Raw genomic sequence first — 230,686 nt, 5'->3', positions numbered from 1 at the left:
CGGTCGAAAACCAAGTCCTCATCGAATACGACGAGGTGTGGACGCAGGTCGCTCCCAGGCACTTTCAAGCGAGATGCACCCTGAATGCTGAGGCGGTCTCTGTCAGTGCACACCTGACTCAGAGCGTGAGCCCCGTGGAGTGGGATCTCAATCAGTGCCAGTGGGCGCTCAGCGGCGAATACAGAATTGCAATTCCTCTTATTGGACGCATGGTCGAGGCCACGGTGGCCTCTCATTTCGACGAGTTCTTCAAGCGAGAGCACAAAATCGTCGATACATGGCTCAAGAGACATGCGGGCGAGTACTACATCGCGGAATAAAACCCTTTTACTTCGGGTTGTGAACTGATAAAGAACACGGGAAGGACACATCATGGCTGAAGAAATTAGCGAAACAACAGAGTCTGTCGCGGCTGCGGGTGGCCCCTCACGGCCTCTGTACTTGGAACGCACAGGAGTGCGTCAGTACGTGGCTCGTAATGCTCGCGGAGCTGAGGTTCTGGTCGGTGACGGTCCGGGACGCTTCACCCCGGGTGATTTGCTCAAGCTTGCGCTGGCCGGTTGCAATGCAATGTCCTCTGATGCGCGTTTTGCCGCAGTTTTGGGCGAGGACTTTGCGCAGATTGCCGGCGTTTCCGCCGAATATGACGAGGCCGCCGATCGCTTCACTTCCATGGAAGTTGAGCTTCTTCAGGACCTCTCTTCGCTTAGTGAAGAAGAGACAGCAAATCTTCTTCGTCGTGCTGGTTCCGCTATTGAGCGCAATTGCACGATCGCACATAGCCTTTCTGAGCCGCTGCCTCACACCTTGCATATCGCCTCTGAACAGGTTCGCGAATCTTGAGAGTTGCTGCCTCTTTCGCCAGCGTGTGCCACTAGGCTTGTAGGCGCTGGCGAAAGAGGCAGAACAAAGCCGGAAGGGAAAAGTAATGAACCAGGTTGATAGGAAATACGAAGACCTACTGGCAAAGATTATGCGCGAAGGTGCGGAAAAGACCGACCGCACGGGTACAGGCACGCGTTCCCTTTTCGGTGCACAGCTCCGCTATGACCTCTCACAGGGCTTTCCGCTCATTACGACCAAGCGCGTCCACATGAAGTCGATCATTGGTGAGCTCTTGTGGTTCCTCAGCGGGGATTCGAACGTGCGGTGGCTTCAAGAAAACGGCGTTCGCATCTGGAATGAATGGGCCGATGAAAATGGTGACTTGGGGCCCGTTTACGGTGTCCAGTGGCGCCGCTGGAATGCCGGGGATGGCCGTCAGATTGACCAAATCTCTCAGGTTTTAGAGACACTGAAGACTAACCCTGATTCCCGTCGCATGATTGTGTCCGCTTGGAATGTTGGGGATCTTCCGCAGATGGCTCTTGAGCCTTGCCACGCGTTCTTCCAGCTCTATGTCGCCCAGGGGCGCTTGTCTCTCCAGCTGTATCAGCGCAGTGCCGACATGTTCCTTGGTGTTCCCTTCAATATCGCCTCTTATTCGCTCTTGACCCACATGTTCGCTCAGCAGGCCGGCCTGGAAGTTGGCGACTTTATTTGGACCGGGGGAGACTGCCACATCTACTCGAACCATGTTGAGCAGGTGAATGAACAGCTCTCGCGTGAGCCCTATCCCTTCCCAACTTTGAAGCTGCGCCAAGCGGATTCAATGTTCTCTTACGATTTCGACGACATCGAGATTGAGGGCTACGAACATCACCCGACGATCAAAGCGCCGGTGGCCGTGTGAACCACGGCGGAGGCGCTGCCCGGGAAACGGTGGTGGGGGAGGAACCGCACGTGCAGCATCGCTCGGTCCCTCTTGCCTCGATTTGGGCCCAAACGGCTGATGGGCTGCTGGGGTCGGGGACTGAAATGCTCTGGCGGGTTCCTGCGGATTTTGCTCACTTCAAGGCCACAACAATGAACTGCCCGATTATTATGGGTCGTTCATCATGGGACGCCTTGGGGCGTCCCCTGCCTGGTAGAACATCCATTGTCATCACCCGAAACCCAGATCTGAAACTGGATGGTGCGCTGGTTGCGCATTCCTTGGACGAGGCTGTGCGACTTGGACAAGAGGATGCACGCGAGCGGGGCAGTGAGCGCGTGTGGATCACGGGCGGCGCACAGATCTACACGCAGTCAATGCCGCTGGTGGATGAGCTTGTCGTCTCTTTCTTAGAACTTGACGACCCCTGTCTTGAAAAGATCAAGGGCAGCGAACATCGCGTGTATGCTCCAGAGATATCCCCTGAAGAGTGGGGACTTGACCTGAGCCGCAGCGATGAGGCCTGGCGTCCCGCCTCAGGAGATGCCCTCCGCTGGAAAGTCGGGGTTTTCCGTCGCCTGTGACAAGGGCGTCGTGAGAGTCTTTGCCTCCACATGAACGCGCTCGAGGGGTTCGGAACTGAGATGAATTCCTGAGAGCTTCCGAGCGCTGACTAATGCTCGTGATTCAAAAGAACCGAGGAAAGAATTCCACGACTGCGATGCATTGTTGAGTGCGACGGAGACTTTGGATGCGTGTTTTCCAAGTGTTTGGAGCCGTTCGTAGAGTTCTTGAGAGAGCTGAATAATCTCTTGAGCCTGTGTGGATAGGCTTTGTTGACGCCAAGTGAAAGCAACTGTTCGCAGAATCGCCCAAAGGGACGTGGGGGAAGCAAGAACAACATTCATGTTTAAGGCGTCGTGCATAAGTGAAGGATCGGTATGCAATGCTGCAGAGAGAATCGATTCGCTGGGAACAAAAGCGATGACATAGTCAGCGGCATGGGGGAGTTCTTTCCAATATTCCTTTCGGGAAAGTTCACTGACGTGGCGGCGCAAGGACTTCGCATGCTGGAGCATGAGCTGCTCGTATGTGAGTGTTTGATCCGAAGGATCCTCGCCATCAAGATGCAGGGGAGTGTCTTCGCTTTGGGCGCGCAAATAAGCATCCAGTGGGACTTTCGCATCAACTGGAATGCACTTGTCTTGAGGGAGGAGGACGATCATGTCGGGGCGTTTGGATCGGCCTGCCGTTGGCACTTGGGTGTCAAAGTGAACGTGCTCGATAAGCCCGGCAGACTCAACGAGGGAACGCAGCTGGGCTTCTCCCCAAGTCCCGCGAAGAGGAGCATGAGAGAGCGTGCGCGTGAGTTCTTGGGTGGACTGCCGAAGTAAATCTTCCGATTCTCGTGTCCACTTTAGTTGCTGATCAAGCGCGCCGATTTGCGCGGCCTGCTGTCGTTCTAAAGAACTGACGGAGGTTTGAAGGAGTTTTAAGCCTTCGTTGATCGGAAGGATTGTCTGCATAAGGCGTTGGTGCTGCGCCGATTCAAGCTGTGCTGCTTGGGATTGAGAATCGGCCAGGAGGCTTTGGAAGGTGTGTTCTTGCGCGAGGCGTTCACGCAGTTCTGCCACCTGAGCTTGGCTGCGTGCGAGATCCTGAGAAAGTTCGAGGCGCGCGTGGAGCGCCCCGCTATGCTTGCCCACTGCCCACGATAAACAGGCTAGGGCTGCGCAGAGGAGGAAGAAGAAAAGGCTCTGAAGTGTCATGGAGCGATGCTAAAACCGGGCACTTTCATCTGCGTCCAGTTTGAGCGTGTGGATCTACATGACCCATGTCACCCGCCTCGAGTTGTGCTTTTGGGCCAAGACAGGTACCTTTTATAGGTACCGACGCGGGGTGGAGCAGTTCGGTAGCTCGCCGGGCTCATAACCCGGAGGTCGCAGGTTCAAATCCTGTCCCCGCTACTAGTAACCCGGTCTCGATAGAGACCGGGTTTTTGTATTTCTGCGCGCTTATCTGAGAAGACTCGCGTATTAAGCTCTCCGTTCCAATTAAAAATTGCGGTCTACGCAAGGCGTAGACCGCAATTGAGTGGAGGAACTTCTAGCCGCGCTTGCGCTTGCGCAATGCAGCGCCTGCACTTGCGCTCAGTGCCGCTGCTCCAGCGAGGAAAGCAATCGGGGCACCCGTGCGCGCGAGCGTGGGCTTTGATGGCTTCGACGCAGTGGTCTGCGCTCCTGCCGAGCTCGTGCTTGGGCTTACCGAAACCGTCGTTGACTCACTAGCTGAAGGAGATGCAGCGCTTGTACTCACTGAAGCCGTAGGAGTGCTTGCGGTAGGTGTTGTTGAGCTAACGGACGGAGAAGGCGAGGGGGTGGGCGTTACACACGGCGAGGGGTCGAGGATTGGATCGACTTGTGTTCCAGCAGTCAGCGGAGCGACGGTGATATTGGCGGTCCAAGAGTCTGCAGAGGATTGTGCATTAGCGCCGGTGAATCCCGTGAGCGCCGCGGTGTTAGAGATGGTCGTTCCCGCGCCCTTTTCATTCACGCGTCCGAGCACATGCAGCGTCGTGTAGTTCATGAAACCGAGCTGCCCTGCGCCGCCGTCCCAGATTCCAGTGCAGTGATCATAGGAACCGAAAGTCTTGGCATCAGTACAGGGGAAAGTGAAGTCTCGAATGAGGCCGTCGTCCGGGTTCGGATCAAATTCATGTCCTTCGCGAACCCAGAGGTGATCGACCGGAGGATAGGCAAGGATCTCGTTGTTGCACAGTCGGGTCCACGAGTTCTGGTAGGTGATTCCCTCGGGCAGCAGGTCTTTCACATTGATGTTTGTGACTGTGCCAATGCCACGGTTAAGAATGTTGACGCGGTACAAAACATAGTCGCCAACGTTAAAGTTCCCAATCGGGGAATCAGCCGTCGAATCGAGAGCGATGGGCAGTCCGTTCGCGCCATAAACAGGCTGAGCGCCAGACATCTGGACGTGGGCAGCGTCCTTCAAGACGATAAGATCAGCGCCCTGGTTTGGGTCAGCGTTGGCCTGGAACTTGGATGCTGAAACGCCGACAATTCCCAGGGCAACACAGGCGCTGAGGAGTGCTGCACACATACTGCGGCGTCGAGAACGATGGAGTGTCATGGTATGTCGGTCCTTCTGTAAACGGGGGTTTAATCGAGCTTACGCCTGCTCGAGACGAAAGATGATCCTGCAACAGTGGTGAGCACCGCTATCCCCCCAAGGAGAGCCAGGGGAACACCCGTCCGCGCGAGCGTGGTTGTCTGCGGTGCGCGAGAGGCTGCTGTCGCGCTTGTCGTTGCCGAGGCCTCGCTGGTGGTGGGCGTGGTAGTGGGGGCACTTGTGGTTGCGGAAGGAGCGGATGTGCTCACCGATGGTGAGGGCTGCGAAGAAGTGGGGGAATCCGAAGGTGTCGGTGTTGAGCAAGGTGAGGGATCAGTGATCTCCTCAACCTGTGCGCCGGTAGCAAGAGGTGCAACAGTAATATCTGCGGTCCATGAGTCAACGGAGAGCTTTGAATTTTGAGGAGAGACATCCGTTAAACGAGCGGTGTTGGAAAGCGTCTTTCCTGCGCCCTTCTTGTCGACACGTCCAAGGACGAACAAAGTTGAATATGAAGCGTATCCAAAATACTCAGTGCTACTCGTCCATGTTCCGCTGCAGTGATCGTAGGTCCCTGAAGAGTATCCTTCAGGTGCACGACAGGGGAAAGTAATCGGGCTGTCTGGGTACAGACTCTCATCGGGATTCACGCTTTGGCTCTCTCGGACCCACAGGTGGTCAGTTGGAGCTACAACAGAGTGGAAGCATCTACGTGTCCAGGAGTTTTGATAGGTGACCCCTTCGGGAAGGAAATCCGAAACAGTAAAGCTGTTCACATAGGGATAATTGCGATTCAGGACATTGATGCGGTAAAGAACGTAGTCTCCGACCTCGAAGCGTCCAATGGGAGCATCCGCGGTCGAATCAAGACCAATAGGGAGGCCGAATTCATCGTAGGCGGGCTGCCCGCCCGACATCTGGACGTGGGCCGCGTCCTTCAAGAGGATTAAATCGGGGACGCGTTCTTCATCTGCCTGAGCCTGAAGCTGTGCGGTGGAGACCCCCAAAATCCCCATTGCAACGCTTGCAGTAGCGAGGGCAGCAATGATGCTCCACCCTCGCTGCGAACGCCTCAACATAACGTGCCTCCAAAACCTTAAAAACTCAGCAAGCTGTCTGAGCACAATACCGAAAGATGCTATCTGTAAGTAGGTGCTCAGTTCAAGAAAAACGGCCAGTTGTGCCCTAAAGCTCATATGTTCTGAGCGAAATACCCTCTCTCAAAACAGTTGTAGTATGAAAATGTTGGAAGACATTTGAGGAGGGCAAAATGAGTGAACCGACGATGCCACCGAGCTTGCCGCCCATGGGCGGACAGGCAATCCCGCAGGGAAGTGTGCCAGCAACCGGCAGGATTGAAAACGGTGACTACTATTTCGATAAGTTTGACGATCGTCCGATTCCCACGGTGGTTAACCGACTGGTCATTGAAAAAGGCTCGTGGACTAAAGCAATCGTGGGCTTCGTTTTGGGTGGGGTTTTCCTCCTTGCATGTGTCAATTCCGTGCGCACTGAACAGTCTGTTGCTGCAATCATCCTTTGTTTCTTGATCGGGGCTCTCTTGATTGTCGCTGGGCTTGCCATGATGCCCCGCAAAGACTACATCGACTACCAGGGCTTCTATGTCACGAGCATTTTTGGCTCGAAGCGCTTCCCTTGGCCTCATTCGCGTACCAGTTTCTACGTCCGTAACACGCGGGCTGGAAACGCTGCTTCGGCGAGCGCTCGGATGACACAGACCTTCGACGTGAAACTGATCAGTGCTGAGGGAATGCAGATTCCCTTGGGGATTGTCTTCACCGGTCCGAACTCGGATGAATTGGAATGGCGAGGTGTCGTTCAGTGCTCGCGTATTTGGGATTGGGGCGTTGCAAGGGGCTACACCGTTGAAACGGGGGAGTACATTCCTCTTTCGGGAGTTGGAATTCACCAAGCACTTCGTCAGTCTCAGGAAGAACGTTACGGTCTTCGCTAGAACTTCAATCAATGAGTAATCCCTACGCTCCTCAGCCTGCTGAGGATTCTTCTCGAGTATCACTTCCTCCCGCTGCTGGGGAGCGCATCGTCATTAAGCCAGAGGAAGAAATCGTCTCGAAAATCGGGACGGTTGTTGACGGTGGCTATTACTACGATCAAAACGATGAGAAGCCGATTCCTCTTGAGGCAGAGCGAATAGTCTTCGAAAAAGGCTCGACCTTTATGGTGATTTTGTCGTGGTGTTTAGCGCTCTTTCTCTCTCTACCGTTCCCAACGATGCTGACCAAGGGAACTGACGCGGTCATTGACGCGGATCATCCATTGATCTGGTCCTTCATGCTAGGGGTCGATCTGGTGATCATCGTCTTTCTCATTATTCATGGTTTCCTTTATTTCCCAAGTACAGATTGTCTCGACTCTGAAGGGATGACCCTGTCTATTTTGTCGAGGAAAATACAGATTCCGTGGCCGCACTCGCGAACGGGTTTGTATGTTCGCCTTGTGAACCAGAAAGGTCGAGCTCTTCAGACAGCTGAAGTGAAGGTCATTCGCCCAGACGGTTCCTCCGCGTTACTTCCTATTACCTTCAGGGGAGTGGATTCAGTCAAAACTGAACGAGATGCTGTCATCCAATGTTCTCGGATCTGGGATTGGGCGGTTGCAAAGGGCTACACCGTTGAAACGGGGGAATACATTCCTCTTGCGGGATTAGGGGTTCAGCAGTTTCTTCGCCGTCGCCAGGAAGAACGCTACGGTCTTCGCCAGAACTTCAATCAATGACTAATCCCTACGCTCCTCAGCCTGCTGAAGGTAGTAATCCCTTCGCTCCTCAGCCTGCTGAGGGTAGTAATCCTTACGTTCCTCAGCCCGCTGAAGGTAGTGCTCCTCAGCCCGCTGAGGATTCTTCTCGAGTATCGCTTCCTCCCGGTGCTGGGGAGCGCTTCGTCATTGAGCCAGAGGAAGAGATCGTCTCGAAGATCGGGACGCTTGTAGACGGTGACTACTACTACGATCTAAACGGCGAGAAGCCGATTCCTCTTGAGGCAGAACGAATAGTGGTTCTGACAGGGGCATGGATCGCCATTATTGTGCCCTGTGCTTTCGCGCTTTTCCTGTTCATGCCTTTCGTGAAAATGATGAGGGATGGCCCCGCTTCAGTGATCAATCAAGATCACCCAATTGTCTACTCGGTCATGCTGGGTGTTGATCTGCTGATCGTTATTTTGCTCGTTGCATTGAGCGTTCTTGTCTTCTGGCCCTGTAAGAATTACATCGACAAAGATGGTTTCCGCGTCACTTTCTGTTTCAGAACAATGCGCTCGCCGTGGCCACGTTCAAGGAGCGGCTTGTACGTGCAGATCCGATCGCGTCGAGGCAGACCCGTCAAGACATCTCAAGCGAAGGTTGTTCGTCCAGACGGTTCCGCTATCTCGATTCCCATTGCCTCGATGGATATTGACGCAGACGAGGCTGAAAAAAGCACTGTTATCCAGTGCTCTCGGATCTGGGATTGGGCAGTTGCGAAGGGCTACACCGAAGAGACCGGTGAATATATCCCTCTCAGGCGCCGCGGTAAAGACGACGTTTTTCGCCGTCGCCAAGAAGAACGCTACGGCCTTCGCGCCCATGTGAACGACAACCAGGAAAACCTCCAATAGGTCTTTCCTTCGTATAAGGGTGTGGGCCCGGCAGCTGCCGGGCCCACACCCTTATACCTAGAACTTAGTTCTTCTTCTTAGCCGGGGCTTCGCCCAACTCGAAGGAAGCAACGCGGATAGAACCCTGATCTTCGGTAGCCTCTGCCGAGGCCTCGAAGTGAGCAGGACCCTGAATCTTCGTCGCGGCCGCAAGATCTTCCAAGACCTCCTCAAGCAGGGGGATCATCTGCTCGGGAGCAGATACCGTCACCTCAAGGAAGGGTGTCCTGGGGGAAACCTTTGCTTCGGACTTCACGCGGCGCAGGACCACCAGTGCCTCAGAGGCAACACCCAACAACACGCTAGAAGCATCTTCGATAGCGCCTTCAACGGTCCCATCCGGAGTGACCTCAAGGTTGGAGGTGGTCGGCCATGCAGCCTGGTGGACGCTACCTTCGCGATACCAGCTCCACACCTCTTCGGTCACGAAGGGCAGGTAGGGAGCAAGCAAGCGAACGAAGGTATCGATGGCGATCGCCAGCGCTGCGCGGGCAGAAGCAGAAGCCTGATCGCTCCACTTGCCCTCGCGGTTGTAGGCGCGTTCCTTCACGAGCTCCAAGTAATCATCACAGAACGTCCAGAAGAAGGACTCGGTGACTTCCAGTGCGCGAGCATGCTCGTAGTTTTCCAAAGCAGCGGTCGCAGAGGCGACAACCTCACGCAGTCCGGCAAGCATCGAACGGTCCAGCGGCTGGACGACATGCGTGATGTCCAGATCCAGATCTGCGTCCCCGCCCATCGTGAGAGCAAACTTCGAAGCGTTGAGCACCTTGATGGCCAGGCGGCGGCCAATCTTCATCTGCGATTCATCAAAAGCGGCATCCAGGCCCAGTCGAGCAGATGCCGCCCAGTAACGCACCGCGTCCGAGCCGAACTTCTCGAGCAGGCCCATGGGGGTCACGACATTGCCCTTAGACTTCGACATCTTCTTGTGATCCGAGTCCAAGATCCATCCGGAAAGACCTGCGTGTGCCCAAGGGAGCGCGCCAAATTCCAGATCTGCGCGGACGACCGTTGAGAACAGCCAGGTTCGGATAATGTCCTGACCCTGCGGACGCAAGTCCATCGGGTAGGTGCGAGAGAACAAGTCCTCGTCCTCAAGCCACCCGCAGGCAATCTGCGGGGAGAGAGAAGAGGTCGCCCAAGTATCCATGATGTCGAGTTCGCCCACGAAGCCACCGGCGATGCCGCGTTGATCCTCGGTGTAACCCGGAGCGGTATCCGATGAGGGATCAACAGGAAGCTGATCTTCACTGGGGGTGATGATCTGCGTGTAATCGACTTCGCCATTTTCGTCAACGCGGTACCACAGGGGGAAGGGGACGCCGAAGAAACGCTGACGGGAAACCAGCCAGTCGTTGTTGAGGCCGCGTACCCAGTTCTCGTAGCGTACGCGCATAAAGTCCGGGTGGAACTCCAGCTCCTTACCGCGCTCAATGAGTTCCTCGTTCAGGTCCTTGCCAGTTGCAGGATTGACCCACGGCTTGCCGCCGTTACGGATGTACCACTGACGCGAAGTCACGATCTCCAGGGGCTTGTCGCCCTTTTCAAAGAAGTTTGTCTGGCGCATCGTCTTCTGGGGTTCGCCGCGCATTTCGCCGCTTGCCTCGAGGCGCGCCACCAAGGCCTCGCGAGCAGAGAAGGTGGTCTTCCCCGCAAGCTCAGCGAAGGCCTCGCGGCCCTCATCGGTGGTGATCCACTCGGGGGTTTCGGTCTGCAGGCGGCCGTCCTTGCGCAAAACTGTGCGCAGCGGAAGGTTCAGGTCACGCCACCAATCGATATCGGTCGTGTCACCGAAAGTACAGCACATGGCGATACCGGCGCCCTTGTCCATCTCTGCCTCGGGGTGAGGAAGAACGGGGACCTCAACACCGAAAACAGGGGAGGCAACCGTGGTGCCGAATAGGGGCTTGTAGCGCTCGTCGTCGGGGTGAGCGATCAAGGCCACGCACGCGGGAAGAAGCTCGGGACGAGTCGTCTCAATGCAGACATCAACACCGTTCTCAACTGGCGCACCGGCTGCAGCGGCCTCGGCAGCGCGCGCGGGGTCGGTGATGTGGAAGGCGAGGCGGTGGTAGAAGCCCGGGGATTCGCGGCTCTCAAGCTCAGCCTGGGCAACCGCGGTCTGGAAGGTCACGTCCCACAGGCCAGGAGCCTCAGCCTGATAGGCCTCGCCGCGCTCGAGATTGCGCAGGAACGCGGCCTGGGCAACCTTGCGGGCACGAGTACCGATGGTCTGGTAATTCTGGGTCCAGTCAACCGACAGGCCCAAGTGGCGCCACAGATCCTCGAAGTGCTTCTCGTCCTCGACGGTCAAGCGCTCGCACAGCTCCACGAAATTACGACGCGAGATCGGCACCTGATCGCGAGCCTTGATGGACTTGCCTTCGCCGCCAACATGAGGGGGTTCGAAGTTCGGATCATAGGGGAGGGTCGCATCGACGCGAACCCCGAAGTAGTTCTGAACGCGGCGCTCGGTAGGCAGGCCGTTATCATCCCAGCCCATGGGGTAGAAGACCGATTTACCCAGCATTCGCTGGAAACGTGCGACGACGTCGGTGTGCGTGTACGAGAACACGTGGCCGACGTGAAGTGAACCCGAAACCGTGGGCGGGGGAGTGTCGATCGAGTAAACCTCTTGGCGGGGGCGGCTTCGATCAAAACGATAGGTTCCCTGATCTTCCCAACGCTGGTTCCACTGGGCTTCGAGGCCTTCAGTGGCGACCTTGTCCGGCACCTGGGGTGCGGGCAGCGAGGTTGGTTCGGCCTGGCGCTGAGCGCTCATACATATTCTCCATCCGAGTCGTGGACTTATTACCGTCCAAGCCTACGTTTCATCAGGTCCCCGGTCCAGCGAGAACGCGCCGATGAGTCGCTCACAGTGGGGACTAGACTGGAGAATGCAGAGCAGCGTGCACACGAGCAAAAGGATCCCTTCGTTACATCCGCTCATCGAGCGGTCTGCGCGAGCGAAGAAGGAGAGCCTGAGTAGTCTGGATTAAGGATCGCTCACACTTGAAAAGGAGAGTCATGGCTGCGGTGCACACACGTGATATCGGAGAAGAAACCCTCGGTCTTCTTCGACGGCTGATCGCCTTGCAATCGGTCAATGACCTTACCCCAGATTCGGGACAGGAGATCAAGGCTGCCAATCTTTTTGAAGACTACTTTGCCGGCCTTCCCGTGACGTGTGAGCGCATTGAAGCCCATCCGGGTCGAACGACCTTAGTCGTCACGGTTCCCGGAACGGATCCCAGTTGCGAAGCTCTCACTCTTCTGGGACACGCCGACGTTGTCCCAGTCGATGAAAAGCACTGGACGCACCCTCCTTTTGAAGGGGAAATCAGCGATGGACAAATTTGGGGCCGAGGGAGCGTGGACATGCTCCACCTCACCGCTGCTATGGCTGTCGTCACTCGCCGCATCGCCCAAGAAATCGCCGATGGTGGCGCACGACCACAAGCGACCCTGACTTTCGTCGCTGCTGCGGATGAAGAAGCACGAGGCGGACTGGGAGTTCCGTGGATCGGTGAACATCGCCCCGAGGCTTTCTCGTGGGATGCTTCGTTATCTGAAATGGGAGGCGCGCATATTCGAGGCGCCCGGGGCCGAGATAGCGTCGTCGTCATTGTCGGAGAAAAGGGAGCCGCGCAACGGCGTCTTCATGTGCGCGGGGATGCCGGTCATGGATCGATTCCCCTTGGTCGAGTGAGTGCAGTCGAGATGCTGGGTAGGGTTTCGCGTGCTCTCGCTCAAGCCCAATGGCCCCATGCAAGCGATGAAATCTGGGCGGGTTTTGTTCGCGCCTTCGAGTTCGATGCTGCTCTTGAAACTTCTTTGCTTGAGGGGAGCTACACCGGTGACTACAGCGAATTTGGTGATCTTGCCGCATACGCTCACGCCGTTTCGCATATGACTGTTGCGCAAACCGTTGTCAGGGCCGGAGGTCCGATTAACGTTCTTCCTTCCTCTGGCTACATCGAACTCGATATCCGTACTCTGCCTGGGCAAAGTGACGATGACGTCGATCGCGCGATTTTCGAGGCCTTGGGGGAGCTGGCCCCCCGCATCCAGATCGAGCGCTTGCTCAGCGAGCCAGCCACGGCCTCGTCAATCGAGACGAAACTCTACCGAGCAATCGAAGAAGTTCTTCGCGAAGCGCACCCCGGCGCAGTCGTAGTCCCCATCCTCTTCCCAGGAGGATCAGACCTCAGGGTCGGCAGGCGCAAGGGGGGAGTGGGCTACGGTTTTGGATCATGTGCTTCCGGGGCGACGCTCGGCGAGGTCTATTCGCAACTTCATGCGCACGACGAACATATGCCCATCGAAGACGTCTTCTCGACCGCGCGTGATCTAGAACGCCTTGTTCGCCTCTATATTGGCGAATAATTCCAGCACGTTTGGGGAATTTCTGCGCATTGGCTCCTGCCCAGTGAATGTGAGATTTGCTGTTACAAACGACCAGTACGTGGCACAACTCGCCAAGGGACCTGTTGACCCATATCGTTATATTTGTGCACGTCCGTGCGCGCCAAAGGAACAAAGGAGAATTGGATGCCAGCATCACGCATCACCATGAAAGCAGCCGCTCTTGTCTCAGCCGCTGTCCTTATGTGTACCTCGCTGGCAGCCTGTGCGCCGAAGAATGCCTCTTCGACGCAGTCCTCGAGCAAGGCAGGGACAATTACGGTCGGTCTCCCGGGTTCTTTGTCGACCCTGGATACCGCCCACGAAACCGGAATTATCAACTACTACGTTGCACAGGTGACCTCTGAAGGTCTGCTCGCTGTCGATAAGGACGGCAAGCTGGTTCCGGCAATTGCGACGGCTTACCACACGGATGATGCGAAAACCTGGGTATTCCAGATCCGTCAGGACGCGAAGTTCCAAGACGGCAACCCCGTGACCATTGAAGATGTTCTCTTCTCGATCAACGTCGCGAAGGATCCCGAAAAGTCGCCTTCTTCGGCCGTGTACTGGACGGCAGGAATTGAAGCGGCGCAGACCGGAGAGTGGGAAATTACCATTACCCTTCCTTCTCCGGCCGAGAATTTCGGGTGGACCGTGACGGCAAACGGTGGCCTGTGGATTACTGAGAAGTCCTTCTACGAGGCCGCGCAGTCCTATGGTTCCTCCAAGGACCTGATCATGGGGACTGGCCCTTACAAGGCAACCTCGTTCCAGCCCGACTCGAAGGCAGTTTTCGAGAAGAGTGGAACCTGGTGGGGTGGAGATACTCCCGCGCAGACCATCGAGTTTGATTTCTTCTCTGATGAAAACTCGCGTCTTCTTGCTCAGCAAAGCGGTCAGATCGACATCTCGACTCAGCTCCCGACAGATCAGCTTTCTCAGTTTGAATCGATCAACGGAGTGAAGGTCCTGACCGAATCCGACCGTTCCTTCGTGGGATTGACCTTCGATGAAGGCGTTGCTCCCTTCGATGACATTCACGTCCGTAAGGCAATCGCTCACGCTGTCGACCGAAAGGCCATCGTCGACTCGATCCTCAAGGGCCGAGGCGAAGTTGCGACCGGAATCGAACCCAACGATCAGTTGGGCAGCGAGATCGGCGTCGATAAGGCTCGTGAACTCCAAGCCAATCTCCCCGTTGACTCCTTCAACATGGAGCAGGCTCGAGCAGAGCTCGCTCAGTCGAAGGTCCCCAACGGTTTCGACACCGAACTGACCTACCCGGCCTCGATTCCTGAAATGGGATCCGCAGCACTCGCTATTGCGGAGAACCTCAAGCAGATCGGAATTAACGTCACGGTGACTTCGAAGCCCATCGAAGAGTGGGTTTCCAAGGTGGGAACAGGTGAATACGGCCTGTACTACATGAGCTACACCTCGACGACCGGCGACCCCGCTGAAATCGCCGGCTGGCTGCTCGGTCCTAGTAATCCCGCACGTTATGTGAATGAGGAAGTTCAAGGTCTCATCGCATCGTCGAACCAGGAGACGGATCCTCAAAAGCGCGCCGAACAAATTGTCGCTGCTGAGCGCATTGCCCAGCAGAACACGATTTACTCGCCGATCTGGTGGGGCAAGACTTCAACTGCTTTCTCCAAGACCGTCACTCCCAATAACTACACGTCCTACTTCTTCATGACCCCCTGGGCCGCGTCCCTGAACGTCACGAAGTGATGGTGCGTTTTCTTGCTCGACGCCTCGCGGGTTTCGCGGCGGTACTGCTAGCCCTGTCTTTCATCATCTTCTCCCTCTTGGATATGGTCCCGGGAGATCCGGTGAAGATCTTGGTTGGCACCCGCCGCCTGACCCCCGAGGTTCGTGCTGCCATTACGCAAAAATACGGCCTCGACGAACCCTTTTTGATTCGTTATTGGCACTGGCTCAGCCGCGCGCTCACGGGCGATTTTGGCGATTCGGTGCGCTCGGCGACCCCCGTCACGGACGTCCTCGCCGGGCGCGTCGGTCTGACAGCAACCCTTACGCTCATGTCCTTTATCATTGCGATCTGTGTCGGTGTGCCCCTGGGGATCTGGGCGGCACGCCGCGCAGGAAGCTGGGTTGATCGCTCCATCGTCGGATGGAGCGTCGTTGGCATTTCCGCTCCCGGTTTCGCCCTGGGACTTGTCCTCCTCTACGTCTTCGGACTCATGCTCGGATGGTTCCCCATCTTCGGGCAGGGGGAGGGACTCCTCGATACCCTCTGGCACCTCGCTCTTCCCGCGCTCGCGCTGGCAACGGGGATTGGAGCGATGATCGTGAGGATTACACGCGCCGCAGTCATTGCAGAACTCAAGCAGGACTACGTGACTTTCGCGCGCTCTCGCGGCTTGGCCTCCAGGCGCATCACCCGCATGTACCTGCGCGCGGCCTCGCTGCCGATCATTACTTCCGCGGGACTGATCCTGGGTACTCTTTTCGGCTCGACTGTTCTTGTCGAGGAAGCTTTTTCTCTTCCCGGACTGGGGCAACTCCTTGCCGACTCCATCACCTATAAGGATGTGCCCGTCGTTCAGGCGATAGCCCTCTTGGTCGCGGTGGTGATCATCGCCGTTACTTTCGTTGTGGATGTCGCCGCTTTTGCGATCGATCCTCGTCAGAAGCTCGAAGAAGGGGGTGCCGCGTGAGCAGCGCTCAGCCTACTGATCGTTTCCGTTCGACTTTACGAGGCCTCGGACACTTCGCGCGCACCATCCCCGGTTCCGTCGCGCTCTCCTTTGTGATCCTGGGTCTGGTTGCGCTCTGCGTTTTCTTCTCTTCGCTGCTGGCTCCCAATGCGCTGGGTCAGAACGTGAGCTTGGGCGTGAGCCCAGCCGGGACGGTGGGCCACATCTTTGGAACCGACAAAGTTGGCCGCGATATTCTTGCTCTCACTATTGCGGGCGCGCGATCAGCGGTCCTTGGCCCTATCGTCATTGCCGGCGGCTCGATGGTATTAGGCCTGCTTTTTGGAATGACTGCCGCTTGGTGGGGAGGCTGGTGGGACACACTGGTTTCTCGCTCGTGCGAAATCCTGCTTTCTATGCCGGTCACCTTGTTAGCGATCGTCGTTGCAGGCGTGATTGGAGGCTCCTACTGGGTGACCGTGGGCGTTCTGATCATCTTGTTCGCGCCCTCAGATATCCGCATGATCCGCGCGGCGACGCTCCAGCAGAAACCGCAGCCTTATATTGAATCTGCACAGGTTCTGGGATTGTCTTCTCCGCGTATCTTGGGCATCCACATTCTGCCCAACATCACCCCGATCGTGTGGGCGAACCTCTTTGTCAACGTGGCTTTTGCTCTTGTCTCTCTTTCAGGCCTGTCCTACCTTGGCTTTGGCGTGGGAGCTCAGGACGCAGACTGGGGACGCCAGCTTGCCGATGGACGTTTCATCCTTGCTCAAAATCCGGCCGCCTGTGTGATCCCCGGTCTTGCCATCATCATTACCGCCACCGCGATTAACATCGCTGGCGATTGGTGGAGTGAAAGGCAGGAGGTGCGCTCATGACGACTGACGATATGGGTTTGTTGGCCTCGGGTATCAGTGTCTGGGCTGCTGATGGCCGTAGCCTCGTCGATGACGTGACGATTCAAGCGCGTGCAGGTCATACCCTGGTGATCGTTGGTGAGTCTGGCGCAGGCAAATCTATGCTTGCCCGCACGATCTGTGCCCTTACCCCGCATTCTCTTCGCGCTCAAGGACGCGTCGCCCTGCAGGGACGTGAATACGACATTGTGCGCAACGCGCGGGCCTTCAAGGGCCTTCGTGGCCAAGGCATTGTCTGGCTTCCTCAGGACCCCTTCACTTCCTTGTCGCCGACTCAGCGATGCGGAGATCAGATTGTTGCCGGACAGCGCCTTTCTCAGCGTGAACGTCGCGAGCGGATCGGGGAGCGTTTGCGTGAGGTTGGGCTTCCCGAGCGCGTGGCGCGAGCGTATCCGCATGAACTCTCCGGTGGTATGCGTCAACGCGTCGCCATTGCGGCCGCACTGGATTCTTCTCCCGCGGTCTTTATTGCCGACGAACCAACAACCGCTTTGGATGTGACGACTCAAAAAGAAATCCTTGACCTTTTGAGTGATCTTCGTTCGATCCGGGGAATGGCACTGGTTCTCATCACTCACGATTTAGCTCTTGCTCGCGAGTACGGGGATGAAGTAGTTGTAATGCGCCATGGGCGCGTCGTCGAATCGGGCGCTGTTGCAAAGGTCTTCGCTCACCCAGAAACTCCCTATACGCGTGAGCTCGCCGCTGCTGAGCCTCGACTTGATGGTCCCAATCCTCGCCCTGAGAGTCCGGCTTCTACCGCGCACACTGAGCTTCCTCCTCTTGTTGAGGCTCGTGAGCTGGTCAAGGTTTTTCGTGGCCACGGGCGCGGAGGAAGGCACGTGGCCGTCGATGGTGTTTCTGTTGCGATAAAACCACAAGAGTCAGTGGGCATTGTCGGTGAATCGGGTTCTGGAAAGACAACGCTCGCACGCCTGATCATTGGATTGGAAAAGGCTGATTCGGGCAGCGTGAGTATCAACGGCGTTGAACGGGGGCCTCGGCGCACGCACGTCGTGGGACCGCCGCCGATTGGGATCGTCTTCCAAAATCCCTACTCGGCCCTCAATCCCGCTCGAAGCGTTGGTGCGACCCTTGCCGAGGCCTTGCGCGTGGGTGGCCGCGAGGCCAGTGAGGTAGCGCAGCTTCTTCAATCTGTTGATCTTCCTGCTTCCTATGCCGATCGCTACCCTGCGCGTTTGTCGGGCGGCGAGCGTCAACGCGTGGCGATTGCGCGCGCTTTGGCAACGCATCCGCAGCTTCTGATCTGCGACGAGGCCGTTTCCGCCCTTGATGTTTCGGTGCAGGCATCAGTTCTGGAACTTTTGCTTCGCCTGCAACGCACAGAAGGTTTCGCCTTGCTCTTCATTACGCATGATCTTGCAGTTGCACGCCAGATGTGTGACCGGATGATTGTTATGAAAGATGGAGTGATCGTCGAAGAAGGACCTACGGAAGATATTCTTCACTCTCCGAGTCAGGACTACACTCGCGCGCTTCTTGCTGCTGTTCCCGGACAAGAGGGCCACGATGACTGAAGATATTTTGCGGATTTCGATTGAACCTGGCGACAATGGCTACGAGCGACTGATCGCTTTAGGTGTCCCGCATGAGCGTGCGAAAGACTGGGCATGCCTTGGGCCCAAAATGCATGCGACCTTGTGGATCAATGGCCCTGTGGGAGTGTGGGAAGTCCACCGTGAGCTGTCAGCTCACTTGCGCATCGCTGGATGGACACTTCTCTGCAGCGGAAAAGACGCAAGCGACGACGAACAGCTTGTCCGCCTGTGTGAGATCGTGGCGGAGCTTAGCGATGACATGCGTTCACGGGGCTTTCCTCTGATTAAAGCCGATTCATGGGCTGATGAAGGGGTTTTTGTAGATGTCCTTCGCTCGAGCGGTTTTGAGCAGGTAACGATCAACGGGAACCCGCATCCCATTGAAAATGATCGAGACTATTCGCATAGCGGTTGGCTTTTCTGGAATCCAGATTACGAGCCGGAAGCCACGAATTTAATGATCCCCGCTTACGAGCACCAAAAAACGGAATTTACCTGCGGTCCCGCAAGCGCACTGATGACGCTCGGTGAGATTGAAGGCGACCCGCACACCGACTTTGTCAATGAGCTCAACCTCTGGCGTCAAGCGACCTACTCAGGGGGAGTGGGGCACTTCGGCTTGGCCTCGGCACTAGCGGACCACGGCGCACAGGTCGAGGTCCTTGTGACGACCACTCAGCCCATCGTGGGAGTTTCTAAAACCACGATGCTGGGAAAGCGGGCGCGGGTCGCTCTTCACCACGAGCATATGGTGCGTGCACGTGAGTTGGGAGTCACCTCCCAGGTGAGGGAACTGTCGGTAGAAGACATCACCTCGGCACTGGAATCGGGCAAGCACGTCATTGCTCTAGTCGACCTCGCTCCACTCAATGGGGAAGATACCCCGCACTGGCTTCTCATTTGGGGACGTGTCGGAGACTTCCTTTTGATGCACGATCCCTGGTACGACGAAGAGTTCGGCGAGACCTGGGTGGAAACCTATGTCCAGCCCCTCCACACACGCGACCTATGGGAGGCCGCACAGTGGGCTGATGACACCCACGAACGCGCTCTCCTTAGCGTCCGTACTTCTCGCTGAAATTCTTTTCAAAGGTTTCCAGCGATACGCCTCGTGTCTCGGGAACGATGAACACGTAGAAGCACAAGGAAACAACGTTAATAAGGCCAAACACGGCGTAGGTCCACGTTGCTCCCAAGTGCGTAATCATGACCGGGAATACCCAGGTGACGACAGCGTTCATCAGCCAACCGCAGCCGACAGCGAAACCCTGCGCCACGCCTCGGATCTTGGAAGGAAAGATCTCCGAAACCAAAACCCAGTTGACGGTTCCGGACTGCTTGGCAAAGACGAAGAGCGATACCAAAACAACGACGAGCCACGGCAGATATGTCGGGATCGATTGTGAGATTGTTCCATCACTTTGGACGTAGGGAGAGATCCCGAAGCCAAAGACAATCGCCAAAGCAAAAAGAGAAAGCGTCACGCCAGTTTCTTGGTAGATGCCGACATGACGGCGAGCAAGACGCGACACCAGATAGAGGCCGAAACCTGCTCCTGCGCATGCAACAGCACCTGTAATGACGTTGAGAGTGATGGAATCTGCTGCGGAGAAACCTGCTGCAGCAAGGATCTTGGGCAGGTAGTACATCGCGGTATTGATACCGGTGAGCTGGTCGAAGCACGCAAGGCCGATGCCGATGAGAAGTAAACGCCGAGTCCACTTGACAGAAAGCGTTCGGCGCAGTGACCAGTGTCCTTGAGTGTGCTGGTCATGCTGAAGTGCCGCGATCCGCTCGATTTCTTCACGCAGATTGTCGCGCTTGGGATCGCGGATACGCTTGAGTGCGCCGATGGCCTCGTAGTAGCGGTCCTTGGAAGCATACCAGCGCCCAGACTCAGGCATGAGGCGCATTCCCAGCCATAGGCAGACGGCCGGTATCGTTGCAAGTACAAGCATCCAACGCCATGCCAAGCCGTCGCCGCTGGTGACGACTGCGGTTGTCACGTGCTGGACTTGATCCCAGGGATACCATTGTCCGCCGGTCAAAGTGCCTGAAGGGTCCTCGGAAACAAAGACCTGAGGTCCACCGTGAGCACCAGATAGGATCGCGTTCATCGAGTAGGCGAGGAGCTGGCCAAAGACGATCATGAATTGGTCGAGTGCAACCAATGAACCCCGAACGCGCGTTGGGGCAGACTCTGCGAGGTACACGGGAACGGTCGCCGAGGCGCCACCGACGGCAAGCCCCAAGATGAAACGGAAGATGTACAGAATCGCGACATTTGGGGCAAAGGTGCACCCCAGCGTTCCGAGAATGAAGATTCCCGCCAAAAGGAGGATATTGTGGCGGCGCCCGTAGCGATCGGATAGGCGGCCACCGACGATCGCTCCCAGTGCGGCACCGAGGGCCAGAAATGCCCCGACCAGGCCTTCTTGGAATTCATTAATTCCAAGGCCTCCGGCGCTGCGAGGCATATACATATAGGGCAGTGCGCCGGCGATGACGCCCGTGTCATATCCGAAGAGCAGGGAACCGAAGGTAGCGACTCCTGCGAGGAAAGCGATGGAGCGCTTTGGCCCCGAAGCTGGAGTGTCTCGAGTCAGATCGTCGAGTTCCTTTTTGCTCAGCGCAGGAGGCGTTGAAGAATCAGTCATGGTCTCTATTGTGCATCCCCTCTTCATTGCTCGTGCACATATTCGGTGAATTGTTCATGTGTTCTGGGGGAATGAACAGGTGCTCGTTGTCGTCCGACGTATAGGCCGAGGCCGGAGCCGGCACGCCACGCGCACCCAGCCCCGGCCTCGGGAATACAGATTGTCAACTGCTCAGAGGACCATCGCAGCAACCCAACCGCCAATCAAGAGCGGAACGTTGTAGTGCAAGAAGGTCGGGATCACCGTATCCCGCATGTGGTCGTGCTGGCCATCGACGTTGAGTCCCGCTGTCGGACCGAGCGTCGAATCCGAGGCCGGTGAACCGGCGTCACCCAGTGCTCCAGCTGTGCCGATGATCGCCACCGTCGCCATGGGGGAGAAGCCCAGCGTGAGACACAGTGGGACGTAGATCGCCGAGATGATCGGCAGGGTCGAGAAGGAGGAGCCGATGCCCATGGTGATCACGAGGCCGACGAGGAGCATGATGATCGCCGCGAGGACCTTTGAACCGTTGAAAAGAGCTGCGGTTCCATCAACCAAAGGCTTAATCTGGCCCGATTCGTTGAGGACCGAGGCGTAGCCCTGCGCGGTGATCATGATCAAGCCGATGAGGCTCATCATCTTCATACCGCCACTGAAGACATCGTCAGCCTGCTGCCAGGGGACGACTCGCATGAAGAGCATCATGCAGAGACCCACCAAAGAGCCAACGAGCAGCGGATCGGCCTCAGAATCCATTCGAGTGAGAACGGTCTGAATGACAAAGCACACGACAAGGGCAGCCACCGCGGCCCAGACCTTCTTCATATCAATCGGCTTGTCCTCGGAAGATGCGAAGGAGGAGTCGCGCTGCTCGTAGGTGCGCGGCTTGCGGTAGGAGAAGAAAAGCGCGATCGCACAACCGATTGCCATTGAAGCCGCGGGAATTGCCATTGCTGCCATGGGGTTGACAGAAGACACGTCCATGCCGGCGTCGTTGATGTTCTTGTAGAGAATGTCGTGCAAGAAGATCCGCCCGAAGCCGATGGGGAAGAACATGTAGGCGGTGACGATACCGAAGGTAATCGCACAGGCAATCATGCGGCGGTCCATCTTGAGCTCGTTCATCACGCCAATGAGCGGCGGAATAAGGAGCGGGATGAAGGCGATGTGAATGGGGATCAGGTTTTGGCTCATGACACCCATGACGAGGACGCCACCGACAATTCCCCATTTGGCGCCGCGAGCAACGCGTGCGGAGCTCGCCGCATCAGCATTGCGCATGCGGTTCACAATTGCGCGCGCAAGCAGGGCCGGCAGACCTGAGTGAGCGACAGCCATGGCGAAAGCGCCGAGCAATGCGTATGAAAGGGCAATCTTTGCGCCTCCGGCGAGGCCGGTTTGGAAAGCGACCATCGTGCCAGAGATTCCCATTCCGGCGAGAAGGCCGGCGACAACAGAGGCCACAAAGAGAGAGATGACGACGTGCACTCGGGCGAGGCTGAGCGCCAGCATGACGATGACCGAGAGGACGACTGCATTCAACAAAAGCATGTGTATTCCAAGAGGTTGCGTGTGTGTTTAAAACTGACGTGGATAAGGAGCAAGAGCTTCAGTCGGGTGCGAAGTGAGATGGAATGCGTGAGCTTGAGTGAAAAAGCTCCGATGAATCTTCGCGGGTGCGGGGGATTATCCTGACGGCGTCTCGTGACGACGTCAGCCAAGATGATGGTCGCGCTCAACAGCAGCGTCGACCGCCGCGACAATCGCGGAAGATAGACCCGCGTCTTGGGCGGCGAGGAGACCAGCGATGGTGGTTCCTCCCGGGGAAGAAACCCGGTCAATAAGATTTGCGGGTACTTGCCCATTGTCGAGGCCATTGAGCATGAGTTGCGCGCTTCCCAAGAACGCTTGGGCGACGATGCGCGTCGAATCGGCCTTGGTGAGGCCGTGGTTTACGCCGGCCTCGGCCATCGCATCGATCATGCGGAAGATCCATGCCGGGGAGGAGGAAGCGATCGCTGTAAAAACAGGGAAGTACTTCTCATCCAGCACGATCGTTTGACCGACCGAATCGAGGAGTTTGCGTGCCGCAGCGAGCTGTTCATCCGTTGTCCCCATGGGGCAAAGGGCACTCATCGACTTGCCGATCTGCGCATTGACATTGGGCATGACGCGGACCAGGGGAACAGCAGCCCCGAAATCAGAGTAAATCTGATCGGTCGTGCGACCTGCAGCAATAGAAATGACGCAGAGTTCCTTGGCGCAAAGAACGCTCTCGCGGATCTCGCGAATGACCTCTGACTGGACATTCGGTTTCACTGCAAGGACCAGAAGGTCGCTCTGCTCGGCAACCTGGCGGTTTGACGCGAGTGCAACGCCTCCCAACTCATCTGCCAAGTCCTCGGCGGCCTGGTGGTGTCGATCAGCGAACATCAGATCCGAGCCGCTGAAGCCAGCGGCCACGGCACCGCGTGCAATAGCTGAAGCCATTGCACCTGTTCCGATGAAGCCGATACGCATGACAGTCCTTGAGTGAGAAGGTGTGTATGTTGGCGTTATTTTAACCACACTTTACGTGTTGATTGCAACAAGGTCTTATTCTGCGTCCGGCAAAGTTATCCACAGAAACAGAGTGCAGACGATTCATCCACAGATTGACGCATCGGGGGAGCGCTGAGGGGAGAGAAGCGAGCACACTGCATGAATGAACACTGACACGCAGATGCGCCGAAGACGTCACCTTCAACAGATAGTGCTCTCCACGGAAACGCATGGCCTTGATGAGGAAGAACGTGACAAACCAGCGTCGCCTTCTCCTTTGCGCTGGAAACTACAGTGGAAAACAGCTGCGGTCGTGCTTGCGGTTTGTGGAGTCTTCGCTGTGCTTGGGGTTGTGTTGGCTCCGTGGAAATCAGGAAGCACGCCTCATCCTCCTTCCATCGACGAGGCCTTGGCTGAGGAATCCGCCTCCGCGCAGCCCGCGTCATCGGAATCCGCCAGCGCGCTTTCCCATAGCATCGGTCCCCAGATCGTCCTTCACGTGACGGGGGAAGTGCGCCGCCCTGGAGTGATCCGCCTCGCCAAAGGGACGCGAGTCATGGATGCAATCGAAGAAGCTGGTGGTTTCACCGAAGACGCCGATACACAGAGCATCAATCTTGCGCGAGTCCTTGTTGATGGTGAGCAGCTCAAAGTGCGCTCACTCAAGCAGGCGCAGTCTTCTCAGGCAGAAGGAAACGAAGAGGCTCCTCGGACGTGCGTTGATGTCGCCAGCGCCGATGCCGCTGGACTTCAGAATCTCGACGGCGTTGGGCCATCCCTTGCCAATCGAATCATCACCTATCGCCAATCTCATCCCATCAGCGGCGTTGAGGATCTTGATGCTGTACCGGGGATCGGGCCATCGATTCTTGAAAAAATTCGTCAAGGTGCGTGCCAATGACGCGAAGGCCAGTCGATATTCGCTTGCTTCCCATCGCTCTTGCAGTATGGTCGTCAACCTACGCATTTCTCAACGGTCGCTATGTCCTTGGCTGGAGCAGCGTAGCGGGGACGATTCTCTTCACTGCCTACAGCGGATTGGGGTTGCCTGGGCGCGCATGGCTGCTGCGGTGGAGCGAATGCGCTGCCACGATGAGCGTCATTGTGTGTCTAGGGGCAGCGTGTTTTTGGCTCGCAACAACTCGGGCCGCTGCTTGGGAAGAAGAGAGCACGCAGATCAGTGCGAATGGGCTGAATCTGCAGGGTTTTCATGCACGGCTCGTGAGTGAAGTGAAAGAAAGCCTTCCTCCAGATGAAGGACACACAACGAAGAAAAAGCAAAGCGCTCGTTATTTCGCGAGGGCGCAGTACGTCATGGGGCACCAGACCATGACATTCCTGCTGTCCAGTGAGACAGCGCGATTTACTCACCTTCGACGCGGGGATGTCATCGCGCTCGATGGGAAGCTAGATCTTAGCTGGTCCCATAGCATTCCCAACGTCGGGTCCATTCGCGTTAAAAAATGGGAGATTCTCCCATCAACGGATCGATGGTCACAGTTCTCGCGAGCATTTCGTGGCAATCTCGAGCAAGTAGTCGCTTCTCTTCCGCAGCATGCGCGCGCTTTAATTCCGGGCATGTCACTAGGGGATGATCATCAAGCCAGTGCCCAGATGCGCAATGACATGAAGACAGTGTCTTTCGCTCATCTCACAGCTGTCTCTGGCGCGCATATGTCGATCTTGTTAATGACCATTGGTCTTTTAACGCCACGAAAGAAAACATGGAAATTGGTCGTACAACTGGCGGTTCTTCTTCTCTTCGTCGCGTTGGTCGGTCCCCAAGCCTCGGTTCTACGCTCTTTCGGGGTCAGCATCATTGCCTTTGGGGGAATGTGGCTGAACCGTGAAGGAGGGATATATTCATCGCTGAGTACCGTCGTGATAGCGGCCTGTCTGCTTTCTCCCTTCGATGCGTGTTCACTGGGTTTCTGTCTCTCTGTCCTTGCCACCTGGGGAGTGAGCGTTCCCGCCCGATGGATTTCGCGTGCAGGAGAAAAAGCTGGGGTAGCTGCCGAAAACGCATGGATCCCTCGAATGAGCGCATTGCTGGCGATCCCACTTGGAGCGCAAATTGCCACGCTTCCCGTCATGATCTCCATGAATTCATGGATTGGACTGTGGTCGATCCCAGCGCAAATTCTGATCTCTCCATTTGTCACTCCGGTAACCATCGCGTCTTTCGCTGCCGCTCTTAGCGCGCAGCTATACGCCCCTATTGGTTTCGTCTGTGCGTGGATTGCCTCGTGGGGAACTGCATGGATCGCAGGTGTCGCGAGATTCTTTTCTTCCCTCCCTGGAGCTCGAGTCTCGCTTGGAAACACCGCTGGAATCTTTGCTGTGGGCGCAGGCATCGCTGTTGTTCTCATTGCTGCTGATTGCCTCCGGCGCTTCACGACGTCGAGGCCCCTCGAACGTGTCACACTAGGAGGGAAAAGCTTGCATATATGAATGGGCGAGTACGACACGGAAGGGGAGAGCGGCCTATGGCAGCGAAGACTCAGGCAGCACCGGTCGCCCCTCGCCTTGCTCCCGTTGTCTTAATCAAGGGCAGCGAAAGCTTACTTGCAGATCGAGCGCTGAGCGAGCTGCGACGCCTCGCGCACGAAGTCGTTCCCAGCCTTGAGCGGACAGATCTTCCTGCGGGAAGCTACCAAGCAGGCCAACTGGACGTTCTCACTTCGCCTTCTCTTTTCGGTGAAAGTCGGATGATCATCATCTCCGACCTGGAGAACATGACGGATGCCCTTGCCACCGACCTGCAGGCATACCTGAGCCAACCCGCTGCCGATGTATGGATCTTTCTGCGTCACCCGGGCGGCAACGCCAGAGGAAAGAAACTCCTCGATGCAATTGCGAAAGCCGGATTTCCGGTGATTGCGGCAGAACCGCTGAAAAATGATCGCGATAAATTGGACTTCGTTCGCTCCGATGTACGCAACGCACACCGAAAAATTGAAACAGAAGCCGCGCAGGCCTTGGTCGATGCGCTAGGAAACGACCTCAGCGCACTCGCGGCAGCTGTTGCGCAATTGCTCAGTGACGTCCAGGGGACCATCACTCATGAGGCGGTTCGCCGCTACTACTCCGGACGAGTCGAGGCAACGAGCTTCGAAGTTGCCGATGCAATCGTGGGTGGACGCAGCGCACAGGCACTGACTTTGGTCAGGCACGCATATGCGACGGGAAGCGCTCCCGCTCAACTGGTTGCGGCAATCGCAGTGAAATTCCGGGCGATGGCGAAAGTTTCCTCACCCGCGGGACGGAAGAACCTCGGGATGTCTCCGTGGCAAGCCGAGCATGCACGCAGGGAACTGCGTTCATGGCCTGACCCTGCCTTGGCCTCGGCAATCACTGCAATTGCTCAAGCTGACGAAGACACAAAAGGGGCGTCGAAGGATCCTGAAGGAGCGGTGGAGAACCTCGTCATGACATTGTGCCGCCTCCACCGCGGCTAAAAACTAGCTCCCCGCCTCTTCACTGCGCAGACGAGGAACGCAGGTCTTCTCGGGATGAATCCCAATAATTCCCGCATAAAACGCGCGGATAGCATCCATATCCTTGCTCTGATTCCCACTGAGCTCGATAGGGGCTCCCCAGCCATAGCGGCGTTGCCCGCCATCGATGAATCCGGGGACCACAGGCAAATTCGCACCCTGAGCGATGCGATAAAAACCAGATTTCCAATAGGGACGAATAGAACGCGTGCCCTTGGGAGCAATGACAAGGACAAAAGTTTCACTGGACTGAGCTAAAGCGATGACTCGCTCCACCAAATGGCCGGGATTCTCGCGGTCGACGGGGATCCCACCAATTGCCTGAACAAAACGGCCAATCACGGGCACGTCCGTGAGGTTCTTTTTCACCAAGAAATAGAAGGGACGTTGCAGCGCCCACATGGCAACAACCATGTAGAAGCCATCCCAATTCGAAGTGTGGGGTGCTCCCAAAACGACGCAGCGCTCGGGAAGAGGATGCCCGGGTGTAAAAGTCCAGCGTGACACTCGCATGACCAAATGAGCCAATGCCTTACGCAATCCCATGTTGTTCCTCTCCCGGGTTGAGCCGTCACACAGTGTACGTGGAATCCTGGCCGCAGCGCTCTTCAATGTGGGATTGACCCGGAAATATCCCTGATTGAACCCTGAAATGAGGGACTTCGAGTTGAGCTGTCGGAGCACTGTTCTAAGATCGACTTCGGGAGGAGCAGGGCGTTCCTCTGCCTGCGAAGGAGTTCCAGTGAGTTCAAGCCCATCCGCAAGGAGCGGCGAACATACAGTCGTATCGCTTTCTACTCGCATTGCGCGCCGGTGGAGCGAATTGGTACGCATCCTTGGACAGTGGCTGCGAACCGCTCCATGCTCTGTATTCCTCTCACTTCTCATGCTGATTGCCGCCTGTGCGTCGCATCTGACTCGCGCGAGGTGGATGCACGATCTTGCTGCTCAGGGCGGACACGTTCAACCCCTTCACACCTTCACCACTGTTTTGTGGGCTCCTTCAACGGGCATCATGATCAACCTGATCCTCATGATGCTCATCGTTGGCGGACTACTTGAACGCTTCCTTGGCTCAAAAGTCTGGGCACTCTCGGCCGTCGTTTCACTTCCACTATCACTCGCGGGATTGTGGGCCTGCGCTGCCCTGGCTCATAGTGCCTCATTAAATTGGGCATTTCCCATGGTCAGCGGCCCGGTGAGCGGTTCCATCCTCATCTTGACCTCCGCTTTAGGGACCGCCAGCGCGAAAATGAACCGCTTGTGGGCATGGCGCACGCGCATCGGTGTCCTTGTCATCCTCCTTGCGCTTTTCGCCTTCAGCAGTAGTGCAGGCTCGCTGGCCCGACTTTTCGCTTTCGTTTCCGGCTGCTTGGTCGGCGGCTTTGCGATTGGTTGGTCGACAAGGAATCGTTCAATGCTGGGCATCGGCGATCCCGTTCGCCACGTGATCCCCCTGGTCATCACCGCCTACACTCTCGGTGCGGTCAATGCCATCTGGACTTTTACAAGCCATGGACTCTTGGCCTTTGATCGTGCGGCTTTTTCTCCCGAGCTTGCCGAGCAGCAGTACATGTGGGCCCTGTGCCAGCAAAATGAGGCACCCATGAGGTGTTTGAAGGAGGTCTACGGCAACTCCCTGATGCTCTACGCCCCTGTCGTTCTTGCCTCGATTCCTTTCCTCGTGCAGTTGGTCCTCGCCTTTGGACTCTTCCGAGGCCGCCGTGGAGCTTGGGTGGGAACGATAATTCTTCAAGGCGCACTGAGTGTCATCGGCGTTGCCCAGACGATCCTCTTCTTGGCATCGATTTCGGGCAGTGCAGAGGAAGTTCCTGAGGGATATTTCACCGTCAATATTCCCACAATGAAGCTCTTGGTTGGTGTGGCCTTCCCGTTGACAGCAATGCTGCTCACCGCGTGGAATGCCTCTGCGTTCCAAGTTCGCGCGCCAAAGTCTCGCTGGAAGCGCGCGGGGATCATCTCCCTTGTTTCTTTCCTTGCCGGAGGTATTGTCGCCCTTGCCGTCGGCATGTCGATGCCCTACTACTTTGTTCCTGATGCCACACCACTGAACCTTCTTGAAGCGTATCTGACCGCATACGCCCCAGCGGGCGCGCAATGGCTCTTTGACACCCCTTTGTATGCGACGACAGTGGCGGCGGCGACTGCAACCGTCTGGAGTCCCGTTGCGGTGTGGGTCATCAGTTCTGTGAGCTTGCTGAAGGTCTTTTTGGCCCCGGTTGATGTGAGCCACGATAAACAAGACGAGCTCCTGTCTCTGGTCACATCGCAGGGCGCGGGTTCCTTGGGATGGATGCTCACCTGGCAAGGAAACTCAACGTGGATTAGTCCCGATCGCACCTGTGGCGTTTCCTACCGTCAAGAATCCGGTGTGGCCTTAACTCTCACGCAGTGCAGCGCCGATGAGGAACATATCTCCTCTGCGATTTCGGAGTTTGCGACTTTCGCGACCGACGCCTCTCTTATTCCCGCCCTCTACTCAGTCCATGAAGAGTGGGCCAAAGAAGCGCACCGCTTAGGTTGGTCAACGGTCAAGGTCGCTGAAGAAGCAATTATCGACCTGGGAGACCTCGAATTTAAGGGGAAGAAGTTCCAAGACGTGAGGACTGCCTTCAACCATGCCAAGCGTGAAGGAATCCGTGCACAGTGGGCGTCTTACCCCGATCTTGACGAGGCCTCTAAGGAGCAAATCCAGGCGATTTGCCAAGCGTGGGCTGACGAGAAGGCTCTTCCTGAAATGGGCTTCACCCTGGGTGGTTTGCGCGAACTTGATGATCCGCAGACACGTCTCTTGCTTGCGGTCGATGAAGAAGACCATATTCACGCAGTGACGTCATGGATGCCTGTCCACTCGAAGGGCAGCGTCATTGGATTGACTCTGGACGTGATGCGGCGAGACGATCAAGGCTTCCGTCTGGCCATTGATTTTCTCATCGGTCAAGCTGCCCTCCTCGCGCAAGAAGAAGGACTACAGTTCATTTCCCTCTCCGGTGCGCCCCTGGCCGAGTCGGGCCAGTGCGAGGAGCCGGAAGACCTTCGCGATTCACACTTTGCATTCGCTCCGGTTTTGGATGTCATGGGTAATGCCATGGAGCCCGTTTACGGCTTCCGTTCGCTTCTTGCCTACAAGAAAAAGTTCCAAGTTCGTTTTGTTCCCCTATACCTCGCGATTCCCGATATCGCGCAGGCTCCTTCTGTCGGATTGGCAATTGCTCACGCGTATCTGCCTGGAATGAGTGCAGCAAGTGCCGTGTCCTTGGCTGCAAAGCTGGTTTCTCGTGATTAGCATCCTTCACTATGTCCCACTCCTGCGTGTCTGGATTCCCTTCGTTGCCGCAGCACTGATCGCGGCTAGCCTTGTCTGGATCTGGCTGAAAGTCATGCGTCCGCTGTCGATCAAGGCGCGTTCGATGAGTGTTGTCGTGGGCGTCATCCTTGTCGTTGTCGTCCACCAACTCGTTGAGCATGTCTGGCATCCCGTCGCAGAAGGACTGGGGCGAGTGACATGGCTGTGGGCATCGCCGGCTTTAGTTGCTGCAGTGATGGTTTTTGCTGGCTTGACCAGACGCAAGCAATGGTTGCGCCGTTTCTGTGCTGCACTGTGCGCGTGGTTACTGATTGCTGTTGGCGCAGCTTTGGGAATCAATTACCACTTCGAGGCCTATCCGACCATGGCCGAGGTCGTGGGCGGGGGAGTGCGCACCATTTCCTGGGATGAGTTGAAGAATCCCGATGAAGAAGCGCAGAGTGCACGTATCGCCGAGGGAGCGGTGGTCCGTGTTGATATTCCTTCTTCGGATTCAGTGTTCAAGCCACGCCAGGCCCTCGTGTATCTCCCGCCGTCCTATTTTGCCGATCCGCAGGCAACTCTTCCTGTGATTACTCTGCTCACTGGCCAACCTGGCACTCCCCAAGATTGGTTGGTCTTGGGTAAGCTTCCTCAAACCATGGAGCAGTTCGCCGCAAGTAGAGGGGGGCGTGCTCCAATCGTCGCGGTTGTCGATGCCTTTGGAAGCCAGACAGCGAATCCCCTGTGCTCGGATACTTCTCACGGGAAAGTCGCAAGCTACCTGGAAGTGGATGTCCCGAAGTGGCTGCGGGAGAATTTCCCTGTTTCAACAGACGCCGGTCAATGGGCAATTGCCGGATTGTCCTCTGGTGGAACCTGCGCTCTTCAAGTAGCCACACGCGCTCCGCAGACATACCGCAGTTTCCTTGATATGTCTGGCGAGGCCCACCCCCAGCTGGGTAATGAAGAACGAACCATTTCTGAAGGTTTTGACGGAAGTCGCGAACTCTACGCGGCGAATGACCCGGTGCAGGTGATGAAAACGCGTCGCTATGACGCTACGGCGGGGATTATTTCCTGGGGGAGCGACGATACATCGTTTAAAGAGGGACTGATTGAAGTCGACGAAGCTGCCCAGGCCTCGGGAATGAAGGTTGAAACACGCTCATATCCTGGAGGGCACAGCTGGAAAGTCTGGAAGGCAGCATTTGAAGACCAGCTGCCGTGGCTCGCAGAGCGTTTTGGACTCTGAGGCCACGACAGCCGGTTCACCGCTACCTGCGGTAGGGGTTAGTTCAGTTTTTCTACGGTGATTGTCAGGGAAATTGTGTGCGATTGGCCCGGCTGGAGGAAAACCGCGTTGTGGCGGACATTACCCACCTCAACACACACGAAGTGTTTCCAATCCTCGTGGTGCATATCTGCAGCCTTAGCCTCGGCGGGATTCCACACGATTGTCGACGCCGAGTTCTCCTTCTCGATGACGATACGACGGCCAAAACCCGGGTCAAGGATTGAAACGGTCCCCGCGAAATCGAAGATCGAGTCGACCCGTCCCTGAGTGAAGGTCACGTCGCCTTTTTGAACAGAGTGCTCATTTGTCACCGTGCACAGCTGTTCGGCTCCGTCCAGCCCCACAACGCTGATCTCGCGGACATCTGAGACGTTGAAGTAGGGGTGCAAGGCCTCGTCCACGTAGAAAGCTTCCTCATCGGCGTTCGTCATTGTTAGCGCCAGATGAAGATATTCCCCGAAGGTGGCATGAAGCTGAGCAGTAAAACGATGCGGGAACTTCGCCATCTCCGTCTTTGTCGTCGGAGCATAGGTGAAGGAAAGAATCGCACTGTCATCAGTGCGTTCAACCAGTTCCCACGTTGCATTCCTTAAGAAGCCGTGATTTTGAGCCTCGGATCCGGGTGCTGCCAAAGAAGCAGTCGCAACGCCGAACCACGGTGCACAAATCGGGACGCCGCCTCGTGCAGGCGTCGATGCCCACGGAAGGGAACGCTCGGAGAGCCACAGTACCGGCTCGGTGCCCGCAGGGGTCCATTCAAGGAATTGAGCACCGGAATCTGAAAAACTTGCGTCGCAGCGGTCATTGCTGGCGCGATAGACACGTCGGTTTGCCATTGGACAAGGATAGCGCGAGTAACGCCTCACACATAGTCCCTCGGAGAAGGGAATTCTGAAAAAACGGCGATAAGCTTTCTGTGGAAGCGAATCGGTAAGTAATAGGGAGTCTTATGACCATCCGCGAAGATCTACGTAATGTCGCGATTGTTGCACACGTTGACCACGGCAAAACTACTCTGGTCGACGCCATGCTGTGGCAGTCAGGCGCATTCAATGAGCGCGATACGGTAGAAAAAACCGGCGAACGCGTCATGGACTCCGGTGATCTGGAACGCGAAAAGGGCATTACGATCTTGGCCAAGAACACCGCGGTTCACTACCGTGGTCCCGCCGCCCAGAAGCTGGGCCTCGAAGGCGGTGTGGTCATCAACGTGATCGATACTCCCGGGCACGCCGATTTTGGTGGCGAGGTTGAACGAGGCCTGTCCATGGTTGACGGCGTCGTTTTGTTGGTTGACTCTTCCGAAGGCCCGCTCCCGCAGACCCGCTTCGTCTTGCGTAAGGCTCTTCAAGCGCAACTTCCCGTCGTCATCGTCGTCAACAAGGTTGACCGCCCCGATGCCCGCATCGACGAGGTTGTCTCTGAAACGCAGGACCTTCTTCTTGCTCTGGCCGAAGATCTAATGAGCGAAGGCGTCGACGCAGATGTGGATTCCCTGCTCGACGTTCCGGTTGTTTATGCCTCGGCAAAGGCCGGAAAGTCTTCGCTCACCAACCCCGGTGACGGCAATATCCCCACCGAGGACCTCGAGCCACTCTTCGAAACGATTCTTCACCGCATCCCCGGTCCCGAGTACGAAGAAGGCGCACCCCTTCAGGCTCATGTGACGAACCTGGACGCCTCTCCATTCTTGGGACGACTCGCGCTGCTGCGTATCCACAACGGAACATTGCGCAAGGGCGAAACTGTGGGACTTGCTCGCCACGATGGAAGCATTAAGCCCGTTCGCATCACCGAGTTGCTTCGAACCGAAGGCCTCGAACGAATCCCGGCCGAAAGTGCCGAACCCGGTGATATCGTTGCAGTCGCAGGTATTGAAGACATCACCATCGGTGAGTCTCTGGTCGATCTTGATGATCCGCGTCCGCTGCCGCTGATTACCGTTGATGATCCGGCAATCTCCATGACGATCGGAATTAACACTTCGCCCATGGCCGGCCGTGTCAAGGGAGCAAAGGTCACCGCACGCCAGGTGAAAGACCGTCTTGATCGCGAGCTCGTCGGTAACGTTTCGTTGCGCGTGCTTCCCACCGAGCGCCCCGATGCATGGGAAGTCCAAGGGCGTGGTGAGCTTGCTTTGGCAATCTTGGTCGAGCAGATGCGTCGTGAAGGTTTTGAGCTGACCGTTGGTAAGCCTCAGGTCGTCACCAAGACCATTGATGGCGTGCGCTCAGAACCGATGGAACGCATGACTATCGACATTCCCGAGGAATACCTGGGATCGGTCACTCAGCTTATGGCCCAACGCAAGGGCCGCATGGAAACAATGGCGAACCACGGTTCGGGCTGGATCCGCTTGGAATTCATTGTTCCTGCTCGCGGTCTGATTGGTTTCCGTACGCGCTTCCTGACGGAAACTCGCGGAACGGGTATTGCGTCGTCTATCGCCGAAGGCTATGCACCCTGGCAGGGCGCGATCGAACAGCGCCTCACCGGTTCGCTTGTTGCGGACCGCGCGGGACAGGCAACGCCCTACGCTATGACGAACCTCCAAGAGCGCGGTTCTTTCATTGTTGAGCCCGGTTCAGAGGTCTATGAAGGCCAGGTTGTCGGCGAAAATCCCCGCGGTGAGGATATGGATGTCAATATCTGCCGCGAAAAGAAGCAGACGAATACGCGTAGCGCGACCGCTGATGTGTATGAGTCGCTGACACCTTCACGAAAGCTGACTTTGGAAGAATCCCTTGAGTTCGCAGCAAATGATGAATGCGTTGAGGTGACTCCCGAGGCCGTGCGCGTGCGCAAGGTCGTTCTGGATGCGCAGGAACGCTTCAAGATCGCCGCGCGTGAGCGTCGACAGAACAAGGACTGATCAGCAAAAGGTTTGCCCCACGCGAGAAATAGCTCGCGCGGGGCTTTTCCTTAAATCTGCGGCGGGGGAGGGACCTGCTTGCCGGTCACCATAGTCCGCGCGTCTACCTTCACGCGGCCTCGCCTAGTGTCAATCACCACGTGAGTCGGCGCCTTTTCGAGCAAGATCCCAAGGGCGTCGTGGAGTCCGTCATCCAAGCGGTAGCGGACCACCACGCGCGAGCCGAGCTCGAGGCGCATCCAAGGCAAACGGGCGATCGCTGCCGGTAACTGATCGTTTCCCGCAGGAGCAGCGGTGGCCTCGGCGCTGGGGTTGCCTGGAATTGCGTGCGAATGGTGTGGCGTAATACCCGGGCTCGCCTCGCTGGGGGGAGCGCCTAAAATTTGCCCACTATCAGCTGAAAAGTGCTCGGGATTCGCGTCAGGTGTCATGTTGGCGATAATAGAATGAACTGTTTGTCGGACCCAGTCCAAGGAGGAATACATGACGTACGTCATTGCCCAGCCCTGTGTTGACGTCAAGGACCGGGCATGCGTTGATGAGTGTCCCGTCGATTGCATTTACGAGGGGGAGCGCACCTTGTACATCCACCCCGATGAGTGCGTGGATTGTGGCGCCTGTGAGCCGGTGTGCCCGACCGAGGCAATTTTCTACGAGGACGACCTGCCCGGCGAATGGTCTGACTACTTGCAGGCAAATGCTGACTTCTTCGTCGACCTGGGTTCTCCCGGCGGTGCACAGAAGACAGGTCCTCAGTCCTTCGATGTCCCGTGGATTAGTGCCCTTCCTCCGCAAAACGAGGACTGGGACAAGTAAATGAGTCGTCTTCCGCGTCCGCTTGATCTTCCCGACTTTCCTTGGGATAAGCTCGCGCCTTACCGCAAGCGTGCCAACGAGCACCCCGGGGGAGTGTGTGACCTCTCTATCGGCACCCCGGTCGATCCAACGCCTGAGCTCATCCAAGATGCCCTTAAGGACAGCTCGGACGCTCCGGGATATCCGACGGTGATCGGAAGCGACGAGCTTCGCCGTGCAATCCTCGCTTGGGGCAAGCGTCGCAATATGGTGGACGTAGGAGTGACAGGAGTTCTTCCCTCAATCGGATCGAAGGAAGCTGTCGCGTGGCTACCATTCCTTCTGGGCGTGCGCCCTGGCGACACTGTCCTTTTCCCGCGAGCCTCGTATCCGACCTACGACATCAGTGCTCGTTTGGCGGGCGCCACTGCCATTCCGGTGGATCCCACAGACCCGGATTCTTGGCCGCAGGCACAGCTTGTCTGGCTTAATTCCCCGGGGAATCCTGATGGGCACGTTCTTTCACTTGAGCAGCTTCGAGCGGTTGTTCGGTGGGCGCGAAGCAACGATGCCATCGTCATTTCGGACGAGTGCTACGCGGCCTTGGCGTGGGAAGAACCCTATGTGAGTCACGGCGTTCCTTCACTTTTGGATGAACGCGTGTGCGATGGGGACCCCAGTTCTTTGATCGTGCTGTATTCCCTGTCGAAGCAATCAAACTTGGCCGGATACCGCGCAGCCTTGATGTATGGGGACCCGAAGCTTTTGGCTCCCGTCATTGAGGTTCGCAAGCATGCCGGAATGATGGTGCCCGCGCCTGTCCAAGCGGCAATGCAGTGTGCTTTGGGGGATACCGAGCATGTCCAGACGCAGCGTGAGATTTATGCGCGCCGCCGAGCACAGCTTGTCGACGCGGTCGCGGCTACCGGTTTGGAGCGTGACGGCGACTCCGCTGCGGGCCTGTACCTGTGGGTGCGCGATCCGCGTGGCGTCATGAACTCTTGGGACCTCGTTGGTGCTTTTGCCAATCGCGGCATTGTTGTCGCCCCCGGCGACTTTTACGGCGAGGCCGGGGTGGGCTTTGTGCGCATCGCGCTGACCGCGAGCGATGAACGTATTGCGGCGGCTTGCCAGCGCCTAGTCGCGGAGCCGATTGTTTAGATTACTTCGAGGCCTGTGGGTTCCAGTGTTCCCATAAATCGGTCCATTTGAGGCCCAAGTCCGCCAACATGGTGCGCACGAGCGGGATTGAAATACCGATAACGTTGTGGTGGTCGCCGTGGATTTCTTCGATGAAGGCTCCGCCGAGGCCGTCGATCGTGAAAGATCCGGCGACTTCTAGAGGTTCACCTGAGGCAACGTATGCGGCTGCTTCTTCTTCGCTAATCGCCCCGAAACAGATCTGGGTTGAGCAACTGTGAGCACTATTTGCAAGAATTTCCCACCCTGCAGTGTTTTCGCGTAGGTGGACCAGGTAGTGTCCGCTCCACAGGGTTGCTTGGGACGTCGACAGTTCTTTGACTCTTGTCAATGCAGTTTGAGGATCGTGGGGTTTGCCCAGCAGTTTGCCTCCGGATTCCAGCATTGAATCACAAGCGACGAGGACGCATTCTCGCGGGAGCTTGCCTGCTTCGGGAACGTTAATCCTTCCCTCCACGATTGCCGAGGCTACGCAGTGGCCTTTCGCTGTGGCTAGGGCGCGCACTTTCTCTTCGGCGCTGGCGTGGGGGAGAGCCTCGAGGACTGCATCTTCGTCGACCTCGGAGACGCAGACGATGGGATCGATACCGGCTTCTCGAAGAATTCGGAGTCTGGCGGGGGATTGTGAGGCTAAGACAAACTGCATACTCAGCATTTTCTCGTGCAGGAGGAGGTTTTCTTCACTAGAATAATGTGTGTTAGACCACACCTGTGGAGGAAGATGTGAAGGACGACGTAGGAAACACTCGCGATTTTTCGACCGTGCATACCAACACATCTTCGCTTTTGGGTGGCCCGCAAACGCTCACGATTGAAGACGTTGCCTCCATGGCGGGCGCGACCATTGAAGAAGTGCGGGATTTTTGGGTCGCAATGGGCTTTCCCTCCCCGCGAAGCGAAGAAAAAGTCTTCACCGAAAATGATGCGAAGCTCTTCCTTGAGTGGTCGACATTCATGGCTTCAGGTGCGATTGATACTGCAACGGCGCGTTCTCTTCTTCGTGCGAACTCTCACCTGGCCGATCGCCTTGGCCTGTGGCAGGTTGAAGCGCTTGTTGAAGATACGATGCGTCGCTTTGGCCTCGATGATACGGCTGCGCGCATGTATGTCCTCGACCATATCCGAGAGCGCGTTGACGTCCTTGAAGACGTCTTGCGTCACTCATGGCGACGTCAGTTGGATGCTCTTCTTAAACGAATGGATCATGAAATTTCGACTCGCGGCCATGAGGGCTTACAGCCTCGTTTTCCTCTCAATCGTTCCTTGGGCTTCGTCGATATGGTCTCCTACACGTCTTCGTCGGCAATTTTGGGTGGAAAACTAGTCGATCTCATCGGCCGCTTTGAGCAATTGTCCAGAGATGCTGTTACTGATGCCGGTGGGCGCGTCGTCAAGATGATCGGCGATGCGGTCATGTACATCGCAGATGACTTGGAGACGGGGCTAAGAGTAGCCGTGTCTTTGATTGAGCAGCTTGGAGCGGATGATCAGATGCTTCCCGTGCGTGCGTCATTCGTACGCGGCGATGTGTTTTCTCGTTCGGGCGATGTTTTTGGGCCGACGGTGAACCTGGCATCTCGATTGGTGGATATTGCTCCTGTTGGCAAAATCTTGATGGATCCCACAACTGCGGCCGCAATCGCTGCGGGTAAAGCGGGAATGGAATACGACGTTGAAGAGTTCCCAAGTGCAACGCTGCGGGGTTTTGGAACGATTTCCCCCTATTTGCTGACATATCGTCGCTAAGACGCTCTCTTAAGGTGTTTTACCTGATCTTGTGATTTCATCCCATTTTGGTCAAGAAATCTACAAGAAATCCCTGAAATCCGGTATGCTATTACCGTGACTACAGTGCTTCTCGTTGAAGATGACCCGGCTATCGCTGGCCCCTTGACTCGTGCTCTCGCGCGAGAGACCTACGATGTGCGTGCGCACGATCACGGCCGGAGTGCACTTGAAGATCTTGATGGCATTGACTTGGTTGTTCTTGACCTGGGATTGCCCGATATGGATGGTTTGGACGTCGCCAGGGAGATCCGTTCTTCCGGCAGTGCTGTTCCGATCCTGATTCTGACTGCTCGCGCAGACGAGGTGGACATGGTCGTCGGCCTCGATGCTGGAGCTGACGACTACGTGACGAAGCCTTTCCGCCTTGCAGAATTGCTGGCTCGCGTGCGCGCCCTCCTTCGCCGTGGTGGTGGAGAAGTTGCTGATGGTGATCTGGTCGTCCAAGACGTTCGTATCGATGTTGCAGCACATCGCGCATACGTCAACGGTGTTGAACTCTCTCTTACCGCAAAGGAATTTGAACTCCTGCGCGTTTTGGTGCGTGAAGCCGGAAACGTTGTGCCCCGCGATACTCTCATGCGCGAAGTGTGGGGGAATGGTCTGAGTGGCTCAACCAAGACCCTCGACATGCACGTCTCGTGGCTGCGTCGCAAGCTCGGAGATGACGCTGCATCACCGCGCTATATCACGACCGTTCGTGGAATGGGCTTCCGCTTCGAAAAGCCTTCCGCCTAGATCAAGGGCTCGCTATGCGTAAACGCGCTGCGCGAATGATTGTCACCGCAGTTGCAGTTGTGGCACTGCTGCTGGGAGTTCCCGGTGCGATCGCCTCGTCGATCTTGGTCTGGAATGCGCAGACGAGTGCATTGGATGCTCGTGTTCAGACTGTTCAAAGCGCACTCGATCGACGCATGGCAAGCAGCGGATTATCCGAAAGCTATGCGCGTGCTTGGGCACAAACACTGGTGACAGGTGGCGGCCCCACCTATGTGGAAGTGACTCTGCCTCAAACTCCCACTCCCATCACAGTCGGCCAGCCTCTGCGAGGACTCACGATTTCTCGCACTGCATGGTCAGCGAATGGAGTGCACGTCTCCATCACTGTGTCAGCGCGAGACGCGATCCGGGGAATCGCTCAGGTTAATGGGCTCTTTTTCTTAGGAATCGTCGTCTCGTTGGCAGTTGGATGGGCCTTGGCCTCGCGTTTTTCAAGGCGCCTATCCGCTCCGTTGATCTACCTGTCTGCACAAGCAGAACAAATCGGATCAGGTCAGGTCCGCGCGCGTGTCAAACCTTCAGGGATCGAGGAAATCGACCTCGTCCAAGAAGAACTTCAGCGCACCGGCGAAAAAATGGCGCGGCGGCTCGCAGCTGAGCGCCAGCTAGCTGCTGACGCCTCGCACCAACTGCGTACTCCGCTGACGGCACTGTCCATGCGCCTCGAAGAAATCGAAATGATTTCAACGGAAGAAGAAGTCCAAGAAGAAGCCCGTTCCTGTCTCGAGCAGATTGAACGACTAACCACCGTCGTCACCGAGCTGCTGGATACGAACAAGCGCCAATCCGCGGCAACAGAGGCAATCGATGTCCTCGAGGTCTTCAATACCCAGCGTGAAGAATGGGAAGAAGCCTTCGAAAAGGCCGGTCGAGTTCTGCGATTCACCGATGAAGCGGGGACTCCGATTTTGGCCGATGAAGCAAAGATCGCTCAGGTTTTGGCAACTCTGATCGAAAACTCCCTGCGATACGGCGCTGGAACAACGTGGGTTCATGCGCGCAATAGCGCCAATAATCGTGGAGTCGTCATCGAAGTCTCAGACGAAGGAGAAGGAGTCGAGGCCGACTTGGCCCCGCATATTTTCGAAAATGGCGTCTCCGGACACGGATCGAGCGGTATTGGATTGGCTCTGGCAAAGGACCTGATCGAAACGATGGGCGGGCGCATTGAACTTTCGCGCACTGTCCCGCCACTTTTCACTGTCTCATTAGCTGCGATTCCTGCAACCTATGATCCCGGGCGCATCATGCCCGAAGGCGCTCTCGTTTCCATGGGGCGACGCTCGCGACGCTTTTAATTGCCGTACACTGAACAACATGAGCATTCTTGTTACCGGAGGCGCCGGTTACATCGGCGCGCATGTTGTCCGTCTTCTGCTGGAACGAGGCGAAAAGGTTGTTGTCGTCGACAACCTGACCACTGGGGCAGCGAATCGCATTGGCGACGCAACCCTGATCAAGGTCGATGTTGCTCGCGATGAAGCACTCCCGAAGCTGACCCAGGCAATGATCGACGAAGACGTCACCGGTGTCATTCACTTTGCCGCACAAAAGCAGGTCGGAGAATCTGTCGAGCGTCCGGCGTGGTACTACCGCCAGAACATCGGTGGTCTGGCTAACGTGCTCTTGGCGATGGAAGAGGCCGGAGTGAAGAACATGATCTTCTCCTCCTCCGCAGCCGTCTATGGAATGCCTCCTGTCCCGGTGATCCCCGAGGACATCGAGAAGAAGCCGATTAATCCCTACGGTGAAACCAAGCTCATCGGTGAGTGGATGATGGCTGATGCTGAACGTGCGTGGGGACTGAATTGGATTGGCCTGCGCTACTTTAACGTCGCCGGAGCCGGATGGAATGACCTGGCGGACCCCGCGTGCTTGAACCTGGTTCCGATGGTCTTGGACCGCCTTGCTCGCGGCGAAAACCCGAAGATTTTCGGAACTGACTACCCGACTGATGATGGCACGTGTATCCGTGACTACATCCACGTCAAGGACTTGGCAGACGCACACATTTACGCTCTGGATGCTCTCAATCGTGGCGTTCCCGCGCACCGTCAATTCAACGTTGGTACCGGCCTTGGAACCTCCGTTCGTGAAATCATCGATGGTCTGCGCGCCGTCTCCGGTTGGGATTTCCCGGTTGATGAGCTTGACCGTCGCGCCGGTGACCCGCCGATGCTTATCGGTGATCCGCAGTCGATCGCGGTGGATTTGGGTTGGAAAGCAAACTACGGCGTGGCCGAGATTCTGCAGTCGGCATGGGATGCATGGCAGGCAGGTCCCCGCGCGATCAAGGTTCCAACTCAGTCGTGAACAATGCCTGATGCCAACGGCCTTCAATCGCCTGCCCGCGTGAACTGGACTGCATCGACCGTATCGATCAGTGATTTCGACTCACTCGAGCAGGCGATGGCTTGGCGCCGCTTTGGACCAGAAGCTGCCATCCACCGCTTCATCATGAAGCTGCGGATGGCTCTCTTGAGTGCGGATTACGTCTACGTTGACCGCAACCAACTCCTCGACGGCATATGTTTCCTTTCGCTTGGCCCCGATGGGATTGCCGAGGCCTTGGGTATCCCTCACTTTCAGGACCTCCCCTTAGTCGTGGGTTGCGAGGCGCCGACTTCACCCGCGGGTGGCTTTTCCCGCCCTGGGGACGCTCAGGAGAGAGCGCAATGGATTGCGCTTCAACGCAGCAGAGTTGAGAGTGAAACATTCGTTTCGGCGGCCTACGCTGCTCTCAACGTTTCGGGCGACACGGAAGCTGATGCGGCCTCGGATCGGCGCGCTCAGCTGTGCACTCTGCTCGCGGACCTTGAGGAATGCGACTCAGAGGACATCGGTTCCTATCCAGCGTATGTTCGCCTACCTCGCCGCAGGCGCGAGGCTGAGGCGCTGGTAGCAAGCGGAAGAGACCAGTGGCAAAGCGCAATGGAGTCCCTGCGGGTGCACCTGATTTCGTGGCCTCAGACCCCAAGCGTTGAAGAACCAGAATTTTGGGAGCGCCACGGCAGAATCGAAGATCTTGACGATTCAGAAGCCCGCTCGATTGCTCTGACTCTTCGAGCTTGGCTCCCAGAATGGATTCGCAGCAATGGGGGACATGTCGCGCGCCCGGCTCGCAGGGGAGATGTCGTTGCTCTGCTTGCTCACTGGATGAATAATGCTGCGCCGCAAGATCTTGAGGTTCCTGGCGGACATGTGTACCCAGGTTCCTTGACCGCCCCGCATGCGCGCTGCGCGCTGCGCTGGTTTTCTCTGCTGTACGAGGATGCTGCGACGCAGAAAAGACTTGCTCTTCTTGATGCACCGAGCTCACGCATGAGCTTTACCATCATTGCGACCGACTCGGGCGATGACGATCCAGAAACGCGTGCACAACGGCAGTGGGGAATGTGTGTGCGTCCGCTGAGTCGGGGTCAGATGTGGCGTGCGCGCCTGCTCGATAATGCGCGCTTAACCCTTACGAGACTTGGCGTCACATTGAGTAAACAAGCGCTGCGCGAAGTCGGTGCGGCACGTGGCTTGAGCGTCAATGGTGAGATTACCGAGGCTATGGCGACGTTGACGCCCGAACAATACCAGCGAGTTCTGATCCACCCCATGACAAAGCGGGCCCGGGATGCGCAAAAGGAGCTCACTGCCGCCTCGGGAGCTTCTCCCGCCCAAGAAATTCGCGCGAAACGCTTGACGCGCAATTCCTGGCGTTCCCTTGCTCTTTTTATTCGTGAGTTCGCTATCGAGCCTCGTGAATGGCGTAAACGAGTGATGGGCGGCGTGCTTCGCTGCCTCGCGGTCACTGCGCTGGCTTTCATTTTGACGGTGCACGATTCGGGTTGGTTTGGTCCAGATAGCTTCTGGATGAATGTCATGTGGACGGGGATTGCTTTCCTCGCTTCCTTCCCATATTCGGATATCCGTGAACTGCTTGAACTTCGCCCCTCGCGGATGATGTCGGAAATTCGTTTAGCCGAGGCATAGAAAGCGCTTGACGCATATGAAAGGGCACAAGATGCAGTGGACGCAGCTGTGGCATGCACAAAGCTTCCCCCTGTGGGTGGAAGGAAACGATGCGACCCCTCGAATGCATCGGGTGATGATCGGCGGAGACAAGGCCGGAGCCGTGGTTGTTGCACGCAATCAACAGGGTGCCTTCGCACTTGTTCGTCAGCGTCGCCTCGCAATTGAACGCGACCTGTGGGAGTTCCCGCGCGGAATGAGCGAAGGAAGCGACGCGGATGGAATTGCAACCGGCTTGCGCGAGCTCCTCGAAGAAACCGGTTTTCATGGCGAAAACGGTATATCTCTGGGCCAGATCTATCCCGATTCAGGGATTCTTGGCGGGCACATCGAGGTTATTGCATGTACCGTGCCGGAGCAGAAACGCGGCGAGATCGATGGTGAAATCGACGCATTGCAATGGGTGGGCCTCGATGAACTGCGCTCGATGATCGTTTCAGGCGAGCTTCAGGACTCGATTTCGCTGGCTGCGTTCACGCTGTGGAAGACTCACAACGGAGCCTAGGCGGGGCCTCGGCAGACTCAGAGCTTAGGAGTGAGATCGTCTTTCGTCAGTGTTCCCGCGCGGAGCTTGGCGAAGAAGTCGGGGGCGGTCGTGTCTTCCAAGAGAACAGCACTGCCCGCAGAGGTCGAGTATCCCAAGTCCTCAATTGGAGGAACACCGGTCATTCCAGAGTTTTGAGCACTGCGGAAAGCCAAAACAAGCTTGCCGACGTCGAGGACAGAAGAATCTTCGTCGACGGTAAAGGCTGATGCTCCCGCACGTTCAACGCGCAAAGCGCTCGAAGGATTGATTAATGTTGCCGGCTGCATGGCCTTCGATACGGTCTTCGAGACGACCTGGCGCTGGCGCTGAGCGCGTCCAATGTCACCGAGCGGATCGGAGTAGCGCATACGCGCAAAGGCAAGAGCGGTCTTGCCATCTGCATCGTGGCAGCCCGCTTCCCAATTGAGCTCGGAGCGCTCGTCATTGACTGTCAGGTCGTAGCAGAGGTTCACTCCACCGACGGCGTCGACGATGTTGGAAACCCCGCCCATGCCGATCTCTGCGTAGTGATCGACCGTCAGTCCCGTGAGTTGTTCAACGGTTTGAACGAGGAGTCTGGGACCGCCGTAGGAATAGGCTGCGTTGAGTTTGTCCCACCCGTATCCGGGGATTTCAACGTAGGTGTCTCGGGGGAGTGAAATATTGCTGGTCTGTCCATTGGGAGCAACGTGGACCAGCATGATTGAGTCCGCGCGTTGTCCTTCGGTGTCGTCTGGAACTGAACCATCGCTGCGCGAATCAGAGCCAGCAAGAAGATAGGTGGTTCCCGAGGTGCCCGCGGCGCCGGAAAGGGCGTCGATTCGCTTGAGATGCGAATTTGCGTCGAAAAGGAGATAGGTGGGCCACGCAGCGATCAGGAGAATCACGACGAGCGTCACCAGTGGCCAGCGTCGCTTTTTCTTGCGACGAGGCCGCGGGGACACTGGCGTGCCTGCGGGGGCGCTGGGAGGCGCTTGAACGGGCTGGAAGTGAGGCCTGGACGGTGTTGCCGCGCGCGGAAGCTCGGTTGCTGCAGGAGAAGACGGCGTAAAGCTCGGTGCCGAGGCTACTCGCTTGGCGCGCGGTGCAAAAGAGGGCGGCATGACCGTTTCTTCGGATGCTGCCCGGGGAGCAGCTCCTTCGGTTCCGGGGAAAACGACGCCTTCGTCTTCGCTGCGCGCAGACGAGTTCTGAACCTCGGAAAGGCGCGGGCGCCTACGTGAGGGGTCGGGCTGAAAAGAAGGTGGTTGAGTCATCAGCGTTCCGCCGGGCAAGCTGCGGTGGGGCTTGCGCTTGCAGATGCGCTTGCCGAGGGTGACGTACTCGGGGTAGCCGAAGCAGACGCGGAGCTGCTTTCAGAAGGCGAGGCTGAGGCACTCGGCGAGGCATTCGTTTGGCCTTCTTGGCCGCTACCGTTGGTGAACTCAATTGCAGCGGGGAAAGGTTGATCCTTGCGGATTGCCTCCCAGGCCTGGCTGAACTGTGGCTCCAGATTGATGACGCGGTTGGGGTCAACGGGGGAGTACTGGTTCGGCGAGGTAATAAACTGAATATTCGCGCGGTCAATCGAGGATAGGGAGAGCAAAAGACCCACGTCGGTGTTGATATTCGACAGGTTTTGTGAAGGTTGGAGTGCGGACAGTCCCTGCTTGGTGAAGGACAAGAGCGAAGGAAGATCCGACACGAAGTTCTTGGCGAGCAATTCACGCATAATCGCCGCGACCAGTTTTTGCTGATTCGAAATACGGCCCAAATCTGAACCGTCACCCACGGCATAACGCGTACGGGCATAGGCCAGAGCCGTTTTACCGTCGAGTTTTTGACATCCGGCTTGCACGTGCAAGTCTGAGCGGGAATCATCGATGTCTTCGGGGATGTCGAACCAGACCCCACCCAAAGCGTCGATGAGGCCTCGGAAACCGTGGAAATCAACGACGACGAAGCCGTCGATGTTCACGCCGGTCAACTGTTCCGTGGTCGCCTCGGTGCAGGCAATACCGCCTGCGATATCGGTGTCATTCGAACCGGTAGAGAAAGCAGAGTTGAACATTCCGGTGTAGGCGGAAGAAACCGTGCCATCTGAGCGCTTACACGCGGGAATGTCCGTAATGAGATCTCGGGGAATTGATACGACCTGAACCCGCGTGCGATCTGCGGAAATGTGCATAAGCATGGTCGTATCGGAGTGAATTGATGAAAGCTCCGCAGCGTCACCATTGGCGTCATCACCTTGGTTCTGGCGTGAGTCAATTCCGGAGATGAGGATATTGACGGGGCGTCCCTCGAAGGAATCGGAAGGCGCGGCGGTCTCGGTGGAGTTCGCGTTGCCCAGACCCTGGGTATTGATGGAGTTTGACGCAAGCTGGTTGCCGAAATCGCGGTAAATGAAGAAAGCGGTGGAAACCAGCAGGAGGACGCAGGAGAAGGCAACCAAAGAAATCACTCGTGCCGCACCACTCTTAAATGGGAGCGTTGCCGAGTGAGCAATCGGTCGCGCAATGCGTGATTGTGGAGTACTCATCGCCTTTATCATATCGTTACTTGAAGAAAGGGCGCGCTATTTTTCGGCGAATTCTCCAAGTTTCCACTCAACGGCACCCGTGGCTGTGAGGGAAGGAATAAGGACTGCTCGTCCCTGCGCAGCGATGACGGGGCGTGAATATCCGGGGGTTTCCCCTAAGCGCGTGATCTGGCCGCTTTCCCATGAACGCAGGTACATCTGTGCATTGTTCGCCTGCGATCCGGCGCCCCATGCGATTGCCTCTTCACCGATGGACACCCAAGGAGTTCGGGAATCGACCATGATCCACTGCGTGGGATAGTCCGCGGACTTACTGTCCCAGACTCCGAGGTAGGACGAGGCCGCGGAAGACGTCGTTGATGGACTAACGAGGACCGCATGGTGATGTCCTGCCGCATAGAGCCCGTTGATTCGATACTCCTGTGATTTCACATCAAAGCGGGTGGTGACCGCTGAGAAATCCGTGCCGCTGAGCGTGACAACGCGAGTGGGGAGCGGTGAATCCTTTGAAGTGGCGACCGCGCTGAGCCCCTGCTCAGAAGTCGCGGGATAAGCACCAAAGAGAAGAATCTGGGGTTTATCAGAGCGCTTTGAACCGTCAAGGCCTTGGGCAACGATCAGTGAAAAATCGCCGTGATCAGTCGAGGCCTTTGCACCGTAGAACGCGTGTGTCCCATCGCTGACGGGAGGAAGTTCTCCTGAGCTCCGGGGACTGTGAGCGGGAAGATCACTCCACGTCATCACGGTATGCAAACGCTGCTCGTCCCTATTCCAGGAGTAAATCGCCCACGGGGCAAAGACATTGTCCTCTTCGTGATCTCCGGTTGAGGATGAAGAAACTTCACGTCCGAGGAAAGTAATCCATGGACCGCTTTGGGTCCCGTCGAGGGGCTCAACGTAGTTGCCGTCTTCTCGAAGTAAGTCCGGCGAGAGCTCGTGTGGCCCTTGAGGGGAGAGAATCGCTGGCTTGTAGGAGTACAGGTCGCTCGGGTCATGTGTTGAGGACCCAAAAACCTGGGAGCCGTCGATGGGGAGAGAAGGAATCTGTCGGAAATCCCCGCCTAGTGTCCATTTCTCATCTACAGAAGATGCTTGGCTTTGTCCCGATGGAGACAATTCACATGGCTGATCGCTCGCGTGCATCGCGACAAGGTCAAAAGGAAGAGAGAGATCTGTGCATACACCTTCGCGGGGATCCTCCAGTGCGGATTGCGCAACGAGAGGCTCGAAGACGCCATCCATCTGACGAGGCGATACACTCGCGCTCGCCGAGGCCGATGAATCCCCGCTCCCTCCGCTTGCGCAGCCGCCAAGGGCGACAAGAGCGCAAGCACTGAGGAAAGCAAAGCGACGCAGGGATGCGCGGCCTCGGGAATGAGGGGAAAGCACTGACTTAGCGGGCACTGTAGATGCCAATGTGTTCGCGGCCGTCACGCTCAACCTCGGTTTGGAGGAAGTTTTGAGTGAAGGAGGGGAGGTGGTACCAGAACTGTTCCTCGCCGCCCCAGAGGTAGTGGACTCCCGGGTCGGCAATTCGCATGGAGTCGGTGTTGGCGTCGTATGAGGTCACGACCATGATGTGGGAGAAGGTTGAGTTCGGGTGACCGTTGTAGTGGGGGCCGCCGCGACGTTCTTGAGCATCAACGGCGGTCGGCAATCCCTTGGAGAAGGATGCCTTCACGGAATCGCGGACCTGCTCAACCGAAGGAGTGTGAATCGTTGTATAGGCGTCGCGCCCCAGCCAACGATTCATTCCGTATTCGAAACGACGGTCGTGGAAGCTTGTGTAGCCGTATCCCACGGTGTTCATATAATCGCGGCTTGCTACGGCGTTGATGCTGAGCGGCGTTCCCTGTGCGGAGTGGTGAGCGCCGATCGCGTTGAGAATCATCCACCCACTGGTCGGACCGCAGAAATAGTTATTAGGCTGCCCGGCCCACGTGACATTGAAGTCATTGGTCTTCTCTAGAACTCCGTGTTCGAAGTTCTGCTTGTGACGGTCTCCGTCCCAATAGGGTTCGGAGGTTGGGTATCCCAGATGCCCGTGCTCATAGCCGTGGTTGCCGTATTCGGCAAACAAATCTAGGGGAACAGCGTGAGAACCAGAGCGCGGTGACCAGTAGGCGGTTCCGCCTTGGAAAATCTGGTAGACGCCGCCGTTTGCGGAAGGCGTTTCATCTGAAGAGGGATATCCGAGTTCTCCGCGTTCCCAGTTGTAGAAACCGTAGGTATTAAAAATCGCGTCGTGGACGAAATAGGAATCCGAGCCGGGGTGCCAGTAGGCGGTTCCGCCCTGGAAGATCTGATAGACACCACCGTTCGCGGAAGGCGTCTCATTGCTCAGAGGGTAGCCGTATCGCCCATGCTCATATCCGGCGCGCCCGTATGCTCCAAGCATCGCGTCGTGCACGTAGTAGGTGCCGGTACGCGGGTGCCAGTATGCAACGCCGCCTTGGAAAGTCTGATAGATGCCACCGTCCGCGGTTGGGGTTTCTTCGCCCGTCGGGTAGCCCATCTGGCCGCGTTCCCAGCCCTGGCCTTCCCACAGGTTACGGATACCGCCGGTAACCCTGTGAGCACCAGTGCGCGGGTGGTAGTAAATCGAGCCGCCGGTGAAGTGCTGGTATGCGCCGCCATTGGCAGCGTCCTTCATCTCACCGTTCAGCGGCCAGCCCAGCGAGCGGCCTTCTGTTTCTGCGGTTTTGTAGCGTCCGAGGATTTTGCCCCAGATGGGGTGGGCTCGGCCCTGGCTGCTCCAACGAATTTGGCCGTTTTCATAGCTTTGGACCGCGCCGCGAATCCCCGCGATCGTCTGGTTTTCTTCGTCAGAGGTCGGGAAACCGAGGGGGCCGTTTTCCCACTTTTGTGCGCTGTAGGCACTGTGGATTCCGTCGCGCGAGGCATGCGCACCGTACTGAGCAGTCCAGTAGATTTGGCCGCCGCGGTAGAACTGGATGAAAGCGCCGTCGCGGAGGGGAACTAGCCCAGAGGTAGCACTGCCAAGTACGCCGTTTTCTCCGCCCAAGTCCTGCCAACGCTGACGGATGACGTCAGCGGGGGAGATCGATGTGGGGGGGGGTGCAGTAATCGTGGTAGTCGTGGGCGCGGCCTCGCTAGGGGTTGCGTGTGCCGAGGCCGTGGGGGAAGTTGATGGCGTCGCCTCGCTGGCCGCGGTGCTGACCGACGGGGAGGGGGATGGTGAAGCGGAAGAAGAATCTGCGTGTGTTGTAGGGGCAAGTGTAAGCGCAAACAATGCCGCAGCTGCACACGATGAAGCAATAAGCGAAGAACGCATTAGTGAATCTCCTGGGGGGCAAAGAGAAACTAACTCTTCAAACACCCTATCCGAATATTATTCAGAATTTATGTGCATTACTTGGCATATACCTCACATTTGCCCGTAGGCTTATCCCATGAGCAATCCAACCGTCATCGCCGTCGTCGTTGCATGGAACCGAGCACAGCTCTTGCGTGAAACCTTGGACGGCCTTGCCTCGCAGACCCGACCATTGGATGGAGTTGTCGTCGTTGACAATGCTTCCAGCGATGAAACTCCGCAGCTCATTGCCTCACATCCTGCCGTCACCAATGTTGTGACCCTTCCCCAAAATTACGGTGGCGCCGGTGGCTTTGCCGCGGGAATTGCTCGAGCGATGACTTTAGGCGCAGACCTCGTGTGGATCATGGATGACGACACGATCCCGACCCCAACCGCGCTTGAAGTTCTCTTGCAAACCCGCGAGGCATATCCCGGCACACCGGCCGTTTTGGCGTGTCGAGCCGATTGGATTGATGGACGCGAGCACCCGATGAATGCGCCTCGCGAACGCTTCTTGATCTCGCGCGAGCTTCGCGAACACGCAGCTGCCGTCGGAGCGCGGCAGATTCGCACGGCCTCTTTCGTTGCGATCATGATCGATGCTCGCGCGATTGAAGAAGAAGGGCTTCCTGAAGCCGCCTACTTCTTATGGAATGACGACTTTGAGTACACCGCGCGCCTACTCAAGGGACGCGTGGGGCTTTACGTGGATGGCGCACGCGTTGAGCACCGGACGAAGACCTTCGGAAACTCCACTGCAGACCCCGGCCCGCGTTTCTACAACGAAGTTCGTAACAAGGTCTGGGCGCTTGGTACCTCGTCTGGTTTTGGGCTCTTTGATCGCTGTGCGTTTGGGGCGGCAACCGCGCTGCGCTGGGCGAAGATGCTTGCGGCTTCTTCCGATCGCGCGGCTGCCTTGGATTACCTGCGCGAGGGACTGCGTGATGCATGGCGTCCGCCTCTGCGTTCAAGCGAGATTCTTCACCTGACGGAAGTTGCCGATGAAGTCGCTGCTCTTGAACAGGGGCGGCGCGCTTGCGGGTGCGACTGTGGGTGTTCCTCTTCGGGGGCGCGTGAGTGCTCTAAGGGGGAGCATCAATGACAGTCGGTGACTTCTCAGTCCTTCTCCCTGTCTATGCAGGGGACCAGCCGGAGTTTTTCTTCCGTGCTGTTTCCAGCGCAACGCGGGAACAAGAGCTCTCTCCCAAACAGCTCGTGGTTGTGTGCGATGGTCCCGTTGACGAGAGCATTTCCGACTTCCTTCACCGCGCCTCACGAGGGCAAGAAACCGACCTGCTGGGGCCCATCGACGTTCGAGTCGTGCGACTCAAGCACAATATGGGGCTGGCGAATGCGCTCAATATTGGGCTTGCACACTGCTCCCATGAAATCGTTGCGCGCGTTGATGCCGACGATATTTCACTCCCGCAGCGCTTTGCGATCCAGATTCCTCTGATTGAGGGAGGGCTTGGACTCCTGGGGTCTGCGATTCAAGAATTCAGTGACGACGAGGCCGAGGCTGGGCTTGTGCGCTCCATGCCAACCAGCGAAGAAGAGATCCGTCGGGTTATTTCCTATCGTTCACCTTTCGCGCACCCCTCAGTTGTGTATCGCAAGAGCGCGGTCGAGGCAGTTGGGGGATATGAGCATCTCCAATTGATGGAGGACTACCTTTTGTTTGCGCGAATGGTGGCTGCAGGTGTTCCCTGCGGGAATACCCCTGAAGTTCTGGTCCGTTATCGCGTGGGATCGGGCGCCTATAAGAGGCGTGGGGGGAGACACATGCTGCGCTCAGAAATGCGTCTGCAAAAGATCTTCCGCAGCGAAGGCATCGTTTCCAATGCTCAATTTGCCCGAAACCTGGCCATTCGTGGTGGCTATCGCCTGATTCCCACCGATCTGCGCCAAGTGCTGTATCGAGGCGTTGGAAAGATGCGTTGGTTCGTGTCGAAGGGCTAAAGAAACGATTCACTCAGTTCTTTCGCTTATACTGACTGGGATTGAAAGGAGTTCGACCGTGAACTATGACCTCGTTGTCGTCGGATCTGGCCTTTTCGGCCTGACAATTGCTGAGCAGGCCGCATCCCGCTGGGGCCTCCGTGTCGCAATCGTTGAGCGTCGCTCGCACCTTGGTGGCAATGCCTACTCTGAGATTGATCCGGAAACCGGTATCGAAGTTCATAAGTACGGCGCACACCTCTTCCACACTTCCAATGAGCGTGTGTGGGAGTACGTCAATCGTTTCACCTCCTTTACCTCTTACGTTCACCGCGTATGGACCACCGTTGACGGCGTTGTCTACCCGATGCCCGTGAACCTGGGAACCATCAACCAGTTCTTCTCCGCCGCCTACGGCCCGGACGAGGCCCGCGCGCTCATTGCCCAGCAGGCAGCAGAAGTTGACGGCCAAGAGATCACCGACTTCGAATCCAAGGGCGTTTCCCTGGTAGGTCGCCCCCTCTTCGAAGCCTTCTTCAAGAACTACACCGCCAAGCAGTGGCAGACCGATCCCAAGGATCTTCCCGCCTCGATCATTTCGCGTCTTCCCGTGCGCTACAACTACGATTCGCGCTACTTCAACGATAAGTACGAAGGTCTGCCGGTGGATGGCTACACCGCGTGGATGGAACGCATGGTGGCCTCGGACCTCATCGATGTCTACTTGGATACCGACTTCTTCGATCCCGAGAACCCGCTGAACAAGGCCGCGGTCGTCGGCAAGGTTCCGGTTGTCTACACCGGCCCGGTTGATCGCTACTTCGACTACTCGGCAGGTGACCTGTCCTGGCGCACCGTCGACTTCGAAAAGGAAGTCGTCGACACCGGTGACTACCAGGGCTGCTCCGTCATGAACTACGGCGATATCGACGTTCCTTTCACCCGAATCATCGAATTCCGCCACTTCCACCCCGAGCGTGACTACCAAGATGAGAAGACCGTGATCTTCCGCGAGTTCTCACGCTTCGCTGATCACGGCGACGAGCCCTACTACCCGGTCAACACCGCGCAGGATCGCGAACGCCTCGAGCAGTACCGTGAACTCATGAAGAATGAAGACCGTGTCTTCTTCGGGGGCCGCCTGGGTACCTACAAGTACCTGGATATGCACATGGCCATCGCTTCGGCACTGACGATGCTCGATAACGAGCTAGCCCCCTTGTTCGAGGATGGGACCACTCGTTGAGTAACATCGCATCACAGCAATTCCAAACCCCGGGCAAGTCATCGGGACTGATCGAGGTTTTCCGTCAGCCCTACCTGACCAGCCTCATCGTTCACAAGGAACTGCGAGCTCGCTATCGCGGCTCGATCTTTGGAATGCTGTGGAGCTACGCGAAGCCGTTGACCCAATTCTTGGTCTTCTACTTCGCGCTGGGCGTTTTCATGAAGATGAACCGCGCCGTGGAGAACTATGTGATCTACATGTTCTCCGGCGTGGTTCTCATGAACTATTTCTCGGAAGTTTTTGGCAACGCAACCCGATCTGTCGTCGGCAACGCTCCGCTGGTGAAGAAGATCTATCTTCCCCGCGAACTCTTCCCAATGTCAGCCATGTGGGTCGCCCTTGTCCACTTCCTCCCGCAGGTCGCTGTTCTTTTCGTCGGTGCGCTTCTTTTCGGCTGGCATCCGACTGTGTGGGGAGTTCTGGCAATCCTGGCGGCCTTCCTCATCGTGTCGATGTTCGCACTGGGAATCGGCCTTTTCTCTGGCGCGCTCAACGTGTTCTACCGAGATTCAGAGAACTTCGTTGACCTGATCTTGATGATGGCCACGTGGGTGTCTCCCGTCCTTTACACCTGGTTTAGCGTGCGAGACGTTTTGGATGCCCACGGCTGGCACTGGCTGTGGTGGGTGTACGAGGCCAATCCGCTGACCATTGCTGTTGAGCTTTTCCACTATGGTTTCTGGCAGCCGACGCTGGTTGATACTGCTGCGAATCCGTACCTCCCCAATCTGGGACTGTGGACGGGAATCGCTCTTCTGATTTCGCTTGGCGCCGTCATCTTTGGCGAGGTCTCTTTCAGGCGCATGGATCCCAAGTTTGCCCAGGAGCTGTGATGACTGAAGTTATTCGCGTTGATGATGTTGTCAAAGAATTTGCGTTGCGTAATACGCATACCTTGAAGGATCGTTTGGTCTGGAGTCTGACCGGGCGCCGTAACCAATTGGTCAATCACTTCCGTGCCCTTGACCACGTGAGTTTCACGGTTGAACAGGGGGATTCGATTGGCCTGATCGGCTTCAACGGTTCGGGTAAATCGACCATGCTCAAGCTGATCTCCGGTGTCATCACGCCGGATGAGGGCTCGGTGGGATACCGCGGACGCATGGCTGGCCTCATTGAAGTCGGTGCGGGCTTTCACCCGGACCTGACGGGCCGCGAAAACGTCTTCCTGAACGGCGCGATTCTGGGCATGAGTAAAGAGCAGATCGAAGCTGCTTTTGACGATATTGTCGCCTTTTCAGAGATTGAGAAGTTTATCGACACCGAGGTGAAGTTCTACTCCTCGGGTATGTTCTTGCGTTTGGCTTTCGCCGTTGCGGTCCACACCAGCCCGGATATCTTCCTTGTTGATGAGATTTTGGCTGTGGGCGACGAGCCCTTCCAACGCAAGTGCCTTGACCGTATCCATGAAATGCAAGAACAAGGGACCTCCTTGGTGATTGTGAGCCACGATCTTGACCTGATTGCGCGCCTGTGCAATAGGGGAGTGCTGCTACACCACGGTGAGCTTCTTGTAGACGGTACAGCACAAGAAGCAGTCGATCGACTGCGTTCCTTGTAACAGGCTTTTCACGTAGATCAGGAGAGAAAATGGCATGGCTCTCGGTGATCGTTCCGGCGCTTGTGCTGGCTGCGATCCTGTACGTTCCCGGAATTGCGGTTAACGCTCTTTTCCTGCGTAAACGTCTCTATACGGTCGGTTTTGCACCCGTGACGGGAGCGGCGATCTTGGGCTTCGCGTCACTTGCGAGCGGCGTTATTCCAGGACACTGGAGTCTGAAGTTTGTCCTGTGCTGCGAAGTCGGTGTCTTCGTCGTGGTTGCGGGGATCATGTGGTTGTGTGGTTCGAGGCCTCGGAACTGGCTTGAAAATTATAAGAGGCTTTTCTCGGGCTGGGCGGGTTCGCGCGCCATCGCTCTGGTCGGTGCACTGATTGTTAATGCCGTGATCGCAATCGGAGTTTTCATTCGCTCTGTTCCTTCTCCCCAGGCTTTCTTCTCAACCTACGACACCCCCTTCCATATGTCGGTGATCCGCTGGCTGATCGAAAGCGGTGACGGATCCTCACTTCATAGCGCAGCTGTTGACGGGACCGTTGGCTCGCACTTCTATCCCGCTCTGTGGCACGGCTGGGTATCTATGGTGATTTCCGGCTTGGGAACCCCAATGACGGTTGCGATTAACGCATCGTGCTTGGTGGTTTTGCTGACAGTTTGGCCTCTTTCTTCTGCCGTGCTGACGGACGTGCTTTTCGGGAAGAAGGTCCGTCTGTCGCCGGTTTTCGCTGTTCTGGTTTCTTCGCTGTTTGCGGCGTACCCGTGGGGATTGCTTGCTTTCGGCGTCCTGTACTCAAACTTCTTCTCCTACGCGCTTGCGCCTGCTTACCTTGCGGCATTTGTTGTTTTGCTTCGAGGCGTACTTATGAAGCAATTCAAGGGTGCTGAACTCTGCGGTCTGATTCTGATTGCTATTGGTGGTTTTGCAGCCATCGCCTTGGCTCAGCCCAACTCGGTCTTCACCCTTGCGGTCATTCTCTTCCCCTATGTGGTTGCTCTTGCCTTCAACCAGGTGCGTCGTCGCAGCGGGAGCATGATTAAGGCAACCTTGACCGCACTCGTGCTGATCGTTCTTGCAGCTTGCTTGTGGTATGCGCTGTATAAAGCCCCATTCATGCAACGCACTGTGACGTGGCGTTGGGATTCCTTCCAAAGTCCGAAACGCGCGATTGCAGCGGTCCTTCTGCTCTCCACGAATGCAGCATCGGTGCGTTTGGCCGCGCAGTGGCTTCTTGCCATTGGCGTCGCCATCGGTGGTCTTCTTGCCATCCTCAAATATCGACGGGCATGGCTTGTTATTTCCTATGCATCTATCGCTGCCCTCTATGTTTTGTGTGCGGGCTTTGAAGGGCGCATCCGAAATATAGCCACGGGCTTCTGGTATCACGACTCCTATCGCCCCGCCGGTGCGATGTCAATCCTTGCAGTTCCGCTGATGGCGCTCGCTCTTGCGTGGCTGAGCGAAAATCTTGTGAAGACGTCACATCCCAAGGGCGCTGCTCTTCGCTTGATCTCCTCGGCGCTCGTCTATGTCGTAATCGCTGCAGTCACGCTGACTGGAGGGAATATGAAGTGGCGCATGACTACGATGCAAGATAATGCCGAAGACCGAGCAAGCCACTACACCTATTCTGACGAGATTGCTTTTATGGATGAAGCGCGTCAGATCACCGGTACCCGCGACAAGGTGGCGAATGATCCCTTCGATGGATCGATGTTTGGATACGCGACCAGCGGATTGCCGGTCGTCTTTACGTCGATGCCAGGTAACTGGATTGGGCAGATGAAACCGGATACTACTGTCATCATGGATGACTTGTACAAGGTTTCCGAGGACCCGCAAGAAATTTGCCCGGTGATCCAACAGGAGGATATCCGCTACGCGATTGTTCTTGAGCGTCATCGACAGATCTTTGATGAACACTCGCCTTGGACCGGCATTCGGAATATTACTCCGGAAACACCCGGTTTTGAGCGTGTTCTGGAACGCGGACCATACAGCCTTTACAAGATCACTGCCTGCGGTCTTGGCTAAGAGTCAACGCCTCTGCGGTGCTGTGACATAGATTTTCTTCCGTTTTCTCACATAGACTTGCCACATAAGTGCACACATTGAAGGAGTGTCGCGTGAAAGAAAAAAGTGAAGCGGTCGCTGAAGGAACTGTGACCGAACAACAGTGGGTTCCTGTTCAGCGCGTAGTGTTTCCAGGAGAAAGCGACACTTCGTTGTGGCCGCTCTATGTGGACTGGGGAGTTGCCCCTTCCAGTGCGGCGCTGAGTGCTTCTCAAGGAGACGAGAAGGCCCTGACTCTTCGTCAGTTTGAGATGCCGCGCGGCGTCGATGCGACACGCACGTCAATGCTCATTCCTGCTCGTGAACGTCTCTCGCTTGCAACCTACTTCAACGCATTCCCTGCCTCTTACTGGCAGCGCTGGACGGATGTCCGTAACATTCGTCTGACTTTGAAGCTGTCAAAGAGGGCCGTTGTTGAGGTCATGCGTTCTTCTGCGCGCGGTACTTTTACTCCCGTTGCAACTCGCGCTGGCTCTGGTGAGCTGAGCTTTGACATTCCGCTGAACCGTTTCGGTGACGGTGGTTGGATCTGGCCGGAAATCACCGCTCTCAAGGAAGACGTCGAACTTGAATGGGGAACCTGGTCAGTTCCTTCTCGTGAAGGTGACCGCCACGCAAATGTGACCGTGGGTATTACCACCTACAACCTTCCCGAGGACTGCTTGACTCAGGCTGAGCGCTTCCAAGCTGAACCCGAGGTCCTTGACCACATTGCTGAGATCCTGATCGTCGATCAGGGCAATAAGAATGTGAAGGATTGTGAGCGCTACCCGCGTCTGCAAGAGGAACTGGGAAGCAAGCTCCGTGTCATCGAGCAGGCGAACCTCGGCGGTTCCGGCGGCTTCTCTCGCGGCATGTACGAAATGCTCAAGAACCCCGACTCGGACTACGTCTTGCTGCTCGACGATGACGCTGTCATTGAACCCGAGGGGCTCCTTCGCGCCCTCGCTTTCGCGGAGCACACGCTGACCCCGACGATCGTCGGCGGCCACATGTTCAATGCAAATGAGCGTACGATCTTGCACTCAATGGGTGAGACTATCGATGCTCACAAGTTCTGGTGGGGAGCTGTCAACCCCGAACTCGCAACGGTTGACTTGGCTCAGCGCACGATCCGCAATGATCCTCGGTTGAACCGCCGCATCGATGTTGCCTACAACGGTTGGTGGATGTGCTTGATCCCCAAGCCCGTTGTTGCGGAGATTGGTCTGTCCCTGCCCTTCTTCATCAAGTGGGACGACTCCGAATATGGGCTGCGTGCAGCAGAGCACGGATTCCCGACGGTCTCTCTGCCTGGCGCTGCCGTATGGCACGTGCCGTGGACCGAGAAGGACGACGGTCTGGATTGGCAGGCCTACTTCCACCAGCGCAATCGTTGGGTTGCAGCGCTGCTGCACTCTCCCTACCCGCGCGGTGCGTCCTTCCCGAAGACCTCGCTGGCCTCGGACGTTCGCGCGCTGCTCTCGCTGCAGTACTACAGCGCGGATCTGCGCCGCCAAGGACTCAAGGATGTCTTGCTTGGCCCAGGTCACCTGCACCCGTCAATGCACACCCGCGCTGCCGAGGCACGTGCAAAGGCAAAGGAATACACCGATGCGCGCCTGATGACTGAGGCCGCAGACTTCCCGGCGGTGCATCGCAAGAAGCCCGCTCCCGTGGGAACAAAGCCGGATTCGCGTGCTCAGTTCATCTCGAAAGCAATCGCTGGTATCACCAAGCAGTTCCTGCCTGAAGGCGAACACCGTGAGGATCGTGTTGAGGATGTTCTCTCCAGCACGGATGCTCGTTGGTGGAGGCTTGCAAACCTCAACTCTGCTCTGGTGTCGAACGCGGAAGGTTCTGGTGCGTGGCGCTACCAGCGCGATGCGAAGCACTACCGTCGTGCTCTGGCAGAGAGCATTGCGCTCCACGCGGAGCTCATTCGTCGTTGGGCCTCGCTGAGCCGTGAGTATCGGGAAGCTCTTCCCGAATTGGTTTCTGTCCAGGCTTGGGAAAAGACTTTCGGTCTGTGAGATAAGGGAAGGTGCGAGCAGCTCAAACTGCTCACACCTTCCCTTATTCGCGCGAATCTAAGTTCTTGATCTGTCGATCAGAGGTGGAAAGAACAAAATGAGTGCTGCACAAATAGGGAAGCCAGCGACGAAACGTCATTGGGAACTCGAACTTCTCCGCATATTTTCGATGTTCCTCATTGTTGCGACGCACTATTTCGCTTCTGATGATTCTCCCTCACGCATAGATCCAGCACTCGCCCAGTCATGGAAATCAGCGCTCCACGCGGTCACAATCATGCCGGGGCAAGTAGGCGTGACGATTTTCGTTCTCATCTCAGCCTACTTTTTATCGCGTAGTACGCGCAGCCCGTTCACACGAGTAGCAAAGATCTGGATTCAGACCTTTATTTATTCATGTGGATTATGGGGTGCTTACTTTGTTCTGTCGCACTTTGTGGGATCCAGTCAATATTTTGTCAATCCTCGTTCTATCCTGATGTCTGTTTTCCCGGTGACATTCGGAGCGTACTGGTTCATCAGTGCATACGTTGTGATGGTGATTGTCGCGCCTTATATCAATATTCTTCTTGACGCGACCTCAGCTCGCCAGCACGGGGCACTGCTGTGCCTATCGCTATGGATTACCTTTATCTGGCATATTCTGAATCCCGCGAACACATGGGCTTTTACAGATGTGTCCTATCTGTGCACTCTCTATCTCATCGGGGCTTTGATTCGTCGACACGAAGATCGCTTGCCTCGCGTACGTTGGTATTTCGCGATGGCGATCATGATACTCTGCGCGCTCATTTGCATGGTTGGTACGCATACAATTGCTGTTTCTTCTTTCCTTAGGGAACAGTTGTACTACCCAGGAAATCTCTTCACAGCCGGTACAGGGGCGTCTCCGATCCTTTCCGTGATTTGTGGTGTGCTCATTTTCCTCATGACACTTCAGTACATTTCAAGCCGTACGCATGCATCGACGCATGAGAGAATTTCCTCCCTTGTCCTGACACTTTCTCCGGCGACTTTTGGTGTCTATCTTCTTCACGAGAATTTTATTTTTAAGCCCCACCTGTGGGGACTTGTTTTCTCGGTTCCCAGCCCTAGCGGAGTATGGCGACTTGCATATGCCTCTTTGAGCATCGTGCTCATTTACCTCGTGCTTTTAGCTGTATGTTTCGTAATTTTCCGGCTCGTTGTCCAGCCTTGCGAAAAGGCTTTTCTGAAAGTGCTTTCCCGGTCTTAGAGTGTGGGGGAGCGGTTGCTTCTTCCTTGAAGAAGACCTGAGCACAAACAGTCGTTGGTTCCCTTGGGTGTCAAATAAGTTAACTGTCCACGCGAAGCGCTGTTAGAAAACAGACTTGCCGGGGGTGCTGTCTCGCTAAATTGCAGTGATCTTCGCTAGGCTATACGCATGAGTGCAGGTTCTGCCTGCAACCCCCGATGTCGGAGTAAAGGAATTCAAGGTGCGTATCGCAGCAATCGTCCCGTGCTACAACGAAGAAGCCGCAGTTGGCACAGTTGTCACGGACCTGAAAAATGCAGTTCCCGGAATTGAAGTCTACGTTTACGACAACAATTCTTCGGACCGCACCGCTGAAGTTGCAGCCGCAGCAGGCGCAATCGTTCGCACCGAAACCCGCAAGGGTAAGGGCAATGTTGTGCGTCGTGCCTTCGCAGACATCGACGCCGATGTTTACGTGATGATCGACGGCGACGATACCTATGATGCTTCGGCCGCACCCGAGATGATCGATCTGCTCGTTCGTGAAAACCTTGATCACGTTCTGGGCTGCCGCGTTGACGACAAGGACAACTCCGCCTACCGCCCGGGCCACGCCCAGGGCAATAAGATGTTCAACTCCCTAGTCGGATTCCTCTTTGGTGACACTGTTACCGACATGCTCTCCGGCTACCGGGTTTTCTCTCGCCGTTTCGTGAAGTCCTTCCCGGCGCTCTCTCGTGAGTTCGAAATCGAAACCGAACTCACGGTCCACTCCATGGCATTGCGCGTTCCTCAGGCCGAGTACGGCGTCGGCTTCAAGGACCGCCCCGCAGGCTCAGAATCCAAGCTGCGTACCTTCCACGATGGCTTCCGTATCCTCGGGCTGATTGGCCGACTGGTTGCGCACGAACGCCCCATGGCCTTCTACGGAATCTTCTCCGCAATCTTCATGCTCCTGGCCCTGTGCTTTGGAGGCCCTGTCATCTGGCATTTCATCCAGGCGGGCAATGTTCCCAAGCTGCCCAGCGCTGTACTGGCATCCTCACTGGTAATAGTCGGCGTTTTGTCCTTCGTGGTTGGACTACTTCAATCGGGTAACTTGAAGACCCGCCGCGAAGCCATGCGCTTGGCGTACCTGCGCTACTCCTCGGTACTCCCGAACTGATAAGCGACAACGCATCTATGAACGTCTTTCAAAAGGCGTGGAAGCGTCTTCTTGAAGCAGGTTCCTTCTACCGTTACCTCTTGGTGGGTGTTGGAACCTCGCTTCTGGACTTTTCGCTCTTCTCGCTGCTCTCGGTGGGCTTCGATCTGCCGGTGATCCCGTCGAATATCACCTCAACGATTATCACCGTATGCGTGAGCTACTGGATTAACCAGCACTTCGTCTTCCAAGCAAAAGGTTTTTCCTGGGCCTCGTTCTTCTCTTTTGCGGGATTAACGCTGTTCACGGGAATGGTCCTTCAATCTGCCATCATTTGGGCGATTGTCCACGGTCTTCCCGCTCTTGGATTGGGACTCTCGCTGTCCTTACTCAAGCCAGCGGCAAAGATCGTTGCCATGGGCACTGGAGCGGTGTGTAACTACTTGGGGTATAGGTTCATTTTTACGCGCAATAAGTAGATATACTTCCTTCCAACGCATCCCAAACAATGCTGTTGGAGGTTCTGTCATGCGTGGTCCCATTATCAGAGTGTCTGCCGTCGCCCTCATTGCTCTGTTTAGCCTTGCTCTGACTTCCTGCAGGGCACACACAGGCGGCGGGAGTGCGCAGAACTCTCCGGCGGCCTCGGCAAGCGAAAACGGAACGCATGCGGGCGCGCAAAGCGAGGCTTCCCAAGGTTCTTCTCCCACGGCCTCGACGCAAAGCCCTACGACGAAGGCTCAAGATGGGGGAATGACCCCAACTCTCGGCGCGATTCCTCAGGGAGCAACCCGCTTGGAGGATACGGGGGATGCCAAAGGAATCTGGGTGAACTCGCCCTCTGGAAACATTCATTGCTTGTTCTCCAGCGACCTTTTGCAACTATGCGTGGTTGATTCCTATCGAGTAGATAAGCCCTATGGCGATGCGGTGCTATTCCCGGGTTCGAAACCGATCGCGAAAGATACCATCGTTTTTGCAGGTTATTCCGAAGATGAGGAAATGCCAAAAATTGCCGCTCGTCGCGATGGGCCGCTTCCCACGAACCAGGGTGAGCGTTTGCGAACCCTTGCCTATGGTGAAACCGTTTACGCTGGCAACGACGTGTGTGCCAGCACAAACGAAGCAATGGTGTGCTGGGATATCGAAACCGGTGACGGCGCACGCATCAATCGCGCGGGAACAGAGATCTTTCACCTGAAGAAGTAATGAGGTCTTCACCTGCGCCACTCAAGGACTGCTGATCAGCCCCTTGCATGCGGCGCTTTCAGCTCCTCATCCACAGCAAGCTGGACCTTCTCGCTGGCGAAGATCTCCTGAGCCTTCTGGGCGCCATAATGCGACTTGTCGACGACCACTACGCCGTGGCCATCCATCCACAGGCGCGCAAGCAGGGGAGCGCTTGGGAAGTTCTCGGTGTACAGGCCGAGGCGCGTCGGTATCCCCAGTGCCGAGGCCGCCTCGAACAGGGCCTCTTCCTCGGCGTCTACTTGTGCGATGTAGTCATCTAGGGCAGGCGCGCTCTCCAGTGCCTCGTACTCAAATTGATCGCTTTGAGCCATGAGTTCGGCCAGTGCGTCAAGGATCCCAGCGGGTAAAGGACCTCTCCAGCGCATAGCCAGGGGAGTGATGGAGTGGGCCAGGCGCCATGCTGCAGTGCTTGCTTCAAGGGCCACTAGCTCGTCACTCACGTGCACATCGAAGCTGAAAGCGTTGCTGGGTGAAAGCTGAGAAATAGCGCCATTCTGGGTCTCCCAGCCCATGAAATTAGCGCTGACCTGCCAAAACGTGCTCTGCCAGCCCCCTGGGAGGTTAATGAGGATGCGCGGAGCGCTTTCGCTGTCGCCAAAGAGATCCGGGCTCAGGTCTGATGCAAGTAAATTCGCCATTTTCGCGACCCAGCGAGCTGCCACGGGACCCGAAATTTCATCTCGAAAACTGTGATAGTGGGTCAAAATTGGGCGATTCACGTTCTGGGTAACGGAGAGAAAATGTGAGATAGCTTGCATGGAAAAAGGGTAGCTTAAACGGCGGAAATATGCTGTTTTTGCCTCAAATTATCAGGAACCGTTCAGAAAGATATTCAGGTTTTGGCTTAATTCCGCGGCAACGGCGGTTTCATGCGCTTTTGGACTTGCACAACGTGTCAATTCGTGCAGTGTTTTCAAGCCCTATTTTCGCCGCCTTCTTTAACCTCAATCGGCTTGACAGGTGCGAACGACACGCGTGTAATTCTCGTATTGACCTTTTTGTTACAAACCATCACACAGAGGGGAAAATATCGTGTGGAACATTCTGGGTGAAGGACCAATCCAGTGGTCCGACACTTCCGATGTCGAAGACCTTCCCTTCTCCGACGGCCCCCTTGCCTGGCAACAGCACGCGCTGTGCGCGCAGACCGATCCGGAAGCATTCTTCCCTGAAAAGGGAGGTTCAACTCGCGAAGCCAAGGCAGTTTGTCAGTCCTGCGAGGTGCGTCAGCAGTGCCTCGAATATGCTCTGGCCAACGATGAACGCTTTGGTATCTGGGGCGGCCTGTCTGAGCGCGAACGTCGTCGTCTGCGTCGCTCGGCCATCTAATGGTGCGCACGAGCCCCTCGTATGAGGGGACTGTTGCAGCAATCATCGTCGCACGGGGAATGACCCCCGCGCTGCGCTCGCTTCTTGACGCTCTCGACAAACAATCTCGACTCCCAGACCAGCTCATCGTCTGCGATGTGCGTGCTCCTCGCACCTCGCCCTTGTCTTCCGGTCAGGTCATCGTCGCTGAAGACCTCCCAGAAGGAGCGCTTCTTTTTTCTGCCGGACGAACTCGAAATCTCAGCGATACCCTTGCCAAACTGGCTAAGGACAAAGAATGCGGGCAAGCGCTACAAGGCCATGATTGGCTATGGGTTCTACATGATGACTGTGAGCCATCCCCGAACTGTCTCGAAGAACAACTCAAAGCAGCAGGCCAAGGCCCCTCTATCGCAGCTGTTACTCCAAAGATTTTTCGCCCGGATGGAACTCTGTGCGAGTTGGGAATTCACGCGACATCTTCGGGACGTCGAGTCCCCGAAGTTTTCGATGGCGAGATTGATCAGGGCCAGTACGACGGAACAAGCGATGTGCTTGCCGGAGGTAGTGCGGGCCTCCTTGTCCTAGCAAAGGCATATTCGCACGTTGGCGGTTTTGATCGCGCACTCGGCCCCTACAATGAAGGCCTCGAACTGTGCTGGCGCCTCCACCGCAGCGGCTACCGCGTTGTCGCAGCGCCCGACGCTCACCTCACCCACCTTCAGCTATCCTCCCCACGCAAGCTTCGCACGGCCTCGGCACTGCGTATCCGCCGCTCAAGTGAGTTCTACTTTGCAACGCTGATCTCCAGCCCCGCGTCTCTCATTGCGAAGGCCCTGGCCTCCCTCGTGTGGATTCCCCTCACATGCCTGGGTCTTCTCCTGTGCGGGCGAGCGTCAGCAGCCTATGCGCGCTTCTTTGCATGGCTTGGACTCTTCGCTCATTTTCCCCACATTCTTGCCTCCCGCTCGCGCCACAGTCGTTGCGCAAGTCAACCGCGCTCAAGCTTGCGCCCCCTGCTCACAAGCCGCTGGGATGCCACGCGAATGCGGCGCGTACGGCGCAGCGCTCACCTTGACGATACACAGGGATCATGGAAAGACGCTCTGCGTGAAAAACGCAGGAGTGATCTTGGAGTGCGCCTCATCACCTGCGTGGGTCTTCTCTTCCTAAGCTTGTGGATCTTCCGCTCGGACCTCGGTGGGATCAGCGGGGGAGCGTGGCGGAGCCTACCCGAAAGCTTCACCGACCTGTGGACCTACGCTTGGTCCGGCTGGCTTCCTGCGGGCGATGGAAACGCGCACGCGGTCGATCCGATCGTCCTGATCTGGAGCATCATCTGCGCTCCCTTTGCCCTGATCCGCATTGCCCCTACGACTGTTCTCCATATTTTCCTTATCTGTGCCCCCGCATGGGCCGCATGGAATATGGACACTCTTGCGTCGCGCTTCACGAGTAACTCGACCATCCGCGTTGCGCTCATGTGCCTTTGGGCGGCAATGCCCAGCGCACTTATGGCGATGATGAGCGGGCGAATGGCCTCGCTCATTGTCCACGTTTTTCTTCCCCTGTGGTTTGCCTCCCTGCATGATCTCTCCCGCGGCGAGAGCGTCATAATGCGTCGCCCGTGGGCGCGCGCCGCGATTGTCGGAGCGATCCTCATCACCGCATACCCGCTTCTTGCTCTTATCGCACTGCTTGCATTGGCGCGTGTGCCCGCGCGCGCCTCGACGCTTCTTCCGGGCCTGCTTCTGATCCTTCCCTTCCTTATCGACGCCGCACTTACGCGCGCATGGCCGGCCCTCCTCGTCCCTGCCGAGGCCGCTGCTTCCTTCCAGCGATCGCCCTACAGTTTGGGCGCGTGGGGACTCCCCGCAGCTTCCTCGCTTCAGTGGATGGGCATTTCAACGCTGGTTTTGGCCTGCGTGTGGGCCTGGGCTGTCTTCGCTCTCCTTCGCACAATTCGTCAGCGTCGAGGCGAGGATTCCTTCCCCGCGACTCTTCCGCTCCTCATGGCGGGAGTTGTTGCCGCCGGCCTGGGCGCGCTCCTCGTTTCACACCTTGCGGTTGACTCCGATAGCTCCGCGATCTTCGGCTGGGGAGGCGCACTGACCAGCCTCCAAATGCTGCTTCTAATTCTGGTGATCCTCAGTTGCGGCGAAGAAACACGATCCGCGTCAAAGTTTGAGCGCCTCGCAATGACAAGCGTGGCGTGCATCGCCTTGATTCCCTTCCTTGTCATGAGTGCCTCGGCTTGGCTTCCTCTTATTCCTTCAGATCAGTGGAGCGCGCGCTCCGCGGGCACCCAGGTCCCGCTCGTGTCCCGCTATGCGCAAAACTCCTCGAGGGACGCGCGAGTTATGGCCATCAACATTGGCGCCGACGGTGACCTTGACGTACAAATCTGGCGCGAGGCGGGGCCAGCTTGGAGCGAGCACTCCACCGTGGCCTCGTGGATTAAATTGCAGGAGCGACTGAACGCGAGCAGCGACGCTGCATCCTCAGAATTGTCCACGTCAATCGCAACGGCGGTTTCATTCCCGGATGATGCCACTGCCAGGCACTTGGCTCTTCACGACATCGACACGATCATCGTGAAGTCCTCAGGTCCCGCCGCCGCATCCATGACACAAACCTTGGATCGCGCGCCGGGAATTGAAAAAATTGGTGAAACAGAAGCGGGAAGCGCATGGAGAGTGCGCCCCGATGGAAGCAAGCCCGCGCGGCTGTGCTTTGCCGAGGCCTCGAAAGATGCTCCCTGCGCTGAGCTTGCTAGCGGGGTTATCGGCGCCAGAACACACGTTCCTGGCCCAGGCGTTATGCGACTTGCTGAACGATCCAATCCTCATTGGACTGCCACGCTCAACGGGAAGCGTTTGAGCGCAGCTGAGCCGACGAACGGCTGGGGACAAGCCTTCACCATTGCCGAAGCTGGCGAAGTGACTCTTAGCTACTACTCCCCGCTGATCCTTGCATGGAAGATCACCTGCGTAGTGGGCGCAGTGATTCTTCTTGCCGCGTTCCTTCGAGGAAGAAAGGACGAGTATGACAACGCCGAATAGAAACCGCATACTCGCCCTGATGAGTGTTCCAGCTGCGCTTGTGCTTCTGGGCGCAGGATCCTGGGGAGCGGGCCGCGTATTTCATGATCCTTCGCTTCCCTCTGCGCAGGTCGTTCACGCCAGTCCCGAGACCCTCAATTACGCATGTCCGCCCGGGATCATTAACCCCTTTGATCTTGACGGAAAAATCGCTTCTCCTACCCTGTGGAACTCCGCTGGAACAATAGAGAAAAAGCGGAATTTTGAGGTATTGCACGCAGATACATCTGCCAAAACGCTTCCTGCATCGCTGGGAGTTCTTGGCCAGGGTGGGGGAGAACTGCGCGGTTTGAGCATGAGCTCGTGTCAGCTACCTTCAACAGATCAGTGGAGCGTTCTGGGGTCATCAACGACGGGCGAAGACCTTGTCCTCACTTTCGCCAATCCCAATTCTTCTCCTTCTGTGGTGAGTGTGGAGGCCTTTGGACTCAACGGGCCACTTGACGTGAAGACTCACCAACTCACTGTTCCCGCACATTCGACGCAATCCGTGCTGGCTGGCGGCCTCTTCCCTGAAGAAACTGCCCTTGTTCTTCATGTTCGCGCTGATGGACAAGGAGTGGCTACATGGACTCAGAGCTCAGCCATGCAGGGAGAAACGCCCAAGGGGACGACGACAATTCCCGCCGCGCGCCCTCGTGAAGAGACCTTGCTGCAAGGCGTGTCCATTCAGGGAACAAGCACCCTGCGCCTCTTTGTTCCTCCCTCGGGAAACTCTGATGATGCTAACGCACACGTCAGCCTGAGCTACACGAGCGAGGCCGGGACCTTCAACCTGCCCGGTGGAGAGATGGATATCAGCACGGGAACGGTCGTCGATGTCCCACTCAGTGGAATGACTGATGACCGCTATACGCTGCGCGTTCGCGGTGATCGCGCGCTGGTGGCACAGATTGTCACGAACACAGAGCAAGAAGAATATGCGGAAGGCTCCCGCTGGGCAATGCGTTCCAGCATCGCGGCTTCTCCCGCTCTGATTCGAGCTGAGCTTCCCTCCTCACAGCGCGTTGAATCGATGGTACGCGAAAGCCTGAGCGCCACCGCACTTCGAGCAACTGCCCAAGAAAAACCCAGCGGTGTCAGTGAAATCCACTCACGGCTCATTATCACTCCCGTGCATTCGCAAAGCGGAGTCCAGCTCAGCGTTGGTACGCAGACGGTGACCGTGGAAGCGGGGAAGACCCTGAGCATGGATCTCCCATCTAGCGATTCTGTGGTCCTTGAATCTCCCAGCCAGGTCGCTGTGACACTCGAGGTAGAGGCGCAAACTCCCAGCGGAACTTTGCGCGCACTGTGGCCTCTGAGCGCGGATGATGTAGAGCAGGCCTCGGCTGCAATTACCATCAACTAGCGCCCGGAGCGGGCAAGATACTCGCGCACCTAGGAAAGCGAATCCAAGTCCTGCGGGGAAATGTAGAGAACGTGTGAGATTCTCTCGGCGATCAGGGTGCGAAGTGCCCCGTAGAGGTCCTGGGAGGGAACACGCATAGCCACCGGGAGCCGGTAGATAACAATGCGGTCTCCCAATCCCTTGCGGCGGTCGGCAGGAAAAACTCGTGCAAGAACAACGCCGTGCTCTTCCCAGGAGGCCGGATCTGAGGGCGGAACATCTTCCGTGGCAAATTCGATGCGGGCAACTTCGGGCCAACGCTCGCTAAGCTCGTTAATGACCGCAGCAACAGTGGCATCAAAAATCTCCCGACGAGTCTTCCACGCGGGGAGCGCTGGAAAAAGACGCACATAGCGTGGGTGACGACCGTGCCGATCGCGCGAACGAGGAAAAGCTGATGGGAGAGCCATAAACACAAGCCTAACCCGCGTGGAGGCCGACCCAGCTCAAGACCTGCCGATGCGGGGGACCCAAGGGGACATAAAAATGCCGTATTGTAGAGCGGTGATCTCGGTTCGACACTGTTCTAAACCCGGCTGCTCACGGCCGGCTGTTGCCACATTGACCTACGACTACTCGGATTCCACCGCAGTCGTCGGGTCCCTGTCAGCTTCCGCAGATCCTAACGCCTACGATCTATGCGAGAACCACGCCAATAGCCTGACGGTTCCTCGTGGATGGCAGATCGTTCGCCTGCAGACCAACTTTGAGCCGGCACCACCCTCGGGTGACGACCTCATGGCTCTTGTCGATGCGGTGCGTGCGGCCGCCGCTCATACCCGCAATCGATCTCACGAGGCCGAGCAGCAGAGCGCGCAAACGCAAGCTTCACCGTCCACCCCGGCCTCGGCCTCGTCCCCGGCTGAATTTGGTCCTTTTGCGCAACGCGGTAAAGAAGAAGTGGCAGAACCCTCGAGTCCTCTTGATCCAAATTCCCCGTGGGCGCGTAGACGCGCGCAATTCCGCCTGATCACCGATGAACAAGCGGAACAAGGAACAGATACGGAAAACTAAATTCCGAAGGGCGTGCGCTCGATCTGCTCGCGACGGCGCTCAAGAACATCCTGCCTGCGCAGTTCCTTCGCATACTCGCGATCCCGCAAAACCACGAGGACAGCCGCGATGAAACGCTCAGGGTTGACGGTCGTGGGAGGCGCAGGAGAAACGAAAGCAGCAAGTCTTCCAGCTAGAGCATTTGCAATTGAGATGCGAAGAGGCGCGGTGATTTCACGGTTTGTCCGCAAGAACTGCATGCACTCGTACTGGAGGCGATCAGGGATGGGCATCACTTGCGCATGAGAAGCCCACTCGGCACAGTCGGGAGGCATGACCAACGGGGGATAAAAGACGGGTTCTGGGACCTTCACAACAATCGTGCCAGCAGCAAGGTCCCCCAAACGAGTGGCTTTAGGGGAGAACATCGTGGACATGAAAGCGATGAAACCCAAGCAAATGTAGGTCTCGACGATTGCGGTCAAAGAACGCACCAGCGTATGTCGAACGGTGATGATCCCACCGTCACGGCGAACAACCTTGATGTTAAACGCCCACTTTCCCAAAGAATAACCGCGCGTGAAGGCCTCAATGAGGAAGGGAAGGAGGACAAAGGAGAAAAAGATCAGGAAAACGGTCAACGACCTACCGAGGGTCGATGGGAGTCCATAGACGATGTCGTAACGGACGGCGGCGAACATTAAAATGAGGAAGATTCCCGCATAGAGCGTGAGATCCATGAGAAAAGCGCCGGTCCTCATGAAAGGTGAGGCGGGGTTGAGATCGAGTTTAACGCCCTCACCACTGACGAAAGATTCGTCAGAGATTCGCCGGACGGTTACAGGAAGCTCGCTCATGTATGACACTATATCTTGTATGGATATCGACGCACTAAAAGCTTCACATTTGCACCACTGGGATCGCTTTCACCAATTGGCGCACTCGCGTCGACTCACCGGCCCGGAAATTGATGAACTCGCGGTCCTATATCGCCAGGTGACTAGTGACCTTGCAAAGGTACGTTCTGAAAATCCTGATCCGGATGTTATTTCATATCTTTCAGGGGAGCTTCTCCAGGCCCGAGGAAGACTGACCGGAACCGAAGGGGCATCGTTGTGGGTGATCTCTCGCTGGTTCCGCTACGATTTGCCAGCGGCGTTGTACCGCATTCGATATGTGACGATCGCGGTCATGCTTGCTTTTATCGCCATGACGGCGATTCAAACGTGGTGGATTCTTCGAGACCCCGCGAATATGGCTCTTCTGGGAAGCCCCGAGTCACTCAAGACCTATGCGAACAAATCTTTTGTCAGCTACTACAGTCAAGACACTCATGCGCAGTTCATGACCTATGTGTGGACGAATAACGCATGGATCGCGATTCAAGTAGTTGCCGGTGGAATCACGGGGTTCTTTCCCGCTTTTGTGCTGTGGGGGAACGCCGGAGCGCTTGCTCAAAGCGCTGCAATCGTCATTCACTTCGCAGGCCCTGGGCAGTTCTTCCGCTTTATTCTTCCCCATGGAATCCCGGAGCTCACCGCAATTTGGATTTCAACGGCAGCGGGACTTCGCCTGTTTTGGGCGTGGATTGTTCCAGGAAAACGCACGCGCACTCAGGCACTGGCAGAAGCGGGGCGTTCGATGATTACGGTTGCTCTGGGCATGGTGATCATGCTGTTCTTCTCAGGCCTTATTGAAGGCTTCGTGACACCCTCTGATCTTCCCACCTGGGCAAAGATCACCTGCGGCGTTGTTTTAACCGCACTCGTGTGGATTTACACCTTTGTCGTTGGGCGCCGGACCTATCGAGCGGGTGCAACAGGAGACCTAGAAGAGGACGCGGGCTACTCGACCCCCGTCATCTGATTTAGAGCTTGCCCGCCTTCTTCAAGGCGATGTAGGTGTCGGCAAGTCGCGCGGGTAAGAAACCCGCATCGCAGTCGATCACATAGGCCCCCACGCTGCGCGCATCGCGTGCCCCCGCGTCCAGATCGCGACTTGTAGCGCTTGCTGCTGCAGCCGTGAAAGCTGACGGAGCGTCGGTCCAATCTGTACTCATGCGACCCAACTCAGGATCGCGTGCGCCGGCAACAATGACGCGGTGGCGCTTGCTGAGCGTTGCGATAGCCTCGGAGAAATCAACGTCTGTGGCGGCTGGGGGAATCTCGGTGAGCAAGACAACGAGGCCGGGGTGGTGTAGGCGCTTATCGACCGCGTTGATGACTAACTGCCAGTCGAGGGGAAGCAAGGAAGGCTGGACGCGCGAAAAGGCCCGCGCGGCCTCGCGAATGAGAGCTCCTGCACGCTGCTGTGCAAGATCTTCGTGAATCTCACGGTCGACGACAAGCATATGCACCTGATCGCCCGCGCGGTCAGCAAGAACTCCCAAAAGGAGAGCAGCTTCGATCTGAGCATCTAAACGGGGAGCAACTCCCAGCTCAACGAGGTCCTTATCGCCCAAATCTGCTTCTTGAGGCTCACCCAAGAGCATCGCACCCGAACGTCCGGCGTCGACGACAATCATGACGTGACGATCGCGCTCAGGGCGCCACGTACGCACCACTAAGTCAGACGAGCGGGCCGAGGCACGCCAGTCAATATCTCGCGGGTCATCACCGCGGACATACTCGCGAAGCGAATCAAACTCGGTACCGGGACCACGCAAAACCGTCGCGGTCGTTCCCTCAAGTTCATGCAGGCGTGCAAGACGCGAAGGCAAGAGTCTCTTTGCCCGGAAGGGCGGTAAAACATTGAGGTTGAGCGGCGCAACGATTGAGGTTTGGCGCGCGGCCATACGCAAAGGACCCCAGGAACGAACCGTCACATAGTCAGCACGAATACTGCCTCGGCGTTCAAGGTGGAGGGTTGTTGTCACTCGAGATTCCATCTCCGGCTGAGCGACAAGGGAATGCGAGTAGGGAGAAGGGTGGGTCGAGGGCGGCCACGCATCACGGAGGTCAAGGCGCATCGGGACAGGGGTGCGAAGAACGATACGTGAATGGGCGGGGTTCCCGACCGGAATCGGAGTATCGATCGAGCGCTCGATGCTCAATTGTCGCGGCGAAGGTGCCATCGTTGCGTCAAATGCCCATAGGAGGGCGCACAGGACCAACCACCCGAAGAAGAAGAGCGACGTCGGGAAGAAAAAGAGGGGAATGATCCCCACAAAAACGGGGATGCTAGCGCGCCATGACAGAGCCATCAGCGAGGTACCGGGACCTGTTCCAGGATCGAGGAGATGACAGAGTGGGCATTGAGGCCTTCGAGCTCTGCTTCGGCCTTCATGCTGAGGCGGTGGGCGAGAACAGAGTGGGCCATTGCCTTCACATCGTCAGGAGTGACGAAAGAGCGGCCCTGGAGGAACGCCCAGACGCGGCACACGCGGAGCAAAGCTGTTGCGCCACGAGGCGACACACCGATGCGCACCGCAGGAGAGGTGCGGGTCGCTCGGATCAGGTCAACCATGTAGGTCAGCACCGCGGGAGAAACCTCGATGCGGGCAGCGCTCTCGCGTGCGGCAAGGATATCAGCGGCGTTGGCGACCGGATGCAGGTCAGCGGAGCCCAAATCGCGCGGGTTGAAGCCGTTTTGGTGGCGCAGAAGAATATTGAACTCTTCATCACGAGAGGGCAGCTCAAGGTCAATCTTGAGGAGGAATCGGTCCAGCTGGGCCTCGGGGAGGGGATAGGTACCCTCGTATTCGACGGGGTTTTGCGTCGCGATCACCATGAAGGGCGAGGCAAGAGGACGCGTCTGCCCATCGACGCTGACCTGGTGTTCTTCCATTGCTTCAAGAAGAGCCGACTGGGTCTTGGGAGGCGTGCGGTTGATTTCGTCCGCAAGGAGAAGATTCGTGAAGATCGGACCGGGGCGGAATTCGAATTCGCTCTTGCCGTTGTCCCACACGAGTGACCCCGTGATATCTGCGGGCATGAGGTCGGGAGTGAACTGGACACGAGTCATTTCCAAGTCCACGCATCGCGCTAAGGTACGAACCAAAAGCGTCTTGGCAACGCCGGGGACACCTTCAAGAAGCACATGTCCATCGGCGACGAGAGCAATGATGAGGCCGGTGAGTGCGCCTTCCTGACCGACAACGGCCTTGGCGATTTCTGAGTGCAAGGACACCAAAGCGTCACGAACATCGTGACCCTGGGGCGGGGTTGCAGGTTGAGTCATCGGTAATCAATCTCCTGTGTGAGCGCGGTCAGTTGTTCGGCCAAAGTGACCAATTCAGCGTTGGATGTGGGAGGAGGCCCCCACAGTAGTGCGGTGACGCGGGAATTGAGCAGGCCACGAGCTTCGAGTGCGCGCTCGAGGGTTTCCCGTGGTGCCTGCGGATCGAGTCCGAGGTGGCGCGCAATGTTTGTTGCAGCCTCGATGCGCAAAAGGCGTGCCGCGTGGCCGTGCTCGTTTTGGGTGGCCATGAGGCGCCCGCGTCCACGCGTCGTCTCCGAGGAAGGAACGTAAGAGGGAAGATCTTCGGGAACGAGACGACCCATCCGTTGGCCTCGGGAAATACCAATCACCGTGATCCCAGCCCCCAGCATCATGACCATGGGGAGGAACCAGGAGGGAGTGAGGGACGCGGTATCTGGTTCGTCAAGACTGTCCGAGTAATTGGCGTTGTACCACAAGATCACGGGCTTTTGAGCCATTGCATTGATGAGCATCGAGGCGTTGCCTTCTTGGTCGATATTCCCATTCGTTGCAATTTCAGAATCGGCAAAAACAGCACGGAAGTAGTTGCCTTCGTTCTTCTCGAGGTAGGCGTAGGCGCCGTTTGAAGGGAAACACTTCGTCCAGCCGCTTTCGGTCGTGTTGATGAGCTGTCCGTTAGGATTCTCGATCTGCTTTGCGGCGCGTGCAGATTTTAGTTCGCACTGTGCGGTGAGCGTGTCGGGATTGTACGACTTCTTCTCGTAATTCGTTGTGATGTGAAGAGGCTCAAAATCGGTGCTTGGGCGCTGCAAAAGATAGACGGCGCGCTGAAGCTGATCGTCAAGTTTCTGAGCGGTTGTCGTGGTCAAATCCTCGGGATCGGTGATGACCGCGGTTGTTTCGGGAGTTGAGCGTGCCACCAATTCTTGGATCGAGTGAATGTGAATGACCTTGACCCCGTGATGACGCATGGCATCTGCAAGAGCTTGGCTTCCCGAATTACCTGGATTCGACGGTGAGAGGGAGGAATAATCCGCCTCATTACGGGGAATGAGGGCGGTTGCAATCATGACTGATAGCGAAAAGAAGAAAACCATCACCAGCGGACGGATAGCTTTCCAGCGCTGAGTGAGAGTGGGGGTGACGACGGCAGTTTGAGCACTTTTCATGCCGAGGCCCGCTTCTTTGCAGCCGGCGTGTAGGCGGAGATCAGTTGATCCATCTGTTCACACTCTGATGCGCTGGCGTGTGCATCACCGTAGCGCACCGCTGCGAAAGAGGAAGTTGCCTGATTGATGGCTACGGAAAATTGAGGGAGTGCGGAAATTGCTGCTTGGGCAGCCTCGTTGGCAGTTAAACCCGGAGTATCGCGAAGGATTCCGCCGCTGGCAAGATGAAGAACGAAAAGTCGGTAGGACCAAATAAGGACGGCATCGAGATCGCCTTGCGCGCGTGCTTGGGCAATCTTCTCTTTGACGTCGACAAGTGACAGCTCAGAATCGGCGTCAAACACTGCTGCGTGTCGAAGGCGCCGGCGCATGCGGATGGGATGCGTTGCGACAATGACGATCAAGGCGACAAGGACAACGCATAGAAGAAAGATAAAGAAACCTGCGATGGGGAAAGAAGCAGGTGCGGCGTGTGCTGCGCCTTGAAAAAGGCGATCAACAAGCCAGGTGAAGAAGCGTGAAAGGGGGGAGGGCTGAGTGGGTTGGTAGTCCGGACGCGAAAGCTCCGCTGACACCCACGACCGAGCTTCCTGGTCATCGGGTGTCAGCGGAGCTTCGCAAACGAACATCAGATGCGTGCAGCTTCTTCAGCGATCATGGGGGCAAGGTTTTCCTTGCGCATGCGCTCATCGAGGTACATCAGCGTCTGGTACGAGGACTGAACCGGGATGATGACCGCGGAGACCAGCGTGGTCAGGAAGGACGTGATCAAGCTGGTGGTCATGGCGGTAGATAGTGAAGCACCAGCTCCCATAATTGCCCCGATGATTGCGCCGAGGACCATGCCAATCACACCAACGACAAGGCCGATGATGATCATGCGACCAAGGATTCGCCAGAAGGAACCCTTGGAAAGGTTCCATGAACGCTTGAGTGCATCAACTGGCCCCAAGCCTTCGAGGATCACTGCGAGCGAAATGAAGGCGAACTTCACCGAGAGGAAGCCCAGGACGCAGAGCAAGGTGATGAACATGAGGAAAATCAACAGGCCGATCGAGCCTGCGCTTGACCAAGCCGCACCGTAATCTCCACTGTTGGCGTATCCGGCTGCTCCCGCGCCGACCAAACCGATCAGAAGGAAGAATACGATGATGATCACCAGAGTGACACCGAATTGAATGGCGGCCAGGAGCAGAGTTGCGAGCAGCACCGGAACGATACGAGGCGAGAAACGGTTCCATGCATCAGCCGGCGTCGACTTGCGGCCAAGAACTGCGTCCCACACGGTCAGGGCCAGCATGCCGGCCAAGAAGGTCGTGCCGACGAAGCTGAAGAGCGATGAGACAAGGGTGCCGCTGAGGCTCGACATCATCGAGTACACAGAGAAATTACCCGACATGAGCGAGTTCGTCAGAGCCTGAATGCTAATTGCGGTGAAGATCGTCTCAACAAGGGCGACGACTGCCATAACCGCGAAGGCAAAACCGAACATGGTCTGCGGATTGACGCGAACCGCCTGGAAAGCGCCGGTGAGGATCTCGCCAACGGTAAGAGGACGCAGAGGAATGATGCCGGGCTGGGCAACGGTCCACGCAGTTCCGCCCTGTCCTTGGGCTCCCTGCCATGCTGCTGCAGGCTGAGGAGCTGCGCCCCACTGCTGCTGGGGCTGTGCGGGCTGGGGCTGGGGTGCTCCCCAGGACTGCTGGGGTTGTGCCTGCTGGGGCTGAGCCTGGGGTGCTCCCCACGGCTGCTGAGGCTGAGCCTGCTCGGGTTGAGCCGGAGCCTGGGGTGCTCCCCACGGCTGCTGTGCGGGCTGAGCCGCTTCAGCGGCTTGAGGAACCTGCGGTGTCGAGGGGACCGAACCCTGTGCAGGGTTCTGCTGAGAAGGGGACTGGGGGGCCCACGGATCGTTTGCGGGCGTGCCCTGAGGGTCAGACATTCTTACTCCTATATGGGTTATGTGTCTACCTTTACTGTGCCATTGTGCCACGTATTCAAGTAATCAGAAACAACCCAGAGTTGTGTCAGGTCATTTTCAGCCTTTTGAAGCCCTAAATATAGAAGAGGTCGCGTCTTTCGACATATCAACTGGATTCGTGACACAATCGTTATATGAGCTCACGGATCTTGGTTGTCGACGATGATGTCGCGCTGTCCGAAATGATCGGAATTATGTTGCACGCGGAAGGCTTCGAGGTCGCTGATTGTGCCGACGGCGCTCAGGCACTAGACGTATTTCACGCAAGCGCACCAGACTTGGTGCTTCTCGATCTGATGCTGCCCAATGTCGACGGAATTGAAATTTGTCGTCAAATACGCCGTGAGTCGGATGTCCCGATTGTCATGCTCACTGCCCGCTCCGATACGACGGATGTTGTTTCTGGCCTCGAAGCCGGTGCCGATGACTATGTTCCAAAGCCCTTTAAGCCCAAGGAGCTTGTCGCGCGAGTTCGCGCACGACTGCGCGGGCGCGACGATAGCGGGGAAGAACTGGTACGCCTCGGGGACCTCACGATTGACGTCCAAGGCCACAGCGTTCATCGCTCCGGACAAGAACTTCCCCTGACTCCTTTGGAATTTGACCTGCTTGTGACGCTTGCCCGCTCACCGTGGAAGGTCTTCACTCGCGAAGAACTCCTTGAATCCGTGTGGGGGTACCGTCACGCCGCGGATACTCGTCTGGTGAATGTCCATGTGCAGCGCCTGCGCTCCAAAGTCGAACGCGATCCAGATAATCCAGAGGTTGTGGTGACGGTCCGCGGTGTCGGCTACCGCGCGGGTAACGCCTCGTCATGACCGACAACGCTGGGGGGCCACTACTCCCGCACCCGCTCCCAGAGCACCGCTTGGCTCTACTCGAACGGATCACTCTGGGTTTGCGCGCTATCACGCGTCCCGTGCGGCAATGGAGCGGATGGAAACGCATTTCTCAGTGGGAAGCTCTTCAAGCGATTCGTAATTCAGCTTCCTTGCGTGCAGCATCCTATCTTGCTGCTGTATCAATGGTGTTGATTCTGGTCGCTGGGACGATCGTTGCGGGGCAACTGCGCTCCAGTGTTTTTGAATCTCGTCGAAGCGCAATCTTGTCCGATGCTGCCTTACGTTTTTCCTCGGCTCAATCGGTTTTTGATCAATCAACCGCGTCGACACCAGACCAAATCCAAGAATCAACGCGTCAATTGGCGACTTCTTTGAGAGTATCGGCGGCGGGCACGGGAGCTGTGTCCGTCCTGCTGTTACGCTCGCCCGCTCAGAGTCAGACGCTGAGGATTAACGAGATTGTTGATCCTTCAGTTCAAGGAGTTATTGGGGATGATATGCGACAAGCTGTTGCAGAGTCATCGGATCCCCAGTGGCAATCGGTGTCTATTCCTTCTGCGCAAGACTCTAGCGTTCGCGTCCCCGCCATTCTTGTTGGGACGAAAGTGCAGGTTCCTCGAGCAGGAACCCACCAGCTCTATATTGTTTATTCGCTCCAGGGCGATCAAGAGCGCATCAACACCGTCATGGGGATTTTGATCTTTGCAGGAATTCCTTTCCTTCTGCTCATTCCCGTGATCACCTTCATGCTGATCTATCACATTTTGGGACCTGTCCGGCGAACTGCAGCCGCCGCCGGAAAACTTGCTGACGGAAATCTTGATGTGCGCATTGACGCCAGTGACACCCGCGGCACCGATGAAATGGCAAACCTTGGTCGCGCCTTCAACAACATGGCGCAGTCCCTCGAGAAAAAGATCGATGAATACGACGAGCTTGCCAGACTCCAGCAACGTTTCGTTTCCGATGTCTCTCATGAGCTGCGCACTCCTTTGACGACGATCCGTATGGCCGAAGAGATGATTTGGGATCAGCGCGAGAATTTCGATCCTGTGACGAATCGGAGTGCTGAATTGCTCCACGAACAGGTTGAGCGCTTTGATTCCATGCTTGCCGATCTTCTTGAAATCTCTCGACACGATGCCCAATCGGTCGATCTTGTTGCCGAAAGCGTGGATCTGCGAAGCTTGGTCGCACGCGTCGTCGAGGCAAATAGCGAATTGGCACAAAGGCTTGGTGTTGAGGTGATCGTCGAATCGCCACACTACCGCTGTCCCGCAGAAATCGACGATCGCCGTATTGAGCGTGTAATCCGCAATCTTCTGGTGAATGCCTACGAGCACGCAGAATCCAAACCTGTCGTTGTGACGATCGCCGCCAACGACAGCGCAGTTGCCGTGCGCGTGCGTGACCACGGGGTTGGGATGTCCCCGGCAACCGTTGAGCGGGTCTTCGACCGCTTTTTCCGGGCAGATCCGGCAAGAGCGCGCACAACCGGCGGCACCGGCCTCGGCCTCGCAATTTCTTTGGAGGACGTTGCACTTCACGGGGGAACATTGCGTGCATGGGGTGAGCTAGGCGCCGGCTCGTCCTTCATGATGACCTTGCCCAGGAAAGTGGGTGTCACGATCGACGCGGAGCCCCTTGAATTATGGGGACAGGAGTGAATCGATGAAGTCCAGAATCCTTGCCCCTCACAAGCTCTCTTGCTTCAAAATCGCCGCGGCCTGCCTGACTGCTTTGATTTGTGCGAGCGCCTGCACGTCTCTTCCGACCTCGTCTTCTCCCGAAGCCTTCGATGTCGATGCGCCCAACGCCTCGCCGATCGAATTGTCTGCAGGCGGGCCGATTGCAGACGCGGACCCCGAAACACTGCTCAACAGCTTTTTGCTTGCGTGTGCGGCCGGAGCCTCCGATGACTACGCGACCGCGCGTCTCTTCTTAACGTCGTCCTCGGCGCAAACATGGGATCCTCACAAATTAGTGACGATCTACTCGACAGATTCGACCCCCAAGGTTGCATATTCCTTCGATCCCTCGAAGGCAGATACTCTCAATGCATCGATCACTGCGGTCGGAGTTGGTTCCGTCGATCAAAATGGAGTCTTGTCTCCCGCCGAAACCTCATCCCTCGAAGCGCGTTTCCACTTGGTCCACGAAAACGGTCAGTGGCGGATCGATGCGCCGGCCGATGGCGTTGTGGTCTCGCAGGCGTCATTCACTGCCTCCCACGAGCTTGTTTCTTTGATGTTCCCCTCCGCGACGGGGGATGCCCTGATTGCGGATCCTCGTTGGTATCCGACGCGTCGCCTCGAAACGCACATGGTTGAAGGGCTGATCGCTGGGCCTCAGTCGCATTTAGGGGATGCCTTAGTCAATGCGATTCCATCGGGAACATCGATTTCAAGTGGCGGTATCGAACTTTCGGACCACGTTGCGAAGGTTTCTTTGAATGGGTCGCTTCCCGCAGACGAGCGCGCAAAACGCCTTCTTGCGTGGGAGATTTCTCAGACACTGCAGCGATCGGGACGTGTGAATTCGGTGGAAATTGCGATGGGAGGGGAAACGCTGGAGACGAATGATCTTCCCACGCAGCCTTCCTATGATCTCGACACCGCGGTTGCTTTTAGTTCCGAGGGGCTGGTTCGCCTTGATGGGCGGACGACATCCTTGCGTTCCCTGCCGGTTGCTCCCTCGTCTTCTGCTTCTCTTCCTGCGGTTTCGCCGGTGTCTTCCTCTCTTGTTGCTTGGCGAGAGGGTGACCGCATGATGATTGTTGATTCTGCTCTTCCTTCGATGCGCGCGGTTGATGGATCGGTCGGGAACTATTCGCCTTCTGTTGATCGCTTCGGTTGGGTGTGGGATGTCTCCCAGAATGGGGGAGCGCGTGCGTCTCGACTTGAGGGGCAAAGCCTTGCAGTTGTGCCGCCCAATCAATCGCTCAATGATGTTGCTGAGATTCGTATTTCTCCCGACGGTGCGCGTGCGGTGCTTTTGCGCTCATCGGGTGGCACTTCGAGCGCGTGGATTGTTGGAATTGTGCGCCGAGGCAATGGTGAGCCGACCGGGTTTACGGATCTTGAGCCCCTCACTGGTTTGTCGACGGGGGTTGACGATATTTCTTGGGCTGGGCGCTCGACCTTGGTTGCGGTGCGTCAAGGTGGTGCACGAGGCAGTGGCGACCAGGCTGATGAGGTGTCCCTGGTGACTCTTCCTGTGGGTGGTTTCCCGTCTGTTTTGGCTCTTCCAACGGGAACTGAGCGTTTGAGTGCGGGTTCTTCTTCGACAACGATGGTCATTCGCGGCAAGGATGGAAGCTATCAGGTGCGTTCGGGTGCTTTGTGGCAGTTGCTCGAGGGGAAGCTGCGCGATATTTCCTATCCCGGCTGAATCGTTTTTTCCACAGATTGTGCGCTCCTGAGGCCGCGCCTCGGCTTGTGTGCTGTGCTTCCTCTATGGGTTTTCTTCACGAGGCCGCGCATGAACTTGTGAGTGTGTGTATTCCCAGTGCGTGCGTGGGGTGCGGGAGATGGGACTACTCTGTGTGTCCACGATGCGCAGCTTTGTCTTATTCGCTGCTGCCGCAATGGGAATTGCTAGACGCGGGAAGTGTGGAATATCCGCTGTGGGAACTGAGTGATTATTCGGACCCGATGCGCTCGATCATTTTGGCAGCAAAGCACTCGTCTCGACTTGATCTGTCGGAGTTTCTCTTTGATTGCGGGGTCAATATTGGTCTATCGATTGCGCAAAGCGGGATGTTGAGCGTGGGGAGTGATGCGACATCGCTTTGGGTAGTTCCTGCTCCTGCCAGCTGGAAGAGGCGACTCTTTGGGCAAGGAATTACGATCCATGTTGCCCGCGGAGTAGCAGCAGCTGTGGGAGGACACAGCGAGGTGGCATGTTGTGTGCGCGATGCCTGTCGCCTTGACCCGTGGGTTTCTTCCCAGGCAGGAAAGAGCTCCGAACAAAGGCGGCAATCCCGCCGCGGTCGCATGTATACGACGGAAGAAATTCCCCGGGGAGTGGGTGTTATTGGCGTCGATGATGTTGTCGCAAGTGGGGGAACGATGAATGAGATGTTTCGCGTGTTTGAGAGTTCGTGGGTGGCTGGGGCGTGCATCGCGCGATCGCGACAATAAGCCCCAACTCCTATGACGCAGATCACCGTATTCTGCTATACTCGATGCATCTCTTCCAATGATGGCTCGCCATCGGTTGCTGATAGGGGGTGGTAGTTAAAGACACTCCGGGGCAATGACGTCGCCGGGTTTTCAATCGCGGCTCAGTCCGCATACATGATGTGGAGAGAAACCATGGACATCACAGTTGCTGCACGTAATGCAGAGATTCACCCGAACTTCCGCGAATACATTGAGGAAAAACTGGCAAAGGTGACGCAGTTTTATCCTCGCGCGCAGCGGGTTGACGTTGAACTGACTCACCAGAGGAACCCACGACAGGCAGATACTGCCGAGCGAATCGAGCTTACCGTCTTCGGCAAAGGCCCGATCATTCGCGCTGAGGCAGAGTCTGCGGACCGCTATGCCGCAGTCGATATTGCGGCAGGAAAGCTCTTTGAACGTTTGCGTCGTATGCGCGATCGTGCGAAGGACCACCACCGTAGCGAAGAAATTCTTCCCCCCGATTTGGACGTCCTTCCCGCAACGGTTCCTCCAGTTGAGGAAGTAGAAGAGGCTACTCCTGCATCTCTCAAGAGCGCCGGAGACCTCAAGGTCGGTGAAGCTCGCGAGGAGCAGCTGGGAGACACCCCGATCATCGTGCGGCAGAAGGTCCATGAGACTGTTCCGATGAGCGTTGATGAAGCGCTTAACCAGATGGAACTGGTCGGACACCCCTTCTTCCTCTTCGTTGACGAAGAAACGATGCAGCCCTGTGTGGTTTACCACCGTCACGGATGGACCTATGGCGTGCTTCGTTTGAATGCAACAGTTATTCAAACTGGCGAATAGAGAACTCACCTATCTTGACACTTGGGGGCGGAACTTCTCAGTTCCGCCCCCAAGCTTTGTCTTTTTTACGCTTGATCGTTTTCGCTGCGATTGGCGCTCAATGCGTCGCTGAGCGGGTGATAGTGAGCGAAGACCGCACGTCGGTAGCCCTCAAGGTCACCACTCTCTGCACTTACCAAGATGGCCTCGTGTGCGCGAGCAGTTTCCAGCAAACCTTCGAAACCATTGTGGACCGAGGGAAGAGCCATCATGTGAATCATCCACATTGCGTTGACCAACTGCTCTGCCAGAGGGTTATTGATCCTCTTAAGTAGTGTCGTGTGGAATTCGATGTCTTCATCCATGAAGAACTCGCACTTTTGCGCTTTAGCAATCATCGTGTCAACAAGCTCATGAAGGTGCTCGTCGTGAGTTCCCTTCAATGATTCGATCGCCTCGTATGCCAAGCCAAGATCCAGAACCTGGCGAACCCGCAAAACCTGGGAAAGCGCCTCGGCAGAATCGGGGGCAGTGGATGAGCGCAGGAAAACTGTCTTGATCAGAGGACGGAGTGTCATGTCTCCCACAAATGCGCCGCGTCCTTGTTGCACAGTGACGATCTCGAGGGCCTTGAGCTGACGAAGAGCTTCCCTCACCGAGGAGCGCGAAACTCCAAGGGACTCGCACAGTGCTGATTCTGTGGGGAGAGGATCACCTGGTTGGAGATGATTCTTCAAGATGTACTGCTCGATCGCGTCCATCGTGGTCTCGGTGCGAGAAGGCAACGTAGGTGCTGTCGGCTGCAATGCGCTTCTTTGTGCAAATACTCCGCCGTCCGGGGAAAGTGATTCAAATTCGGGCATAATAACCGAGCTCTCTGACTCCTTGAGACCATGACTTTTCAGCAGATCAAAAAGATCGGGGAGATAGCGCTACACAGAAGTTCTTCCATGAATCGCTGTGTCCTGACGGTGTACAGAGTAGCATTTTTTGCACACAAATTTGTCGGATATCTGTTGATGAGACGGACGCATGCCCATTCATCGCGGTGAAGAGGAAAGATCGGCTGACAGAGAAAAAAGACACGGCGGAGCCAAAGAAGTCGAAAGCAGAGTCGGAAATTCGTAGACTAGAAACAGTGTGCGCGACGCACGCCCGGATCATCCGGTCACAATTCCAGGAGCCCTCGTGTCCATTATTGACAAAATCCTTCGAGCTGGAGAAGGACGTACCTTGCGTCAGCTCGACCGGCTTGCTTCCCAAGTTGATGCTCTTCAAGAAGATTTTGAAGCCCTGAGCGATGAGGAACTGCGCGGTAAAACGGACGAATTCAAGGAGCGCCTCGAAGAAGGCGAAACTCTGGACGACATCCTCGTCGAGGCCTTCGCGACCGTGCGTGAAGCCGCGTGGCGAACCCTGCGTCAGCGCCCCTTCCACGTTCAGGTCATGGGCGGCATTGCCCTGCACCGCGGCAATATTGCCGAAATGAAGACCGGTGAAGGCAAGACTCTGGTTGCCACCATGCCTTCTTATCTGCGTGCGCTCACAGGCAAGGGTGTTCACGTGGTGACCGTGAATGATTACTTGGCTAAGTACCAATCAGATCTCATGGCGCGCGTCTACAACTTCCTGGGAATGACCGTGGGCTGTGTGCTGGTTGGGCAAGAACCCGCCGAACGCCGTGAGCAGTACAACGCAGATATCACCTACGGTACGAATAATGAATTCGGTTTCGACTACCTGCGTGACAACATGGCGCAGCGCCCCGAAGACATGGTCCAGCGTGGACACAACTTCGTCATCGTCGATGAGGTCGACTCGATTTTGATCGACGAGGCGCGTACCCCCTTGATCATTTCTGGCCCGGCCTCGGGTGATGTGAACCGCTGGTACACCGAGTTCGCGCGCATCGCCAATATCCTGGTGCGCGATGAAGACTATGAGGTCGACGAAAAGAAGAAGACTATCGGTGTCTTGGAACCCGGCATCGATAAGGTTGAAGATCAACTTGGCGTTGAAAACCTTTACGAGGCCGCAAACACCCCGCTTATTGGTTTCTTAAACAATGCAATCCGTGCCAAGGAACTCTTCCACCGCGATCGCGATTACATCGTCGACGGGGGAGAGGTCCTCATTGTTGACGAGCACACCGGGCGTGTTCTTCCGGGTCGTCGCTACAACGATGGAATGCACCAGGCCATCGAGGCGAAGGAAGGGGTGCAGATCCAGGCTGAAAATCAGACCCTGGCGACCATTACCCTTCAGAACTACTTCCGTCTCTACCCTGAAGGCTCGCGTTCGGGCATGACCGGTACCGCCGAAACTGAGGCTGCGGAATTCGCATCGACCTACAAGATCGGTGTCATCCCCATTCCGACGAACCGTCCGATGATTCGAAAGGACCAGCCTGACTTGGTCTACCCGACTGAGGCCGGTAAGTTCCGTGCAATCATCGATGACATTGAAGAACGGCACGCGGCTGGCCAGCCTGTCTTGGTTGGTACCGCATCGGTTCAAAAGTCCGAGCTCTTGTCGAAGATGCTCAAGGAACGCAAGATTCCTCACCAGGTCTTGAATGCGAAGCAGCACGCTCACGAAGCTCAGATTGTTGCAATGGCAGGCCGAAAGGGCGCTGTGACCGTTGCGACGAATATGGCTGGTCGTGGTACCGACATCATGCTGGGTGGTAACTCTGAGTTCCTCGCCCAGGCTAACTTGGCAGCTCAGGGTCTCGACCCGAAGACGGACGCAGAAGAATACCGCCGCGCGTGGCCTGAAGCGCTTGCCGAGGCCGAGGCCGCAGTTGAGGCTGAACGCGAAGAAGTTCGCGAGCTCGGTGGCTTGTACGTCCTGGGTTCCGAGCGCCACGAGTCCCGTCGTATTGATAACCAGCTGCGAGGCCGTAGTGGTCGTCAGGGCGATCCCGGTGAGTCGCGCTTCTACCTGTCGATGCAAGACGACCTCATGCGTCTCTTCTCCTCAGGTTTGGCGCAGCGCATCATGGCCTCGGGCGCATACCCCGAAGACATGCCGCTGGAAAACCGTGTGGTGACGCGTTCAATCGCCTCCGCTCAACACCAAGTTGAGGCACGAAACTACGAAATTCGTAAGAACGTCTTGAAGTACGACGATGTGATGACTGATCAGCGTGAACTCATCTACGCTGAACGTCGCCGCGTTCTGGAAGGCGAAGACTTGAAGCCCCAGATGAAGGGCTTCATGGAGTCTTTGGTTTCCGGAATCATTGCGGAGAAGACCAACGGTCTATCGCCTCGTGAATGGAACCTGAAGGAACTGTGGGATACCCTGCGCGGATACTACCCGCCGTCGGTCACCGCCGAAGAGGTTGCAGAGCAATACGGCGGCGTTGGCTCGCTGACGCGCGAGGACCTTATGCGCGAGGTTCTGGGCGATATTCACACGCAGTACGAAGAAGCCGAAGATCAGCTCAATCAAAATCCGCTGGCAATTCAACAATTGGGCGATGAACCCATGCGTACGCTTGAGCGTCGCGTGGTGATTGCAACGGTTGATCGTTTGTGGCGCGAGCACCTCTACGAGATGGATTACCTCAAGGAGGGTATCGGTCTTCGTGCAATGGGTCAGCGTGATCCTCTTGTTGAATACAAGGACGAGGGCGCGCAGATGTTTAACGCGATGATGGACCGCATTCGTGAGGAATCCGTCCAGCAGGTCTTCTCCTATGCACATCAGTTCCAGCTTGCCTATGAACAGGCTCGTGAGCGTGCCGCCACAGAGGAAGTTGTTCAGGAAGGCGACAGTGCTGAAGCCGAGCTCAGTGAAGAAGCCCGTCGTAAGGCCGCGGAAACTGAAGAGCGAGCCATTGAACGTTCAGCTTCTGTTATGGGAGACGTCGGCCAAGAAAAGAGCTCGACTCGCCTGAGCTACTCTTCCGCTGAGGAAGAGGAAGGGACAACTTCCTCTGAGGGAGCCAATCGCGCTCAGCGTCGCGCAGCGAAGAAGCGCAAGAAGCGCTGATTTATCGCTGCGACCGGCCTTTTGATGGCGGCGTGCACCATTAGGTGCACGCCGCCACTGTTTTATCTGCTACTCCTAAAGGACATCCAAGTCGGTGACGATCCATCGATTTTTGAATGTCTGGAGGCGCATGGAAACAACATGGCGACCTTCTCCTTGTGCGACGATCACACATGATTCGACAACTGTGTGCGAGGTCTGGCTAATATGCCACTGCACGGGATGGCATGCTTCTCGTCGAAAGGCGCGTCGATCCCGCTCAACGATCGTCACGAGGCGTTTGTACAGTGGCGGTATCAACCATCGTTGGAGTTGCTGATGCGGGCGAATGTGTAAAAGAACTTCCATAATTCCTCGCGCCAAACCGATCGACCACTGGCATAGATTTGTGATCTCTGGCCTCCTGGGAAGTAAGGGGCTTTCTGTGCTCATGTAGGTTTTCATATTCTCTTGGACGCTGTGCGTTGTATCTCGGCTGAGATCCCAACTGATACGGAAAATATGATCGGCTGGGGGGACGAATACTCGCGAACTTCGTGTCATGGAAATGCTCCTCGAATATCGTGTGGGGATGGGGGACGCTTCGTCATTGAGGCGTTAATTTGGAGTCTTCTCGCATGAAGGCCATGTGTCAATCGACTTTTCGCCCCTCATGGAGGCAGATTGAAAAGCCAACTGAATGTGTGAAGTATGGAAAATATGTCTGCTTTATGTGGGCTGCTCGCGGTTCTTGAGTAGCACGAGTGAACGTCTTGCAGTGGTAGAACATTCATTTTTGCTGCATAAGTATCGATTAAAATTGAGAAAACGTGCAGAGAGTGTTGGGAAAACTTTCAGAAATAGTGTTGTGGATTGCCGGTACTCGCTTGCTCTCATGTTCTACAATCGCGCGATGCTTAAGTAAACACACATAAGAAGACGGGCAGAAACTCTTGTTTCTGCCCGTTTGTTGGAATTAAGAGAAGGACTCTAGGCGCTGTGGCTTAGGCGCGCACGAGATTCTGCATATTGTTCTTGGATAAACTCTTCGAGGACGGATTCTTCAACACGCCACATACGCTTTCCGCCCAATTGGATTGCGGGCAGTTCACCGGAATTGACCAGCGAGCGCGCCGCGGAAAGCGTGATGTTGAGTGTCTCGGCGACCTCGGCGAGAGTGAGGAATCGTTGATTCATGGGTTCTATTTTGCCATTTTTTCTGGCGAATTTGCAGGGGGAGAAGCGCTTAGTTTTGACCTATTTGTGCAGATCGAAAGCGATTAGGCGCCGTGCATTACGGTTGATGTAGGTGTATTAAATTCTCCTTATGTCATTCAAGTCAATTTGCTTTTATTCAGTTTGTTTTAGTCCGTGCTAGTTGGTTTCTGACTGTGTACGGAGTGCAGAGGAAGCGGCATAAGGGACATGGCGCAAAATTGTGCATACACTGGTGCTATGCGCATCTATTACCCCTTCCTGGGAAGCGAACTGGCCCAGGGAAACTTTCCTCCCCGCAATGCCTATTGCGTCCGTCCCGACGCTGGTTTGCACGGCGAAGATTTAGAGGTTGCTGAAGACGATGCGCGTACACTTGCCGCGCTAGACTCACTTGCCCTTCTGCGAGATGAAGAATCGGGTAGTTCCAGCAGATGCATTATTGCTGCTGACATCGAGGGGCTTTCTTGGGAAGAGTACGATGGCGATGTCGCTCAAACCTCCCCGTGCACGCCCGATAGCGACTCGATTGCCGCCTACTTCATTGATCCTCCAGATGCTGCTCCTGCTGTGCGGAAGGTTCTTCGTGCTCAGACACAAGAAGAAGCTGACGAGGCCGTCGCGCAGCTGTGGGAAGAGAGCCTGGAGTGGTACGCGCCCGAAGAACGCGAACTGCTGCTACGCGTGCTGGAGTCGATGAACGAGAAGGCGTAACTGAGCACTGTTATCGCGGCTAAGGGCCTGAGCTAAGCGCGGCTAGGAAGCTCGGATTGAAAGCGTCGAGCCTTCGCCTTCGCGCCACCTCACTTCGATCTGGTCAGGAATCTGTCTGGCCATTTCGTCGACATGACTGATCACACCAATACAACGATCGCTTTCGCGAAGCGCAAGAAGCTGGGACATGACGATGTCGAGGGTGTCCAAGTCCAGGGATCCGAATCCCTCATCGATGAACATGCTTGACAGAGTAATTCCACCGCTTTCAGCCATGACGACATCTGCAAGTCCCAATGCAAGGGCAAGAGAGACATAGAAAGTTTCACCACCCGAGAGCGTGGACGGATTTCGTTCTTCTTCAGACTCATGATCGAGGATAGACAGTCCGAGGCCATTCTTACGCGAACGGGTCGCGTCTGTATCGCTTCGGCGGAGTTCATATCGCCCATGAGATATTTCGGCTAGGCGTGGATTTGCTGCGGCGATGAGCTCTTCAAAACGAGACATGAGAATCCACGAACTTAAGGGAACCTGGTGAAGGCTGGGGCCCGTTCCACTTGCTAGTTCTGCGAGGCGTTGCTTGGGGTATCCGCTTTCAAGGGCAGAAGTCAAAGCTGAAAGAGCATTTTCCACATTGCTCAGTGAACGTTGGATTCCCTGACGATGTGCCTGAATCGAGGCGACGTGATCTGTTGCAGCAAGGAGAGCGTTTTCTGCGTCCTCGAGTGAGGAGGCAATAGCCTGGCAATCAAGCGGAGATTGTCCTTCAAGCCCCTGCAAGCGCTCGGATTCAAGGGCTTGTCGGGTCGCAAATAGATCCTGATCGTACTCCTGGAGGATTGTGGTGCTGGCGCTCAGCTCAGACAAACGGGGGAGTTTGCTCCGCAAGAGCTCGATACCGGTGGAATCCGGACTCAGCCCTGCACCTTCGAGGGCTTCTAGTAGGAAGTCTTGAGTTTCCCTTAGGCGTTGTTCTGCTTGCTGATAGCGTTGAAGCGCTTCACGAGAGCGCTGATGCGCCTGAGTGCTGTCTTCGAGGGAAGAAGTCCACTCTTCGAGTGATGTGTGACCCTGCATGAGCTGAGTAAACACGCTTGTCTCTTCATCGATGCGCAAGAGAAGATCCGTGTTTTCTTGGCGCAGATGAGAGAGTCTCTGCGTTTGTGAGGCCTTGGTGGCGATCAGGTTCTTTTCGCTTTCCTCGCATTCGTCAAGGGATTCTTGAATGGACTGCTGCGAATCTGCGAGTGAACGTAGATCCGCGATCCGTGTCGTGAGTTCGTTAAGCTGGGCTTTCACAGAAGCGCTATCACCTTGAGCTTGTTCATCCAGCGTTGCAATCTGAGCCGAGCAGCTCGAGTACTGAGTAGTAAGTTCGTGGAGACGCTTGTCAGCAGCCGTTGTGGCCTTCTCAAGAGCCTCTAGTTGCTCACGACTCATACTTTCTTCCCCCTCGAAACGAGCGGGCTGGGGATGGGTCGTAGAGCCACAGACGGGGCACGCATCTTCTTCTCGCAGGGTAGACGCAAGCGAAGCTGCGGTTTCACGAAGCCATAGGTCTCGCGCGGCATGTGATCGCTCTCCGCACGTGCGGGCAAGGCGTGTCGCTTCCTGAATATCGCTTTCAAGATGAACGAGCTGCTCGCGGAGATGATCTACCCGTTCCGCAGCCTCAAGGCGCGTGGAAAGCTGATGACAGCTGGCTTCAACATCGTGAAGTACGGAAGCCGCCGTGCGTGCAGCCTCTAGTTTGTCGCGGAGCTGCGCACCTTGCATCTGCACCGATTGGATCTGGAAATCAGCGTCCTCCACAGTCTTTGCGCATTGTTCGTACTGAGTCATGCACTCTTTCTGCTCACCACGGAGGCTCGTCAGTTGAGCCTGCGCCTGCAACGCGTGTGCCAAGGACTCGCGTTGCTCCTGGAGATTACGCTCACGTTCATCAAGAAGAGTATGGAGCTCATCAAGCTGAAGATTCTCAGGGGTGACCTGCAGGGGCGCAAAGCACTCAGAGAGCGCGTAGAAGGCCCGCTCACGTGCATCACGAGCTGAATCATGTTGACGTAGCGGGAGTTCGAGTGGCTGGAGAAGATGAAGCTCTGCGACGCTACTGCGCACAGCATCAATGTCCTGAGCGCGCTCAAGCAACTGATCATGGTGGTCAAGAAGCTGTGCGCGTTCAGTGAGACGCTCATTGAGGTCGCGTGCCTTCGTTAGTTCCGCACTCAGCTGGCGAGACCTCTCTTTTTGTGAGAGACGGGCAGCGTTTGCCTGTTGCGCATCCTCTTCAAGCTGAGCATCTAAGCGAAGGCGAAAATCAGAAAACTCCGTATTGAGAGATGAGCCTGGCGTGAAAGTGTCAAGAGAATCCGCAAGAGTGCGAAGTGTACATGCCCACTCTTGGCCAAGATGAGAATGAGAGACATCATCGAGCAAAGAATCCAATGAGGAACGTGCCTGTTGCCTAGCCTGAACGATTGAATCATGCGCTTCTTTCGCCTGCTCACGGAAGGCATCTTGGAGGCTTTGGAAAAACTGGGTTCCGAAAATGTCACGAAGGATCTCTTCGCGTTCGATGGATTTCGCCGTCAAAAAACGAGCAAATTGCCCCTGAGGGAGAACGACGGTTTGGAGGAATTGGTCTTTCGTCAGTCCGATGAAGGTGGTCATCATCGATTGAGCATCCATGATCGAGCGACTCAAGGGCTCAACCGTTGAAAAACCTGATGGGTCATCCGAATTGCGTACGACGCGCTCAAGAATCAGAGTCGGATTGACCGGGGTGCTCCGTCCTTCTTTTACATACTTTGGTGTTCTGCGAACTCGGTAGATACCCGAGGATACTTCAAAGACAAGGGTGACGAAAGACGGATCATTGGGGCCGCAATATGAAGAACGCAAACGGTTTTTTGCCCCCTCGCTGCCACTTGCCACATCTCCATAGAGCGCGAAAACAATCGCATCGATCAAGGTTGTCTTCCCCGAGCCGGTTGATCCTCGAAGAAGGAAAAGACCCGAATCAGTGAAACGCTCAAAATCGATGTATTGGCGCTGTGCAAAAGGACCGATACCAGACAATTCCAAGGTTAAAAGTTTCATTGCCGTTGGCCTTTCACCGCATCGAGTACGTCACCAACAATTGTCCGCTCGCGCTGCGTCAGAGCCTCTCCTCCTGCTTGCTGGAAGAATTCGGCAAGGGTTGCGTTCATATCCACTGTTTCGAGTTGGATACGTGGTGCCCGTAGAGGAGAAACATGCGCGGGGGAATGAAGAATAGAGAGTGCATGAGGATAAACAGCACGAAGACGGGCGACCATTTCCTGAGGCCGTGAATCATCCGTTACCGTCAGGGACACATATGCCTGCGGCGGAGTTTTCTTTGCGCCTTCGAGCAAAGACTCCATCGAACCTCGCAAAACAACAAGAGGGTGCGCGGTGGGAATATCGATGAGGGAAACGTCCACGGCCTTGTTCCCCTCCGCGCCGAGCGTATCAATCACGACCGCGCTCTTATCTCCGGGCGCTTCCGAGAAAGAGTAAGCGATAGGAGAACCGGAATAGCGCATAGGGACGTGGGAAGCTGAAACTTCTTGGGGACGATGCAGGTGCCCGAGGGCAACGTAGCTCAGGCCTGGTTCAGGCAGTACTTTTGCTCCGCCGAAAGTTTCGAAAGTTTGGGCCGAGACGGAAGCGACTCCGCCTACTTCAATATTGCGTTCGGAATCGGAGGGAACTGCCCCCACGATGAAAGCGTGAGCCATCACGATGGCAGGACGCATGTCTCCGGAATTTCGCCGAGCCAATAGATCATTGCCAATGCGACGAAGCGCAGCATCCATCACCGCCTGATGGGTTCGTTCGAGAGCTTCGTTATCATCGGAGAGCTCTGTCCGAACTAAGTCCGGCTCAAGGTAGGGGATGGGGTAGACCAATACTCCCGGATCATCGTTTTTACCTGCGTATTCGCGAGCCTTACCAACCTCTTCCACACTTGCGCAGACTTGAACCTTGCCACGTAAAAACTGCGAATAGACACCGAGACGACCTGCTGAATCATGATTTCCGGGAGTCAACAGGACCTGTGTGACTGAAGAAAGATCGCGGAGAAGGTCCATCACTTCATTGAGTTGAGAAACCGCAGGGATCGCACGATCGTACACATCGCCGCAGACAAGGACTAGGTCGATCTCATGTTTCCTGACTGCGTCAAGAAGCCAGTGACAAAATGCGGCGCGAGAATCACCCAAATCTTGGCCGTGGAGATTACGGCCAAAATGCCAGTCTGAGGTGTGAAGAATACGCATGTGCTTAGTATGACCTGCTCCACCTGCAACTGCGTGCAGTTTGAACTCTAACGGGCAGCTTTCGACACTTTCATTGCGCCAGCGACCGCGTCCAGGAGCCGGCGAACCGAAGCCACCCGGGAGGAACGCCGCCTGCGCTCCTGATCCGCGGCCTCGTCAGTGGAAGAAATAACGAAAGGATCCTTACCCTGCGCCCAAGCATCGAGGGCGCAGGAAGTTGCGTCTTTAAGGTGCGTACACAGCGGCAAACACCAGTGCGAGGCCTCGGCGACGTCGGGGAAAACTCCCAGTACATCATCGATGTCAACATGTCCCAAACCAAAGGACCGCACACCCGGGGTGTCGACGATCCACCCTCCACCAGGAAGCTCAAAGGCGCGCGAAGACGTCGAGGTGTGCCGACCTCGTCCAGTCACTTGATTTACAACACCCACTACGCGTTCGGCTTGGGGGATCAAAGCATTGATCAGTGTTGATTTCCCGACGCCGGAATGGCCGACCAAAACGGAGAAATGACCGGCGAGGATTTCTTTGAGCTCATCGAGGCCTTGGCAGCCTGCCTCAACTGAGGTGACGACCGTCGTGACATCAAAGTCAGCGTAGGCTTCCAAAAACTCGGTAGCAGGAGCAAGATCGGCCTTGGTCAGGCACAAGACGGCACGCATTCCAGCTTCGTGAGCGGCAACAAGGCAACGGTCGATCATCCCCATTCGAGGGGGCGGATCAGCCAAAGCCGTCACAATCACCATGATCTGAGCGTTGGCGACGATAATTTTCTCGCCCTTTTGATCCGGTGCGTCCTCGAGAGAACGGCGGAGAACGCTGCTGCGCTCATCCGTGGCGACGATTCGCGCAAGGGTATCGACGCGGCCGCTCAAATCTCCAGTGAGGCGAACCCGGTCTCCTACGACGACGCTGCCCTTCTTGAGCTCGCGGGCTAAGACTGCGCGAAGGTCTAGGCCCTCATAGCGAACAAGGTAACGACCGCGGTCAATGCCAATTACCTGCCCGATTGGCTTATTGCCCCAATCGGGTCGGACCTTAGTTCGCGGCCGCGAACGCTTTGAGGGACGAACTTTTACGCGGGGATCGTCAGTTCCAATATCGCGTCTAGACATTGTCGTCACTCTCTGCGCACATGCGTGCCCACATCGATTCAAACCCGGGGAGGGTCTTGGATGTACAGGAAATATCGTCAACGCTGACCCCGTCAACAACCAAGCCAACAATCGCGGCGAAAGTTGCCATCCTGTGGTCCGCGAAGGACCGCAGATGGGCACCGTGAAGGGCAGTGGGGGTGATCCGCAGCCCGTCTGGGAGCTGTTCGATTGAACCGCCCAGAGCGCTGACTGACTGAGCGATTGCGTCCAGACGGTCGGTTTCATGTCCACGCAGATGGGCGATGCCGGTTAGTGTCGAGGGACTTGACGCAAAAAGAAGGAGGGCCGCAAGGGTTGGAACCATCTCACCCATGGCCGACATATCGCGTTCAATTCCGGGGAAACTCCCCGGTCCGCCCCCGCGCACTGTCAGCTCGCTGCTTCCCTGTTCGTTTGTTTCCAGAGAAGTTTCAATACCGATCTCAGCGAAAAGAGACGGCCACTGTGCGCCGGGCTGGGTTGATGCAAGCGGCCAGTTAGGGATTGTGACGCTTCCCGCGCTGAGTATTCCCGCGCATAGGAAGGGACCCGCATTCGAAAGATCCGCTTCGATTGCGATTTCCGAGGCCGTGGGCGCTCCCGCATCGACCTTCCATTCGCGATCGCCCAATCGCATCCATGAAAGGCCAACTTCTTGCATCATTTCCAGGGTCATTTCGATGTGGGGCAAAGAAATGAGAGGAGCATTGCTTCGAATAATCGCTCCACCGATAAGAGGGGCAATAAGAAGCATCGCAGAGAAAAACTGCGAGGAAGCGGAAGCATCAACAATGATCGGCGATGATGGAGGCGTGAGCGGGCCGGAAATCGTGAAAGGAAGATGTCCCTTTTCACCGTGGTAAATCAGTGAGGCTCCCAGGCCTTCGAGGACATCTAAGAGAGGAGCAAGCGGGCGCACATATGCCTGCTCGTCTCCATCGAAGCGCGTGGGAGTGGAAGAAAGGGCAGCTAAGGGCGGGAGGAAACGCATGACGGTTCCCGCAAGCCCGCAGTCGATAACTCGCTCAGAAGAAGGGGAATCTGAAGAAATCGGGGTGACCCGTGCACAAGAGTCGCCCAGCATCTCGATCTGAGCGCCAAGAGTTCGCAGCGCTTGGGCAAAAAGATCAGTATCGCGAGAGCGAAGAACGCCCTCAATCACACATGGTTGGCGATCGATCGCAGCGAGGTAGAGCGCACGTGCGGTCTGTGATTTGGAGCCGGGGATTGAAACCTTCGCATGGATAGGGGAGCGAAGTCGAGGAGCACACCACGAGCTCACTGGGCGGCGCCTGAGGAATGTGCTCCGCGAGTGGAGGCAGCCTCGATGAGCTGATTGCGACGCCAAGAATAGCTGGGCCGTCCGTTCCGATCGAGGCTTGCGAAGAATAATCCCGCACAATTGGCAAGCTTCAGACGAAGCGAGGCAGGCTGTTCATGATTGATGACGGCCATGGGAAGCGCAATGGCCGTTAAGACCGCAGCACAGGTACGAGGCGCTTTACCCAAGGCGAAGGCTCCCGCTGCGAGGAGAGTAACGCAGGCGCTGATTCGCGCGCTGCGGGAGAGATAAGGATCAATATCCTCAATGTTGCCTCGCTCTTCGATGCGCGAAAAAACGGGGCGGAGTGCGTCGAGCTTGGCGACGTGACGATCCGGATGAATCAGGGCATCGATTGCATCGAGAGCGAGGGGAGCGGCAAGGAGAGGACGGGCAATACCACGCAGAAGAGACATGACTCCATTGTGTCAAAAAAAGTCGTTTGGCACCCTGTGCTCGGCAGAAAATTCGTGTAAATACCTGTACTGAATCGAAACGGAGGGAATAATCATCAGCTTGCGGCGTTGAAGTGGGTATGAAACTTGATGAGGAAGTGGCAAGACGAGGGAAAACGCGGTGCCGCCCCGCTTTCGCGCGTCCACTTTCGCATCCGAGGCATTCGCGATTAGCCTTGACATCAATGAGCGAATTACATGACACTCGTGAGCCTGCACCGCAGGAGTTGAGTCAGGAGGACCGGGACCGTTTGTTTGCCGAACAGGCGATTCCCCTCATTGATCAACTCTTTGGCGCAGCCTTAGGAATGACGCGAAATCGTGCTGATGCGGAAGACCTTGTGCAGGAAACTTTTATGAAGGCCTACACGAAGTTTCATCAGTATCAGCAAGGAACCAATATCAAAGCTTGGCTCTACAGAATCTTGACCAACACCTACATCACCCACTACCGCAAGGCGCAGCGTTCCCCTAAACGCAGTGGCGGTGAAGAGGTTGAGGACTGGCAGCTTGCCGCTGCTGCTTCTCACGATGAGAAGGGTCTTGTTTCTGCGGAAGCAGAGGCCTTGGATAACATTCCTTCCTCCCAGCTGCGAACTGCATTGGAGTCACTGTCGGAAGACCAACGTGTTGTCGTCCTTCTGTCTGATGTAGAGGGTTTTGCGTATAAAGAGATCGCAGACATGCTGGATATCCCGATCGGGACTGTCATGTCCAGGCTTCATCGAGGACGCAAGAATCTACGCGAAGGCCTGTCAGCACTCGCGGCTGAATATGGAATCGGGGAGAACCATGCAGATTGACGATAAGCGCGCATGTCGTGAGCTACACGAACACCTTTTTGAAGTGATTGACTTCCTCGACCGCGAGGAATGCCGCGACTATATTTCCGCTGAATGCTTGAAGAGCCCGGAGTTTCGCGAGCAACTGCTTGACCATATTTCTCGCTGCAAGCACTGCCAGGATTCGATGTACACCGAGCGCTTCGTCCGCTCTCTCCTTGCGCGTTGCTATTGCGACCAAGCCCCTCAATCCTTGCGCGAGCGCATCATTGCACAGACCTACGTTGAGGTAACGTGGAGCTCCACTAAATCGTGAATTTCGACTCTGTGGGCGCGCTCTGTTTGGAGATTAGCCTCGGGTGTGAAAAACTGTGCAGGTTGGATATCTCAGTTTTTAGAGGAGACGACAATGTCGAAGAGGGGTCGTAAGCGTCGCGATCGTCGTAAGCACGGCGCGAACCACGGCAAGCGTCCTAACGCCTGAGCCGAATACGTTGCGCGCCCGGACCGGATGGTCCGGGCGCGTTTTGTATGCGCGTTGTTTACGCGTTTTGTTTGCACTGCTGGCGGGAACCAGGTGCGGTTGCGCGAGGCGCGCGTGACGCGAGGGGCGCGCGGGTACGGGACCAGGTGTGTGCCGTGTCTGGGGTGTGCGCCGCTGGAATTGCGTTCCTACAGCACTGGACAACGGTGTGCTCATAGGCTGCCGATCATGCTTGTGCCGCGCGCATGCGGATATATTGTGTGTGCTGGGGCGGTGCTGAGGACGCTCGCGGTGGCGTGGGTAACCCGTTTGTGGGTGGTGTCAATCCACGGCCGTCGTTCCTATCCGCGTAGTAGGTTCGTCCGATGGGCTCTCGCCAGATTCCGGCGGCGAGCAGATACGGCTTTCAGCCACCGGTACCTACCACCACTGGTGTTTCCTCCCGATAGTCACGATGAACACTCGCAGTGAGAAACGAACCCCTCTCGCGGCGTACCCTAGTACGTGCTGGCGCGAGGGGGTGTCCCGGTGCGTGCACACTGATTCGTCGAAACGAAAGAGGCTACATGTCCCTCCAGATGCGCGTTGTTCACTTATGTATGGGGCTTGTGCCTCCGTTGCTACAGAGCGAGACAGCGACTGAGCAGATGGCGCTCCACACCCCACATCCCGCCCCGATGCCTGCACGCATGCGAGGACGTTTCACGGCGACGTGCGACAAAGGCATAACCCGCGTGTTCCCGAAGCAGGGCATGCGCTCGGGCGGTGTACTCATCTATCTGCATGGTGGAGCGTATGCGGCCCCGATGGTCGCTGTTCAGTGGGGTATCGTCGAGGGCCTCATTGACCGCACTGGGCTGCCCGTCATCATCCCCGATTATCCGCTCGCCCCCAACCACACTGCGGCGGAAGCGTTCGACTTCGTCCAGCCCATCATCGACGAGGCCCAGGCTGAGTTCGGCCGCGTCATCATCTTCGGCGACTCGGCGGGTGGCGGCCTGGCGCTGTCCCTCGCCATGCAGCGACGCGACGTGGGTGCGCGTCAGCTGGACGGCCTCGTCCTGTACGCGCCGTGGGTGGATGTCACCATGACGAACCCGGCGATCGAGGACGTGCAGCGCCGCGACCGGGTTCTGCGTGTGCCCGGGCTGGCATGGGCGGGCCGCGCGTGGGCTGGCGACCTGGATCCGGCCGATTGGCGCGTCAGCCCCCTGTACGGTGACCCGTCGGGACTGCCGCCGATGCGTATTTTCCAGGGCGACGCGGACATCGTTGGCCCCGACGTGATCGGGTTCGCGCGCAAGGCCGCTCGCGCTGGCGTGGACGTGCGCCTGCGCGTGGAACCGGATGGCTTCCACGTGTATGTCCTGGGCGTTCCGATCATTCCCGAGGCCGAGGCCGCCCTCGACCACAGCGCGCGCTTCATCTCGGGGATCCTCACCCAAGCGTGAGACGACCCGTTTCACGCGTCGTTTCACGGCTTCGTTGATCGAGGACGACGGTTGCAGGCAACCCCGCGTTGCCCGGTGCCGATACGACTAGTCGAGGCTCGCAGACCAGGGGTCGGCTGGGCGAGGGAGGCGCACGCGATCGCGGCAATCAGGCCGATGACGCAGTAAGCGGCTACCCACACGAGCCGCCAGTAGCCGAAGTGCACGTACCTGCCGATTGACGTGAAACCGTAAGCGATGATGCTAAAGACAACGGCGACGACGAATGCGAGCAGGTTTGCGCGCGTTGAAAGCCCCCGCGGCAGGCACTCGATCGTCGACGAGGCCGGGGGCGGTTGACGGGACCGGGCGGGGGAGAGGTGAGGTACTGGTTGCTCATGGTCTCACTGACGTGTGTGGGATGGACGAGGCCGGGGCGCGTTCGCGTCACGCCTCACGGATAGCCTTCATGATCCCACTGCGCGGGTAGTAGTCGACGGCAAAAGTCTCTTGGGGGAGAGACGTGAATGACGTGGGTACACACATTCCTCCTGTGCTCACACGTCCGCCGGGGTCGCTCCCGTCCACTCAAACCAACCCTGGTGCAGGACAAGCCAAGCCATGAGTGCATAGCCGGACTGTCCAGGCATCGAAGCGCCGCGAGCAGAACGAACAGCAGAAGAAGCCATATCCTCAAACCACTGATCGTGTGCAACAAGGGGAGTGAAGGTATCGACAAAGGGAATATCCCTGCGCTCGCACACCTGCTGACACGACAAGGAAACTTCCTTCACCGCGCTGGATTGGACTCCCGCAAGAGGAGGCGGGCCAACAACCATCGAGGGAATACCGAGCGTCGAAGCTCGGTCGGTGATGTTTGCAAGATTCAGCCGAGAGCGCGGCGTTGAAATACCCGCGGGAATATCTGCGCAACCAACGGCAATAATGAGCGCACAGGGTTCATCGGGCGCAAGACGATAGCTCACTTCGTTTTCCCACCGAGAGGCAAGCTGCGTTGTCGTTTCCCCGGGAACAGCCAAAGTCATGACGGTCGGAGGGGAAGGGAAGTGCGAGCGCGCCAAAACGCGCCCGACCCAGCCCAGGCCTCGGGGATCACCCATTGGGGTAATCAGCTCATCGCCAATCACACAAATACGCATCTGCGTGCCCCCTTCTTAGGAAAAAGCTCGACGCAAGATATCCGCAGCCTGCTCACGGTGCAAGCTTGCGCGTCCAGCAGCGGTTGTTGCGCTCTCCGGACGGGACACAAGCGCTGGAGCGATTCCCAGCTCAGGGAACAAGTTCAGAGCAAAGTAGGGCCAAGCACCCTGGTTCTTCGGCTCGTCCTGGACCCAGACCACTTGGGCGTTCGGGTACGTGGCAAGAGCCTTGCGAAGCTCATCGACGGGGAGGGGATAGAGCTGCTCGACGCGAATAATCGCCGTATTCCACGCGCCTCGCTCCGCGCGTTCGTGGATGAGGTCGTAGTAAACGCGGCCAGAACACACGAGAACCTTTGTCACCTCGTGGGTGCTCACCCGAGAATCAACTTCGGAGTAGACCGGAGTGAAGGACCCCGAGGTGAATTCTTCGATGGAGGAAGACGCGGCGGGAAGACGCAGGAGCTGCTTGGGAGTGAAGGCGATCAGAGGCTTACGAGGCCGCTTGTAGGCCTGTGTGCGCAGCATATGGAAGTGGTTCGCCGGGGTTGAGGGCTGAACAATCCACATGTTGTCCTCTGCTGCCAGCTGGAGGAAACGCTCGATCCTGGCCGACGAATGGTCAGGGCCTTGTCCTTCCTGGCCGTGCGGCAAGAGCATGACCAGAGAAGAGCGCTGCCCCCACTTCGTTTCTGCCGAAGAAACGAACTCATCGATGATTGTTTGCGCGCCGATCGCAAAGTCACCGAATTGTGCTTCCCACAGGACCAATGCCTCGGGGCGCTCGATGGAATACCCGTATTCGTAGGCAAGAACTGCATACTCCGACAGAGGCGAATCGAAGACATCGAAGTGGGCTTGATCGGGAGTAAGGAAGTGCAATGGAGTGAATTCGCGCCCGTCATTGTGGTCGTGGAGGACCGCGTGGCGTTGAACAAAGGTCGCGCGGCGTGCATCTTCACCGGAAAGGCGAATCGGCGTGCCCTCCATGAGTAGCGAGCCGAAAGCTAAGAGCTCTGCGAAACCCCAGTCGATCGAATCGTGGCCGGAAGCCATTTCATAACGCTTGTGGCACAGCTTCTCGATCTTCGGATGGACTGCAAAATCCGGTGGGAAGTTCACATAAGCTTCGCCGATACGGCTCAGCGTTTCGGCACTCACAGCGGAAGTCCAACCGATCATCATTCCCGCACCGGGCAGCTGGCTTTCGGGAACCTGCCACTGATCGTCTTCATCCTCGCTGCGATTTTGCGGAGACCAGCCGTGCTCGCGGGTGTGATCCAAGATCTCACTGAGTTCGGCTTCGTAAGCGCGAATGGACTCGCGCGCGTCTTCTTCGGTGAGCTGGCCACGTCCCACAAGGTTGCGGATATAAACCTCACGGGTAGAAGGCAACTTGGAGATCAGCGAGTACATGACCGGCTGGGTCATCGAAGGATCATCGCCCTCGTTGTGACCACGCCTGCGGTAGCACACCAAATCGATGAGAACATCCTTGTGGAAAGCCTCGCGATAAGCCAAGGCCAAAGCGCCCACGCGCACGACTGCTTCGGGGTCATCGGCGTTGACGTGGAAGATGGGGATCTGCAGGCCCTTTGCCAGGTCCGTCGGATAGCGCGAAGAACGACCCGAAGCCGGTCCCGTCGTGAAACCAATCTGGTTATTCACGATAATGTGAATAGTTCCGCCGGTCTTGTATCCGGTCAACTGGGACATATTGAGGGTTTCTTGAACCACGCCTTGTCCGATGAAAGCCGCGTCACCGTGGATCAACAGGGGAACAATGGGCAGATCGGGATCGCCCAAAACATCCTGCTTTGCACGCACGATTCCTTCGAGCACTCCATCGGCGGCTTCAAGATGAGAGGGGTTAGCCGCCAAGGACACCTTGGTCGCAACTCCAGGCTCAGCTGAATACACTCCCTCAGTTCCCAAGTGGTACTTGACATCTCCCGCGCCCTGAACGGTTCGCGGATCCTGATTTCCTTCAAACTCGGAGAAGATCTGGGCATAGCTCTTGCCCGCAAGATTCGCCAACACATTCAAGCGCCCGCGGTGGGCCATCGCAATCGCAACCTCGTGGATTCCGCGACGTGCAGACTGGCTCAAGATCTCATCGAGAAGAGGAATCAAAGATTCGCCGCCTTCAAGAGAGAATCGCTTTTGCCCCAGATACTTGGTCTGCAAGAACTCTTCGAATGCTTCAGCGTGAATTAGGGTCGAAAGAATGCGGCGTTGCTCCTGGGAAGAAGGAGCTTTGAAAGGTCCCTCAATGCGTTCTTGCACCCAGTGGCGCTGCTGCGGATCTTGGATATGCATGTATTCGATACCAATGGATCGAATGTAGGTATCGTGCAAGCGCGACAAAAGATCGCGAAGAAGCATCTGCTCCGTTCCGCCAAAGCCTCCGGTCGGGAAAGAACGGTCCAGATCCCACACGGTTAAGCCATAACTGGTCAGGTCCAGATCGGGGTGACGGCGCACGCGGTACGCCAGGGGATCGGTATCGGCCGCGAGATGACCGCGCGAGCGGTAGGCGTGGATGAGCTCAGCGATACGCGCAGGCTTGCCCTTCTCGCGTTCCAAGTCGTACTCGAAGTCTGCTTCCCACACGTAGGGCTGGATAGGAATATGCAGAGCCGTAAAGACGCGTTCGTAGAAACCATCGCGACCCGACAGCTTAATGTCCACGAGACGGAGGAATTCACCGGAAGCAGCACCTTGGATGACGCGGTGATCATAGGTCGACGAGACGAACATCGTCTTGCCAATTCCCATGAGAGCAAGTTTGCGCGGGGAGACTCCAGCGAACTCGGCTGGATAATCCATTGCCCCCACACCGATAATCAGCCCCTGGCCACTCATCAAACGCGGAACCGAGGTCGTGGTGCCGATGGTGCCCGGATTCGTCAGGGTGACAGTGGCACCCTGATAATCCTCAGCCGTAAGTTCGCCCTTCTTTGCCCGAGTGATAATGCCCTGATAGGCGTCAACAAATTGCGTGAAAGTCAAGGTATCAGCATCGTGGATAACCGGAACAACCAGACGGCGTTCGCCACCGTGCTGGATATCGATCGCCAAGCCAAATCCCACGTGTGCCAGTTCTTCAACCGCGGCTTTACCGTCTTGAAGAACATAGCGAACATTCAACTGTGGCATCTCGGAGAGCGCCTCGACGATGGCGTATCCAATGAGATGCGTGAAGGAGACCTTGCCGCCAACGGTGCGCTGCAAGTGAGAGTTCACAACCGCGCGGTTCTCGATCAGGATCTTTGCGGCAATCTGGCGCTGAGAAGTCGCAGTTGGGACGCTCAGTGATTCGTCCATATTGCGTGCGGTTGCACGTGCGATTCCTTTGAGGACACGGATATCGTCTTCAGTTTCCGTGCTCATTGAACGCGAGGCTGGCGTCTGCGTAGCGCGGTGGCGTCGTGCATAGGGCGACGAGGCCTCGCTCGCCTGAGCGGGGGGAGCGGGAGGAAGATCGGAGCGGGTCACGAGAACTTCGGGCTGCTCGGTTGCGGGATTGTCTGCCTGGGCGGCAAGGGCAGCCTCGGCGCTAACAACTGCGGTTGGTTGCGTCGGGAGAGGAGCCTGCGGACGATGAAGCTGGGTGGGGACAGCGTCTCCCTCAAAGTAGGCGCGCCACGAGGCGTCGACGCTGTGGGGATCGGCCAACCACTGCTGGCGCATTTGTTGAACCCATTCTGGTGAACGTGGGGATTCCACCACAGCTGTACCATCCTTTTTCTGAACACTGCTATGTGACTTTAGACAACAGTTTAGGCCCTAGGGCCGTGAATGCCTCACCTGCAACGGGCCTTTCTCACACTTCGAAGAACTCCAACTACCGATAGACTGGAGGAATCATGGAAAGTGACAGTTGTTGCTCTGATCAAAGTCTGATGCGTCAATACCGCCTCGATGCGGGAGGCCAACGTGCTTCTTGATATCGCAATGCTCCTTTTAGGAGTCATCCTCACGGCGGGTACTTTTGTCTTTGTTTCCGCAGAATTCTCTCTTGTCGCACTTGACCAAGCCGTCGTTGAAAGCCGAGCTGCGGCCGGAGACGCTCGTGCTCGCCAAGTTTCCACCGCGATTAAAAATCTGTCGACGCAGCTGTCCGGCGCACAAGTCGGGATCACGCTGACGACAATTCTTTTGGGTTATACGACGCAGTCTGCACTCGCGGATATGCTGAGTGCGGCCGGGGTAGGACTTGGCTTATCGACGGCGGTTTCTTCTGCCGTTGGAGTCGCTGTTGCGGCGGTTTTGATCAATGTTCTCTCCATGGTTTTTGGAGAGCTTGTTCCAAAGAATCTCGCTCTTGCGCACCCCCTTAAGACTGCGGGACGGATCGTCCCCTTTAATTCCCTGTTCACCGTTGTGTTCAAACCGGTGATTACGGTTCTCAATGCGTCAGCCAACGGCATATTGCACCTGATGGGTGTTGAGCCTCAAGAAGAGCTTTCTTCTGCGCGCTCCGCCTCGGAGCTTGCCGCGATGGTTCGTCACTCGGCTCAAGAGGGAACTCTGGATACCTCGACGGCATCGCTGTTCACGAACTCGATCCGAATCAGCGAATTGAATGCGGCGGACGTGATGACGGACCGTGGCCTTCTCCATACGATTCCTGAAGATGCAGTGGCTTCCGATGTTGTCCGTGCGGCCCACGAAACCGGGCATTCGCGTTTCCCGGTGATCGGAGAAGACCGGGATGACATCATCGGTTTCGTTTCTTTGCGTCGAGCAGTCGCTGTTCCTTTCGAGAAACGCGATGAAGTTCCCGTGATTTCGTCTTCCTTGCTTGCCGAGGCCCCGCGCGTGCCTGAGACCCTTGACTTGGGCACACTGCTTGTTCAGTTGCGCGAAGAAGGTCTCCAGATGGCCGTCGTCGTTGATGAATACGGTGGTGTGTCGGGAATCGTCACCCTTGAAGATGTCGTCGAAGAAATTGTTGGCGATGTCGCGGACGAGCATGATCAGCGTCGCTTGGGTATTCGTCAGCGTCCCGATGGAAGTCTTTTGGTACCCGGACGATTGCGCATCGACGAACTCGCGCAGCGAACGAAAATTTTCCTTCCCGATGATGGTCCCTATGACACTCTCGCCGGTCTGATCATGACCGAGCTTGGAACGATTCCACAGGTAGGAGACCGCTGCGAAGTCGCAGGCGCCAGCTTAGAAGTCATCCAGATGACGGGGCGACGAGTCATGCAGGTGAGCATCATTCCTCCCGCGCGTGAAAGCGAAGGGGAGGTGCTCTTGTGAACGCCACTTTCGCCGTGATCGTGACCTGCATTCTTCTTGCACTCAATGCGTTCTTTGTCGCGGGCGAGTTTGCGACTACCTCATCTCGTCGTTCGCAGATCGAACCCTTGGCTGAAGAAGGAGTTCGTGGTTCGAAGTACGCGCTTTTCGCGCTCGAGCACGTCTCTTTGATGCTGGCGATCTGTCAGTTGGGCGTGACGGTAGCGTCTACCTCCCTTGGTGTGGTCGCAGAACCCACTTTCGCCTCGTTAATCGAAGGACCAATGCAGCAGTGGGGACTGCCGCACTCGTGGGTACACGTCGTCGGATTTACCTTCTCCCTCGCGCTGGTCCTGTTCTTGCATGTTGTCTTCGGTGAGATGGTGCCGAAGAACCTCTCAATTGCAAACCCACAGCGCCTACTCCTCGTGCTGGCACCAATTTTGGTCAATATTGGACACGTCATCAGTCCAGTGATTCACGGCATGGATCACCTGGCGAATTGGTTCTTGCGCATTGCCGGAGTTGAACCGAAATCAGAAATCTCGGCGACTTTCACCGTCGAAGAGATGGCAACAATCGTTGAACACTCCCAACAAGAGGGAATGATTGACGACGACCTGGGTCTGCTCTCAGGAACCCTTGAGTTCTCGACAGAGAACGCCTCCGATGTCATGGTTCCCTTGGAAGAACTCATTATTTTGGATGAGTCCACTACGCCGGATCAGGTTGAAAAAGAAGTTGCCCGCACTGGGTTTTCGCGTTTCCCTGTTGCGGACGCTCAGGGAGTGCTCAAGGGCTATATTCACCTTAAAGATGTCCTTTATGCCGATGAAACAGAGCGTTTTGAGCCCATCACCTCGTGGCGTATCCGCAAGATGGAGGCGGTGCCGATGGACGCAGAAGTTGAAGACGCTCTTCGACATATGCAACGCGCCGGTGCGCACCTTGCCGAAGTCATGGGTGCAGACGGAACGGTTACAGGGGTTCTCTTCCTTGAAGATATTCTTGAACGACTAGTTGGTGAGGTCCGCGACGCCCTCCAGAAGGACACTCTTCCTGGAAACTATCGTTCCTGAGGTGAGCAGTAGGACACAAGTAACTGCGATCCGGCTTTTTATTTGGGATGATGGAAGAACTATGACACCTGAAGCACCGAAGTTCCCGACGCGTCGAGAGCGTGCCCACGAGCGCGCTCATGACGCGCGCATTCACGGTGCCCCCGTATCTTCTGTCGCCCAGGCCTCGCCCGCCAAACGATCAAAGTTTGGTGCTGTTATCGTGCGTTCGGGCGTTCTTCTTGCACTTGGTGCAATGACAATTGCGGTCCCCTTGAGTGGTTTTTTGCGTCCGGATGTGTCGATTTCGATACCCTCTCGAGAATTTGGTGTCGCCGCTGGTTCCCAGTCCTGGGCAACTGATACCAACGCAGTCACGCTCTCTTCCGGTCTTAACGCCCAGGTTGATCCGGCCTCGCGTTCACGAGTTCGTTCGCCTCTTGCCGCTCAGTGTTTGAGTAGTGACGGCGCTGCCGATGGAACTCGAACGCTCACTAAAGCTGACACGCTCTATTGGCCGCTTCAGCAGGGGACCTATCAGGTGACCTCGCCTTTCTCGATGCGTATTTCTCCCGTCTCCGGAACCCTGCTCATGCATGAAGGCACGGATATGGCTGCCCCCCTTGGAACACCGATCTACGCTGTGTATCCCGGGGAGGTCATCGAGGTCTCCGAGAATTCACGTTCCGGTGCTCTCATCACTATGCGCCATACCCTCAGCGATGGAACCGTTTTCTATTCTGCTTACCTGCATCAATACATGAAAGACATCAAGGTCAAGGTTGGCCAGCAGGTCAATGCGGGTGAACAGATCGGTGCAGTTGGCTCGAATGGATGGTCAACGGGACCGCACCTTCACTTCGAGATCCATAACTCGAAGAATGAACCGGTTGATCCGGAAAAGTGGATGGTCGAGCACAAGGCCATCTTTATCGGCAAGGAGTGCTGACAATGTATCGGGTTCTCGGTGAAGGCCCTCTGATTCTTGCGCATCGTGGCGGGGGCGCCGAAGCTCCCGAAAATACGCCGGAAGCTTTTCAAGCTCTACGTGATATTCAGGTTTTCCACGTTGAGACTGACGCGCACCTGAGTGCAGATGGCCAAGTGGTTCTTAATCATGATCCTAAAGTGGATCGCACCTACCCAGCCAAGGGCGAGATCCGCCAGATGCCCTGGTCGCAGTTGGAACAGTTGCGCGGGGTAGATGGCGGTCGAATGATCCGCTTGGCAGATGCTCTTGAGAGTTTCCCCGACATGTATTTCAACGTTGACGCCAAGAGCGCTGAAGTCGCGCTTCCTTTGCTTGACGTTGTGCGTGAGCACGAGGCCCTGGGCAGGGTTCTCATCGCTTCTTTTGATGAGTCACGTCTTCGCCTTCTTCGCTCCCGTGAACCGCGCTTGGTCACCTCACTGGGGGTTGCCGCGGTGACGAGGCTCGTTGCCGCGTCCCAGCTCGCCCAGCCTGCTACACGTTTGCACGTTCCGGGTCCTCTTGAAGGGGTATGGGCAGTTCAGGTTCCGGAAAAGATGGGTGTAATCCGCGTGGTCGATCGCCGTTTCGTTGCGACTGCACACGCCTTGGGTTGTGCCGTGCACGTGTGGACGGTCAATGAAGAGTCACAAATGCATCGCCTCCTCGACCTGGGGGTCGACGGCCTCATTACTGATCACCCGACCCTCGCTCGTCGGGTATTGGAAGAGCGAGGCCAATGGGTCCCGATCGCGCCAGCAAACGCAGAATAAATAATTGAGGCGTGGCCCCGAGAAAGGGGACCACGCCTCAAAGTTTTGCGACTTGGACTAGATATCGATTCCTTGAGTGCGCGTTGCCAATTCGATAGTACGAGCACGCGCGATTCGCCAGAGTGAAATTCCCACCAGCACGACGCCCAAAACGATACCTGCGATGCGCACCCAGCCACTGCCAATGAAAATCATTGCCATTGCTGCGAGCTCGGGAACAAGCAGCATGAAGGAATCAACAATGTAGCGACCGAAGCTGGGCATTTCAACGCCATCGGCCTCGGCAACAGACTTAACCATGAAGTTCGGACCATTTCCGATGTAAGTGATAGCACCGCACAGAACCGCGCCCAAAGAGATCGGGATCAGGTAAGTCTCGGGAACTCCGGCAATGAGCGTTCCATCCCCACCCAGGGTCTTTGCCATTCCGAAGAAGGTCATGTAGGTCGGAGCGTTGTCCAAGACCGAGGACAAAGAACCAGTGAAGACGAAGAAAGTTCCGCGGTTCAAGGGGAGCGAAGGAGCAACCTCTTCGAGGACGCGCAGGGCGGGGGCCATCGTGGCGAAAATGCCGATGAAGAGGGCCGCGACCTCGGCAATGGGGGACCACTGGAAGGCATTTTCCTCATAGCGGACCTTCTTGTTTCCGATGGTCAGTGACAGACCAGCCGCAAGCAACATGACGATCTCGCGCCATGGAACCAACTCACTTCCGTGCGCATGGCCTTCGATGATGGCCTCGGCATCCCACGAAGGTAGGAAAGCAACGGAGCAGATAATCGCTGTGAAGAACAGGAGATTAATCGCGCCGTGCAAGCGCAGAGGTTCGATGTCCTCGTTGTCCTCTTCGATGGCCACCTTGGGTTCGCTTGCGTAGTACAGGCGATCAAGCGAGTAGTACGACAAAAGAAGGATCGCCAAGACGAAGGCCCATTCTTTCCACAGGTTAAGGGTCCACGTGAAGGGGACACCGTTCAAGAAACCAAGGAAGAGCGGCGGGTCGCCAAGGGGAGTGAGTAAACCACCGCAGTTTGCGACGATGAAGATCGTGAAGAGGACGGTGTGGACCTTGTTTACTCGCTCGCGGTTCGTTGCAAGGAGAGGGCGGATGAGCAGCATCGCTGCGCCGGTTGTGCCGATAAAGGACGCAAGAACGCCGCCGATTGCAAGGAAGAGCGTGTTGTTGCGAGGAGTTGCTCGGATATCACCCGCGAGGTGGATGCCGCCCGATACTACGTAGAGCGAGAACAGCAAGCAGATGAATTGGAAATACTCAATTCCCGTGTCAATGAGCGGAGCGCTTCCGGCCTTCCAGAACATCCAGGCGCTCGTCGGGACCGCTAAGACCAGTGCAACCGTCAGCTGGCTGGAATTGCGTTCCCACCAGTGCGAGGTTGCAGGGATTAACGGCAAAACAGCGATGCAAGCGAGCATCGCGACGAATGGAATAAGTGACCACAAGGGGTATTCCAAGGCAACTCCTTGACGTAAAAGCTATGCGGCAACATGCCATATTCATCCTAGGACATGCGTGCATCGGCGGCAGTGAGTGTCTTTGCATACGGTTATGGGGCATCCATCACGCGTAAAATTGAGGTGTACAAGGAGGAGGGATGTCACAGGCAACGCGAAATGCCCTGATCCTGATGAGTGCGGGGCTCTTCGCTGGTTTTCTTTCGGGAATGTTTGGGATCGGCGGCGGGACGGTCATTGTCCCTGCGCTCATGGCGGTCGGGTTTTCCCAGCGTCAGGCCTCGGCTTCAAGTCTTCTTGCGATTGTTCCTACGTGTTTGTCGGGAGTCATCTCCTACTCGTGGTCGGGGCGCATTGCTTGGGTTCCGGCATTGCTAATGATGATTGGAATGCTCCTTGGCGTGCAGGGAGGAACCTGGCTGCTCGCTCGTATGCGTGAAGTGACCCTGCGCTGGTGCTTCGTCGCATTCATCCTGACGCTGATCGCGCTTCAAGTCCTCTACGTTCCCGCACGTGAGGGAGTTTTGACCCTTAATCCTGCTGTCGCCTGCGCTTTGGTCGCGATCGGCGGTCTCTGCGGTTTCCTCGCGGGGCTACTTGGGATCGGTGGGGGAGCAGTTGCAGTACCGGGGCTCACTTTGCTTGGAATGTCTGACCTGGGCGCGCGCGGGGTCTCTATGGTCGTCATGCTCCCGGGTGCGCTGAGCGGTACCTTCACGAATTATCGCCGAGGCCTCCTGCGCTTGGGGCCAGCACTGACGGTGGGCGTCGCTGCGGTATGCGCAGTTCCAGCGGGAGCATGGTGCGCCTCGGTGTTGTCTCCGCGTGTGGATGCTCTGCTTTTTGCAGCATGGTTCGCAGTGCTTCTAGTGCGCTCAATTATTGCGGCGCGAAAAGTGCCCCGAACAGGATTCGAACCTGCGACCTTTCGCTCCGGAGGCGAACGCTCTATCCACTGAGCTATCGGGGCAACCACGTCAGTTTATCAGTCTTTAGCCCCAGCTCAAACGCTAGTCTTTAAGGCGGGGTACCCCCTATCATGTAGGGGTTCGCTGTCCTCACAATCGAATGGAACTTCATATGCGCGTTCATATTGCGACTGATCATGCAGGTTTTGAACTCAAGGAACACCTGGTAGGCGTCCTGCGCGATGCCGGCTACGAAGTCGTGGACCACGGTGCAACCACCTATGACCCCAACGATGACTATCCTCAGATGTGCATTGCAGCGGCCGAAGGCGTCGCCGCTGAACCGGGCTCTCTGGGCGTTGTTATTGGAGGCTCTGGAAACGGTGAGCAGATGGCTGCAAACCTGGTCAAGGGAGTCCGTGCAGCACTGGTGTGGAATGAAGAGATCGCGGTTCTTGCTCGCGAGCACAACAATGCCAATGTCATTTCCGTTGGCGCGCGCCAGCATTCCCTTGAAGACGCCACGCGTTTCGTTCTGACCTTCTTGTCCACGCCCTTCAGTGAAGATGAGCGTCACAAGCGTCGCATTGCCGTCATGGATGCCTACTGATAGATCCTCTAGCCCTGACCGGTGATGGTTAGGTAAGCAAGAAGAATATTGAGCAGAATAATTGCCGCTGCAATCACGGAAGCCACTGTGATTGTCAGCGGCTTATTCGCGTACTCGCCCATGACTTCTTTGGAGCGGGTGAGTCGCATGAGAGGGACGATCGCGAAGGGAATTCCGAAGGACAAGGCCACCTGAGAAAGGACTAAGGCCCAAGTCGGTTCTGCACCCATTCCCAAGATGATCAGTGCCGGAATAATGGTCACCAGTCTGCGTGCCAGCAGGGGAACGTTCACATGGAGGAGTCCGTTCATGATTTCAGAACCCGCGTAGGCGCCAACTGAGGTCGAGGCCAAGCCCGAAGCCAGAAGACCGAGTGCGAAAATTGTTGAAACCGTTGGACCTAATGCGTGTGCGATCGCGTGGTAGGCGCCCTCGATCGTGTCTGTTCCTTCGACTCCGGATAGTGCAGATGCCGCAAGGAGGAGCAGACCGATGTTCACGATTCCCGCAATGCTCAGTGCCCACAAAATATCGTGACGTGTTGCTCGAAGGAGAGCTCTCTTGTGGGGGTGCTCAACTTCAGGATCGGTGTGGTGGTCATTGACTAAGGACGAGTGCAAGTAAATCGCGTGAGGCATGACCGTCGCGCCAAGCATTGATGCGGCAACCAAGATCGAATCGGAGCCCTTGAAGCGTGGGATCAGCCCCGAGGCCACTTCCGACCACTGTGGGGGAGCGAAGAAAAGTCCCGCAAGGAATCCGGCTGTGATGACAACAAGCATCCCGATGATGACTGCTTCGAAGATATTTTGACGGCGTCCTTGGAAGAGCAAGATCACGATGGATGCGCCGCCGATGATGACGCCCGACCACAGGAGCGGAATGCCGAAGAGAAGATTGAGGGCGATCGCTCCGCCGATGACTTCTGCGAGGTCCGTTGCCGCCGCGACAAGCTCAGCTTGGAGCCAGAAAAGAATACGGTTGCGGGGACGAAGGCGCTCGCCAAGGAGGGTTGGAAGTGATCGACCAGTGACAATACCTAGTTTCGCTGAAAGGTATTGAACGAGCATCGCTGCGATATTGGATAGGACAAGAACCCAGACCAAAAGGTAGCCGTAGCGAGCACCAGCTGTAATATTCGCTGCTACGTTTCCGGGATCAACGTAGGCAATTGCAGCGATGAATGCAGGCCCCATGAGTGCAAAAAGCCGATGTTGTTTGAGACGGTGCCCGCTTGCCATTGTTCCCCCGACAGTCGTAAATCTTCGTATAACCGAACTTTACTCCACTATTTTGTGAGCTGTCACAGATCAATGCGTGTGGCACAGGTGCAAGGCAAACTATTACCCTTAAATAGTGACTCCAGAAGAACTTGCATCCCATATTCATGATTTATTGCTCGCCGAGATCGCTCAGGGGCATTTGTCTCTCGATCCCGCCGACGTCCCCGACACAGTGAAGGTTGAGCGTCCTCGAAATAGAGATCACGGCGACTGGGCAAGCAATATCGCTATGCAGCTCGCCAAAAAAGCAGGGATGAACCCGCGTGAATTTGCGCAGATCCTTGTCAACGGTCTCAATGAACTCGACGGCATTGACAGTGCCGAAATCGCCGGCCCCGGCTTTATTAATATTCGTCTTGCTGCAGCTTCTGCAGGCGAGCTTGCCCGCAGCATCGTCGAGGCCGGTGGCGCTTTCGGCCGCGGCGAGTCCATGAAGGGCCTGCACATCAACTTGGAGTACGTCTCCGCCAACCCGACGGGTCCGGTTCACTTGGGCGGTGCGCGCTGGGCAGCCGTTGGTGACTCCCTTGCACGCCTAATGAAGGCTTCGGGGGCGAAGGTCACCCGCGAGTACTACTTCAACGATCACGGCTCGCAGATTGATCGCTTCGCTCGTTCGCTCTACGCGCGTGCGATGGGACACGAAGCCCCCGAAGATGGCTACGGCGGCCAGTACATTGCTGATATCGCTACCCAGGTGCGCGAAGACGCGGTCGCGGCAGGAGAGCCCGATCCGGTCACGCTTCCCGAAGAAGAAGCCGTTGAGGCATTCCGCGCGCGTGGTGTTGAGCTGATGTTCGATGAAATCAAGCAGCGTCTGCGCGATTTCCGCTCTGAATTCGATGTCTTCTTCCATGAGGATTCGCTGCACAATTCCGGTGCAGTTGACGCCGCAATCGAAACCTTGCGCAAGCGCGGTGAGGTCTTTGATCAAGATGGTGCCGTGTGGCTGCGGACAACCTCTTACGGAGACGACAAGGACCGTGTGCTCATCAAGTCTGATGGCCAGGCTGCCTACTTCGCTGGCGACGTTGCCTACTACCTTGATAAGCGCCACCGTGGTGCCGACGTTGCGATCTACCTGTTGGGCGCCGACCACCACGGCTACATTGGTCGAATGATGGCAATGTGTGAGGCTTTCGGTGATAAGCCGGGCGTCAACATGCAGATCCTCATCGGACAGATGGTGAACTTGGTGAAGGACGGCGTTCCCGTCCGTATGTCCAAGCGCGCTGGAACCATTGTCACCCTTGACGATCTTGTCGACGCTGTGGGTGTGGACGCTGCTCGCTATGCACTTGTTCGTGTCTCAATGGATTCAAACCTCGATATCGATCTGGATCTCTTGGGATCGAATACGAATGAGAACCCTGTGTACTACGTGCAGTATGCGCATGCTCGCACCCAAAATGTTGCGCGTAATGCTGCCGAACACGGTGTGAGTCGCGAGGCTGGTTTCAATCCTGCAGCGCTTGATACCGCAGCTGATAGCGACCTTCTCGGAGTGCTTGCGCAGTTCCCCGCGCAGGTTGCACAAGCTGCCGACTTGCGTGAACCGCACCGCGTTGCGCGTTACCTGGAGCAGCTCGCAGCCGCCTACCACACGTGGTATGGCCAGTGCCGTGTCACTCCTCGCGGGGATGACCCGGTGGATGAAGGCCACGTTGCACGCTTGTGGCTCAACGATGCCGTCGCCCAGGTTCTGCGTAGTGGTCTGGACCTTCTCGGTGTTGCGGCTCCCGAGCGTATGTAAAGGCAGTCGATAGATGCCGTTGGCCCCGTAGTTTCATGCGAAACTACGGGGCCAAGGTGTTTCAGCCTTCAGCAGGAGCAGATGCCCTAGGCAACAGGTTCACATTAGGAAAGAGAATCAAAGAGGATGTTGAGCCCCTCGCCCATGGTCGGGTGCGCGATGGGAAGCATGCGCAGCTGCTCATAGGTCAGCCCTGCTTCCATTGCGACTTGAACCGCGGTAATGACTTCACCGGATTGGGGACCCACAAGGGTTGCTCCCAAAATCTTGTGGGTATGCGCATCAACGATGGCTTTCCACTTTCCAGTCGTATCGCGCATAGTCTTTGCGCGAGGAATTGCGGCCGTGTCAATTGATGCGACAAGAACCTCAAGACCGCGCTGCGCAGCTTCGGTTTCGTTGATGCCAATTCGTCCCAACTCGGGGTGAGCAAAGAGTGCCCAGGGGATCACTCGGCCGGCCTTCGAGGTGCGTGGGTCGTCCAGGGAAACGCCGTCCAGCTGCTCGCGGATAATGCGGTAGTCGTTCCACGAGGCGTGGGTGAACATCGGGGTTCCCGCGCAGTCGCCTGCTGCCCATACGCCCTCGACGGGGGTACGCAAGTGATCGTCAACCTCGATGAAGCCTCGTTCGCTCAAGCGAATCCCGGCCTCGGCAAGGCCAATGCCATCGGTGTTGGGAACGCGTCCTGCCGCAACCAATACACGCTCGGCGCTGACTTCGCGTCCATCCGAAAGCTCAATTCGGATATTGTCGCCGTCCTTTGCAGCCGACTGCGCGCGGGCACCGGTGAGGACAGTGACGCCCTGCGTGCTGAGCACTTCCTGGTAGATTGCAGCGATATCTGGGTCTTCACGGTCAAGGATGTGCTCGCCCGAAGCGATCACAGTGACCTGTGAACCGAAGGTCGCCATCATCGAGGCAAACTCGACGCCGATGTAGCCGCCGCCAATGATTGCCAAAGAGGAAGGAATTTCTTCAAGGCGCAGGATATCTTCGCTATCCCATGCGCCTGCTTCCCACAGGCCTGGAATCGGCGGGTGTGCGGGGCGCGTTCCGAGGTTGAGAAGGACTTTGTCGGAGTGGAGCTGGCGTGTTGTACCGTCTTCCAAAGTCACTTCGACGCTGTGCGCATCGAGGAGCCTGGCGCTTCCACGCATGAAGTCGATGCCGGGGGCAGCGAAGAACTTCTCATGCGCGGCGATCATCGCTGAGACGATGCCATTCTTGTGCGCGCGCAGCTTCTCAATGTCGATGTGAACGTTCCCAGTCCCTTCGACACCGAAGACGGAATCATTGCGGGCCTCGTCGAGGCGACGTGCCGAAGCGACGAGGGACTTGGTGGGGATGCACGCCACGTTAATGCACGTGCCGCCGATGAACTGTCGTTCAATGAGCGCGACCTTCCATCCGTGTTTGGCGCGGTTCATTGCCAGTGATTTGCCGGCCTTTCCGCCGCCAACAACGATGAGATCAAAGTTCTCCATGGCCCGTCCTTCCGTTTCTAAGGCCTGTTTCATCCACTTCAACGACATGGATGGCAGGACATTCCCTGTTTCGCAGGAAGGTGAGGGGGATCACTGAGATTTTTGGCTTTGGCGTTTTGTCCGCGATGTTGGGGCAACAGAGAAAGGATCTTCGGGCCAATGATGTTTGGGGTATCTACCGCGAAGCTGAGAACGAACCTGCTGATATGGTCCCTTCCAAAAGGAAGCAAGATCACTGGTGATCGCAACGGGGCGGCCTGCCGGATCAGTCAGCTCAATTCGAAGCGGAAGGCGTCCTTGAACAAAATGCGGAGTATCGGTCCAGCCGAAGGCCTCTTGGACACGCAAGCGTACGTATGCTCCGTCTTCGTCCCATTTCACGCTTCGATGAGTGCCCGTCGGAATCGTGATCTGCTGTGGTGCCTCTCGTTCAAGATCCATATTGAGTGGCCAGGGGAGCAGCGCATTCAAAGCTTCGCTCAGGTCCAGCTGGGAAAATGCCACTCCCTCACTCCACTGCTCGCTCAAGTGATCAATGCACGCGGCAATGATGTGGGCGTCATCAAGTGCGGGCCAAGGCTCTCCGATGAGTTTTCGACACGCCATGATTCTCATACGAAGCTGTTTCGCATTGTCATCCCACGGAAGATCACTTGCGCTCATTTCCTCTAGATTTCGCCGCGCCACCTCGCGCATTTCAGATCGGTCAGGGGAAGGCAAACGCGTACGAGAGAGCACGATGGCTCCCAGTTTTTCTTCCACGAAACCAATAATTACGCCATTTTCGACACGTAGCGACGAGGTTTTCTCACGCAGATGCGAAGCTGCCAGATCAACATCATCACCGTCAATGGGTAGAGCTGAACGGATAATGGCATCCGCATTGCCCGCAGATTGAAGCTCAGCAATCGCAATCCACTCGCTGCCTTCCAAAGAAGAAGACGGAGGAAGACTAGCTCCCTGTCCAGAAGCAAGTAGATAACGCGCGCTCTGTGCACGTTTACGTGCAATTCGCAGCGGGTATGCACAGGCGACAAAAAGAGGGAGCGCCTGCGAAAGCGCCTGCTTTGTACTGGTATTGAGACGAGGGCGAATACCGGAAGTTAAACGTGCAGCTGACTCTTCCACTCGCTTTCCCTGAGGGCTCGAGGGGGAGAGGGAAAAGACAGCACTTAATAAATCAGCACCCTGCGGGCGAAGATCTTCGGATACAAGCGCTGCGCACATGGCTGCGATATCACGTGGAATATTTCCCTGAAGCGTACTCAGGGCATGTGCAATTCGAGGATCAACGGGGGTAAGGACCAACTCGCGGCCGTGGGGAAGGGCAAGTCCCGCCTCGTCAATCGCACCCAAGGCCTGAAGGCAGGTGCGTGCGTAGTCTTCGTAGCCCGTGCTTGGGGTATCCAAAAGTTGCAGGGAGGAGAAGTCTGCTCGCGACCAACACGCAACCGAAAGAAGCGGAGGAACGGGGTCGCAGGTGGTGATTTCAGGGGAAGGATGCGCTGGACGCATAGCCCAAGTAGATTCCTCCATCGCGCGAATGCACACGCCCGGCCCCACTCGTCCCGCACGTCCCGCGCGCTGAATCATTGAAGAACGAGGCGATGGGATCGTGACCAATGAGCTTGCCTCGCGGGAAGGGGAGAAACGAGTCTGACGGCTCAAGGTTGAATCGATGACAATTTGCACTCCGGGGACAGTCAACGCACTCTCTGCAATAGCCGAAGAGACGATGATTCGTCGTTCATTGGACGGCGCAAAGATCTCATCTTGGCGATCGGGAGAAAGCTGAGCATGCAGAGGAATCACCTGTGCATTCGCGCCATCAAGAAACTCACAAACCCTTTCGATCTCCCACACTCCTGGAAGAAAAACCAGAACATCACCGGGATAAGTGTCAAGGGAAGCCCGAGCGAGCGAAGCAATATGACGCAAGAAACCGCGGCTGATTCGATCTCCTTGAAAGACCTCAATGCCACGCGGCGGCGCCTCCCACAGGACAGAAACGGGGAATAACTCGCGTGTGAGTTCAAAGAAACGCGAAGGAAGATCGACTAGAAGCTGCCCCAGAGCGACGTCATCGATGGTCGCGGACATGACAACTAAACGCAGATCTTCGCGCAACAGAGAGCGAATATCGATAAGAAAAGCCAAAGACAGGTCGCTATCGACAGCCCGTTCGTGGAACTCGTCAAGGATCACGCAGCCGATCCCGTCAAGCCCCGGGTCAGAATGAATCATTCGCGCGAGCACTCCCGGGGTCACGAATTCAATACGTGTTTCCCTACTGCGTTGACTTTGCCCGCGCACGCTAAACCCCACGAGATTGCCGAGGCAGTCGTTGAGTAGGCTCGCGAGGCGCCGCGCGCACGAGCGTGCACTCATTCGCCGCGGAGAGCACACAATAACGCGTTGTCCGCTCGCTATGAGATCCGCGCAGGCAAGAGGGATAAGCGTTGTTTTGCCGCTTCCCGCGCTCGCTGAAACAACAGACACACTGCCCGGGGTGAAAGCTTGGGAGAACTCAGGGAGCAATGCGTGGACGGGAAGATCCGCTGCGCTCGCAATCGCTTCCTGAAAGGTCAACACCGCATCAGTATCGCACGAAGCTTCACAGCCCGCGGATGCGCATCGATAAACGATGCCTCTGGCCCGGAGCAAGAGAAACCACATCGATACCCGAGTTAAAAGCGTCCGGCGGGCAGGTCATGGGCTCGACTGCCAAGCCGGGGCGCCCAAGAGCATCCGCAGTGTGGAGCTGAAGCCAGGGGGTATCCGAGGACAAGGAAACTCCCTGACCCTCATCGTTCGTTAGGTGAACTTCCCACTGCCCTTCAAGGCCACCGAAGCAATGATCGATGAACAGATCGCCAATCTTGTGGGCAGTGCGGAAATCGTAGGCACCGTGAACTGCTTCGATACCGGTGGGGAGAAGATTCTGATCCGTCATGACGATTGTCGAAGCCGGTGAGTACAGTGTGCATTCATCCACGCTGCTCGCCGCAAGAAGGTACGGGTGAAGAGAAGAACCGTAGGGGGCGGGGGAGTCTCCCAGGTTTTTTGCGGAAATGTCGATGCTCAGCCCCTTTTCCGCATCAAGATGAAGATCGAGGCGTGCGCTCAGTGGCCACGGATAGCCTTCCTGGGCAGCGATGAAAGCCTCGAGGACCACGTGCGAGGCCGTCGCATCAACAAACTCCCAAGGAACCCATCCAGCCAGTCCATGTAGGGCCGTGCCGGTCCCGCGATCGTTGATCGGAAGAAGATATTCCCTTCCATCCCAGGTGTAACGTCCATCGGCAATGCGGTTGGGCCAGGGGAGAAGTACTTTTCCGGACCAACCGGGAGCGACCTCGGCGACGTTATGAGGGAAAAGCAAATCGCGTCCGCGCCATTTGAATGAAGAAATCCCACCGCCGACGCTGACGACACTGAGCGTATAGTCCCCGACTTCGCAGGAAAACTCGCGGCCAGAAGCATGGAGAGACATTGTGCACCTCGCTGTGACACCTGCGTGGCCCTTCCACGCTGACCTCACTAGTTTAGGGGCACTGAGTAAGGAGGCGATAAGACTTCAGGCCCGTGTTCGAAGGCACAATGCAAAACGCTTCGGTCATGGACAAATACCTTCACGATCTGCCGATACGCGTACTATGAAGGAAGCAATGGCGCTGATAATCAGGACACACGAGAGGATTGACATGCCTGAAATTACGAACGGACTCGTTGACGATCTCCGCCACGCACACGCGGATGAGCTCGCCCTAGCGAGGAATGCCGCAACTCAAATGGGAATCGAAACAGCATCGCTGAACCGTGAAGCTATCCAACACACGACGACGGCGATCTCGCACCGACTCGATGAATGGAAGGCTACCTCGCAGAAGAAATCCGGCCGTTGCTGGCTTTTCTCCTCGCTGAATCTGCTGCGCTCGCGGGCGCGCGTGAGCCTGGGCGTAAAGAACTTCGAGTTTTCCCAGAGCTACGTCTTCTTCTGGGATAAGTTCGAGCGCGCCAACTGGTTCCTCACCGACATCATCGCAACCGCAGATGAGCCCGTTGACGGACGCCTTGTGCAGTTCCTGCTTGCTGATGTCTTGGGTGATGGCGGTCAGTGGGATATGGCCGCATCAATCTACATGAAGTACGGACTGGTTCCCAAGGAAGTTATGCCCGAGAGCGAGGCCTCGACCAACTCTCGCCCCATGAACGCGCGTTTGCGTGCGGTTCTTCGCGTTGGAGCACTTCGTTTGCGTGAGGCCATTGCCGGCGGTGCAGATGCAGAAGAGATCGATGCGAAGCGTCGTGAAATCCTTGCCGATGTTTGGAAGATCCTCGTTGTTTCCTTGGGCGAGCCGCCAGCACGCTTTAACTGGCAGTGGCGTGACGATGAAGGGAATTTCCATCGCGATGGCGAGGTGACCCCCCACGAATTCTACGAGGCTCACGTGGGCGTTGATCTGAGCGACTACATCTGCTTGGTCGATGACCCGCGCCCCGAAAACCCGAAGGGCTCAATGGAAACCGTTGAGCACCTGGGCAATGTCGTGGGTGGCCGTCCGATTCGTTACCTCAACGCTCCCATCGATGCGATCAAGCGCATTGCGGCCGAGCAGATCGTTGCTGGCGAGCCCGTCTGGTTCGGTGCCGATGTCTCCCAGCCCTATGACCGTGGTCTTGGCTTCTTCGTGACTGGAATCCACGATTACGACCGTCTTTTCGGTGTTGATTTCTCTTCGACCAAGCTCGAGCGTGTACGTTCGGGAGAATCCGCGATGGATCACGCAATGCTCTTCACCGGCGTTGACCTTGACGAGGCCGGTGCACCGCGGGCATGGAGGGTCGAAAATTCCTGGGGTGAGGAGCCGGGTGACTCGGGCTTCTTCACGATGGATGATCAGTGGTTCACGGATAACGTTTTCGAGGTCGTCGTTCGTAAGAGCGCCTTGCCCGCAGAACTAGCAGCAAGTCTGGACAAGGATCCGATCGTGTTGCCCGCATGGGATCCCATGGGAACCCTCGCCTAAGGTTCATCTCAAGGAGACGTGATGATTCGCCCTCGCCTTCTGGTCAGTGCCCTGACTGATCACCGTTCAACGTGTCGTGAGCAATCGCTGCTCGAAGCCCTTCAGGGAAGTGTGCTTTCCCAAGCGGTTACTTCATGGGATGTTCAGCTCCATATCGCCGATAGCGATCCTCGGCCAGCGTCCGAGGTTGTGGAGGGAATCGATGCGGTGATTCTCCTCGGTGGCCCCGATGTCCATCCTGAGTTCTACGGCATGGATACCGGTTACCCCCGTGAAGGTCAGCACTGGCCAGATGGCGACCGCAGGCAAATCGAATTGGTTCTGCAGTGCCGACAGCGAGGACTTCCTCTTCTTGGTATCTGCAGGGGACACCAAGTCATCAACGTCGCTTACGGTGGAACGCTCATTCAAGACATGGATGGACATGAAAGCCCGACGCTCTTGGATGACCACCGTTTTAGTCGTCATCAGGTCATTCTTGAAGACGAGTCTTCTTTGACTCGAGCGGGCTTTGGTCATGAGCTCACGGTGAGTTCTGCGCACCACCAGGCAATCGATCGTCTGGCCACGGGACTGCGCTCGATTGCGTGCAGCTCCGATGGCACAATCGAGGCCGTGGAAGACCCGCATGCTCCCATCGTGGGTGTCCAGTGGCATCCCGAAGACCCGCGTTCAGACCGCTATTCTTTTGAACTGCTCTTGGGGATGCTGAGGGAAGGACTGCATTCATGAACCGTGATCACGGTGCTTTCCAAGCTGATGGGCGAAGCAATTGGGAACGCATGATCGCAGGGGACTGGTATATCGGTGATGATCCGAAGATGTCTGAGGTCAGCAGACGCGCTCAACGTCTTCTTAAACTCCATGAAGCCGCCTTTCCGGAAGATCCCGACATTGCACACTATCTGCTCGAGCAAGTATTGGGCAGTGTGGGACAGCGAGTGACGATTCGTCCGCCCTTCCGAGTCGATTACGGAATCAATATTCATATCGGTGAAGGAGTTTGGGCGAACTACGGGTTAACCGCACTTGATGTTGCCGAGATTCGCATTGGTAATGATGTTCTGATCGGCCCGAATTGTCAGCTGCTCACACCAATTCACCCATTGGAACACGGCCCGCGTCGCGAGGGATGGGAGAGCGCCGAACCTATCACCATCGAAGACAATGTGTGGCTGGCCAGCGGCGTGACGGTGTGCCAAGGCGTCACTATTGGCCATGACAGTGTTATTGGAGCTGGCGCAGTTGTGACACGTTCGATTCCGCCTCGCAGCCTTGCCGTGGGTAATCCAGCGCGTGTTATCCGTGAGCTACGTGAAGATGAAGACCGCCAGGTAGCCCTCGATACTTTGAATTGAGCTTCGACCTTATAAACTTTGGGCCACTGCCGAGCGTTACGCGCTGGTGCAGTGGCCCAAATATTAACGGCGCTACTTAGTGGACTTCGAAGCCCAGAGAGCGGAAGTATTCGCGGACCTTTTCGGTGGCCTCGGGCGATGGGGGCTTCGTATCCTCCAACTTGTATTCCAGTCCCAAGCTCTTCCATTTGTCGGAACCGAGCTGGTGGAAGGGAAGCACCTCGACGCGGTCAATGACGTTCGTCCAGCGCTGAACGATCTCTCCGACCTTGTGGATATTCTCGGGATCGTCTGTCAGGCCGGGAACCAGAACGAATCGGATCCACATACGGGTTGGGCCACCGCGCTTTGCGATCCGGTCACCGAAGTCGATAGTTGGTTGCAGATCGCGTCCCGTGACCTCCTTATAGGTCTCAGGGAAGCCAGACTTGACGTCGAGTAGGACAAGATCAAGGTTGTCCAGCATCTCTTCGTCGCAGTTGGCGCCCAGATAACCTGAGGTATCGATGCAGGTGTGGATCCCCATTTCCTTCGTGCCCAAGATAATGCGCTTGGCAAAAGCCGGCTGCATCAGTACTTCGCCACCAGATAGCGTGATGCCACCGTTTGTCGCCTTAAATACGCGGCGGTAGCGACGGATCTTGTTGAGCAGCTCGACATCTGAAATGGGAGCGCCGTCCTTCATGAGGAAGGTATCAGGATTGTGGCAGTAGAGGCAGCGTAGGGGACAGCCGTTCAAGAAGACCGTCATGCGGGTTCCAGGTCCATCGACGGCAGTGACCAATTCCCACGAGTGAATTGACCCAAGGGTGCCTTCGCGCATTCGAGCGAGGCGGTCTGAGCGTTCAAGATCAGTCAGCTCTTCGAGGCCTTCAACGCCCTGGCCAGCTGTGCGAGCTAAGGGTGCCTGAAAGTCTTGATCGCGAAGAAGATCAGTGTCACTCAATGTCATGGTCATCGTGTACTCCGTGGGGTGTGCCCTTGACGTTCCTATGGGGAAGAACGATCAAGGTACGGAAAAAATTTCGTCAGTGGGCTGAGAAAGCGAATGGGGCGCGGGCCCTGCGGCCAGCGCCCCATTCAGTCAAGCTACTCTCAGGCAGAGTGGTGGAAGGTGCGGGAAAGCACGTCCAGCTGCTGCTCGCGGGTGAGCTTCACGAAGTTCACTGCGTAGCCCGAGACGCGAACGGTCAGGTTCGGGTAGTTCTCGGGGTGCTCCATTGCGTCCTCGAGGGTTGCCTGGTCGAGAACGTTGATGTTGGCGTGGTACAGACCAGCGCCTTCCTCACGCTCTTCGCGGGCGGCCTTCATGGAAGCAAGACGCTCTTCGTAGGTCTTAGTTGCCATTTCATTTCTCCTTTTCTTCCGGGTGGGGCCGGATAGACAAGCGGTGTTCCGTTTGCCTAAGACTTGTTTCTATCAGTAGCCCTTGGTTGCATCGACGCAGCAGGAATCGTCGGGAACGAAACCTGCATCGAGGATGCCCACCAGGTTGGTGATCTGCTCGTCGCGCGTACGACCAAGACCCTGAGGGGTAATGGTGTTGGTCAACGAGATACCGTCCAGCGCGTCGTTGTAGTCGAGCTTGGCAACGGAAAGCATGGAGGCAACCATGCCGTGAGTATCGATGCCGTTTTCCGGGTTCGCGCCAGGTGCGAAGGGGGTGCCCTTCTGGTGGCCCGAGGGGAAGGAACCGGTTGCCTTACCGTAAACAACATTCGAGGTAATGGTCAGCACCGACTGGGTCGGGATTGCATCACGGTACATGGGGATCGCGCGGATCTTATCCATGATGGTGTGAACGACGGTTGCTGCAATGTCATCTGCGCGGTCATCGTCGTTGCCGTAGGTCGGGAATTCGCCCTCGGTACGGTAGTCAACGACCAGTCCGGTTTCATCGCGGATCGGGTAGACCTTTGCGTACTTGATTGCAGACAGAGAGTCGGCAACGATGGACAGGCCGGCAATGCCACAGCCCATGGTGCGGACGATCTCCGAGTCGTGCAGAGCCATCTCGACTGCCTCGTATGCGTAACGATCGTGGCAGTAGTGGATGATGTTCAGAGCCTCGACGTAGGTTCCGACAACCCAGTCCAGCATCTCTTCGTACTTCGCCCAGACCTCGTCAAAGTCGAGGGGGCCGTCGCCCTTGATGGGCTCGTAGCCTTCCATGATCTGCTTACCGCTCATCTCATCGCGGCCACCGTTGATGGCGTAGAGGAGGGCCTTTGCAGAGTTCACGCGGGCGCCGAAGAACTGCATCTGCTTGCCCACACGCATGGGGGAGACACAGCATGCGATGGCGGCGTCGTCGCCCCAGTGCTCACGAATCTGCTCATCGGATTCGTACTGGATCGAGGAGGTCTCGATGGAGATCAGTGCGCAGAATTCCTTGTAGCCCTTGGGGAGCTTCTCATCCCAGAAGATGGTGATGTTCGGCTCGGGTGCGGGGCCAAGGTTACGCAGGGTCTGGAGCAGACGGAAGGCGGTCTTGGTGACCAGGGTACGACCGTCTTCGCCGAAGCCGGCATCCGACCAGGTTGCCCAGTAGGGGTCACCGGAGAAGATCTGATCGTAATCGATGGTGCGCAGGAAGCGGGTAATGCGCAGCTTAATAACCAGGGAGTCAATGATTTCCTGGGCATCGAGCTCGGTCAGGGTGCCGTTCTTCAGATCGCGTTCGAAGTAGCAGTCGAAGAAGGCGGAGAGACGGCCGATGGACATTGCCGCACCGTCCTGAGACTTCACGGATGCCAGGTAGCCGAAGTAGGTCCACTGCACTGCTTCATGAGCGTTACGAGCAGGACCAGAGATGTCGTAGCCGTAGTCGGCTGCCATCTTCTTGAGCTTCTTCAGAGCCTTGATCTGCTCAGCGTGCTCCTCACGGTAGCGTGCCCAGTGCTCGGAGAAGGGCTGATCTGCGTAGCGATCCTTGTCCTTCTGCTTCTGCTCGATCAGGTAATCGACACCGTAGAGTGCGACGCGGCGGTAGTCGCCGATGATGCGGCCACGGCCGTATGCATCGGGAAGGCCGGTGATGATGTGTGAGGAACGCGCTGCACGAATGCGAGGAGTGTAGATATCGAAGACAGCATCGTTGTGAGTCTTGCGGTACTGGGTAAAGATCTTCTTGACCTCGGGGTCAACTTCCTTACCAGCTTCCTTGATGGCGGTCTCAACCATGCGCCAGCCGCCATTGGGCATCATCGCACGCTTGAGGGGGGCATCAGTCTGCAGACCGACGATAACATCGTCGTCCTCGCTGATGTAGCCGGGCTTGAAAGCGTCAATGTCCGCGGGGGTGTGGGTGTCAACATCGAGGATGCGAACCTTACGTTCCTCCGACAGGTAGTTCTTTTCAAGGGTTTCCCACACGCGCAGGGTCTTTTCCGTCGGCCCGGCGAGGAAGGAAGCATCTCCTTCGTAAGGGGTGTAGTTGCGCTGAATGAAGTCACGCACGTCGATTTCTTCGGACCAGTGGCCCCTAACAAAACCGTCCCATGCGTCGGTAGCGACGTCGGCGGTCTGCTGATCAGTCATTTTCCCTCTTCTCGGTTGCCGTGGCTTTCAGGCTGAAAACCTCCGGTTGATGAGGCTCGGCCTCATCTTTGGTGCCGTGTTGGGCATCTGGTAATAGTGTCCCTCACTTGATGCCCGGACAGCATCTTTATGCGCCTTTCGCCTATATGTGGTGTCTAACAATCTGGGACTTTTGTCGCTCCGGTCACTACAAGTATAGGACAAAAGTCCCTAACCTGAAGTGGTTGAAAGTTGCGTATCTCAAAGTGCTTGTTGAAACCCGTAGGGGAGAGCTTGGCACAGTAGACTCGTCACAGTTCAAGGAAAGAAAAGTCCGCATTGATGCGTGCGTGACACCTGATGCAGGGGGAAAAATGAGCGCAGCTACGCCGATTCGTATTGGTGTCCTGGGAGCAGGAACGGTGGGTGGCCACGTTATTCATTTGCTCGACCAGTGGGCGGATGAATACGAGCGACGCTTAGGGGTGCGTCTCGATGTCGAATCTGTGCTCGTTCGTCGCCTCGAGGCCAAGCGCACTTTCCCCATCGCCTCGGAACTTTTGTCAACGGATCCTTATGCGGTGATCGATGGAAAAGACATTGTTGTCGAATTGATCGGTGGGGTTGAACCCGCCTTTGACTATGTGATGGCTGCCCTGCGCAATGGAAGTGCTGTTGTTACAGGAAACAAGGCATTGATTGCCTCGCGTGGTCCAGAGCTTTTTGAAGCTGCTCGTCAGGCCAATACTCGCTTGTATTTCGAGGCCTCGGTCGCGGGTGCAATTCCCGTGATCCATGCACTCTCCAGCTCGCTACGCGGAGATCGCGTGCGTCAGATTGCGGGAGTCGTGAATGGTACGACGAACTTCATTCTCGATGCGATGACGACGCGTGGTGCTGACTACAACGAGGCCTTGGCTCAGGCGCAAGAGCTCGGCTTCGCTGAAGCGGATCCCAGTGCAGACGTTGAAGGCTACGACGCCTCGGCAAAGTGCGCGATCATGTCCTCCTTGTCTTTCGGCCGCTGGGTCAGTGTTGATTCTGTTCCGAGGCAGGGTATTACGACTTTGTCGACCAAGGACATCGCTTTTGCTGCCGAGCTTGGATGTGTGGTCAAGCTTGTGGCGCGTGCGCAACTCAGGGTTGAAGCAGGGGAGCAGGTATTAGCTCTTGGAGTGGAACCGACCTTCGTTCCTTCCGACCATGCCTTTGCCTCGCTTCATGGTCCCGCAAACGGTGTCTATGTTGAGGCTGAAGCTGCCGGCACGCTCGCCTTCCTCGGTTTGGGTGCGGGTGGTTACCCGACGGCCTCGGCAGTTCTGGGGGACATTGTTTCCGCCGCTCGTGACCGCGTTGATGGTCAGGGGGCGCTGCGCCTCGAAGAGGAAAGTGATGTTGTCCTCGCCTCTGAATGGAGCGTTGCTTCGCCTTTTATTATTCGTCTCGGCGTGCGCCAGGGCGCTAGTGTGTACGAAACGATTGCGGCCGTTTGTGCCTCCCGTGAAGTGTCGCTGTGCAGTCTCGATGTCGTCAGGGGTGATACTGAAGGGGAGCAAATCGTCACGTTACGCACTCAGTCTGTTTCGAGAGACCGTGCCCATGGCCTCGTCGATGCCCTTCAAAGTGCGTGTGACGTGCTCACTCCGCCCGTAATCTTCCCCATGCTGGATATCTAAAATCTGGAAAGTGACCCTCCATGCGTATCACCCAAGACTTCGTTGCTGTTCGTGTTCCGGCAACTTCGGCGAATCTCGGACCGGGTTTTGATTCTTTCGGTCTTGCCTTAGATCTGTGGGATCAGGTCAGTGTCCACGCCACCGCAGGTCCGACGCATGTCGCGATCGAGGGTGAGGGGGCCGGGGTCCTTGACGAGGGCGAAGACCATTTGGTTGTTCGCTCGCTTCGAATGGGACTTGAAGCCGCTGGGGTTGCTCAGGTCGGGATCCAGATGCACTGCACGAACCGTATCCCTCATTCCCGAGGCCTAGGTTCTTCTGCGTCGGCAATTGTTGCTGGGCTTGGGCTTGCGCGCGCCCTTATTGGCGATCCCGAGGCGCTAACCGCTGAAGATATTCTTGCAATCGCAACGGAAATTGAAGGTCATCCCGATAATGTTGCACCCGCTATTTCGGGTGGCGTCACGGTGTCGTGGATGGATGATGATGGGGCGCCCGGAATGGTGCATTTGTCGGGAGAATCTCCCATTGACCCCGTCGCTTTTATTCCTGACTTCGAGCTAGCGACTTCGAAGGCGCGGGCTGTTTTGCCTGAGCAGGTTCCTTTCACCGATGCGAAATTCAATCTTTCAAGGGCTGGGATTTTGGCCGCCGTCTTGGGAGGGCAGACGCGCGTGATCGGTGCAGGACATGATGTGCATGACTTGCTCATGGCCGCGACAGAAGACCGCCTCCATCAGGACTATCGTCGTCAATCCATGCAACCTTCGCACGCTCTGGTTACGTGGCTTCGCGGTGCGGGTAAAGCGGCTGTTATTTCGGGGGCTGGGCCGACAGTTCTCAGTTTGGAAAGTATTGATCCGAAGGTCCAGGCTGATGCTCAGGCTGCTGGTTGGAAGGTTTTGCCTCTCAAACTGGCGAAGTCTGGTGTGCAGATTACTCGGGGTAATCTTTCAAAGATTGACGATGGGCGAGTGTTTGTGTGATTTAGCGCGCAGACTGAAGAACTCTGCCGCGAAAAGTAGTGAGAAAACCTGAGCGACTTGCTACTATCGCACTGAAGGAAATCCTTCGCTCTTCCATATTCCTGTTGGAATGTGTCTTTTTATTGATCTCATGTTGATTGAGAAGTTCACCTGGCCTTTGAATGGGCCATGCATGTGAGGATTATCAGTTGAGCAACGATGTGACCACCCAAGAGCGCGAACTTTCGCGACTGAAGTTGGTGGAACTCAAAGCTATGGCCACTGAATTGGGCCTCAAGGGCGTTTCTGCCATGCGCAAGCCCCAGCTCATCGAGGCAATTAGCACTGCCCAAAGCAGCAGTCCAGAAGCTTCCGCCCCGCGTCGTCGCCGCGCGGCACGTGAGGAGGCCAGCGAAGCCCCGCAGGTGAGTATCGAACTCCCCGAGGCCTCGGTGCAGGAAAGCGCTTCCGAAGAACGTTCTTCGCGTGAAGCAAGCCTTCCGCGTAAGAGTCGCCGTCGCCGCGTCGTCTCCAGTGAAGCGGCTGAGCCTCCGACCGTCACCCTGGATCTTCCTGCCCCCGCTCAGCGTGAAGAGGAAGAATCGGCACCCAGCCAGCACATTGAAATTTCGCTCCCCGATAGCGACGATCCTGAATCCCGTGAGCGCTCGCGTCGCGATCGCGAAGGGCGTCGTCGTGGCCGTGGTCGAGAAGGCCGCGAATCCCGTCGCGAACGTGGCGACCGCGGTGAACGAGGCGAACGCCGTGAAGCTGCAGCGCAAGCTTCGGCCTCGGAAGAGAATCTTGCACCGATCGCGGGCATCTTGGACGTTCAAGAAAACCATGCTTTCGTGCGCACCTCGGGTTATTTGCCGGGTCCGAACGATGTTTATGTCACCCTCGGCAATGTCCGTCGTTGGGGCCTGCGCCCCGGTGACGCGGTCGCAGGCGCCGTCCGTCAGCCTCGTGAGGGAGAGCGTCAGCGCCAGAAGTACAACGCGCTGGTTCGCGTTGACTCCGTCAACGGTATGAGCATTGAGGATGCACAGGCTCGTCGTGAGTTTTCCAAGCTCACCCCGATCTACCCCGATCAGCAGCTGCGCATGGAGACCTCTGCTAAGGCTTATACCCCTCGCGTCATTGATTTGGTTGCTCCCATTGGTAAGGGCCAGCGTGGCTTGATTGTCTCGCCGCCGAAGGCCGGTAAGACCATGGTCATCCAGCAGATCGCCAAGGCAATCGAGCTGAACAACCCCGAGGTTCACCTCATGGTTGTTTTGGTTGATGAGCGCCCTGAAGAAGTGACCGATATGCGTTCCATCGTCAAGGGTGAGGTCATTGCATCGACCTTCGACCGCCCGGCATCGGATCACGCAATCGTTGCTGAACTGGCGATCGAGAGAGCCAAGCGTCTGGTCGAACTCGGCCAAGATGTCGTCGTTCTTCTTGACTCCATCACCAGGCTTTCTCGTGCCTACAATCTTGCGGCACCGGCCTCGGGTCGTATTCTCTCCGGTGGTGTTGACGCCTCTGCGCTGTACCCCCCGAAGAAGTTCTTTGGTGGAGCGCGCAATCTGCGCGAAGGCGGATCGCTGACCATTATTGCCTCGGCACTGGTTGAGACCGGTTCGAAGATGGATGAAGTGATCTTCGAAGAGTTTAAGGGCACAGGCAACATGGAACTGCGCCTCTCGCGTCAGCTCGCTGACCGCCGAATCTTCCCGGCTATTGATATCAACGCTTCGGGAACCCGTCGCGAAGAGATGCTGCTCAAGCCCGAAGAACTGCGCATCATGTGGAAACTGCGTCGAGTTCTGGGCACCTTGGATCAGCAAAGTGCGTTGGAAGCGGTTTTGGATCGTTTGAAGGAAACGCAATCGAATGCGGAATTCCTCATGCTGGTTCAAAAGCAAGTTCCTTCCGCAGACTGAAGATAAGCGACGAGTGGGGCGAAAGACTAGACGGTCTTTCGCCCCATTTGTTCTGCCTTGGCAAGGTCACTATTCTGCTACTAGTTGACAACGAAATGGGATGGTTATGGCTGATACGCCTCAAGTGATTGTTCGAGACGACCCCTCAGGCAAGAAGAAGGCAACTGCGCGGCGCGGCATGATGCGAATGCTTTGCGGGCTGCTCGTCATGCTCTCTGTTCCGGCTGTGTGGCTCTTCCCGATTGTCATGTCGAGTATTTCAACCGCGCGTGCTGCTAACCAGTACTATCCCAATGTTGAAATCTATGATCAGACCTCAAGCTTTGGCGCTATCAACGGGCAGAGTCTTCAAAGCGCGCTCGGGCAGGTGCCCTTCAAGCAGCCGGTGAAGCTTGTGGTTCTATCCACCGACACTGTGCCCACTGGTAACTTCAATGAAGCGGTCTTGAACTACGCGCGAAGTTCTCATAAAGAATGGCTCTCGGCAAGCGGAAACAAGTGGGCTGACGGCCTGGTGATCCTCGCGGTATCGCCGAGCTATCGAAAAGTGGGTACGTACTTTGGGGAAGACACCAAGGTATCCAGCAGTAAACAAGACAAGATCCAAGAAGCCGCCAAAGATGATTTCCGGGCCGGGCGCTGGAGTGCGGGAATGGTCGAAGCTGCAAAAGAAGCGGCGCGCTACGTTCCAGACGCGAATGGAAATAGTACATATGATGGAGAGCTTCCTCCTGGGCCCGCATGGTTTGTCTCTTTCTTAGGTCTGGTCACCGTATGGAAGGGCTTCAAGCTCCGTCGCGAATCGCGTCGTAACTTGCGTCAGGCGCGCGAGCATTGGGAAAACGTGCAGGCGGACCACAATCGAGCCGAGCGAGCTTTTGCTTTAATCGGTGATAGCGGCAAGTATCACGATGAACTTGAGCTGCGCTACACCGAATATGAAGCGAATTTCCGCATCGCTCAAGAGAAATGGGCGGAAATTGGAACCCCCCGTTTCTGGGAGTACTTCAGCGCTGTTCTTAAGGACAAAACCGATACTCTCCTCAGTTTGACCAGCTCAATGGATTCAACTGATGACACAGTTTTCTCTGCCTCTGAGTTCTTTAACCTCGGCAGTGGATGGGTCGACGCTTGGATGAAGGAAATCGGCCCGGTCATTGAGGACCTGACTGCGCTTGGGGAACTCGTCACCTCGGTGAGCAAAGAAATGGGAACCCCCGACGCAATGCGAGGCCAAGAAGAGATCCTCCGTTGGATCGTTGATCAGCAGGCACTCATCGTCCAGCTCAAGGACCAAATCGGTCAGGGCGCGGTTACCCCCGTGAACGCTTTGGAAACACTTGATCGTATTGCGAATGAAACTCGAAATTGGGTCAAAGGTGTCGTCGTGGCATCGCTCAAAGCTGATACCACCAAACTCGGGCAAGAACGCTACGAGAAATGGGAAACGATGCAGGACGAATCCGATGGCGCCGCAACGGTCGGTTACAAGGGCTCGTATCGCCTGAATGGCACCCTTCATACCTATGATCCTTCCTCAACCATTCGCCTGAATACCCAGAGCGCGGGGGTGAGTGCGGACACTCTGAAATCCATAGCTTTTGGAAGCTACCGCATGCCCGGATGGGAATCGGATACGTATATTTACCAGTCGATGTGGTACCAACAGCACACCTACAACACGGCTCACACCTGGACGCACAGCAGTGATTCCAGTGATGGAAGCTATGGAAGTTCAGGCGGAGGCTTCTCCGGTTCGGGCTCGTCCTCGTCCTTCTGAACGCGCCGCCCAAACATTGCCCATTTCACGCTCAGCGAATGGTCTGAGCGTGGCAATCATGGGGGAGGACATGGCATAATGTCATGTCGGCTTCCGCTTCACCGCTTCGTCCCGCTGATTTTCAGTGGAAGGTGACTCATCGCCAGATGCGATGGGCACTGCGATTCGGACCCGGGGCACCAAACGATCCAGGAGATATATCCATGAAGAAGGGCATTCACCCCGAATACGTGGACACCGTCGTGACCTGCACGTGCGGTAACACGTTCCACACCCGTTCCACCCTCACCTCCGGTGAGATGCGCGTGGACGTGTGCTCGGCTTGCCACCCGTTCTACACCGGCAAGCAGAAGATTCTTGACACCGGCGGCCGTGTCGCCCGTTTCGAGGCGCGTTACGGAAAGCGCGTGCGCCCCTCCAAGTGAGCTCGCAGTCGGCGCCGGCGACACGATGTCGTCGGCGCCGACGTGTGTCAACAGCTACCCTTGAATCAGGTCTAGGGAAGGATCAGTCATGAGTGCTCTCGGAGAAGAATTCTCCGCATTAGATGCGTTGCTCGAGGAATATACAGAGCTTGAAACGCGAATGTCTGATCCTGAAGTCCTTTCCTCCCCATCACTGCTCAAGCAGGTTTCCCGCCGCTACGCTGAACTTTCTCGCATTAAAGCAGCAGCCGATCAGCTCAGCCATGCGCAAGATGATCTTCAAGCAGCACAAGAACTCGCTGAAGATGATCCTTCTTTCGCGGAGGAAATCCCCGCGCTCGAAGAGGAAGAAAAGTCTGCGCACGAACATCTCCTCTCGATTCTTGCTCCACGAGATCCCGATGATGCCTGCGACGTGATCTTGGAAATCAAGGCTGGCGAAGGTGGCGAAGAATCTGCGCTTTTTGCCGCTGACCTTGCCAGAATGTATCTGCGCTATGCGGATTCGAAGGGCTGGAAGGCAAGCGAGCTATCTGCCACCTACACCGAATTGGGTGGGTATAAGGAAATTACACTTGCCCTGCGAGCAAGCGGTAACCCCACTCCCGATGAAGGCGTGTGGGCACACCTGAAGTACGAAGGGGGAGTGCACCGAGTCCAGCGCGTTCCCGTAACCGAATCACAGGGACGCGTCCATACCAGCGCTGCCGGTGTCTTCGTCATGCCCGAACTTGAAGTCGATGACGAAATTGTTATCGACCCCAATGACTTGCGAATCGATGTCTACCGTTCATCGGGCCCCGGCGGTCAGTCGGTGAACACAACCGATTCCGCGGTGCGTATCACCCACCTTCCTTCGGGAATCGTCGTCTCCATGCAGAACGAGAAATCGCAGCTGCAAAATAAAGAAGCAGCACTGCGTGTTCTTGCCTCGCGATTGGCTGCTGAAGCCAAAGCCAAGCGTGAAGCTGAAGCCTCTGCGCAGCGTCTTTCCCAGGTGCGCACCGTCGACCGATCCGAACGCGTCCGTACCTACAATTTCCCGGAGAACCGCATCGCCGACCACCGTAGTGGTTTTAAGGCCTACAACCTTGATCAGGTTCTCGATGGCGCGCTTGATCCCGTGATTGCTTCTCTCCAAAGCGCAGACGAGGCCGAGCGCCTCGCATCTGCAGATGCACATGTATGAGTACTCAATCTGAGCTTCTCACTTGGGGGAGCGCTCAGCTTAAGGAGCTCTCAACTGACAGTGGGGGAGCTTCACCTGCAGCCGAGGCCCGCTACCTTCTCGCGTGGGCACTGGGCGTGGATTCTCTCCTTCGCGCACCCCTTGAGGTCCCTCCCATCGCCGAGGCCAGCTACCGCACTGCCGTCATGAAGCGAGCGCGCCGTATCCCTCGTTCCCATGTCACTGGCCAGATGTATTTTCGAGGACTCGAGCTTGACGCGGGCGAGGGGGTCTTCACCGTTCGCCCCGAAACAGAAATGCTCATTGAACACGTTCTGGAGCTGATTTCGAAGGAAGGGATTCCAGCGGGGGAATGGGTTGATCTGTGCAGCGGATCGGCGGCAATTGCGCTTTCTTTGAGCCTCGAGGGAAAACATCACGTGACTGCAGTTGAAGTGGATCCCTCCGCGTTGTCCTACGCGCAGCGCAATGTTGCCGCGCACGCCCACGCCAGCGTCGGCCTCGTCAATGGGGACGCAACCCAAGCCTCGACGCTCAAGGAACTGGGCGGGAAAGTTGCGCTTCTCGTCACGAATCCCCCGTACGTTCCGCCCTACGAGGCACCGACTCAGCCTGAAGCGCAGCGTGACCCGGCCGTGGCGCTCTATGGGGGAGGGGACGATGGTACACAGATCCCCAAGCTACTGATTGACCGTTGCCGTGATTTGCTGGTGAAAGACGGCCTTTTAGCCATGGAGCACTCGGCGTCGCAAGCCCAGACCTTGAGGGAATATGCGCGTGAGTGCGGCTTCACTCAGGTCCGAACCCTCAGTGATTTAGCTGGCGTCCCACGCTTTTTGTTCGCTCGATATACCGAAGGAGAGTAGAAAACGGTGGAGCATATCCTTGATTGTCGCATGGGATGGGATCCGGCTGATCTCGCCTTTGTGAGTTCGCGAATTGCCAACGGAGACCTTGTTGTTCTCCCTACAGATACCGTCTACGGGATCGGAGTGCGTGCGGATAACCATGACTCAGTTCGCGCGCTGCTTGCCGCGAAAGGTCGGAATGAAACCATGCCCCCGCCGGTGCTGCTCGCCTCTGTCGAGCAGGCATACGAGGTCTCGACTGATTTGAGCGCAGACGCTATTCGGCTCATGGAAACATTTTGGCCGGGGGCACTGACCGTGATCGTTCAAGCCAATCCGAGTGTTGACTGGGATCTGGGACAAACCGGTGGAACTGTTGCTTTGCGCATGCCCGCTCACGAGGCCGTGTGCGAGCTCTTGAGTAGTGTCGGTCCTATGGCAGTTACTTCCGCGAACCTCACGGGGCAGCCTCCCGCGACCAATGTGGAAGAAGCACGTGGATATTTCAGTGGCACTGTAGACTGTTACGTGGATTCAGGGCCGACCAAGAGTGGTGTTCCCTCAACAATCATCGATTGTGCGCATGGGGATGCGACACTGCTGCGCGAAGGCGCATGGGCCCTCAAAGATATTGCTACTGTGCTGGGATACCAGCCCGGAACGCGCTGAGGGAGGAGACATCGACGCCGTGAAGGTCTATGTCCTGCTGATGGTTGTCGCGGCCGCATTGACGGTCCTGTTGACTCCACTCGTGCGCTGGGCATGCCTGAAATGGGGGATCGTCCCTAAACTGCGAAGCCGCGATATCCAGGCTGCGCCGATTCCTCGCCTTGGAGGCATTGCGATCACCATTGCTTTGGTCATCACAATGCTTATTAGCGCGCGCATTCCCTACATGGCACCGCTTTTTGAAACGAACGCGGCATGGGCCGTTGTCGGCGGGGCATGTGCGATGTGCGCCCTTGGCGTCGTCGACGATGTCGTAGAACTTGACTGGATGACGAAGCTGTCGGGGCAGATTCTCATTGCGGGATCGATGGCTTTCAACGGTGTCCAAATGGTCAGTTTCCCCATTTTTGGTCTGACGATTGGATCCTCGCGTCTGTCACTGATGCTCACTGTTCTTCTGATCGTCGGCATCATGAATGCGGTGAACTTTATTGACGGCTTGGACGGTCTTGCCGCGGGAATCGTTGGCATTGGAGCTGCTGCATTTTTCGTCTATTCCTACGTGCTCACCCGCATCATGGGAGCTGCCTCCTATGCGACCACCGCTTCATTGGCGGTCATCACTTTGGTGGGAGTCTGCCTGGGGTTCCTCTGGTTTAATTACCATCCCTCGTCGATCATGATGGGCGGCGGCTCAGAAACAATGGGTCTTGTGCTTGCTTCCGCTGGCATCATCGTCACGGGCCAGGTTGACCCCTCGCTTCTGGGCAGTCAGCAACTCATCGTCTCCTTGCTTCCATTGCTATTGCCGATCTCCGTCATCCTCGTACCCATCGGCGACCTCGTCGTGACCAGTGTTCGACGAATGCTCCGAGGAAAGAGCCCCTTCCACGCAGACCGTTCCCACTTTCATGACCGATTGCTTGAACGAGGCCACTCGCACCGCGGCGTTGTGGCAATTTTGTGGATGTGGACGGCTTTGGTTGCTTTCCCTCCCGTTGCTCTCTTGACGTATGACTGGAGGGTCGTCGCATTGTGTACCCTCCCTGCGCTTTTCATCGGAATGCGTTTCACCGCATCGGAGTTCCCGACCTATTCCCTGTTATTTGGCCGCGGGCCTCGGCGCAGACGAGAAAGAAGGAAGACACAATGACTGACTTATTGCAGGCTCGAAGCGAAGAGCTTCTTCAAGCTGTTCGACGCTTGGGGTTCCTCATCCTCATCGGTGCTGGTGTTGCTCTGGGTTGGGCCCTGTACGCGGGGTGGGGACGCATGAGCCTTCTTCTTTCTGGCTGCATGATCGTTCTTGGTGCGGTCACAACAACCTGCGTTCGCAACATGATCTGTGCCGACTCTCTCAATCGTTCCGCATGGGTTTGGGCTCATATGGGAGGGACTTTTCTTGTCCTCATTATTGGGCTATTCCTGAGCAAAGCCTGGGGTGTCTCGGCGATCGTCGTTGGACTTGTTCTCATTTGCGAGCATTTCCTCGTGTTCATCTTCCTTGGCGTTACTTTTTCGCGCATTATGCGTGGGGACTCTCGAACTGAGAGCACTTCGCATAACGAGGAAAGAGACTGAGGGATCTTTCAGAGGACAATCTCTGGACGTATAACTTCATCAATGCAACTAGCTGGGCTACACTAGACCGGGTTGACCCTAGTGAGGAAGTGAAACACGTGGAAGCGACAGTTCTCGGCGAAGAGAAAACCGCGCAGCGCCGTTTGGTCATGCCCCTGTGGTACATGGTTTTAATCGGTGTTGTTGCTCTCATCGTTGTTCTGACCTTCGTGCCTGCGGTAACGCAGGCACCTCACGCTCCCGGTATCCATGATTTCTTCCCCGATGCATTTTTCGGTGAGGGTACGCTCTTCCAGTTCAACCGGCTGACACTGGTGCGCGTGGTCGCTGGAATTACACTGTGCTTGGTTTTCTGGCTCGGTGCGCGCAGCGTCAAGCTCATGCCGGGGCGGGGACAGGTTCTCCTCGAAATGGCAGCCGAGTTTGTTCGCAATGGTATTTCCGTCGCGATGCTGGGTGAAGGACGAGGTCGTCGTTGGGCTGCCTTTATCGGTGTTGTTTTCTTCGGTGTTCTTTTTATGAATATCCAGGGAATTATCCCCGGAATGAACATTGCCGCATCCTCCGTAATGGCTGTGCCGATTGTTTTCGCCGTCATCGCCTACGTCTCATTCGTGGGCGCCGGAATTAAACAGTACGGCTTCTTTCATTTCTTCAAGTCGCAGCTTTTCCCCAAGGGATTGCCCTGGCCGATCTACTTCCTCATCACCCCCATCGAGTTCTTCTCGACTTTTATTGTTCGTCCCGCAACCTTGGCTATTCGTCTTCTGTGCAACATGATTTCAGGGCACCTGCTTCTTGCGCTGACCTATTTTGGAACGTCGAATCTTCTCATCGCTGCCGGTATGAAACAGACTGGTGCCCTCTTAACCGGAGCTGGCGCGGTTGCGGCGACGCTCTTTGAAATTTTCGTCGCTGTCTTGCAGGCGTACATTTTCGCGATGCTGACAGCGGTCTACATCAAGCTTTCAGTCGAAGAACACTAAAGGCTTCTTGCGCCTTCGACTGATTCACCAAAGGAAAAGGAAAGAAAAATGACCGGATCCCTTGCCTACATCGGCTACGGCCTGGCTGCGATTGGCCCTGGTATTGGTATTGGCCTCCTCGTGGGAAAGACCCAGGAAGCAACCGCACGCCAGCCTGAGATCGCCGGTAGGCTCTTCACCAACATGATTATTGGTGCAGCACTTGCTGAGGCTCTTGGCCTGATCGGCTTCGTTCTGCCCTTCATCGTCTGATGTTCGCACAGCTTATTCCTATGTCCGAGGGATCGGTCGGAGGAATTGGCGTTGTTCTGCCGCCTCTTTATGAGATTTTCTGGTCAGCGCTGATTCTTCTGATCATCCTCTTGGTCGTTGGTCTGTATGCGTTGCCGCGGATCTACTCCATGATCGACCAGCGGCGCGACGCCATTCAGGAAGGCCTCGATAACGCTGAGAAAGCTCGTGAAGATCTCTCTCTTGCTTCGCGTAAGAAAGACGAGATGCTTCGCGATGCTCAGGCTGAGGCTCACCAGATCCGTGAAGATGCACGTGCTCAGGCCCAACAGATCGTGGCACAGGCACGTCTTGATGCGCAGGTAGAGGCTCAGCGCGTGCAAGATGCCGCTCAGCGCCAGATTCTTGCCGAACGTCAGGCTGCTCAAATTTCGCTTCGTAGTGACGTGGGTCTTCTTGCAAGTGAGCTTGCTGAAAAGCTGGTGGGCGAGCATCTGGAGAACACCGATCTCACGGCGCGTGTGGTCGATCGTTTCCTTGATGAGCTTGAGGCTGAAGAGACTCCCGTTGGCGGTGTGAACTGATGACTCCTGAGCAGTTACGCGAACGCCTGACGCAGGTGAATGGTGACCGCATGGCGCTTGCGGAAGATCTATTTGGTGTTGCGGATTTTCTTCGCACACACTCTTCCGTTCAGCGCGCCCTGACCGATCCCGCGCGGAGCCAGACCGACAAAGACTCTCTTATTGACCGTCTTTTCGGCCCTGTCGTGGGTGAAGTTTCGCTTCAGTGTCTGCATGACCTGGGGCAGGGACACTGGTCTCGTCCGCGTGACATTGTGCTGAAGATTGAAGATGCGGGTTGCGATGCAGTCCTGCTCAATGCTCAGCTTGACGGGGTCCTTGAAGAGACGGAAGCACAATTGGTTGCAATTGCTGTTTTCCTCCAGTCTCATCGCGATCTGCGAAACGAGCTGTCTAATTTGTCGGCTCTGTCGCCCAAGGGACGTGCTGACTTGGCGCAGCGGGTTTTCGGCGGCGTAGTGAACCGTCCAACTATGCGCCTTCTGCGCCGCAGCGTTGGGCGAGCCTCTCACGGCCACCTCTTGGAGAAGCTACGAGGCCTCGCTGCCCGCGCTGCGGAGCTATCAGGTCGGCGCTTCGTTTTCGTTGAATCGGCTCAAGAGCTACGCGACGATCAGAAGAATCGTCTTGAAAAGATTCTCGAGAAGAAACTGGGAAGCCCGGTCTCTGCAACCTACACTTTGCGTCCGGATCTGCTCGGCGGCCTCGTCGTCCGAATGGGGACAGAGCGCGTCGACGCATCACTGGCCACGCGGGTCGGTGCTTTGAAACGTTCGATCGTCGGTTAGCCCGATGTGTTCGAGGAATAGATAGAAGGAAAACTCAATGGCTGATCTGTCCATTAGCCCCGAGGAAGTACGGGCGGCGCTCGACTCTTTCGTGGAATCGTACCAACCCGCACAGGTCGTGACCGACGAGGTCGGACACGTTACAGAAACTGCTGACGGCATTGCTCGCGTTGAAGGCCTTCCGGGCACCATGGCGAACGAGCTTCTACGTTTCGAAGACGGAACGCTGGGCTTGGCAATGAACCTTGAACAGCGCGAGATCGGTACCGTTATTCTCGGCGACTTCTCCTCGATTGAAGAGGGTCAACCCGTTTACCGCACTGGTGAGGTTCTCTCAGTTCCCGTCGGCGATGGTTACTTGGGTCGTACGGTGGACCCGCTCGGACGCCCGATCGACGGCCTCGGTGAGATTACCGACATGGAAGGGCGCCGCGCGCTGGAGCTTCAGGCTCCTGGTGTCATGATGCGTAAGTCAGTCCATGAGCCGCTGCAGACTGGCCTGAAGGCTATCGACTCGATGATTCCGATCGGTCGTGGTCAGCGCCAGCTCATCATTGGTGACCGTCAAACGGGTAAGACTGCTATCGCCTTGGACACGATCATCAACCAACGCGATAACTGGCTTTCCGGCGATGTCAACAAGCAGGTTCGATGCATCTATGTCGCCATCGGCCAAAAGGGTTCGACGATCGCTTCGGTGCGTTCGACTCTGGAAGACGCCGGCGCGATGGAATACACGACGATCGTTGCCTCTCCGGCCTCGGATCCTGCGGGCTACAAGTACATGGCTCCCTACACGGGTTCTGCTATTGGCCAGCACTGGATGTACCAGGGCAAGCACGTTCTCATCGTCTTCGATGACCTTTCTAAGCAGGCCGAGGCCTACCGTGCGGTGTCCTTGCTTCTGCGTCGTCCACCGGGGCGTGAAGCCTACCCCGGTGACGTCTTCTACTTGCACTCACGCCTTCTGGAGCGTTGCGCAAAGCTTTCCGATGACCTCGGCGGAGGATCGATGACCGGCTTGCCGATCATCGAAACCAAGGCGAACGACGTTTCGGCTTACATTCCGACCAACGTTATTTCAATTACCGATGGCCAGATCTTCCTGCAGTCCGACCTCTTCAACTCGAACCAGCGTCCTGCTGTGGACGTCGGTATTTCGGTTTCGCGCGTTGGCGGCGCTGCGCAGATTAAGGCCATGAAGAAGGTCGCGGGTACCTTGAAGCTGACCCTTGCGCAGTACCGCTCGATGGCGGCATTCGCAATGTTTGCTTCGGACCTCGATGCTGCAACTCGTCGTCAGCTCACGCGTGGTGAGCGTCTGATGGAGCTCCTCAAGCAGCCCCAGAACTCGCCCTACGTCGTTCAAGACCAGGTTGCGTCAATTTGGGCAGGAACTAACGGATTCCTTGACGACCTAGAGGTCAGCGAGGTGCTTTCTTTCGAAAGCGGATTGCTGGACTACCTGCACTCGAATTCCTCGGTTCTCGATGAGATCGCCACAACCGGTGAACTCACGAAGGAGAACGAAGAAAAGCTTCGCTCGTGCGTGGAAGCCTTCCACAGCCAGTGGGTGAGTGCTCGTAAGGGAACAAGCAACCTTGACGATGGCGAAGTTCAGGCTGAGCGTTCCCAAGAGCAGATCGTCCGTTCTCGTCCTGCAGCCTCCGAGGCCTGATAATGGGTGGACAACAAAGGATCTATAAACAGCGGATTGCTTCAACGCAGACGCTGGCTAAGGTCTTTCGTGCGATGGAAATGATTGCAGCCTCGCGTATCGGTGCTGCCCGTCGTGCGGCCACCGAATTGGGGCCCTATGAAAAGGCCCTAACGCAGGCGGTTGCCGCCGTTGCCATCCACACGGATCTTGAGCACCCATTGACCCGGGAACGCCACGACACGCGGCGCGTTGCGGTCTTGGTTGTGGCCTCTGACCGAGGAATGGCGGGAGCCTATTCGGCGACGATTCTTCGCGAGGCCGAAAGGCTTATCGAACGTTTGGAAGAAGAGGGGAAGATCCCCGTTCTCTACACCTACGGTCGTCGTGCGCAGGCGTACTTCCGTTTCCGCGGAGTACAGATCGAAGACTCGTGGGAAGGCGAATCGGATTCCCCCTCTCAGGAAGTCAGCAACCAGATCGCTCGTGAACTTCTTGAGCGCTTCACCGATCCGCATCACCTCACCGGTGTGTGTGAAGTTCACTTGGTCTACACGCAATTCAAATCGATGATGAGCCAGGTGCCTGAAGTTCGACGCATGATTCCGCTTTCCGTTGTCGATGCTCCTGAAGGAGATAGCGAACGAGAGCAAGAACGCGGCACTCACGAGGAAAACACTGCTATTTTCCCCGAGTACGAATTCATTCCTTCACCTGAAGCTGTTCTTGACACGCTGCTGCCACTTTACGTGTCCAGCAGAATTCGTAATGTTCTCTTGCAGGCTGCGGCTTCAGAACTGGCTTCGCGCCAACGCGCAATGCACACGGCAACTGATAACGCGGAAGAACTGATTACGAAATACACGCGTCTGGCGAATTCGGCCCGCCAGGCGGAGATCACTCAAGAGATCACGGAAATCGTGGGCGGTGCCGACGCATTGGTCCAGGGCTGAGGCCCGTGCACATGGAGAATACACAAATGACTACAACTTCAACTGGACAGGGACGGGTTGCTCGCGTTGTCGGCCCCGTTGTCGATGTCGAATTCCCGCCGGATGCGATTCCTCCGCTGTACAACGCTTTGCACGTTGATGTGAACTTAACGGGGCAAGGCGAGGGAGAAAGCAGCCAGACCATCACCCTTGAGGTTGCGCAGCACCTGGGTGACAACCTCGTGCGTGCGATCTCCCTGAAGCCGACCGACGGCATGGTTCGCGGTGCAATCGTCACCGATACCGGCGCGCCGATTTCGGTACCGGTTGGCGATATCACCAAGGGACACGTCTTCAATGTGACCGGCGACGTTTTGAACCTTAAGCCCGGAGAACAGCTTGAGATCACCGAGCGTTGGCCCATTCACCGTCAGCCGCCGGCCTTCGACCAGCTCGAAGCTCGTACCAAGATGTTCGAGACTGGCATCAAGGTCATCGACCTCTTGACCCCCTACGTTCAGGGCGGCAAGATCGGCCTCTTCGGTGGCGCAGGCGTGGGCAAGACCGTTCTGATTCAGGAAATGATTCAGCGCGTTGCCCAGAACCACGGTGGTGTGTCAGTCTTCGCGGGCGTTGGCGAACGTACGCGTGAAGGAAATGACCTCATTCACGAGATGGAAGAGGCGGGAGTCTTCGATAAGACTGCACTGGTCTTCGGACAGATGGATGAGCCCCCGGGCACGCGTTTGCGTATCGCACTGACCGGTCTGACCATGGCTGAGTACTTCCGCGATGTCCAGCATCAGGACGTGCTGTTGTTCATCGACAACATTTTCCGTTTCACCCAGGCCGGTTCTGAGGTATCGACGCTGCTGGGCCGTATGCCCTCCGCTGTCGGTTACCAGCCGAACTTGGCTGATGAAATGGGTCAGCTCCAAGAACGTATCACCTCGGCAGGTGGCCACTCCATCACCTCGCTTCAGGCAATTTACGTCCCCGCTGATGACTACACGGACCCTGCTCCGGCAACGACATTCGCGCACTTGGATGCAACAACGGAACTTTCGCGTGAAATTGCTTCCCGCGGTATTTACCCGGCTGTTGATCCTTTGGCTTCGACTTCTCGAATCCTTGACCCCGCGCTGGTTGGCCGTGAGCACTATGACACGGCAACTCACGTGAAGGCGATTTTGCAGAAGAACAAGGAACTCCAAGACACTATTGCGATCTTGGGCGTCGATGAATTGTCTGAAGAAGACAAGGTGACCGTTGCACGTGCACGTCGCATCGAACAGTTCCTCTCTCAAAACACCTACATGGCTGAGAAGTTCACCGGTGTTGAAGGCTCGACAGTTCCGTTGTCTGAGACGATCGAAGCTTTCAAGCGCATCGCCGAGGGCTACTACGATCAGGTGCCCGAGCAGGCCTTCTACAACATTGGTGGCATCGACGATCTGGAACGTCGTTGGCACGAAATCGAGAAGGACAACTGACGTGCCTGCCACTGAACAGCTGCAGGTAGAGGTCGTCTCACACGAAGGTAGGTTGTGGCACGGGAGCGCTTCCCACGTGAGTTTTCCTGCAACAGATGGCTCAATTGGTGTGCTTCCCGGCAGACAACCACTGCTCGCTGGCCTCGTTTCGGGCCGCGTAAGCGTGACGACTGAAGACGGCATTGTCAACTTCGACATCGATCAGGGTCTGGCATCGGTAGATTCCGACTTTATTACGATTGTCGTGGAACACGCCTCCCAGATGTAGATGAGTGGTGTGCGGGCGTTAAACTGTCCGCACACCCTCATTTTTGTCAGGAGGTTTTCATGATTTTCGTTATTTACGCAATCGTGGTCCTCCTCCTTACCCTTTTTGCCCTCTGGGGCTACGTTAACGTGCGCGCTCGTCGCCTCGACCAGCAAGTCGGCGCCTTCCGCGCATGGGCACGTCTCGATTCGCATTCGGGCTGGATGTCAGGCATTGGCCAATATCAGGGCGATCGTTTGTGCTGGTATCGCCTCATTGCGCTTTCGATGAAGCCTCATGTTGTTCTCCCCAGGCACGGCTTTGAAGTTTCCCTTCCCCTGCAGCGCTCGACCGATGGCTCCATGGTCGAGGTTCGACTGACTTCAGGGGATGTTTTTTTGGATATTGCAGTCGAACCTTTGACCTACAACGGTCTTGTGTCCTGGTGTGAGTCTGAACCGCCCGCAATTCAAAGTTAAGTTGTACTCGAAGTCCTGAAAGGCGGGCTTGTGCGCGTCCTTATTGCCTCTTGCACAGTTGATTACTCTGGTCGTCTCAGTGCGCACCTCGATCGTGCGGTCCGCTTGATTATGCACAAGGCGGATGGTTCGGTCCTCATCCATTCTGATGGCGGATCATATAAACCCCTGAACTGGATGAACGCGCCTTGTACTGTCACTACTGAAACCCCTGAAGAAGGCGAAGAGCTCGACGGCGTCACGCAGATTTGGCAAGTACAAGCCGATAAAACAGATGACCGTCTTGTCATCCGAATTCACGAAATCATTAGCGATGTGAGCGAGGAATTCGGCGTCGACCCGGGCCTGGTCAAAGACGGGGTTGAAACACACCTTCAGGAACTCCTCGCCGAACAGGTTCCTCAGATCCTAGGGGAGGGGTGGGAACTTGTTCGCCGCGAGTACCCCACACCGGTCGGCCCCGTTGACCTCTTAGTGCGAGACCCGCAAGGACTCCCAGTCGCGATCGAGGTGAAGAGGCGCGGTGGAATGGATGGCGTTGATCAACTCACGCGTTACCTCTCTCTTTTGGGACGCGATCCACTTCTTGACGGGATTCGCGGCATCTTCGCAGCTCAAGAAATCACCAAACAGGCCCGTACGCTTGCTGAGGACCGTGGGATTGACTGCTTGATCCTGGATTACGACGCGATGCGTGGTTTTGACGATCCTGACTCGCGTTTGTTCTAGACCCGCGATGGACGCATCTACCCAGCGAAGCCTCGCACGCATCATCAGCCACGGCCTCGTCACATCCACCGCTGCCGAGGACCCTCACGATGCTGTACGCACGCTTCTTGCTCTCCAGGCACAGCAACCATCCTCAGTTCCTTGGGCGATCAATCTTCGCCTTCGTCTGCCTTCGATTGCACAGATTGATCAGGCTTTCGAAAACTGCCAGCTTGTGCGCTCGTGGCCCATGCGTGGCACTATTCACGTCACCTGCGGCGAGGACCATCATTGGCTCCGCTTGCTGCTGCGGCATCGATATAACGGATGGCTACGCTCTTTTGAAGAAGAAGGATTGACGCGAGGCCTCCTCAACGAAGCGGCACAGATCGCATGTAAGCAGATTCGCGACTTCGGGCCGCAAAGTCGAGAAGAGCTCTGCAAAGCCTGGGAGGACGCCGGGATCCGGACAGGGACGGGACCGCAGCGCGAGGCTGCGCGTCGAGCAGGGGAGAAGGGGATCTTCCTTGATCGCCGGCACCTCTTCTTGGACCTGCATATTTCTGGCTATCTTGCTGCAGGCCCGAGGCGGGGAAATTCTTTCCTTTTTATTGACGCGGGCACGCTAGCGCCTGCGGAGGGCGTGGCTCAGGGAGAAAGAGATTACGAGGCCGCGCTGGTCAACCTTGCGCGCCGTTACGCCTGGGGACACGGGCCAGTGAGCGCTGAAGACCTTGTCCGTTGGGCGGGTATCCCCAAGCGCGAGGCCGCTCGAGCTTTAGACGGCGCTGCACAGGAAAAGCGCGGGCACAACTTTCCGATTATCCACACGCAGATGGGGTACCACCGTGCCGATCTTGACGCACTTCTGCGCGCTCATAGTGAGGAAGCACGTTCGCTCATTTCATGCCCGTCTTTTGATGAGATTCATGTTGGTTATGCAGACCGTTCGTGTCTAGCTGACGCTCAAGCAGAACACGCAATTTGCCCAACAAAGAACGGAATGTTTCGCCCTTTCATCATTGAAAACGGCCGTGTCATTGCGGTGAAAGACCCACGCGCGGGTTATCAATTTGTCGATTCTTATGAAGGCGCGCTGTCCTTAGCATCTCTTGAACAAGCGGAGGCAATTGCTCAGGTGATGAGCGGAAATTGACTGCGAAAGCGCTGGCCAGTGTGACAAAATAGAGCTATGGATCAACAAATTATGCGAGGCCGCGTAATCCTGAAGGACTCCATCATTGACGATGGTGTTATTGAGATCGAAGGCCAATTCATTACCCGTGTATGTGCCGCTACAGAATATGAAGGAGATCTTCCTGCTCCCAGTGATTCAACCTTCCTTCCCGGGCTGGTTGATGTTCACTGCCACGGCGGCGGGGGAGAGTCTTTCCCCAATGCAACAACTGGCGAAGCGGCAATGGTTGCTGTCATGGAGCATCGTCGCCATGGTACGACCAGCCTGGTTGCTTCATGTGTGACCGCCGATGCCGATACTCTGAAAGCCCGTGCACGCACTCTTGCTTCTTTGGCGAAGCAGGGGGAACTTGCCGGAATCCACTTCGAGGGTCCTTTCGTTTCACACGCACGCTGCGGAGCGCAAGATCCCACCTATATCGTCGATCCCGATCCCGACCTCACTCGAGAATTGATCGAGCTGTGCGAGGGCTATGCCCTCTCCATGACACTTGCCCCCGAAAAGCCTCGTGCATACGGTGAAGGCTCGGTCGCGGAAGCCCTGATCGACGGGGGAGCGCTTCCCTCATGGGGACACACGGATTCGACTTCTGTATATGCTCGCGAGGCATTGGAATATTCGCGTGCACGTTTTGCCCAGTCCAACACCAGCCGTGGCCCGCGCGCGACCATTACCCACCTCTTCAATGGGATGCGCCCGCTTCACCACCGTGACACGGGGCCGATCGCAGAGTTCCTCTCCGATGCCGCACGCGGCGGCGCTGTTGCTGAACTCATCTGCGACAACGTCCATGTCGATCCGCTTCTGGTTCGTGACGTTTACGAGTTGGTGGGCCGCGACCACGTCGTTTTTATTACGGATGCGATGGCAGCTGCCGGCATGCCCGATGGTGCTTACACCCTCGGTCCTCAAGACGTTGTGGTTCGTGATGGCATTGCCCGTCTCGCTCAAGGAGAATCCATTGCAGGTGGAACTGCACACCTGCTGGATTGTGTGCGTGTTGCTTCCACTCTTGGTGGGATTCCGCTGGTGGATGCTGTCTACATGGCCTCGGTACAGGGCGCAACCATCCTGGGTGATGATCGCATTGGCTGCCTTGAGGCCGGTAAGTTCGCCGATGTGGTCGAGGTTGATTCTGCTCTTAATGTGCGTCGGGTTTTGCGCCGTGGCACAGTAGTGGAGTGAGAGGAAAGCGATCTCGTAAGCGTCCCTGGGGCGAGAGCAGGCCACTTCAGGTCTCTGCTCTCGCCTCGATGGCGCACAGCGAAATTGGGCCCGATGGCGATTACTATCAGGTCCAGTATCTTCGGACATCCTCCAAAACCTACACATGTCCCGCGTGTTTGCAGCCTGTCACGGTGGGGAGTGCACATGTCGTCGCCTGGCCTGAAGAACGTGCTTACGGTTTAGAACAGGGTGTTCGCGCTCGGCGACACTGGCACCTTAACTGTTGGAAACGTGGTCTTCGACCGGCATAATGGGCGTGATCGGCTACGTGCACGTGGCGTGAGACACCTCCAGTATGCACTCGTGTTGTTTGCCCGTAGAGTTACAACTAGAGGTTGACAGTATCCCATTACTAGGAGAGTCCGAGTGGATCAGCTCAAGAGATTTCCAGGAGCAGTTGCTGCATGTGCAGTTGCGGTGATTGCAGCGATCGTTGCCGTGCTGGCTTTGACTATTTGGAAGCCTGCGCAGCAAATCAGTGCCACCGTTTCACCCGAGCAGCCGGTTGTTATCACCCGAGAGGGGCTTTTCCAACTTGAGGGCGGCGAAGTCACGGTTACCGCTTCCTCGGCATCTGGGCAACAAGTCACGATGGCATTGGGTACGTCTTCTGATGTCCGAGGCTGGGTTTCAGATCTGTCCTACGCTGAAATCACCGGTATTTCCGCCAACCGCAGCAATCTTTTGACCCAGGGACATGATGCGCAAGTAAGCGCTTCTCCCACGCCGACGCCTTCGCCTTCCCCCTCGAGCGAGCAGCCTCAGAATCCGGAGGCATCCCCCCAGCCTTCGCCTTCCACGAGCGCAACGCCGAGTTTGTCGGCAGCTGGCGGAGATATGTGGCTTGACGAGGCCACCGCCGCCTCGAGTGCGACCATGACTCTTCGCGATGTCCCCGCAGGCCGCTCCCTTGTCATTACCTCGGATGGAAAGACCGCTTCCGACCTGACCGTCACCATGACGTGGAAGACCCCGCACAAGAACGTTTTGGCCATTGCTTCGGGGATCATTGCTCTGCTCTTCCTGCTGATCGCTGGTGCGCTGGTGGGATTCGCTCTTTGGCGCGAACGCCAACACTCAGATACGGATACTGACGAAGACGATCCTCAAGCTCCTTCGAAGGCGCTGTCTTTCTTTGAGGAAGAAGCTGCCGGAGAGCCGGAACCCCAAACGAGTGAAGATGATGGCCTCGTGGAAGAAGGACTTCCCTCCAGTGAGGATGAGGAGGCTTTTGAGGAAGAGGAAAACTCAGGCGATGAATACTCCTCTGAGGATCCAGCGGTTGTTGATGAAACTGAAGACAATACGCAGCCTGAAGAAGAACCACGGTTTGGTCGTCACGGGATTGTGAGCGAAGATGAACACGTTGATCCGCCCCAGCGTGAATCCACGGACACCGGCATTATCGACTTGTCGAGTATCCGACCCGGCGCTGTCCTGCCCTCTCGTCGTGCACTGCGTCAGGCACGCGAAAATGGCGAGAATCGCGTAGTCATTGGCGGACAGGAATTCGACACTGGACTGATTCCACAGGTTTCCAAGGACGAAGAAGGAACAGGCGAAGAAACTGCCGAGAAACGTCCGTGGGGTCAGATTATTGGTGGATGGATGTCCTCTAAGGAACGCGGAAAGAAGGAGCAGTGATATGAGCGCACGACGTTTTCTTCCTGTTTTTGTCATTCCCGCTTTCGTTCTGGCTGCCTGCAGCAGTGGGGACTTGGTTGCTCCCGAAACCACTGCTCAGGCCTCGGCCAGTGCACCAAACTTAGATTCTGCCCGCGTCGAGCGCATTCTCGATTCGATTCAAGACACGCTCAACACGGCGGATTCCAGTCGCGATCCTGCGCTTCTTCAAGCTCGTCTTGAAGGTGGCGCTCTGCGTATGCGCGCGGACCAATACGCCGCAGCAAAAGCCACAAATACTGAGGTCTCCAAACTCATCGTGAATGAAGGATCGGTTGCGGTCTCAAATTCGAATGATTGGCCTCGCGTCATTGTGAATGTTTCGAACCCGGATCAAACCTCGTTGCCGGTGATCGCTTTCGCAGTCCAAGAGGATGCACGCTCACAGTACAAACTTCTGGGGTGGGCGCGTGCGCTGGGCGGCGCACAGTTCCAGCTCGATAACATGGAGAAGGGTTCCGCACCTTTGAGCGCGGATGCTCAGGGCTACGTCAAGACCCCGAAGGAAGCGCTGCAGGGTTACGTTGATATGCTCAACTCCGGCAACGCTGGGAACGACCAGTATTCCGGTGATGACTTTGCTCGCCGTTACCTTCAAGACGCAAAGAGCCTGAATGATGCTGTGCAGGCAGCAGGAAACGTTCAAGCTCATGCTGAAGTCTCGGACGAGTTCCCCATCGTGGGTGTCCAGCTGGTTGATGGTTCGTCACTGGTCGTTGCTTCCTTCACCTATACTCAGACCTATCAGCGTACTGTTGCTCGCTCGACAATGCGTCTGGGAGGAACGACTGCAGCCCTTGCTGAGGGCGACGATGATACCGTTAAGGGGAAGGCAACAGCGACCTACGTTGCAACGGTCCTCTTGCACATCCCAAAGTCGGGTTCTGATTCACAGGTGATCAGCGTGGTGGGTGCCGAACGTGCGCTCGGCTCGGTCGTAAAGGACGATAACGCGGGCAACCCTGATCAACGTTAAGGGAGATTAATAGATATGAATAACGAGGCTCATAACCCTCAGCCTGCAGATTCTCACGGCGCCGTGGATCTGAGCGCCGCTACAGCGCGAGGTAACTCTTCGGGTGGAGTGCAGCCGGCAGCCCAGGGAAATCCTGCGATGCAGGCTCCGACGTCCCAGCAGGGGGCGGGCCTTGATATTCCTCTGGTCGATACCTGCGATGATTCGACTTTCGAGGCCGTCGCCGCGCGCTCGCAACAGGTGCCCGTGGTCATCGTGCTTTGGGCAGCTCAGTCATTGGAGTCCAAGCAGCTTCTGGCAACTTTGGAAGAACTTGCTCGGGACAAGATGGGCGCTTTCCAACTTGTGGAAATCGATGTCGCTCGTGCACCGCGCGTGGCGCAGGCCTTCCAGGTACAAGTTATTCCCACTGTTGTCGCTTTGGTCGGCGCCCGTCCGGTTCCTCTTTTCCAGGGAGTTGCTCCCAAGGAACAGGTCGCACCGGTTATCGAAGATCTTCTTCGTGCCGCCCAGCAAATGGGTGTGACCGGACGAGTTGCCGTGAGTGGAGAGGACGTCGCTAAGCCGATCCCCGAAGAACATCTCCCGGCTCTGGAAGCTGAAGAACGCGGTGACTTGGAAGGCGCGCGCGCAGCTTGGGACAAGATTATTGAATTGAATCCTCGTGACGAAGATGCAAAAGATCATCGTGCGCGTGTGAATCTTCGTTTGCGTGAAAGCTTGGCAAACGATGATCCCTCTGCCCGCGCCGATGCACTCTTTGCCGCAGGCCAGTACGCCGAGGCTTTTGAGGTCCTCTTGCAGCTCATGGAGGATGCTTCGGAAGAAGAAAAAGAAGACTACCGTGTGCGTCTCTTGGATCTTTTCCGCATCGCCGGGAACACTCCCGAAGTTAAGGCGGCTCGTCGTCGTCTCTCATCCCTGTTGATGATCTGATCAGACGGCAGCTCACTTTAGAGCACGTTAAAGGGAGTGGGTGCGGATCCCAGGATCCGCACCCACTCCCTTTTTCTAGTAGCTGTTACTTTTCAGGAGCGAGCCAGAGACCACCCAGAGGCGGAACTCGAAGTTCGACTGAGAAAGGACGTCCATTCCACGGGACTTCTTCGGCGACAAGGTCTCCGATGTTCACCACTCCAGACCCGCCGAAGGCAGGATCATCTGTGTTTACGACTTCGCGCCAGGTGCCGCCGTGTGGCAAACCAACGCGGTAGCCCTCGTGGGGGTTACCCGCAAAGTTCACGACGCAGACAAGCTCATCGTGAGCGCTGTGTCCGCCAGCGGCCTCGGACTTACGAATGTAGGAAATGAGGTTGTGATCGCCATCGGATGCGTCGATCCACTCAAATCCGGTGTAGGTATCGTTCCACAGTGCTGCGTGGGCGCTGTAGAGCTCGTTCAAACGCGAGACTAAGGCAGCCATCCCAGCGTGATCGGGGCGATCGTAGAGCCACCAATCAAGAGAATAGCTTTCGTTCCACTCTTGTTCCTGGGCGAATTCTTGTCCCATAAAGAGGAGCTGCTTGCCGGGGTGAGACCACTGGTAGGCATACAGTGCGCGCAGGCCCGCCATCTGTTGCCAATGATCGCCCGGCATCTTCGAGACAAGCGCGCCCTTACCGTGAACAACCTCATCATGAGACAGGGGCAAGACATAGTTCTCGGAGAAGGCGTAGACCAAGGAGAAGGTGAGCTCACCGTGGTGCCACCGGCGATTGACCGGATCTTCCGAGAGATAGCGCAGGGTGTCGTTCATCCACCCCATGTTCCACTTCATGCCAAAACCGAGGCCTCCGCCGGAAGTAGGAGCAGTCACTCCTGGCCAAGCGGTTGACTCTTCGGCAATCATGACGATGCCCGGGTGCAAGCGATATGCCGTTGCAGTTGCTTCTTGAAGGAAGGAGATCGCCTCGAGGTTTTCACGCCCACCATACTGGTTGGGGCGCCACTGACCGTCCTTGCGGGAGTAATCGAGGTAGAGCATCGATGCTACTGCGTCAACGCGTAGACCATCGATATGGAACTGGTCGAGCCAGTAGAGAGCATTGGCAACGAGGAAGTTACGAACTTCCGTGCGTCCAAAGTTAAAGACGTAGGTTCCCCAGTCGGGATGCTCCCCGCGGAGAGGATCCGGGTCTTCATAGAGGGGAGTGCCATCGAAGCGAGCCAGTGCCCAGTCGTCCTTGGGGAAGTGTGCGGGGACCCAGTCCAAGATCACGCCGATGCCTTCTTGGTGGAGACGATCAACCAGGTAACGGAAGTCGTCGGGGGTTCCGTAGCGTGAGGTTGGTGCGTAGTAGGAGGTCACCTGGTATCCCCAGGAACCTCCGAAGGGGTGCTCGGCAAGGGGCATAAACTCAACGTGCGTGAAGCCCATCTTCTTGACGTAGGGGATGAGTTCATCGGCAAGACCGCGGTATCCCAGATCTTGCTTCCACGAGCCCGCATGGACCTCATAAATAGACATTGGGCCTGAATGCGGATTCGTCTCTTCCCGCGCACGCAGCCATTCCTGGTCTTCCCATGTGTGGAATACATCGGTCACCACTGAAGCGGTTGCGGGAGGAATCTCGGTTGCTCGGGCCATCGGGTCGGCCTTTTGGAACCAATCACCCGAGGGGCCTTGGATTTCGAACTTGTAGCGAGCGCCTACGCCAACGCCGGGAACGAAGAGCTCCCACACTCCCGAGGCTCCCATAGAACGCATTGAGTGGGCGGTGCCATCCCAGAAGTTGAAGTCGCCGACGACGCGAACCGCGCGAGCATTGGGCGCCCACACTGCGAAGGCAACGCCGTCGACCGGTCCCATGACGCCGTCGAAATGGGTGATATGCGCTCCCAAGACGTCCCAGAGACGTTCGTGGCGTCCCTCGCCGATGAGATAGGTATCCATCTCTCCAAGAGTCGGGAGGAAGCGATACGGATCGTCAACGACTTGTGAGTGATCTCCGTAGGTGACACGCAGACGGTAGTCGGGGATATCGTCTGCCTCGAAAGCACACACCCAGACCCCAGAATGCTCATGGGTCGCGGGGAGCGTCCTATCGGGAGTAATCACCTCGACAGAATCTGCTAGGTGGTGAACACTACGAATGGTGACGACGCCGTCACTAAGGTGTGCTCCCAACACATCGTGAGGAAGAGCGTAGCGTCCTTCGGCTACTGCATCGAGGACGTCTGTGGCCACTGATGTTGCTTGAGGTTCCATGTGTTCATCATCTCATGTTCGAAGGTGATCGTGTAATTACTCGGTTTCGATGGCCATGACATGGCCGAGTCGATCCCAGGGAGACAGTCGGACCCAGTTGGTCGTTGACCAGGAGTAACGCTGTCCGTCGAGTTCATCAACAACCGTGAAGTTAGCTGATGAGGTTCCCAATGAAAGCCCGCTCAAATCAACGTGAACTTCACCCTCAACCGTATTTTCTGGATCGAGTGAAAGAACGACGATGACGGTGTCGGGCACTCCAGTAGGAGAAAAACGAGCGGGAACGTGCTTTGAGAAGCACAGAAGTCGGTCCGATGTCGTGGGATGAATACGTAAGTCGTGGAGCTGACGCAATGCGGGGTGGCGGTCACGCGCACTGTTGAGCAGCGTCAATAGAGCAGGAATTCCTGTCCCTTGGGCGAGTTTGGGATCACGAGGCCTGAACTCGTACTTTTCGTTGTCATTGGGTTCTTCAGCTCCGGGACGCTGGACGTTTTCAACCCATTCATAGCCCGAGTAGATTCCCCATGAGGGAGCTCCAAGGGCGGCAAGCATAGCGCGGATTGCAAAAATTGCCGTCCCGCCCGTCGTCATTTGAGGCGTGAGAATATCGTGGGTCGTCGGCCAGAACGTCGGGCGAATGAGGTGAGCCGTTTCATGGGAGAGCTCGGTGAGATACTCTTCGATTTCCTGCTTGTAGGTTCGCCACGCGAAGTAGGTGTAGGACTGGTCAAATCCGACAGCACCCAAGGTGCGCATCATCGCAGGACGGGTGAAGGCCTCGGCAAGGAAGATCACGTCCGGGTAGCGCGTGTGAAGCTCTTCCAAAAGCCGCAGCCAGAAGGGGACTGGTTTCGTGTGTGGGTTATCAACGCGGAAGATCTTGACGCCGTGAGAGATCCACAGTTCAAGCATGTCGCGGATAGCTGTGTAAATCCCCTCGGGATCTCGATCGAAATTCAGGGGATAAATGTCCTGATACTTCTTTGGGGGATTTTCGGCGTAGGCGATGGAGCCGTCGGCACGCTGCGAGAACCAGTCGGGATGCTCACTGACCCACGGGTGATCGGGTGAGCACTGCAATGCGATATCGAGCGCAACTTCGAGGCCGAGTTCGCGTGACTGCTCGACGAAATAATCGAAATCATCGAAGTTGCCGAGCTCGGGATGGATCGCGTCATGTCCGCCTTCGGCTGAGCCAATTCCGTACGGGCTTCCAGGTTCGCCCTTGTGAGCGATCAGAGCATTATTTTTGCCCTTGCGGTTGGTCAATCCAATGGGATGAATGGGCGTCAAATAGATGACGTTAAATCCCATTGAGGCAATCCTTGGCAAATCCTCGACAGCGGTACGCAAGGTACCTGAAACCCAGCGTCCCTTTGAGTCTTGGAAAGCGCCGTGGGAACGCGGGAAAATTTCGTACCAAGCACCGGCAAGAGCGCGGTTGCGGGCAACGAAAAGGGGGTAGGTGCGCGTCGAACCGTAGAGGTCTCTGAGGGGGAACTGCCTAAATACCGCGCGCACGGGCGCCGAGAGGCCAGCTGAAAGACGACGCTGGGGGGTTTGCGAGGCATCGCGCAATCCCTTTGCCGTGTCCAAGAGAGTATCGATTGCTGAGCGCGTCGGCTGGGTTTGCGAGGGATTGTTGAGTGCTTCGCCTCGGGCGGCACGCTCCATCAAGAGCGCACCTTCTTCGAGCATCAGCTCGACGTCGACACCCGCGCCGATTTTGACCGAGGCATCGTGGCGCCACGTCGCATAAGGGTCAGACCAGGTATCGATCCTGAAACTCCACTGACCGACGGCATCCGGCATCACCCACGCTTCATAGCGGTCGAGGCCGGGAGCGATGTCACGCATAAGCGCGCGTGAATGAATCGACCCACCCGGGCGCAGGAGAACTGCCTCGGCTGCGTAGCAATCGTGCCCTTCTCTAAAGACTGTTGCTCGGATAGGGAAAGCCTCAAAAGCAGTGGCTTTTGCGGGAAGATTTCCGTCCTCGACGACGGGGAAAACTTCAGTTGCGGGGATGCGGGCCAGAAGTGTCTCGTTCACATATCTAAGCGTAATGGAAATTGTGAGCGTCGACATACTCTAGCCACTGAGAGGTTGCTGAGAAGACAAAAATGGTGGTGATCCTTACGCGGATCACCACCATTTTTATGAATTTCAGTAGACCATGTGCATGGCCTGACGAACCTCGTTGAGGGTCTGTTCTGCCTGCTCGTTCGCCTTCTCATTTCCTTGGCGAAGAATGGAGAGCAGGTAACCCGGATCTGCGGCCAGTTCTTCGCGGCGAGCGCGAATGGGGGCGAGCATCTCATTGAGCGCCTCGGTAACGGTTGCCTTGAGCATTCCGCCGCCGCCGTCTCCGATCCTTTCGGCGATCGCCGCGGGATCCTCACCCGTTGCCAGCGAAGCCAACATCAGCAGGTTGGATACCTCGGGACGATTCTCGGGATCGTAGGTGATATGACGATCCGAATCCGTCTTCGCACGCTTCAAGATGCGAGCGGTCTCATCTGCACTCATCGCGAGTTCGATCGTGTTCCCACGCGACTTCGACATCTTTGTGCCGTCAGTCCCCAGGAGGAGGGGAGTCTCAGATAGGAGCGCATCAGGGCGTGGGAAGACTGCGCGCTTGGGGTCGACGCGCCCGTAACGCTTGTCGAAGCGTTGAGCGATCAAGCGCGTCTGCTCGATGTGGGGGAGCTGGTCTTGCCCAACAGGAACAAGATTTGCCTTGCAGAACAAAATATCGCATGCCTGGTGAACCGGGTAGGTCAGCATCAAACCGCTCATCGCGCGTCCATCGGTTGCCTCAAGCTCAGCCTTCACCGTGGGATTGCGATGCAATTCTGACTCGGTGACCAGCGACAGGAAAGGAAGCATCAGCTGGTTGAGCGCAGGAATGGATGAGTGGTTAAAGATCGTTGTCTTTTCCGGATCGAGTCCAACTGCCAAGTAGTCGGTAACGAGGCCTAAAACGCGTTCCTCAATGGGGCCAACTGCGTCCCGGTCGGTGATGACCTGGTAGTCGGCGACCAGAACCCAGGTGTCAATGCCGCGGTCTTGAAGAAGAACGCGATTGCGCAGAGTTCCAAAGTAATGCCCCAAGTGGAGACGGCCGGTGGGGCGATCTCCAGTTAATACGCGGAATCGCGAGGGGTCCTGGTCGATGGCCTCTTCGATTTCCTTCGAACGTGCGATTGAACGTGCGAGGGATGCATCAGAGGTAGATTGCTCAAGTGTTTCTTCGCTGCTAGTCACTAGGCCAGTCTAGCGTGATCACCCCTGAGGCGAAGACTCTACAGCAGACAGGTAGATATGCATGCTGAAGGGGTCCAAAGAAATAGTGTCGCCTGGAGCCTTTTGATCAAGGGAAGCCGGCAATCGCGTCGCGTCGAACACAGAGCTAATGCCGCCGTCCGCGGGGTTACCCCATGCGGTGTCGAGGACCTGAACCCACGGGCAGCCGCGGCCTTGGGAAAGAACGACATCGCGGTCATCTGTTGTGCCATTGAATACGACCAAGGCGTCGTGGCCGTTGTAGGGGCTACCGGAGCGAAGCATCTGGAAGACTCGAGACTCTTGAGATCCCCAAATGTCATCCCTCATCGGTGAACCATCGGCGCTATACCAAGAAAGATCAGCGATGACATCGCCATGAGGATCTGTTCCTGAGAAGAAAGCCATGGGCCGAAGCGCCGGGTGAGCGCGGCGCAAGGCCAAAAGCCAACGCACTGTCTGGAGCTGATCTTTCTGGAGTTCAGAAAGATCCCAATCGATCCATGAGATCGGAGAATCCTGACAGTAGGCATTATTATTGCCAAATTGCGTACGAGAAAATTCGTCTCCTGCAACCAACATTGGAGTTCCCGAAGAGACCAACAAAGTTGCAAGTAGATTTCTCTGGCTGCGCTGACGGGCAGGAATAATGTCTTCAACAATGCCCGTAACGTCGCGGACATCGGGATCAACACCGATGATGGGGGAGGCAATTGCCCCCTCCAAACCGTGATTCCACGAGTTGTTGTTATCAGAACCATCGCGGTTTTCTTCGAGGTTTGCCAGATTGTGCTTGTGATCGAAAGCCGTCAGATCCGCCAAGGTAAAACCATCGTGGGCGGTTACGAAATTGACCGAAGCGCTGGGACCTCGCAAATATCCCACGCCATGACCGAAGACGTCTTGAGAACCTGACAAGCGAGTCGCAAACTCATTCGAACCGCCGGCGCCACGCCCGCCGGCCAATGCGCGCATATCGGAGAGCCAGAAAGTGCGCACCGTATCGCGGAAACGGTCATTCCATTCACAGAATGGATCAGGGAAATTGCCTGTCTGCCAGCCGCCGAGGCCGACGTCCCAGGGCTCAGCAATGAGTTTGACCTCACGAAGAATCGGATCCGCGCCCATCCCGATCAGAACGGGGTGCATCGGAGTGAAACCGTTAGCAAAGCGCCCCAAGGTAGCGGCAAGGTCAAAGCGGAACCCATCGATCCCCATATTCGATACCCAATAGCGCAGAGAATCAAGGATCAGCGAAATAACCTGGGGATTGTCCGTATTGACGGTGTTTCCAGTCCCTGTCGTATCGATGATGTGCGAGGGGTATCCCTCGGTTCGGCGGTAGTACAGGGGTGAATCAAGTCCGCGGAAAGACAAGGACGGACCGGCATCACCGTTTTCACAGGTGTGGTTGTAGACGACATCCAGGATGACTTCGATACCTGCTTCATGCAGGATCGAAACCATTCCACGAAATTCATCAATGACTGCCTGAGGTCCGCGTGCACGGGCAGAAGCGCTGGCATAGGAAGGTTCGGGGCTAAAGAATGACAGAGTCGAGTATCCCCAGTAGTTCGTGAGTCCACGTTCAACGAGGAAAGGCTCATCAGACTTTGCGTGGACTGGGAGTAGCTCGACGGAAGTGACGCCAAGTTCCTTGAGATAGCGCACTGAGGCAGGGTGGGCGAGTCCTGCGTAGGTGCCGCGAAGGTTGGGGGGAACCTCCGGCATATTCTGCGTAAAACCTTTGACGTGAAGCTCATAAATGACTGTCTCGTCCAAAGGAACCTTAGGCTGGGGTGCGAGCTTGAACGAGGTGTCGATGACCACGCTATGCGCGTTGTAAGGTGCGGAATCTGACTGCGAAGGCTCAAGCGGATAGGAAACCGGGTAGAGATCTTCATCAACGCTGTGTGCGTAAACTTCCGGGCAAATATCGACGCTGCCTGCGAGCCCGCGGCCATAGGGGTCAATGAGTAGCTTGTTGTAGTTGAAGAACAAGCCTGCGTCGGGATCCCAAGGTCCTTGAGCGCGGAAGCCGTAGTGGGTACCGACTCCAAGACCTTCAATGTAACCGTGCCAGATTCCGTGATCAGGCCCAAGAAGGTGGTAGCGCTCTTCGCTACCGCTTTGCGGGTCGATGACGCAGAAATCTACTTGAGTCGCGCGCGTGGAGACAACAGCGACGTTAAGGCCCGATCCTGCCACTGAAACGCCCAACTGACGAAAGTGAGGATTTGGCCGATTAACGGCACGGAAGGTGTGTGTTTGCTGTTGTGACATTACCGCCTCTACATCTGTCATAACAGCTATAAGCATAGTCGCTCCTGTTCCTCAGCACACTCGGAGCTGCGCGCATGAGGCCTGATATGGCACTCTGGATACATGAGGATTGCAGTGCTGGCTAAGCAAGTTCCCGATACCAGCTCGGGGCGTCGTTTTGAAGGCTCGCGTCTTGTCCGCGGTGAAGACGATGTGCTGAATGAATTTGATGAGAATGCAGTCGAGGCGGCGGCCGAGCTTGTTGCTGCTCACGGCGGTGAAGTGCTCGCTGTGAGCATGGGGCCGGAAGATGCCAGTGACGCACTGGTTCGCTGTCTCGCTCTCGGCGCCGATAGCGCATACCTCCTTTCAGACCCCTTGCTTGAAAACGCTGATGTCACTGTGACAGCGCGCGCACTCGCGGCGTTGATCTCGCTCTTGGCCGAAGAAGAAGCGATCGACCTTGTTTTGTGTGGCATGGCGGCATCCGATGCAATGACCTCGATGCTCCCGGCAGCACTTGCCGCTGTCATGAATGTTCCTTTGGTATCTCAGGTTCGAGAATTGACAGTTGATCCCGATAGCGGTCATGTCCAAGCACTGCGCAGCGTGGATGGTGTTGATGAAACTTTGCGCGCGCCCCTTCCGGCAGTCATCTCTGTGACGGATCAACTCAATGAGCCGCGATTCCCCGGCTTTAAGGATTTGAAGGCAGCACGCATGAAGCCCCTCGTTCAGGCTGAACTGGATGACGTCGCTGGCTACGATCCCAGTGGACGCCTCAGTGAATTAGTCTCCGGAGCTCGCTCCGAGATGCCTTTGGGCGTTGTCTCGATGACAGAACATAATCGCGGCGGTTCTGGTGAGGTCTTCACCGATACCGGGGACGGCGGGACGCGTCTGGCTGAGTTCATTGAGGAGAAGATGAAATGAGCACTTGTCTTAAGGACGCGATTGTCGTCATTGATTGCTCGGATACCGCTTCGCTGGCTTCGCGTTACCGCGACATGATTGCCCAGGCGCATGAGTGCGCCGAAGCTGTCCACGCGATTGTTGTCTCTCAGGAAGAGCGCGAGTCTTTGCGCGAAGAACTTGGACGCCTTGGTGTTTCTTCTTGCGTTTTCCTCCAGGTGAATGAATCGGTGCTGACTGCCTCGGCGCTTTCCCCTGCACTTGCGTCGGCTTACTCGCGTTTCGGCAACCCACAGGCCCCGCTTCTTTTTGCTTCGCGTTTCCTTGACCGTGAGTGCGCAGCGTCGCTTGCGATCACTTTGGGAGGCTGCGCGATTGCCGAGGCCGTGGCTCTTCGCGTAGAAGACGGACACTTGTGTGCGACTACGGATGCTTTGGGGGGAACGTGGCGTGCAGAGATTGCGACGCACAGTGCCCCAGCGTGCGTGTGCGTGCGTTCTCGTGGATTGGAAGTAGCGGCTGAGGAAAACGAATGCGTTGAACTTGCTAGTGAAGTCGTAGAGCCCGATCCTACGCGTACGCTCGTCGTCGAGCGGGTTGAAGCTAGCTCTGATGGGCGTCCCAGTGTCACCGATGCGCAGGTCGTTGTCGTTGGCGGTCGTGGTGCCGGAAATGATTGGTCTCTTCTTGAAGATCTCGCCGACGTCTTGGGCGCTGGAATTGGCGCGACCCGCGATGCTGTGGACGAAGGCTGGGCTCGCCGCAGCGCACAGATCGGACAAACCGGTCTCACGATTGCTCCCAAGCTCTACATCTCGCTCGGCGTCTCGGGCGCGATTCATCACACAGTGGGGATTATGTCCTCGCAAACGATCGTTGCAATCTGTGATGACCCCGATGCGCCAATCTTCGAACTCGCGGACTTTGGCGTAGTGGGCGATATGTACGAAATCGTTCCCCAGGCTCTGGAACACTTGCGCGCATGGCAGGCATCTAGAGCCGACAACTAGTGAAAGACACACGTGTCGCATTACCTTGATCACGCGGGATCAACGCCTCTGGCTCCCGGTGTTTGTGAAGCATGGATGCATGCCCAAGAAGCACTGAGTGAACGCCCTGGGAATCCGGCTGCGCTACATGCCGGTGGACGCGCTGCACGCAGGATGCTTGAAGATGCGCGAGAACGTGCGAGTGCTGCCCTTGGTGCCGAGCGTGCGGAGCTGGTCTTCACATCGGGCGCAACAGAATCTGATGCTCTTGCACTTCTTGGGGCTTCTCGGGGAATGCGAGACAAAGATGCGACGCGCAGCGATGTGTGGATGTCGCGCCTTGAACACGACGCAGTCAGCGAACAATCTGAAGCGCTGGGGCGTGAGGGCTTTAGCATTCGCAAGTTTGATGTCGATTCACGGGGTGTTACAACACTTGAGAATCTGCGTGAAAACCCGGAGCTGCTTCAACGTGCCGCGCTCATGTCCCTGACTTGGGTGTGCTCTGAAGTGGGGACTATTCAACCGATTGGGGAACTATCTGAGCTCGTCAGGTCACACTCCCTGGACGCGCAATCTCCTCTTCTTCACTCCGATGCAGCGCAAGCAATCGGATACTGCGATGTCAATTTCAGCGAGAGCGGCCTCGACCTACTGACAGTGGGGGGCCACAAAGTTGGGGCCCCCGTCGGCACTGGTGCATTACTTGTTCGCCGGGGAGTGAAGGTCGTAACCGACCGCCCAGGTGGAGGACACGAAAGGGGGATCCGCTCGGGTACCCCAGATGTTGCTGGCGCATGTGCACTGGCAACAGCACTGGAGTACGCAGCTGCACACCGCCTCGAACGCGTTCAGAAGGCAAAAGACCTTCGTCGCCGTCTCCTTGCTGGTCTTCCCAGCGATGTGCGCATGACGGTGGACCCCCATGCGGCCTCGGCGGCGATTATCCACTTGATGATCCCGACTCACCATCCCGAAGCGGTCCTTTTAGCAATGGATATGGCAGGCATTGACGTCTCGGCTGGATCCGCGTGCCATGCTGGTGTTTCGCGGCCTTCAAGAATCGTCATGGAACTGGGATACGACGAAAACCAGGCTCTGGGGGTACTGCGAGTATCGACGGGAATTGAAACTCAGGCAGAAGATATCGATGCTTTCTTGGCAGCACTTCCCGCAGCCATTCGAGCCGGGCATGCCCTGGATGAACGAGAGGGAACGGGCGCATGAGGGTCTTAGCAGCTCTTTCAGGCGGAGTTGACTCTGCAGTCGCAGCCGCGAAAGCCGTAGAAGCAGGTCACGAGGTAGTCGGTGTCCACATGGCTCTTTCCTCCCAGCCTCAAGAATGTCGCCTTGGCTCACGCGGCTGCTGCTCCGTTGAAGACGCGGCAGATGCTGCGCGCGCAGCTGAGATTATGGGGATTCCCTTCTACGTGTGGGATCTTGCAGAAGAGTTTGAGCAGACAGTGATCACCGACTTCGTTGAACAGTACGCGGCCGGGCACACCCCGAATCCCTGCGTGCGTTGCAATGAGTTTGTGAAGTTCAGAGAGCTTGCGCAGCGTGCGCGGGCGCTTGGTTTTGACGCAGTCTGTACGGGACACTACGCGCGGATTGTTGAAGGGCCGAATGGGCCGCAGCTGCACCGAGGCAAAGACGAAGCGAAGGACCAATCCTACGTCTTGGCAATTATGGGACCGCAGGAACTACCACGCGTGATCTTCCCGTTGGGCGAGGCGCCTTCGAAAGCCTGGGTGCGTTCAGAAGCTGAAAGAATGGGGCTGGGGGTTTCCAACAAGCCCGATTCTTACGATATCTGTTTCATTCCCGATGGAGATACCCAAGGCTTCCTCAAGTCTCATCTGGGCTCAAAGCCCGGAGAAATCATCGATACCGATGGGCAAGTTGTTGGCCGCCACGAAGGGTACTGGAATTTCACGGTTGGTCAGCGTCGTGGTTTGAACTTAGGGAATCCTGCTGCAGATGGTCGACCTCGGTATGTGGTGGAAACGCGCGCCGAGACCAATCAAGTGATTGTTGGTGCTTCAGAACTGTTGTCGGTGGACCGTATCACTTGCTCGGATATCGTCTGGCTAGCAAACGACGATCAGGGAGACGTTGACGAGGCCGCGACGAGTGCCTTTGGCGCATCGATCGGGGAGCGGAGCCTGGGCGAGGTTGACGAGCGTGTGCTCACCGCGCAGATCCGTGCCCACGGCACGCCCAGCGTTGTCACCTCTGTCCAGCGCTTCGGGGAAGAGGAAGAAAAGCTTGAGCTCTCCCTCGCGCTGCCAATTCGTGGCGTGGCAGCTGGGCAATCCATGGTTCTGTATCGGGGAACTCGCGTGATTGCCGAGGCGACAATTGAGCGTGCAAACCGTGGTGAGGGAAGCATGGCCTCCTAGGGGAGGCACGGGAATTTAACAGTGCGCAAGATGGGACTCGAACCCACACGTCAAAGACACTGGAACCTAAATCCAGCGCGTCTACCAATTCCGCCACTCGCGCAACGCTCCGAGTTTACCTTATCGATGCTGCGATGCACTCCTCGAAGCGCTACGCGAGCATGGGGCCTCTCTCACGACTAAGCTCGTCGCTATGGCTCAACTTCACGTAGGGGACAAGGCTCCCGACTTCACGCTCGAAACCACGCAGGGAACTCTTTCTTTGCACGACCTCTTAGGACGGGCTCGCGTCGGAGTCATCGTCTATTTCTATCCCAAGGCCTCGACACCCGGGTGTACAAAGGAAGCATGTGATTTTAGGGATCACTTCAATTCTTTTAAGGCACAGGGCTACGAAGTCATTGGCGTCAGCGCCGATTCAATGAAAGCCCTCGAAAACTTTTCGCAGAAACAGTCTTTGAACTTTCCTTTGGCCTCGGACCCGGATAAGACAATGCTTGCCGAGTGGGGAGCGTGGGGAGAAAAGAAGAACTACGGCAAGATCTTCTTGGGCATTATTCGCTCAACCATCGTTCTTGACACCAGCGGCGTCGTCACGCATGCCTTGTATAACGTCAAGGCAACCGGCCATGTTGCCCGCTTGCGCAGAGACCTCGGTCTTGATGACTAAGTAGAAATCGGGCCAAACCGCTTCGTCGTGGTTTGGCCCGATTTCTATTTGTGATGAGGGATGAATGACTGCGGAGCGCGGTGCGCCGTTGAACCCCACTCCGCAGCCGGCTCTTGTAGATGAGCTGCGAAGGTGAGCGTGTCGCGGTCACAGTGAGGTTGCTTGGATCTCCGGATCAAATAGCGGGACCGGGGAAGGACGGCGTTCTTCGGCGGTTGCGAAGGACTCAGCAGCACCAACGAGGGTGTGCAGGTCGTGTCCTTCGAGCATCCACTGTGCCGGGGTCGTCTGATCAAGTACCTCAAGGGGACGTTGGAACCACGAGGCAGCGGTGAGCTGGTGAACCCGACCGCGCAGGCGACCGAGAACATCCGACATATCGTCAATGACGGAGTGATTGGCCATGAGCTGCCACGTGGGGTAGTACCAGATTGTTGAAGGGGATTGGACTGCAAGAATGCGATTGGTTCGCACAGCCTTGTTGATTCCTTGACGCGAAATTCCAAGCCAGGCAACGATGTCGGATGTGGTACACACAGGGCCGACGAGTTCGTGAAGGCCTGGGCGGGGATCGGTCATTGAACGGACCAGATGGGTGGCCTGCTCGACGATATCGGGAGTAATGACGGTACGGCGACGAGCACTTAACTGTTGTTCAATCGATGCGAGCAGATCCTTCTCTGAAGAAGTGAGACGACGCATGAGATGCTCCGAGGGGGGTGAGTAGGGCACAGATACGCAAAGAGGTACCCGGCCATTGGCGCCGCCTCGGCAATGGGTGCGCCATGAGGGACTTGAACCCCCAACCCGCTGATTAAGAGTCAGCTGCTCTGCCAGTTGAGCTAATGGCGCTTCAGTTATGTGTTTACAGTAGCACACAAGTGAACGTACTGTGTGCGCCATGAGGGACTTGAACCCCCAACCCGCTGATTAAGAGTCAGCTGCTCTGCCAGTTGAGCTAATGGCGCTTTGTCCTAAGGACAAGAAAGTAGATTACATACTAATGGCGCCATGCGCAAATCATGCCGGGGCCGAATTTTGAGTACGAGGCTGTAGGCTAGGGGAGTGCAAGCAGTTGACATGGCATCGGTCGATAGTCGAGTTTCCCGCGAAAATACGGTAACGCAGGACTACCTCAAAGCAATTTGGGGAGCTGAAGAAAACGGTGACGAAGGAATCACAATTCGTGCACTTGCTTCGCGTGTCGGAGTCGCGGTTTCAACTGCCTCGGAAAAGGTCAAAAGGCTCGCAGCTGAGGGGCTTGCCTTTCACGAACCCTATGGGAAAGTAACTTTGACTGGAGAAGGCCGTCGGCGAGCTCTTGAAGTTGTGCGTCGTCATCGCCTTCTTGAAACTTATCTGCACGATGCTTTGGGCTTCGATTGGGATGAAGTCCACGAGGAAGCCGAAATTCTTGAGCATGCGGTTTCCGACCGTCTTCTGAACCGGATTGATGAACAACTGGGATACCCAAGGCGCGATCCTCACGGAGATCCGATTCCTTCGGCTGATGGGCAAGTGTGCATTCTTTCGCTTACGCCCCTGCGTGACATTCCACTTCATTGTCGTATGCGAATCGCTCGTTTTAGCGATAGTGATGCACGTGCTCTTCGCTCCCTCGAAGCTAAAGGACTAGGACTTGACGCCGTCGTGGCGATCAGTGAACGAATGGATGCTCAAACGATGAAAATCATCGTTCAAGCAGAAGAAAAAGAACGACTCCTTGAGCTTAACGCCCAAGAAGTCGCCCTTGTGTTCGTCACAAGCGTGGAGGAACAGGAAGCAAGTTACTGAAGCGAGGCCATCTGGGGTGGAACTTTGGCGCCGTAACCCAAAGCAACCACGGCCTCGCGAAGCTTTTCAATCGCAGCGTCGAGTTCTTCGGAGCTTGCAGGGGCTGCATTGCTCAAAAGGACGTCGCTCTCGGTGCGCAGAGGAATGACGTGCAGGTGCGTATGAGGAACCTCAAAACCGGCGATGACAAGTCCGGATCGCTCGACACCAAAGGCACGTTCTTGTGCTCGGCCGATGATCTGCGCGACTTCCATCAAGTGGGTGCATTCCTGTGGATCCAATTGTGTCCATGAAGGAATGGGATCTCGCGGGACGATGAGGACATGACCGGGGCTCGTCGGCTCAATGGTTGCGAAAGCAACGCAGGAATCGTCCGCCCAGACGAAACGCCCAGAGAACTCACCTGAAATAATTTTTTCAAAAACGGTACTCATGTCTCTATTGTCGAACGCCGCGAGGGTTTTGCCTAGTGGGAATAAACAGGCAAATTTGCGCCAATGCACTACCCTAGATACGGCATAGAACAAGCCTGAAGACACTGTGTTTTCAGGGTAGATGGAGGCAAGGATGAGCGAGATCTCAACAGGGGAGCCCGATTTCCGTTACACGGCGCAATTGGCCGGAGAGATCGAAAACAAGTGGCAGGACCTATGGGACGAACGTGGGACCTTCTACGCGGATAACCCCGAGGGAGATCTTGCAGGTGATCTAGCCACACGTCAGCCTTTCTTCCTCCTTGACATGTTCCCGTACCCTTCGGGCAAGGGCCTGCATGTCGGCCACCCGCTGGGATACATCGCAACTGACACCGTTGCGCGTTTCCACCGCATGCAAGGTGAGAACGTTCTGTACACCATGGGCTACGACGCCTTCGGTCTTCCTGCAGAACAGTACGCCGTTCAGACCGGCCAACACCCGCGCGTGACAACCGAAGAGAACATCGCGAACATGCGTCGTCAGCTGCGCCGCCTGGGGCTTTCGCACGACCGTCGCCGTTCCTTCGCAACGACCGATGTCGACTATGTGCACTGGACCCAGTGGATTTTCCTTCAGGTGTTCAACTCATGGTTTGATCCGCAGGCACCGCGTCGCGATGGACGAGGCTTGGGTGCCGCGCGTCCGATCAGCGAATTGATCGCACAGTTTGCTTCTGGAGCGCGTGAGCTTCCCTCCGAGATCGCGCAGGGACGTACGTGGGATGAATTGAATTCGCGTGAGCGCGCGCAGATCATCGATTCCTACCGGCTCGCCTATATCTCCGAGGCGCCCGTGAACTGGTGCCCGGGTCTGGGAACCGTTTTGGCCAACGAAGAAGTGACGGCGGATGGTCGTTCCGAGCGTGGTAACTACCCGGTTTTCAAGCGCAGCCTGCGTCAGTGGATGATGCGTATTACCGCCTACGGTGATCGCCTCGCTGAAGACCTCGACACCATTAACTGGCCTGAAAAGGTGCGCACCATGCAGCGCAACTGGATTGGTCGCTCCAACGGCGCGGAAGTTGACTTCATTGCAGTCGGCGAAGGCGTCAGTGATCGTGGTTTCACGGTCTACACGACTCGTCCCGACACTCTCTTTGGCGCAACCTTCGTCGTCTGGTCGCCCGAGCACCCACTCCTTGGTGGCACCACCCCGGGTTCGGCCTCGGACCAAGCAGCGCTGGATATCCCCGCGAGCTGGCCCGAAGGCACCCGCGAGGCCTGGCGTGGTGGCTATGCAACGCCTGCCGAGGCCGTGGCGGCCTACCGTGCACAAGCTGGGGCAAAGACTCCTGAGCAACGCGCAGAAGACGCGGGGGAGAAGACGGGTGTTTTCACGGGCCTGTGGGCAATTAACCCTGTCAATGGCCGTCGCATTCCTGTGTTCATTGCTGATTATGTCCTCATGGATTACGGCACCGGCGCGATCATGGCAGTTCCTGCACACGATGATCGTGACTGGGAATTCGCACAGCGTTTTGATCTGGATATCATTCGCACTATCGGTGATGCTCAAGAGCCGACCGCTCACGACCTGAGCCAGGGCGCCTACACCGGTGATGGCGTTGCAGTTGACTCCGCGAACGAAGAGATTAGCCTCAATGGTCTGGATAAGGACGCGGCAAAGGCGGCAATGACCCAGTGGCTCGAAGAAAAGGGCTTGGGACGCGCTGCTGTTACCTACCGTCTGCGTGACTGGCTTTTCAGTCGTCAGCGTTACTGGGGAGAGCCTTTCCCGATCGTTTGGGACGAAGATGGGGTGGCTCATGCCCTCCCCGAAGAGATGCTCCCTGTTGAGCTTCCCGAGATTAGCGACTATTCGCCTCGTACCTTCGATCCTGATGATGCTGATACGGAACCGGAAGCGCCGCTCGGACGCGCACAGGAATGGGTGAACGTCACCCTGGACCTGGGGGACGGCCCGAAGAAGTATCGCCGTGAAACCAACACCATGCCTCAGTGGGCCGGTTCGTGCTGGTACGAGATGCGTTACACCGACCCGACGAACTCCACTGCTTTTGCCTCGCAAGAGAACCTGTCCTACTGGATGGGGCCGCGAGAGGGCAAGATCAGCGGTGGTACCGACCTGTACATCGGCGGTGTTGAGCACGCAGTTCTCCACCTGCTCTACGCACGCTTCTGGCAGAAGGTCCTCTTTGACCTGGGATTCGTTCCCGACGCTGAGCCCTACCACACCCTCTTCAACCAGGGCTACGTCCAGGCCTATGCCTACACGGATGCTCGCGGGCAGTACGTTCCCGCGGACGAAGTTGAAGGCGACGAATCCACCGGATTCACGTGGAAGGGTGAACCCGTTAACCGTGAATACGGAAAGATGGGTAAGTCACTGAAGAACATCGTGACCCCTGATGAAATGTATGACGCCTACGGCGCCGACGTTTTCCGCGTGTATGAGATGAGCATGGGACCGCTGGACGTCTCACGTCCGTGGGACACCCGCGCAGTTGTTGGCTCTCAGCGTTTCCTGCAGCGTCTGTGGCGAAATGTCTTGGACGAGACCACCGGTGAGGTGACCGTCAGCGATGATCCAATGGATGCAAAGACCGCACGCCTTTTGGCGCGCACCATTGCGGAAGTGACCGTCGAGTACGAGAACCTGCGCATCAACACTGCGATTGCAAAGCTCATCGTTCTCAACAATCACCTGACCTCTTTCGATCGCGTGCCGCGCGTTGCAGTTGAGGCCCTCATTTTGATGCTCTCACCGGTTGCTCCGCACATCTGTGAGGAACTGTGGTCGAAGCTTGGACATGCAGATTCTCTTGCTCGCGTTCCTTTCCCGGTCGTGGAAGACGAATCCTTGCTCGAGGACGATACCGTCACAGCGATTGTCCAGGCCAATGGCAAGCTGCGTGCAAAGATCGAGGTTCCGGTCTCGATCTCTGAAGAGGATCTTCGTGCACTGGCTCTTGAGCAGGGCCCAATTGTCAAGCTCCTCGAAGGCCGCGAGCCTCTCAGGGTGATTGTGCGTGCCCCGCAATTGGTCAACATCGTTCTTCCGAAGTAACCATGCCTGAAGGAGATGCGATCCACCGGATCGCTCACACTTTTTCATCTCTTTTCGAAGGCGCTCAGGTGCAGGCGTCCTCCCCTCAGGGGAGGTTCGCCTCGTCTGCGCAGCTCATTGATGGCCACGTTGTGGTTGCGGTGCGAGCAGTGGGCAAGCATATGTTCGTTGCATTCGCTGCTCCCGGCCTCGCCACTTCCGTGATTGAGCAGGCCCGAGAAATTGAAGCTGAATACGCTGCTCGTTTGAACAGCGCCGAGGCCGTGGCTGCTCTTCCTTTTACCGGTAGTTCGCCGGTGTGGGGAGAACGTGCCTTTCCCAGTGAAGAATCGCTTCAATGGCTCCATATTCACTTGGGGCTGTATGGCTCTTGGCGCTTTGATGCTGACGAGCGAACACAGGATGTTCCAGCCTCAATTGGCGCTCCCCGGACGAATTGGGTTGCAACGAAGGGGCACCGTCATGCTGCCCTCAAGTGGGCAAGTTACTCGGAAGATAGCCTGTATATCGAGGACAATCTTGCTGCCGGCGAGGCTAGGGATATAGCAGGGCAATGGCAGGCGCCTGAACCTGTGGGGCAGGTTCGTCTGCGTATCCTCTCCGAAGTGGCCGTTGCAGATGTGACGGGACCAAATCGCTGCGAGCTCATTTCCGACGAGCAGCGTTTGGTTACTGAGTCAAAACTCGGTTGCGATCCTTTGCAACCTGGGGCATCACAGGAGCCTGCAATGCGCAAACGTTTCATTGAGCTGGTTCGCGCGCGTAAACGTCCTGTTGGTGAATTAATCATGGATCAGTCCATTGCAGCAGGGGTGGGAAATATCTATCGCGCTGAGGCTCTTTTCCTCGCCGGGATTTCTCCGATGCGCGCAGGAAACCGGCTCTCAAAGGCTCGCGTTGGCCAGCTGTGGGACATCATCTGTGAACTGATGACTCGTGGATTGGAAATCGGACGGATCGACACTATCCGTCCCGAAGATCAACCTGATCCGATTCCTGAAGGGGATGAAGAACTTGGGCGATGGTACATCTACCATCGCAGCGGTCGTCCCTGTATTAAATGCGGGACCATGATCAGTGAGAAGCTCATGCAAAACCGCAGGCTGTTCTGGTGCTCAAATTGCCAGAACTAGGACAGAATCGTCAGTGAATCTGGGGTCTTAAGCCTGTTCGTAGTTTTCGCTCTCCTGGAAGATGTCGTAAACGTGTGGCAGATGCGCATTTGCCTCATCGATGCGGACGATCAGGGATGAAGCTCCCCAGTCTTGGCATCGGCGTGCACATTCTGCGACCAAAGCCGTTGCAATACCGCGCCGGCGGAATTTCGGGTGGACCATCAAGTCGATGACCTGTGGGAGACCGCTGGGTTCTTCTACAGGGGGATCAACGACGACGATGATTGCTGCGACGAGGTCTCCATCGACCCACGCGCCCAGAAAAGATCCTTCCAACGGGGTGCCGAAAACCCCTTCGAAACACAGGCGCATTTCATCCGTTGCTTCAGCCTGTGCCTCCAGAGTTTGGCGTTCTCCGTAGGCTGCGAGCGAGAGCTGTGCAAGCTCGGGGATATCGAATCGTGTGAGCACACCGATTTCACACTCTGCTGCACCGTGAAGGCGCGTCAGTGCGTCAATCTGTGCTTGTAGAGAATGTTTATCCATAAGGACAGAATATGTGATCTGTTGCACGCGCGAGGTTCTATGGGAAGTTGTGCGCCTAAGGAGTCCTTAAGTTGGGAATATGTTCGAGGGCTTGACAAAACCTGCAGTGCTAGATGTACCAGGTCGGGTCTTCTTCCCAGCAGTTCGGATCGATGATGAGATCGCAGTCTTCTTCCACCATGCGAGTCTCAGGCTTTTGGCGTAATTGTGCCGGAACGCCAATTGCAACAGCATCCTCGGGAACATCTTTAGTGACAACCGCGTTTGCGCCGACCTTTGCTCCATCGCCGATGGTGATCGGTCCAAGAACCTTCGCTCCCGCACCGATCATCACGTGATTTCCGACAGTTGGATGGCGTTTGCCCTGAGTCATCGCAACGCCGCCGAGGGTGACACCGTGGAAAATAACAACGTCTTCACCTACCTCAGCGGTTTGGCCGATAACGACTCCCGTCGCATGATCAATAAATACGCGGCGACCGATTTTCGCCTCGGGATGGATATCAACACCCGTCGCCATGCGTGCAAGGGAAGAGAGTACACGCGCAGGAGTACGCAGATGGCGGTGCGCCCACATCGCATGGGTTACGCGGTGCGTCCACAGTGCATGAACGCCGGGATAGGCAAGTGCGACCTCGAGGGTAGAACGTGCTGCCGGGTCGCGGCGTTTAGCCGTGCGGAGATCTTCTGCAAGAAGTTCGATTACCTTGCGGGGAGACGAGGCCATGGTCAGTCTTTCGTGAATCGCGATCTGCACGTATCGTGCTGGTTTCTAGCCTAGCGAGCTGTGTGGAGGATTGGCAGAAAATTGAGTGGGTGGGGAATAAGCCCCCACCCACTCATGAGTGTTCTCAGTCGCGCAGATTTTCGAAGAGCGCGGTGGAGAGGTAGCGCTCGCCCGTATCCGGCAGAATCACGACGATACGCTTCCCCTCGTTTTCAGGACGCTGAGCAACCTGAATTGCTGCGGCCAGAGCAGCGCCGGAGGAAATACCGACGAGGAGTCCTTCTTCTGCTGCTGCACGGCGAGAAGTCTCAAGAGCCACAGGGGTCTCAATATCGATCACTTCATCGACCACGCTGGGATCGTAGGTCTTTGCGACGAAGTTGGGGCCAAGTCCCTGGATTCCGTGAGGTGCAGCCTGTCCACCGGTCAGAAGAGGAGACTCGGCGGGCTGAACAGCGATCACCTTTACTCCCGGCTTCAGTTCCTTGAGCACCGAACCTACGCCAGAAACAGTGCCGCCTGTGCCGACACCGGCAATAAAGATATCGACGTTCTCGTCAGTATCCCGAAGGATTTCTTCGGCGGTCGTACGACGGTGGACAGCAGGATTGGCAGGGTTCGTGAATTGCGATGCGATGATTGAACCGGGACGAGAGTCGCGGATCCGTTCGGCTTCCTCAACCGCTGCGGTGACGCCACCCTTGGGGTCGGTTAGGACCAGTTCTGCCCCGAAAGCGCGAATTAGAATGCGACGCTCAACGCTCATAGAAGATGGCATGACGATCACGACTTTGTATCCGCGAGCAGCGCCAACCATTGCCAAAGCCACGCCGGTGTTCCCGGAAGTTGCCTCGATAATGGTGCCTCCGGGCTTGAGCTGTCCCGAAGCCTCGGCGGCATCAACGATTGAGCGCGCGATACGGTCCTTAACGGAAGAAGCGGGATTGAAGGCCTCGACCTTTGCAACGATCTCTGCGCCGCCCTTGTTCAAGCGGTTAATGCGCACCAGGGGGGTGCCGCCGATGAGATCGGTAACGTCAGTTGCGATGTTCGTCATGATTTCTCCTCAGATGGCTGTGAGCCTTACTCACACCGCAACTCTAAAACCGACCGAGTTATTCCTCGATTTCTATGTAACGTTGTCCCAATTCACGGAAGGAATACTTCCCAGAGCTGAGATTGGCCAGAAGCGCAGTGGCGGATTCGAGCTGATCAGGAGACATTGCTAAGCGGATCAAGACGTTCTGGCTCCATTCGGTGGCCAGTACCTGTGCTCCCATGCGACGCAGTTCAGCCTCGATTCGTCCTGCGTCGATGGGATCAAGTTCCGTTTCCACAACCGTGAGTGCCTCCAGGCGGGCAAAGGAAGCAAGTGCGAGGGCTTCGCTGGTCGCGCTTGAGTACGCCCGCACGAGGCCGCCTGCGCCCAAGAGAATTCCACCGAAGTAGCGCGTGACGACGACCGTCACATTCCACAGCTCGTTCCGCGTGAGAACATCGAGCATCGGTGTTCCAGCGGTACCAGAGGGTTCTCCATCGTCAGAAGAGTGCTGAGACGGGGATTGCCCTTCTTCCGCGATCATCCATGCCGAGCAATTGTGGCGAGCCTGGGGATGTTCTTCTTTGATGGAATTGATGAAGGCTCGCGCTTCCTCAGGCGAATCTGTTCGTGCAATCGCAGCAATGAAACGTGATCGTTTGATCTCGATCTCGTGACTCAGACGTGTTCCTGAGCGAAGGACTCGAAGTGGTGACATGGTGGTCTCATTGTCGCATGGCGGGGGAGTTTGGCTCGAATGAGACGAGCTTCGCACGAATATTTCCTTTGGAATATGCGTACTTTTGGCCCGTCGTGCTACAGTGGTCAGGTTGTCGAAAGTCGTATTCGTATGACTGTGCACCCAAAGGGGTGTTTTTCGACGCGGTAAAACGTCAGAACTAGAAGAGGAGCGGTAGGGTCATGGCAGTTCCCAAGCGCAAGATGTCCCGAGCAAACACCCGCACTCGCCGGTCCGCATGGAAGGCCGATCTCACTGAGCTGAACACCATCAAGGTGGGCGGCCGTGAGGTGCGTGTTCCCCGTCGTCTGGCGAAGGCGTACAAGAACGGCCTGCTGGACGTCGAGGACTGATTCCTCCGTTCGCAAGTTTTTGTGGGGCCCGGTACCGATTGGTACCGGGCCCCACAACTATTTCTACGTCTTACTCCTCGATCTCAATGGGTCCGCTGAGGCGAAGCAACTCGACGTCAATATGGTCGATGGCGATACGCCAGGTTTCTTGCTCAATCTCCCCTCGATCGCGTAAACGAGTCATCTCATCGCGCTTGAACTGGGTGAGTGCAAGGCGTAGCTGTGTTTCTTCCGCGCTTTCTGTCAAGAGCTCATCGAGTGAGGAAGCCCCCTCACCGTGTGCGACGTAGGTGAGGATTTCTTCACGCAGACTATCGATCAGTTGTTTGTCTTCGATTCCCGCCGCGTGTGCGATGGCTTCGACGTTGTCAGCCGCGGTCTTCAAAACGGCCAGCATTGCACTGACTTCATTGTTTGCGGTCTGGAAGTAAGCACTTTCCGGTGCGGGTTTTTGGGCTGCCCAACGAACAACGATTGGGAGAAGCGGACCTTGGACGACAAGGGAGAGGATCACCGCCCCTGCGACAACCAGCAGTATGAGATCGCGATCTTCGAAAGCAGAATCACCAAAGACAGAGGGAATAGACAGGGCCATCGCCAAAGAAATCGCACCGCGGAAGCCTGCGACTGTCGTCACCAATCGGCCTCTGAAATTTGTCCGGCGTTGTTTTTGCTCAGGGCGACGATCGAGCAGGCGAATCGAGTAGATAATCGCATGGTGTCCGATCAAGCGGGCAAAGACCATGGCAAGGTAGATGATCGGGATCAAGATCAAGCCGTGCACGAGTGTCGCGTGGTCCAACCCGCGAATAATCACGGGAAGCTCAAGGCCCACCATAATGAATAGGATCGAGTTCAGTACGAAGGTCAGCAGTGTCCAGACAGGGATTGCGATGACGCGTGATGCCAGCGATATCGCTGACTCTCCGAAACGAGAGACAAGCATTCCGCAAATGACTACCGCAATGACTCCCGAAGCCTGAATTTCTTCGGCAAGGTAGTAAGCCAAAAGGGGAGTAAGGATGCGAGCGATGTTTGCCAAGATCGCGTCACTTTGGAATAGCCCGCGTCGGACAAGCACGCGTAGAACGAAGAGTCCCATCGCTAAACCGATAAGAACCCCTCCGCCGAAGGAGAGTAACACTTGCTGAGTGACTCCAAGAGTTGTCACTCGAGCTGTTCCACCGGTGACTTGAAGTGCGACCGCAAAGATCACCAGTGCACTGCCGTCATTGATCAATGATTCAGCTTGCAGAACAGTCTTTTGGCCGGAGGACATTCCACGCCCTAAGGCAGATACGGCTGTCGCATCAGTCGGTCCAAGGCAAGCGCCGATGAGTAAGGCGGTGCCAATACTGAGCCCCATCCATGTGCCAACCAAAGCAATGAGAAGCGCAGTGATCGCAACCAGCACCGTACCGGACAAAATCACGCCTCGAAGAGCGCGACGCACTTGGCTTAGTGAGACCGAGAGGGACTCCCAGTAGAGCAAGAGGGGGAGAAAGATCGAGAGTACTACCTCGTGCGGAAGCTGAATTTCTCCAGCGTGTGGAACAAAAGAAATCCCGACGCCAGCGACGATGAGCACCAGTGGAGAAAGTAGATGTAGGCGGCGTGAAATTGCATAGGAAACAGTGATTGCTATTCCAAGGAGAATCGCTGATTCGAGTGACATGACAGAGATGTCATCCTTCGGTGATGAGAATTACGGCTGCAAGCCCACAGTATACGTGCTATCAGTGTTTTAAGGTTGACACATGTGGCACGAACTTATCCTTGACGCACACTCGATTTACCGACTTTTCATCGGTATCGTGATCATCTCTGCTCACCTGACTTTGACAAAGAAACAGAGCCTCACCCAATTCACTTCCATTGATTTCATCGGAAACTTCATTTTGGGTGGAATTATCGGCGGTATTATCTATAACCACTCGGTTTCAACTTTCTCCTACCTCGTTTTATTGCTTGCAACCGTGGGGATGATTTCGCTCTTCAACTTCATTGCTTCCCGCTTTGTGCCCGCGCGGCAGATTGTGAAGGGCAAAGTGATGACCATCATCAATCACGGTCATTTCGTGATTGATTCTCTCGATGACGCGAATGGCGCTTTTGACATGATTAACTTCACCGAGCAGCTTCGCTCGCGTGGAATCTTTTCGGTTGAAGATGTCGAGTTTGCACAGTATGAATCCAATGGCTCTTTGACGGTGATCAAGAAGGGTGATGGAAGTTTAAGCTACGTCTTGGTCTCGAAGGGACAGATTGTTCAGGATCAGCTTGAAGCCTCTGGACAGAGCGAGGAATGGCTCACGAGAGAACTCGAACAACAAGGCATTAAGCTCGAAGATATTTTCTTCGCGGAGCTCGAGGGGCGCGAGAAGATTTATATCGTGATGAATGACTTAACGACTCATACCTTTACCTTCTCTCTTGAAAATTCTGAGAAGGGCGGCGAATAAGCCACTTGTGACTATGCCCTTGGGCATTTGTCGTGGGGAAAACTTAAGCGGTGGGGCGGCCCTTTGGCTGCCCCACCGCTTAATAACGTGTCGGATCGAAGTACTCAGTGAGCGATGATCACCCGCAAGAAACGAGGACCGTGAACGCCGTTGACTCGAACCAACTCGATATCCGAGGTCGCTGAACCACCGGCGATCCAGGTCGTCGGGCGAGTCGGATTCTGACCCAAAATATCAACCGCCTGAGGAACAGTCGGTACGATCGCTGAGCGTTCCAAAATCACCACATGCGTATCGGGAACCAGAGAAATCGCACGGCGCCCCTGATCGGGTTCCCCATCAAGAACAATCGTTCCCGAAATCGAGATGCCAACACGCGAGCGGGTGACGACTGCGTCGATCTCATCGAGCTCCAGCGTCGGAATAGCGTTCTCGCGCGAGTCCTCGCGGACCTTTCGCTTGTCGCGTCCGGCGGCCTTCTTGAACTGATCATCGAGGCCGGTGGGGACAACCACGGAAGAAGCCTTCGCCTCGGAAAGGAACTTCGCGATAGCGTCAGCAATGGCCTCGTCATCGCGAGCTTCAACCACCTGTGCCGAGTAATCCTCGAGCTTTTCGATCATATCGGCGATGACTTCATCTGAGCCCGGAGCAAACTGCCCTTCTCGGATGTAGTTACGAGGGATCTCGCGGACGGGGCGTCCTTCCTGCGAGCGCTCGATGGCCTCGCGCGCACGCGCAAGGATTGCGGTCTTTGCATCCATAACCATCTCAGGCCTCCTCATCATTCGTGTGAGTAGTCATTCCGTGCTCACTGGCCAAAGGAATGCCACGTGCCGGTGCATCTGTACGCGGGGCAGAAGCATCTGATTCGGGGTGAGTGCGCCGCCACCACTGGCGGAAGGTTTCCTTAGGAGCAACCGGAAGATCACGAGCTCCCGTCCACAGCGAGGCAGGGAAGGGGAGAGCGCCGATCTTGCCCTTCTTCTTACCAATAAGGCGGGTTGCCTTCACGCCGGCCGTTGCAAGCTCCCAGGCCTTAGCGTTGGACATGACGGGGGTTGAAACGCCCATTGCCAGATCCCACACGTCGGGCACGATGGGGTGCTTGACGTCCACGGTGCGTGCACGCATGTGGATCAAGATGTTCGGAATCTTGATCTTGACCGGGCAAACCTCGCCGCATGCGCCACACAGGGAAGAGGCGAAGGGAAGGGTGTGAACCGGATCCTTCTCATCCAAGCCCTGGGTGAGCTGCGGGGTGAGGATCGCGCCGATGGGTCCGGGGTAGACCGAACCATAGGCGTGGCCAGAAGTGTGCTGGTAGACCGGGCAGATGTTCATGCAGGACCCACAACGGATACACGCAAGAGCCTCGCGACCAATCGGGTCGGCCAAGGTCTTAGTGCGGCCGTTATCCATCAAAATCACGTGGAATTCCTGTGGGCCATCGCCGGGGGTGACACCGGTCCACATCGAGGTGTAGGGGTTCATGCGCTCGCCAGTTGCAGAACGGGGGAGCAACTGCGCGAAGACCTCAACGTCTTGGTAACGAGGAACCAACTTCTCAATACCCATAAGAGTAATGAGAGTATCGGGAAGAGTCAGGCACATGCGGCCGTTACCTTCGGACTCGAAGATCGAGACGGTACCGGTTTCTGCGATGCCCATGTTTGTTCCCGAAACTGCAACCTTTGCGTGAAGGAACTTCTTACGAAGGTGCGCGCGGGCAGCAGCCGTGAGTTCTTGCGGATCGTCGGAAAGATCTCGGGGAGCGTCTTCCATGCGGTCGAGGAAGATTCCGCGGACCTCGGAACGATTGCGGTGAATTGCAGGAACAACGATGTGGCTGGGCATGTCGTCAGCAAGCTGAACGATCATTTCCGCGAGGTCGGTTTCGCGCGCGGAGATGCCTTCGTCCTTGAGGAACTCGTTGAGGTTCGTTTCCTGGGTCGCCATCGACTTAATCTTGACGACTTCATCGACTCCCTTGGACTTGATGATGTCGGCGATGATGCGATTTGCCTCGTGCTTGTCGCGAGCCCAGTGAACGATGCCGCCGCGCGCGGTTACGTTGCGTTCGAACTCTTCGAGAAGCTCGGGAAGTCGGGATTCGACCTCAAACTTGATGGCTTCAGCGGCGTCGCGCAGATCTTCCCAGTCGGGCATTTCGGCAACGCGCTGGCCGCGCTTGGTGCGGATAGTCCGGGTTGCATGGCCCAGGTTGCGGCGCATCTGAGTATTGGCGAGGGTGCGGTGTGCGCCCTGGGGGAAAGTCGGTCCCCAACGAAGCGTGTCCTCGGGAATGGTGACGGTAGTCCGCCATCCTCCGGTGTGAACCGTGGCGTCGGAATCGTTGCTGACGACTCCTGGCATACCAATAAAGGTTTCAGACATATCAGATCACCTGAGCGCTTTCCGGTGCGAATGAAATGTTGCCAAGGAATGGCTGGTCCTTGGTTGATGCAAGGATTTCAGCAAGGTGCATGGGACGGATACCTGAATTCAGACGAGACAAGCCGCCGCCAACATGCATGAGGCAGGAGTAGTCACCCATAACCAGAACCTCTGCCCGGGTAGACATCACGTTTGCGACCTTGTCGGCAAGCATCGCAGTTGAAGTTTCGGAGTTCTTCATCGAGAAGGTGCCGCCGAAACCACAGCAGACTTCGGCGTCTGGCAGATCGATGAGCGTCAGGCCTTCGACGGCGCGCAGGAGGCGGTAGGGGCGGTCACCCACGTGAGCGATGCGCATTGAGTGGCAGGTCGGGTGGTAAGTGACGGTGTGAGGGAAGTATGCGCCCACATCTTCCAGACCGAGGACATCAGTGATGAGCTCGGTGAGATCGTAGGTGTGCTTGGCGATTTCCTGGGAGCGCTTTGCGAGCTGCGCATCGCCAACGTGTTCGGCAACGAGCTTTTGCTCGTGGCGGGCAGCACCCGTGCAGGAGCCGGAGGGAACCACAATTGCGTCCCACTCCCCGTCGAGAACTGGTTCGAAAGCCTTGACGTGGTTGCGCGTGATCTTTGCGGCGTCTTCAAAGTAGCCGGTGTTTGCATGCATCTGACCGCAGCAGACCTGGCCTTCTGGGAAGACGACTTCATGGCCGAGGCGCTCCAGCAGAGACACTGTCGCCTGGGCTGCCTGGGGGAACATGACGTCTGCCAGGCAAGTTGAGAAGAGAGCGATACGCACTGGGAGATCCTTTCTCGTAGGTGCTATTTCTCAAAGTATGGCTGGGTCTGAGGTCCCAATGGGGGATAAGGTGTTACGGCTTTGCTGAGTGTGGGCCAGAATTGTTGATTTCGTGCGGAAAAGTCGCAGAATTAGATCGCTGAAATGGCGGCTTCTCTTGAGCGATTCTCCGCCCCAAAAACGCGACTTAAGACAGAGTATCCTTTCCTTTTTCAGTTTTACGTCGCTGCGGTACGTGAAAACAATGACCCGGCCTCGTGGATTGACGAGGCCGGGTAGTAGTTTCCGTATCTGCGAAAGGAAGTCCGTTCGGCTTCTCTATTACTTCGCGAGGGTGCTCAGCTGGGGGGAAACGCGTTTTCTTAGCCCCTGATTCCTTCGCCAGTGACGATGATGAGGTTACAGTCTGAGGACGCCGCGAAGCTTGTTATATCGAATGACCCCCAGTTCGAGTAAATGTTGTTCTTATCAGTTTGGAGCACCGTGTTCGCATGATCGGAGGGAACAGTGAAAAAGTGGCAGTTTTGGGGGACGTACTCGTAGAGGCCTGGATAGATACCGGGAAGAAGTGCGTTATTTCCGTCGCTTCCATTGGCAAGCATCTGAATTGTCTCAGGAGGAACACTTGCGACGCCTGTTACCCATAAGTGATGGTCGGGTGAGGGTAAGAGCCATCCTTCTGGGAAGTTGGCTGCCACGACGTGTCCCTGAGTTGCACCAAGCCCGGGCATCCGTTCATTGAAGGAATCGGTGCGTTCTTGGACCTTGATTTCGCCGTCAGTTTCGTAAGTGAACTCGGCAAAGCGTGGGTCCTGGGGTAAGCGTGAGCGTGCTGCGTTTGAACCGAAGGGAATGCATCCCGTGAGAAGCGTGATCGCTGCACAAAGAAGTGCCAAGGATCGCAATGGCTTCGACATAAGACACTCCTTTTGAAGCAGACGTTGGGCTCGCAGCCACGAGACTGCGAGCCCAACGATCTTAAGCAACGGGCATGTAGGAACCCATATAGCCTTGCGAGGCGAGGAAGATCAAGACGCACAAGATGAGTAGCAATCCGATGGAATAGGGAGCCGCCTTCTTGAGAATCTCTGCTTCGCTTCCGGGTTCGTTGATTGCGGTCGCTGCAATAGTGAGATTCTGCGGCGACACAATCTTGCCGATACCGCCACCAATCGTGTTGCCTGCAAGCAAAGTTGATGGGTCGAGTCCGGCGATCTGCGCTGCTGTGGACTGAAGGTTGGCAAAGAGCGCGCCCGCGCTGGTTGCAGATCCTGCGACTGCTGTTCCCAACCAACCAAGGATGGGGGAGAGGAAGGCGAAGAACACGCCGGTTGTTGCAAGAGCGGTACCAATCGCCCCAGTTTGTCCAGAGAGGTTCATGACGTAGGCCAGGCCCATGACCAAGCAGATCGTCAGGATAGAAATCTTCAAGGTGGAAATTGTCTTGAAGAGAGTTGCAATTCCCTTTGAGAAGGTCATGGGGTAACGACCGCCCGAACTGGTGCGACCGTAAACGAAAGCAACAATGAGAGCAGTGACGAAGATCCACGTTCCAGGGTTGGAAAGGAACTGGAAAGTGTAGATCGTCGAAGAAACGGCCTTGCCGGTGGAATCTACCAACTCCCCGTGCAATCCGGGGACGGGGATCTTAATGTCTGTGGACTTGAAAATGGCGTCAATATCAACGCCGATCTTCCACAACTTGGTGATGGCAATGACGACAACAACCAAAACGTAGGGGAGAAGTGCCAAGGTGATTCGCGAGGCATTGGGACGATCTTCTTGGGTGCTCTCAGAACGGTAATCGTCGGGCGTCTTCGGGGTCCATACCAAGAGGAAGATGTAGGAAGCGGCCAAACCCAGAAGTGAGGCGAGGACAGCGGTTAGTTCATAGGAGAACTCTGAGGTGAAGAAATGCCCTGCTGCGGTTGCGACGCCGGAAATCAGAGCGATCGGCCACAACTGGGCGACGCCTCGGCCCCCATCAAGGATCCACAAGAGGAGGAGAGGAATGAAGCAGGCGAAGATCCAAGAAAGGTGACCCATATTGGCTGCAACCACCAGGGGGTTTTGGCCACCCAAACGGCCGGCGGTCGTTGTCGGGATTGCCATTGCTCCGAAACCAACGTTGATCGCGTTGCCAACGATGGTCACAACAGCAGCCTTTACCGGGGGAAGGCCAAGTGAGACAAGCATTGCGGCAACGATTGCCACGGGCGCACCGAAACCTGCGAGGCCCTCAAGTAGACCGCAGAACGAGAACGCAATGATCAGCGCTTGGACTCGAATGTCACCCTTGCCGATCGTGTTGAAGACGGCTCGCATGTCTTTACTGCGGCCGGAAACCTCGGTGAGGTTATAAAGCCACACTGCGGCGATGATGATGTAGATAATTGGGATCAGAGCGAAGACGATGCCTTGGCCCGCTGCCAAGAGACTCATGCTCAATGGCATCTTGTAGCCAAAGACGGCGATGAGTAGTGCAGCAACGAGTGAAATCAATGCGCACCAGTGCGTCTTGACTTTAAAAGCGCCCAGAAGAACGAAGAACAGCAGGAGCGGGAGAATTCCCGCAAGTGCCGTTAAAAATACATTTGCGCCGATAGCCGTCGTTGACGGCGTAAAGCTTGTGCTCACCAAAGAGAACATGGCTACTCCTGCAACAGTGCGAGTGGGTGATCCTAGCCAGATTCTAGGCCTAAATTCCTATCTCGGTGAGATTTTTAGTCAAAATTCCGGTGAAACTACAGAATAAAGGCAAACTCTAGGCTGTTTTCCGGGAGAAAAGCATGCTAAAGCAAAAAAAGAAACACGCTGTAGATATTGCGTGCGGAAAAGCGCCCCCGACAGGACTCGAACCTGCAACCTCGGGATTAGAAGGCCCTTGCTCTATCCATTGAGCTACGGAGGCACACCAGCCAAGCTCTGACCGGCCTTACATAGTGTACATGGCGCAGGCCGTCACACTTTCCCAATCTCTGGGCCGGCTGTGCACTTCGAAAGAAAACAACGGATAATACAGACATGCTTGAAAGAAGTTCTGGACGTAGTGCCCTTGTGGGTTCGATCCGCGCTCGAATGTGCGCCTAAGTTTTCCGCGCATCCGACCGTGGCGCTTCGCGCCGACTTCCAAGGACTTATATGACACAGCCCTCCCAATCTTCTAGTGACCTCACGACCTTGTCGTTCGAGGTCATGCCTCCCCGTAAAGAAAACCTCATTAAACCTTTCTGGGATACCGTCCAGCGTCTTCTCTCCGTTACCCCCGATTTCCTGTCGGTAACTTATGGTGCCGCAGGACAAGATCGACACAGTGCACGCGATGTTGTGCGCTCTCTCGTGCAGGACAGCCCCGTTCAGCCCATTGCCCACCTCACCTGCGTGGGGACAACGGCAACGGAAGTCGGGGAAGTTGTTTCGGACTACTTGGACGCCGGAGTGCGAACTTTCCTTGCACTTCGCGGAGATCCTCCCGTTGGCCGTCCGGATTGGCAGCCTGCGCCCGGGGGAGTGAGTTCAGCAACCGAACTTGTCACTTTGATTCGCTCCATCGAGGCCGCGCGCTGTGCGCAATACCCCGGTGCGGCCTTGCGAGCAGCGTTCAAACCTCTCACTATCGCTGTCGCTGCATTCCCTGCTGGTAACCCTGCGGCGGGTACCTCTCCCAATCAAGAAGTTGAACGCCTGCTTGTTAAGCAATCAGCGGGTGCTTCTTTCGCAATCACACAGTTGTTCTGGGAGACAGATACCTACGTCAATTTCCTTGAGAAAGCACGGAGCAATGGGGTTACGATCCCGATCGTTCCCGGAATTTTGCCCCCGACTGACATTAAGCGCGTCAATCGAATGACAGAGCTGACCGGGGTTGTTTTCCCCGAGTACCTGCGTCGACGCTTGGAAAGCGCGCAATCAGTTGAGGAGATGTACTCAGTCGGCGTTTCTTTGGGAGCGCGGCTAGCTCGGGATCTGCATGAAGCAGGAGCCCCGGGCATCCACATGTATACCTTTAATAAAGCGGCACCTGCTCTCGATGTGCTTGATGCCGCTGGACTTGTTTCTGCAAGCCATTTAGACCCGTCCATTTCACGATGACAAAGGATAAGTAAATGACTCAATTCCCTACGGCGACCATCCTGGGTTACCCGCGCATCGGTCGTGGCCGCGAGCTGAAGAAGGCGCTCGAAGCCTACTGGGCGGGCCGCATTTCCGCCGAGGAACTTCGCGCGACGGAAGCTCTGCTGCGCAAGACCACGCATGACCGCCTTGTCGAGCTCGGCCTCGGCAGGGATGACGCGTCGATCCCCGAAACCTTCGCACTCTACGACCAGGTTCTGGACGCAATCACCCTCTTGGGTGCGGTTCCCGAGCGCTACCGTTCTTTCGAAGGCTTGGATCTGCACTTTGCCCTCGCTCGCGGCAATGCGCAGGTTGCGCCCCTGGAAATGACCAAGTGGTTCGATACGAACTACCACCACCTGGTTCCCGAAATTGGCCCTGATACGCCGATTTCTTTCGCTGATCGTACGATCGTCGAGCGCTTCCTTGCCGCCAATGAAGAAGGCACCGTTGTCCGCCCCGTTCTGGTTGGCCCCGTGACCTTCCTCGCCGTCGCTAAGGCTGATGAAGCAACCCCCGATTACGATCCCTTCGAGCGCCTTGACGATGTTGTTGCGGCATACGCAGACGTTCTCGCAGAGCTTGCCGAGGCCGGTGCTCCCTGGGTCCAGATCGATGAGCATGCGCTTGCTTCTGATAACCTCCGCGTCGATCGCGCCACCCTGATCGAATACTCGACCCGCGTCTTCCGTGCTCTGGCTGCACTCGAGAAGCGTCCTGCTCTCTTCGCTGCTATTGGTTACGGTGACGGTTCGCGCGCTGCAGCTTCTCTTGCCTCCACCGGCATTGAGGCTCTGGGCCTGGACCTGTGCCGTGGTTCTCTTCCCGAGGCTACTTCCGTGGATCTGTCCAAGGTTGCCCTCGTTGCGGGCGTCGTTGATGGCCGCAACATTTGGCGCACCGACCTCGATAGCGCAATTGCGCGACTCGATGATGCGAAGGAACTTCACCCCGCATCCTTGGCCGTTGCCACTTCTACTTCGCTTCAGCACGTCCCGCACGACACCGCGCTCGAAAAGTGGGACGATCCCGTGCTCGACGCGAACCTCCACGCATGGCTGGCCTTCGCCGACCAGAAGGTTGCCGAGGTCGTCACCCTCGCCCGCGGCGTGCGACAGGGCTGGGATTCCATTTCCGAGGCCGTCGAGGCGACCCGCGAGGTTCTTGCGCAGCGTGCAGCTGCTCCCGGTGTTGTTCGCCCCGAACTGCGTGAGCGTGTTGCAAAGCTGACCGAAGCCGATCGTCAGCGCGAGGACTTCGCTCTTCGCGATGAACTTCAGCGTGAGCGCCTTGACCTGCCGCTGTTGCCTACCACGACGATTGGCTCCTTCCCACAGACCACCGAGATCCGTCGGGCGCGTGCTGCTTGGGCGAAGGGCGAGCTTTCTGACGCAGACTACGCAGAGCGTATGCGCGAAGAAATCGCTTCGGTGATTCGTCTCCAGGAAGACCTGGGACTGGATGTCCTGGTTCACGGTGAAGCTGAGCGCAACGACATGGTTCAGTACTTTGCTGAACAACTCGATGGCTTTGCAGCAACGAAGAATGGCTGGGTGCAGTCTTATGGTTCACGTTGTACCCGTCCTTCGATCCTGTGGGGTGACGTTGTCCGCCCTCACGCGATGACCGTTGAATGGGCACGCTATGCGCAGTCGCTGACTTCTCACCCGGTTAAGGGCATGCTGACGGGTCCAGTCACCATCATTGCGTGGTCCTTCCCGCGTAACGACCTGCCTTTGGCTCAGGTTGCTGACCAGATTGGTCTTGCCCTGCGTGACGAGGTCACTGACTTGCAGGACGCTGGAATCGCGGTTGTTCAGGTTGATGAGCCCGCATTGCGCGAGCTTCTTCCTTTGGATGCTGCTCGCCACGGTGAATACCTCAAGTGGGCAGTGGATTCCTTCCGCTTGGCCACTGCTGGAGTCCGTCCCGATACGCAGATCCACACGCACCTGTGCTACTCGGAGTTTGGCCAGATTCTTGATGCAATCTTGGGCTTGGATGCGGATGTTACCTCGATTGAGGCTGCGCGTTCTCGCATGGAAGTGCTTCCTGAGCTTGCAGAGCAGGGATTCAACCACGGCGTCGGCCCGGGTGTGTGGGATATTCACTCGCCTCGAGTTCCTTCGGTGGAAGAACTCACCGAGCTTCTGACGCTGGCTGCCGAATCGATCGAGCTGCGTAATCTGTGGTCGAACCCCGACTGCGGTTTGAAGACTCGTGGTTATGCAGAGACCGAAGAATCCCTCAGGAATCTTGTTGAGGCAACGCGAATCGTGCGTGCACAGCTTGAAAACTGAGTAGTTATTACTGCCTGAGAGGGTGGGAACATGTGGCCTGTGGCCCTGTTCCCACCCTCTTGTTATTCCTTTTGACACGAGTTCAGCATTCGATAGAATAGGGCTATGACTTTTAACGCGACCATGACCTGCCGCCCCATGTGCGGCTCCATGTGCTCGCGAATGTGTATGTGATTGACCTTCGCCCTGTCAATCGCTACCGCCTGAAATCCCACGATGAAAGTGGTGTGTGCGGTACCAAATAGTTTGGATACACCATGACCCTTGTTTACACCCCTGAAACCCGTCCGGCTGAAGCTCCGACTTCTTTTGAGGATTTCCTTGAAGTTCTTGCAGGTCTCAGGCTCTCACCCGCATCAACGCACATTGATCTGGACCATCGCCGCCTTGAGGTTTACGGCTCGTCAGTCAAGCTTTCGAATAAAGAATATGAACTGCTTGCCTACTTGGCTCAGCGCGCGGACGAAGTAGTTTCACGCGACGAATTGCTGGAATCGGTCTGGTACGGCGAAGGCCTCGAGACACAAACGCGCACGATTGACGCGCATATCCGTCGTTTACGAGCAAAACTGCCCGAGACGGATCTTATTTCCACCCTTCGAGGCCAGGGTTACCGTTTCAACTCCACCCCGACGGTGCGCGTGAGCTGCACGCGCGTCCACACACTCGCAGCCTAGGCGCTGCGCATAATCCAGACAGAAACAGCGGGGTTCAGCTCGGGGTCTCAGGCTCCTCGCCTAAATCACCAAACGATAGATTTCAGAATCGGGACGAAGCTCTTCAACGTGCAGGGGAGAAGCCTCCATGCGCTCGCGCAATCCCGTGATGTCCTCACGATCAGCAAGATCGATACCGACCAAAGCCGGCCCAGAATCACGGTTATTCTTCTTCGTGTACTCAAAGTGAACGATGTCGTCACCAGGTCCCAGAACATCTTCGAGGAAACTACGAAGCGCCCCGGGTTGCTGCGGGAAGGTCACCAGGAAGTAGTGACGCAAACCCTCATGACGCAACGAGCGTTCCATAATTTCCGCGTAACGAGTCATATCGTTATTGCCGCCTGAAACCACTGCAACAAGAGCGCCGCTGGCATCACCCAGAAGCTGTGCGCGTTGCTCAGGATCAGAGAAGTACATACGCGCCGCAGCCGAGGCCAACGCGCCTGCAGGCTCAGCGATCACGCCGTCTGAGTGGTACAAATCGAGCATTTCAGTGCAAACTGCGCCTTCAGGAACGACCAAAATATCGTCGACCAGTTCACGAACGACAGAGTAGGGCAGGTCGCCAGCGCGGCCTACAGCAGTACCGTCGACAAAAGGATCAACTTTAGGAAGGGAGACGATCTTGCCCTCCTCGAGCGCAGCATGCATGGAGGCTGCGCCCTTTGGCTCGACGCCGTAAATCTTGACTCCGGGGAAACGGGAACGAACCCAGGTCGCAATTCCCGCAAGGAGGCCACCGCCACCGACAGGAACCAGCACAGCGGCGGCCTCGGGAAGGATCTGTTCCTCGAGCTCGACGGCGATTGTTCCCTGGCCGGCAATGGTATAAGGATCGTCGTAGGGGTGGATGTAGGTGCGGCCGGAGTGGCGCGCAGCTTCTTGTGCTTGTGCGTTCGCACGGTCGAAAGTACCGTCGACGATCACCTGTTCAACCCAATCGCCGCCAATCGTTTCGATACGCTGACGCTTTTGCTTGGGAGTATTGGACGGAAGGTAGATGGTTCCGCGAACCTTCAACTGAGAACAGGCATATGCCAGCCCCTGAGCATGGTTGCCTGCGGATGCACACACGACTCCGCGGCGGCGCTCTTCTTCGCTGAGCATACTCATGCGGAAGTAAGCACCTCGCACCTTAAATGAACGGCACGTTTGCATGTCTTCGCGCTTGAGGTGAACGGGAACACCCACGAAATCACTCAGGCGCTGGGAGTACATCACCGGTGTTTTCTCAACGACATCGCCCAAAATTTCCGAGGCCTGGGCGACTAACTCGGGAGAAAGGGGGAACTGATCCGTTGACATAGGTACTCCTTGAATTGACGATCGATCTTTATCGTAACTCACGGCTAGTGAGCGCACTTTCTCACGCCAAACAGTGAAATCTCGGTGAGAAGCCTACACTTGAGAACGTGAGTGATTTGAAAGAACCATTGGTGTGGATCGATTGCGAAATGACGGGACTCGATGTGTCCCGCGATGCCTTGATTGAGGTTGCAGTAGTTATTACCGACGCTGATCTGCGTATCGTTGACCCGGGTATTGATGTCCTTATTACCCCTCCCGCTGAGGCCCTGGAAGGGATGAATGATTTCGTCCGGCAGATGCATACCTCATCGGGGCTACTTGAAGATCTTGCATCGGGAACGACGATGGAAGAAGCGCAAGAACAGGTCCTGTCCTACATTCGTCGCTTCGTCCCCGCGCCGAATAAAGCACTCTTGGCCGGTAACTCCGTTGGTACGGATAAGCTCTTCCTCGAAGCGAATATGCCGCAGGTCATTGATCACCTGCACTACCGACTGATTGACGTATCGTCGATTAAGGAACTCGCAAAGCGCTGGTACCGTAGGGCTTTCGAGGAAGCTCCTGTCAAGCACGGTGGACACCGCGCATTGGCCGATATCCTCGAGTCGATTCAAGAACTCGAGTACTACCGCCGTGTTCTTTTCCCTCACGAACCCATCACGCGTGAGTACGCGCGCGAGGTCGCTCAAGAGGTCGTGGCCTTGAAAATCCCTGAAACTGGTGAGGAATCTCAGTAACTTTCGAGTTTTCCACAGGGCGCACCGGTATCGGCGTTTTCCACAGACGCCGGTACCGGTCTTCCTTTTTCGGTGTGCGTGGACGCACAGTGGTCGAACCCGTCAAGGGAACTCGACTCTAGGAAGGAAGAATCATGAACAACCAAGGCAGCGTCATTCTTCGCGGTCGCGTCGGATCGGATCTACGGAGCATGACGACTCAGTCAGGGACAAAAGGAATCCGATTCCGCCTCGCCGCAAGTCAATGGCGAATTAATGATTCTGGCAAGTATGAGGAACGTGATCCCCACTGGTACACGGTATGTGTGTGGGACCGACTTGCAAAGAATCTTCTCTCGAGCGTTGAAAAGGGAACTCCAATCATTGTCAGCGGGCGACCAAGTGCTCGCGCGTGGATTGGACCCGATTCCGAGGCGCGTGCGGAGCTTGTCATTAACGCGAGTTTTTGCGGTATTGACCTTGCTTTCGGCCCTGCGGCAGTGATGAAACCGAAGATTCCTCAACACAATGTTCAAGAATCAGCGACCGTTGAAGCGGGGGAGTACGCCGCACAGCCGGATATGGAAGAAGTGCCTTCAAACGGCGTTTATCGCCATGATCCGGGCGCTGCAGATACGCACTGCAGTACAGGTGAAAGAAATGGAATTGGCACTGAAGCCACATGCTTGATTGAGCACTGCACTGGTGACTGCGAGGCTGACGAGGATCGTGATTCATCCTGGGAGGCGGAAGAGTCAGATCTCGACGGAAGTGATGCGGCTTAGAAGTCCTATATGCCAAAAATGCGACTCGTGCCTTAGCATTGAGGGGTCTGCCCAACTACGACGGCGTTATGTCACGTGATCCTGAACGGAGAATCCATGGCGGAGTTCATCTACCAAATGATTAAGGCTCGCAAAGCCATTGGTGACAAAGTCATCCTTGATGACGTCACAATGGCTTTCTTCCCCGGCGCTAAGATCGGTATGGTCGGTCCCAACGGTGCCGGTAAGTCCTCGATCCTCAAGATCATGGCAGGACTGGATGAGCCCAGCAACGGCGAGGCTCGTCTCAGCCCCGGATACACCGTCGGGATCCTTATGCAGGAACCCGAATTGGATAACTCCAAGACGGTGATCGAAAACGTTCGTATGGGCGCTGCCGATACCTTCGCTAAGCTTGCGCGTTTCAACGAGATCTCGGAAGAAATGGCAAATCCGGATGCTGATTTCGATGCCCTGATGGATGAGATGGGCAAGCTGCAAACTGAAATCGATGCCCTGAACGCGTGGGATATCGATTCGCAGCTCGACCAGGCCATGGATGCGCTTCGATGCCCGCCGCCGGACCAGCAGGTCAGCGTACTCTCCGGTGGTGAGCGCCGCCGCGTCGCTTTATGCCGTTTGCTCATTGAAGCTCCCGATTTGTTGCTTCTTGACGAACCAACCAACCACTTGGACGCCGAATCGGTTCTTTGGCTTGAAAAGCACCTTTCCACCTACCCCGGCGCTGTGATTGCTGTTACCCACGACCGTTACTTCCTCGACCACGTCGCTCAGTGGATTGCCGAAGTTGACCGCGGTCACCTGTATCCCTACGAAGGCAACTACTCGACCTACCTGGAGACAAAAGAGAAGCGTCTGCAGGTTCAAGGCCAAAAGGATGCGAAGCTTGCAAAGCGTCTGAAGGAAGAACTCGAGTGGGTCCGCACTTCACCGAAGGGACGTCAGGCGAAGTCGAAGGCGCGTCTGGAACGCTACGAAGAAATGGCTGCTGAAGCAGAACGCAGTCGCAAGCTTGACTTCGAAGAAATTCAGATCCCGCCGGGACCGCGTTTGGGCAACATCGTGATCGAAGCTTCGAACCTTCGAAAGGGCTTCGGAGACCGCGTATTGATCGATGGACTTTCCTTCTCCCTGCCTCGAAATGGCATCGTCGGTGTTATTGGCCCCAACGGCGTTGGAAAGACCACCCTGTTTAAGACCATCGTCGGCTTGGAGCCGCTTGACGGCGGTGAGCTCACCATTGGTGAGACAGTCAAGCTGAGCTACGTTGACCAGAATCGTGCGGGAATCGATCCCGATAAGACGCTGTGGGAGGTCGTCTCTGACGGACTGGACTACATCCAAGTCGGCAGTGTCGAAATGCCCTCCCGTGCATACGTTTCAGCCTTCGGCTTCAAGGGCGCGGACCAGCAAAAGCCTGCTGGTGTTCTTTCCGGTGGCGAACGTAACCGTCTGAACTTGGCGCTCACGCTCAAGCAGGGGGGCAACCTGCTGCTCCTTGACGAACCGACGAATGACCTCGATGTGGAAACCCTGTCTTCACTGGAGAATGCTCTCTTGCAGTTCCCCGGTTGTGCAGTGGTGATTACCCACGATCGTTGGTTCCTTGACCGCGTTGCCACGCACATCCTCGCGTGGGAGGGCACCGACGAGAACCCTGCATCGTGGTACTGGTTCGAAGGAAACTTTGAATCCTACGAAAAGAACAAGATCGAGCGATTGGGACAAGACGCAGCTGCGCCTCACCGCGTGACGCACCGTAAGCTCACTCGCGACTGAGAATTCCTTGAAGTAGGTTGGGGGGCCGGCAACGCCGGCCCCCCAACCTACTTTTCAGTCAAGATGAATCTTTAGGCGACGCCTCCCATGGGCTTTCCGCTCACTGGATCTACACCAAATCCCCAGTGGCTTGATGTGTGTCCTTCGCTGGGAATACGAAGCATTGCCTCTTGTGTGGCATGGGCAAGCAAAGTCCCGTGCTGCGAAAATATTGAGCATTCGACCAATACGCGTCCACTGACGATCTGCGTACAGCGTTGATCGAAAAGGATCCACTCATTGATATCGACATCGTGATGGAACCACATCGCATGGTCCAAAGAAGCAGCAACGAGGCCCGGAGACATCCACGACAAACCAAGAGTGCGAAGCGCGGGTTCCAACATCACTTGGTCGACAACATAAGTCAGGAGTGCTCGGTGAACATACTGGGAGGCTTCTTCTGGAACGCGAGCTCTTGGTTTCATCCACAGCCGCTGTGCTGGTTCTCTTTGGGGATCAGCTTTGGTGTACAGGCTTTGACCGATGTGTCGAACGTCAAATGCCGCAGTCTTTCCGAGAAATTTCCCGACAGGGTGGTCCATGAGCCTGAAAATCTCAAAGGCAGAACGGCACTCATCTGCTGGGGGCACCTGCGGAGCAGACGGCGAATAGGAGGGTGCGGCCTCGTGGCCCTGGAAAGAGACACTCATAGTGAGGATTTCGCGGGTGTCTTGGAAACAAGAGACCGAACGATTAGTAAATGAACGACCGTCGAGTACTCGGGTCACGTCGAGGGTAAAAGGACTCGCTGGGTCTCCGCCTCGGACAAAATATGCGTGTAGGGAATGGGGGAGTCGCCCCTCGGGTACAGTCGCACTGGCGGCAAGAAGACCCTGGGCAAGCACTTGCCCCCCATAGACTCGGCGGACCTGAGGCAGTGAGCGGGCGATAAAAGAATCTTCGCCATTTTCTTTGAGAGAAAGAATGCGCAGCACGGAGGCAACAGGTTCCGTTGAGATGGTGGGGATGGGAAGCGGCGTTGTCATAGATCTATTGTGCTCATTCCGCGCCTGAAAGTGCAGTGCACTTGTGTATCTCAGGTTGTCATACGTGACGTATTGCACTGCATCGAATATCCCGTATATATTTATGAGGTGTATGTCACTTGTGTGGAGAGGGGATAGGCGTGGAAACGGCATCGCTTCTTCTCCAATCACTTGGGGGAGCGTCGAATATCCGCGATATCGAACCGTGCATGCTCCGTATTCGAATCGAAGTGGAGTCGCCGGAATTGGTCGACGAAGAAGGTCTTCGTGTACCTGAGGTATTGGCTCTTGTGCGCTCTGGCAACATTGTTCAGCTTGTAACAGGTGTCAATGCGCGCAATATTGCTTTGCAGATGCTCCAGTTGTGTCTGCCTCAAGATGTGTCTGCTGGCACACGCAAATCGCTGTTCTCACGTATTCCGCAACCCATAAAATAGACAAAAGTAGCTGTATTTCAGAGAGGACCTCATGGTAAACCAATCGGTAACAGAGAAACTACGTGAACTCGCCGAGACCGTGGGGGTCTCAACCGGTTTCTGGGATTGGTACGGTAACTGGAAGCATGTTGAAGATGCCTCCCTCATCGCCGTTTTGAACTCTTTGGGGTTCTCTCTTTCTTTTGATCCCTCAGAGGCAGAAATTAACGAGGCGTTCCGACGCAACGAAGATTTTGCTTGGGCTGCGCCGCTTCCTCCGACAACCGTGTGCCGTCAGGGCAATGAAGCAGAAATTCCTGTCCATGTTCCGCACGGAATGGGCGTGTGGTGCCACGTTGAGACCGAAGATGGATATCACCATGAACTTGAGCAGCTAGATCGCCCGATCCCGCCGCGAATGGTTGATGGAAATCTGGTCGGTCGTGCGACCTTTAAGATTCCCAACTGGTTGCCGCAAGGATGGCACCGGATTGTTGCTCGTCATGAAGATGGCAGCGAATGCTCCTCGACCTTGATCGTTGTTCCGCAACGACTTTCTTGCCGTCTCGATGATGGCCACAAGCGTTGGGGTGTCGCGGCTCAGCTCTACTCCACGCGTTCGAGCGGCTCGTGGGGGATGGGGGATACCCAAGATCTGGCTGATTTGACGGCAATTGTTGCGCGCGATGGTGCAAACTTCCTGCAGGTCAACCCCCTGCATGCACCCCAGCCGTGTTTCCCCCAGGAGACTTCGCCTTACCTTCCGGTTTCGCGTCGTTGGGCAAGCCCCCTCTACATCCGTCCCGAGGCCATCGATGAGTACGCGCGCATGGACGGAAAGGAACGCGGAGTTATTACGCGATATGCGCACGCATCTCGATCTCAGGAAGACATCATCGACCGTGACCTCTCGTGGAAGTCTAAGCTCAAGGCCCTGCGTAAGATTTTTGAGATCCCCCGCTCGATCACTCGTCAGGCGCAATTCGAACATTTCTGCGCTGAGGGCGGAGAATCCTTAGAGAACTTTGCTCTCTGGTCTGCTCTGGTTTTTGAGAATGGAGACATCGAGCTTCCTGCGCCTTACGCATCAATCAATGCTCCCGAAGTTGAGCAGGCGCGCCAGCGCTTGGCGGGTGAAATTGAGTTTTGGCAGTGGTGTCAGTGGATCGTCTTCGATCAGCTGATCCGCGCGCAGGAAAGTGCACATCGCTTGGGAATGGATATGGGTATCATGTCCGACCTCGCCGTGGGCGTGCACTCTTTGGGCTCAGAGATTTGGTCGATGCCCGAGATCTTCGCCCCGGGAATGAGCGTTGGTGCGCCTCCCGACATGTATTCGCAGCAGGGGCAGAACTGGTCGCAGCCGCCGTGGTCTCCGCGTGGCCTTGCGAAGGCTGGTTACGCGCCTCTTCGCGACATGTTGCGTTCTGTGCTCTCGTATTCGGGTGCAGTTCGCATCGACCACATTCTTGGTTTGTTCCGTCTGTGGTGGATCCCCGAGGGGATGGAAGCAAGTGCCGGTGCCTACGTTTCCTATGATCACGAGGCCATGGTTGGGATTGTGCTTCTCGAAGCGCAGCGCGCGGGCGCAGTAGTCATTGGTGAGGACTTAGGAACGGTTGAACCTTGGGTTCGCGGTTACTTGAATGATCGTGGCATCTTGGGCACTTCAGTTCTTTGGTTTGAAAAAGAAGGAAGCGGATGGCCATTGTGGCCTGACCACTATCGTCGTTCCTGCCTGGCTGCAGTAACGACACACGATCTTCCGCCGACCCTTGGATACCTCGAGGGTGTTCACACTCAACTCCGGAATCGCTTGGGCTTGCTTGTCGAGGACTTGGACCAGGTGCTCGAGGCTGACCGCGTTGAACGAGAGCGAATGGTGTCTCGCCTGAATGAAGGCGGCTTCATTCACAATGAAGAGCCCAGCGAAGAAGAGCTTGTTATGGGGTTCCACGCTTATCTAGCGGCTTCCCCCGCGCTCCTGCTTGCGGTTTCTCTTGTCGACGCAGTTGGAGAGAAGGCTCCCCAGAACCTGCCCGGAACCTCAGATCAATATCCGAACTGGTGTATTCCTCTCCATGGCAGTGATGGCGAAGAGGCGCATATCGAGGATCTTGCCGCGTCAGAGAAGGTGCACGCCTTCCTCGCGAACGTGAATCGATACGTGCGCTAAGTGAGCTTAGCCTTCTTCTGATGCCCGGTGCACTCGTGCGCCGGGCATCAGTGCTTCGATCGGTGAACAATCTGCGGGGAGATGCTCGAGATAGCTTGCAGGTGGGCACAAGACAACAACAATGACTTCAAGCGGGTAGCCCATGTTGCGGGCTGGCGCGGTGTCCCATGCGATCAGTGGGTCACCCGCACTGACTTCGTCCCCAAGATTGCGGATACTTGAAAAGCCCTCACCGCCCAGCTTTACCGTGTCAATACCCAGGTGGACGAGAATCTGTTGCCCGTCCGCACGAGTAATTGCGCAGGCGTGAGGAAGTAGGTGCGTGAGGGTGCCATCCGTAGGAGCGCACACCTTCACATAACGGTCATTTTCTGGTGCGACGGCGAAGCCCGGCCCCATGATTTCCTCGGCGAAAACCGGGTCCGCGAGCGTATTGAGATGTCGAAGCGTCCCGGAAATGGGGGAGTAGAGCTCGAAACTCACTTGAGTGAAGAGATTTCCTCAGCGATTTCTTCTGCTTGCGGACCCATGACGATCTGTGCGTGGGACCCCACCACGACGACACCGAATGCGCCGGCTTCACGAAGCGCGGCCTCGTCGATCTTTGAATCATCCTTGAAATCAACGCGAATGCGGGTGATGCAATGCTGAAGATCGGTGATGTTATCCCAACCGCCAAGTGCGTTCAGGATGGTTTCTGCTTGGCTCATGATGCCTCCCCATTGCGATTTAGCCCTTAGGCCAAGGATAACGCGAAAATGCTCCCGTGTTCAGGGAATTAGGTCAGAAATTTGGGTGAATAGACTAGTATTCAAGGCGTGGAACCAGACATTTTGTTAACAGTCGTGATCCCTGCCTACAACGCACAGGACTACATTGATCGAGCAGTGACTTCAGTGCGTGGCTTTGATGAAGTCGAGGTGCTCATCGTCGATGATGGCTCTCGCGATAAAACCGCTCAGATTGCTGATGAATGGGTAGCTCGTGATCCCGAGCATATCCGCGTTATTCATCAGGAGAATGCTGGCCATGGCGGCGCTGTTAACGCTGGCATTGCTTCGGCGCGTGGGCGTTACCTCAAAATTCTCGATGCTGATGACTGGTTGGATCGTCTGGCGCTGAAACGTGCCCTTGAGCGCTTGGCTCTTCGCGAAGAGCAAGGGGAACCTCTTGACCTTCTAGTCGCTAATTACGTCTATGAAAAGCAAGGAAAGTCCCATAAAGCGGTGATCCGCTATGGCAATGTGATTCCTCGTGATCGAGTGGTGAGCTGGGATGAGGTCAAGCGCTGCCGCTACGACCAGTACTTGATGATGCATGCGCTCATTTTGCGCACGGAGCTTGTGCGCGAGTGCGGACTAGTGCTCCCGACGCACACTTTCTATGTCGACTTCATTTATTCCTTCGTGCCGGTCATCGATGTGCGCACTTTCGAGTATCTCGATGTTGACCTCTATCGCTACTTCATTGGGCGCGATGATCAGTCAGTCAATGAACAAGTGATGATTTCACGTGTCGATCAGTTATTGCGTGTGAATGCCGCAATGGTTGACGCAATTCCTCATCCCGATGATGTCCCGCCGAAACTGTACCGCTACCTCGTTCATTACCTGCGGATTAACTGTGTGATCTGTACGGTCATGCTTTTACGTTCGGGAACGGAAGAGAATGCGGCTCGCAAGGAAGAACTATGGGCGCAGCTAGAAGCGAAGAAGCCGGAGGCGTATCGAGCGGTACGCCGAGATCTTCTTGGGCGTTTGATTACCTTGCGTTCGAAGCCCGGGCGCGCGGTAATTATGTCGGGCTACCACATTTCGCAGTGGGTCTTGGGATTTAACTAAGTAGCTCAGCTGGGGCAAAGTGTCCATTTGACTTAGGGTAGGGGCACGCTCTTTAATGGTAATGAGAACGATTATCATTCTAGAGAGTTGGTCATGTCAGCATTGTGCCCTAAGGTAGCGCGCGCACTCATTTCACTATTCGCCGCCATTTCGCTCATCAGCGCCTGGATCTTTCTTCCACCTCCGGCTCAAGCGGATAGTCTTTCCTCCTCCCCGGAGGAACCCCGGCTGGCGAGCGCGCTCCAGGTCACAGCCTGCGACAATGCTGGCAATGACAGAAATAGCATTGAGCTGTGTACTCCGGGGGACAATGGCGCCAAGTCGCCTCTTCGCGATGGCGCACTGAGGTTTCAAACAACTTCGGCAGAGCGCGACGGAGAGCTTGGCCTTGCTGAAGGATATGAAATCGGCGTTGAACTCAACCCCTCTCTCTTCACCCAAGGAACTCGCTATCTCATTGAATTGACCACCCATTCTGAGGATGGAGCTGAAAAACAAGGCACTCCCACCGCACTGAGTATCGAAAGCAGCGGGCAACGCCGCTTTGGTACCCCAGTTGAGCAAAATACCAACGGCGCTCACGAGATCTACCGAGGCTTTTCCTTAGAAGCCGGAGAAGAAGATCTCGTGTCAGGGCACGTGCAGCTCCGCTTCGCTGACCTTGGTATCCGCTCGCTTCGACTTCGCATTCTTGAAGCGGTCGAGGGAGGTGATCCTTCTCTTATTTCCGAGGCCGAATTCACCGCGAGCATTGAAGCACCTGCGAGCGTGACGGAGCCGTCCGCTCAAGCCACTGTTCCCTCTCCCCTTAAGACCGCCCAGGAGAAGGACTCTGCTCAAAGTGGCGCCTCCGCTGTGCTCCCGAATAGTCGTGAGGCGAGCGAAAGTGCGGCGGCCTCGGCAAACAGTGGTCAAGGACAAGCGAGCGCTAGGGCGAACTCAGCCGAGCGCCGTCTCACTCTTGACCACGGGCATATCGACCTCTTCTACATGACGCTCGACGACCAAGGACATCCTGTTCTGAAAGTGATGGAAGACGTCACCGGATCTGGCGTACAACACGAAGCAGAAGAACTGCGCCTTGTCGTTCCTTCTTCGGCGCTCAAACACTCTCTTCCCCAAGACATTGTTGCCGGGGGAAGCGGATATTTCCTCCCGCAAACTCAAGACCCAACTCTGCCGTGGCCAGGGTGGGATGTTCTTTCTCTTGCTCCTGCGGGTTTCGAGCGCGTTGAATTTGACGTTTCCTACACAAATTCCAATGGTGGACGCATTTCGCTGTGGACCGAAGACTTTGTCGCAGGGCGTTCGTCGCGACTGCGCACAGGAGGTTACGAATTAGATCCAAACGGGTCGACAATCGTCCAAGATTACCTCTCGCACACTCACGCGAACTGGGCCTTTTCTCAAGCGGGAAGCTACGAGCTGAGCGTTCGAGCACGTGCCTATCGAAACGATGGTTCCTTTGAAACAACGCGCAGCGCTCACTATCTCATTGAGGTTGGCGGAGCCCAGGGCGTGGCGCCGAAGGACTCAACGGCCGAGAGCGGCGGTGTACTTCCCCCTGCAGTTGATGCGGGGAGGACAAGCGACGACGAATCACTTACGCGTGATGCCCCCCAGCGCCTTGGTGCAGAGCGCTGCATTCCCACCCGGATTACCCGCGAAGCAAACGAGGATGAAATTTCACGAATCCGCAGTGATAACGAGACTCCCAACCAAGCAATAACGACCCTGAACGTTCAGGTTGGTAGCGAAGGCGGAATTACCGACGGGCACTTTGACCTGGGACCAGCAATTGAAAACGGCCAATTAGTCGCGCGAATTAAAGACGACCGAGCCGTACCTGCAGTGTGGAAAGATCCCGCATCAATGACCTTCGCACTGGGGGAGAAGGCCAAGATCAAGGCTCCTGAGGCGCTCAGCTACGCCGCGAGCGTGGGACAAGACGTGTGGATGATCCCCGCCACCCAGATACGAGGCGTTCCGTGGCTCGGAATGAATTCGCAACGCGAAGAAATCGTGACTGAAACCAGCGGTCAGGTCCGTTTCTCTCTCCTTGATGTTCAAGGCCCCGGAAATGTCGCAGTATTTGAGTCGGGAAGCTTGGGCGCAGGAATCGGTACTCACGTTTTCGACGGTGCAGGAACAAGCTATACCCTGCCTGCCAATACTCATGCCCACCAAAACTGGGTGTTCACCGAACCGGGTTCCTACCAGCTGACGATCGCCATGAATGTGACGCCTCGCGGCAAAGACCTGCGCGGAAGTGGAAGCGGATCTGCTGGATCCTTAGTTGCAGCCGGTGGAACTGGAGAACACGGACGTCCTCTGGTTTACGCGATCGTCGGACGCACGGCCTCGGGACAACCCTGCAGCCTAGCATCAACGGGCGCGGGGACCGCGGAACTTGCCCCGATGATCCTTGCAGCCCTCCTGATCGGATTCGGGTGTATTGCCACATCGACGCATATGCGGGTGAGACGGTGAAGTTTGCACGCTTCGTATCAGCGATTGTCACGTGCGTTCTTGCTGGCGCAGTTGGAGGATGTGCACCGCATAACGATGCTTCATCGCACCGCCTCAGCATTGTCGCAACAACGGGGATCTTGGCGGACTTTGCGCGAAACGTTGGCGGGGAATACGTCGATGTTCATCAGCTCATTCCCAACGGCGCTGATCCGCACTCGTGGGAACTGAGTCTGAGGGGTATTCGCGATATTGCCTACGCGGATATTGCGGTCACGAACTACCTGATGTTGGAGGATCATTCGGTGATTCGCGCGCTCGATGCAAATCTTCCCAAGGACGCTCTCTCGCTGTCCCTTGCGGAGGAAAGCGCGAAGTTTGGCGGCACTCTCATTCCCCTTGTAGAAGATCGCTCCCTTGATACCCCGTGGCTCGGAATGCGAGTCTATGGGGATGGAAGCCAGATCGGGGCAAAACGGTCATCCCAGGTAGAACTCTCTGTCACTGGCATCGAAGGACCAGGACACGCCAGTGCCTACATCACGACAAGTTTTGGAAGTCCTGAGATCGCTTTCGCTTCACGTGATGGTGTTGATAGTGGGAATCATTGGGAAACAGATACCTCAATTCTGCCCGTTGGGGCACACCAGCACATGAGCTGGGTTTTTACTCAGCCCGGTATCTACACGCTGCATCTACGAGCTCGCCTGCGCGTCACTCCGGATGCTGAGCCGATCGAACTTCCCCCCTCACACGTGACCTTCGCCGTGGGTGTCGATTCGGAAAAAGTTGCTCGCGAACGTGGGCTTTTTCTTCTCCGACGAGGCCATAGTGACATCACCGTGGACCTGAACTCGCGCGCGTTGACCCTGATGGTTGACCGAGAAAAAGACGGTGGAGTCCCTGAGGGTGCGCCACTATTGGAGGCGCCCGAGACGGGCAACGGGCTTCCTTCACCCCTCGCTTCCCTTGACCTTAAGCGGGTGCTGATCGATGTTCCTTCACGCACCTTGCGCGAAATTCCCAAAGGCAGGGGATGGGAATTCATCGGTTCGGGTGACGGCCAGGCCTATGTTCTGCCCCAAGCAGTGCTTGGTAAACACGTGCACGGTGATATTGACCCACATGCATGGCATGACATTCACAACGCCCAGGCCTATGTGCGAGTCATTGAAAATGCCTTATCGACGCGTGACCCCGAGCATAGCGCGCAATACGCAGCCAACGCTTCGGCCTATATCGCCAAGCTTGACGAGGTCGACCGTGAGTTTGCGCAGGCAATTGCGAAGATTAACCCACTTGATAGGAAACTTGTGACCACTCACGATGCCTATGCCTATCTGGCACGTGCGTATGACTTTGAAATTGCTGGCTACCTGAGTGCTCAAGACGGTAGCGAAGCCTCGATTGCAGACCGCAAACGCGTTGCGCAGACCTTGAAGAACATGAAAATAACCGCGGTCTTCTTGGAACCGCAAAAACGCAGCCGTCACCCCGTTATCGCTCAGGTTGCCGAAGAGAGCGGCGTTCAGGTCTGCGGGCTTTATGGAGACACCTTGGACGGACAAGCTCCGACGTATATCGAGATGATGCGTGCGAACGCCCATTCTTTGTCGCAGTGTTTAGGAAAGGACCATTCATGATCAACAGCACGGGGCATGTGCGTTCGACACAGGGCTTAATGGCACTTCTTGTCGGTATCGGGCTGAGTTTTGGTGTGGCACTGTCGGCACGTGCTGATGACTCGTTAACTCAACATGTGGACTCTTCAGAACAAGTCGTCCGAGAAGAAGCAGTTATTGAACGTGGTCACGTTGACTTGGGGCCAAAGATCGTCGATTCGAAACCGGAGATTCTGGCGCGTGACGATTCCGGTGAGACCCCGCTTTGGCGCCCGCTAGACAGCCTTGTATTTCGCGTGACGGATTCGGGTAAGCTCCAGGTGCCTTCCGACCCAAGCTATTCATTCCTCCACGCACGTGAAGGAGAGTCATACTGGGTTATTCCGCAAACTCAAAACCCTAATGTTGTCTGGTTGGGATGGAATACTCAAGACCCGGAACTGATTAAAGTGATGGGCAATGGCGCGACGATGACCTTGGGGAATCTCCAGGGACCCGGTCAAGCATGGCTCTTCCTTCAAGACGGGGCTTTTGGAGCACCGACGGTCTTGTACGACTCTACTGCTTCCTCTCAATCCGATATCTGGGTTGAAGCTAATACTCATGTTCATGCGAACTGGGCGTTTTCTGCCCCCGGCGCGTATGCGCTCAGCGTCCGCTGGTGTTTTGGTGACAGCAACTCTCCGCAGTGTGTAGCCGACACTCTACGATTCGTCGTAGGCGACGAGGCCAAGGTTGAGGAAGCCCGCGCGCTCACGACCACTGCGCTCGCGGCCTCGTCAAAGGCCAACAAGCAACCTAGCGCGCACGAGGATGCGAGCCAGCAAGGGGGAAACAGAGAGTTCTTCATCTACGGAGGGATCTGCCTTGTCTTGGGTGTGATCGCCTTCGTTCTTGTTGCTCGTCGTACAAAGAGAACGCAGGCACAGATTGAGGAGGCACGCGAGGAAGTTCGCCGTGGTTTCGGATCGGAAAGCGGTGCCTGATGGAGTCTGAGAACACTGTTTCGGCCCTCGACATTTGTGACCTTGATGTGTCCTACCCCGGGCGCGAGGTACTCAGATCGGTCTCACTCACTGTTGCTCCCGGAGAGTTTTGCGCACTGATTGGTCCCAACGGTGCCGGAAAAACGACTCTTTTACGCGCAATCCTTGGTGCGATCCCATCTCGCTCGAGGCACATCACCTCAATGGGGGCGCCACTACAGCCCCGCGCAGTCGGCTACGTTCCGCAGCGTCATGAGTTTGCATGGGATTTTCCCATTACGATCCGTCAAGCTGTCCTGAGCGCGCTTGCTCCTCGGATTGGTTGGGGACGTAGAGCTCGCCTCGATGATCATCGTGCGGTTGAAGAGGCGTTGCATCAGGTTGGCTTGGCGCAGCTGGGGGAGCGAGTCATTGGTGAGCTATCGGGTGGTCAGCGCCAGCGCGTTCTGGTTGCTAGGGCTCTTGCTCTGCGTCCGCAGTTGCTATTGCTGGATGAACCCTTTACCGGACTCGATATGCCCACCCAAGAAAGCCTGATCGATGTCTTTCAAGGGCTTGCGCGCACGGGGTGCGCAATTGTCATGACGACCCACGACATTCTTGGCGCAATCGATGCGTGCGATCGGCTTTTCTTACTGAATTCGACGGTTATTGCCTCTGGAAAACCGGAGGATATTCGGGATCCTCAGGTGTGGATGCGTACCTTTGATATTCGCCCCTCGAATCCCTTGCTGAAAGTCCTCGGGGTGATGTGAGTGCTGAGCATTATCGATTTTTTCAACGATTTAACGAACCCTGCCTTAGCCTTCTTACCGCGTGCAGTGCTTGTTACATGTGTTGCTGCATGTGTGTGCGCAGTAGTTGGCTGCCATGTTGTTTTGCGGGGAATGTCATTCATTGGAGATGCCGTAGCACACTCCGTATTCCCTGGTCTTGCCATTGCCTTCGTCTGCTCGGGATCGCTGGTGCTGGGAGGAACGCTTGCTGGCGTTGGAACTGCTGTGCTCGTTGCACTTCTTTCGCAAAATAGGCGTTTGAAGGAAGACTCAATCATCGGTGTTCTCTTCGTTGGAGCCTTTGGTCTGGGCTTGGTCATTATTTCCTGGGCTCCGGGCTACGCTGGCTCTCTCCAGGACTTCCTCTTCGGCTCACTGACGGGGATCCCAGCATCGGAAGTACCTTTTGTGCTTGTAGCATCCGCGCTGATCTTGGGAGTCTTTGCCTTCTTTCATAAGGAGATCGTTGCGGTCAGTCTTGACCGGGAAAGTGCGCGAGTCTCTGGATTGCCGGTAATGGCTCTGGATCTATTGGTCTATATCAGTGTTGCTGGCGCAGTCGTGATTTCCGTTCAGATCATCGGCAATATCTTGGTCCTTGCTCTTCTTATTACCCCAGCCGCCAGTGCACGTTTGCTGATGAACTCTTTGCATTCGATGATGTGGGGAGCCATCACTATCGGTGTCCTCAGCTCGATCGTCGGAATCTACGTGTCGTGGTCCTTAGACCTGCCCGCCGGTGCTTCTATTGTTTGCGTGGTAACCGCGGTTTTCGCTGTTTGCTGGGGATATCGAGCTATTCGTGTTCGTTTCGCATGATGGAATAAAATTGCCCGGAGCATGAGACGTTACTAGGTTTGGCCCTGTATAAGGGAAGGAAACGTCTACATGAGTACAGCAGCACCAACTGCAAAACGACGCACGCGCGATACATGGACCAGTCAAACTGGTTTCCTACTGGCAGCAATCGGTTCCGCGATTGGTTTGGGCAATATTTGGCGATTCCCTGGTGTTGCCTACACCAACGGCGGAGGAGCATTCCTTGTTCCTTACCTTGTTGCCCTGCTTTTTGCCGGTATCCCGATCCTGTGGCTTGAATACGCCGTGGGCCACAAGTTCCGTGGAACGCCACCGTGGGCATTTCGTCGTATGAGCGTCAAGGGTGAATTCCTTGGCTGGTTCTGTGTCTTTATTTGTTTCGTCATCATCACCTACTACGCCGCTGTTGTCGCGTGGTCGAGTAGCTACGTTGTTTATTCGATCAACGAGGCCTGGGGAAACGATTCGAAGACCTTCTTCCTTTCGTCCTTCCTTGGAACCGTGGGATCCAAGGAATTTTCGTGGACGCCGGTCCTAGCTGTTTCTGTGCCGCTCCTCCTTGTGTGGGTGTGCATCCTGCTGATTGTCTCCTTCGGCGTCTCCAAGGGCGTTGAGAAGGCGAACAAGGTCTTCCTTCCCTTGCTTGTCGTCCTCTTCTTGGCACTCGTTGTGCGCGCACTTTTCCTTCCCGGTGCGCTTGAAGGGCTCAACGCTTTCTTCACACCAAATTGGAGTGCCTTGACCGATTCCAAGGTGTGGATTGAAGCATTCGCGCAAATCTTCTTCTCGCTCTCCGTCGGCTTCGGCATCATGCTGACCTACGCCTCGTACCTCAAGAAGAAGTCGAACGTGACCGGCACCGCTCTGGTCGCGGGATTTGCAAACTCTTCCTTTGAGATTCTTGCAGGTATCGGCGTCTTCTCAGCCCTTGGCTTCATGGCTCACACGCAAGGAGTTGCGGTTTCTGAACTTCAGGGACTGAGGGGTCCGATCCTGTCCTTCGTAACATTCCCGAAGATTATTTCGATGATGCCCGGTGGGCCTCTCTTCGGTGTTCTCTTCTTCTCCTCACTTGTCTTGGCGGGTATCACCTCCTTGCTCTCGCTGCTTCAGGTCGTTTCGGGCGCACTCCAGGACAAGTTCGCGATGCAACCAATTAAGGCCTCGCTGGTCATGGGAATCCCGGCAACGGTGATTTCACTGGCACTGTTCGGCACCCGTTCAGGACTCAACACACTCGATATCGTCGATAACTTCATCAACAACGTCGGTGTCGTTGGTTGCGCGGTCGCAATGACGCTGTTCACTGCCCTTGTTCGTCCGCGTCTGGCGGGGCTGCGCAGACACCTCAATTCCGTTTCTGCCCCGGCGATCCCGCCCGTTTGGGATTTTCTGGTTGGAATCGTTATTCCCGCCGTTCTCACATTCATGCTCATTTCTTCACTGATTAAGAGCTTGCGAAATGGGTACGACGAATACGCGACCTACTTAGTGACGATCTTCGGATGGGGATCGGTGGCAATTGCCCTCATCGCCTCTGCGATTCTCACTCTTGTTCCCTGGTCGCATCCTCAGCGCACCTCGACAACCCCCACTGATCAGGAGATGGCATGAACGCCGTTGCTATTATCATGATGCTCGTCACCGTGCTTTTGGTGTGGGGAGGACTTGTTGCTTCACTCGTGATGCTTCGACTCCTGCCGACTCCTGGCGAGGACGAGGCTGAAACAACCGCTCCTGTTACGGAGCCCAACTCACGATAGGGGATAGCGTGCGCCTCGTAGCTTTCGACCTTGATGACACATTGGCTCCTTCGAAGTCCGCGCTTCCATCTGCGATGGCTCAGCAACTACGCGCACTTTTAGATGTCGTTCCTGTGTGTGTCATTTCAGGTGGGGAGTTCGGCCAATTTCGCGCACAGTTGCTGGAGAATCTGGACGCAACTTCCGAGCAGCTCTCGAAACTTCACCTCATGCCAACCTGCGGTACGCGTTACTATCGCTGGAATGCAGATCACTCCAACTGGGATCAGGTCTATGCGAATGATCTGAGTCAGGACGAACGCGAGCGTGCAATCAAGTCGCTACGCCTGCGCGCTCATGAACAGGGAGTGTGGGAAGCACAGCCATGGGGCGAGATCATCGAAGACCGAGGATCACAGATCACTTTTTCTGCCCTTGGCCAGCAGGCTCCTCTCGAGGCGAAACGCGCATGGGATCCCAGTGGAGACAAAAAGCGTAAGTTGCGGGACGCTGTTGCTTTGGATGTTCCTGATCTTGAAGTGCGTGCAGGCGGTTCAACGTCGGTCGATATCACCCGTCGTGGAATCGACAAAGCCTATGGAATGGCAAAGCTTGTTGAGATGACGGGGATTGCCCCACAGGACATGCTCTTCATTGGCGATCGCCTTGACGAGGCAGGCAACGACTATCCGGTTAAGGCCGCAGGGTATCCAACGCGTCCTGTTGCCGGCTGGGAAGAGTGCGTCGACGTTATTGCTCAGATCGTTTCTGAGCTTTCTGGGCGAGCTTAGTTCCCAATTGTGCGTGTTGCCCACAGGGCAACCGCACTTGCTGCTGCGACGTTGAGTGAATCGACCCCACCCATCATGGGAATTCGAACAACGTAATCAGTCTGGGCGATTGTTGCCTTTTTGAGGCCGTCGCCCTCGGTGCCCATGATGAGTGCGAGACGTGCGTCTGGTGCGGTCATCGCCGGCATCGTGATGAATTCGTCGAGGCTTACAGAATCATCACTCAATGCAAGAGAAGCAAGGGTAAAGCCTGCGGCGTGTAATTCATCTTTTGCCGGCCACTTGTCGAGTCTGGTCCATGGAACTTGAAACACGGTCCCCATGGATACTCGTACTGAGCGCCTGTACAAAGGATCTGCACACTGCGGCGTGACGAGCACGGCATCGGCGCCCAAAGCAGCAGCGCTTCGGAAAGCCGCGCCGACGTTCGTATGATCGACCAGGTCTTCCAAGATCAGCACACGTTTGGGGCCTTCTCCCAAGGAACTCAGCAGCTCAGTGACGGCTTGGAGCTCAGGGCGTTGCATTGCCGCGAGCGCTCCGCGGTGGAGGTGAAATCCCGTAATCGATTCGAGTAGCTCTTCAGGAGCGATAAAGACGGGAGTGTCGCCGCCGTCGGCTGCGCCGAGGAAGTGTTCAAGAAGGGGCTCAAGATCGGGGAGCCAACGGGGTGCCATCATCAAGGACCGTGGGCGATGTCCTGCCTCAAGAGCGCGAATGATGACGTTCGTGGATTCTGCCATGTATAAGCCGCGCTCAACTTCCAGACTTTTACGCAGGTTGACGTCCGTCATGGAGGTGTAATCGGCAAGACGAGGGTCATCTGGTGCGGATAGGGCCGTCAGTTCAATGAGCATTCCTTCATTGTGCCACGCCTGCTAGCTCGCATCAGTCCCACCATAGCCACCAACCGGGACCGTGAGCCTCGTCCATACACGCGATCGGTTCGCATTCGTCCGGCCTGCAATAGCCATCGAATCCCAATCGCTCTTGAAGGCGTTCCCACACACCATCTTCGTAGATCAGTGCCCAGGGAGAGTCCTGATAGTCGCGAGCTGAGGAATCCTCGATGTACACGGAATCGATGCTCATTCGTTCATCCCATCGCGGAGAAAGAACCAGATAACCTCCGAGGAGTACATGCGAATCGGCGAATGCTGCCTCAAAGAACAAATCGAGCGGCGGTGCATTGTTTTGACGATCTGCAAGGTTATCAACGGGGAGAAGTGGGCGTACTTCTTGTGCGATATGTCCGTTCACACCCGAAAAACGTGCAAAGTCTGCACAGATGCTGGGGGAGTCAACATAGGGACGCATGAGTTGCAAAATGCCATTGTCTTCGATCCAACCGGAAGCTCCGTACAGGCCGCTCGTTGGTAGTGACGCAAGAGAATGGGATGCCATCGGAAAGGTCCTTTCGTGAAGAGTGATGGCATCAGTCTGCGCTTGCGCACTACTGCGCTGCGGGGCGCTGAACAAACCTGTGGAAAACGCCGATAGGAGTGCAGGCTGTGGATAAAACTGGTGGGTATCAGCAACAGCTGATACCCACCACTCAAAAACCTAGATGTCGGTTACCTCGTTGGGAACTGCCCACGAGCAACCTGCGGGCGAGGCGAACGCCATGGGCGAAGCATAATTGCCCGCGAAAAAACATAGAACCACATACGGGGCGGGATCTTCTCGCGCGGGTGAACTTCACCAAGCCTGCGCTTAATCTTCCGCCAGACAATCGTGGACTCAACGATTGCAATCAAGAACAGTCCGTACATGATCAGCATGACGATGAAGAGTGCGCGCTGAGCAAGATCTGAAGTTGACGAGAAGAACGACACCGCGAAGAAGACGACAAAAAAGACGATCATCACAGGAAACACGAATTCTGATGCCGAGCGACGAGCGTCGATCCAGTCGCGGGTAAAACGCTTGACTGTGCCCTTGTCACGCAAAGGCATGTAGCGTTCATCGCCGGTAACCAAGGCTTCTTGCTCGAGGCGGTCGCGTTCAGCTCGCATGGCACGTGCGCGCTCACGTGCAGCCTTCTTTGCTGCTTTACGATCAGCGACGATCAAGGAGTGATCATTACGGGCCTGTGCAGCCTTGCGCGTAGGAGTCGGACCGCTCTTTGTACGGTCACTCGCAGCGCGAGTTTCAGGCGTTTCTTCGGGTTCTGACTTCTTTGAACTCAACACGCTTCTAAGGGTAATAGATAGCAGAGTCGATCGGCACATTGACCAGGCCTTAACCGCGCACTGATACAGGTCGCCTCAGAAGCGATACGCTTGGATACATGGCTATTGACGAACTTCGTGAGCGCCTCGACGCGCTCTTCCCGCAATTGGTCGACGAGCTTTCACAGCTTGTTGCGATCCCTTCGGTTTCTTCTGATCCTTCTCACAACGCTGACGTTGAACGCTCGGCTGAACATATTCGTTCTCGTTTCGAGGCACTGGGTTTGGATGCCCAGATTCATTCGGTGACCACTCCTGAGGGAGTACAGGGCAAGCCTGCAATTCTTGCACGCTCTGCGCATATTGATGGTGCGCCCACGGTTTTGCTCTACGCGCACCATGATGTCCAGCCCACGGGCGACCTTGCACGTTGGCACTCTGATCCTTGGAAGACGGTCGTCAAGGGCGATCGTATTTATGGTCGCGGCACGTCAGATGACGGCGCAGGTGTCATCGTTCACCTTGGTTCTTTGTCCCTCCTGGGCAAGGAGCTGCGCGCGAACGTCGTTGTGTACATCGAAGGCGAAGAAGAGATCGGTTCGCCCTCCTTCACTCACTTCCTTGAGACCTACCGTGATCAGCTCGAGGCAGACGTTATTATCGTCACCGATTCCGACAACTGGAAGGTTGGAGAACCCGCAGTAACGACCAGCTTGCGGGGTAATTGCGCATTTACCGTTGACCTGACGATTGCCGATCACGCGGTTCACTCGGGAATGTTCGGCGGCCCAATGATCGATGCTGCTACCTGTGCTGCTTTGCTCGTTTCCTCCCTCTACGACAAGGATGGAAATATTGTTGTTGAGGGCTTGGGCGGCGACGACCACGCCGAGGTGGATTGGCCCGAAGACGAATTCCGGGCAGCTAGCGGAATGCTCGATCAGGTGCGCCTGGCCGGAAGCGGTGATTTGGCAGCACGTACGTGGACAAAGCCTTCGGTGTCGCTGATCGGATTCGATACGACTTCGGTTGCGAACTCCTCTAATACGATCATTCCTCATGTTCGTTTCCGTCTGTCGATGCGCACGGTGCCCGGCGTGGACCCGCGTCAAGCAATGGAAGCGATCGAGAAGCACTTGCTTGAGCACGCGCCCTTCGGTGCTCGCGTGGAGATTTCTGATCGAGATCTTGGCCCTGGCTACCTTGCCGATGTCGATTCTCCGGTTTCTCATGTCGTCAAGCAGGCTCTCACTGATGCCTGGGGCGTTCAGGCGGTCAATATTGGTGTTGGCGGTTCGATTCCCTTCATTTCAGAGTTCCAAGAGACCTTCCCCCACGCGCAGGTCGTTGTCACTGGCGTTGAGGATCCTCTGACAAACGCGCACTCCGAGGACGAGTCTCAGTCGCTCTCTGACCTGAAAGCTGCTGTGCTCGCCGAGGCCTTGGTGCTCACACGCTTGGCGCGCAAGTAAGTGGGCCGACTCCTAATTTCGGGGCATTGGGGAGGGGATCGTAATCCTCTCCCCATCCTCGATTTACTTGCGCGAGGTTTTCAATCCCTTGCGCCGACTTGGCAGACGCAGTGTGCTCCCTTTGGCCCTGGGCGCGCCTTTGTCGAGGCCATGCGTTCCCACGCGGGTATTGCAGTGCTTTCAACTGCCGAGGAGGCGGACCTAAAAGTTTTAGGCGCGCGCTATCGCGACGCGATTCTTGCAGGAAAGACTCCTGTTTTGGAAGGTGGGCATCTCGCGCATACCGACGGGGGAGTCGCCTTTCTCGAGGGGCTTTCAGGGCTCAGTCGCGCGGATTATTCTGACTTCGACCGTTGGTTTTTTTCCGCGATCGAGCAGTCACGAGTATTGTGCAGGCGCGGCGATTTCTACGCTGCTTTTTCGAGTGCGAGGCCTCTCTTTGGTCCCTCGTCGACGCTTGCTCTTAATCCCGACCTGAGCCTGCGAAGCGATGCGGATGCGGACTTTAATCGCCAATGGATGCGCCTCTTGCACCAAGTTGCACAACCGTATCTTCCCCTTCAAGGCCAGCCGGCCTCGTTAGTGGAGCCGGGGCGGATCGCAGGATCAGGAGCAAGCGGGGGAGCAGGTGCTGTGATCTCAGTGTTGGGAGGAAGGCTGATCTCTGATGGGGATTTCCTTGCCTACCATACGCATCTTCAATCCCTTCTTGCTGAGGTCGACCTCGTGATCATTCTTGAGCCCGAACTGCACTCTCCGCTCCTTGCTGAGTCGACGCTTCCAACGCTTACCGAGGCCGCGGCACATTTTGCGCTTCCCGTTCTGGCAGTTGCTCGGAGTTCATCGCTTTCGGCTCATGAGCGAGCCGAATGGGGCATCCACGGAGTGCTAACTGACGAAAATGAGGATTTTGAAGCTCTCGGCCAGCGAGGTGCGCGAACATGGGCGAATTAAATGAGTCCTCGCTCTCAGCTTAGAAAATGGCGTCAATCCATGACTAGCCGTAGGCTAGAACCATTACTGCAAACCCAACACATGAAGGAGCAGCATGTCTGAGAACACCACTGAGACTGCAACCCACGAGGTCATCTTGACTGATGTCGCCGCACAGAAGGTCAAGAGCCTTCTCGAGCAGGAAGGCCGCGATGACCTTCGCCTGCGCGTCGCGGTCCAACCCGGAGGCTGTTCCGGACTCATCTACCAGCTCTACTTTGATGATCGTTTGCTTGATGGTGATGCCGTTCGCGATTTCGACGGCGTTGAGGTTGTCGTTGACCGCATGAGCGTTCCCTACCTCGCGGGAGCAACGATCGACTTCTCTGACACCATCGAACGTCAGGGATTCACCATTGACAACCCCAATGCGCAGAACACCTGCGCATGCGGCGAATCTTTCGCCTGATCGGAGAAAAGTGAAGAAGCTTTCTGTTTTCGGTGCCCTGCTACTGAGCTGCACCCTGGCACTGAGTGCCTGCTCGGGGCAATCCAAGAACTCCCAATCGGCCTCGGCGAGTGCTTCAACAAGCGCGTCTTCGTCGGCTTCATCTTCAGCAGGTGCGCCGAAGGTTGATCGCTCCGGTCAAGGAAATTTCCCCGAGGTCACCGGGGGATTCGCTGAAAAGCCGGAAATTAAGGCCGGATCAGGATCGGTTGGTGACGCCATTCTGGTGAAAACCCTGCACCAGGGTAATGGCGCGACTGTCGGCTTGGATGACATCGTTCAGGTGAACTACGCGGGTGCTCTTTTCAAGGATGGAACGGTCTTTGACTCTTCCTTCGCTGATGGACGCACCCCGATTGCCTTCAGTCTGAATCAGGTTATTAAGGGCTGGAAGTACGGCCTTGCTGAAGCACACGTGGGTGACCGCGTTGAACTCGTTATTCCGTCACAGTGGGGATACGGAGCTAAAGGTGCAGGTTCGTCGATTCCGGCAAACGCTGATTTGGTCTTCGTCGTCGATATCTTGGGTACCGTTAACCCCTCAGACACTTCGGCATTGACCAAGGCAACACCTACTGGAAATGAACTTCCCGCAGGTATTACCGTGACCGGCGACTTGGGAAGTGAACCGAAGATCACTTTCGGTGAAAGTGCCCCCACTGAAGACGCCAAGATCGTCATCGCTGAAGGCAAGGGCGAGAAGGTCACTATCGGCTCAACCGTTGTTTACCAGGCAGTCGGCGCCACTTTCGGTGCCGATAGCAAGACTCAATCCAGTTGGAGCGAGGCTGGCGGTCAAGTCACGACTGTTGCGCAGGGGAACCAGCTCGTCGACTTCACCGCTGGTTCACGTGTACTTCTTGTCGGCGCAGGAAACACAGCTCAAGGCGCGGCTTCTCAGGCAGTTGTCGTGGATATTATCGCGGTGATTCCCGCGAAGTAATTTTTCGCGGCAAAGGCCGCCTGTCGCCTGAAAACAGAGCAAGTGGGGAGTTGGAAAACCAACTCCCCACTTCCGCATTCAAAAGTGGTTAGAATACCCTGAGTAACGATTTCTTAGCGTTGAGGAGCGCATCGTGAGTGAAACGCCTGTGAAGGTCTTGGTATTCAGTGATAATTCGTCCACTCGCCAGGCAGTGATCACAGGCGTCGGATTCAAGGCCTCGAAAGATACTGCTCCCATTGAATGGCTTGAGGCTGCCACCTCTTTCGGTGTTTTTGAACTTGTCGATTCCCACGATATTGCCGTTCTCGTGCTTGATGGAGAGACACAAAAAGAAGGCGGTATGTCGGTTGCTAAAGAACTGGCAAATACCCGTGAGAACCTTCCGCCGATCCTCATGCTCACTGCGCGTCCGCAGGATCAATGGCTCGCGACTTGGGCTGGTGCTAGCCGAATTGTGAGCGCACCTCTCGATCCTCAAGAGCTGCAAGAGAACCTCGCCGAATTACTGCGCGCTCGCCGCTAAGCGCTCAAAGAGTAGGTTGGTCTAGAGGGACCAGAGGATAGGCAGGGGAAGCAAAGTCCAAAGGTTGTTTTCCCTGCTCATCGATGAGGGTAGATAGCTCGTAAAAAAGGAGGCCTGTGGCTAGCGCATCGTCTAATGCGCGATGCTGGCCGCCACCCAATTCAAAGTGCTCGCGCAGGGTCGTTAATCGGTGGTTTTCAACTGCTGGTTTCGGCAAAGCATAGCGAGCTAAAGACAAGGTGTCATAGGGGGGAAGCGGCGGAAGACTACAGCTGCACTGCTGCTGGGCACGGGCCAGAAAACCCCAATCAAAAGCGACATTATGGGCAATTAATCCTGCAATCTTCCGTTTTTGACACGCCACTTCAATCCAGCTGCTAAAACGCGGGAACACCGCATGTAAATCCTGAGCTTGTGCGAGGACCTCATCGTTTAATCCCGTCAAAGAAGTAATAAAGGCCGGGAGGGGACGATGAGGATTGACGAGAGCCGAAAAGCTATCAACAACCTGCTTCTCTTCGTAGATCACGGCCCCGATTTCGATAATCGAGTCCTTGGCACCGAGCCCCGTCGTTTCAAGGTCGACGACGAGCCATGCAGAGTCCAACCACCGTGGAACCATTGCGGAAAAACTAGGCTCGGGCTGTACAGTAGAACCATTGACCATAACGACGATGCTAGCGGTTGACACCGGTGGAGGAAACATGGGTCTGTATCAAGCCTTAAAGCTGACGGGCACTCCGATTCTCAAAGCTGCTTACCGGCCCTGGATTCGAGGGAAAGAGAACATCCCCGAGACAGGCCCCGCGATCTTGGCATCGAACCATAACGCCGTGTGGGACTCAGTTTTTCTCCCTATGATGATTGACCGTGAGGTTGTCTTTATGGGTAAGGCCGACTACTTCACCGGGACCGGGCTCAAGGGCTGGGCAACGAAGGAATTCATGCGCGCCGTCGGCACTATTCCTGTTGATCGCAGTGGTGGTCGAGCCTCTGAAGCCGCGCTCAAAGCGGGTCTCAAGCGTCTTAGCGAAGGCGAACTGTTCGGGATCTATCCTGAGGGAACGCGCAGCCCAGATGGGCGCCTTTACCGTGGGAAGACCGGCGTTGCGCGATTGGCGCTGCTTTCCGGAGCACCCGTCATCCCCGTTGCGATGATCGGAACGCATGCGGCTCAGCCGATCGGGCAGAAGATTCCTTCGCGAACCAATATCGGTATGGTGATCGGCGAACCCCTCGACTTCAGTCGTTACAAGGGCTTGGACCGCGATCGTTTTGTCCTACGCGCCATCACCGATGAAATCATGTACAACCTCATGCTTTTGTCAGGACAGGAATACGTCGACCTGTACGCCGCGGATGTCAAGGCCCAGCTTGCTGCAGAAGGTGCCTTCGACGGACCTGTGCCTTCGAATGGAAAGACTGCACCCGGCGGGCGAGTTGCCCCCGACGTTGAAGTTCCCACTCCAACGGAGGAAGAACTTCACGAGGAAGAAAACTGAGCAAAGCCGGAGTTGCACGCTTGTCACCTCTCATGGACCGATAAAGCGAAGTAATCCCGCACTCGATAAGATAAGTACGTGGCGCAGATCGTTTTGATGTGCGCGAAGAAGACTGAAAGGTTTACCCATGACGGTTCGTCGTGTTGCCCTCTTGACCGCTGGTGGCTTTGCCCCTTGTCTTTCGGCCGCTGTTGGTGATCTCATTGAGCGCTACACCCAGGTCGCTCCCGAAGTAGAAATCATCCTCTACCAGTACGGCTACCATGGCCTGCTCACCGGCAACTACGTTGTCGTTGATGAAGAAGGACGTCGTGACGCAGCGGTTCTGCGTGAGTTCGGCGGCTCTTCGATCGGTAACTCTCGTGTCAAGCTGACCAACGCCAAGAACCTTGTGGAGCGCGGCCTCGTTGAAGAAGGCGTCGATCCGCTTGCTTTCGCTGCTGAACAGCTGCGCAAGGATGGCGTCGATGTCCTGCACACCATTGGTGGCGATGACACGAACACGACCGCTGCAGATCTCGCTGCCTACCTGCATGAGCACAACTACGAACTGACCGTCGTCGGTCTGCCCAAGACCATCGATAATGACGTGATTCCGATCCGTCAGTCCCTGGGTGCATGGACCGCAGCAGACGAGGGCGCACGCTTCGCATTCAACGTGATCGGCGAGCACCGTTCGAACCCCCGTATGCTCATCGTCCACGAGTGCATGGGCCGCAACTGTGGTTACCTGACCGCAGAAACCGCACGTCGCTACCATGAGCTGCTCCAGACGAAGCGCTGGGCACCTTCATTGGGACTCACCCGCGAGCGCTGGGATGTCCACGGCGTCTACGTTCCCGAGGCAGCATTGGATATTGCCGGGGAAGCTGCACGTCTGAAGGCAATCATGGACGAGCAGGGCAACGTCAACATCTTCCTCTCCGAGGGTGCTGGCCTGCCTGAAATCATTGCCGAGATGGAAGCCAATGGCGAGGAGGTTCAGCGCGATCCCTTCGGCCACGTCAAGCTTGACACCATCAACCCCGGCCAGTGGTTCGCTCGTAAGTTTGCGGCTCTCATCGGCGCCGAAAAGGTCATGGTTCAGAAGTCGGGTTACTACTCTCGCGCGGCTGCAGCCCACGAAGAAGACCTTGCTCTGATCAAGCAGATGTGTGACCTGGCAGTCGAGTGTGCGCTGCGCGGCGAGAGCGGCGTTATCGGCCAGGATGAAGAGAACGGTGACAAGCTTGCAGCCATCGCGTTCCCGCGTATCGCCGGCGGCAAGCCCTTCGATATTACTCAGCCGTGGTTTACTTCTCTGCTCGCTGAACTCGGTCAGCCCTTGGCTCCGGCACAGTGACCATGAGTTTCTCTACTCATCCGGGGCGCGGCGATTTTTCGCTGCGCCCCGGCGCACCTGACCTCTTTGCACCCACGGCTAACGAAGACGCTGCGCCTTGGGAAGCATGGCGTCTGAGACGGGCACTTCAACAGCCCACGTATCCTGATGCGGATGCGCTTAGCACGGTTCTTGCTGAGCTTCGTCGCCAGCCACCCCTGGTTTTCGCCGGTGAAGTAGATGATTTGCGCGCCGGATTGGGCGCGGCCTCGCGCGGCGAAGCTTTTGTGCTCACCGGCGGTGACTGCGCAGAGACCTTTGCCGAGGCCACTGCCGACCACCTGCGTTTAAAGATCCAAACCCTCCTGCAGATGGCAGTTGTTTTGACCTACGGAGCGTCGCTGCCTGTAATCAAGATCGGACGGATTGCGGGGCAATACGCAAAGCCTCGTTCGGCTGATATGGAAACACGGGATGGAGTAACGCTTCCTTCTTACCGCGGTGATGCGGTGAATTCCTTCGAATTTACGCCTTCATCGCGCGAACCAGATCCTTCGCGTTTGCTTGACCTCTATCACCATGCCGCTTCGACGCTCAACCTGATTCGCGCATTTACGCGTGGTGGTTACGCTGATTTGCGTCTGGTGCACCATTGGAACAGGGGCTTTACTGCGAATCCAGCGTATGCGCGCTATGAATCCCTTGCCGAGGAGATCCACCGCGCGGTCAAGTTCCTCGAGGCCGCTGGTGCAGGTTCTGCAGCGCAGATGCGCAGCGTCGATCTCTTCTCCTCGCACGAGGCTCTGCTTCTTGAATACGAATCGGCAATGACTCGTATTGACTCAAGAACAGGGGACTCATACAACACCTCGGGACACTTCCTATGGATCGGTGAGCGCACGCGTGGAGCAGACGATGCACACGTCGAGTTGCTTTCCCATGTGCGCAACCCGATTGGCGTTAAGCTTGGGCCTTCGACAACTAAAGAAGATATGTGCCGTCTGATTGACCGTTTGAACCCTGAAGGCGAGGAAGGCCGACTGACCTTCATTACCAGGATGGGTGCGGATAAGATTCGCGACGTTCTTCCGCCACTGCTCGAAGCGCAATTGGCTGATGGTCGTCCAGTGACCTGGGTGACCGACCCGATGCACGGGAACACGATTACCTCGTCTACCGGCTACAAGACTCGCCGTTTCGAAACGATCATGGACGAAGTCACGGGCTTCTTCGAGGCGCATCGCCAGGTCGGGACGGTTCCGGGTGGTATTCACGTTGAACTCACCGGAGATGATGTCACCGAGGTCTTGGGCGGATCTGAGCAGCTTGATGAAGAAGCTCTTCGTGATCGCTATGAAACTTTGGTTGATCCGCGTCTGAACCACCAGCAGTCCTTGGAAATGGCTTTCCAAGTCGCTGAGTATTTGAAGAAAGAGTGAGGCTCACTGACCTGAGCACTTCACACCGGCATAAAGTTTGGGGGAGGAACCGTTGGTTCCTCCCCCAAACTGGTGGTAGTGGTGTTTTAGACGATCGTCAAAGTCACGGTAGTGCCACGAGGAACAACGGTTCCAGCTGCGGGGTTCGAGGAACGCACGGTTCCAAAAAGGCCACCCATGAATCGTTCAACGCGTACCTGTAGACCAGCTGCCTCGAGAGCCGAACGTGCTTGGCTTTCTTGTAAACCTTGAACGGTGGGCACCTCGACGGTTTCGGGTCCCTTGGACACGGTATATTGCACCTTGTCCCCGCGGTGAAGGGTTGTTCCGGCGGCGGTTTCTTGCGAAATAACGGTTCCCTGGGCAACAGTCGATGAGAACGCCTCCGTCGCTTCAGGAACCAAGCCCATCGATTCCAGAGTCTGTCGAACTTCTTCGGCGCTCTTACCGCCAAGAGCCGGTACGCTCAGGGGTTCGCGTCCCTTAGATACAACAAAGTCAACCTTCGTATCGTGACGAATAGAGGAACCGGCCTCGACTGATTGCGAAATAATCTTGCTCTTTTCGACATCCTCTGACCAGTCCTCGGTCACATTCCCAACGGCAAGACCGCTGCTTGTCAGGGCATTCTTCGCAGCGTCAGTCGCCATTCCCTTCAGATTCGGCGCAGTCCGCATATCGACGCCTTTTGATACGACGACGAGGACCTCAGCGCGCTTGTGGACTCTGTCTTGGCTGCCTGGAGTCGTTGAAATAACGATTCCTGTTTGGACAGTATCGGAGAAGTCCTCGCGCTCTTGGAACTTAAGGTGTAGCGCGCGTAGATCATTCTCCACATCGGTAACCGTGCGGCCATCGGTGACCGGCATAGTGATATATGAACCCGGCCCGTATTCGTGCCACCACCACAATCCGCCGATGACGCCGACGATAAGGAGGGACACGATCAACGCCGCGAACTTGCCAAAACGGCTACGGCGCGTCTTTCGGTGAGCCACCTGCGTTACTCCACCGGAGACATGGACAATAGCCTGAGACGTCGCGGGAAGCTTTTGTGCTGGCAGGGGAGCGGTGAGTTCAACGAGGCCCAGCGCAGCTGTTTTGTGCTCGCCATCCTCTTCTGCGGCTTCGATTTCAGCGCGTTTACCGGCAATCTCAGCTGGGATGGATGCTCGTGCGCGTAGCAAAAGATCAAGAGCCTCTTGAGCATCTAAAGGACGATCTTCGGGATCCTTCGCGGCAAGCGCTGCGACAAGATCGTCAAGCTCACGAGGGATCCAGGGTTCGAATTCTGAGGGGAGGGGAACGGAGTCATTGACGTGGTGATAGGCCATTTGCATGGCTGTTTCACCTTGCCACGGAACCGCGCCGGTGAGCATTTCGTAGAGCATGATGCCTACGGCATAAATGTCGGTTCGTGCGTCGCAGACACCACTTGTCGCAATTTCGGGTGCCATGTAGGCAACCGTTCCGAGCATGGAGCCGGTCGTGGACATCGAGACTTCGGATGCCGCGCGTGCAAGACCAAAATCGGTGACGCGGACGGGCCCCTCACTGGGAACAAGAACGTTTTCTGGTTTGATATCCCGGTGGATGACGCCAACACGGTGGGCGGCGCGCAATGCCTCGAGGATGTCTTGCGTGTACTGCAGAGATTGTGAAACCGTAAAGGCGCCCTGCGCCTGAAGCAACGCGCGCAGGTTAGTCCCATCGATGAGTTCCATTACCAAGAAGCCCTGGCCGTGAATGACACCTTGATCAAATACGGAAACAACTCCGGGGGACACAATACGCGCGGCGGCGCGAGCCTCGCGGCGGAATCGAGCGACGAAGTCCGCTGATTCCGCTAAGTGAGGATGCATGACTTTGAGGGCGACAGGCCGATCAAGGCGCTCGTCATGAGCGACATATACAGTCGCCATTCCGCCTCGGGCAAGGCGTGCCTGAATCCTGTACCGATCATCTACAAGTAAGCCGATCAAGGGATCAGCGGGCATAGATGAGTCTTGACCGTCAGCGTCGATGTGTGCATCGCTGCGGTTGTCGGGTTCAAATTCCGTCTCAGAAGTCATCAGTGCGATTTTACTGGAGATTTCAGGGAATGTGCTCACGATATCCCGCGCGCCGTAGCGAAGCACTGCCAGCTAAGGGCGCGATATCATAAAGCCATGAGTGAAACCGTTGCCCTGTATTCCGTTGATGAGGTAGCTCGAAAGCTTGGCATTGAACCGCGCCGCGTGAAGCAACTGATTCGTGACCACATTCTTTTCCAGTACACCAACGCTGCAGGTGAAACTGGAATTCCTCAGGAAATTCTGATCAAGGGGAAAGACGGTTATGAGCCGCTCTATAACCTCCCGGGCACGCTCACGCTCTTGTCCGATGGCGGGTTTTCCCCTGAAGAGGCTGCGCAGTGGCTGTACACCGAGCATGATGAACTGGGAGAAACTCCGATGCAGGCGCTTCTGGGCGGGCGTCATCATCGGGTGAACCGTATTGCTTCTGCTTTGGCTTTCTAAGCGGGGGCGGCAAACGACTGTTTGTGTCACTTTGAGCGTTTGATGAGCATCGCTGCAACCTGAGAGAGGGTATCGCGCTGCTCGGGAGTGAAGCGACTGGATTCGAGGGCTAAGAATCCCTGTGCTTCGAAGGTTGAGATTACTTCTTCGTGCAGTTTCCGTCCCCTGCGAGCGACAATATCTCGCAGCTCGTCGAGTTCATTGTCAGTCATCTCCGGATTGCCGAGGCCGCGCGCGAGTTTTTCACGTTCGCTTGCACTTGCGTTTTGCCAGGTCAGTGCGAGTAGATATGTTCTCTTTCCTTCGCGCAGGTCATCGCCTGCTCCCTTGCCAGTGATCTGTGGATCTCCAAATACGCCTAATTCATCATCGCGGAGTTGGAAGGCGTGACCCCATGGAGCCAAGACCATACCGAGAGCATCTGCGTCAAGGGGAGAAGCGCCCATAGCGAGGGCACCCAAAGTTGCTGGAATGACAACTGAATAGTTGGCAGCTTTATGGGAAACGATGGTCAATGCGGTTGAGGCATTAATTGCCTCGGAATCATTGATATCAAGAGGACGCTGCTCGGCGGAAATGTCGAGAAATTGACCAATAGCAACCTCGGCATGCATGCGCGCGTAGAGCTGCATGACGGGATCGCGGTAATGGGATAAGTCCTCGCACTGACGAATCATCGCGGATTCAGCGGCAGAGAAGAGAAGATCTCCGGCAAGGATCGCGGAACTGATTCCGAAGTCTTCGCTATCGCCTCGGAAATGGGTAGAACGATGGTAGGAGGAAAAAGCCGCATGAGCGGAGGGGTTACCGCGCCGCGTGGGGGCGTGGTCGATGATGTCATCGTGGACGAGTGCGCTTGCCTGGTAGAGCTCAAGTGAGGCGCCTAAATCATCCAAAGGTAAAGTCTCAATGGGAGCATGAGTGAAGAGGCTGCCACCAACAAAAGCAAGGAAAGCGCGGAAACGCTTACCTTCTTCAAGGCTCTTATGGCAAATCTCCAGCAGGGGAGTGACCTGCTCAGAGGGGGCAATCGAGTTTGCGAGCTCGGCCAAAATACTGTGGCTTCGTTCCTCAATTCGAGGTGCTAAAGAAAGTAGTTGCTCGCTCAAAACGCTCATGTGCCCAGTCTATAAAACATTCATACGCTACCTAGCGCTCATGTTTATCATGAGAGAAAACGTGAGGAGAACGATTGTGGCAATTGTTGTGAGCTATTACGGGAATCGTGAATCGGATGCTGCCTTGGACGAAGCTGTTCGCGTGGCATCGTGGATGCGAACATCTCTCATGATTGTCGTAGCTTCGCACGATTGCGGTGGGACGTTCTCAGACGAAAATACTGCCGAAGCCCACCTGTGGGAACGCTTAGAGGGAACCGAAGTTTCCTTTGAAGTCAAGCGTTGCCGGAGGGACATGTCAATGTCTGAAACAGTCTTGGAATACGCACGTGTTCTTGACGCTGACATGATCGTTATCGGATTGCGCCCCGGCGGTTCACAACGGACAACAATTGGCAATACTGCAACAGAAATTCTGCTCGATGCGCCGTGCCCGGTGATGACGTCTTCGTGGCGTTTTGATGGTCACGCCGCGTAAGAACGCATTTTGTCTTGCCTTTCGAGCTGCGCACGTCAAGGTCTGACAGTTATAATTGTAGGCAGTATGTCGCCGTCCAGTGGATTGGCGGCTAATTTTGTCCACCCATGAAAGGGATTCGAGTGTCTCCATCCCGCGCTACCGGCGCTCGCGATACTGAAGCTGAACCCACTCAGTCGAAGAAGGCAACTCGTACGCGGCGCTCGTCTCAGGCTACACAGACGTCTGTAGAAATGGAAGAGACTGCCACGCCGAAGAAAGCGACAGCAAAGAAGGCTAGGAAAACTACGGCTTCAAAGGATGATGCTTCCGTAAAGACGGAGGAGACTGCGCCCAAGAAGCGCCGCACCACAAAGAAGGCTCAAGAGCAAGAAGTAGCGAAGCCTGAAGCAGAGAAGAAGCCTCGCGCAACCCGCAAGAAGGCGGCGAAGGACGCGCAAACTGAAGGCGCGGAAGAGGCTCCCAAGCGCGCGAAGCACACGCGCAAGAAGGCAGCTGAGGTCGAAGAAACTCCTCAAGAAGTCGTACCCGCGCAAGACGATGAGGAACTCGAAGGCGACATCACCGAAGACGCCGATCTCGAAGAAGTCGAAGACATTGAACCCGATGTCGATGATCTGGAAGATCCCGAGATCGAAACTGACGATGACGACGTAGAAGACAAAGATTCTGAAGATGATGAGTCTTCTGCACATGACCAAGATTCGAAGCCGCAGAGCGCTGCTGAACTTCGTTCGAAGGGTGGATTCGTCGTTTCTGATTCGGATGAAACAGATGAACCAGTCCAGCAGGTTACCGTCGCTGGAGCAACGGCCGACCCGGTGAAGGACTACCTCAAGCAAATCGGTAAGGTCTCCCTGCTCAATGCCGAACAAGAAGTTGATCTTGCTCGTCGTATTGAAGCCGGTCTCTACGCTGAGGAAATCCTCAAGACGAGTTCGAATGAGAAGAGCTCTCGCGAACGCCGTGAGCTGCATATTTTGGCTCAAGATGGTCAGCAGGCAAAGAACCACCTCCTCGAGGCCAACCTGCGTCTTGTGGTTTCGCTTGCGAAGCGTTACACCGGACGCGGTATGCAATTCTTGGACCTGATTCAGGAAGGAAACCTGGGTCTGATTCGCGCAGTTGAGAAGTTCGACTACACGAAGGGCTACAAGTTCTCGACCTACGCTACGTGGTGGATTCGCCAGGCAATTACGCGTGCTATGGCGGACCAGGCGCGAACCATTCGCATCCCTGTCCACATGGTCGAAGTCATCAATAAGCTCGCGCGCGTTCAGCGTCAGATGCTTCAAGATCTTGGTCGTGAACCCACTCCTGAAGAATTGGCGAAGGAACTGGATATGACACCGGAGAAGGTCGTCGAGGTCCAGAAGTACGGTCGCGAACCTATTTCTTTGCACACTCCTTTGGGTGAAGACGGCGATAGCGAATTTGGCGATCTGATTGAGGACTCCGAAGCAATCGTCCCCGCAGACGCAGTGTCCTTCACGCTTTTGCAAGAACAACTTCACCGTGTCCTCGATACGCTTTCTGAGCGTGAGGCAGGGGTTGTTTCCATGCGTTTCGGCTTGGGAGACGGCCAGCCGAAGACTCTTGATGAGATTGGTAAGGTCTACGGTGTCACGCGTGAGCGTATCCGCCAGATTGAGTCAAAGACCATGTCCAAGCTGCGTCATCCCTCCCGTTCGCAGGTGTTGCGCGACTACTTGGACTGATAGAGCCGTTTATAAACTTAAGTGGCCGGGACCTATTAGGTCCCGGCCACTTAAATATTGCTCTACGAGCGCAAAAGACGATCAGTCGTCCTCTTCCTTCTCGATGCCCAGCGTCTCACGAATGTGATCGTAGAGAGAAAGCTGAGTGGCGATCGAGCAGTTGATCTGCTGAAGCAGCTGGGCGTCGGTTGCTCCATGCTCGTAATCGACATTGACCTCTGTCATCACGCGCAGGGTGCCATCGTCGGTGGGAGCGTAGAAGGCCTTCGGCCAGATACGATCGCGGTGCCAGTCTTCGATGACACCGTTGAGCTCTGCTTCTTGTTCCATGGGAACTTCTTCTGCCATGCGCGAAGTCACGGACAGGATTTCATTCATCTGTCCCATGAAGAGGAAGAAGAACGGTGCGCCGTCCCAGCGGCCGCATACGTCGTCGTCATCATCGCGACCGTAGTACCAGCCCTGGCCATCGAAAATCTTCTCGATGCGTTCTTTCGAAATGGGGCGTACGGAATCGCCAGATTCACTGCTGCTGAACCAACCCATATTGACGTCTCCTTTGTGTCACATTCCCAGAGCTGCGCCCAGCTCACGGTAGAACTCGGAAGCGGTTCCAAGAGCACAGCTGACCTGCTGGTTGATCTGTGCGTCGGTTGCGCCATGTTCCCAATCGATTGAATTTTCGCAGAAGATGCGGACCACACCTTCATCGTTAATGCGGTGGTACGCCTTCGGCCACAACTTCGTGCGGTGCCATTCGCGGATGAATGCGCGTGCTTCTTCGAGCTTCTCCATGGGGACCGAGAGGTGCCACAGGGACTGAATGTGAAGAATTTCCTTGTTTTCGCCTCGGAGCATGAAGTAGAACTGGTCGTCGTCCCACGTGCCGCCAAGGTCACCATCGGAATCTACGAAGTAGTGCCACCCGCGTTCTTTAAAGAGGTCGATCAGACGTTCCTGGCTGATCGGTGGGGTGAGTGGGGCCTCTTCGGCCGGCTTTGGTCGTGAAAACAGACCCATGTTTGTTTCCTCCTTGGAAGGGATTGTCGTTCCAATGATAGGGGATAGCCCCTAGAAAGTCAGGATCCTTGTGTGAAGTAATTGCGCTCATCAATAATGTCGAGGGCCTTCGGGGCAATTGCATCGAGATGCTGATTGGCATGATGCGCGCAGAAGTTTAGCGTTCCCGTAGCAAGAGTGACTCGCACCCACGCGCGTGCTCCGCATTGATCACAACGATCTTGAGCGGTCAGAATCGGGGGAAGTGTCTGTCGTGCATTCTCAGTTGTTACGGTATCCATGCATCTATAAGACCACGTTAAAGTCGATCAAGAAGCAAAAAATGGCTTTTTCTGCCAACGGCCGAAAATCTGGAAACGTATCACAATTTGTCGATTTCGGTGCGTGAGCGTCTGAGTTGACCGATGCACTTCGTACACTGTCTGGGTGAGTGAAACCCAAGCCTCAGACTACTCCGCACGGCATCTATCGGTTCTCGAAGGACTCGAGGCCGTTCGTAAGCGCCCCGGCATGTACATCGGATCGACCGACCACCGTGGACTCATGCACTGCCTTTGGGAGATTATTGATAATGCGGTCGACGAGGCCTTGGAAGGCTACTGCGACACGATCGATGTGCGCTTACATCCTGACCATTCGGCTTCAGTTTCCGATAATGGCCGTGGTATTCCCGTAGACGAGGTCCCCGGAGTTGGCCTGTCGGGCGTGGAAGTCGTCTTCACCAAGCTCCACGCCGGTGGAAAGTTCGGAAACGGCTCCTATGCTGCCTCGGGTGGCCTTCACGGTGTCGGTGCCTCTGTTGTGAATGCTCTTTCGGCGCGAATGGACGTCGAGGTCGACCGCGGTGGTAAGACTTGGCAGATGTGTTTCAGGCGAGGAGAGCCCGGCGAATTCGATGATTCTCGTCAGCGCACCCCGAACTCTCCCTTCCAAGCTTTTACTGATGAGTCTCGCCTGAAGACGATCGCTAAAGTCTCAAAGAAAAAGACTGGCACTAGAGTTCGTTTTTGGGCGGACTATCAGATTTTCCCTTCAGATGAAGGCTTTACCTGGGACACTCTTCTTGCCCGAGCCCGCCAAACGGCTTTTTTGGTTCCTGGTCTGACGATCAATTGCTTTGATGAACGCGGCGAAGAAACAATTCACGAATCATTCCGTTTCGACGGGGGCGTTGTCGATTTTGTTGATTGGCTCGCTACTGATGGCCCTGTGACGGATACCTGGCACATCCAAGGTGAAGGTACCTTTACGGAAACCGTGCAAGCTTTGGATCCTGAAAGCGGTCATTTGAAGGCCGTTGAAACTGAACGCACGTGTGAAGTTGACTGTGCTCTGCGATGGGGAATTGGCTATGAGGCACAGCTTCAATCCTTCGTTAACATCATCGCAACGCCTAAGGGCGGAACCCACGTTGCGGGCTTTGAACAGGCCGTTTTGAAGGTACTTCGCGCCCAGGTCGATAAAAATGCGCGCAAACTGAAAGTCTCGGCTAAGGACGGTCGTCCTGAGAAAGACGACGTATTAGCTGGTTTGACCGCGGTTGTCACTGTTCGTTTCCCTGAACCTCAGTTTGAGGGGCAAACAAAGGAAATTCTGGGGACGCCGCAGATTCGTTCAGTTGTTGCCCGCGTGGTCGGCGACTGGCTCGAGGCGAAATTTGCTTCCTCCAAGCGCGACGATAAGCAGCAAACCAGCGCACTTTTGGACAAAGTCGTTGGAGAAATGAAAGCGCGTGTCTCAGCGCGCATTCACAAAGAAATCTCCCGTCGCAAAAACGCATTGGAGACTTCTTCTCTTCCTGCAAAACTTGCAGATTGCCGAGCAGAAGATGTCGAACAGACCGAGCTTTTTATTGTCGAGGGTGACTCGGCGCTTGGAACCGCAAAGGCGGCGCGTAATTCACAGTACCAGGCGCTGTTCCCGATTCGAGGGAAGATCCTCAATGTCCAGAAGGCCTCGACTGCCGATATGCTCGCTAATGCTGAATGCGCGAACATTATTCAGGTGATTGGCGCCGGTTCTGGACGTACCTTCGACCTTGAACAGGCTCGCTACGGCAAAGTCATTTTGATGACTGACGCGGACGTTGATGGAGCGCATATTCGTACGCTTCTCCTGACACTCTTCTTCCGCTATATGCGTCCGATGGTCGAAGCAGGACGAGTTTATGCGGCCGTTCCTCCTCTACACCGGATTGAAGTGGCTGGAAAGGGGCGAAAAGGACGGGAGTTCATCTATACGTATTCTGAAGATGAACTCCATCGCCAGCTTGCTGCTTTGCGGAAAGCGGGACGCAGTTGGAAAGAGCCGATCCAACGCTACAAAGGCCTCGGCGAAATGGACGCCGATCAGTTGGCAGAAACGACAATGGACCGTGCGCATCGCTCACTCAGGCGCATCACACTTAAAGATGAGGAGGCTCTTCGTCGCGCCGAAGACGTCTTTGAACTTCTCATGGGGCAAGTTGTTGGTCCTCGTCGTGATTTCATTGTCGAAGAAGCTGCGGGTATCGATCGTGACCGTATTGATGCCTAGGCGTTGCGCATAGATATTAACTAGGACTGAGGACCCGCTTTCCCGTAGAATATTCCCTATGAATGGACTTGCGGAGCGTTTAAAGCCGCCCGAGGTAGTCTCTTTCCCAGGTTCTCACCTCGGTTTGCGGTGGCGGCCTTTGATCCCATCGGATCTAGGTGCGGTTGCCGATTTGATCCGCGAAGTTGAGAAAGAGGATGACGCGATCTTCCGGACATCCTCGCAGGAGATTGCGGACCTGGCATTGGGGCACCTTAAGGCTTCCCCTCTCGAGGTGATCGTGGGAATCGCCCAGGATCATGGCATTGTTGCGCTTGGGAGCGTGAAAGTGTTGACCGGGGTTACCGAGGCCGCGGTTGCGATCGTCAACGCTGTCATTCATCCTCTGTGGCGAGGCCGTGGAGTCGGTCGTTCTCTTCTTCACTGGCAAGATGGCCGTGCGCGCCAGATGCTTGTCGAATATTTCGGCGCGGAATCCACTCTGCAGGCTTCGATTGCCAACTGGGTTGATGGGCACATGACGGATCGTCGACGTCTCTACATTGCTGCTGGTTTTTACGCTAAACACATGTTCCAAGTCATGTACCGAGATCTTGAAGGTTCAGAGCATCTTGCTCCGGTCCCTGAGAATATAAAGATCTGCCCGATGAGTGAGGTTTCATTTTCTCAACTGCATCGGGTGCACTCAGAAGTTTTTAGCGATCACCCTCTGACTGAGGCTAGAGACTTCTGGTGGAACCGCGCGCTTGAAGACTATGAGGATCGCTGGTCCTTCGTTGCGCTTAGCGATGAGGGGCAGATTTGTGGGTACTGTATGGCCGGTCGGTCTGCAGAAAGCTGGATTGCCCACGGGCGCCTCGAAGCTTATATCAACACCATCGGCGTCCCTGCAGACCACCGGGGGAAAGGTATCGCCTCGGCGCTGATTTCCGCTTCGACTCGCGCTGCTGCTCACGATGGGATGAACAGAATTGGGATCGATGCGGATCTGAAGAGTCCAACGCATGCTCAATCTGTTTATGAACATCTTGGATTTGTAAATGATCGCACCCGTGTCTTTTACAGTATTGATCAGTAGAAGTGCGGTACTGAATGGTTTCATTTCAACTCGCAGGAAATCAGGACAGCATCCCGCCCTTTCCTCCAGAGCATCACGGCATTACGTGGCGTCTTCTCACCGAGGACGATCTTCACGCACTCGGTGCACTATTTGCGCGCATGGAGGCTCGCGATAACCCACCGTATCGCACAGCATTAGCTGAAGTTGCTGAAATGCTTTCTTCCTCCACTCAATGGAGAGGAATCGTTGGAATAGCAACGAAAGGAATGGCTTCGGGGCGGATGGTAGCCTTCGCCCAGACACGATTGCGTGCCTCTGGACGCATTGAATGTCTATGCCAAGGAGGAGTCGATCCTGATTTTCGTCGTATCGGGCTTGGGCGCGCCTTAGTTGACTGGCAAATTCTGTCAGCGAAGGCGATGCTTGAGCGCTATGAAGGAAACGGTGCCCGTGCGATTGTCAGCTATGTTGAAAACTGGCAAGACGATCTTGAAGGCGCACTGAAATCTCAAGGCTTCCATTGGGAACGCACATACTACGATCTGCGAGCGAAGCTGCGCCCTCTTCCTGTTATTCCTTCGCTTGGCTCGTATATTTCCATCGAGCAATGGAGCCCACAGTGGGACGAGGAATTGCGTCAGGCTGCAAACTCCATAGCCCAGCAACAGGGCATCTCGGCCATGACTGAAGAGCAATGGACCATGGGACGAAGCTCCTTCGTGCCAGAATGGTCCTTCATTGCCGTTGACCGGCGCTCCGATCGCCCCCGTATTGCGGGTTTCGTATTGTCGTCAAAGTATGAGCAAGATTGGGTCGCGCTCGGCTGGAAGGAAGGCTACATCGATCAGATCGGGGTAGGGGATGAGTGGAGGACAAGTCGAGTCCTTGACGCTCTCGTCGCAACTTCGATGTCTGCCCAAGCGGAGGATGGTATGGCACATATTGCTACCGGAATCGCGCAGGCAGAAGGCTCAGCGATGCTTTCAGTCTTTGAATACCTGGGATTTAGAGTCGTCGGTCAATCGCGATTGTATGCAATCGATGTTCCGGAGGCCTAAGCTGTCGGGCTCGACCTCCGAAACATCATCAGCATCGATTTTTCCTTAGAGAACCTTAGAGAAAAATTCTCGCGTACGAGGGCTTTGAGGACTGATAATTACTTGCTCTGGTGTTCCCTCTTCAACAACTGTTCCTCTATCCATAAAGACGACATGATCGGCGACCTCGCGCGCGAAACCAACTTCATGGGTAACGACAACCATTGTCATTCCCGCCTGCGCGAGGTTTTGCATAACTGTCAGTACCTCGCCAACTAACTCGGGGTCGAGAGCTGAAGTCGGCTCATCGAAGAGCATGAGTTCCGGTTTCATCGCGAGTGCGCGAGCGATTGCCACGCGCTGTTGCTGGCCACCTGAGAGCTGCGAAGGATAATGGTTGAGCCGATCTCCTAAACCGACCAATTCCAAATATTCCTGTGCTTCTTCTCTTACTTCATTCCGGGGACGATCCAAGACGTGGATCGGGCCTTCCATCACGTTCTCTAGTGCAGTCATATGCGGGAAAAGGTTGAAGCGTTGGAACACCATGCCGATCTGCGAGCGTTGGGCAGCGATTTGCTGATCCGTCAGGTCGTAATAGACGCCGGTATTTGGATCCTTTCTGTAACCCAGAAGCTCACCATCAATCAGGATTTCCCCGGCAGATATCGTTTCCAACTGGTTTAAGCAACGAAGCAGAGTCGATTTACCTGATCCAGATGGCCCCATGATGACACAAACCTCTCCATTGGCAATATCGAGGTTGATTCCACGGAGGACATGGAGGTCACCAAAGAACTTGTGAACGCTGTCGATGTGGATAAGCGCGGTTTGGTCTGTCATGGGGTTACCTCAATGAAAGTCGTGTCTCCAGGTGATGTCGAGTCAAAGCCCTTACCAAAGTGATGCTCAATGCGGCTCTGAATTCGCATGAGGATACTTGTGACGATCAGATACCAGATCGCAGCCGCGATGAGCAGAGGCACTGGTTGGAAAAGTTCTTGCCCTTTTTGGTTAGCCACGAAGGTCAATTCCAAGGTGTAAGGAATTGCGCTGACCAAAGAAGTCGTCTTGAGCATCGAGATAGTTTCATTCCCAATGGGAGGAACAATCACGCGCATCGCCTGAGGCAAGATGATCCGACGGAAGATTTTCCCGCGATTCATCCCCAGCGCAGTCGCTGCTTCCCACTGCCCTTGATCGACTGAGAGGATGCCGGCTCGAATAATCTCAGCGAGGTAGGCGCCTTCGTTGAGTCCAAGGCCGATGAATGCCATCCAGAAAGGAGTGAACCATGCGCGAGTTTCGAGGCTAAAACCTATTTCTGTTCCGGGGATTCCCAGAGTAATTGTCCGGTAGAGGGTCGGTAATAGAGACCAGAAGATCAACTGCGTGTAAATAGGTGTTCCACGGAAAAACCAGATGTAGGCAGAGGCCACTCCCCGTAAGACCGGGTTAATTGATTGGCGCATAACAGCCATGGTGATCGCTAGTGCCGTGCCTAAAGTCATGGACAAAACGGTTAGAACGATCGTCATGAACAGGCCTGTCATGATCATTTTTGAAAATAGCCACTTCCAGACAACATCCCACCTGAATTGCGGGTTTGTTACGAGAATATAGGCCAGCCCCAGCGCCATTAACCCCACGATGATGGCGCTAACCCAGAGGCCTAGGTGAAAAACCGGCTTTGACTGAATGAGTTTGACGCCGTCTTTGGTCTGTATAGACATGTGTGATTACCTCAAGCTTGATGAAGGTGACGCTCAGACCTGCGGATTGATCTGGGCAGTCTTGAGTGCTCCTTGGTTTGACCCGTAGGTCGATAGGATCTTTTCAACGTAACCGTTATCCATCAGGTACTGGACGGCCGCCTGAATCGCCTTTGTGAGCTGTTCGTTATCTTTGGAAACGATGATCCCCTGTGGCGCTGATTCAACAACATCACCAACCTGTTCCAAGGATCCTTCTGAACGCTCGATCGTGTAGCCAATTACGGGGGAGTCTGCGAGAGTCGCATCGTATTGTCCGCTCGCCACGCGGACAGCGATATCAGTCTGAAGGTCGTGAGGCATGATTGTTACGGCCTTTTCACCTTTATCGGTGCACTCCTTGGACAGCTGGGTGATGTAGTCAAATTGGAAGGTGCCGTTTTGGACTCCAACAGTTGTTCCGCATACATGCGTGGGATCAAAGTGCTTGGGGTTTCCTTTTGCAACAGCGAATGCCGTCCCTGTTTCAATGAAGCTGATCATGTTAACTTCCTTTTCGCGATCAGCTGTAATGGTGAAACCTGAAATGCCGACGTCAAACTTTGATCCCAGAGAGGGAATGATCGTGGCAAACTCTGCGTGTTCAGTGGTTGCGCCCTTGAGGCCCATAACGTGGGCGATGGCATCGGCCATATTCACGTCATACCCAGTTGGCGTTTTCCCATCGGATTTGAAGAACTCTGCGGGCGCGTAGTCGATCGATGCGCCGTTCTTCAAGGTGCCAGCTTTCTTGACTGATTCGGGAACCAAGGCCTCGATTTCTGGAACGGCCTGGATTGATGAAGTGTCGAAGCTCAGGTCACTGCTTGTCTGCGAGCTTGATGAGGTGCCTGCGGCAGCAGGCTTTTCATCGGGATTTGAACAAGCGGTAATGCTCAGTGCGCTTAGGGCTAGGACGGATGGAATTGCAATAATCTTTGTCTTCATGATGTCTCTCCTGAACGTCTAATGCAATAACCATACATTACGATGCATATTATGCATAATGTGTCAGGGTGACATCGACAACAAAAGTGAAGGCCTGCAAACCGGTGGTCTGCAGGCCTTAGCGTGTTTAACGTCCTCGTAATGCGCGTCGATTGGGGCGAGCCCGAGCGGGATCAATTCCCTTAGGAATCGGGGCTGAACGCCTGTCGAGAGCGCTCAAACGCTGATTAACCAAGGGGACTTCGTCGCGCGTCAGATTCTTCTTGAGTTTACGAAGTTCGCGAAGCAGATTGGCGAGGCGCACCTGGCCTTTACCGGTACCTACCTGGATTGTCGTAATGGCGACATTACGCATGAGGCGCTGCGCCTTCTTGCGTTCTTGCTCGAGAAGGGGACGGACTCGAGAACTTGGGCCTTCTGAGATAAGAACAATTCCGGGGCGTCCGACGAGGCGCCAGACAAGGTCCTGCTCGGCATTAGCAGCAATCGGCTGCTCATTGACAATCCAACCATTGCGAATACGGCTAATAGCGACATATACCTGGCCAACACGTCCTTCGACTTGTGCATAGGTTGCGCGGTCGGTCAGGTTAGACAGAATGAATGTCGCAATGAGAACGCCGATTAAGAAGCCCAGGAAAGTAAGCGAGAACCAGCCTGAATGTGTCAGGGCGGCTGCAAGCACGCCCAATGCGGTTGCAACCACAACAACACCGGCCATGAGCCATCCGACCCACGGGTAGGTTCGTTGACAAATACGGAAGGCGTCCATCAAGTTGTGATAAAAACGCCGTTTCTTCTGAGGTGTACTTTTCTCGCTCATAACAGCTCCAATGTTAGCGGGTTTTTCTCACTCAAAGGAATACAAAAGGGGGTGTGAAGCTCGTTGTGAGCTTCACACCCCCCAAGTGTGATGATCAGCGGGTTGCTTCGGGAAGAGGAACCTCTGCATCGGGCTCGTGTGTGATTCGATTGCGAATATCGCGACGAACGATTTCGATCGACCACAACCATACGACGTGCCCCAAGGCCTCTGAGAAGTGCTCGGCCCAACTTTGTCCGCCCTCAACCCAGGGGAAGGGGGAGGGAACGGTACCCATCAGTGGCATGAGAATCAGGTGGAAACCGATCCATACCAAGAGGCCGAATGCTGCACCTTGCCAGAGCTTAATGCCGGGGAAGTACTCTGCAACGATGCAGTAGAACAGGGCGAAAATAATCGCAAAAGAGAAGTGGATGATGAAGGAGTAGATCGGCAAGTTATCGTTGCCGTTGAAGCTGACGGTGGTGTGCACCTGATCCGAGGTCATTCCAAGCTGCTGCAAAAGCATCTGAGGAGGATTTGTGGCATTGCGCTCAGGAGTGCGCGGAGGGAAAGGAACTTCCCAGCCGAACTTGACGATTGCCGAGAAGATACCGCCTAAAATGCCGACTGCAGCTGCGACACCAACACGACGGCGCTTGGGATCGGTCTTCTTGAAGAGATTTTTGAACATGTTCGAGCTTTTCTATCGATACTGATGAGCATGGATATTGAGCGCGTCGCGAGGCGACGCAACCCCGCATATCGGTTGACAGTTTCTCATGTTTGAACGTCGGTCGCTAGATACAGACACTGTTTCTGACGCAGTGAAATAAAGGCGGGGGGGGAAAAGCCACGTTGCCCCCCCCCCTTAATAAAAACGTGTGGTTGAAAAAACCCGTACTGATTATAATACGCCTCTTCTATAAGGGGCGTGGCGATCCACCAGAAACAAGGAGGGGACGGGCGCGCGACCCAGTCGGGGTGCTCCAGAAGAACAAGG

At 56.2% G+C, this 230,686-nt stretch carries 205 protein-coding genes, 6 tRNA genes and 1 pseudogene (1 of these 212 cut by a window edge); 132 read left to right on the top strand and 80 right to left on the bottom strand.

The window, feature by feature from the left end; translation table 11 throughout:
* From ACWNMW_RS01060 to ACWNMW_RS01045, 4 genes are all read left to right on the top strand, one after another.
* Positions 1-320 carry the 3' portion of a DUF2505 family protein gene (locus tag ACWNMW_RS01060; RefSeq protein WP_449489753.1) on the top strand. 196 nt of this gene lie to the left of the window's left edge, so the window shows 320 of its 516 coding nt (coding positions 197-516); its start codon lies beyond the left edge, outside the window; its stop codon occupies positions 318-320.
* A 52-nt stretch (positions 321-372) separates the two neighbouring features.
* Entirely contained in the window at positions 373-843 is a 471-nt protein-coding gene (locus ACWNMW_RS01055; protein WP_314213122.1) for an OsmC family protein, read from the top strand.
* Between the two features lie 85 nt (positions 844-928).
* A complete protein-coding gene (locus tag ACWNMW_RS01050; protein ID WP_449489752.1) occupies positions 929-1,732 on the top strand; it encodes a thymidylate synthase in 804 nt (267 codons plus the stop codon).
* A 50-nt stretch (positions 1,733-1,782) separates the two neighbouring features.
* Complete coding sequence (locus ACWNMW_RS01045; RefSeq protein ID WP_449489751.1) at positions 1,783-2,337, top strand: dihydrofolate reductase; 555 nt, start codon at positions 1,783-1,785, stop codon at positions 2,335-2,337.
* Here the strand turns inward: ACWNMW_RS01045 and rmuC are convergent.
* Positions 2,290-3,522 carry a DNA recombination protein RmuC gene (gene rmuC, locus ACWNMW_RS01040; RefSeq protein ID WP_449489750.1) on the bottom strand — a complete coding sequence of 411 codons (1,233 nt, stop codon included), beginning with the start codon at positions 3,520-3,522 and terminating at the stop codon, positions 2,290-2,292. The two genes, ACWNMW_RS01045 and rmuC, sit on opposite strands and share 48 nt — an antisense overlap.
* A gap of 124 nt (positions 3,523-3,646) precedes the next feature.
* Between rmuC and ACWNMW_RS01035 the strand changes: the two genes are divergently transcribed.
* A tRNA-Met gene (locus ACWNMW_RS01035) sits at positions 3,647-3,720 on the top strand.
* A gap of 139 nt (positions 3,721-3,859) precedes the next feature.
* Here ACWNMW_RS01035 and ACWNMW_RS01030 read toward each other — a convergent pair.
* The gene (locus tag ACWNMW_RS01030; RefSeq protein WP_449489749.1) at positions 3,860-4,900 is read right to left on the bottom strand and encodes a cell wall protein; all 1,041 of its coding nucleotides are present in this window, start codon (positions 4,898-4,900) and stop codon (positions 3,860-3,862) included.
* 29 nt (positions 4,901-4,929) lie between these two features.
* Positions 4,930-5,958: a hypothetical protein gene (locus ACWNMW_RS01025; protein ID WP_449489748.1), complete on the bottom strand. Its 1,029-nt coding sequence runs from the start codon at positions 5,956-5,958 to the stop codon at positions 4,930-4,932.
* Positions 5,959-6,149: 191 nt separating this feature from the next.
* Here ACWNMW_RS01025 and ACWNMW_RS01020 point away from each other — a divergent pair, with 191 nt between their 5' ends.
* Genes ACWNMW_RS01020 through ACWNMW_RS01010 form a run of 3 tightly spaced genes read left to right on the top strand, consistent with a single transcriptional unit; the run spans position 6,150 to position 8,514 of the window.
* Positions 6,150-6,854 carry a hypothetical protein gene (locus ACWNMW_RS01020; RefSeq protein WP_449489747.1) on the top strand — a complete coding sequence of 235 codons (705 nt, stop codon included), beginning with the start codon at positions 6,150-6,152 and terminating at the stop codon, positions 6,852-6,854.
* Positions 6,855-6,865: 11 nt separating this feature from the next.
* Positions 6,866-7,636, top strand: coding sequence for a hypothetical protein (locus ACWNMW_RS01015; RefSeq protein WP_449489746.1), 771 nt, complete (start codon positions 6,866-6,868; stop codon positions 7,634-7,636).
* The gene (locus ACWNMW_RS01010) at positions 7,633-8,514 is read left to right on the top strand and encodes a hypothetical protein (RefSeq protein WP_449489745.1); all 882 of its coding nucleotides are present in this window, start codon (positions 7,633-7,635) and stop codon (positions 8,512-8,514) included. The genes ACWNMW_RS01015 and ACWNMW_RS01010 overlap by 4 nt, the downstream gene beginning before the upstream one ends.
* A gap of 64 nt (positions 8,515-8,578) precedes the next feature.
* On the opposite strand, the gene valS is transcribed toward ACWNMW_RS01010, so the two are convergent.
* Positions 8,579-11,338, bottom strand: a complete 2,760-nt coding sequence (gene valS / locus ACWNMW_RS01005; RefSeq protein WP_449489744.1) for a valine--tRNA ligase — start codon at positions 11,336-11,338, stop codon at positions 8,579-8,581.
* A gap of 245 nt (positions 11,339-11,583) precedes the next feature.
* Here valS and ACWNMW_RS01000 point away from each other — a divergent pair, with 245 nt between their 5' ends.
* From ACWNMW_RS01000 to ACWNMW_RS00975, 6 genes are all read left to right on the top strand, one after another.
* The gene (locus tag ACWNMW_RS01000; protein ID WP_449489743.1) at positions 11,584-12,942 is read left to right on the top strand and encodes a M20/M25/M40 family metallo-hydrolase; all 1,359 of its coding nucleotides are present in this window, start codon (positions 11,584-11,586) and stop codon (positions 12,940-12,942) included.
* Positions 12,943-13,107: 165 nt separating this feature from the next.
* Complete coding sequence (locus ACWNMW_RS00995) at positions 13,108-14,697, top strand: ABC transporter substrate-binding protein (RefSeq protein WP_034502766.1); 1,590 nt, start codon at positions 13,108-13,110, stop codon at positions 14,695-14,697.
* A complete protein-coding gene (locus tag ACWNMW_RS00990; RefSeq protein WP_034502768.1) occupies positions 14,697-15,647 on the top strand; it encodes an ABC transporter permease in 951 nt (316 codons plus the stop codon). The genes ACWNMW_RS00995 and ACWNMW_RS00990 overlap by 1 nt, the downstream gene beginning before the upstream one ends.
* Positions 15,644-16,510 carry an ABC transporter permease gene (locus ACWNMW_RS00985; protein ID WP_314212260.1) on the top strand — a complete coding sequence of 289 codons (867 nt, stop codon included), beginning with the start codon at positions 15,644-15,646 and terminating at the stop codon, positions 16,508-16,510. The genes ACWNMW_RS00990 and ACWNMW_RS00985 overlap by 4 nt, the downstream gene beginning before the upstream one ends.
* On the top strand, positions 16,507-18,087 hold the full coding sequence (locus ACWNMW_RS00980) for an ATP-binding cassette domain-containing protein (RefSeq protein WP_449489742.1): 1,581 nt from the start codon (positions 16,507-16,509) through the stop codon (positions 18,085-18,087). Before ACWNMW_RS00985 ends, ACWNMW_RS00980 begins: the two co-directional genes overlap by 4 nt.
* Positions 18,080-19,186 carry a peptidase C39 family protein gene (locus ACWNMW_RS00975; RefSeq protein WP_449489741.1) on the top strand — a complete coding sequence of 369 codons (1,107 nt, stop codon included), beginning with the start codon at positions 18,080-18,082 and terminating at the stop codon, positions 19,184-19,186. The genes ACWNMW_RS00980 and ACWNMW_RS00975 overlap by 8 nt, the downstream gene beginning before the upstream one ends.
* On the opposite strand, the gene ACWNMW_RS00970 is transcribed toward ACWNMW_RS00975, so the two are convergent.
* From ACWNMW_RS00970 to proC, 3 genes are all read right to left on the bottom strand, one after another.
* A complete protein-coding gene (locus tag ACWNMW_RS00970) occupies positions 19,164-20,765 on the bottom strand; it encodes an MFS transporter (protein WP_449489740.1) in 1,602 nt (533 codons plus the stop codon). The genes ACWNMW_RS00975 and ACWNMW_RS00970 overlap by 23 nt on opposite strands.
* 171 nt (positions 20,766-20,936) lie before the next feature.
* Positions 20,937-22,298, bottom strand: coding sequence for a Na+/H+ antiporter family protein (locus tag ACWNMW_RS00965; protein ID WP_449489739.1), 1,362 nt, complete (start codon positions 22,296-22,298; stop codon positions 20,937-20,939).
* A gap of 162 nt (positions 22,299-22,460) precedes the next feature.
* A complete protein-coding gene (gene proC / locus ACWNMW_RS00960) occupies positions 22,461-23,267 on the bottom strand; it encodes a pyrroline-5-carboxylate reductase (protein WP_449489738.1) in 807 nt (268 codons plus the stop codon).
* A gap of 184 nt (positions 23,268-23,451) precedes the next feature.
* Here proC and ACWNMW_RS00955 point away from each other — a divergent pair, with 184 nt between their 5' ends.
* Genes ACWNMW_RS00955 through holA form a run of 3 tightly spaced genes read left to right on the top strand, consistent with a single transcriptional unit; the run spans position 23,452 to position 26,746 of the window.
* Positions 23,452-24,189: an SLBB domain-containing protein gene (locus tag ACWNMW_RS00955; RefSeq protein WP_449489737.1), complete on the top strand. Its 738-nt coding sequence runs from the start codon at positions 23,452-23,454 to the stop codon at positions 24,187-24,189.
* Positions 24,186-25,739, top strand: a complete 1,554-nt coding sequence (locus ACWNMW_RS00950; protein ID WP_449489736.1) for a ComEC/Rec2 family competence protein — start codon at positions 24,186-24,188, stop codon at positions 25,737-25,739. Before ACWNMW_RS00955 ends, ACWNMW_RS00950 begins: the two co-directional genes overlap by 4 nt.
* Positions 25,740-25,774: 35 nt before the next feature.
* On the top strand, positions 25,775-26,746 hold the full coding sequence (gene holA, locus ACWNMW_RS00945) for a DNA polymerase III subunit delta (RefSeq protein WP_449489735.1): 972 nt from the start codon (positions 25,775-25,777) through the stop codon (positions 26,744-26,746).
* Positions 26,747-26,749: 3 nt separating this feature from the next.
* Here the strand turns inward: holA and ACWNMW_RS00940 are convergent, their stop codons facing one another.
* Positions 26,750-27,331: a 1-acyl-sn-glycerol-3-phosphate acyltransferase gene (locus ACWNMW_RS00940; protein WP_034502781.1), complete on the bottom strand. Its 582-nt coding sequence runs from the start codon at positions 27,329-27,331 to the stop codon at positions 26,750-26,752.
* Positions 27,332-27,527: 196 nt separating this feature from the next.
* Here ACWNMW_RS00940 and ACWNMW_RS00935 point away from each other — a divergent pair, with 196 nt between their 5' ends.
* Positions 27,528-30,092, top strand: a complete 2,565-nt coding sequence (locus tag ACWNMW_RS00935; protein WP_449489734.1) for a bifunctional lysylphosphatidylglycerol flippase/synthetase MprF — start codon at positions 27,528-27,530, stop codon at positions 30,090-30,092.
* Positions 30,085-31,347, top strand: coding sequence for an alpha/beta hydrolase (locus ACWNMW_RS00930; RefSeq protein ID WP_449489733.1), 1,263 nt, complete (start codon positions 30,085-30,087; stop codon positions 31,345-31,347). The genes ACWNMW_RS00935 and ACWNMW_RS00930 overlap by 8 nt, the downstream gene beginning before the upstream one ends.
* 38 nt (positions 31,348-31,385) lie before the next feature.
* Here ACWNMW_RS00930 and ACWNMW_RS00925 read toward each other — a convergent pair whose 3' ends face one another.
* Entirely contained in the window at positions 31,386-32,225 is an 840-nt protein-coding gene (locus tag ACWNMW_RS00925) for a D-hexose-6-phosphate mutarotase (protein WP_449489732.1), read from the bottom strand.
* A 113-nt stretch (positions 32,226-32,338) separates the two neighbouring features.
* Here ACWNMW_RS00925 and typA point away from each other — a divergent pair, with 113 nt between their 5' ends.
* A complete protein-coding gene (gene typA, locus ACWNMW_RS00920; RefSeq protein ID WP_449489731.1) occupies positions 32,339-34,261 on the top strand; it encodes a translational GTPase TypA in 1,923 nt (640 codons plus the stop codon).
* Positions 34,262-34,311: 50 nt separating this feature from the next.
* Here the strand turns inward: typA and ACWNMW_RS00915 are convergent, their stop codons facing one another.
* A complete protein-coding gene (locus tag ACWNMW_RS00915; protein ID WP_449489730.1) occupies positions 34,312-34,692 on the bottom strand; it encodes a putative acetyltransferase in 381 nt (126 codons plus the stop codon).
* Positions 34,693-34,744: 52 nt separating this feature from the next.
* On the opposite strand from ACWNMW_RS00915, the gene fdxA reads away from it, so the two are divergent.
* Together fdxA and dapC are read left to right on the top strand one after the other, a co-directional pair.
* Complete coding sequence (gene fdxA, locus ACWNMW_RS00910; protein ID WP_034502787.1) at positions 34,745-35,077, top strand: ferredoxin; 333 nt, start codon at positions 34,745-34,747, stop codon at positions 35,075-35,077.
* On the top strand, positions 35,078-36,217 hold the full coding sequence (gene dapC, locus ACWNMW_RS00905) for a succinyldiaminopimelate transaminase (protein ID WP_449489729.1): 1,140 nt from the start codon (positions 35,078-35,080) through the stop codon (positions 36,215-36,217).
* Between the two features lies 1 nt (position 36,218).
* Here the strand turns inward: dapC and ACWNMW_RS00900 are convergent, their stop codons facing one another.
* Entirely contained in the window at positions 36,219-36,902 is a 684-nt protein-coding gene (locus ACWNMW_RS00900; protein WP_449489728.1) for a Maf family protein, read from the bottom strand.
* Between the two features lie 77 nt (positions 36,903-36,979).
* Here ACWNMW_RS00900 and ACWNMW_RS00895 point away from each other — a divergent pair, with 77 nt between their 5' ends.
* The 6 genes from ACWNMW_RS00895 to ACWNMW_RS00870 all read left to right on the top strand — a co-directional run bounded on the left by ACWNMW_RS00895 (position 36,980) and on the right by ACWNMW_RS00870 (position 43,346).
* The gene (locus tag ACWNMW_RS00895) at positions 36,980-38,002 is read left to right on the top strand and encodes an adenylate/guanylate cyclase domain-containing protein (protein WP_449489727.1); all 1,023 of its coding nucleotides are present in this window, start codon (positions 36,980-36,982) and stop codon (positions 38,000-38,002) included.
* A 96-nt stretch (positions 38,003-38,098) separates the two neighbouring features.
* Positions 38,099-38,779, top strand: a complete 681-nt coding sequence (locus ACWNMW_RS00890; protein WP_072455389.1) for a response regulator transcription factor — start codon at positions 38,099-38,101, stop codon at positions 38,777-38,779.
* Between the two features lie 14 nt (positions 38,780-38,793).
* Positions 38,794-40,119 (top strand): HAMP domain-containing sensor histidine kinase, encoded by a 1,326-nt coding sequence (locus ACWNMW_RS00885; protein ID WP_449489726.1) that lies wholly within the window; start codon positions 38,794-38,796, stop codon positions 40,117-40,119.
* 19 nt (positions 40,120-40,138) lie between these two features.
* A complete protein-coding gene (galE, locus tag ACWNMW_RS00880; protein WP_449489725.1) occupies positions 40,139-41,134 on the top strand; it encodes a UDP-glucose 4-epimerase GalE in 996 nt (331 codons plus the stop codon).
* 39 nt (positions 41,135-41,173) lie between these two features.
* Positions 41,174-42,802: a hypothetical protein gene (locus ACWNMW_RS00875; RefSeq protein ID WP_449489724.1), complete on the top strand. Its 1,629-nt coding sequence runs from the start codon at positions 41,174-41,176 to the stop codon at positions 42,800-42,802.
* Positions 42,803-42,833: 31 nt separating this feature from the next.
* Positions 42,834-43,346 carry an NUDIX hydrolase gene (locus ACWNMW_RS00870; protein WP_449489723.1) on the top strand — a complete coding sequence of 171 codons (513 nt, stop codon included), beginning with the start codon at positions 42,834-42,836 and terminating at the stop codon, positions 43,344-43,346.
* A 17-nt stretch (positions 43,347-43,363) separates the two neighbouring features.
* Here ACWNMW_RS00870 and ACWNMW_RS00865 read toward each other — a convergent pair whose 3' ends face one another.
* Genes ACWNMW_RS00865 through ACWNMW_RS00850 form a run of 4 tightly spaced genes read right to left on the bottom strand, consistent with a single transcriptional unit; the run spans position 43,364 to position 49,183 of the window.
* Entirely contained in the window at positions 43,364-44,623 is a 1,260-nt protein-coding gene (locus tag ACWNMW_RS00865; protein WP_449489722.1) for an LCP family glycopolymer transferase, read from the bottom strand.
* Positions 44,623-45,888 carry an LCP family protein gene (locus tag ACWNMW_RS00860; RefSeq protein WP_034502802.1) on the bottom strand — a complete coding sequence of 422 codons (1,266 nt, stop codon included), beginning with the start codon at positions 45,886-45,888 and terminating at the stop codon, positions 44,623-44,625. Before ACWNMW_RS00860 ends, ACWNMW_RS00865 begins: the two co-directional genes overlap by 1 nt.
* Before the next feature lie 36 nt (positions 45,889-45,924).
* Positions 45,925-47,277, bottom strand: coding sequence for a hypothetical protein (locus tag ACWNMW_RS00855; protein ID WP_449489721.1), 1,353 nt, complete (start codon positions 47,275-47,277; stop codon positions 45,925-45,927).
* Positions 47,278-47,281: 4 nt separating this feature from the next.
* A complete protein-coding gene (locus tag ACWNMW_RS00850) occupies positions 47,282-49,183 on the bottom strand; it encodes a C39 family peptidase (protein ID WP_449489720.1) in 1,902 nt (633 codons plus the stop codon).
* Between the two features lie 118 nt (positions 49,184-49,301).
* Between ACWNMW_RS00850 and ACWNMW_RS00845 the strand changes: the two genes are divergently transcribed.
* The 11 genes from ACWNMW_RS00845 to ACWNMW_RS00795 all read left to right on the top strand — a co-directional run bounded on the left by ACWNMW_RS00845 (position 49,302) and on the right by ACWNMW_RS00795 (position 61,641).
* The gene (locus ACWNMW_RS00845) at positions 49,302-50,309 is read left to right on the top strand and encodes a glycosyltransferase (RefSeq protein WP_449489719.1); all 1,008 of its coding nucleotides are present in this window, start codon (positions 49,302-49,304) and stop codon (positions 50,307-50,309) included.
* On the top strand, positions 50,306-51,166 hold the full coding sequence (locus ACWNMW_RS00840; protein WP_449489718.1) for a glycosyltransferase: 861 nt from the start codon (positions 50,306-50,308) through the stop codon (positions 51,164-51,166). The genes ACWNMW_RS00845 and ACWNMW_RS00840 overlap by 4 nt, the downstream gene beginning before the upstream one ends.
* A gap of 58 nt (positions 51,167-51,224) precedes the next feature.
* Positions 51,225-52,391: a UDP-galactopyranose mutase gene (gene glf, locus ACWNMW_RS00835; protein ID WP_019126215.1), complete on the top strand. Its 1,167-nt coding sequence runs from the start codon at positions 51,225-51,227 to the stop codon at positions 52,389-52,391.
* Positions 52,388-53,266 carry an ABC transporter permease gene (locus tag ACWNMW_RS00830; RefSeq protein WP_034502809.1) on the top strand — a complete coding sequence of 293 codons (879 nt, stop codon included), beginning with the start codon at positions 52,388-52,390 and terminating at the stop codon, positions 53,264-53,266. Before glf ends, ACWNMW_RS00830 begins: the two co-directional genes overlap by 4 nt.
* On the top strand, positions 53,266-53,994 hold the full coding sequence (locus ACWNMW_RS00825) for an ABC transporter ATP-binding protein (RefSeq protein ID WP_034502811.1): 729 nt from the start codon (positions 53,266-53,268) through the stop codon (positions 53,992-53,994). The genes ACWNMW_RS00830 and ACWNMW_RS00825 overlap by 1 nt, the downstream gene beginning before the upstream one ends.
* Positions 53,995-54,023: 29 nt before the next feature.
* Positions 54,024-56,024 carry a DUF6541 family protein gene (locus ACWNMW_RS00820; protein WP_449489717.1) on the top strand — a complete coding sequence of 667 codons (2,001 nt, stop codon included), beginning with the start codon at positions 54,024-54,026 and terminating at the stop codon, positions 56,022-56,024.
* Between the two features lie 92 nt (positions 56,025-56,116).
* The gene (locus ACWNMW_RS00815; RefSeq protein ID WP_448759413.1) at positions 56,117-58,075 is read left to right on the top strand and encodes a glycosyltransferase; all 1,959 of its coding nucleotides are present in this window, start codon (positions 56,117-56,119) and stop codon (positions 58,073-58,075) included.
* A gap of 97 nt (positions 58,076-58,172) precedes the next feature.
* Entirely contained in the window at positions 58,173-59,309 is a 1,137-nt protein-coding gene (locus tag ACWNMW_RS00810) for an acyltransferase family protein (protein ID WP_449489716.1), read from the top strand.
* Between the two features lie 172 nt (positions 59,310-59,481).
* Complete coding sequence (locus ACWNMW_RS00805) at positions 59,482-60,453, top strand: glycosyltransferase (RefSeq protein ID WP_052040905.1); 972 nt, start codon at positions 59,482-59,484, stop codon at positions 60,451-60,453.
* A gap of 17 nt (positions 60,454-60,470) precedes the next feature.
* Positions 60,471-60,911, top strand: coding sequence for a GtrA family protein (locus tag ACWNMW_RS00800; RefSeq protein WP_034502819.1), 441 nt, complete (start codon positions 60,471-60,473; stop codon positions 60,909-60,911).
* Positions 60,912-60,960: 49 nt separating this feature from the next.
* Positions 60,961-61,641 (top strand): hypothetical protein, encoded by a 681-nt coding sequence (locus ACWNMW_RS00795; protein ID WP_449489715.1) that lies wholly within the window; start codon positions 60,961-60,963, stop codon positions 61,639-61,641.
* 35 nt (positions 61,642-61,676) lie between these two features.
* On the opposite strand, the gene ACWNMW_RS00790 is transcribed toward ACWNMW_RS00795, so the two are convergent.
* Positions 61,677-62,441 (bottom strand): TIGR03089 family protein, encoded by a 765-nt coding sequence (locus ACWNMW_RS00790; RefSeq protein ID WP_449489714.1) that lies wholly within the window; start codon positions 62,439-62,441, stop codon positions 61,677-61,679.
* Positions 62,442-62,715: 274 nt separating this feature from the next.
* Between ACWNMW_RS00790 and ACWNMW_RS00785 the strand changes: the two genes are divergently transcribed.
* The 3 genes from ACWNMW_RS00785 to ACWNMW_RS00775 are packed head-to-tail and all read left to right on the top strand — an operon-like array spanning position 62,716 to position 67,443.
* Positions 62,716-63,012, top strand: a complete 297-nt coding sequence (locus ACWNMW_RS00785; RefSeq protein WP_034502825.1) for a WhiB family transcriptional regulator — start codon at positions 62,716-62,718, stop codon at positions 63,010-63,012.
* The gene (locus tag ACWNMW_RS00780) at positions 63,012-66,053 is read left to right on the top strand and encodes a glycosyltransferase family 2 protein (RefSeq protein WP_449489713.1); all 3,042 of its coding nucleotides are present in this window, start codon (positions 63,012-63,014) and stop codon (positions 66,051-66,053) included. Before ACWNMW_RS00785 ends, ACWNMW_RS00780 begins: the two co-directional genes overlap by 1 nt.
* Positions 66,054-66,072: 19 nt before the next feature.
* Positions 66,073-67,443 (top strand): DUF5719 family protein, encoded by a 1,371-nt coding sequence (locus ACWNMW_RS00775; protein ID WP_449489712.1) that lies wholly within the window; start codon positions 66,073-66,075, stop codon positions 67,441-67,443.
* Between the two features lie 29 nt (positions 67,444-67,472).
* Here ACWNMW_RS00775 and ACWNMW_RS00770 read toward each other — a convergent pair whose 3' ends face one another.
* Positions 67,473-67,892, bottom strand: a complete 420-nt coding sequence (locus tag ACWNMW_RS00770; RefSeq protein ID WP_034503642.1) for a metallopeptidase family protein — start codon at positions 67,890-67,892, stop codon at positions 67,473-67,475.
* Between the two features lie 94 nt (positions 67,893-67,986).
* Between ACWNMW_RS00770 and ACWNMW_RS00765 the strand changes: the two genes are divergently transcribed.
* A complete protein-coding gene (locus ACWNMW_RS00765; RefSeq protein ID WP_449489711.1) occupies positions 67,987-68,496 on the top strand; it encodes a DUF3499 domain-containing protein in 510 nt (169 codons plus the stop codon).
* Here ACWNMW_RS00765 and ACWNMW_RS00760 read toward each other — a convergent pair.
* Positions 68,493-69,332: an RDD family protein gene (locus tag ACWNMW_RS00760; protein WP_034503644.1), complete on the bottom strand. Its 840-nt coding sequence runs from the start codon at positions 69,330-69,332 to the stop codon at positions 68,493-68,495. The genes ACWNMW_RS00765 and ACWNMW_RS00760 overlap by 4 nt on opposite strands.
* 19 nt (positions 69,333-69,351) lie before the next feature.
* Here ACWNMW_RS00760 and ACWNMW_RS00755 point away from each other — a divergent pair, with 19 nt between their 5' ends.
* The gene (locus ACWNMW_RS00755; protein WP_449489710.1) at positions 69,352-70,341 is read left to right on the top strand and encodes a stage II sporulation protein M; all 990 of its coding nucleotides are present in this window, start codon (positions 69,352-69,354) and stop codon (positions 70,339-70,341) included.
* Position 70,342: 1 nt separating this feature from the next.
* Here the strand turns inward: ACWNMW_RS00755 and ACWNMW_RS00750 are convergent, their stop codons facing one another.
* Genes ACWNMW_RS00750 through ACWNMW_RS00730 form a run of 5 tightly spaced genes read right to left on the bottom strand, consistent with a single transcriptional unit; the run spans position 70,343 to position 75,744 of the window.
* Positions 70,343-71,641 carry a DUF58 domain-containing protein gene (locus ACWNMW_RS00750; RefSeq protein ID WP_449489709.1) on the bottom strand — a complete coding sequence of 433 codons (1,299 nt, stop codon included), beginning with the start codon at positions 71,639-71,641 and terminating at the stop codon, positions 70,343-70,345.
* Positions 71,642-71,676: 35 nt separating this feature from the next.
* Positions 71,677-72,654, bottom strand: a complete 978-nt coding sequence (locus ACWNMW_RS00745; RefSeq protein WP_449489708.1) for an AAA family ATPase — start codon at positions 72,652-72,654, stop codon at positions 71,677-71,679.
* A complete protein-coding gene (locus ACWNMW_RS00740; protein WP_449489707.1) occupies positions 72,651-73,805 on the bottom strand; it encodes a DUF4350 domain-containing protein in 1,155 nt (384 codons plus the stop codon). Before ACWNMW_RS00740 ends, ACWNMW_RS00745 begins: the two co-directional genes overlap by 4 nt.
* Positions 73,802-74,434 carry a DUF4129 domain-containing protein gene (locus ACWNMW_RS00735; RefSeq protein WP_449489706.1) on the bottom strand — a complete coding sequence of 211 codons (633 nt, stop codon included), beginning with the start codon at positions 74,432-74,434 and terminating at the stop codon, positions 73,802-73,804. The genes ACWNMW_RS00740 and ACWNMW_RS00735 overlap by 4 nt, the downstream gene beginning before the upstream one ends.
* Entirely contained in the window at positions 74,434-75,744 is a 1,311-nt protein-coding gene (locus ACWNMW_RS00730) for a DUF7847 domain-containing protein (protein ID WP_449489705.1), read from the bottom strand. Before ACWNMW_RS00730 ends, ACWNMW_RS00735 begins: the two co-directional genes overlap by 1 nt.
* Before the next feature lie 173 nt (positions 75,745-75,917).
* Between ACWNMW_RS00730 and mtrA the strand changes: the two genes are divergently transcribed.
* From mtrA to hpf, 5 genes are all read left to right on the top strand, one after another.
* Entirely contained in the window at positions 75,918-76,601 is a 684-nt protein-coding gene (gene mtrA, locus ACWNMW_RS00725; RefSeq protein WP_072455443.1) for an MtrAB system response regulator MtrA, read from the top strand.
* Complete coding sequence (gene mtrB, locus ACWNMW_RS00720; protein WP_449489704.1) at positions 76,598-78,292, top strand: MtrAB system histidine kinase MtrB; 1,695 nt, start codon at positions 76,598-76,600, stop codon at positions 78,290-78,292. Before mtrA ends, mtrB begins: the two co-directional genes overlap by 4 nt.
* A gap of 4 nt (positions 78,293-78,296) precedes the next feature.
* A complete protein-coding gene (locus tag ACWNMW_RS00715) occupies positions 78,297-80,015 on the top strand; it encodes a GerMN domain-containing protein (protein ID WP_449489703.1) in 1,719 nt (572 codons plus the stop codon).
* 221 nt (positions 80,016-80,236) lie between these two features.
* Positions 80,237-80,767 carry a hypothetical protein gene (locus ACWNMW_RS00710; RefSeq protein WP_449489702.1) on the top strand — a complete coding sequence of 177 codons (531 nt, stop codon included), beginning with the start codon at positions 80,237-80,239 and terminating at the stop codon, positions 80,765-80,767.
* 174 nt (positions 80,768-80,941) lie between these two features.
* Positions 80,942-81,598, top strand: coding sequence for a ribosome hibernation-promoting factor, HPF/YfiA family (gene hpf, locus ACWNMW_RS00705; protein ID WP_034502843.1), 657 nt, complete (start codon positions 80,942-80,944; stop codon positions 81,596-81,598).
* A 65-nt stretch (positions 81,599-81,663) separates the two neighbouring features.
* On the opposite strand, the gene ACWNMW_RS00700 is transcribed toward hpf, so the two are convergent.
* The gene (locus ACWNMW_RS00700; protein WP_449489701.1) at positions 81,664-82,440 is read right to left on the bottom strand and encodes a FadR/GntR family transcriptional regulator; all 777 of its coding nucleotides are present in this window, start codon (positions 82,438-82,440) and stop codon (positions 81,664-81,666) included.
* Between the two features lie 325 nt (positions 82,441-82,765).
* Here ACWNMW_RS00700 and secA point away from each other — a divergent pair, with 325 nt between their 5' ends.
* On the top strand, positions 82,766-85,576 hold the full coding sequence (gene secA, locus ACWNMW_RS00695; RefSeq protein WP_449489700.1) for a preprotein translocase subunit SecA: 2,811 nt from the start codon (positions 82,766-82,768) through the stop codon (positions 85,574-85,576).
* A 75-nt stretch (positions 85,577-85,651) separates the two neighbouring features.
* Here secA and ACWNMW_RS00690 read toward each other — a convergent pair whose 3' ends face one another.
* Entirely contained in the window at positions 85,652-86,008 is a 357-nt protein-coding gene (locus ACWNMW_RS00690; protein WP_449489699.1) for an Rv3235 family protein, read from the bottom strand.
* A 537-nt stretch (positions 86,009-86,545) separates the two neighbouring features.
* On the bottom strand, positions 86,546-86,752 hold the full coding sequence (locus ACWNMW_RS00685; RefSeq protein ID WP_034502850.1) for a helix-turn-helix domain-containing protein: 207 nt from the start codon (positions 86,750-86,752) through the stop codon (positions 86,546-86,548).
* A 258-nt stretch (positions 86,753-87,010) separates the two neighbouring features.
* On the opposite strand from ACWNMW_RS00685, the gene ACWNMW_RS00680 reads away from it, so the two are divergent.
* Positions 87,011-87,484: a DUF6912 family protein gene (locus tag ACWNMW_RS00680; protein ID WP_449489698.1), complete on the top strand. Its 474-nt coding sequence runs from the start codon at positions 87,011-87,013 to the stop codon at positions 87,482-87,484.
* 42 nt (positions 87,485-87,526) lie between these two features.
* On the opposite strand, the gene ACWNMW_RS00675 is transcribed toward ACWNMW_RS00680, so the two are convergent.
* From ACWNMW_RS00675 to ACWNMW_RS00655, 5 genes are read right to left on the bottom strand one after another with little or no spacing between them, the layout of a single operon-like run.
* Positions 87,527-90,586: an AAA family ATPase gene (locus ACWNMW_RS00675; RefSeq protein WP_449489697.1), complete on the bottom strand. Its 3,060-nt coding sequence runs from the start codon at positions 90,584-90,586 to the stop codon at positions 87,527-87,529.
* The gene (locus tag ACWNMW_RS00670) at positions 90,583-91,791 is read right to left on the bottom strand and encodes an exonuclease SbcCD subunit D (protein WP_449489696.1); all 1,209 of its coding nucleotides are present in this window, start codon (positions 91,789-91,791) and stop codon (positions 90,583-90,585) included. The genes ACWNMW_RS00675 and ACWNMW_RS00670 overlap by 4 nt, the downstream gene beginning before the upstream one ends.
* A 47-nt stretch (positions 91,792-91,838) precedes the next feature.
* A complete protein-coding gene (gene rsgA, locus ACWNMW_RS00665) occupies positions 91,839-92,909 on the bottom strand; it encodes a ribosome small subunit-dependent GTPase A (RefSeq protein WP_449489695.1) in 1,071 nt (356 codons plus the stop codon).
* A complete protein-coding gene (gene aroA / locus ACWNMW_RS00660) occupies positions 92,902-94,212 on the bottom strand; it encodes a 3-phosphoshikimate 1-carboxyvinyltransferase (RefSeq protein WP_449489694.1) in 1,311 nt (436 codons plus the stop codon). Before aroA ends, rsgA begins: the two co-directional genes overlap by 8 nt.
* A complete protein-coding gene (locus ACWNMW_RS00655) occupies positions 94,209-94,667 on the bottom strand; it encodes a hypothetical protein (RefSeq protein ID WP_449489693.1) in 459 nt (152 codons plus the stop codon). Before ACWNMW_RS00655 ends, aroA begins: the two co-directional genes overlap by 4 nt.
* Positions 94,668-94,891: 224 nt before the next feature.
* Here ACWNMW_RS00655 and ACWNMW_RS00650 point away from each other — a divergent pair, with 224 nt between their 5' ends.
* From ACWNMW_RS00650 to ACWNMW_RS00635, 4 genes are all read left to right on the top strand, one after another.
* Positions 94,892-95,509 carry a sigma-70 family RNA polymerase sigma factor gene (locus ACWNMW_RS00650; protein ID WP_449489692.1) on the top strand — a complete coding sequence of 206 codons (618 nt, stop codon included), beginning with the start codon at positions 94,892-94,894 and terminating at the stop codon, positions 95,507-95,509.
* Positions 95,499-95,804, top strand: a complete 306-nt coding sequence (locus ACWNMW_RS00645; protein WP_449489691.1) for a hypothetical protein — start codon at positions 95,499-95,501, stop codon at positions 95,802-95,804. The genes ACWNMW_RS00650 and ACWNMW_RS00645 overlap by 11 nt, the downstream gene beginning before the upstream one ends.
* A gap of 93 nt (positions 95,805-95,897) precedes the next feature.
* Positions 95,898-95,972, top strand: coding sequence for a 50S ribosomal protein bL37 (locus ACWNMW_RS00640; protein WP_106406425.1), 75 nt, complete (start codon positions 95,898-95,900; stop codon positions 95,970-95,972).
* Between the two features lie 566 nt (positions 95,973-96,538).
* Positions 96,539-97,423 (top strand): alpha/beta hydrolase, encoded by an 885-nt coding sequence (locus ACWNMW_RS00635; RefSeq protein WP_449489690.1) that lies wholly within the window; start codon positions 96,539-96,541, stop codon positions 97,421-97,423.
* 536 nt (positions 97,424-97,959) lie between these two features.
* On the opposite strand, the gene ACWNMW_RS00630 is transcribed toward ACWNMW_RS00635, so the two are convergent.
* Complete coding sequence (locus ACWNMW_RS00630) at positions 97,960-98,562, bottom strand: GDSL-type esterase/lipase family protein (RefSeq protein ID WP_072455463.1); 603 nt, start codon at positions 98,560-98,562, stop codon at positions 97,960-97,962.
* 15 nt (positions 98,563-98,577) lie between these two features.
* Positions 98,578-102,294, bottom strand: coding sequence for a multifunctional oxoglutarate decarboxylase/oxoglutarate dehydrogenase thiamine pyrophosphate-binding subunit/dihydrolipoyllysine-residue succinyltransferase subunit (locus ACWNMW_RS00625; RefSeq protein WP_449489689.1), 3,717 nt, complete (start codon positions 102,292-102,294; stop codon positions 98,578-98,580).
* A gap of 225 nt (positions 102,295-102,519) precedes the next feature.
* Between ACWNMW_RS00625 and ACWNMW_RS00620 the strand changes: the two genes are divergently transcribed.
* The 4 genes from ACWNMW_RS00620 (at position 102,520) to ACWNMW_RS00605 (ending at position 106,613) form a co-directional block, all read left to right on the top strand.
* The gene (locus ACWNMW_RS00620; protein ID WP_449489973.1) at positions 102,520-103,833 is read left to right on the top strand and encodes a hemolysin family protein; all 1,314 of its coding nucleotides are present in this window, start codon (positions 102,520-102,522) and stop codon (positions 103,831-103,833) included.
* The gene (locus tag ACWNMW_RS00615; RefSeq protein WP_295893906.1) at positions 103,830-104,891 is read left to right on the top strand and encodes a hemolysin family protein; all 1,062 of its coding nucleotides are present in this window, start codon (positions 103,830-103,832) and stop codon (positions 104,889-104,891) included. Before ACWNMW_RS00620 ends, ACWNMW_RS00615 begins: the two co-directional genes overlap by 4 nt.
* 61 nt (positions 104,892-104,952) lie before the next feature.
* The gene (locus ACWNMW_RS00610; RefSeq protein ID WP_314212338.1) at positions 104,953-105,819 is read left to right on the top strand and encodes a M23 family metallopeptidase; all 867 of its coding nucleotides are present in this window, start codon (positions 104,953-104,955) and stop codon (positions 105,817-105,819) included.
* Between the two features lie 2 nt (positions 105,820-105,821).
* Positions 105,822-106,613 carry a glycerophosphodiester phosphodiesterase family protein gene (locus ACWNMW_RS00605; protein ID WP_449489688.1) on the top strand — a complete coding sequence of 264 codons (792 nt, stop codon included), beginning with the start codon at positions 105,822-105,824 and terminating at the stop codon, positions 106,611-106,613.
* 57 nt (positions 106,614-106,670) lie between these two features.
* Here ACWNMW_RS00605 and ACWNMW_RS00600 read toward each other — a convergent pair whose 3' ends face one another.
* Positions 106,671-108,086: a sodium:proton antiporter gene (locus tag ACWNMW_RS00600; RefSeq protein WP_449489687.1), complete on the bottom strand. Its 1,416-nt coding sequence runs from the start codon at positions 108,084-108,086 to the stop codon at positions 106,671-106,673.
* 140 nt (positions 108,087-108,226) lie between these two features.
* On the opposite strand from ACWNMW_RS00600, the pseudogene ACWNMW_RS00595 reads away from it, so the two are divergent.
* Positions 108,227-108,943 (top strand): annotated as a pseudogene (locus ACWNMW_RS00595) (sulfite exporter TauE/SafE family protein); the annotation flags it as partial.
* Positions 108,944-108,983: 40 nt separating this feature from the next.
* Here the strand turns inward: ACWNMW_RS00595 and ACWNMW_RS00590 are convergent.
* Positions 108,984-109,056, bottom strand: a tRNA-Arg gene (locus ACWNMW_RS00590).
* A 110-nt stretch (positions 109,057-109,166) separates the two neighbouring features.
* Between ACWNMW_RS00590 and ACWNMW_RS00585 the strand changes: the two genes are divergently transcribed.
* Entirely contained in the window at positions 109,167-109,604 is a 438-nt protein-coding gene (locus tag ACWNMW_RS00585; protein WP_034502870.1) for a ribose-5-phosphate isomerase, read from the top strand.
* 8 nt (positions 109,605-109,612) lie between these two features.
* On the opposite strand, the gene ACWNMW_RS00580 is transcribed toward ACWNMW_RS00585, so the two are convergent.
* Positions 109,613-110,845, bottom strand: a complete 1,233-nt coding sequence (locus ACWNMW_RS00580; protein ID WP_034502872.1) for an Nramp family divalent metal transporter — start codon at positions 110,843-110,845, stop codon at positions 109,613-109,615.
* Positions 110,846-110,960: 115 nt separating this feature from the next.
* Here ACWNMW_RS00580 and argS point away from each other — a divergent pair, with 115 nt between their 5' ends.
* Positions 110,961-112,640, top strand: coding sequence for an arginine--tRNA ligase (argS, locus tag ACWNMW_RS00575; RefSeq protein ID WP_449489686.1), 1,680 nt, complete (start codon positions 110,961-110,963; stop codon positions 112,638-112,640).
* Between the two features lie 104 nt (positions 112,641-112,744).
* Here the strand turns inward: argS and ACWNMW_RS00570 are convergent, their stop codons facing one another.
* The 3 genes from ACWNMW_RS00570 to ACWNMW_RS00560 form a co-directional block, all read right to left on the bottom strand.
* Positions 112,745-114,127 carry a dihydrolipoyl dehydrogenase family protein gene (locus tag ACWNMW_RS00570; protein ID WP_449489685.1) on the bottom strand — a complete coding sequence of 461 codons (1,383 nt, stop codon included), beginning with the start codon at positions 114,125-114,127 and terminating at the stop codon, positions 112,745-112,747.
* 90 nt (positions 114,128-114,217) lie between these two features.
* Entirely contained in the window at positions 114,218-116,719 is a 2,502-nt protein-coding gene (gene hrpB / locus ACWNMW_RS00565) for an ATP-dependent helicase HrpB (RefSeq protein ID WP_449489684.1), read from the bottom strand.
* Between the two features lie 22 nt (positions 116,720-116,741).
* Positions 116,742-117,620, bottom strand: a complete 879-nt coding sequence (locus ACWNMW_RS00560) for an aldose-1-epimerase (RefSeq protein WP_449489683.1) — start codon at positions 117,618-117,620, stop codon at positions 116,742-116,744.
* Between the two features lie 211 nt (positions 117,621-117,831).
* Here ACWNMW_RS00560 and ACWNMW_RS00555 point away from each other — a divergent pair, with 211 nt between their 5' ends.
* From ACWNMW_RS00555 to ACWNMW_RS00545, 3 genes are read left to right on the top strand one after another with little or no spacing between them, the layout of a single operon-like run.
* A complete protein-coding gene (locus tag ACWNMW_RS00555; RefSeq protein WP_299063354.1) occupies positions 117,832-119,157 on the top strand; it encodes a C1 family peptidase in 1,326 nt (441 codons plus the stop codon).
* 21 nt (positions 119,158-119,178) lie between these two features.
* Complete coding sequence (locus ACWNMW_RS00550) at positions 119,179-119,889, top strand: gamma-glutamyl-gamma-aminobutyrate hydrolase family protein (RefSeq protein ID WP_449489682.1); 711 nt, start codon at positions 119,179-119,181, stop codon at positions 119,887-119,889.
* Complete coding sequence (locus tag ACWNMW_RS00545; protein WP_449489681.1) at positions 119,886-120,515, top strand: sugar O-acetyltransferase; 630 nt, start codon at positions 119,886-119,888, stop codon at positions 120,513-120,515. The genes ACWNMW_RS00550 and ACWNMW_RS00545 overlap by 4 nt, the downstream gene beginning before the upstream one ends.
* 76 nt (positions 120,516-120,591) lie before the next feature.
* Here ACWNMW_RS00545 and pflA read toward each other — a convergent pair whose 3' ends face one another.
* From pflA to pflB, 3 genes are all read right to left on the bottom strand, one after another.
* Complete coding sequence (pflA, locus tag ACWNMW_RS00540; protein ID WP_034502883.1) at positions 120,592-121,473, bottom strand: pyruvate formate-lyase-activating protein; 882 nt, start codon at positions 121,471-121,473, stop codon at positions 120,592-120,594.
* A 137-nt stretch (positions 121,474-121,610) separates the two neighbouring features.
* Positions 121,611-121,862, bottom strand: a complete 252-nt coding sequence (gene grcA2 / locus ACWNMW_RS00535) for an autonomous glycyl radical cofactor GrcA2 (protein ID WP_009409237.1) — start codon at positions 121,860-121,862, stop codon at positions 121,611-121,613.
* A gap of 72 nt (positions 121,863-121,934) precedes the next feature.
* Positions 121,935-124,055, bottom strand: coding sequence for a formate C-acetyltransferase (gene pflB / locus ACWNMW_RS00530; protein WP_449489680.1), 2,121 nt, complete (start codon positions 124,053-124,055; stop codon positions 121,935-121,937).
* 353 nt (positions 124,056-124,408) lie between these two features.
* On the opposite strand from pflB, the gene ACWNMW_RS00525 reads away from it, so the two are divergent.
* The 26 genes from ACWNMW_RS00525 (at position 124,409) to ACWNMW_RS00400 (ending at position 149,223) form a co-directional block, all read left to right on the top strand.
* Positions 124,409-125,710 carry a homoserine dehydrogenase gene (locus tag ACWNMW_RS00525; RefSeq protein ID WP_449489679.1) on the top strand — a complete coding sequence of 434 codons (1,302 nt, stop codon included), beginning with the start codon at positions 124,409-124,411 and terminating at the stop codon, positions 125,708-125,710.
* Positions 125,711-125,730: 20 nt separating this feature from the next.
* Positions 125,731-126,696, top strand: coding sequence for a homoserine kinase (thrB, locus tag ACWNMW_RS00520; protein WP_449489678.1), 966 nt, complete (start codon positions 125,731-125,733; stop codon positions 126,694-126,696).
* A gap of 254 nt (positions 126,697-126,950) precedes the next feature.
* Entirely contained in the window at positions 126,951-128,606 is a 1,656-nt protein-coding gene (gene rho, locus ACWNMW_RS00515) for a transcription termination factor Rho (RefSeq protein ID WP_449489972.1), read from the top strand.
* 106 nt (positions 128,607-128,712) lie between these two features.
* Positions 128,713-130,386, top strand: coding sequence for a DUF5129 domain-containing protein (locus ACWNMW_RS00510; protein ID WP_449489677.1), 1,674 nt, complete (start codon positions 128,713-128,715; stop codon positions 130,384-130,386).
* A 203-nt stretch (positions 130,387-130,589) separates the two neighbouring features.
* Positions 130,590-130,811 (top strand): 50S ribosomal protein L31, encoded by a 222-nt coding sequence (rpmE, locus tag ACWNMW_RS00505; protein ID WP_034502888.1) that lies wholly within the window; start codon positions 130,590-130,592, stop codon positions 130,809-130,811.
* Positions 130,812-130,899: 88 nt separating this feature from the next.
* Positions 130,900-132,000: a peptide chain release factor 1 gene (prfA, locus tag ACWNMW_RS00500; RefSeq protein ID WP_449489676.1), complete on the top strand. Its 1,101-nt coding sequence runs from the start codon at positions 130,900-130,902 to the stop codon at positions 131,998-132,000.
* Positions 131,997-132,866, top strand: coding sequence for a N5-glutamine methyltransferase family protein (locus ACWNMW_RS00495; RefSeq protein WP_449489675.1), 870 nt, complete (start codon positions 131,997-131,999; stop codon positions 132,864-132,866). Before prfA ends, ACWNMW_RS00495 begins: the two co-directional genes overlap by 4 nt.
* 6 nt (positions 132,867-132,872) lie before the next feature.
* Positions 132,873-133,517: an L-threonylcarbamoyladenylate synthase gene (locus ACWNMW_RS00490; RefSeq protein ID WP_449489674.1), complete on the top strand. Its 645-nt coding sequence runs from the start codon at positions 132,873-132,875 to the stop codon at positions 133,515-133,517.
* A 19-nt stretch (positions 133,518-133,536) separates the two neighbouring features.
* A complete protein-coding gene (locus ACWNMW_RS00485; protein ID WP_052040910.1) occupies positions 133,537-134,670 on the top strand; it encodes a glycosyltransferase family 4 protein in 1,134 nt (377 codons plus the stop codon).
* Positions 134,667-135,098: a hypothetical protein gene (locus ACWNMW_RS00480; RefSeq protein WP_072455502.1), complete on the top strand. Its 432-nt coding sequence runs from the start codon at positions 134,667-134,669 to the stop codon at positions 135,096-135,098. Before ACWNMW_RS00485 ends, ACWNMW_RS00480 begins: the two co-directional genes overlap by 4 nt.
* A gap of 98 nt (positions 135,099-135,196) precedes the next feature.
* Positions 135,197-136,084 (top strand): F0F1 ATP synthase subunit A, encoded by an 888-nt coding sequence (gene atpB / locus ACWNMW_RS00475; protein WP_314212353.1) that lies wholly within the window; start codon positions 135,197-135,199, stop codon positions 136,082-136,084.
* A gap of 48 nt (positions 136,085-136,132) precedes the next feature.
* The gene (gene atpE, locus ACWNMW_RS00470) at positions 136,133-136,336 is read left to right on the top strand and encodes an ATP synthase F0 subunit C (RefSeq protein ID WP_009409252.1); all 204 of its coding nucleotides are present in this window, start codon (positions 136,133-136,135) and stop codon (positions 136,334-136,336) included.
* A complete protein-coding gene (locus ACWNMW_RS00465) occupies positions 136,336-136,899 on the top strand; it encodes a F0F1 ATP synthase subunit B (protein ID WP_449489673.1) in 564 nt (187 codons plus the stop codon). Before atpE ends, ACWNMW_RS00465 begins: the two co-directional genes overlap by 1 nt.
* Positions 136,899-137,687, top strand: coding sequence for a F0F1 ATP synthase subunit delta (locus ACWNMW_RS00460; RefSeq protein ID WP_448751128.1), 789 nt, complete (start codon positions 136,899-136,901; stop codon positions 137,685-137,687). Before ACWNMW_RS00465 ends, ACWNMW_RS00460 begins: the two co-directional genes overlap by 1 nt.
* 37 nt (positions 137,688-137,724) lie before the next feature.
* On the top strand, positions 137,725-139,365 hold the full coding sequence (gene atpA, locus ACWNMW_RS00455) for a F0F1 ATP synthase subunit alpha (protein WP_449489672.1): 1,641 nt from the start codon (positions 137,725-137,727) through the stop codon (positions 139,363-139,365).
* A 2-nt stretch (positions 139,366-139,367) separates the two neighbouring features.
* Entirely contained in the window at positions 139,368-140,297 is a 930-nt protein-coding gene (locus ACWNMW_RS00450) for a F0F1 ATP synthase subunit gamma (RefSeq protein ID WP_299063297.1), read from the top strand.
* A 26-nt stretch (positions 140,298-140,323) separates the two neighbouring features.
* Positions 140,324-141,769, top strand: a complete 1,446-nt coding sequence (gene atpD, locus ACWNMW_RS00445; RefSeq protein WP_449489671.1) for a F0F1 ATP synthase subunit beta — start codon at positions 140,324-140,326, stop codon at positions 141,767-141,769.
* A 1-nt stretch (position 141,770) separates the two neighbouring features.
* The gene (locus ACWNMW_RS00440; RefSeq protein ID WP_314212358.1) at positions 141,771-142,037 is read left to right on the top strand and encodes a F0F1 ATP synthase subunit epsilon; all 267 of its coding nucleotides are present in this window, start codon (positions 141,771-141,773) and stop codon (positions 142,035-142,037) included.
* Positions 142,038-142,096: 59 nt separating this feature from the next.
* Positions 142,097-142,495, top strand: coding sequence for a DUF2550 family protein (locus ACWNMW_RS00435; RefSeq protein WP_449489670.1), 399 nt, complete (start codon positions 142,097-142,099; stop codon positions 142,493-142,495).
* Positions 142,496-142,525: 30 nt separating this feature from the next.
* Positions 142,526-143,224 carry an endonuclease NucS gene (gene nucS / locus ACWNMW_RS00430; protein ID WP_034502907.1) on the top strand — a complete coding sequence of 233 codons (699 nt, stop codon included), beginning with the start codon at positions 142,526-142,528 and terminating at the stop codon, positions 143,222-143,224.
* A gap of 7 nt (positions 143,225-143,231) precedes the next feature.
* On the top strand, positions 143,232-144,359 hold the full coding sequence (locus ACWNMW_RS00425; RefSeq protein WP_449489669.1) for a DNA glycosylase AlkZ-like family protein: 1,128 nt from the start codon (positions 143,232-143,234) through the stop codon (positions 144,357-144,359).
* A 36-nt stretch (positions 144,360-144,395) separates the two neighbouring features.
* Positions 144,396-145,586: an N-acetylglucosamine-6-phosphate deacetylase gene (locus ACWNMW_RS00420; protein ID WP_034502909.1), complete on the top strand. Its 1,191-nt coding sequence runs from the start codon at positions 144,396-144,398 to the stop codon at positions 145,584-145,586.
* Between the two features lie 68 nt (positions 145,587-145,654).
* A complete protein-coding gene (locus ACWNMW_RS00415) occupies positions 145,655-145,879 on the top strand; it encodes a hypothetical protein (protein ID WP_072455524.1) in 225 nt (74 codons plus the stop codon).
* Between the two features lie 115 nt (positions 145,880-145,994).
* A complete protein-coding gene (locus ACWNMW_RS00410; RefSeq protein WP_449489668.1) occupies positions 145,995-147,272 on the top strand; it encodes a hypothetical protein in 1,278 nt (425 codons plus the stop codon).
* Between the two features lies 1 nt (position 147,273).
* On the top strand, positions 147,274-148,287 hold the full coding sequence (locus tag ACWNMW_RS00405; protein ID WP_449489667.1) for a hypothetical protein: 1,014 nt from the start codon (positions 147,274-147,276) through the stop codon (positions 148,285-148,287).
* 15 nt (positions 148,288-148,302) lie between these two features.
* Positions 148,303-149,223 (top strand): tetratricopeptide repeat protein, encoded by a 921-nt coding sequence (locus tag ACWNMW_RS00400; RefSeq protein ID WP_448751122.1) that lies wholly within the window; start codon positions 148,303-148,305, stop codon positions 149,221-149,223.
* 85 nt (positions 149,224-149,308) lie between these two features.
* On the opposite strand, the gene glgB is transcribed toward ACWNMW_RS00400, so the two are convergent.
* The 4 genes from glgB to glgX form a co-directional block, all read right to left on the bottom strand.
* Positions 149,309-151,495, bottom strand: coding sequence for a 1,4-alpha-glucan branching protein GlgB (glgB, locus tag ACWNMW_RS00395; protein WP_449489666.1), 2,187 nt, complete (start codon positions 151,493-151,495; stop codon positions 149,309-149,311).
* A 36-nt stretch (positions 151,496-151,531) separates the two neighbouring features.
* Positions 151,532-153,586 (bottom strand): maltotransferase domain-containing protein, encoded by a 2,055-nt coding sequence (locus ACWNMW_RS00390; protein WP_449489665.1) that lies wholly within the window; start codon positions 153,584-153,586, stop codon positions 151,532-151,534.
* A gap of 78 nt (positions 153,587-153,664) precedes the next feature.
* The gene (gene trpS / locus ACWNMW_RS00385) at positions 153,665-154,765 is read right to left on the bottom strand and encodes a tryptophan--tRNA ligase (protein WP_449489664.1); all 1,101 of its coding nucleotides are present in this window, start codon (positions 154,763-154,765) and stop codon (positions 153,665-153,667) included.
* 18 nt (positions 154,766-154,783) lie between these two features.
* Complete coding sequence (gene glgX, locus ACWNMW_RS00380) at positions 154,784-157,066, bottom strand: glycogen debranching protein GlgX (RefSeq protein ID WP_449489663.1); 2,283 nt, start codon at positions 157,064-157,066, stop codon at positions 154,784-154,786.
* Positions 157,067-157,168: 102 nt separating this feature from the next.
* On the opposite strand from glgX, the gene ACWNMW_RS00375 reads away from it, so the two are divergent.
* From ACWNMW_RS00375 to mnmA, 4 genes are read left to right on the top strand one after another with little or no spacing between them, the layout of a single operon-like run.
* The gene (locus ACWNMW_RS00375; RefSeq protein ID WP_448751166.1) at positions 157,169-157,978 is read left to right on the top strand and encodes an electron transfer flavoprotein subunit beta/FixA family protein; all 810 of its coding nucleotides are present in this window, start codon (positions 157,169-157,171) and stop codon (positions 157,976-157,978) included.
* Positions 157,975-158,967: an electron transfer flavoprotein subunit alpha/FixB family protein gene (locus ACWNMW_RS00370; protein ID WP_449489662.1), complete on the top strand. Its 993-nt coding sequence runs from the start codon at positions 157,975-157,977 to the stop codon at positions 158,965-158,967. Before ACWNMW_RS00375 ends, ACWNMW_RS00370 begins: the two co-directional genes overlap by 4 nt.
* Positions 158,968-158,979: 12 nt before the next feature.
* Positions 158,980-160,173 (top strand): cysteine desulfurase family protein, encoded by a 1,194-nt coding sequence (locus tag ACWNMW_RS00365; protein WP_449489661.1) that lies wholly within the window; start codon positions 158,980-158,982, stop codon positions 160,171-160,173.
* The gene (mnmA, locus tag ACWNMW_RS00360) at positions 160,170-161,348 is read left to right on the top strand and encodes a tRNA 2-thiouridine(34) synthase MnmA (RefSeq protein WP_449489660.1); all 1,179 of its coding nucleotides are present in this window, start codon (positions 160,170-160,172) and stop codon (positions 161,346-161,348) included. The genes ACWNMW_RS00365 and mnmA overlap by 4 nt, the downstream gene beginning before the upstream one ends.
* Positions 161,349-161,370: 22 nt before the next feature.
* Here the strand turns inward: mnmA and ACWNMW_RS00355 are convergent.
* Positions 161,371-161,451 (bottom strand) — tRNA-Leu (locus ACWNMW_RS00355).
* Between the two features lie 90 nt (positions 161,452-161,541).
* On the opposite strand from ACWNMW_RS00355, the gene ACWNMW_RS00350 reads away from it, so the two are divergent.
* Positions 161,542-162,018, top strand: a complete 477-nt coding sequence (locus tag ACWNMW_RS00350; protein ID WP_449489659.1) for a peroxiredoxin — start codon at positions 161,542-161,544, stop codon at positions 162,016-162,018.
* Between the two features lie 147 nt (positions 162,019-162,165).
* Here the strand turns inward: ACWNMW_RS00350 and ACWNMW_RS00345 are convergent, their stop codons facing one another.
* The 3 genes from ACWNMW_RS00345 to ACWNMW_RS00335 all read right to left on the bottom strand — a co-directional run bounded on the left by ACWNMW_RS00345 (position 162,166) and on the right by ACWNMW_RS00335 (position 162,986).
* Positions 162,166-162,720, bottom strand: a complete 555-nt coding sequence (locus ACWNMW_RS00345) for a hypothetical protein (RefSeq protein WP_034502943.1) — start codon at positions 162,718-162,720, stop codon at positions 162,166-162,168.
* Positions 162,721-162,797: 77 nt separating this feature from the next.
* Positions 162,798-162,870 (bottom strand) — tRNA-Lys (locus ACWNMW_RS00340).
* 43 nt (positions 162,871-162,913) lie between these two features.
* Positions 162,914-162,986: transfer RNA gene (locus tag ACWNMW_RS00335), tRNA-Lys, on the bottom strand.
* 97 nt (positions 162,987-163,083) lie between these two features.
* Here ACWNMW_RS00335 and ACWNMW_RS00330 point away from each other — a divergent pair.
* The gene (locus ACWNMW_RS00330) at positions 163,084-163,812 is read left to right on the top strand and encodes a metal-dependent transcriptional regulator (protein WP_449489658.1); all 729 of its coding nucleotides are present in this window, start codon (positions 163,084-163,086) and stop codon (positions 163,810-163,812) included.
* Here ACWNMW_RS00330 and ACWNMW_RS00325 read toward each other — a convergent pair.
* A complete protein-coding gene (locus ACWNMW_RS00325; protein WP_449489657.1) occupies positions 163,806-164,246 on the bottom strand; it encodes an HIT family protein in 441 nt (146 codons plus the stop codon). The genes ACWNMW_RS00330 and ACWNMW_RS00325 overlap by 7 nt on opposite strands.
* A gap of 133 nt (positions 164,247-164,379) precedes the next feature.
* Between ACWNMW_RS00325 and ACWNMW_RS00320 the strand changes: the two genes are divergently transcribed.
* Positions 164,380-167,316 carry a leucine--tRNA ligase gene (locus ACWNMW_RS00320; protein ID WP_449489656.1) on the top strand — a complete coding sequence of 979 codons (2,937 nt, stop codon included), beginning with the start codon at positions 164,380-164,382 and terminating at the stop codon, positions 167,314-167,316.
* Between the two features lie 2 nt (positions 167,317-167,318).
* Complete coding sequence (locus tag ACWNMW_RS00315; RefSeq protein ID WP_449489655.1) at positions 167,319-168,449, top strand: Fpg/Nei family DNA glycosylase; 1,131 nt, start codon at positions 167,319-167,321, stop codon at positions 168,447-168,449.
* Positions 168,450-168,476: 27 nt separating this feature from the next.
* On the opposite strand, the gene ACWNMW_RS00310 is transcribed toward ACWNMW_RS00315, so the two are convergent.
* The 4 genes from ACWNMW_RS00310 to ACWNMW_RS00295 form a co-directional block, all read right to left on the bottom strand.
* Entirely contained in the window at positions 168,477-168,977 is a 501-nt protein-coding gene (locus tag ACWNMW_RS00310) for a GNAT family N-acetyltransferase (RefSeq protein ID WP_034503689.1), read from the bottom strand.
* Between the two features lie 109 nt (positions 168,978-169,086).
* Entirely contained in the window at positions 169,087-169,704 is a 618-nt protein-coding gene (gene cysE / locus ACWNMW_RS00305; RefSeq protein ID WP_034503696.1) for a serine O-acetyltransferase, read from the bottom strand.
* Between the two features lie 124 nt (positions 169,705-169,828).
* Positions 169,829-170,761, bottom strand: coding sequence for a cysteine synthase A (gene cysK, locus ACWNMW_RS00300; RefSeq protein ID WP_449489654.1), 933 nt, complete (start codon positions 170,759-170,761; stop codon positions 169,829-169,831).
* A gap of 58 nt (positions 170,762-170,819) precedes the next feature.
* Entirely contained in the window at positions 170,820-171,461 is a 642-nt protein-coding gene (locus ACWNMW_RS00295) for a YigZ family protein (protein ID WP_449489653.1), read from the bottom strand.
* Positions 171,462-171,664: 203 nt separating this feature from the next.
* Here ACWNMW_RS00295 and rpmF point away from each other — a divergent pair, with 203 nt between their 5' ends.
* Positions 171,665-171,835 carry a 50S ribosomal protein L32 gene (rpmF, locus tag ACWNMW_RS00290; protein WP_009409287.1) on the top strand — a complete coding sequence of 57 codons (171 nt, stop codon included), beginning with the start codon at positions 171,665-171,667 and terminating at the stop codon, positions 171,833-171,835.
* A 70-nt stretch (positions 171,836-171,905) separates the two neighbouring features.
* Here rpmF and ACWNMW_RS00285 read toward each other — a convergent pair whose 3' ends face one another.
* The gene (locus ACWNMW_RS00285) at positions 171,906-173,510 is read right to left on the bottom strand and encodes a Na+/H+ antiporter (protein WP_449489652.1); all 1,605 of its coding nucleotides are present in this window, start codon (positions 173,508-173,510) and stop codon (positions 171,906-171,908) included.
* A gap of 82 nt (positions 173,511-173,592) precedes the next feature.
* On the opposite strand from ACWNMW_RS00285, the gene ACWNMW_RS00280 reads away from it, so the two are divergent.
* The gene (locus ACWNMW_RS00280) at positions 173,593-174,297 is read left to right on the top strand and encodes a DUF421 domain-containing protein (RefSeq protein ID WP_449489651.1); all 705 of its coding nucleotides are present in this window, start codon (positions 173,593-173,595) and stop codon (positions 174,295-174,297) included.
* Between the two features lie 104 nt (positions 174,298-174,401).
* On the opposite strand, the gene ACWNMW_RS00275 is transcribed toward ACWNMW_RS00280, so the two are convergent.
* The 6 genes from ACWNMW_RS00275 to ACWNMW_RS00250 all read right to left on the bottom strand — a co-directional run bounded on the left by ACWNMW_RS00275 (position 174,402) and on the right by ACWNMW_RS00250 (position 180,404).
* Positions 174,402-175,061 (bottom strand): LutC/YkgG family protein, encoded by a 660-nt coding sequence (locus tag ACWNMW_RS00275; protein ID WP_449489971.1) that lies wholly within the window; start codon positions 175,059-175,061, stop codon positions 174,402-174,404.
* 7 nt (positions 175,062-175,068) lie between these two features.
* A complete protein-coding gene (locus ACWNMW_RS00270) occupies positions 175,069-176,694 on the bottom strand; it encodes a LutB/LldF family L-lactate oxidation iron-sulfur protein (protein WP_449489650.1) in 1,626 nt (541 codons plus the stop codon).
* Position 176,695: 1 nt separating this feature from the next.
* Positions 176,696-177,493: a (Fe-S)-binding protein gene (locus ACWNMW_RS00265; protein WP_034502975.1), complete on the bottom strand. Its 798-nt coding sequence runs from the start codon at positions 177,491-177,493 to the stop codon at positions 176,696-176,698.
* A 362-nt stretch (positions 177,494-177,855) separates the two neighbouring features.
* Positions 177,856-178,410, bottom strand: coding sequence for a hypothetical protein (locus tag ACWNMW_RS00260; RefSeq protein ID WP_420705314.1), 555 nt, complete (start codon positions 178,408-178,410; stop codon positions 177,856-177,858).
* Positions 178,411-178,471: 61 nt separating this feature from the next.
* Entirely contained in the window at positions 178,472-180,142 is a 1,671-nt protein-coding gene (locus tag ACWNMW_RS00255) for an L-lactate permease (protein WP_449489649.1), read from the bottom strand.
* Between the two features lie 189 nt (positions 180,143-180,331).
* A tRNA-Arg gene (locus ACWNMW_RS00250) sits at positions 180,332-180,404 on the bottom strand.
* Between the two features lie 230 nt (positions 180,405-180,634).
* Between ACWNMW_RS00250 and ACWNMW_RS00245 the strand changes: the two genes are divergently transcribed.
* The 3 genes from ACWNMW_RS00245 to ACWNMW_RS00235 all read left to right on the top strand — a co-directional run bounded on the left by ACWNMW_RS00245 (position 180,635) and on the right by ACWNMW_RS00235 (position 184,586).
* Positions 180,635-181,585, top strand: coding sequence for a methylenetetrahydrofolate reductase (locus ACWNMW_RS00245; protein ID WP_072455574.1), 951 nt, complete (start codon positions 180,635-180,637; stop codon positions 181,583-181,585).
* A gap of 14 nt (positions 181,586-181,599) precedes the next feature.
* Positions 181,600-183,909 (top strand): 5-methyltetrahydropteroyltriglutamate--homocysteine S-methyltransferase, encoded by a 2,310-nt coding sequence (gene metE / locus ACWNMW_RS00240; RefSeq protein WP_449489648.1) that lies wholly within the window; start codon positions 181,600-181,602, stop codon positions 183,907-183,909.
* 257 nt (positions 183,910-184,166) lie between these two features.
* Positions 184,167-184,586, top strand: a complete 420-nt coding sequence (locus ACWNMW_RS00235; RefSeq protein WP_314212889.1) for a winged helix-turn-helix domain-containing protein — start codon at positions 184,167-184,169, stop codon at positions 184,584-184,586.
* A gap of 60 nt (positions 184,587-184,646) precedes the next feature.
* Here the strand turns inward: ACWNMW_RS00235 and ilvA are convergent, their stop codons facing one another.
* Positions 184,647-185,933, bottom strand: coding sequence for a threonine ammonia-lyase IlvA (gene ilvA, locus ACWNMW_RS00230; protein WP_449489647.1), 1,287 nt, complete (start codon positions 185,931-185,933; stop codon positions 184,647-184,649).
* A gap of 107 nt (positions 185,934-186,040) precedes the next feature.
* On the opposite strand from ilvA, the gene orn reads away from it, so the two are divergent.
* The 3 genes from orn to ettA all read left to right on the top strand — a co-directional run bounded on the left by orn (position 186,041) and on the right by ettA (position 189,216).
* Complete coding sequence (orn, locus tag ACWNMW_RS00225) at positions 186,041-186,673, top strand: oligoribonuclease (RefSeq protein WP_107066773.1); 633 nt, start codon at positions 186,041-186,043, stop codon at positions 186,671-186,673.
* Between the two features lie 134 nt (positions 186,674-186,807).
* A complete protein-coding gene (locus ACWNMW_RS00220; protein ID WP_449489646.1) occupies positions 186,808-187,437 on the top strand; it encodes a single-stranded DNA-binding protein in 630 nt (209 codons plus the stop codon).
* Between the two features lie 96 nt (positions 187,438-187,533).
* Positions 187,534-189,216 carry an energy-dependent translational throttle protein EttA gene (ettA, locus tag ACWNMW_RS00215; protein ID WP_449489645.1) on the top strand — a complete coding sequence of 561 codons (1,683 nt, stop codon included), beginning with the start codon at positions 187,534-187,536 and terminating at the stop codon, positions 189,214-189,216.
* A gap of 71 nt (positions 189,217-189,287) precedes the next feature.
* Here the strand turns inward: ettA and ACWNMW_RS00210 are convergent, their stop codons facing one another.
* The gene (locus ACWNMW_RS00210) at positions 189,288-190,244 is read right to left on the bottom strand and encodes an acyl-CoA thioesterase (protein ID WP_449489644.1); all 957 of its coding nucleotides are present in this window, start codon (positions 190,242-190,244) and stop codon (positions 189,288-189,290) included.
* A 140-nt stretch (positions 190,245-190,384) separates the two neighbouring features.
* On the opposite strand from ACWNMW_RS00210, the gene ACWNMW_RS00205 reads away from it, so the two are divergent.
* A complete protein-coding gene (locus ACWNMW_RS00205; protein WP_316088058.1) occupies positions 190,385-190,681 on the top strand; it encodes a PTS transporter subunit EIIB in 297 nt (98 codons plus the stop codon).
* Positions 190,682-190,712: 31 nt separating this feature from the next.
* Positions 190,713-192,836, top strand: coding sequence for a 4-alpha-glucanotransferase (gene malQ, locus ACWNMW_RS00200; protein WP_448750736.1), 2,124 nt, complete (start codon positions 190,713-190,715; stop codon positions 192,834-192,836).
* Positions 192,837-192,842: 6 nt separating this feature from the next.
* Here malQ and ACWNMW_RS00195 read toward each other — a convergent pair whose 3' ends face one another.
* Both ACWNMW_RS00195 and ACWNMW_RS00190 read right to left on the bottom strand, forming a co-directional pair.
* Positions 192,843-193,319, bottom strand: coding sequence for a PTS sugar transporter subunit IIA (locus tag ACWNMW_RS00195; RefSeq protein ID WP_314212896.1), 477 nt, complete (start codon positions 193,317-193,319; stop codon positions 192,843-192,845).
* Entirely contained in the window at positions 193,316-193,546 is a 231-nt protein-coding gene (locus tag ACWNMW_RS00190) for a PTS transporter subunit EIIB (RefSeq protein ID WP_034503010.1), read from the bottom strand. The genes ACWNMW_RS00195 and ACWNMW_RS00190 overlap by 4 nt, the downstream gene beginning before the upstream one ends.
* A 123-nt stretch (positions 193,547-193,669) precedes the next feature.
* Here ACWNMW_RS00190 and ACWNMW_RS00185 point away from each other — a divergent pair, with 123 nt between their 5' ends.
* From ACWNMW_RS00185 to ACWNMW_RS00145, 9 genes are all read left to right on the top strand, one after another.
* The gene (locus ACWNMW_RS00185; RefSeq protein ID WP_299063631.1) at positions 193,670-194,677 is read left to right on the top strand and encodes a glycosyltransferase family 2 protein; all 1,008 of its coding nucleotides are present in this window, start codon (positions 193,670-193,672) and stop codon (positions 194,675-194,677) included.
* A gap of 93 nt (positions 194,678-194,770) precedes the next feature.
* Entirely contained in the window at positions 194,771-197,167 is a 2,397-nt protein-coding gene (locus tag ACWNMW_RS00180; RefSeq protein WP_449489643.1) for a TIGR03773 family transporter-associated surface protein, read from the top strand.
* Positions 197,164-198,789: an anchored repeat ABC transporter, substrate-binding protein gene (locus tag ACWNMW_RS00175; protein ID WP_449489642.1), complete on the top strand. Its 1,626-nt coding sequence runs from the start codon at positions 197,164-197,166 to the stop codon at positions 198,787-198,789. Before ACWNMW_RS00180 ends, ACWNMW_RS00175 begins: the two co-directional genes overlap by 4 nt.
* On the top strand, positions 198,786-199,754 hold the full coding sequence (locus ACWNMW_RS00170; protein ID WP_449489641.1) for a choice-of-anchor M domain-containing protein: 969 nt from the start codon (positions 198,786-198,788) through the stop codon (positions 199,752-199,754). Before ACWNMW_RS00175 ends, ACWNMW_RS00170 begins: the two co-directional genes overlap by 4 nt.
* Positions 199,754-200,509 carry an anchored repeat-type ABC transporter ATP-binding subunit gene (locus ACWNMW_RS00165; protein ID WP_449489640.1) on the top strand — a complete coding sequence of 252 codons (756 nt, stop codon included), beginning with the start codon at positions 199,754-199,756 and terminating at the stop codon, positions 200,507-200,509. Before ACWNMW_RS00170 ends, ACWNMW_RS00165 begins: the two co-directional genes overlap by 1 nt.
* Positions 200,510-201,349, top strand: a complete 840-nt coding sequence (locus ACWNMW_RS00160; protein WP_034503019.1) for an anchored repeat-type ABC transporter permease subunit — start codon at positions 200,510-200,512, stop codon at positions 201,347-201,349. It begins immediately after the preceding gene.
* 69 nt (positions 201,350-201,418) lie between these two features.
* A complete protein-coding gene (locus ACWNMW_RS00155) occupies positions 201,419-202,963 on the top strand; it encodes a sodium-dependent transporter (protein WP_034503022.1) in 1,545 nt (514 codons plus the stop codon).
* Entirely contained in the window at positions 202,960-203,112 is a 153-nt protein-coding gene (locus ACWNMW_RS00150) for a methionine/alanine import family NSS transporter small subunit (protein ID WP_081940808.1), read from the top strand. The genes ACWNMW_RS00155 and ACWNMW_RS00150 overlap by 4 nt, the downstream gene beginning before the upstream one ends.
* 8 nt (positions 203,113-203,120) lie before the next feature.
* A complete protein-coding gene (locus ACWNMW_RS00145) occupies positions 203,121-203,882 on the top strand; it encodes an HAD-IIB family hydrolase (RefSeq protein ID WP_449489639.1) in 762 nt (253 codons plus the stop codon).
* On the opposite strand, the gene ACWNMW_RS00140 is transcribed toward ACWNMW_RS00145, so the two are convergent.
* The 3 genes from ACWNMW_RS00140 to ACWNMW_RS00130 form a co-directional block, all read right to left on the bottom strand.
* Positions 203,879-204,739, bottom strand: a complete 861-nt coding sequence (locus tag ACWNMW_RS00140) for a TrmH family RNA methyltransferase (protein WP_449489638.1) — start codon at positions 204,737-204,739, stop codon at positions 203,879-203,881. The two genes, ACWNMW_RS00145 and ACWNMW_RS00140, sit on opposite strands and share 4 nt — an antisense overlap.
* Before the next feature lie 31 nt (positions 204,740-204,770).
* The gene (locus tag ACWNMW_RS00135; RefSeq protein ID WP_295895093.1) at positions 204,771-205,286 is read right to left on the bottom strand and encodes a hypothetical protein; all 516 of its coding nucleotides are present in this window, start codon (positions 205,284-205,286) and stop codon (positions 204,771-204,773) included.
* A gap of 170 nt (positions 205,287-205,456) precedes the next feature.
* Positions 205,457-206,074 (bottom strand): DUF3043 domain-containing protein, encoded by a 618-nt coding sequence (locus ACWNMW_RS00130; protein ID WP_449489637.1) that lies wholly within the window; start codon positions 206,072-206,074, stop codon positions 205,457-205,459.
* A 98-nt stretch (positions 206,075-206,172) separates the two neighbouring features.
* On the opposite strand from ACWNMW_RS00130, the gene ACWNMW_RS00125 reads away from it, so the two are divergent.
* The 5 genes from ACWNMW_RS00125 to ACWNMW_RS00105 all read left to right on the top strand — a co-directional run bounded on the left by ACWNMW_RS00125 (position 206,173) and on the right by ACWNMW_RS00105 (position 210,435).
* Positions 206,173-207,525 carry a M20/M25/M40 family metallo-hydrolase gene (locus ACWNMW_RS00125; protein WP_449489636.1) on the top strand — a complete coding sequence of 451 codons (1,353 nt, stop codon included), beginning with the start codon at positions 206,173-206,175 and terminating at the stop codon, positions 207,523-207,525.
* Positions 207,526-208,479 carry a glycerate kinase gene (locus ACWNMW_RS00120; protein WP_449489635.1) on the top strand — a complete coding sequence of 318 codons (954 nt, stop codon included), beginning with the start codon at positions 207,526-207,528 and terminating at the stop codon, positions 208,477-208,479.
* Positions 208,480-208,573: 94 nt separating this feature from the next.
* Positions 208,574-208,927 carry an iron-sulfur cluster insertion protein ErpA gene (erpA, locus tag ACWNMW_RS00115; protein ID WP_034503039.1) on the top strand — a complete coding sequence of 118 codons (354 nt, stop codon included), beginning with the start codon at positions 208,574-208,576 and terminating at the stop codon, positions 208,925-208,927.
* A 10-nt stretch (positions 208,928-208,937) separates the two neighbouring features.
* Positions 208,938-209,909 (top strand): FKBP-type peptidyl-prolyl cis-trans isomerase, encoded by a 972-nt coding sequence (locus ACWNMW_RS00110; RefSeq protein WP_449489634.1) that lies wholly within the window; start codon positions 208,938-208,940, stop codon positions 209,907-209,909.
* Positions 209,910-210,042: 133 nt separating this feature from the next.
* Positions 210,043-210,435 carry a response regulator gene (locus tag ACWNMW_RS00105; RefSeq protein WP_034503045.1) on the top strand — a complete coding sequence of 131 codons (393 nt, stop codon included), beginning with the start codon at positions 210,043-210,045 and terminating at the stop codon, positions 210,433-210,435.
* Between the two features lie 4 nt (positions 210,436-210,439).
* On the opposite strand, the gene ACWNMW_RS00100 is transcribed toward ACWNMW_RS00105, so the two are convergent.
* Positions 210,440-211,057 (bottom strand): 3'-5' exonuclease, encoded by a 618-nt coding sequence (locus ACWNMW_RS00100; protein ID WP_449489633.1) that lies wholly within the window; start codon positions 211,055-211,057, stop codon positions 210,440-210,442.
* 82 nt (positions 211,058-211,139) lie between these two features.
* Here ACWNMW_RS00100 and ACWNMW_RS00095 point away from each other — a divergent pair, with 82 nt between their 5' ends.
* The 3 genes from ACWNMW_RS00095 (at position 211,140) to ACWNMW_RS00085 (ending at position 214,697) form a co-directional block, all read left to right on the top strand.
* On the top strand, positions 211,140-211,937 hold the full coding sequence (locus ACWNMW_RS00095) for a lysophospholipid acyltransferase family protein (protein ID WP_449489970.1): 798 nt from the start codon (positions 211,140-211,142) through the stop codon (positions 211,935-211,937).
* A 127-nt stretch (positions 211,938-212,064) separates the two neighbouring features.
* The gene (locus tag ACWNMW_RS00090) at positions 212,065-213,279 is read left to right on the top strand and encodes a pyrophosphate--fructose-6-phosphate 1-phosphotransferase (protein WP_034503052.1); all 1,215 of its coding nucleotides are present in this window, start codon (positions 212,065-212,067) and stop codon (positions 213,277-213,279) included.
* 2 nt (positions 213,280-213,281) lie between these two features.
* Entirely contained in the window at positions 213,282-214,697 is a 1,416-nt protein-coding gene (locus ACWNMW_RS00085) for a class II 3-deoxy-7-phosphoheptulonate synthase (protein ID WP_449489632.1), read from the top strand.
* An 86-nt stretch (positions 214,698-214,783) separates the two neighbouring features.
* Here ACWNMW_RS00085 and pknB read toward each other — a convergent pair whose 3' ends face one another.
* A complete protein-coding gene (gene pknB / locus ACWNMW_RS00080) occupies positions 214,784-216,769 on the bottom strand; it encodes a Stk1 family PASTA domain-containing Ser/Thr kinase (protein ID WP_449489631.1) in 1,986 nt (661 codons plus the stop codon).
* 96 nt (positions 216,770-216,865) lie between these two features.
* Between pknB and ACWNMW_RS00075 the strand changes: the two genes are divergently transcribed.
* Positions 216,866-217,216 (top strand): Rv2175c family DNA-binding protein, encoded by a 351-nt coding sequence (locus ACWNMW_RS00075; protein ID WP_052040916.1) that lies wholly within the window; start codon positions 216,866-216,868, stop codon positions 217,214-217,216.
* A gap of 26 nt (positions 217,217-217,242) precedes the next feature.
* On the opposite strand, the gene ACWNMW_RS00070 is transcribed toward ACWNMW_RS00075, so the two are convergent.
* The gene (locus ACWNMW_RS00070) at positions 217,243-218,334 is read right to left on the bottom strand and encodes a polyprenyl synthetase family protein (RefSeq protein ID WP_449489630.1); all 1,092 of its coding nucleotides are present in this window, start codon (positions 218,332-218,334) and stop codon (positions 217,243-217,245) included.
* Between the two features lie 76 nt (positions 218,335-218,410).
* Between ACWNMW_RS00070 and ACWNMW_RS00065 the strand changes: the two genes are divergently transcribed.
* A complete protein-coding gene (locus ACWNMW_RS00065; RefSeq protein ID WP_034503065.1) occupies positions 218,411-218,812 on the top strand; it encodes a universal stress protein in 402 nt (133 codons plus the stop codon).
* A 107-nt stretch (positions 218,813-218,919) separates the two neighbouring features.
* Entirely contained in the window at positions 218,920-220,530 is a 1,611-nt protein-coding gene (locus tag ACWNMW_RS00060) for an RNA polymerase sigma factor (RefSeq protein WP_449489629.1), read from the top strand.
* 81 nt (positions 220,531-220,611) lie between these two features.
* On the opposite strand, the gene ACWNMW_RS00055 is transcribed toward ACWNMW_RS00060, so the two are convergent.
* From ACWNMW_RS00055 to ACWNMW_RS00045, 3 genes are read right to left on the bottom strand one after another with little or no spacing between them, the layout of a single operon-like run.
* Entirely contained in the window at positions 220,612-221,076 is a 465-nt protein-coding gene (locus ACWNMW_RS00055) for a type III secretion system chaperone family protein (RefSeq protein WP_034503073.1), read from the bottom strand.
* 18 nt (positions 221,077-221,094) lie between these two features.
* Positions 221,095-221,550, bottom strand: a complete 456-nt coding sequence (locus tag ACWNMW_RS00050; RefSeq protein WP_034503076.1) for a type III secretion system chaperone family protein — start codon at positions 221,548-221,550, stop codon at positions 221,095-221,097.
* A gap of 59 nt (positions 221,551-221,609) precedes the next feature.
* Complete coding sequence (locus tag ACWNMW_RS00045; RefSeq protein WP_034503079.1) at positions 221,610-221,831, bottom strand: DUF7455 domain-containing protein; 222 nt, start codon at positions 221,829-221,831, stop codon at positions 221,610-221,612.
* 145 nt (positions 221,832-221,976) lie between these two features.
* On the opposite strand from ACWNMW_RS00045, the gene ACWNMW_RS00040 reads away from it, so the two are divergent.
* Genes ACWNMW_RS00040 through ACWNMW_RS00030 form a run of 3 tightly spaced genes read left to right on the top strand, consistent with a single transcriptional unit; the run spans position 221,977 to position 226,203 of the window.
* Positions 221,977-224,085, top strand: coding sequence for a DNA gyrase/topoisomerase IV subunit B (locus tag ACWNMW_RS00040; RefSeq protein ID WP_314212918.1), 2,109 nt, complete (start codon positions 221,977-221,979; stop codon positions 224,083-224,085).
* Positions 224,086-224,143: 58 nt separating this feature from the next.
* Positions 224,144-225,163, top strand: a complete 1,020-nt coding sequence (locus ACWNMW_RS00035) for a GNAT family N-acetyltransferase (protein WP_295894092.1) — start codon at positions 224,144-224,146, stop codon at positions 225,161-225,163.
* A gap of 14 nt (positions 225,164-225,177) precedes the next feature.
* Positions 225,178-226,203: a GNAT family N-acetyltransferase gene (locus tag ACWNMW_RS00030; protein WP_314212919.1), complete on the top strand. Its 1,026-nt coding sequence runs from the start codon at positions 225,178-225,180 to the stop codon at positions 226,201-226,203.
* Positions 226,204-226,248: 45 nt separating this feature from the next.
* Here the strand turns inward: ACWNMW_RS00030 and ACWNMW_RS00025 are convergent, their stop codons facing one another.
* The 5 genes from ACWNMW_RS00025 to ACWNMW_RS00005 all read right to left on the bottom strand — a co-directional run bounded on the left by ACWNMW_RS00025 (position 226,249) and on the right by ACWNMW_RS00005 (position 230,377).
* Positions 226,249-227,025, bottom strand: coding sequence for an amino acid ABC transporter ATP-binding protein (locus ACWNMW_RS00025; RefSeq protein ID WP_314212920.1), 777 nt, complete (start codon positions 227,023-227,025; stop codon positions 226,249-226,251).
* A complete protein-coding gene (locus tag ACWNMW_RS00020; RefSeq protein WP_449489628.1) occupies positions 227,022-227,915 on the bottom strand; it encodes an amino acid ABC transporter permease in 894 nt (297 codons plus the stop codon). Before ACWNMW_RS00020 ends, ACWNMW_RS00025 begins: the two co-directional genes overlap by 4 nt.
* A 33-nt stretch (positions 227,916-227,948) precedes the next feature.
* Positions 227,949-228,881 carry an ABC transporter substrate-binding protein gene (locus ACWNMW_RS00015; protein ID WP_034503102.1) on the bottom strand — a complete coding sequence of 311 codons (933 nt, stop codon included), beginning with the start codon at positions 228,879-228,881 and terminating at the stop codon, positions 227,949-227,951.
* Between the two features lie 127 nt (positions 228,882-229,008).
* Positions 229,009-229,704 (bottom strand): DUF4191 domain-containing protein, encoded by a 696-nt coding sequence (locus ACWNMW_RS00010; protein WP_034503106.1) that lies wholly within the window; start codon positions 229,702-229,704, stop codon positions 229,009-229,011.
* Positions 229,705-229,798: 94 nt separating this feature from the next.
* Positions 229,799-230,377 carry a YagU family protein gene (locus ACWNMW_RS00005; protein WP_034503110.1) on the bottom strand — a complete coding sequence of 193 codons (579 nt, stop codon included), beginning with the start codon at positions 230,375-230,377 and terminating at the stop codon, positions 229,799-229,801.
* Positions 230,378-230,686 lie beyond the last annotated feature (309 nt).

The organism is Actinomyces sp. Marseille-QA0893 (assembly GCF_976954355.1).
The sequence above is the reverse complement of the archived record's forward strand: the minus strand, read 5'-3'. Positions and strand labels throughout refer to the sequence as shown.

Coding starts and splice junctions, on each gene's coding strand:
- ACWNMW_RS01010 (WP_449489745.1), top strand. CDS start 7,633: ATGACTAATCCCTACGCTCCTCAGCCTGCTGAAGGTAGTAATCCCTTC.
- ACWNMW_RS00140 (WP_449489638.1), bottom strand. CDS start 204,739: ATGCTCATTGAACTGACGGCCCTATCCGCACCAGATGACCCTCGTCTT.
- ACWNMW_RS00170 (WP_449489641.1), top strand. CDS start 198,786: ATGATCAACAGCACGGGGCATGTGCGTTCGACACAGGGCTTAATGGCA.
- mtrA (WP_072455443.1), top strand. CDS start 75,918: ATGAGCTCACGGATCTTGGTTGTCGACGATGATGTCGCGCTGTCCGAA.
- mtrB (WP_449489704.1), top strand. CDS start 76,598: ATGACCGACAACGCTGGGGGGCCACTACTCCCGCACCCGCTCCCAGAG.
- ACWNMW_RS00760 (WP_034503644.1), bottom strand. CDS start 69,332: ATGAGCGAGCTTCCTGTAACCGTCCGGCGAATCTCTGACGAATCTTTC.
- ACWNMW_RS01000 (WP_449489743.1), top strand. CDS start 11,584: ATGGCTGCGGTGCACACACGTGATATCGGAGAAGAAACCCTCGGTCTT.
- ACWNMW_RS00840 (WP_449489718.1), top strand. CDS start 50,306: ATGACAGTCGGTGACTTCTCAGTCCTTCTCCCTGTCTATGCAGGGGAC.
- ACWNMW_RS00635 (WP_449489690.1), top strand. CDS start 96,539: ATGTCCCTCCAGATGCGCGTTGTTCACTTATGTATGGGGCTTGTGCCT.
- cysE (WP_034503696.1), bottom strand. CDS start 169,704: ATGGCCTCGTCTCCCCGCAAGGTAATCGAACTTCTTGCAGAAGATCTC.
- ACWNMW_RS00255 (WP_449489649.1), bottom strand. CDS start 180,142: ATGTTCTCTTTGGTGAGCACAAGCTTTACGCCGTCAACGACGGCTATC.
- fdxA (WP_034502787.1), top strand. CDS start 34,745: ATGACGTACGTCATTGCCCAGCCCTGTGTTGACGTCAAGGACCGGGCA.
- ACWNMW_RS00585 (WP_034502870.1), top strand. CDS start 109,167: ATGCGCGTTCATATTGCGACTGATCATGCAGGTTTTGAACTCAAGGAA.
- ACWNMW_RS00545 (WP_449489681.1), top strand. CDS start 119,886: ATGAACCGTGATCACGGTGCTTTCCAAGCTGATGGGCGAAGCAATTGG.
- ACWNMW_RS00605 (WP_449489688.1), top strand. CDS start 105,822: ATGTATCGGGTTCTCGGTGAAGGCCCTCTGATTCTTGCGCATCGTGGC.
- ACWNMW_RS00510 (WP_449489677.1), top strand. CDS start 128,713: ATGGCTGATACGCCTCAAGTGATTGTTCGAGACGACCCCTCAGGCAAG.
- glgB (WP_449489666.1), bottom strand. CDS start 151,495: ATGGAACCTCAAGCAACATCAGTGGCCACAGACGTCCTCGATGCAGTA.
- ACWNMW_RS00820 (WP_449489717.1), top strand. CDS start 54,024: ATGGCATGGCTCTCGGTGATCGTTCCGGCGCTTGTGCTGGCTGCGATC.
- ACWNMW_RS00630 (WP_072455463.1), bottom strand. CDS start 98,562: ATGCGTATTTGTGTGATTGGCGATGAGCTGATTACCCCAATGGGTGAT.
- ACWNMW_RS00325 (WP_449489657.1), bottom strand. CDS start 164,246: ATGAGTACCGTTTTTGAAAAAATTATTTCAGGTGAGTTCTCTGGGCGT.
- ACWNMW_RS01020 (WP_449489747.1), top strand. CDS start 6,150: ATGAGTGAACCGACGATGCCACCGAGCTTGCCGCCCATGGGCGGACAG.
- ACWNMW_RS00070 (WP_449489630.1), bottom strand. CDS start 218,334: ATGAGCGTTTTGAGCGAGCAACTACTTTCTTTAGCACCTCGAATTGAG.
- ettA (WP_449489645.1), top strand. CDS start 187,534: ATGGCGGAGTTCATCTACCAAATGATTAAGGCTCGCAAAGCCATTGGT.
- rpmE (WP_034502888.1), top strand. CDS start 130,590: ATGAAGAAGGGCATTCACCCCGAATACGTGGACACCGTCGTGACCTGC.
- ACWNMW_RS00260 (WP_420705314.1), bottom strand. CDS start 178,410: ATGTCGAAGCCATTGCGATCCTTGGCACTTCTTTGTGCAGCGATCACG.
- ACWNMW_RS00800 (WP_034502819.1), top strand. CDS start 60,471: ATGAACGTCTTTCAAAAGGCGTGGAAGCGTCTTCTTGAAGCAGGTTCC.
- ACWNMW_RS00550 (WP_449489682.1), top strand. CDS start 119,179: ATGATTCGCCCTCGCCTTCTGGTCAGTGCCCTGACTGATCACCGTTCA.
- ACWNMW_RS00480 (WP_072455502.1), top strand. CDS start 134,667: ATGACTGACTTATTGCAGGCTCGAAGCGAAGAGCTTCTTCAAGCTGTT.
- pflB (WP_449489680.1), bottom strand. CDS start 124,055: ATGACTGATCAGCAGACCGCCGACGTCGCTACCGACGCATGGGACGGT.
- ACWNMW_RS00435 (WP_449489670.1), top strand. CDS start 142,097: ATGATTTTCGTTATTTACGCAATCGTGGTCCTCCTCCTTACCCTTTTT.
- pknB (WP_449489631.1), bottom strand. CDS start 216,769: ATGACTTCTGAGACGGAATTTGAACCCGACAACCGCAGCGATGCACAC.
- grcA2 (WP_009409237.1), bottom strand. CDS start 121,862: ATGGCAACTAAGACCTACGAAGAGCGTCTTGCTTCCATGAAGGCCGCC.
- ACWNMW_RS00425 (WP_449489669.1), top strand. CDS start 143,232: ATGGACGCATCTACCCAGCGAAGCCTCGCACGCATCATCAGCCACGGC.
- ACWNMW_RS00525 (WP_449489679.1), top strand. CDS start 124,409: ATGAGCGCAGCTACGCCGATTCGTATTGGTGTCCTGGGAGCAGGAACG.
- ACWNMW_RS00965 (WP_449489739.1), bottom strand. CDS start 22,298: ATGCTTTTGTTGAATGCAGTCGTCCTCTCGGTCATCGTCATGCTGGCG.
- rpmF (WP_009409287.1), top strand. CDS start 171,665: ATGGCAGTTCCCAAGCGCAAGATGTCCCGAGCAAACACCCGCACTCGC.
- ACWNMW_RS00210 (WP_449489644.1), bottom strand. CDS start 190,244: ATGACAACGCCGCTTCCCATCCCCACCATCTCAACGGAACCTGTTGCC.
- ACWNMW_RS00050 (WP_034503076.1), bottom strand. CDS start 221,550: ATGGGTCTGTTTTCACGACCAAAGCCGGCCGAAGAGGCCCCACTCACC.
- rsgA (WP_449489695.1), bottom strand. CDS start 92,909: ATGTCTAGACGCGATATTGGAACTGACGATCCCCGCGTAAAAGTTCGT.
- ACWNMW_RS00275 (WP_449489971.1), bottom strand. CDS start 175,061: ATGGATGCAAAGACCGCAATCCTTGCGCGTGCGCGCGAGGCCATCGAG.
- ACWNMW_RS00235 (WP_314212889.1), top strand. CDS start 184,167: ATGACCCTTGTTTACACCCCTGAAACCCGTCCGGCTGAAGCTCCGACT.
- typA (WP_449489731.1), top strand. CDS start 32,339: ATGACCATCCGCGAAGATCTACGTAATGTCGCGATTGTTGCACACGTT.
- ACWNMW_RS00280 (WP_449489651.1), top strand. CDS start 173,593: ATGTGGCACGAACTTATCCTTGACGCACACTCGATTTACCGACTTTTC.
- ACWNMW_RS00620 (WP_449489973.1), top strand. CDS start 102,520: ATGCTCCTTTTAGGAGTCATCCTCACGGCGGGTACTTTTGTCTTTGTT.
- ACWNMW_RS00295 (WP_449489653.1), bottom strand. CDS start 171,461: ATGTCACCACTTCGAGTCCTTCGCTCAGGAACACGTCTGAGTCACGAG.
- ACWNMW_RS00580 (WP_034502872.1), bottom strand. CDS start 110,845: ATGGCAAGCGGGCACCGTCTCAAACAACATCGGCTTTTTGCACTCATG.
- ACWNMW_RS00375 (WP_448751166.1), top strand. CDS start 157,169: ATGAGGATTGCAGTGCTGGCTAAGCAAGTTCCCGATACCAGCTCGGGG.
- ACWNMW_RS01025 (WP_449489748.1), bottom strand. CDS start 5,958: ATGTTGAGGCGTTCGCAGCGAGGGTGGAGCATCATTGCTGCCCTCGCT.
- ACWNMW_RS01055 (WP_314213122.1), top strand. CDS start 373: ATGGCTGAAGAAATTAGCGAAACAACAGAGTCTGTCGCGGCTGCGGGT.
- ACWNMW_RS00690 (WP_449489699.1), bottom strand. CDS start 86,008: ATGAGCACAGAAAGCCCCTTACTTCCCAGGAGGCCAGAGATCACAAAT.
- ACWNMW_RS00220 (WP_449489646.1), top strand. CDS start 186,808: ATGAACAACCAAGGCAGCGTCATTCTTCGCGGTCGCGTCGGATCGGAT.
- ACWNMW_RS00015 (WP_034503102.1), bottom strand. CDS start 228,881: ATGAAGACAAAGATTATTGCAATTCCATCCGTCCTAGCCCTAAGCGCA.
- dapC (WP_449489729.1), top strand. CDS start 35,078: ATGAGTCGTCTTCCGCGTCCGCTTGATCTTCCCGACTTTCCTTGGGAT.
- ACWNMW_RS00060 (WP_449489629.1), top strand. CDS start 218,920: ATGAAAGGGATTCGAGTGTCTCCATCCCGCGCTACCGGCGCTCGCGAT.
- ACWNMW_RS00810 (WP_449489716.1), top strand. CDS start 58,173: ATGAGTGCTGCACAAATAGGGAAGCCAGCGACGAAACGTCATTGGGAA.
- ACWNMW_RS00740 (WP_449489707.1), bottom strand. CDS start 73,805: ATGAAAAGTGCTCAAACTGCCGTCGTCACCCCCACTCTCACTCAGCGC.
- galE (WP_449489725.1), top strand. CDS start 40,139: ATGAGCATTCTTGTTACCGGAGGCGCCGGTTACATCGGCGCGCATGTT.
- ACWNMW_RS00270 (WP_449489650.1), bottom strand. CDS start 176,694: ATGTCTGAAACCTTTATTGGTATGCCAGGAGTCGTCAGCAACGATTCC.
- ACWNMW_RS00730 (WP_449489705.1), bottom strand. CDS start 75,744: ATGTCTGACCCTCAGGGCACGCCCGCAAACGATCCGTGGGCCCCCCAG.
- ACWNMW_RS00870 (WP_449489723.1), top strand. CDS start 42,834: ATGCAGTGGACGCAGCTGTGGCATGCACAAAGCTTCCCCCTGTGGGTG.
- cysK (WP_449489654.1), bottom strand. CDS start 170,761: ATGACGAACATCGCAACTGACGTTACCGATCTCATCGGCGGCACCCCC.
- ACWNMW_RS00370 (WP_449489662.1), top strand. CDS start 157,975: ATGAGCACTTGTCTTAAGGACGCGATTGTCGTCATTGATTGCTCGGAT.
- ACWNMW_RS00245 (WP_072455574.1), top strand. CDS start 180,635: ATGACACAGCCCTCCCAATCTTCTAGTGACCTCACGACCTTGTCGTTC.
- ACWNMW_RS00675 (WP_449489697.1), bottom strand. CDS start 90,586: ATGAAACTTTTAACCTTGGAATTGTCTGGTATCGGTCCTTTTGCACAG.
- ACWNMW_RS00845 (WP_449489719.1), top strand. CDS start 49,302: ATGAGCAATCCAACCGTCATCGCCGTCGTCGTTGCATGGAACCGAGCA.
- ACWNMW_RS00345 (WP_034502943.1), bottom strand. CDS start 162,720: ATGCGTCGTCTCACTTCTTCAGAGAAGGATCTGCTCGCATCGATTGAA.
- ACWNMW_RS00035 (WP_295894092.1), top strand. CDS start 224,144: ATGAATGGACTTGCGGAGCGTTTAAAGCCGCCCGAGGTAGTCTCTTTC.
- ACWNMW_RS00885 (WP_449489726.1), top strand. CDS start 38,794: ATGCGTAAACGCGCTGCGCGAATGATTGTCACCGCAGTTGCAGTTGTG.
- ACWNMW_RS00915 (WP_449489730.1), bottom strand. CDS start 34,692: ATGACACCTGACGCGAATCCCGAGCACTTTTCAGCTGATAGTGGGCAA.
- ACWNMW_RS00715 (WP_449489703.1), top strand. CDS start 78,297: ATGAAGTCCAGAATCCTTGCCCCTCACAAGCTCTCTTGCTTCAAAATC.
- ACWNMW_RS00180 (WP_449489643.1), top strand. CDS start 194,771: ATGTCAGCATTGTGCCCTAAGGTAGCGCGCGCACTCATTTCACTATTC.
- ACWNMW_RS00055 (WP_034503073.1), bottom strand. CDS start 221,076: ATGGGTTGGTTCAGCAGCAGTGAATCTGGCGATTCCGTACGCCCCATT.
- ACWNMW_RS00450 (WP_299063297.1), top strand. CDS start 139,368: ATGGGTGGACAACAAAGGATCTATAAACAGCGGATTGCTTCAACGCAG.
- ACWNMW_RS00940 (WP_034502781.1), bottom strand. CDS start 27,331: ATGGGATTGCGTAAGGCATTGGCTCATTTGGTCATGCGAGTGTCACGC.
- ACWNMW_RS00045 (WP_034503079.1), bottom strand. CDS start 221,831: ATGGATACCGTAACAACTGAGAATGCACGACAGACACTTCCCCCGATT.
- ACWNMW_RS00085 (WP_449489632.1), top strand. CDS start 213,282: ATGAGTTTCTCTACTCATCCGGGGCGCGGCGATTTTTCGCTGCGCCCC.
- ACWNMW_RS00685 (WP_034502850.1), bottom strand. CDS start 86,752: ATGAATCAACGATTCCTCACTCTCGCCGAGGTCGCCGAGACACTCAAC.
- rho (WP_449489972.1), top strand. CDS start 126,951: ATGGCCACTGAATTGGGCCTCAAGGGCGTTTCTGCCATGCGCAAGCCC.
- ACWNMW_RS00790 (WP_449489714.1), bottom strand. CDS start 62,441: ATGCAAGCTATCTCACATTTTCTCTCCGTTACCCAGAACGTGAATCGC.
- ACWNMW_RS00955 (WP_449489737.1), top strand. CDS start 23,452: ATGAACACTGACACGCAGATGCGCCGAAGACGTCACCTTCAACAGATA.
- valS (WP_449489744.1), bottom strand. CDS start 11,338: ATGAGCGCTCAGCGCCAGGCCGAACCAACCTCGCTGCCCGCACCCCAG.
- ACWNMW_RS00755 (WP_449489710.1), top strand. CDS start 69,352: ATGGATATCGACGCACTAAAAGCTTCACATTTGCACCACTGGGATCGC.
- ACWNMW_RS00645 (WP_449489691.1), top strand. CDS start 95,499: ATGCAGATTGACGATAAGCGCGCATGTCGTGAGCTACACGAACACCTT.
- ACWNMW_RS00285 (WP_449489652.1), bottom strand. CDS start 173,510: ATGTCACTCGAATCAGCGATTCTCCTTGGAATAGCAATCACTGTTTCC.
- ACWNMW_RS00030 (WP_314212919.1), top strand. CDS start 225,178: ATGGTTTCATTTCAACTCGCAGGAAATCAGGACAGCATCCCGCCCTTT.
- ACWNMW_RS00680 (WP_449489698.1), top strand. CDS start 87,011: ATGCGCATCTATTACCCCTTCCTGGGAAGCGAACTGGCCCAGGGAAAC.
- atpD (WP_449489671.1), top strand. CDS start 140,324: ATGACTACAACTTCAACTGGACAGGGACGGGTTGCTCGCGTTGTCGGC.
- ACWNMW_RS00495 (WP_449489675.1), top strand. CDS start 131,997: ATGAGTACTCAATCTGAGCTTCTCACTTGGGGGAGCGCTCAGCTTAAG.
- erpA (WP_034503039.1), top strand. CDS start 208,574: ATGTCTGAGAACACCACTGAGACTGCAACCCACGAGGTCATCTTGACT.
- ACWNMW_RS00400 (WP_448751122.1), top strand. CDS start 148,303: ATGAATAACGAGGCTCATAACCCTCAGCCTGCAGATTCTCACGGCGCC.
- ACWNMW_RS01015 (WP_449489746.1), top strand. CDS start 6,866: ATGAGTAATCCCTACGCTCCTCAGCCTGCTGAGGATTCTTCTCGAGTA.
- ilvA (WP_449489647.1), bottom strand. CDS start 185,933: ATGTCAACGGATCAGTTCCCCCTTTCTCCCGAGTTAGTCGCCCAGGCC.
- hpf (WP_034502843.1), top strand. CDS start 80,942: ATGGACATCACAGTTGCTGCACGTAATGCAGAGATTCACCCGAACTTC.
- atpA (WP_449489672.1), top strand. CDS start 137,725: ATGGCTGATCTGTCCATTAGCCCCGAGGAAGTACGGGCGGCGCTCGAC.
- rmuC (WP_449489750.1), bottom strand. CDS start 3,522: ATGACACTTCAGAGCCTTTTCTTCTTCCTCCTCTGCGCAGCCCTAGCC.
- ACWNMW_RS00925 (WP_449489732.1), bottom strand. CDS start 32,225: ATGGCAAACCGACGTGTCTATCGCGCCAGCAATGACCGCTGCGACGCA.
- ACWNMW_RS00005 (WP_034503110.1), bottom strand. CDS start 230,377: ATGTTCAAAAATCTCTTCAAGAAGACCGATCCCAAGCGCCGTCGTGTT.
- ACWNMW_RS00100 (WP_449489633.1), bottom strand. CDS start 211,057: ATGGTTCCACGGTGGTTGGACTCTGCATGGCTCGTCGTCGACCTTGAA.
- ACWNMW_RS00900 (WP_449489728.1), bottom strand. CDS start 36,902: ATGCAGTTTGTCTTAGCCTCACAATCCCCCGCCAGACTCCGAATTCTT.
- ACWNMW_RS00405 (WP_449489667.1), top strand. CDS start 147,274: ATGAGCGCACGACGTTTTCTTCCTGTTTTTGTCATTCCCGCTTTCGTT.
- ACWNMW_RS00860 (WP_034502802.1), bottom strand. CDS start 45,888: ATGAGTACTCCACAATCACGCATTGCGCGACCGATTGCTCACTCGGCA.
- ACWNMW_RS00025 (WP_314212920.1), bottom strand. CDS start 227,025: ATGACAGACCAAACCGCGCTTATCCACATCGACAGCGTTCACAAGTTC.
- ACWNMW_RS01030 (WP_449489749.1), bottom strand. CDS start 4,900: ATGACACTCCATCGTTCTCGACGCCGCAGTATGTGTGCAGCACTCCTC.
- ACWNMW_RS00560 (WP_449489683.1), bottom strand. CDS start 117,620: ATGTCTCTCCATGCTTCTGGCCGCGAGTTTTCCTGCGAAGTCGGGGAC.
- ACWNMW_RS00150 (WP_081940808.1), top strand. CDS start 202,960: ATGAACGCCGTTGCTATTATCATGATGCTCGTCACCGTGCTTTTGGTG.
- ACWNMW_RS00780 (WP_449489713.1), top strand. CDS start 63,012: ATGGTGCGCACGAGCCCCTCGTATGAGGGGACTGTTGCAGCAATCATC.
- glgX (WP_449489663.1), bottom strand. CDS start 157,066: ATGTCACAACAGCAAACACACACCTTCCGTGCCGTTAATCGGCCAAAT.
- ACWNMW_RS00190 (WP_034503010.1), bottom strand. CDS start 193,546: ATGAGCCAAGCAGAAACCATCCTGAACGCACTTGGCGGTTGGGATAAC.
- ACWNMW_RS00010 (WP_034503106.1), bottom strand. CDS start 229,704: ATGAGCGAGAAAAGTACACCTCAGAAGAAACGGCGTTTTTATCACAAC.
- atpE (WP_009409252.1), top strand. CDS start 136,133: ATGACCGGATCCCTTGCCTACATCGGCTACGGCCTGGCTGCGATTGGC.
- ACWNMW_RS00125 (WP_449489636.1), top strand. CDS start 206,173: ATGGCTATTGACGAACTTCGTGAGCGCCTCGACGCGCTCTTCCCGCAA.
- ACWNMW_RS00075 (WP_052040916.1), top strand. CDS start 216,866: ATGAGTGAAACCGTTGCCCTGTATTCCGTTGATGAGGTAGCTCGAAAG.
- ACWNMW_RS00155 (WP_034503022.1), top strand. CDS start 201,419: ATGAGTACAGCAGCACCAACTGCAAAACGACGCACGCGCGATACATGG.
- ACWNMW_RS00320 (WP_449489656.1), top strand. CDS start 164,380: ATGAGCGAGATCTCAACAGGGGAGCCCGATTTCCGTTACACGGCGCAA.
- ACWNMW_RS00570 (WP_449489685.1), bottom strand. CDS start 114,127: ATGGAGAACTTTGATCTCATCGTTGTTGGCGGCGGAAAGGCCGGCAAA.
- ACWNMW_RS00135 (WP_295895093.1), bottom strand. CDS start 205,286: ATGGCATCCCATTCTCTTGCGTCACTACCAACGAGCGGCCTGTACGGA.
- ACWNMW_RS00420 (WP_034502909.1), top strand. CDS start 144,396: ATGGATCAACAAATTATGCGAGGCCGCGTAATCCTGAAGGACTCCATC.
- ACWNMW_RS00095 (WP_449489970.1), top strand. CDS start 211,140: ATGGGTCTGTATCAAGCCTTAAAGCTGACGGGCACTCCGATTCTCAAA.
- ACWNMW_RS00735 (WP_449489706.1), bottom strand. CDS start 74,434: ATGTTCGTTTGCGAAGCTCCGCTGACACCCGATGACCAGGAAGCTCGG.
- proC (WP_449489738.1), bottom strand. CDS start 23,267: ATGCGTATCGGCTTCATCGGAACAGGTGCAATGGCTTCAGCTATTGCA.
- ACWNMW_RS00415 (WP_072455524.1), top strand. CDS start 145,655: ATGGCGCACAGCGAAATTGGGCCCGATGGCGATTACTATCAGGTCCAG.
- ACWNMW_RS00970 (WP_449489740.1), bottom strand. CDS start 20,765: ATGACTGATTCTTCAACGCCTCCTGCGCTGAGCAAAAAGGAACTCGAC.
- ACWNMW_RS00995 (WP_034502766.1), top strand. CDS start 13,108: ATGCCAGCATCACGCATCACCATGAAAGCAGCCGCTCTTGTCTCAGCC.
- ACWNMW_RS00865 (WP_449489722.1), bottom strand. CDS start 44,623: ATGACTCAACCACCTTCTTTTCAGCCCGACCCCTCACGTAGGCGCCCG.
- ACWNMW_RS00460 (WP_448751128.1), top strand. CDS start 136,899: ATGACTCCTGAGCAGTTACGCGAACGCCTGACGCAGGTGAATGGTGAC.
- thrB (WP_449489678.1), top strand. CDS start 125,731: ATGCGTATCACCCAAGACTTCGTTGCTGTTCGTGTTCCGGCAACTTCG.
- pflA (WP_034502883.1), bottom strand. CDS start 121,473: ATGACCATGACATTGAGTGACACTGATCTTCTTCGCGATCAAGACTTT.
- ACWNMW_RS00745 (WP_449489708.1), bottom strand. CDS start 72,654: ATGACTCAACCTGCAACCCCGCCCCAGGGTCACGATGTTCGTGACGCT.
- ACWNMW_RS00020 (WP_449489628.1), bottom strand. CDS start 227,915: ATGTCTATACAGACCAAAGACGGCGTCAAACTCATTCAGTCAAAGCCG.
- ACWNMW_RS00310 (WP_034503689.1), bottom strand. CDS start 168,977: ATGGATAAACATTCTCTACAAGCACAGATTGACGCACTGACGCGCCTT.
- ACWNMW_RS00165 (WP_449489640.1), top strand. CDS start 199,754: ATGGAGTCTGAGAACACTGTTTCGGCCCTCGACATTTGTGACCTTGAT.
- ACWNMW_RS00825 (WP_034502811.1), top strand. CDS start 53,266: ATGACTGAAGTTATTCGCGTTGATGATGTTGTCAAAGAATTTGCGTTG.
- ACWNMW_RS00980 (WP_449489742.1), top strand. CDS start 16,507: ATGACGACTGACGATATGGGTTTGTTGGCCTCGGGTATCAGTGTCTGG.
- metE (WP_449489648.1), top strand. CDS start 181,600: ATGACTCAATTCCCTACGGCGACCATCCTGGGTTACCCGCGCATCGGT.
- ACWNMW_RS00975 (WP_449489741.1), top strand. CDS start 18,080: ATGACTGAAGATATTTTGCGGATTTCGATTGAACCTGGCGACAATGGC.
- prfA (WP_449489676.1), top strand. CDS start 130,900: ATGAGTGCTCTCGGAGAAGAATTCTCCGCATTAGATGCGTTGCTCGAG.
- holA (WP_449489735.1), top strand. CDS start 25,775: ATGGCAGCGAAGACTCAGGCAGCACCGGTCGCCCCTCGCCTTGCTCCC.
- ACWNMW_RS00610 (WP_314212338.1), top strand. CDS start 104,953: ATGACACCTGAAGCACCGAAGTTCCCGACGCGTCGAGAGCGTGCCCAC.
- ACWNMW_RS00390 (WP_449489665.1), bottom strand. CDS start 153,586: ATGTCGACGCTCACAATTTCCATTACGCTTAGATATGTGAACGAGACA.
- ACWNMW_RS00990 (WP_034502768.1), top strand. CDS start 14,697: ATGGTGCGTTTTCTTGCTCGACGCCTCGCGGGTTTCGCGGCGGTACTG.
- ACWNMW_RS00950 (WP_449489736.1), top strand. CDS start 24,186: ATGACGCGAAGGCCAGTCGATATTCGCTTGCTTCCCATCGCTCTTGCA.
- ACWNMW_RS00090 (WP_034503052.1), top strand. CDS start 212,065: ATGACGGTTCGTCGTGTTGCCCTCTTGACCGCTGGTGGCTTTGCCCCT.
- ACWNMW_RS01050 (WP_449489752.1), top strand. CDS start 929: ATGAACCAGGTTGATAGGAAATACGAAGACCTACTGGCAAAGATTATG.
- ACWNMW_RS00850 (WP_449489720.1), bottom strand. CDS start 49,183: ATGCGTTCTTCGCTTATTGCTTCATCGTGTGCAGCTGCGGCATTGTTT.
- ACWNMW_RS00555 (WP_299063354.1), top strand. CDS start 117,832: ATGCCTGAAATTACGAACGGACTCGTTGACGATCTCCGCCACGCACAC.
- ACWNMW_RS00795 (WP_449489715.1), top strand. CDS start 60,961: ATGCGTGGTCCCATTATCAGAGTGTCTGCCGTCGCCCTCATTGCTCTG.
- ACWNMW_RS00650 (WP_449489692.1), top strand. CDS start 94,892: ATGAGCGAATTACATGACACTCGTGAGCCTGCACCGCAGGAGTTGAGT.
- ACWNMW_RS00350 (WP_449489659.1), top strand. CDS start 161,542: ATGGCTCAACTTCACGTAGGGGACAAGGCTCCCGACTTCACGCTCGAA.
- ACWNMW_RS00700 (WP_449489701.1), bottom strand. CDS start 82,440: ATGCCCGAATTTGAATCACTTTCCCCGGACGGCGGAGTATTTGCACAA.
- ACWNMW_RS00465 (WP_449489673.1), top strand. CDS start 136,336: ATGTTCGCACAGCTTATTCCTATGTCCGAGGGATCGGTCGGAGGAATT.
- ACWNMW_RS00775 (WP_449489712.1), top strand. CDS start 66,073: ATGAGTGTTCCAGCTGCGCTTGTGCTTCTGGGCGCAGGATCCTGGGGA.
- malQ (WP_448750736.1), top strand. CDS start 190,713: ATGGTAAACCAATCGGTAACAGAGAAACTACGTGAACTCGCCGAGACC.
- ACWNMW_RS00655 (WP_449489693.1), bottom strand. CDS start 94,667: ATGTCTCTTCTGCGTGGTATTGCCCGTCCTCTCCTTGCCGCTCCCCTC.
- ACWNMW_RS00315 (WP_449489655.1), top strand. CDS start 167,319: ATGCCTGAAGGAGATGCGATCCACCGGATCGCTCACACTTTTTCATCT.
- mnmA (WP_449489660.1), top strand. CDS start 160,170: ATGAGGGTCTTAGCAGCTCTTTCAGGCGGAGTTGACTCTGCAGTCGCA.
- ACWNMW_RS00670 (WP_449489696.1), bottom strand. CDS start 91,791: ATGCGTATTCTTCACACCTCAGACTGGCATTTTGGCCGTAATCTCCAC.
- ACWNMW_RS00770 (WP_034503642.1), bottom strand. CDS start 67,892: ATGGCTCTCCCATCAGCTTTTCCTCGTTCGCGCGATCGGCACGGTCGT.